The organism is Methylobacterium sp. DB0501, from assembly GCF_011043735.1.
Lineage (GTDB): Bacteria > Pseudomonadota > Alphaproteobacteria > Rhizobiales > Beijerinckiaceae > Methylobacterium > Methylobacterium alsaeris.
This window is the reverse complement of sequence record NZ_JAAKGV010000003.1, coordinates 1-224,371: the sequence shown is the minus strand read 5'-3', so window position 1 is coordinate 224,371 and position 224,371 is coordinate 1. Positions and strand designations below refer to the sequence as shown.

Below are 224,371 nucleotides of genomic sequence, written 5' to 3'. Positions count from 1 at the left end.
TGCTCGCCGAAGAGGCGCGTCAGCGTCGGGGCGGAGCGCGCGGAGAGCGCAGCGTCGTTGTGGAGCGGCGGATAGCCGTTCTCGTCCCAGGTCACCTCGGCCTTGCCGTTCATGCCGGTGGCGATCGACTGGGCGATCTCGGTGACGCGGCGCTTGGCGGTGGCGCGCTGCGTCTCGCCGAAGGTCCGCAGCGTGCCCTCGAGCTCGGCGGTCTCCGGGATGATGTTGTTGCGCAATCCCCCCTTGAAGATGCCGACGCTGAGCACCGCGGGGCTGCGCGCGACGTCGGTCTCGCGGCTGACGACGGTCTGGAGCGTCGTGACGATGGTCGAGCCGATCACGATCGGGTCGACGCCGTTCCACGGCATCGCGCCGTGGGTCTGGCGCCCGGTCACCTTGATCTGGAACCGGTCCGACCCCGCCATGGCGTTGCCGGGCCGGTAGCCGACGCTGCCCACCGGCAGCGCGCTCGAGACGTGCAGGCCGAACACCATGTCGGGCTTCGGGTCGCGCATCGCGCCCTCCTCCACCATCAGGCGGGCGCCGGAGACGCCCTGCCCGACCGTGCCCTCCTCGGCCGGCTGGAACAGCAGCTTGATCGTGCCGGGCAGGCGGGCGCGCTGCGCGCCGAGCACCTGGGCCGCCGCCATCAGGATCGCCACGTGGCAATCGTGGCCGCAGGCATGCATCACCCCGACCTCCTGGCCGCCCCACTCGGCCCGGGCCTTCGAGGCGAAGGGCAAATCGACCTCCTCGCGCACCGGCAGCGCGTCCATGTCGGCCCGCAGCGCCACGACCGGACCCGGACCGCCGCCGCCCGTCAGCACCGCGACCACGCCGGTGCGGCCGACGCCTTCCTTCACCTCGTAGCCGAGGCCGCGCAGGTGCCGGGCGACCAGGGCGGCGGTGCGGTGCTCGCGGTTGCCGAGTTCCGGGTTGGCGTGGATGTCGCGCCGCCAGGCGATCATCGCCGCCTCGACCTCGCGCGCCGCAGCGTCGAGATCGCCGTGGACCGGCCGGGCGGGGGCCGCCGCATCCGCGGCCTGGGCCGGGGCCGTCCGGGGCAGGAAGGCCAGGGCCGCGCAGGTGCAGGCGCCCCTGAGCAGCGCCCGCCGCCCCGGCGCGACGCCGTCCCCGGCGACGCTCTCCGCCCGAAACCCTCTCGCCTTGCGCAGCCCGATGCGAAGCATGGCGGTCCTCCCCGTGCCGGCCCGCCGGAGCCTCGCCGACGGGACATTCGATCTCGCCCCACGATAGACCCGGTCCGGGGTCGGGGCCAGGGACGGCAGGCGGATCGGACGGCCGGCGGCTTGCGTGCCGCCCGCCCCGCGGCCATGACAGGCCATCATACGCCCTGCCCGTTTAAGCCCGAGGCTCGCACGATCGGGGCGGCGATGATCTGGAGCGAGCCCAGCACCAAGTCGCACAGGGATCCCGAGATCGATCCGGGCTGGGCGCTCTTCGCCGGTACCCTCGATTGCGCGGCGCGAGCCCTGAAGGCGGAAGCGCCGCACCTGCCGACGGTTCCGGGCGGCATCTCGCCGGTCGACCCGACCTTCATCCGCCCGCTCGACGGGAGACGCGCCCTCGACCACGTCGACGTGGTGGCGGTGCACGGCTTCCCGCTCGGCTGGAACCTGTGGCAGATCGACGAGCGGCCGGCCAAGCTCACCGAGATCCGGGCGGTGACGTCGAGGCCGATCTGGGTCACCGAGGCCGGCGTCTCGACCTTCGGCGCCGAGGAGGCGCCGGTCTTCGGGGTCGACCGCACCGCCGAGCGGCCGGTCGGCCGGGCGCCGCGCATCCACCGGTACAGCCTCTACGGCCTGCCGCAGGCCTGGGGCGCCACAACAAGGCACAGGGAGGCGGAGGGCTCCTCGTACGACCGGCACTTCGACATGGGGGCTGGTGCGCGAGGACGGGACGCCGACGCCCGCGCTGGCGCATTTCGCCCGTCGCACCCCGGCCCTGGGCCTGGGCCAGTGGTTCCATTATCAGGATCACCGCCTCGACGAGGCGGTGGCCTGGATGCGGCGGCTCGGGGTGACGTATCTCCGCACCGGCCTGTCCTGGGCCGATTCGTTCCGGCCGAACGCCCTCGACTGGTTCGACCGGCAGATGCAGGCCCTGGCGGAGTTCGACGTGACCGTGACCTTCTGCTTCCCCCCCGAGCACCGGGGCATCGCCCCCCACCACGCCAGCCCGCCGCAGGTGAAGGAGGAATTCGCCGAATCCTGCGCCGCGATGATCCGGCCCGGGCCGGCCCTCGGGCCGCAACCGGCGATCTGAAGGCCATGATTCGCCTCGCCCCGACCTCGCCGGCCGCTGAAGCTTTCCTGGCGGCCCTCGCCGACCCGGCCTGCGGGCCGGTTCCGGCGCACGACGCCGCCCTCGTGGTCGCCCATCCGGACGACGAGAGCATCGGCTGCGGCGCGCAGCTGCCGCGGCTCTCCGGCCTCACGGTGATCCACGTCACCGACGGCGCGCCCCGCGACGGACGGGACGCGGCAAGGCACGGCTTCCCGGATCCGGCCGCCTACGCGGCGGCCCGCGCGACGGAACTCGACGCGGCGCTGACGCTCGCCGGCATCGCCGCGGAGCGGCGCATCGCCCTCGGGCATCCCGACCAGGGGGTGGCGGAGATCATCGCGGCCCTTGCCCGGCGCCTCGCCGGCCTGTTCGCGGAGCGCGGCATCACGGTGGCGCTGACCCACGCCTGCGAGGGCGGCCACCCGGACCACGACGCCGTGGCTCTGGCCCTCCAGGGTGCCCGCCGGCTCCTCGGGCCGGATCGCCTCGCGGTGATCGAGATGCCGTTCCACCATGCCGGCCCCGACGGGCCGGAGGCCGGCAGCTTCCTGCCCGCGGACCCGCCGCGGCGGGCGATCGCCCTCCATCTCGACCCCGAGGATTGCGCCTTCAAGGCGGAGCTGTTCGCCGCCCATGCCAGCCAAACGGCGTCCCTGAACCTTTTCCCGATCGCGCTGGAGCGTTTTCGCGAGGCGCCCGATTACGATTTCGGCACCCTGCCGAATGGCGGGCGGCTGCTCTACGAGGCCTGGGGGCTGGGGCTCGACGGGGCACGGTTCCGGGATCTGGCGGCGGCGGCAGGACGGGAGATCGGCGCCACGAGCGAGTGACCGGCTTCGGTCTGATACGAAATCCGGACGATGACTTCCGGATTTCGTATCACCAGCCCGCGCGGCGCCCGAGCGAAACCGCTGTCCGCGTTACGACGCAATCAGTCGGAAAGCGTATGACGCGCTTTATTCTGGAAGACTTGTACCGACTTTCAATGCCCTGCCCCGGCCGGCATCGCGCGGTAATACGCGATCACATCCCGGTAATCCTGGTCGACCGGCGTCACCGGCACGACGAGGCGCAAGGACAGGCCCGCGAGAGCGGTGAGCAGGGCGAGGACGAGGCAGGCGCGCAACGACATGACCGGGCGGTGCCAGAAACGCAGGCCCGCGTAAAGCCGGACGGCGCAAACGGGTACGGCCGGGCCGGTCGACGGTCCTTGGCGGAGCGAGGGGGCGGAGCTCAACCGAGGATCGCGACCGGCCCGGCCGCATGTCCATCAACCTACCGGACGAGTGATGAATGTCAACATTCGTCACTCGCCAGCCACCGGTTTCCGGTGCCCGGTGTGCGTCAGCGCACAAAGTCGGTCCCGGCCCCGATTTTGCCCGAGACCTAGGGTTCTGATCGGCGCGACGCATCGGCCGTCCGGTTTCGGGAGTGTTCGTGAGGCATGTCGCCGGGGTCGCGCCCGTGACGCTGCGGCGAGGCTGCGCGCGCCTTGCACCGCTCCTGCTGGCTTGCGCCGGCGCACCGGCGGCGGTCGCGGAGACCGGGCTCGACGATCTCGAGACCCGCTGGCACGCCTGCGTGCGCCAGGCCTTCTCCGGCCAGCCTCCCGGCCTGGAGCGGCGGGCGGCCCAGCGCGCGGCGCTCGCCGCCTGCAAGGCGCAGGAGGACGCCTACGTCCACGCGATGCTGGCGGCGCAGGAGGCGGAAGCCACTGTTCAAACGTCGGCGCGGGCGACCCGGGGCGTCGTCGCGCGGGCCAGGGACTGGGTGCTCGCCGCGGCGGGTTCGGCGCGGGCGACCGTGGGCGGGGTGATCGACCGGCTGCGCCGGTGAACCGCGTCGCTCCGGCCCCGTTGAGAGCCTGAGACCCCGCCGCCGATATCCTACCCGACCGTCCGGAGATTCGCCATGCGCGCCGCCCTGCTCTCCTTCGCCGCCCTGCTGGCCGCCGCGCCCGCCCTCGCCCAGCAGCCGGCCTCCGGTCCGGCGGTCGGATTCCTCACCCGGCCGGAGCCCGGCAGCCTGCGGGCCTCGAAGCTCGTCGGCGTCAAGGTGATCGGCATGGACCACGTCCGGGTCGGCGAGATCGAGGACGTGCTGCTCACGGAGGACGGCCGGGTGCGCGCGGTGGTGATCGGCGTCGGCGGGTTCCTGGGCATCGGCCAGAAATCCGTGGCGGTGCCGTTCGATACGCTGGCCTGGAACACCGGCCGCACCGCCGCCGAGGCGCCGCCCTCCCACACCACGCCGGACCGGGCGCCGGGCGATGCCGCGGCCCGGACCGCCGGCCCGCAGACCATGCCGGGCGCCCAGGTGACCGACCAAGCCCTCGCCGCCGTGCCGGAGAAGCGCAGCGGCACCGTCGACGACGCCACCGGCTCGGTCGCGGCACCCGAGCCCCGGGGCCGCGCCACCGTGCTGGCGACCGGCGACGGCACGGTGGCGGAGGCCGAGGTGCGGCTGACCAAGGTACAGCTCCAGGCGGCACCCGACTTCAAGTACGAGGCCGCCCGCTGAGCGACGCCCCGCACTGGCGCCCCTTGCGGGCGCCGGACCTCCCCGCCGCCTCGGACCTCGCCGCGCGCATCCATCCGGACTACCCGGAGGACGATGCGGTGATGGCCGAGCGCCTGCGCCTGTGCCCCGGGGGCTGCTTCGCCCTGACGGGCGGCGGTATCCTGCTCGGCTACGCGGTCGGCCATCCCTGGCGGGCGCGGTCGGTGCCGGACCTCGACACGCGGGTGGGCGCCCTGCCCGAGCCGGCGGAGGCCTGGTGCATCCACGACGTCGCGCTGGCCCCCCAGGCCAGGGGCCGCGGCGCGGCCGCCGCGGTCGTCGGGCTGATGCTGCGCGAGGCGGCGCGCCGCCGCCTGCAAGAGGCGGTGCTGGTCGCGGTCGGCGATGCCGCAGGCTTCTGGCGCCGCCACGGCTTCCGGCCGATCCCGCAGGCTGCGCCCCCGGGCTACGGCGGCGGGGCGGCCCTGATGGTGCGGGCGATCCCCACGCCCGCCGATGCCGGCTGACGAGGCGGCGGCGGTCGCGATGTGACCACGCTGTCGCACTGCGCCATTCGCCTCTCCGGGGCATCTGGCCGTGGGAGAACCCTGCGCCACCTAGCCTAGCATCGTTCCGAACAGGGCGGCCACGGCATGGCGAGGACGGCGTGCGAAGCGTGATTTCCGTCTCGGGCCCAGGATGCCCCTCCGAGGGACGTCCCGCCGGGGGATGCCCGGCCGAACGGGGCCGGGCGCGCGTCCAGGGCGGGGCCTGACGCCGTGCGTCAGCTCTTCGCACCGGGCGCCGACGCCCTCCTGCGTCTCGCCCTCCTCACCGGTGCCGCCTGCCTGGCGGCCCTGCCGGTGGTGGGGGCCGGGCTCGTGCGCTCCTCGTACGTCACCGGCGTCGGGGTGGCGCCGGCCCAGCCGGTGCCGTTCAGCCACAAGCATCATGCGGGCGAGCTGAAGATCGACTGCCGCTACTGCCACACCACGGTGGAGACCCAGGCCACCGCCGGCATCCCGCCGACCCATACCTGCATGACCTGCCACACGCAGATCTGGTCCGGCTCGGAGATGCTGGAGCCGGTGCGGGCGAGCTACGCCAAGGACCAGCCCCTGGTCTGGACACGCCTGAACAAGCTGCCGGGCTACGTCTACTACAACCACTCGGTCCACGTGACCAACGGCATCGGCTGCTCGACCTGCCACGGCAGCGTGACCGACATGCAGCTCACTTACCGGGCCAACGCCTTCGAGATGAGCTTCTGCCTCGATTGCCACCGCAACCCCGAGAAATACGTGCGGCCGAAGGACCAGATCCTCAACATGACCTGGAGCCCGCCGGCGAACCAGGCCGAGATCGGGCCGGAACTGGTGCGCCAGTACCATATCCGCGGCGGCGAGCGGCTGACCGAATGCGGGATCTGCCACCGATGACCGACGACATCGGCGCGCTCCGCGCCCGCCTCGCCGCCGGCGACGGCCCGGCCTTCTGGCGCAGCCTCGACGCGGTGGCGGATTCGCCCGAGTTCCGGGCCTTCCTCGACACCGAGTACCCGGCCGCCGCCCGGCTCGCCGCCGCACCCGACCGGCGCGGCTTCCTCAAGCTGATGGCCGCCTCCTTCGCGATGAGCGGGCTCGCCGCCTGCGGACAGCCGGACGGGCGCAGGCAAGAGATCCCGTATGTCCGCCAGCCCGAGCGGATCGTCCCGGGGGCGCCGCTCGTCTACGCCTCCGCCGCGCTGACGGACGGCTTCGCCAACGGCATCACGGTCACCACCCGCAACGGCCGCCCGCTCAAGATCGAGGGCAATGCCGAGCATCCCTGGAGCCGCGGCGGCACCGACGTGTTCGGACAGGCCTCGGTGCTCGGGCTCTACGACCCGTTCCGGCTCCAGACGCCGCAATATCTCGGCCGGCCGAGCGCCTGGCAGGCGTTCCGGGCCGCGATGACCGGGCGGTTCGCGGCGCTGAAGGCGGCCGACGGCGGACGCGGCTTCCACCTCGTCACCGGTCCGGTGACCTCGCCGTCGCTCGCCGCCCAGATCGCCGCGATGCGCCGCGACTTCCCGGGGATGCGCTGGCACGTCTCGGCCCCCACCGGGCGCGACGCGCTCTACGACGGCGCCCGCCTCGCCTACGGCCGGCCGCTCGAGACCCGCTGGCGCTTCGATCAGGCCCGGGTCGTCGTCTCGCTCGACGGCGACCTGCTCGATCCCGGTCCCGGCCAGGTCGGGCAGGCCCGGGACTGGATCGAGGCCCGCCGCAAGGCCGCCGCCGCGGGACGGCTCCTCGCCCTCCACCATGCCGGCCCGAGCCCGAACCTGACCTCGGCCAAGGCCGACGCGCCGCTCGGCCTCGGCTCGGACGGGCTGGATCACCTCGTGCGCGACCTCCTGGCCCAGGCCGGAGGCGGCGCGCCCTCGACCGGCGACGGCCCGGCCGCGTCCTGGCGCGACAAGGCCTTCGCGGCGCTGAACGGGGCGCGGGGCAGCGGCATCGTCCTCGCCGGCGCGCAAGGAGGGCCGGAGCTGCTGGCCCAGGTCCACCGCCTCAACGGGGCTTTGGGCAATACCGGCCGCACGGTGTTCCACACCGCTCCGGTGCCGGTGCTCGAGCCTGAGCCCCTGTCGGCCCTCGCGGAGGCGATGCGCCGGGGCGAGGTGCAGGCCCTGGTGATGCTCGACGTCAACCCGGTCTACGACGCGCCCGGCGACCTCGGCTTCCTGGAGGCCTTGGGTCGGGTGCCGCTCAAGATCCATGCCGGGCTCTACCAGGACGAGACCGCGTTCCACTGCGACTGGAACCTGCCGCTCGCCCACCCGCTCGAAGCCTGGGGCGACGCCCGCTCCCTCGACGGAACGGTGACGCTGATCCAGCCGACGATCCGCCCGCTCTATGACGGCCGCTCAGGTCCGGAAATCCTGTCGATCCTGACCGATGCCGAGGCGAAGGACGGGCGCGCCCTCTTCGACGCCCACTGGCGCCGGCCGGACGAGACCGAGGCTGCGTGGACCGCCCGGCGCGAGGCGTTCCTGCAGGCCGGTTTCCTGGCCGGCACGGCGCTCGCGCCCGAGACCGTCGGCGCCGCCTTGCTGGCCGCCCCGGCCACGGCCCGCCCCGCCCCCTCGCCGGCCGGGCCCGCACGGCGGGTCGAGGTGCTGTTCCGGCCCGACGCGACCGTGTGGGACGGCAGCCTCGCCAACCTCGCCTGGCTGCAGGAGCTGCCGAAGCCCCTCACCAAGGCGGTATGGGGCAACGTGATCGCGGTGAGCCCCGCACTCGCCGAGCGCGAGGCGCTGGCGCAGGGCGACGTCGTCGCGCTGGAGGCCGAGGGGCGGCGGATCGAGGGGCCGGTCTGGATCCTGCCGGGCCAGGCCGAGAATTCCGTCACGGTCGGCCTCGGCTACGGCCGCCGGATCCCGGAGCAGCTCGCCGACGGGCTCGGCTACGACGCCTATCCGATCCGCCCCGGCGCCACGCCCTGGCGCCTGGCCGAGGCGACGCTCGCCACGACGGGCCGCAAGGCGCCGCCGGTGACGACGCAGGATCACGGCACCATGGAGGGGCACGACTTCATCCGCGTGCAGGCGGTCGGCGCCACGGCGCCGGTCGTCTCCCGCGAGGCCCTGCCCTCGCTCTATCCTCCGGCCCCGACCTCGCCCGGCGGGCGCTACGGGACCGAGCGCGCCTGGGGCATGGTGATCGACCTCGATGCCTGCATCGGCTGCAACGCCTGCGTCACCGCCTGCCAGTCGGAGAACAACATCCCGGTCGTCGGCAAGGAGGAGGTGGCTCTCGGCCGCTGGCTGCACTGGCTGCGGATCGACCGCTACTACGAGGGCGGGCTCGACACCCCGAAGACCCACTTCATGCCGGTGCCCTGCATGCATTGCGAGCAGGCGCCCTGCGAGGTCGGCTGCCCGGTGGAGGCGACCGTCCACGACCGCGAGGGGCTGAACCTCATGGTCTACAATCGCTGCGTCGGGACGCGGGCCTGTTCGAGCTACTGCCCGTACAAGGTCCGGCGCTTCAACTACCTCGACTATTCCGGCGACATGGCACCGGTGCAGCAGCAGCAGCGCAACCCCGAGGTCACGGTCCGGGCCCGCGGCGTGATGGAGAAATGCACCTACTGCGTGCAGCGCATCGCCGCGGCGCGGATCGACGCGACCAGGGGCGACCACGCGCCGATCCCCGACGGCGCGGTCGAGACCGCCTGCCAGGGCGCCTGCCCGACCCGCGCCATCACCTTCGGCGACCTGCGCGACGCGGGCAGCCACGTCGCTGTCGCGGCGGCCGACCCGCGCAATTACGGCCTGCTCGCCGAGCTCAACACCAAGCCGCGCACCACCTACCTCGCCCGGCTGGTCGAGCAGGCCGCCGGGGATCCCGCCGCGAAGCCCGGGAGCACCCTGTGAGCGGCGCCCTGAATCCCCGCGCCGGACTCCTCGGCGCCGGCGAGGATTTCGCCTCGATCGGCCGCGCCGTCACCGGCGCCTCGGCCCGCACCCGCTCGCGGGCGTGGTGGATCGCCTTCGCGGGGGCCTGCGGGCTCCTGGGCGTGTTCGCCTCGGCGCTGACCTGGCTGCTGCTGAACGGCGTCGGGATCTGGCACAACAACAACCCGGTCGTCTGGGCGCTCGACATCGTCGCCTACGATTGGTGGATCGGCATCGCCTGCGGGGCGCTGCTCACCTCCGCGACCTTGCGCCTCTCCGGCACCGCCTGGCGCTCCGGCATCGACCGGATCGCCGAGACGACGGCGATCCTGGCCGCCGCCGCCGCCGCCCTCTACCCGATCATCCATCTCGGGCGGCCCTGGGTGTTCTACTGGACCCTGCCCTACCCCAACACCCTGGCGCTCTGGCCGCAATTCCGCTCGCCGCTGGTCTGGGACGCGGTCGACATCGTCAGCTTCCTGGGGGTGTGCCTGAGCCTGTGGTATGTCGGGCTGCTGCCCGACTTCGCGGCCTTGCGCGACCGCGCCTTCGAGGCGGTGCAGGGCGAGATCCGAGACGCCGAGGCGGGCCGCGGCCGGCGCCGGCGGCTGACGCTCCTGAAGGCGCAGGCCTACGGCATCCTGGCGCTCGGCTGGCGCGGGGCCTCGACGCACTGGGAACGCTGGCTCCTCGCCGTCCACACCCTCTCCCTTCTCGCCCTGGTCCTCGTCGTCTCGCTCCAGACCGGGGCCTCGGTGATGCTGTCCGGCTCGGTGCTGCCGGGCTGGCACGACACCCTCCTGCCGGTCACGTTCCTGGCCGCCTCGCTCCTGTCCGGCGTCGGCGTCACGGCGGCGCTGACGGTGCTGGTGCGCCGGGCGCTCGGGCTCGAGGCGCTGATCACCGGGCGCCACATCGCCCTGCTGGCCCGGCTGATGCTGGCCCTCGGGCTCGCCTCGACCTACTGCTACGCCACCGAGATCTTCTCGAGCCTGCTCCACGGCGACGCCTACGACCGGGCGGTGCTGGTGCGGCGGCTGTCGGGCTCGCATGCCTGGGCGTTCTGGCTCATCGTGGTCTTCGCGCTGCTGCCGGTGCAGCTGTTCTGGTTCGCGAAGCTCCGCCATTCCGGCCTCGTCGTGGCGCTCGTCGGCGTCGCCGCGGCGATCGGCAGCTTCGGCGACCACTTCATGCTGCTGATCGTGACGCTCAGCCACGACTTCCTGCCCTCCTCCGCCCATCCGTACTCGATGGGCGCGTGGGGGCTGGCGACGCTGGCCGGCTCCGTCGGCCTGTTCCTGGCCCTGCTGCTCCTGGGCCTGCGCACCCTCCCGATGGTGTCGATCACCGAGACCAAGCGCTTCGCGGAGCGCCATCCGGACGGGCGGCCGAGCGGCGAGGCGGCGCCGACCCTCGCAGAGACCGCGGAGGCGCCGCTCTGGGGCGTGAGCGCCGAGTTCGACGATGCCGGCGACCTCGCCGCCGCCGTGAAGGCCCTGCAGGCGCGGGATTTCGGCGCCCGGATCGAGACCTACGGCCCGGTGCCGATGGGCCGCGCCGCCACCCTCCTCGGGCGCCCGGCCGGGATCCTGCCGCTGCTCGCCCTCGGCGCGGCGCTCCTGGGCTTCGTCGCCTTCATGGCGATGTGCCTCTACGCCAGCGGCGTCGACTACGTGTTCGACGTCGGCGGCCGGCCGCGCTTCTCGTGGCAGGCGTTCCTGGTGCCGAGCGTGTCCTTCGGCACGCTCTGCGGCGGCCTGACGACCGTGCTGTCGCTCCTGTTCCAGAACCGGCTGCCGCGGCTCAACCACCCGGCCTTCGCGATTCCCGGCTTCGTGCGGGCGAGCGAGGACCGCTTCTTCCTCGCCCTCGAGGCGGCCGGCCCCCGCTTCGATCCCGCCCGGATCGAGCAGGCCCTGGCACGGCTCCCGCAAGGGCGGCCCCTGACCGTCCGGAGGGTGCCGCTGTGACGCGCCTCGCCCGCCTCGTCCCGCTCGGCGTCTCGCTCACCCTCTCGCTGGCGGCCTGCGACCAGGCCAACATGGTGAGCCAGCCCAAGTCCAGGACCTGGGACAGCAACCCGTTCTTCCCGCAGAACCAGACGATGCGCCTGCCCGCCCCCGGCACCGTCGCCCGCGCTGCCCCGGACCGGCCGGTGCCGCAGCCGGCCTCCGCCACCCCGGCCCTGCTGGCGCGGGGCCAGGAGCGCTACGAGGTGTTCTGCACGCCCTGCCACGGCGCCGCCGGGCTCGGCGACGGCCTGATCGTGCAGCGCGGCTATCCGCGCCCGCCCGCCCTCGACGAGGCCCGGCTGCGCGCCGCGCCGGCCCGCCATCTCTACGATGTGATCGGCAACGGGAAGGGCAACATGCTCTCCTACGGCGCCCAGGTGCCGCCGGCCGACCGCTGGGCCATCGTCGCGTATGTCCGCGCGCTCCAGCTGAGCCAGGGTGCGACGCTGGCGAGCCTGCCGGCGGAGGACCAGGCCGAGGTCGCGGCCGCCGCCGGCCGCGCAGACGCGACCACCGCCGCTCAGGGAGCCGAGAGATGAGCCGCCGCCCGATCTCCCTGGTCCTCGGCGTGGCGGCGCTGGCGGCGTGCGCGCTCGCCGGGGCATCCGGCAGCCCGGTGATGCCGTCCTACCTCGCCGCCTGGCTGGTGCTGGTCGCCCTGCCGGCCGGCGCCCTGCCGCTGCTGATGGGGCTCGAACTCGCCGGCTTCTCCGCGGGCCCGATGGCGGCCTCCCTGCGCCGCCTGCTCGGCCTCCTGCCGATCGCCGGCCTGCTGCTGCTGCCGGTGCTGCTCAGCCTCGACGGCCTCTATCCGTGGGACCGGGGCGCTCCTCCGCGCACCGCCTTCGCCGCCGCGTGGTTCACCCCCGCCTTCTTCATCCTGCGCAGCCTCGCCTATCTGGCCGTCTGGCTCTGGCTCGCCGACACCTTCCGGCAGCCCGCGGCGGAGCCCGGCAGCCCGGCGGCGGGCAAGCGCCGGGGGCGCGCCGTCCTGGGCCTGATCCTCTACGCGATCACCGGCACCCTGGCGGCGGAGGATTGGGTGCAGTCGGCCGATCCCGGCCTCGCCTCGACCGCCATCGGCCTCCTCGTCATGACGATCCAGGCCGGCCTCGCCGTCTCGGCGGCGGCGCTGATCGCGGCGCGCGATTCCTCCGGCCGGCCCGGCCGCGACCAGCGCACCGCCGCGTCCTTCGCCGACCCGATCCTGGTGCTGCTGGCGATCTGGGGCTTCGTCCACACCGCGCAGTACCTCACCGTGTGGTCGGCCAACCTCCCCGAGGAGGCGCGCTGGTACCTCGCCCGCGACGGGGCGCTGGGCCGCCTCGGCGTCTGGCTCGGCGTCGGCGTGATGGTGCTCGCCGCCCTCGTCCTGGTGCCGCGCCGCAATGCCGGCCGGCCGGCGCTCCTCGCCGGCATCGCCCTCCTGATCCTCCTGCTCCATGCGGCCGAGATGTTCTGGCTCGTCACGCCGGGCTTCCGCGGCGCCTTCCGCTTCACCTGGGCCGACGCTCTCGCGGTGATCGGCGTGGTGGGCGTCGCCGGCGGCCTCTACGGCCCGGTGGATCGCCGCCTGCGGGGACGCGTCTCGTGAGCGACACCCCAAAGCCCGGCGGCCCGCTCTCGCTGCTCCCCGCCCTCGCGGCGGCGGGCCTGCTGCGGCTCTCCGGCTTCCGGCGCCCCGCCCCGCCGGCGCCGCAGGACGACGGCCCGCACAACCCGGGAGGGTTCGAGGAGGAGGATGTCGACGTCCGCCGCACGGCCTACGTGGTCGCGGGCCTCGCGGCCTCCGTCGCCGCCGCCATCGCGGCGGTGGGGCTGATGATGCACCTGTTCGGCGCCTGGCACAGCGCCGACACCCCGCCCCTCACCCCGCAGCAGACCGCGAAGGTGCAGCCGCCGCCACCCAACCTCCAGGGCGCGCCCTACGAGGACCTCGCCCGCCAGGAGGCGCGGGAGCGGGTCCAGACCACCACCTACGCTCCCCTGCCCGACGGGCGCGCCCGGATCCCGGTCGAGCGCGCGATGCGCCTGATCGCCGGCAAATCCCTCGATCCATCCCCCGAGCCCGCACCGGCGGCCGCCGGAGCCCCCGTTCGATGAACCCGACCGACCTCGCGCTCCAGCTCTGGCCGCCGGCCGCGTCCAGCACCGCGGTCGAGACCGACTGGCTGATCCTCGCCTTCACGGTCCTGACCCTGCTGCTGACGGTGCCGGTCTTCGTCGCCATCACATGGTTCGCGATCCGCTACCGCCAGGGCGAGGAAGCCGACCGCAGCCACGGCAACGTCCGCAGCGTGCTGATCGAGATCAGCTGGATGCTGATCCCGTTCCTGCTCACCCTGATCTTCTTCGTCTGGGGCGCCCGGTTGTTCTTCATCTCGAAGCAGGTGCCGGGCGACGCCATGGTGGTCGAGGCGATCGGCCGGCAATGGATGTGGAAGTTCCAGCACCCGACCGGCCAGTCCGAGATCAACGACCTGCACCTGCCGATCGGCCAGCCGATCAAGATCCGGATGATCAGCCAGGACGTGATCCATAACTTGTACTTCCCAGTATTCCGGATGCAGATGGCGACCCTGCCCGACCGCTACACCGAGATGTGGTTCAAGGCCGACCGCACCGGCACCTACCGGCTCTACTGCTCGGAATATTGCGGCACCGACCATTCGAAGATGGACGGGACGCTCACCCTGATGACCCAGGCCGATTACGCCGCCTGGTTGCAGAATTCCGGCGCGCAGCAGGGCGGCCAGGCCGGGGCCGGCCGCGTCGTCTACGAATCCTACGGCTGCGGCGCCTGCCACGATCCCGGCGCGAAGGTGCGGGCGCCCTCGCTCGCCGGCCTCTACGGCAGCGAGGTCAAGCTCGCCGACGGCCGCACCGTGACGGCCGACGAGACGTACCTGCGCGACAAGATTCTCAATCCGAACCGGCAGAAGCTCGCCGCTGACTACAAGCAGGTCATGCCGGCCTTCCGCAACGTGATCCCGCCCGACGACCTCGACCGTCTCGTCGCCTACCTGAAGAGTTCAGGCGCGACGGCGCAGCAGGAAGCCAAGCCATGAGCAGCGGCACCATCACCGACGGGCCGGCCCTGCGCGACCCTCACACCCCGGATTCCCGCCTCGGCCACGACGCGGATTACCTCCACGCCGAGCACACCCTGCGCTCGTGGTTCTTCACCACCGACCACAAGCGCATCGCGCTTCTCTATCTCGCCAGCATCACCGCCTTCTTCGTCATCGGCGCCGTCACGGCCGGGCTGGTGCGCCTCGCGCTGGTGGTGCCCGACGGGCAGGTCTTCACCAACGACACCTACAACAAGCTGTTCACGATCCACGGGGTCGTGATGGTGTGGTTCTTCCTGATCCCCTCGATCCCCGCCACCTTCGGCAACTTCCTGATCCCGCTGATGATCGGCGCGCGGGACCTCGCCTTCCCGAAGCTGAACCTCGCCTCCTGGTACGTGTTCATGACCGGCGCGCTGTTCACGCTGGCGAGCGTGATCTTGGGCGGCGTCGATACCGGCTGGACCTTCTACACGCCGCTCTCCACCGCCTTCTCGAACACCTGGGTGGTGCCGGCGCTGATCGGCGTCACCATCGTGGGCTTCTCGTCGATCCTGACCGGCCTCAACTTCGTGGTGACGATCCACACCATGCGGGCGCCGGGCATGACCTGGTTCCGGCTGCCGATCTTCGTCTGGACCCACTACGCCACCAGCCTGATCTTCCTGCTCGCCACCCCGGTCATCACCGTGGCGCTGATCCTGCTCATCGCCGAGCGCGCCTTCCATATCGGGGTGTTCGATCCGGCCTATGGCGGCGATCCGGTGCTGTTCCAGCACCTGTTCTGGTTCTACTCGCACCCGGCGGTCTACATCATGGTGCTGCCGGGGATGGGCGTGATCTCCGAGATCGTCCCGGCCTTCGCCCAGAAGAAGCTGTTCGGCTACAAGTTCGTCGCCTACGCGGCGATCGGGCTCGCCTCGGTGACCTTCTTCGTCTGGGGACACCACATGTTCGTCAACGGTCAGAGCGACTTCGCCAGCGTAGCGTTCTCGGTGCTCAGCTTCGCGGTGGCGGTGCCCTCGGCGGTCAAGGTCTATAACTGGACCGCGACGATCCACAAGGGCTCGCTCAAGCTCGACACGCCGATGCTCTACGCCATGGGCTATATCGGTCTGTTCGTCCTCGGCGGGCTCACCGGGCTCTACCTCGCGACCCTCGCCATCAACCAGCACGTCCATGCCACCTACTTCGTCGTGGCCCATTTCCACTACATCATGGTCGGCGGCACGGTGCTGGCCTTCCTCGGCGGGCTGCATTTCTGGTGGCCGAAGATCACCGGGCGGATGTATATCGAGGCCTGGGGCCGGATCTCCGCCTTCCTGATCTTCATCGGCTTCAACGTCACCTTCTTTCCGCAATTCATCCTCGGCTATCTCGGGATGCCCCGGCGCTACCACGTCTATCCGCCGGAATTCCAGTTCCTCAACATCCTGTCCTCGGCGGGATCGACCATCCTGGCGGTCGGCTACATCTTCCCGATGGTCTATCTCGTCTATTCGATCTGGTTCGGGAAGCGGGCGCCGGCCAACCCCTGGGACGCCAAGGGCCTCGAATGGACCGTGCCGTCGCCGCCGCCGGCCCACAACTTCCTCACCGAGCCGGTGGCGCCGAAAGTGCCCTACGACTACCCGCTCCAGGCGCGGGAGACCGGGAGGCAGCACTCGTGAGCATGGGCGCCGCCGAGACGCCTGTGGGCGTCAAGCTCGTCTCGCACTTCGCCACGGTGGAGCAGCAGAAGCGCGCCGCCGTGCTCGGCATGTGGGCCTGGCTGCTGACCGAACTCCTGCTCTTCGCCGGCCTGTTCCTCACCGCGCTCATCCTGCGCCTGCTCCACCCGGAGGCGGTGCAGGAGGCGGCGCGCCACCTCAAGTTCTGGATCGGCGCCACCAATACCGTGGTGCTGATCGGCTCCAGCCTGACCATGTCGGGGGCGATCCAGCTCTCGCGGCTCGGCTGGCCGCGCGGCATGGTGCGGTTCATGCTCGCCACCGCCGCGCTCGGCACGCTGTTCCTCGGCCTCAAGGGCTACGAGTACTACGCCGATTACCAGGAACACATGATGCCGTTCCTCGGCGACCGGCCCTACGAGCTGAAGGATTCGCCGCCCTCGCGGCTGTTCGTGAACCTGTACTACGTCGCGACCAGCCTGCACGGCCTCCACCTGATGACCGGCATCACCATCCTGCTGGTGATGACCTGGCAGGCGAGCCGGCCGGGTTTCCTGGCCGCGCACCAGAACCGGATCGAGATCTTCGGGCTCTACTGGCACTTCATCGACCTGATCTGGATCCTCGCCTTCCCGATTCTCTACGTGCTCAACCGGTAGGAGGCCCCCTCGTGTTCGGCACCGACGACGAGCGCCGCATCCTCTGGCGGCACATGCGCGAGCCCGTCCTGACGGCCGGCGCGCTCCTGGCGATGCTCGGGATCAACGTGGCTCTGGGCGCCACCCTCCCCTTCCCGCATGTGTGGATCGTCGAGCTTCTGGTGGCGAGCGCCATGGTGGTGACGATCCTGCTGTTCTCGATGGAGGTCCGCCACGAGCCGCCGCTGGTGAAGCTGTTCGCCGGCATCGGCTTCTTCTGGGTCGGCATCCTGTTCACGATGACGCTGGTGGATTACCTGTCGCGATCCTGACCCCATCGGCCTCGCCGCGGCCGCGCCGGCCTGCTACCACCGCTCCAGCCTTGCGGAGGATCGGCCCCGGACGCCATGCCCCCTGAGAAGAACGACGTCCAGATCCGGCGCCCCTCGGACCGGGCCCGCAAGTCGCTGCCGGTTCCCAATGCCGAGGACAAGATTCTCGATGCGGCCGAGTTCATCTTCGGGCATTTCGGCCTGCGCGGCGCCACCACGGCGCTGATCGCCAAGAAGGCGGGCATCGCCAAGGCGCATATCTATTACTACTTCAACGACAAGGAAGACCTCTACTGCGCCATCCTGGAGCGCGCGATGAAGCAATGGGCGCGCGACCTCGCGGCGCTCGACATGGAGTCCGATCTCGCGACGCTGCTGCGCGGCTACATTCACAGGAAGGTCGATTTCTCGCGCGACCACCCGTTCCTGTCGAAGATCTACGCGATGGAGATCATCAGCGGCGCGCCGTTCATCGGCGAGTTCATCGACAAGGTCTCGACGCCGCTCCTGATCGAGAAATGCGAGCGGGTGAGCGAGTGGGCGGCCCTCGGGCGGATCAATCCGATCAGCCCGGCCGACCTGTTCTTCTGCATCTGGGCGATGACCCAGGCCTATGCCGATTTCTCCGGCCAGATGGCGATCATGAAGCAGAAGCGCCAGCTTGAGGAGGCGGATTACGATGCCGCCAAGGCGACGATCGTGCAACTCGTCTTCGGCGGCCTCGGCTTGAACGCCGAGGCCTGACGGCCAAGCGTCACACCGACTGCGTCACCAGCCTGGGCTGGCGCTTCATCAGCAGGCTGTAGGTGACGTAACCGAGCCCGCAGCCGATGAACCAGGTGAAGTTGGCCAACCCCTCCAGACCCGGCACCACCGCGCAGAGCACCGGTACCAGCGCCGAGGGCACCACTGCCGTCACCGCCGCCACGTTGTAGCCGTTCTCGTACCAGTAGGCGCCGGCTGGCCCCATCACGTAGAGGTCGTCGACGATCACTTTCTGTTTCTTCACCGCGTAGAAATCGGCGATCAGGATGCCGAAGAGCGGGCCGATGAACGCGCCGAGCACGTCGAGCGTGTAGTGAATCACCGCCGGATTGTTGTAGAGGTTCCACGGCGTGATGAAGATCGAGCCCACGGCCGCGATCATCCCGCCCATCCGCCAGCTGATCGTCTTCGGGGCGACGTTCGAGAAGTCGAAGGCCGGCGAGACGAAGTTCGCCACGATGTTGATGCCGACGGTCGCCGTCATGAAGGTGAAGGCGCCGAGCACCACCGCGAAGGTGCTGTCGATCCGGCTCACCGTCTCGACCGGATCGGTGATCAGGTGGCCGAAGACCGGCAGGGTGCAGGAGGTGGTGACGACGGTCAGGATCGAGAAGCCGAGGAAGTTGACCGGCAGGCCCCAGAAGTTGCCGCGCTTGACCGCCGCGAAGGACTGGCCGTACCGCGAAAAGTCGCCGAAGTTCAGCATCGGGCCCGAGAAGTAGGATACGACGAGGGCGATGGCGTTGATCATCACCGGAACGGCGGCCCAGCCGGTATACCTCACCTCGCCGAGGGTGAGTCTGACGTTGTCGAGGCCGGCCCGGGCGACGAGGTAGACGGCGAGCGCGATCATCACGACGTAGACCGCGGGGCCGGCCCAGTCGATGAAGACCCGGATCGCCTCCATTCCGCGCCAGAACACCAGCGCCTGGAGCACCCAGAGCAGCATGAACGGGGCCCAGCCGAGGGTCGAGAGGCCGACGAAGCCGTGCCTCGTGACGTCCGCGTAAGGCGCGAGGTCGGGGAAGAACCGCAGCGCCACGATCATCAGGGCGCTCGACGCCAGGTAGGTCTGGATGCCGTACCACGCCACCGCGATCAGCCCGCGGATGATCGCCGGGATGTTCGCCCCCTTCACGCCGAACGAGGCGCGGCAGATCACCGGATAGGGCGTGCCCGAGACCTGGCTCGGCTTGGCGACGAGGTTGCAGAAGACCTGCACGATCACGATGCCGATCAGCAGGGCCAGCAGCACCTGCCAGCTGACGAGGCCGAGGGAGAACAGGCTGCCGGCGGTGACGTAGCCGCCGACGCTGTGCACGTCCGACATCCAGAAGGCGAAGATGTTGTAGGCGCCCCATGTCTGCTTGCGCAGGGGCGCCAGATCCGGGTTGACGAGATTCTCGTCGTAAGCCGGCTTGATGATGACGTCGCCGTGATCCGCCGCACCGGCCCCATTCGGAGCCGCCGTCGGGATGGTCGCCATGGGTCGTCTCCTCCGCTGTCGATTGGACGCGCGCGTGAGGCCGATCGGGTCGGCCCTGCCATGGCGTCGCAAGCAGCATGCCGGTTTTGAACGATTGGTCAAACTCTTTGAACGATGGGTCGGTGGCCGGTTTCGGGCATCGCCTGCCCGAAGGATAGGCAGCGTCGTTCACTCCCCGCTCACCGGCGCGGCGCTATAACGGCCTCCATGTGCGAATTGCTCGGCATGAGCGCCAACGTCCCGACCGATATCCGCTTCAGCTTCGCGGGCCTGGCGCGCCGCGGGGGCGAGACCGGCCCGCATCAGGACGGCTGGGGCATCTCGTTCTACGAAGGCCGCGGGAGCCGCAGCTTCCACGATCCGGAGCCGAGCGCCCGCTCGGAGATCGCCCGGCTGTTGCGGCGATACCCGATCAAGAGCCGGATCGTGATCGCCCATGTCCGCCGGGCCAATCGCGGCCGGGTGGCCCTGGAGAACACCCATCCCTTCAGCCGCGAATTGTGGGGCCGCACCTTCACCTTCGCGCATAACGGCCAGCTGAAGGGCGTGAAGCGCCTCAAGCTCGGGCGCTTCAAGCCCGTCGGCACCACCGACAGCGAGCACGCCTTCTGCTGGATGCTGGGGAAGCTCGAGGAGCGATGGAGCACGCTGCCGAAGCCGACCTGCCTCGACGGGGCGGTGCGCGAGCTCTGCGGCGAGCTGCACGGCCTCGGGGTGTTCAACATGCTCCTGTCGGACAGCCGCACGCTCTACGCCCATTGCGGCAAGCGCCTCTGCACCCTCACCCGCCGGGCGCCGTTCGGCACCGCGACGCTCATCGACGAGGATTGGCGGGTCGATTTCGCGGAAGAGACCACGCCCGACGACATCGTGACCGTGGTGGCGACCCGGCCGCTGACCCGCGACGAGAACTGGACCGACCTCGCCCCGGGCGAAGTGCTGGCCTTCCGCCTCGGCGTGCCGGACGGCGACGAGGCCGGGGCCGGCGCCGGGGGCTGAATCCGCACCGTGGCGTCGCGGCTCTATCCGTTACGGTCCGTTTCTCGCTAAGCTCGCCCTTTCCGGTCGCGGCCCCCGGGCCCATCTTCCTCCTCAGGCAGGCAGACGCGAGAGCCATGACGCGAGACACCGCCCCGAATCCGTCGGCCGAGCTGCGCCCCGGCCTCTCGGCCAGCATCCGGTCGCATCTCGGCACCCAGCTCCGGGCGACCTACGAGGCCCTGGGCGACGCCGATCCGGACAACCGGTTCGCCGACCTGATCGCGCGCCTGGAGGCGGCGCTCAAGGCGCAGGGCGAGATCGTCCTGCCGGAATTCCGCGACGGGCTGCTCCAGGCGGTGCCGTCCCTGCGGGCCTTCGCGCTCTCGCTCACCAGCAATCCGGCCCGGGCCGACGACCTGGTCCAGGACACGCTCCTGAAAGGCTGGCAGCACCGGGCCCGGTTCCAGGCCGGCACCAACCTGAACGCCTGGCTGTTCACCATCCTGCGCAACATCTTCTACTCCGACCACCGCAAGCGGGTGCGCGAAGTCGAGGACCAGGACGGCTCCTACGCGGCGCGGCTCGCCACCGCTCCGCACCAGGGCGACCGCCTCGACGTCGAGGACCTGCAGAGCGCGCTCGCCAAGCTGCCGCCGGACCAGCGCGAGGCCCTGGTGCTCGTCGGCGCCGAGGGCGTCTCCTACGAGGAGGCGGCGGCGATCATGGGCTGCAAGGTCGGCACCGTGAAGAGCCGGGTCAGCCGCGCCCGCGGCCGGCTGGCGGAACTTCTGGGCTACGACGAGGAAGATCTCGGCACCGACCGGCTGATCCAGTCGGCGATGCCGAAGGACGCCTGACCCGGGCACCCAAGCCCTGCAGAGTACTCCCGCAGGGCAGCGCGACATTTCTGCCGAATCGATTGAACCGTTTCGCCGACAGCGACGTTACCACCCCCGAGAGCTGCCCCGCTCGACCGGGGTGGATTGGACGAAACGGAGATCGATTCGATGAAGACCAAGACCATTCTGGCCGCTGCCGCCCTTGCCCTGTCCCTGCCGATGGCTGCCCACGCTCAGGGCCTGATCGGCGGCGCCCAGCGCGGCGCCGAGGAGGGTGCGGATGCGGCCGGCCCGGTCGGCGCGATCGTCGGTGGCGCGGTCGGGGCCGCGACGGGTGCGGTCGGTGGCCTGCTCGGCGTCGACGACCGTCCGCGCTTCCGCTCCTACGCCGTGCGTCAGCACCGTTCGTACGACTGGGACGGCGATGTCCGCGTCGGCACCGTGCTGCCGTCCTCGGGCGTGAGCTACTACGAGGTTCCCTCCGATTACGGCATCCGCGGCCGCCGCTACACCGTGGTCAACGACCGCGTGGTGCTGGTCGATCCGGGCACCCGTCGCATCGTGCAGGTCATCGACTGATCGCGTGCGCGCCGCCTCCGGGCGGTGCGGCCGACTTTCGGGAAGCCCCGGCCCTGCGCCGGGGCTTTCTTGCGTCCGGACGTTGCAAAATCTGTTCCACCGTTGCGCGAAATCCTGCAACGAAACCGTCGCGATCGCCGTTTTGCTTCGAGACGGGCGTCGGCGGCCCGCCTGCCGCGCCGCGATACTGCAACGATACGGATCCCGATGCCTTCCGACCCGCACGAGAACCACGACGCCCCGCTGCCCAAGCCGGTGCGCGAGCACCTCGGGCAGCAGCTCCGCTCGACCTACAATGCCGAGGCGGAGAAACCGGACTACCTCGGCGACCCGGGCCTGCCGCCGGAATTCACCCCCCAGCTGCGCCGCCTCGAAGGCCGGCTGAAAGCCCACGATACCGGCCGCGAGGCGGTGGAGGATGCCTTGAAGGACATCCTGCGGGACTTGCCCGGGGCCTCGCCCGGGACGACGTCGCCGGGGAAGCGGTGAGGCTCCGGCGGAGCCTGCGCTTCGGACCTGAAACCCTCCGCGGCATTCCGGGACTTGCCGAAGGCGAGAGCCCGGGATCCAGGCGCGCAGGCGATGCGGAAAGAGGTGAGCGGCGCGCCGCTTTCTCCTCTCACATCTGCATGTCCGCATCGCGGGATCCGCGTCGCGGCCCCCGGACGACCCTGTGAGACGAAGTCCGGAAGGGATTTTCCGGACTTCGTCTCACCAACCCGCGCGGTGGAGCCGGAGGCTCCACGCGCTTGAGCGAAGCCGACATTCGGAAGTCGTACGAGGCGGTCGCGGAGGGCGAGCCTCCGACCGCCGGCGCGCCGACAGGTGTTCGGACCCTTTATCGCCGCGCCGCCAGCAGGTCCCGGATCTCCGTGAGCACCTTCACCTCGGCCGGATCCTCCTTCTTCTCCTCCTCGCGCCGCACCAGCTGGTTCATGGCCCGGATCGCCAGGAACAGCACGAAGGCGACGATCAGGAAGTTCAGCGCCACGGTGATGAACTGGCCGTAACCGATCACCGCCCCCTGCTTCTTGGCCTCCGCGTAGGACAGGCCGGTCTGCACCTTGGAGGACAGCGGCAGGTAATAGTTCGAGAAGTCGAGCCCGCCGGTGATCGCGCCGACGGTCGGCATGATGACGTCCTGCACCAGCGAGGTGACGATGGCGCCGAAGGCCGCGCCGATCACCACGCCGATCGCCAGATCGACGACGTTGCCCCGCAGGGCGAATTTCTTGAATTCCTCGAGCATGCCGTCTCCGCGGGGCTTTCCGTCCGGGCTGGCCTGCCGCGCACGGCACGGCGTCGCGCAGGCGGACCGATCCCGGTTAAGCTGGGGCGGAGAAGCGCGGCGGGGAGTCGTCCGATGATGGATTGGGATGCGGGCCAGTACCTGAAATTCGCCGACGAGCGTACACGGCCATCGGCCGACCTGCTGTCGCGGGTTCCCCTGACCGCACCGGCCCGGGCGGTCGATCTCGGCTGCGGACCGGGCAACAGCACGGCGCTCCTCGCAGCGCGCTTTCCCGACGCCGCGATCACCGGCCTCGATTCCTCGCCGGCGATGCTGGAGGAGGCGCGCCGGACCCTGCCGGGCGTCACCTTCGCCGAGGCCGACATCGCCGCGTGGACGCCCGATGCCGCGCCGGACCTGATCTTCGCCAACGCGGTGCTGCACTGGCTGCCCGACCACGAGACCCTGCTGCCGCGCCTTGCCGGGTTCCTGGCGCCGGGCGGCTGCCTCGCCGTGCAGATGCCGGACAACCTCGACGAGCCGTCGCACCGGCTGATGCGGGAGGTGGCGGAGGAGGCGCCCTTCCGCGAGGCGCTGGCCGGCGCCGCGGGCGCCCGCACCACGCTCGGCGGCGTGCGGGACTACGATACCTGGCTGTCGCGGGCGGGCTGCACCGTCGATCTGTGGCGCACCACCTACACCCACCCGCTCCAGGGTCATCGGGGCATCGTCGAGTGGGTGCGCGCGACGGGCTTGCGGCCGTTCCTGGCCCCCCTCGACGGGCAAGGGCAGGCCGCCTATCTCGCCCGCTACGAGGCAGCCCTGCGCCACGCCTATCCGATGCAGGAGGACGGCCGGGTGCTGCTGCCGTTCCCGAGGCTGTTCATCGTGGCGCGGCGGGTGTGAACACTGCTCTCCGGGCCTGTTTGATTAGGCAGGAGGCCGTCCGTTCGGCCCCCATGCCTACGTCTCTCTCCATCGTCGTCCCGGGGCCGCGAAAGCGGAACCCGGGACGACGATGGAGGGTTCGAAATCGGTGGCCGACCGATCGGACTCTCAGGCCGCCGGCGCCTCGTCGACCGGCACCGCGGGTCCTTGCGCCGCCTCGGCCTTGAGCTTGCGCCGGTACTGGTTGGCGCCGATCGGGATCGCGCAGAGGTAGCCGAGGCTCAGGAGCGCCAGGATCTCGAACGGGAAGCTGATCAAGAGCCCGAACGCCGCCACCGTCACGACGAAGATCGGCAGCACGTATTCCCGCGGCACGCGCTTGCCGACGGTCTTGCCCGAGAAGGTCGGCACCGTCGAGATCACCATGAGGGCGATCACCAGCATGTAGATCAGCGCCACCGGGGCGAGGGCGGGCGACATCTCGAAGCCGAGGAAGTGCAGGTAGAGCGGCAGCATCACCGTCAGCGCGCCGGCCGGGGCCGGCATGCCGACGAAGAAGTCCTTCTTCCATTCCGGCCGGTTGGGATCGTCCAGCATCACGTTGAAGCGGGCCAGCCGCAGGGCCATCGCGATGGCGAAGATCAGCGCGACGATCCAGCCGACCGATTTCAGGTTGTGCAGGGCGAAGGTGTAGAGGATCAGCGCCGGGGCGCAGCCGAAATTGACGAAGTCGGCGAGCGAATCCAGCTCGGCGCCGAAGCGCGAGGTGCCCTTGAGCAGGCGCGCCACCCGGCCGTCGACGCCGTCGAGCACCGCGGCGGCGACGATCGCGATCACCGCCGGCTCGAACTTGCCCTCGAAGGCGAGGCGCACGGCGGTGAGCCCGAGGCAGACCGCCATCAGGGTGATCATGTTGGGGATGATCATCCGCACCGGCACCGCCTTGAAGCGGCGCGATCTGGGCTCGACCGATTTGGGCTCGTTCGGCTCGGGCGCGAAGGGGGGGAAGAGGTCTTCCATCGAGGGTCCTCCCCTGTCAGACGCGCCGGAACTGCCGCACCGGGCCGGTCCCGCGCAGGTCGGCGAGCACGGTCTCGCCGGCCACCGCCTTCTGGCCGAGGCCGACCAGCACCCGGGTGCCCGCCGGGAGGTAGACGTCGACGCGGGACCCGAAGCGGATCAGGCCGAAGCGGTCGCCGACGGTGAGGTCGTCGCCGGGCTTGACCCAGTCGACGATGCGGCGCGCCACGAGGCCGGCGATCTGCACCACGCCGATGCGGACGCTCTCGCCGTTCTGCCGGGTCTCGATGACGAGGCCGTTGCGCTCGTTGTCCTCGCTCGCCTTGTCGAGCTCGGCGTTGAGGAACAGGCCCGGGGTGTAGTGGACCTGGTCGATCCGGCCGGTGACCGGCACGCGGTTCACGTGGCAGTCGAACACGTTCATGAACACCGAGATGCGCAGCATCGGCACGGAGGGCAGGTCGAGCTCGGCCGGGGGCAGCACGGTGCTGATCAGGTTCACCCGCCCGTCGGCCGGCGAGATCACCAGCCCGTCGCCGACCGGCACGATCCGCTCGGGGTCGCGGAAGAAGTAGCAGACCCACAGCGTCAGCAGCAGAAAGATCCAGCCGAAGAACTGCACGAAGGTGCCGGCGAGCACCGTCAGCACGATGCCGATCGCGATGAAGGGATAGCCCTCCTTGTGGATCGGCACCAGCACGCGGCGGATCGTCTCGAACAGGTCGGTCATGAGTCCTCGGGTCGGTCCTCGGGCCTTCGCCGGCCGCGAGCGCGCCGGTCCAGCGCCCGCGGATGGCAGGCGCGTGGCCGCGCGTCAATCGTTCGATCGGCGCGGGGCCTGCGTCACGACACCGAGGCGGGCTCGGGCGCCTTCGCCACCGGTCCGGGGATCTCCCCCGGCTCGAGGTGCGTCCGCAGGCTCTCGGCTTCCTCGGCCTCCGCCCGCTTCAGGGCCTCGCGGGCGGCCTCCGCCTCGCGCTGGCGGTTCCACATCGCCGCATAGATGCCGCCCTGGCCCAACAGCGCCAGATGGGTGCCGCGCTCGGCGATGCGGCCCTGGTCGAGGACGATGATCTCGTCGGCGCCGACCACCGTCGAGAGGCGGTGGGCGATGACCAGGGTGGTGCGGCCCCGGCTCACCCGGTCGAGGGCGTCCTGGATCTCGCGCTCGGTGAACGAATCGAGCGCCGAGGTCGCCTCGTCGAGGACCAGGATCGGGGGACCTTTCAGGATGGTGCGGGCGATGGCGACGCGCTGCTTCTCGCCGCCCGACAGCTTCAGGCCGCGCTCGCCCACCGGCGTGTCGTAGCCCTCCGGCAGGGCGGCGATGAAGCGGTCGATCTGCGCGAGGCGGGCGGCCTCCCGCACCTCCTCCTCGGTCGCCTCCCAGCGGCCGTAGCGGATGTTGTAGCCGATCGTGTCGTTGAACAGCACCGTGTCCTGCGGCACCATGCCGATCGCGGCGCGTAACGAGTCCTGCTGGACTCCTGCGATGTCCTGCCCGTCGACCGTGATGCGCCCGGATTGCGGCTCGTAGAACCGGAACAGCAGGCGCGACAGGGTGGACTTGCCGGCGCCCGAGGGCCCGACGATCGCGACCGTGCGCCCCGCCGGCACCGTGAAGCTGATGCCGCGCAGGATCGGCCGCTCCGGCACGTAGGCGAAATGCACGTCCTCGAACCGCACCACCGCCTCGGAGATCGCGAGCGGCTCGGCGCCCGGCCGGTCGGCGATCTCGGGGTTGCGGTGCAGGATCTTGAACATGTCGTCGATGTCGATCAGCGCCTGCTTGATCTCGCGATAGATCATGCCCATGAAGTTGAGCGGCATCGAGAGCTGCACCAGCATGGTGTTGACCAGCACGAAACCGCCGATCGTCGCCCGCCCGGCCATGATGTCGCGGGCGGCGAGCCACATCACCACGCCCATGCCGATCGTGAAGATCACCGCCTGGCCGGCATTCAGCACCGCGAGCGAGACATACGTTTGCGTCGAGGCCTTCTCGTAGCGGGCCATCGACTGGTCGTAGCGGGCGGTCTCGCGCCCCTCCGCCCCGAAATATTTCACCGTCTCGTAGTTGAGCAGCGAATCGACCGCCTTGGTGTTGGCGTCGGTGTCGGAATCGTTCATCCGCCGGCGGATGGCGATGCGCCACTCCGTGGCCTTGTAGGTGTAGCCGAGATAGGCCGCCACCATGACGAGCACGACGGCCGAGTACGAGAGGCTGAACTCGTAGGCCAGCGTGCCGAGCACCAGCAGGAACTCGACGATGGTCGGCACCAGCGTCAGCACCATCAGGCGCGACAATTCCTCGATGCCGTTGCGGCCGCGCTCCAGCACCCGGGTCAGTCCGCCGGTCTTGCGCTCGAGGTGGAAGCGCAGGGACAATTGGTGCATGTGCCGGAAGGTCTGCAGCGCCAGGCGCCGCACCGCGTGCATCGCCACCTTGGCGAACAGCCCGTCGCGGACCTGTGTCAGGAGCGCCATGGCGATCCGGGCGGCGCCGTAGAGCAGGATCATCAGGGCCGGCGCGGCCCAGATCCCGGTCGGGACGGCCCCGTCCTTCCCGCCGACGACCGCCACCAGGGCGTCGGTCGCCCATTTGAAGGTGAAGGGCATCGCCAGGGTGACCACCTTGGCGACGAGCAGCAGGCCGAACGCGACGAAGACGCGGCGCTGCAGGTCCGGCCGGCCGTGGGGCCAGAGATAGGGCCAGAGGCGGCGGTAGGTCGCGACGAGGCCGGGCCGCTCGGGCTCGGCCGGGGGGGTCTGGGTGATGGACAAGGAACCGGTTCCGCACGGGATCGGCGCCGCATATAGGCCAGGATGCGACAGGGAGACAGCGCGTCCGACGCGGCCCGGGCCTGCGGTCGGGGTGACGGTTCTCAGCCCGGGCCGCCCGGCACCTGCCGCTGCCCCATCGGCGCCTCGCCGGGCAGCACGAAGACCTGGCCCGGGTAGATCCGGTTCGGATCGCGGATCTGGCCCTGGTTGGCGTCGAAGATCACGGTGTAGCGCAGGCCCTTGCCGTAGGTCTTGCGGCTGATGCTCCACAGGTTGTCGCCGCGGGTGACCGTCGCGGTGCTGATGCCGGGCACGAACACCGTGCCGGGCTCGGTGGCGGCGGGACCGGGCGCCGCCTCCGCGCCCGGCGCTCGGCCGGGGGTGGAGGCCGTCGCATTCGGGGAACCGGGCGCCGGCCGAGCGCCCGCACTCGTCTGGGCCGGGGTGCCGCCCGTCGCGGGCGGACGGCCCGGGGCGTCGGCGGGGGCCGGGCCGAGCGACGCCGGCACCGCAAAGGCGGTCTCGGCGCGGGTCTTGACCGCGCCGGAGGCGGGATCGACCTGATCGACCCGCACCCGGTAATCGCCCGGCTTGACCCCGCGCCCGATCGTGAAGGCGACGCGGCCGTCCGGCCCCGCCTTTCCGGGCGCCACCAGCGTGTCGTTGAGGTAGAGGCGCAGATCCGCCTTCGGGGCGCCCTGCGCCATCACGTAGAGCCGCCCGCCCGCCTCGGCATCGATGCCGACGACCTTGACCGGCGCCGGGCCGGGCTGCGGGGTGTCGGACTTAACGACGTCCTTGGCCTGCGGCTCGGCGTCGTTGGCCTGCGGCTTGGCGTCGTTGGCCTGCGGCTTGGCGCCCTCAGCGAGCGTTCTGGCCTCCCCCGCCGGGGACTTGTCCGGCAGCGACAGCACGGCGGTCGGACGGCCGGGCGCCGTCACGGCGACGAGGGGCTTGGTGCGGCGGTCCTGCGCCACCACCACCACGGCGCTGGCCTGGCTCGAGGCCGTGGTGCCGTCCGGCGCGGTGCTGCGCAGGGTGATCTCGTGGCTGCCCGGCGGCAGGACCGGCGGCACCAGGGCGAAGTTGCCGGCCTCATCGGCCTTGGTGCGGGCGTAGGGCGCACCGTCGCGCAGGACCTCGATCACGGCCCCGGGGCGACCGCGTCCGGCGAGGACGCTTGCGCCGTCGGGCTCGACCCGGATGACGTCGAAGGCCGGCGCCCCCGGCGCCTCGGCCTTCGGCATGGCCGGAGACGATCCAGGCTGGCCCGGCTCCGCCGGAGGTATCCCGGGTCCGGCCGGCTCCGCCGGAAGGGCGGCGAGAGGGGTCGGGGCGGAGGTCCCGGCGGGCGGGGCGTCCGGCGTGGAGAGCGAGAACAGGCGCGTGCCGCTCGCTGCGACGCCGATGAGCACGAACCCGGCAACGACGCCCACGGAGGCGAGGACGAGGCCCCGGCGCAACTCGATCGTCCGAAACTCGGTCGTCATGGCGCAACACTCCCGCTCACGGGTCCTCCGGGGTCACGGCGTCGTATGTGGCCGCGCGACCTTTCGCCTCCGGTCGACACGTCCGCGCCATCGCCGTCATATTAACAGGACTGGCCGGTCGAGACCACGCGGCGCGAATCGCGCGGCTCGGCCGGAATCTTGCGTGATAACGGCCGGTTTCGGCTGCGAACGGTGCGGAGACTCGATGCGGACGGTTTGCGTGTATTGCGGCTCGGGATTCGGCACCGATCCGGTCTTCGAGGCGGCGGCGCGGGCGCTCGGGCGCCACCTGGCGGAGGCCGGCATCGCCCTGGTCTATGGCGGCGGCAATGTCGGGCTGATGGGCACGGTGGCGCGGGCCGTGCTCGACCATGGCGGCCACGTCACCGGCATCATCCCGGACTTCCTGAAATCGCGCGAGCGCATGCTCGACGACGTGCAGGAGACCATCGTGGTCTCCGACATGCACACCCGCAAGAAGCTGATGTTCGACCGCTCCGACGCCTTCGTGGCGATGCCGGGCGGCATCGGCACCCTGGAGGAGCTGGTCGAGCAGATGACCTGGTCGCAGCTCGGCCAGCACGCCAAGCCGATCCTGCTGCTCTCGGTGGCGGATTTCTGGACCCCCTTCCTCGCCCTCCTCGACCACATGCGCCGCACCGGCTTCATCCGCGAGGGGCTGGATCTCAGCTACCTCGTCGCCGAGGAGCCGGGTCAGGTGGTGCCGATGCTGCGCGCGGCGGTCCAGCGCGCGGAGCCGCGGCCGGAGGCCGATGCGCTGATCGAGGAGAAGTTCTGAGCCTTCGAGGGCACACCAAGAGGGCTGCCACTTTCGGCCCATCCGGGGAAAGGCGGCAGACTTCGCGCTCTCCCACCCGCGACCTCAGCCCCGAGGTCGCGGGTGGGAGCAAACGTGCACCGTCACCAGGAGCCCACCTTGAACACGACCTCGGACCCGAAGCCCCCGAACGACATGCTCCCCTACCGCCTGATTACCGGCAAGGACGACACCAATTTCTGCCGCCGGATCTCGGAAGCGCTGGCGCTCGGCTACAAGCTGTACGGCTCACCGTCCTGCACCTTCAACGGCACGGACGTGATCGTGGCGCAGGCCATCGTCTGGCCCTCGGTCGTCGAGGGGTGAGGGCCGCCGGAGGGGAGGCGTCAACCCGGCGGATCGCCGTCCGGTTCGGCCGCGCCACGATCACCCGCGCGGCCGTGAAGGCGGCATAATAGGCTCGGTTGATCGCGCCGTTCGGGCGACCCGCCGCGAGCAGGATCCTGGCCTCGGCCAGAGCCTCCTCTGCCCGGAGCCGGAGTTCCGTCACCGCCCCCCCCCTCGATGCGCCGGGCATCGCGCCGCATGGCGCGGACCAGGGCGGGGTTTGGGTGGAGCGCCGGGTCGTTTCCAGGCGCTTTGGGAGACCGGGCGAGCCTGGATATCGAGGCCGTCCTCGATCAGCCGGTCGTAGCAGAGGTCGGCAAGGAGGCGCGCTTCGTCGATGATCCGCCACGCTCCATCCGTCAGGATCACCGCCAGGATTACACGGCCCCTTCGGCGTCGCTCTCGGGCCGGGCATCGCCCCGGGCGCGGCTGGCGATCAGGTAGAGATCGAGGAGGCGCGGGCCGTAATGCCGGCGTGCATCGACGGCGAACCGCGCCAGGGCGGCGGCGGCCTCCGCGTCCGTCGGCGGCGACAGCACCTCCTCGATCGTCCTCATGCCGCGATCCTCATGCCGTCCTCCCCTCCTGACTCACCGTCCAGGTGGTGGTGCCGTCCTTGTTGTCCTTCACCGTCACCCCGAGCGCGGTCAGCGCGCCGCGGATCCGGTCGGATTCCGCCCAGTCCTTGCGGGCGCGGGCGTCCTTGCGCTCGGCGATCAGTTGCTCCACCGCCGCCGCGTCGACCCCCGAGGCCGCCATTGCCGCGCGGTCGCGCTCGGACTTCGACTGTCCGAGGAGACCGAGGAGGCCGGCGCCCGCCTTGAGCGCCGCCGGATCGTCGAGGCGGTGCACCTCGCCGAGCGCCGCCGGGGTGTTGAGGTCGTCGAGGAGGGGTTCCAGCACCATCTCGGGCGCCGGGCCGGGCGCTACGTCGCCGGCGGCATCGTACCAGCGGTCGAGGGTGCGGCTCGCCTCCTCCAGGGCGCGCAGGGTCCAGTCGATCGGCTGGCGGTAATGGGTGCGCAGCATGGCGAGGCGCACGACCTCGCCCGGCCAGTCCGCCAGCACCTCGCGCAAGGTGACGAAGTTGCCCAGCGACTTCGACATCTTCTCCCCTTCGACCTGCAGGAAGCCGTTGTGGAGCCAGATGTTGGCCATCACCGGCGTGCCGAAGCAGCAGCGCGACTGCGCCACCTCGTTCTCGTGGTGGGGAAACACCAGGTCGATGCCGCCGGCATGGATGTCGAAGGTCTCGCCGAGATGCTTCCAGGCCATGGCCGAGCACTCGATGTGCCAGCCCGGCCGCCCCGGGACCTCGATGCCGCCGGGCGAGGACCAGGACGGCTCGCCGGGCTTCGAGGGCTTCCACAGCACGAAATCGAGCGGCGACCGCTTGTAGGGCGCCACGTCGACCCGGGCGCCGGCCTCCATCTCGTCGAGGGGGCGGCGCGACAGGGCGCCGTAATCGGGCATCGAGGGCACGTCGAACAGCACGTGGTCCTCGGCCACGTAAGCGTGGCCGGCAGCGATCAGCCGGTCGATCAGCGCGACCATCTCGACGATGTGATCGGTCGCCCGCGGCTCGATCATCGCCGGGGGTCGGCCCGCCACGTTCACGTCCCCGGGCATCAGGATGCCGAGGCGGCGGATGTCGTCGTGGAACTGCGCCAGCGTCCCGTCGGTGAGTTCGCGGATGGTGATCCCGCGCTCCGCCGCCCGGGCGTTGATCTTGTCGTCCACGTCCGTGACGTTGCGGGCATAGGTCACCGCCTCCGCGCCGTAGACGTGGCGCAGCAGCCGGAACAGCAGGTCGAAGACGATCAGCGGCCGGGCGTTGCCGATATGGGCGGCGTCGTAGACGGTCGGGCCGCAGGCATACATCCGCACCCGGCCCGAATCGATCGGCCGGAGCGGCTCCTTGGCCCGGGAGAGCGTGTTGTAGAGGCGCAACAGCGAGGCCATGAAACACCTGCGGGACGGGGTCGGGCCGGGTCGCCGTCGGGCGGTCCGGCCGAGGTTCTAAGTCGTTGCCGGATCGGGCTCGGTCCCGTCCGGCCGGTCCTCCCGGCGCTCCCCGCGCGGGCGACCGGGGCGGACGCCTGTTGCACGGGTGAGACGCCCCGGAGAGCCGATCCGGGTTAGCTCAATTCCGTGAGCAATTCGAGAAGGCAGACGCCGCCGGGGCCAAGCCCGTGCCGGACGCTGCGTAATCGCCCCGCTCGCACGATGCGTAGAGAGATTGTTTACCACCCACGCCCAGTGTCGGGCCGGAGCCGGATGCCGACGGCTCCGTTCAGAAGGTTTGCCCCATGCGTCACACCCTCGCCGTCCTCAGCGCCCTCGGTGTCCTGGCCTGCGCCGCCGCCCCGGCGCTGGCCGCCTCGCAGACGGCGGGCGTGGAGAAGACCTTCCTGATCCCCTCCAGCGACGGCTACGGCGTCGCCGAGTGCCTGGCCACCGGCGGCGAGTGCGGCCAGGTGGTGGCGGATGCCTGGTGCGAGTCGCAGGGCTACGCCAAGTCGGCCTCCTACGGCATCGCCGCCCAGGACGAGTATACCGGCGCGATCGAGGCCGCCCCGGCGGTGAAGACCTCGGACCGCCCGATCCGGATCACCTGCCGGGATTGAGGCTTCCCGGGCGACGGATCCCTTCGACTCTTCGACGGACGCCTCCCGCGCGATCCTATTCCCGGACCTCGTCCCGAGGTCCCGAGTGGGATCGATCGACGATGTCACCGGCCCCGCTGGCGGACAAAGCCGGCAGCCCGCCCGACATTGGCACCTCACCCCGGACCGCCACGCTGGCGGAGCGTCCGCACTCGCCTATCTCGGACCAGAGGGCCGACAGCCGCGACGGCCGGGAGACTGGGCATGATCCGAAGCGTCGTCCTCATCGCCGCGGCCCTGATGCCGACCCTGGCGCTCGCCGGCCCGCGGACCCGCGCGCCCGCTCCCGTCGGCCCCCTCATCACCGGTCTGCCCGGCTACGATTGCCGGATGTGGAGCCCGTTCGACCACGACACCGTCGGGCCGTATCCGCGCCCCGGCGCCCGGCCGGTGCGGGCGGCGAGCGGCTGGGGCCGCAGCGCCTACGGCTACGGCACCGGCGGCGCCTCGGCCTCGGGAGCCGTCGCCTTCCCGGCCAACAGCGTGGCCGAATGCGACATCGGCGAGCTCACCGTCGGCCGCGCCGGGCTGGATCTCCTGCGGCGCTGAGGCGCGAAGCCCGGCCGGGGCACGAAGCCGGGTCCGTTTGCAGACCCGTGTCCACCTCGCAGGGCCGCCCCGGGGCCGCGAAGCGGAGCCCGGATCGACCAGGAGGGGGGCCTGTCGTCGGAGCCGGGCCTCGCCGTCGGCCAAGCCCGGCTCGTCTCGCGCCCTCCCCTACGTCCCCGGCTGGCCGTGCACCGCCTTGTAGAAGAAATCCGTCCACGCCTTCGGCCGGGTCTTCAGCACGCCGGCCTTCGCCAGGTGGTCGGCCTGCAGCATCGTGCCGTAGGGCGTGGTCGAGAACACGACGCCGGGCTGCTTCATCATGGCGACGAGCTCGTCGGGCTCGAACTTCTCCTTGGTGGCGCCGAGATAGAGTTCGGCGGCGCGCTTCGGGTCGTCGCGAATGAGGGCGTTCGCCTCCTCGATGGCGGCGAGCACCGCGGCGGTGGTCCTGGGGTTCTGCTCCATGAACTTGCCGCGGCCGAACACGATGGCGTTGCTCAACGGCCCGCCGACCACGTCGTAGGAGTTCAGCACCACGTGGATCTTCGGGTCCTTCAGCTCGATCTGCTGGTAGGGCGGCAGCGAGAAGTGGCTGTTGACCTCGCTGGTGCCCCCGAGCAACGCCCCCACCGCGTCGGGGTGGCCGAGCTGCACGGTGATCGGATCGAGCTTGTTGCGGCCGGCCTCGCCGAGCTGGCGCTCGGCGGCGATCTGCAGCATCACCGCTTGTGCGGAAACCTTCACGGTCGGCACCGCGATCCGGTCCTTGGCCGAGAAGTCGGCGAGCGTCTTCACCGCCGGGTTGCGGGTGACGAGCATCATCGGCGCGCCGGCAGAGGCGGCCAGCCCCTTCACCTCGCCGCGGGTGCGGTCCCAGGCCAGCAGCAGGTTGGTGGCGCCGCTCGTCACGAAGTCGACGTTGCCGGAGATCAGCGCATCGACCGAGGCGCCGCCGCTCGTCAGCGTGACCCAGCTCACCTTGACCGGGCCGAGGCCCGCCGCCGCGACGTGCTTCTCGACCAGGCGCTGCTGCTCGGCCAGCACCATCGGCATGTAGATCAGGCCGGGCTGGCGGGTGAAGCGGACCTCGCCGGTCTCGGCGTTCGCAGGAGAGGCGGAAAGGCCGAGCGCGACGGCCAGCGCGCCGACGGCGCGCCTGAGGAACGGCATGGGCGAATGCTCCCTGGTTCCCGGCCCCTGTCCGGACGCTCGGGGAGAGTGCCCGCCGGGACCGTGTGAGAGCCAGGGTCCGGAAATGTCCCGGAAACGTCAAGCCGCGACGCGAGCAAGCCCCGTCGAAACGAGCCTCGTCGAGAGAAGGGGTCAGGCCGAGACGGCACCGGGGGCATCGGTGGAGGCATCGGCCCGGGCATGCGCCGCACGCGTGCGGTGCGCCACCATGCGGTCGTGCAGCTTGAGGACCGTGCGCGAGCCGGTGCTGGTGAAGGCGAAGGGCAGCAGGCCGTGCACCAGGCAGGCCAGCCCCCCGGCGATCATGCGGAGGCCGAAGCCGGTCGCGACGCCCATATGCTCGAAATAGGTCTCGCCGACGGAGGCCGGGTGCTCGGAGAAGGACAGCTTCGACATCGGAGTCTCGCGGATTTCTGAAGGACCCGTTGGACGGAGTCCGGAAGGAACTGTGGGGGTCTCGAAAGGCACATGAGGATCGCACGGGAGCCGCGAAGCCGGATTGCGAATTTTCCCGGTTTACCGCAGGATTACGCAAGCTGGTTGTGCTGAATCGCCGTCGATTGGGAAAATCTTGCGTGGACGAGTTCGACCGAAAAATCCTGTTGTGCCTGCAGGAGAACGCGGCCGACTCGCTGGAGGCGATCGCCGCGCGAGTCGGCCTGTCGGCCTCGCCGTGCTGGCGGCGGATCCAGAAGCTGGAGGCGCAGGGGGTGATCCAGCGCCGGGTGGCGCTGCTCGATCCCGACCGGATGCGGGTCGGCGTCACGGTGTTCGTGTCGGTGCGCACCAACCGGCACACCGCCGACTGGGCCGAACGGTTCTGCGCCGCCGTGGTGACGATCCCCGAAGTGGTCGAGTTCTACCGGATGAGCGGCGAGACCGATTACCTGCTGCGCATCGTCGTGCCCGACATCGCGGCCTATGACCGGGTCTACAAGCGGTTGATCCAGTCTGTCGATCTCTACGACGTCAGTTCCGCCTTCGCGATGGAGCGGATCAAGTACACCACCGCCCTACCGGTCACTTACGCAGAGTAAGCATTGGGCGGGCGGCTTCGCGCGGGTCTGGCCTGCGCCGGGCACCGGTTGCTTTCCGGGCGGATCGGTATAGCTGCGCCGGTCGGCCCCCTCCCCTGCCCGAAGCCTTTCGACCATGACGACTTCCCGGACGACGCGCCGTCCCCTCGTGATCGCCGCCGTGATGGCCGCCATGGCGATGGTGGCGATCGAGGCGACGATCATCTCGACCGCGATGCCGGGCATCGTCGGCGAGCTCGGCGGGCTGTCGCTCTACGCCTGGGTCTTCTCCGGCTTCCTGCTGACCCAGACCGCCGCCACCATCGTGTTCGGCAAGCTCGCCGACATCCATGGGCGCAAGCCCGTGCTGCTCATCGGCATCGCGGTGTTCCTCGCCGCCTCGACCCTGTGCGGCTTCGCCTGGTCGATGCCGGCGATGATCGCCTTCCGGCTGATCCAGGGCGTCGGCGCCGGGGCGATCCAGCCGATCGCGCTCACCATCGTGGGCGACCTCTACAGCGCCCAGGAGCGCGGGCGGATCCAGGGCTTCCTCGCCAGCGTCTGGGCGATCTCGGCGGTGGTCGGGCCCCTGGCGGGAGGCTTCATCATCGCGCACGCCTCGTGGTCGTGGATCTTCTGGATCAACCTGCCGGTCGGGGTGGTGGCGACCGCCCTGTTCGTGCTCTTCCTGCACGAGGGCGAGCGGCGCCAGCGCCGGCCGGTCGACGCCAAGGGCGCGGCCCTGTTCACCCTGACGGTCGCCGCCCTGATGGTGGCGCTGACCGAGGCAGGCGAGGCGCGCTGGTCCGTCGTGACGGGAGCCGCCGCGCTCGGCCTCGTCGCGGCAGTGCTGCTGGCCTTGCAGGAGAGCCGGGCGCCGGAACCGGTGATCGACGCCGCCCTCTGGCGGCGCCGGCCGATCGCCGCCGCCAACGCCACCTCGCTCCTGGCGGGCATGGCGCTCATCGGGCTCACCACCTTCCTGCCGATGTACGTGCAGGGCGTGCTCGGGCAGACCCCGATCGTCGCCGGCATGGCGCTCACCGTGATGGTGCTCGGCTGGCCGATGGGCGCGACGCTGGCGGCGCGCAACCTGCACCGCTTCGGCCTGCGGCGCATCCTGGTCACCGGCGGCCTGCTGCTGCCGCTCGGCGCGCTGGCGATCGTGACGCTGCAGCCCGGCAGCCCGCCGGCGCAGGCCGGAGCCGGCTCGCTGATCATGGGCTTCGGCATGGGGCTGCTCAGCAACGCGGCCCTGATGCTGATCCAGGAGATCGTGCCCTGGACCCAGCGCGGCAGCGCCACTGCGTCGAACATCTTCTCGCGCAACCTCGGCAGCACGCTCGGCGCCACGGTGTTCGGCGCGGTGCTCAATCACGGCCTGGCGGCCGCGGGCAGCACCGTCACGGCCGACAGCCTGCAGCAGGCGCTGGCGGCGGGCGGCTTGCCGGGGGAGGCCGAGGCCGTACGACAGGTGCTGCAGCACGCCCTGCACCAGACCTTCTGGGCCGTGCTGGTGATCTCCGCGGCGGCCTTCGCCACCGCCCTCCTGGTGCCGCACGTCGCCATCGGGCGGGCCCGCGAGGTACCGGCCGAGTGACCGACCGGCTCGGGCCGACCGCGCGGCGGCTTCCCTAGCGCGCTGCGGCTTCCCTAGCGCGCTGCGGCTTCCCTAGCGCGCTGCGGCTTGGGCCGGCAGGGCCTCGGTGGTGGCGTTGATGAGGTAGGGCCGGCGCAGACCCAGCACGTGGTAGAGCACCCGGTCGACGTCGCGGGCGAAGAAGGGCTTCCGCAGCACGTAGTCGATGCCGAAATGGCGCGAGGCCTGGGCCATGGAGGCGGCGTCGCCCCCGGTCATCAGCACCAGCGGCGTGCCGGGCGCCACCTCGCGGATCTGGCAGGCGAGTTCGAGCCCCCCGCCCCCGCCGCGCAGGCCGACATCGATCAGCACGACGTCGCAGGCCGCCTGCCGGGCGAGCTTGAGGGCATGGGGGCCGCTCTCGATCTCCTCGACCGCGAGGTTGAACCCGGAGGTCGCCAGGATCCGGCGCACCAGGGCGCGGCTCTGGGGGGCGCTGTCGACGAGGAGCAGGCGAGTCGGCTGGCGGCGCCGGGCATGGGCCTGGAGCAGCCCGGCGACATGGGCCTCGTCGAGGGGCAGGCGCAGGAACTCGTGGGCGTCGAGGTGCTGCGAGACTTCCGTCCAGCGAGAGAAGATCTGCGTCGCGATCAGGATCAGGCAGGGCACCGCGAACCCTTGCGCCTTGAAGCGGGCGACCGCCTCCGGGCCCGTCGCGTCCTCGAATTGCAGGCCGACGAAGGCGAGGACCGGCCGGTGGATCAGGCAGGTCTCGCAGGTCTCGCGGCTCGTCTCCGCCTCGATGATGTGCAACGAGGGGTCATGCGCCCGGATCAGGGCCACGAGGCTGCGGCGCAGGGCGGGATCGCGGTCGGCGACGAGGGCCGTGGCCGGTCCGCGGGCATCTTTGTCGCTCACCGCCATCGTGCTTCGTCCGAATCGCAGGTCAACGTCAGGATCGGCCCGGCCTCCGGTTCAAGGTCGCAGGTCGGGCCGCCTGGGGTCTAAAGTGCTAACCGGCAAAGATTAGCACTCGATTACGATGAGCCGATATGGCTCACGATGCCCGGGCCCGCGGATGTGCGGCATCGAACGCGTCGAGCAGACGAACCGCATCGACCTTGGTGTAAACCTGCGTCGTCGCGAGGGAAGCGTGCCCCAACAGCTCCTGGATTGCCCTCAGGTCGCCTTGGCGGGCGAGGAGATGGGTGGCGAAGGAGTGGCGCAGGGCGTGCGGCGTCGCGCTGTCGGGCAACCCGAGCGCCCCGCGCATCGAGGCGACGGCGAGCTGGACGATGCGCGGCGAGAGCGGCCCGCCCTTGGCGCCGACGAAGAGCGGCCCCTCCGGGGGGAGGCCGTAGGGGCACAGGCGCAGATACTCGGCCACCGCGGCCTGAACCTGGGGAATCACCGGCACGCTGCGGGTCTTCTGGCCCTTGCCGATCACCGTCACGGCGTCGATGCCGTCGAGCGGGGCGTCGCGGCGCGCGAGGCCCAGCGCCTCCGAGATGCGCAGGCCCGAGCCGTAGAGCAGGGCCAGCACCGCGGCGTCCCGGGCGAGCACCCAGGGCGGGCGCTCGTCGCCGGCCCGGATGTCGGGGCTCGCCATGGCGATTGCGGCGGCGACGGGCAGCGGCCGGGGCAGGCGCCGCTCGACCTTGGGCGAGCGCACGGCGGCGAGCGCCGCGACGCTGCCGTGCCCCTCGCGATCGAGGTGGCGAGCGAAGGAGCGCAGGCCTGCGAGCGCCCGCATCAGGCTGCGCCCACCTACCCCCTCCTGGCGCCGTGCCGCCATGAAGGCGCGCAGGTCGCGGGGCTTGAGCCCGATCAGCGTCGGGATGTCGGGGTTCCGACCGTGGCGGGCCAGGTGGACCAGGAACTGGCGCAGGTCGCGCCGGTAGGCCTCGACGGTGTTGGGCGACAGGCGCCGCTCCGAGGCGAGCCCCGCGAGCCACGCGATGGCCGCCGCCCGCACATCGGGCGCGCCGGGCAGGATCAGGTCGGCGGGTTCGGCGTCGGGCATCGGGCCGGGCTCCGGTCGCGGGTGGGTCGCGCCGGCGAGTAGGGCTTACGGCTGGTTGACGGGCGGTTGACGGTGGCCGGTCAGGCCGGCGTGAAACGCAGGGTCACGCCGTGGCGGGCGCTCGCGCCCGGCGCCAGCAGGGCCTGCGAATCGCGCGTCGCAAGCTCGCCGGAGAAGCCCTGCCAGTCGGCGTGGCCGGTCCAGCATTCGAGCGACAGGAACGGCGCCGTCGGCTTCGTCCAGACCGCGAGGTGGGGGAAATCCTCCGTCTCGAGGGCGATCGTCGCGCCCGACGGCGCGGTGAAGCGCATGCGGCGGCTGCGGGCGTTCAGGAAGACCAGCGCCTCGGTGAACATCTCCGGATCGAGGGGCAGGGTGTCGCCGTCGAGGGGCAGCGGCCGCTCGCTGCGCACCAGCAGGCCGCCGGGCCCGACCTCCGGCACCGCCGGCCGCTCCGGCACATCGAAGCGCACCGCGTAGCCGCCGCCGGCCGCGCGGGCGCCGTCCGCGAAGGGCCACGGGAAGGCCGGATGGAAGCCGAGGCCGTAGGGCAGCGGCTCGGAGCCCGGATTGTGGACCGTGCAGGCGAAGGCGAGCGCGCCGTCCCGGACCGTGGCGGTGATGTCGACGCGGAAGGCGAACGGGTAGTGCGTCCGGGATTCCGCGGTGTCGGCGAGGCGGACGGTGACGCTGTCCTCGGCCTGTGCGACCACGTCGAAGCGGCTGTCGCGGGCGAAGCCGTGCTGCGCCATCGGGTAGGCGCGGCCCGCCACCGTGATGACGCCGCCCGCGGAGGCGCCGACGACCGGGAACAGCCAGGGCGCGTGCCGGTTCCAATGCGCCGGATCGCCCGACCAGAGGTACTCGGTGCCGCCGACCCGCCAGGAGACCGGCTCGGCGCCGGTGAGGGCGAGACGGGCGATGGTGTCGCGGTGGCGGATCTCGACGGTGTCGGTCATCGGGGCCTCATGAAGCGCAAGCGCCCAACCCTCCTCCCTCTGCAGGGCGGGTGGCGAACGCAGTGAGCCGGGAGAGGGGCAGCGCGACGTCTAGGAACACGGCGCCCGTCAGAATGGCCGCGGCCTCTCCGGAAGCGGCGTCCCCCCCTCCCGTCCCACGTCGTGGGGCACCCTCCCCCGCAGAGGGGGGAGGGATCAAGTCGGCACCGTGGCGAACGGGGATATTACGCAGGCGAGGTGCCCGCTCACCCCCGTCGGGCATTGGTGTTGCGGCGGGGCTGGCGCGGGCGCGGCGGCACCTCGGCCTCGCCGCCGGCCAGGGCCTCGACCTGGAGGTCGGCCGGGCCGGTGCGGGGGAAGGTGTGGGCGAAGCGCTCGGCGGCACCGCCGCGGACCTCGAACTTGGTCTCGCGGTCGAAGATCCGGATCGCGCCGATCTCCTCGCGGGTCACGTCGCCGCGGCGGCACAGCATCGGCAGCAGGCGGCGCGGGTCGGCATTGTCGCGCCGGCCGACATTGAGGCGGAACCACACGCTCGACCCGAACGGGGCGCGCGGGCCGTCCCGCGGGGTGGTCTCGCGCTTGGTCGTCGCGCCGCGGCCGGTGGTGAAGCCCGGATCGGTGACATCCTCCGGAGCCGGCAGGCGCGAGCGGTAGGCCCGCACCAGGGCGGCGGCGAGGTCCTCGGCCGAGCGCTGGGCGAGCAGCGACTGGGCCATCGCCCGATCCTCGTCGCTGACCTCGTCGGTGACGAGCGGGTCCTGGAGCAGGCGCTCCTGGTCGAGGGCGCGGATCTCGTCGGCCGGCGGCGGGCCGGACCAGACCGGCACCACGTTCGCCCGCACCATCAGCTCCTCGGCCCGGCGGCGGCGCGACGGCGGCACGAGCAGCACGCTGATGCCCTTGCGCCCGGCCCGGCCGGTGCGGCCGGAGCGGTGCTGCATCACCTCGGCATCGTTGGGCAGCTCGGCGTGGATGACGAGGCCGAGGCCCGGCAGGTCGATGCCGCGGGCGGCGACGTCGGTGGCGACGCAGACCCGGGCGCGGCCGTCGCGCAGGGCCTGGAGGGCGGCGTTGCGCTCGCCCTGGCCGAGCTCGCCCGACAAGGCCACGGCCTGGAAGCCGCGCTCGGTCAGCACCGCCTGGAGGTGGCGCACGGAATTGCGGGTGTTGCAGAACACGATCGCGGTACGCGACTCGATCTGGCGCAGGGTGTTGACCACCACGAGCTCGGTCTCCCGCGGCAGGATGCGGAAGGCGCGGTACTCGATGTCGGCATGGGCCTTGGTCTCGCCGACGACCGCGATGCGCTTCGCATCGCGCTGATAGGACTCGGCGAGCGCCACGATGGCCTTCGGCAGGGTGGCGGAGAACAGCAGGGTGCGCCGCTCGGCAGGCGTCGTGCCGAGGATGAACTCCAGATCCTCGCGGAAGCCGAGATCCAGCATCTCGTCGGCCTCGTCGAGCACCACGGCGCGCAACGCCGACGGGTCGAGGTTGCGCCGCTCGAGATGGTCACGCAGGCGGCCGGGCGTGCCGACCACGATATGGACGCCGTCGGCGAGCCAGCGGCTCTCGCGCCGCGGATCCATGCCGCCGACGCAGGACACGACGCGGGCGCCGGCCGGGCCGTAGAGCCAGGACAGCTCGCGATGGACCTGGAGCGCCAGCTCACGGGTCGGCGCGATCACCAGCGCCAGGGGCGCGCCGGGCGCAGGCAGCATCTCGGCGTCGCCGAGCAGGGTACGGGCGAGCGCCAGGCCGTAGGCGACGGTCTTGCCGGAGCCGGTCTGGGCCGAGACGACGAGGTCGCGCCCCTCGGTCTCGGGCTCGAGGACGGCGGCCTGGACCGGCGTCGGGTCTTCGTAGCCGCGGTCGGCGAGGGCCTTGGCGAGGGGGGCGGGCAGAACAGGAAACGGCACGTGGATTCGATCCCGGGGTAATGCGACGCGCGGGGATCGAATCGGCTCCGGAGGCCCATGGCTCTTGGAAGCTCATGGCCTCGTGGAGAGGGCCGGCCGCGTCGGCGGCGGGCGCTCTGCGGCGCGCGGGGAATCCCTACGGTCTTTTCGTGGAGGATGGTGCTGTTACAGGGGTTCGGGCCTGAGGTCCACCCCGTGGGGCCTCCCTGCGCGAAGGCGCATGGCTGAGAAGGCGCCCGGCGCATAGGCGCGGTGCCGGCTCGCGGGGGACGCTGCCGGACGGACCACCGCCCCGTTCTCACCCTCCCGTCTTTCCCGGAAGACGGGACGAGGAGCATCGTGCCGCAACGGCAATCGCCCGCTCACCCCTCGATCATCGCCCGGATGCGTCGCGCCAGGAGATCGACCGGGAACGGCTTGGTGATCATCTGCATGCCGGGGGCCAGGAACCCCGCCATGGCGGCGTTCTCGGCGTAGCCCGTGATGAACAGCACCTTGAGGTCCGGGCGGTGCTCGCGGGCGGCATCGGCGAGCTGGCGGCCGTTGAGGCCCGGCAGGCCGACATCGGTGACGAGGAGATCGATGCGGCCGGGCGCCCGCAGGGCGGCGAGGCCGGCCGGGCCGTCCTGGGCCTCCAGCGCCCGGTAGCCGAGGTCGCGCAGCACGTCGACGATCAGGCTGCGCACCGCCGGCTCGTCCTCCACCACCAGCACGGTCTCGCCGCTGCCGGCGACCGGCGGCGCGGGCACGGCCTGCGAGGCAGCCGCGGTCTCGGCAGGCGGGTCGGCATCGGCGGGTCGGTCGTGGCGCGGCAGGTAGAGCGCCACGGTGGTGCCGCGGCCGACCTCGGAGGCAATGACCGCGTGGCCGTCGGACTGGCGGGCGAAGCCGTAGATCATCGACAAGCCCAAGCCCGTGCCCTGCCCGATCGGCTTCGTGGTGAAGAACGGGTCGAAGGCGCGGCGCACCACCTCCGGCGGCATGCCGGTGCCGGTATCGGTCACGGCGAGGCGGATATAGGGCCCCGGCGCCACGTCGCCGTGGGCGGCGGCGAAGATCGCGTCGAGCTCGACGTTGCGGGTCTCGATGGTGAGCCGCCCGCCCTCCGGCATCGCGTCGCGGGCATTGATGGCGAGGTTGAGGATCGCGCTCTCGAGCTGGTTGGCGTCGCAGAGCGTCGGCCACAGCCCCTCGCCGAGGCGGGTCTCCAGGGTGACGGTCTCGCCCAGCGTGCGGCGGACCAGATCCTCCAGGGAGGCGACCAGCGCGTTGGCGTCGACGGCCTGCGGGTCGAGGGGCTGGCGCCGGGCGAAGGCCAGCAGCCGGTGGGTCAGCGCCGCGGCGCGGTGGGCGGAGGTCAGCGCCGCCTCGATGTAGCGGGGCGCGACGTCGAGACGGCCTTGCGAGAGCCGCGTCGAGAGCAGGTCGAGGGAGCCGACGATGCCGGTGAGCAGGTTGTTGAAGTCGTGGGCGATGCCGCCGGTGAGCTGGCCCACCGCCTCCATCTTCTGCGACTGACGGAAGGCCTCCTCCAGCTCGCGCTGCTCGGTGACGTCGCGCCCCACCGCGTGGAGATGGTCCTCCCCCGGCACCGCCGTCCAGGACAGGGTCCGGTAGGAACCGTCGGCGTGGCGATAACGGTTCTCGAACAGCAGCGTGGTCTCGCCTCCCTCGATGCGCCGGGCCTCCGCGGCCGTGCGGGCGCGGTCGTCGGGGTGGACGAAGTCGAGGAACGAGCGGCCGACGAGGTCCGCCGGCTTCCAGCCCAGCACCCCCTCCCAGGCCGGGTTGAGCGCCGCCATGGTGCCGTCGAACCGCGCGATCAGCATCACGTCCTTCGACAGGCGCCACATCCGGTCGCGCTCGCGGGTGCGCGCGGCGACCTGGACCTCCAGGGTCTCGTTGACCTGCCGCAGGGCGTCCGCCGCCTCGCGCCGGACCCGGGCGAGGCGCAGGTTGGTCTCGACCCGGACCTGCAGCTCTCGGGCCGAGAACGGCTTGATCAGGTAGTCGTCGGCGCCCGCCGCCAGCCCCTCGATGCGCGCCTCCTCGCCGGCCCGGGCCGAGAGCAGGATCACCGGGATGCCGCGGAGCGAGGGATCGTCGCGCAGGGCGGCGAGCAGCCCGAACCCGTCGAGCCCCGGCATCATCACGTCGGAGAGGACGAGGTCGGGGGCGTGGCGGCGCGCCGCCTCCAGCGCCGCGCGACCGTCACCCACCGCCTCGACGACGTGGCCGCTGTCGCCGAGCAGGCGCCCGACATAGGCCCGCATGTCGGCATTGTCGTCGGCGAGCAGCACCCGGCCGGTGAGGCCGGGCGGAACCGGGCGGGGCGCCTCGCCGAGATCGGCCGGCGCAAGCCCCGGCGGTGCAAATCCCTCGTCGCCGAGCCAGCGCGTCGCCTCCTCGACGAAGGCGTGCGAGCGGGTGGCGGTCGAGCCCCCGGTCCGGGGCGCGCGGATGCGGTCCTCCGGCAGGTGGTCGCGGCCGAGCGGCAGGCTCACCGTGAAGGTGCTGCCGTGGCCCAGGCTGCTCGCGACCGCGACCGTGCCGCCGTGGAGACGGACCAGCTCCTGCACCAGGGCGAGGCCGATGCCGGAGCCCTCGAAGCTGCGCCCCTGCGCGCCCTCGACCCGGTGGAAGCGCTCGAACAGCCGCGGCAGCTCGGCGTCCGGGATGCCGAGGCCGGTATCCGCCACGGTGAGCACCGCCCGGCCCTCCTCCGCCCGCAGGCGCACCGCGATGCTGCCCTCGAGGGTGAACTTGAAGGCGTTGGAGACGAGGTTGAGGACGATCTTCTCCCACATCTCCGGGTCGACGAAGGCGGGCTCGGGCAGGCCCCGGCAATCGACATCGAGGACGAGGCCGGCCTTGTCGGTGGCCGAGCGGAAGCTCGAGGCCAGCTCTGCGGTGAAGCGGCAGAGATCGAGGGGCTCGAAGGCGGCCTGGGCCCGGCCGGCCTCGATGCGCGAGAAGTCGAGGAGCGCGTTGACGAGCCGCAGGAGCCGCAGGCCGTTGCGGTGGGCCAGATCCACGAGGCGGCCCGTGTCGGGGTCGAGGCGGGGGGAGCCTGACGCCAGCACCTCGGCGAGCGGCCCGAGCATCAGGGTCAGGGGCGTGCGGAACTCGTGGCTGACGTTGGAGAAGAACACGGTCTTCTGCCGGTCGAGTTCGGCGAAGGCCTCGGCCCGGCGCCGCTCGGCCTCGTAGGCATTGGCGTTGGCCAAGCCCGTGGCGATCTGGCCGACGAACAGCGCGACGAAGCCGCGATACTCCTCGTCGAGGGGCCGATAGGGGTTCAGCCCGGCGACGAACACCCCGGCCGGGCGGCTCTGGCCCTGCTGGGCGATCGGCAGCACCAGGGCATGGGTCGGGGCCCGGTCCCACGGGCCGGCCGGCAGGTCGGCGAAGAGCGGGCCGAGTTCCGCGACCGGCAGCAGGCGCGGGGCGGACGAATCTTGACCGGAGGAATTCCGGCCGGGGGATTCGAGGAGGCCGAGCGCCAGGAGCACCGCCTCGTCCGCCCGCGCGACGGCCGGATGCCCGGGCCCGATCCCCGCCCGCGCCAGCAGGGCAGCCTCGGCTCCTTGCGCGTCGCCGCCCGAATAGGCCAGGGCCACCGGCAGGTCGGCGGTCCCCTCGCCCAGGCAATCGGCCACGACCGCGCCGACCTCCGCCGCATTCCGGGCCGCCGCCATCCCGGCGCCGAGATCGCGCAAGGAACGTAGGCGCCGCTCGCCGATCACCCGCTCGGTCTCCTCCGAGACGACGCAGAGCATGCCGCTGACGGTGCCGGCATCGTCGGCGAGCGGGCTGTACGAGAAGGTGTGATAGCTCTCCTCGGTGAAGCCGCGCCGCTCCAGGAACAGCAGCAGCGCCTCGTCCCAGGTCGCCTGGCCGGTGCTCAGCACCTGGGCGATGCGCGGGCCGATATCGGGCCAGATCTCGGCCCAGACCCGGTCGGAGCGGGCCCCGAGCGCCCAGGCCTCCTTGACGCCGAGCGTCGGCTTGTAGGCGTCGTTGCAGAAGAACGTCAGTTCGGGGCCCCACGCCATCCACATGGCGAAGCGCGAGCCGAGCATGATCCGCACGGCCGTGGTCAGCGATGGCGGCCAGCCCTCGACCGGCCCGAGGGGCGTCGCCGCCCAGTCGTGGGCGCGCAGGCGTGCGCCCATCTCGCCACCGCCGGGGAAGAGGGTCTCACGCATCGCGGGCAGGTCACCGGGCATGGCCGTGTCGAGCATACCTTCGCGATGGCACGGGCGCCGCGAACTGTCAAAAACCAGGCATAATCGGCATCTCTTCGGCCCCGCCCGGGGGCGTCAAGGTGCTCGTCCGGTCAGCGTCCCGACTATCTCGGCGACGATCTGCTGCGGCGTGCCGCCGACCGAGACCACCAGGGGATTCTCGTCGGGCGCGGGCACCTGCAGGGTGCGGAACTGGCTGTCGAGCAGGCTCGTCGGCATGAAATGCCCGTGCCGGGCGGCCATGCGCCGGCCGATCAGATCGCGGTCGCCCTTCAGGTAGACGAGGCGCACGTCCGGCCGGTCCCCGACCAGGATCTCGCGATAGGCCCGCTTGAGGCCCGAGCAGGTGACCACGCCGTGCCGCCCCTCGGCGCGGACCCGGTCGATCCACGCCGCGATCGCGGCGAGCCAGGGCCAGCGGTCCTCGTCGGTGAGCGGGGTGCCGGCCTGCATCTTCTCGACATTGGCGGCCGGATGGAAATCGTCGCCGTCCTCGAACTCCCAGCCGAGCCGGCCGGCGAGCAGGCTCGCCACCGTGCTCTTGCCCGAGCCGGAGACGCCCATGACCACGATGACCGCGGGGGGTGTGATGGTCCCGCTTGCTGCCGCGTTGTCCATCGCGGTGGATCCTTCGACTCGAGAACTCATCGAGCGCGGCGCCCAACCCTCCCCCCTCCGCGGGGGAGGGTGGCGAGCGGCGCGAGCGCAGCGGGACGACGTCCCACCGAGAGGGGCGGCGCGACGGCTTCGGAAGCGGCGCCCTTCAGAACGGTTCAGGCATTTCCGGAAGCGGCGTCCCCTCTCCCGCCCTGCTTCGCAGCGGGGGAGGGTCATGGGCGGCGCCGTCGCGGGAACCTCACATGTGCAGCGCGCGCTTCTCCACCGCGAGCGCGGCTTCCTTCACCGCCTCGGTCAGGGTCGGGTGGGCGTGGCAGGTGCGGGCGATGTCCTCGGAGGAGGCGCCGAACTCCATCGCCACCGCGACCTCCATGATGAGGTTGCCGGCATCGGGCCCGACGATGTGGACGCCGAGCACCCGGTCGGTGGCGGCATCGGCCAGCACCTTCACGAAGCCGTCGGTGGTGTGGTTCACCTTGGCGCGGCCGTTCGCCGTGAACGGGAACTTGCCGATGTTGTAGGCGATCCCGTCCTTCTTCAGTTCCTCCTCGGACTTGCCGACCGAGGCGACCTCGGGCGTGGTGTAGACCACGTTGGGAATCACGCCGTAATTCACGTGGCCGGCCTTGCCGGCGAGAATCTCCGCCACCGCGACGCCCTCGTCCTCGGCCTTGTGGGCGAGCATCGGGCCGGCGATCACGTCGCCGATCGCGTAGATGCCGGTGACGTTGGTGGCGTAGCGGTCGTCGGTCTGGATCCGGCCCTTGTTGTCGAGCTGGACGCCGACCGTCTCCAGGCCGAGGCCCGCCGTGTAGGGCGTGCGGCCGATGGCGACGAGGACCACGTCGGCCTCCAGGGTCTCGGCGGTGCCGCCCGCGGCCGGCTCGACCGTGACCTTGGCACCGGCACCCGTGCGCTCGACACCCGTGACCTTCTGCGACAGGCGGAACTGGATGCCCTGCTTCTGGAGGATGCGCTGGAACTGCTTGCCGACCTCGCCGTCCATGCCCGGCAGGATCCGGTCCAGGTACTCGACCACCGTGACCTCGGCGCCGAGACGGCGCCAGACCGAGCCGAGTTCGAGGCCGATCACGCCGGCGCCGATGACCACGAGCTTGCCCGGGACCTTGGTCAGGTCGAGGGCGCCGGTGGAGGAGACCACGACCTCCTCGTCGATGGTGACGCCCGGCAGGTTGGCGACGTCCGAGCCCGTCGCGATGACGACGTTCCTGGCCTCCAGGATCTGGTTGGCGCCGTCCTCCGAGGTGACCTCGACCCGGCCGGCCCCGGCGAGACGCCCGGTCCCCTGGACGGAATCGATGCCGTTCTTCTTGAGCAGGAACGCCACGCCCTTGGTGTTGCCGTCGATGCCCTCCTGCTTGAACGCCATCATCTTGGCCAGATCGAGCTTCGGCTCGCCGACGGTGATGCCGAGCACGGGGAAGTGCTTGGTGGCCTCCTCGAACGCCTCGGAGGCGTGGAGCAGAGCCTTCGACGGGATGCAGCCGACGTTCAGGCAGGTGCCGCCGTGGGCCGGGCGCTTCTCGACCACGGCGGTCTTCAGGCCGAGCTGGGCGGCGCGGAGCGCACAGACGTAACCGCCGGGGCCGGTGCCGATGACGACGAGATCGTAGGAGGACATACAGGACTCGCGAGGTTGGAAGCGGCGGGCCGGTGGGCCGCCGCCGATGAATGAGTGGAGCGATGACGGCTCAGCAGAGCGGCAGGACGCCGCTCTCCCGAATTCCTTGTTCTTGCCTCTTCGTCGCCGCCGAACCGGCGACCACGTCGGCGAATGATGCTCAGCGGCCGCCCGAGATCGTCAGGGTCGCGCCGGTGGCGTAGGAGGCCTCGTCCGACAGGAGCCACAGCACCGCGGCCGCGACCTCGTCGGCGGTGCCGGCGCGCTTCATCGGCACCAGGGGACTGAGCCGCGCCAGCCGGTCGGGCTGGCCGCCGCTGGCATGGATTTCGGTCTCGATCAGGCCGGGGGCGACGCCGTTGACCCGGATCCCTTCCGCGGCGACCTCGCCGGCGAGGCCGGTGGTGAGGGTGTCGATGGCGCCCTTCGACGCCGCGTAATCGACGTACTGGCCCGGCGCGCCGAGGCGGGCCGCGACCGAGGACAGGTTGACGATGACGCCGCCCTGCCCGCCGTGGCGGGTCGACATCCGCCGCACCGCCTCGCCGGCGCACAGGAACGAGCCGACGACGTTGGTGGTCATCATGCGGTGAAGGCGGGCGGGTGTCATCTCGTCGACGCGCGCGGCGTAGTCGACGACGCCCGCGTTGTTGACGAGGCCGCCGAGCTGACCCAGGCCGTCGGCCGCCTGGAACAGGGCCCGGATGTCGTCCTCGACCGCGACGTCGCTCCTGACGGCGAGCGCGGTGCCGCCGAGATCCTCGATCTCCCGCACCAGGGCATCGGCGGCGTCCTTGGCCGCGACGTAGGAGAAGCAGATCCGCCAGCCGGCCCGCGCGGCGCGCAAGGCGACCGCCCGGCCGATGCCGCGGCTGCCGCCGGTGACCACCAGGACCTTGTCCGTCATCGTCGTGCTCCCCGATGCGAGAGGCCCCTCCCCCGGGCGGGGAAGGGGCTGGTTTCAACCAAGCCTTACAGGTCGAGCACGAGGCGCGCCGGATCCTCCAGGGCCTCCTTGACCCGCACCAGGAAGGTCACGGCCTCCTTCCCGTCGACGATGCGGTGATCGTAGGACAGGGCGAGGTACATCATCGGCCGCGCCTCGATCTTGCCGTTGCGCACGACCGGCCGCTCCTCGATGCGGTGCATGCCGAGGATGCCCGATTGCGGCGCGTTGAGGATCGGGGTCGACATCAGCGAGCCGTAGATGCCGCCGTTGGTGATCGTGAACGTGCCGCCCTGCATGTCCTCGATCGACAGCTTGCCGTCGCGGGCCTTGCGGCCGAAGCCGGTGATGGCCTTCTCGATGCCCGAGATCGACAGCCGGTCGGCGTCGCGGACCACCGGCACGACCAGGCCCTTGTCGGTGCCGACGGCGATGCCGACGTGGTAGTAGTTCTTGTAGACGATGTCCTGGCCGTCGATCTCGGCGTTGACCGCCGGCACGTCCTTCAGGGCGCCGATCACCGCCTTGGTGAAGAAGCCCATGAAGCCGAGCTTGGCGCCGTGCTTCTTCTCGAACACGTCCTTGTACTGCTGGCGCAGGGCCATCACGGCGCCCATGTCGACGTCGTTGAACGTCGTCAGCATGGCGGCGGTGTTCTGCGCGTCCTTGAGGCGCCGGGCGATGGTCTGGCGCAGCTTGGTCATGCGCACCCGCTCCTCGCGGGAGGCATCGTCCGGGGCGGACGGGGCGCGGGCGACCTGCGGGGCCGGGGCCGGGGCGGGAGCGGAGGCGCCGGACGAGATCGCCGAGAGCATGTCGCCCTTGGTGACGCGGCCGTCCTTGCCGCTGCCCTTGAGCGACGACGGATCGACGCCGGATTCATGGGCGAGGCGCGCGACGGCCGGGCCGTGATCGCCCGAGGCGTGGCCCTTCGGTGCGGCGTCGCCGTGGCTGCCGTAGGAGGCGGACGACGACTTGGCCGGCGCCTCGGCGGCGGCCTTCGGGGCCTCGGCCTTGGGAGCCTCGGCCTTCGGGGCCGCACCGTTGCCGGCGGAGGCGCCGCCCTCGACGATCGAGCCGAGGAGCGCGCCGGGCTCCACCGTCTCGCCGTCCTTGGCGACGATGTCGCCGAGCTGGCCGGAGGCCGGGGCGTTGACCTCGAGGGTGACCTTGTCGGTCTCGAGCTCGACCAGGGGCTCGTCGGCCTTCACGGTGTCGCCGGGCTTCTTGAACCAGCGGCCGATCGTGGCCTCGCTCACGGACTCGCCGAGCGTCGGGACGCGGATTTCGGTGGCCATGTCTTCCGTCAGGGTTGGGGCGATGGGGGGTCGCCCGGAAACATTCAGGCGGCGCCCCTCATGGGGCGCCGGTGACTTGGGAGGCGACCTGGGATCAGACCGCCAGGGCCTCGTTGAGGAAGGCCTGGAGCTGGTCGAGGTGCTTCGACATCAGGCCGACGGCCGTCGAGGCCGAGGCCGGACGGCCGACGTAGCGCGGACGCTTGGAGGCGGAGCCGGCCTGGTTGAGGACCCATTCCAGGTAGGGCTCGACGAAGGCCCACGAGCCCATGTTCTTGGGCTCCTCCTGGCACCACACCACCTCGGCGTTGCGGAACCGGGAGATCTCGGTGGCCAGCGACTTCAGCGGGAACGGGTACAGCTGCTCGACGCGCATCAGGTACACGTCGGAGATGCCGCGCTTCTCGCGCTCCTCGAACAGGTCGTAATAGACCTTGCCCGAGCAGAGCACGACGCGCCGGACCTTGTCGTCCTTCGACAGCTTCACGCCGTCCTGCGCCTTCTCGGCGTCGTCCCACAGCACCCGGTGGAAGGTCGAGCCCTCGGCGATGTCCGACAGCGCCGAGACCGCCCGCTTGTGGCGCAGCAGCGACTTCGGGGTCATCAGCACCAGCGGCTTGCGGAAGTCCCGCTTCAGCTGGCGGCGCAGGATGTGGAAGTAGTTCGAGGGCGTCGTGCAGTTGGCGACCTGCATGTTGTCCTCGGCGCACATCTGCAGGTAGCGCTCGAGACGCGCCGACGAGTGCTCCGGGCCCTGGCCCTCGTAGCCGTGCGGCAGGAGCATCACGAGACCCGACATGCGCAGCCACTTGCGCTCGCCGCTGCTGATGAACTGGTCGACCACGACCTGCGCGCCGTTGGCGAAGTCGCCGAACTGCGCCTCCCACAGCACCAGGGAGTTCGGCTCGGCCAGCGAGTAGCCGTACTCGAAGCCGAGCACCGCCTCCTCCGAGAGCATCGAGTTGATGACCTCGTAGCGGCTCTGGCCGTCCTTGATGTGGTTGAGGGGCGTGTAGCGCTCCTCATTCTCCTGGTCGATCACCACCGAGTGGCGCTGCGAGAAGGTGCCGCGCTCGACGTCCTGGCCCGACAGGCGGACCCGGTGTCCTTCCGTGAGGAGCGAGCCGAAGGCGAGCGCCTCGGCGGTGGCCCAGTCCAGGCCCTCGCCGGTCTCGATCGCCTTGGCGCGGTTGTCGAGGAAGCGCCGGATGGTGCGGTGCAGGTGGAAGTCCTGCGGCACCGTGGTGATGGCTTTCCCGATCTCCCGCAGGGTGTCGGCCGGCACGCCGGTGCGGCCGCGGCGCGGATCGTCCTCGTCCTCGCGCACCGCCTTCAGGCCCGACCAGCGGCCGTCGAGCCAGTCGGCCTTGTTGGCCTTGTAGGCGGTGGCGATGTCGAACTCGCTGTCGAGGGTCGTGCGGAACTCGGCCTTGCGGTCCTCCAGCTCCTTCTCGCTCACCACGCCGCTCGCGGTCAGCCGCTTGCCGTAGGTCTCCAGCGTCGAGGGGTGCTTGCGGATGATCTGGTACATCTTCGGCTGGGTGAACGCGGGCTCGTCGCCCTCGTTGTGGCCGAAGCGGCGGTAGCAGAGCATGTCGATCACCACCGGCTTGTGGAACTTCTGCCGGTACTCGGTGGCGATCTTGGCCGCGAAGGTGACGGCCTCGGGGTCGTCGCCGTTGCAGTGGAAGATCGGCGCCTCGACCATCTTCGCCACGTCGGACGGATAGGGCGAGGAGCGCGAGAAGCGCGGATCGGTGGTGAAGCCGATCTGGTTGTTGATGATGAAGTGGATCGAGCCGCCGGTGCGGTGGCCCTTCAGGCCCGACAGGCCGAAGCACTCCGCCACCACGCCCTGGCCGGCGAAGGCGGCGTCGCCGTGGATGAGGAGCGGCAGCACGGTCGAGCGCTGCTCGTCGCCGGTCTGGTCCTGCTTGGCGCGCACCTTGCCGAGCACCACCGGATCGACGATCTCGAGGTGCGAGGGGTTCGCGGTCAGCGACAGGTGGACGGTGTTGCCGTCGAAGGCCCGGTCGCTCGACGCGCCGAGGTGGTACTTCACGTCACCCGAGCCCTCGACCTCCGCCGGCGAGGACGAACCGCCCTTGAACTCGTGGAAGATCGCCCGGAAGGGCTTCGACATCACGTTGGCGAGCACGTTGAGGCGGCCGCGATGGGCCATGCCGAGCACGATGTCGGTGACGCCCAGCGCCCCGCCGCGCTTGATGATCTGCTCGAGCGCCGGAACCATCGCCTCCGAGCCGTCGAGGCCGAAGCGCTTGGTGCCCGTGTACTTGAGGTCCAGAAACTTCTCGAAGCCTTCCGCCTCGATCATCTTGTTGAGGATCGCGCGGCGGCCCTGCTCGGTGAACGAGATCTCCTTGTCCTTACCCTCGATGCGCTCCTGGATCCACGCCTTCTCCTCCGGATCGGAGATGTGCATGAATTCGACGCCGAGCGTCTGGCAGTAGGTCCGCTCCAGGATCGCGACGATCTCCCGGATGGTGCCGAATTCGAGGCCGAGCACGTTGTCGAGGAAGATCGGGCGGTCCCAATCGGACTCGGCGAAGCCGTAATGCTGCGGGTGCAGCTCCTCGTGGTCGCCGCGCGGCTGCAGGCCGAGCGGATCGAGCTTGGCGTGGAGATGGCCGCGCATGCGGTAGGCGCGGATCAGCATGATCGCGCGGACCGAATCCTTGGTGGCCTGCTGCACGTCGGCCGGGGCGATGGCTTGGCCATTGGCCTCCTGCTTGGCCTTGATCTTCTCGCCGACCGCCTTCTCGATCTGCGCCCAGTTGCCGTCGAGGGCCGAGACGATGTCGCCGTTGGCGGCGACCGGCCAGTTCGGCTTGGTCCAGGACGCGCCTTCCGCGTTCTTGACCACGATCGCGCTCTCCTCCTTCAGGCCGGAGAAGAAGCTGCGCCACTCGGGGTCCACCGCCTCGGGGTCCCGGGTGTAGGTCGCGTAGAGCTCCTCGATGTAGTCGGCGTTGCCTCCGTAGAGGAACGAGGTTCCGAGGAGGGCGTCGTTCGCGTCCTGGCGTGCCATGGCGATCTGTCTATCCGCGCTGGTCGATCGGTGCGCCGGCTTCTCGGGCCCAGTTGAGGCGGGAGGATGGCGGTCCGTCGACGGTGGGGGCGCCCGGATATCCGGGCGCCAGGGTGTCTTACGAACTCAAGAGAGTTGACGTTTGCTTGCGATATGGGTGCGGAACCGAAATTCCGCACGCCACGCCTGCCATGCGCGGGGCGAAGGGCAAGGGCCGAGGGGCGAAGGATCGAAGGGCGATCAGCCCTTCAGGACCTCGACCAGGGTCTTGCCGAGGCGGGCCGGCGACGGCGAGACGCGGATGCCCGCCTCCTCCATCGCGGCGATCTTGTCCTCGGCGCCGCCCTTGCCGCCCGAGATGATCGCGCCGGCATGGCCCATGCGGCGGCCGGGAGGCGCCGTGCGGCCGGCGATGAAGCCGACCATCGGCTTCTTGCGGCCGCGCTTGGCCTCGTCACGAATGAACTGCGCCGCCTCTTCCTCGGCCGAGCCGCCGATCTCGCCGATCATCACAATCGACTCGGTCTTGTCGTCCTTGAGGAACATCTCCAGCATGTCGATGAACTCGGTGCCCTTGACCGGGTCGCCGCCGATGCCGACGGCCGTGGTCTGGCCGAGGCCCTCGTTGGTGGTCTGGAACACCGCCTCGTAGGTCAGCGTGCCGGAGCGCGACACGATGCCGACCGAGCCCGGACGGAAGATGTTGGCCGGCATGATGCCGATCTTCGACTCGCCGGCGGTGACGATGCCGGGGCAGTTCGGGCCGATCAGGCGCGACTTCGAGCCTTCGAGCGAACGCTTGACCCGCACCATGTCGAGGACCGGGATGCCTTCGGTGATGCAGACGATCAGCGGGATCTCGGCGTCGATCGCCTCGCAGATCGCGTCGGCGGCGCCCGGCGGCGGCACGTAGACCACCGAGGCGTCGGCGCCGGTGGCGTGGCGGGCTTCCTTCACGGTGTCGAACACCGGCAGGCCGAGATGGGTCGCGCCGCCCTTCCCCGGCGAGGTGCCGCCGACCATCTTGGTGCCGTAGGCGATCGCCTGCTCGGAGTGGAAGGTCCCGTTCTTGCCGGTGAAGCCCTGGCAGATGACCTTGGTGTTCTTGTCGATGAGGATGGACATTGAAATCTGAACTCCGGATTAGGCGGCGTGCATCTGGCTGATTTTGTCGGAAAAAGACCGGATCGACCTCCAGACAGCAAAAGCGCTTATGATCGACGACGGCAGGAGCACGAGGCTCAGTAGGATCGTCGATCGCGAAGTGCTGTCGTTATCGATGGCCTCGTTCCCCACGATCACGGGTGGAGCATTTATCTCGGCCGAGCACTCGGCGAACATCCAGATCGGAAGCAGAGCCAGGACCGCAAGTGCGATCCTCCCAGCCAAGATCCCGGCCCGGAGTCCCGCCAGCCACCGAACTCCCCAGACGACACCCAGGACCAAACCGATCATGGATGCCATGAGGAGCACGGGGAGGACGACCAGGATGACGATCAGCTCCATCCCGGGACCCATGCGCCGCGTCAGCCCTTGCGCACCGCCGCGACGATCTTCTGCGCCGCGTCGTCGAGGTCGTCGGCCGGGATCACGTTGAGGCCCGAGGAGCGGATGATCTCCTTGCCCTTCTCGACGTTGGTGCCCTCGAGGCGCACCACCAGCGGGACCTGGAGGCCCACCGTCTTGACGGCCGCGATCACCCCGTTGGCGATCACGTCGCACTTCATGATGCCGCCGAAGATGTTGACCAGGATGCCCTTCACGTTCGGGTCGGCGGTGATGATCTTGAAGGCCGCAGTGACCTTCTCCTCCGAGGCGCCGCCGCCGACATCGAGGAAGTTCGCCGGCTCCTCGCCGTAGAGCTTGATGATGTCGAGGGTCGCCATCGCGAGGCCGGCGCCGTTGACCATGCAGCCGATGGTGCCGTCGAGGGCGATGTAGGCGAGGTCGTACTTCGAGGCCTCGATCTCCTTCTCGTCCTCCTCGGTGATGTCGCGCAGCTGCACGATCTCCGGCTGACGGTAGAGGCTGTTCGAATCGAACGAGATCTTGGCGTCCAGGCACTTCAGGTGCCCGTCCTTGGTGACGATGAGCGGGTTGATCTCCAGCATGCTCATGTCCTTGGCGGTGAACGCCCGGTAGAGCTTGGTGGTCAGATCCTCCGCCTCCTTGGCGAGCGGGCCGGTGAGGCCGAGCGCCTTGGCGACCGCGCGGCCGTGATGCGGCATCACGCCGGTGGCCGGGTCGACCGAGAAGGTGATGATCTTCTCAGGGGTGTCGTGGGCGACCTGCTCGATGTCCATGCCGCCCTCGGTCGAGACCACGAAGGCGACCTTGCCGGTCTCGCGGTCGACGAGCATCGACAGGTAGAACTCGGTCTCGATGTCCGAGCCGTCCTCGATGTAGAGGCGGTTGACCTGCTTGCCGGCCTCGCCGGTCTGCACCGTCACGAGGGTGCGGCCGAGCATCTGCTCGGAGAAGGCCTTGACCTCCTCGACCGACTTGGCGAGGCGCACGCCGCCCTTCTCGCCGGCCTCGGCCTCCTTGAACTTGCCCTTGCCGCGCCCGCCGGCATGGATCTGGGACTTCACGACCCAGAGCGGACCGCCGAGCTCCTTGGCGGCGGCCTCGGCCTCGGAGGCCTTGAAGATGGCGCGGCCGTTCGAGACCGGCAGGCCGAACTCCTTGAGGACGGCCTTGGCTTGATACTCGTGGATGTTCATGGGGCGACACGCTTTCTTTTCGTCGGGCAGGCGGGCGGAAGGCGGCGCGGAAAGATCCCGCGCCGCTCAGATGGGCTACGCCAGCGCGCCGTTGATGCCCTTGCAGGCCTCGACCAGGCCCTTCACGGAATTGACCGACTTCTCGAACATCGCCTTCTCCTCACCGGAGAACTCGACCTCGACGATGCGCTCGACGCCGTTCTCGCCGATCACGATCGGCACGCCGATGAACAGGCCGTCGACGCCGTACTGGCCGGTGAGGTGGGCCGCGCAGGGCAGGACCCGCTTCTTGTCCTTGAGGTAGCTCTCGGCCATCGCGATGGCCGACGCCGCCGGCGCGTAGAAGGCCGAGCCGGTCTTGAGCAGGTTGACGATCTCGCCGCCCCCTTTACGGGTCCGCTCGACCATGGCGTCGAGCTTCTCCTGGGTGGTCCAGCCCATCTTGACGAGATCGGGCAGCGGCACGCCGGCCACCGTCGAGTAGCGCACCAGCGGCACCATGTCGTCGCCGTGGCCGCCGAGCACGAAGGCGGTGACGTCCTCGACCGAGACCTGGAACTCCTCGGCCAGGAAGTGGCGGAAGCGGGCCGAGTCGAGCACGCCGGCCATGCCGACGATCTTCTTCGGGTCGAGGCCCGAGAACTTCTGCAGCGCCCACACCATCGCGTCGAGCGGGTTGGTGATGCAGATCACGAAGGCGTTCGGGGCATGGGTCTTGATGCCGGTGCCGACCGCTTCCATCACCTTCAGGTTGATGCCGATCAGGTCGTCGCGGCTCATGCCGGGCTTGCGCGGCACGCCGGCCGTCACGATCACCACGTCGGCCCCGGCGATCGCGCTGTAGTCGCTGGCGCCGCTGTACTTGGCGTCGAAGCCGTCGACCGGAGCCGACTCGGCGATGTCGAGGCCCTTGCCCTGCGGCACGCCGTCGGCGATGTCGAACAGCACGATGTCGCCCAGCTCCTTGAGGCCGGCGAGGTGCGCGAGCGTGCCGCCGATCTGTCCAGCGCCGATGAGCGCGATCTTCTTGCGTGCCATGTGAGAACCGATCCTTCGCGGTGTGGTGGAACCGTCGTGGGCCGGGGTCCGCTCGCGAGGAGCCCGCGCCGGCGGGTGCCTCTTTGGCGAAAAAAGCCGTGGCCGACAACCCGAAGGCCTTGCACGGCGCCCGCAGGCACGGCCGAGACGGCACTTCCGGGGCGTCGCCGGATTTATTTTCTCTTTGAAATTCAGCGATTTGCTGATGGCGGGAGGCGACGGTTACAGTTTCGACCGTCTGTCAGCGCCCTTAGAGGGTTCCGATGCGCAGGATCCGCAGCATCGCCCGGATGACCGCGCCGAGGCGTGCCTCGATCAGGTCGCGGGGCACCTCGACATCGAGCTGGATCGAGACCGGGTGCAGGAAGCGGTGGCTGGTGTCGAAGATGAAGGCGAGGCCCCGCTCGCGGTCGCGCAGCGAGAAGGTGCCGGCATTCATCCCCTCCTCGATCACCCGCTCGACCAACTGGCGCAGGCGGCCGCGGTGGCGCCGGGCGATCGGCCGGGACTCGACGGTGGCGTCGCGATGGACGGCGAACAGGTGCGGATCGCGCGCCAGCACCTCGCGCTGCATCGAGGCGAGGGCCAGCAGCAGGCGTTCGAGCTTGTCGTCGGCAGGGTCCGGCGCGTCGGCGATGGCGCCGAGCTCGGCCTCGACCTCCCGCAGCCAGCGGCCCGCCACGGCGTCGACGAGCGCGGTCTTCGACGGGAAGTAGCGGTAGACGTTGGCGTGGGTCATGCCCGCCTCGGCCGCGACCCCGACCACGGTCACCTGCCGGTGGCCGAGCCGGCGCAGGTGGTCCGCGGCGATGGCGAGCAGCCGCGCATCGGCGGAGGGCGGCGCCGGCCGGTTGCGGGGGCCGGATCCGGGCGAATGCGTCCCGGAAGAATTCGGCCCGGCGCCGCTCGGGCCGGTGGGAGGAAGCCCGTCCGCCGGGTTCGGCTCGTCGCGGGACTGGGCGCCGGGTCGGCTGCGGGGCATGGAACTCGAAAACGGTCGGGATCGGAGGCGCGACGGTCCCGTCAGGGTAACGGTCCGCCGGCGGCAAGAGAAGCCCCGAGGGAAACCCCTGCCGGCGCCACGAGCGCGCAGTCTCAGACCCGGTAGCGCCGGTGCAGGCTCGATACGACGTCCTCCGCCAGGCCCAGCCGCTCGGCCAGGTAGGCGAGGTAGAGCTGGTTGACCCTGCGGCGCTGGTCGACGGCGAGCAGCGAGGCGACGTAGGCATAGGCGCCGAGATCGGCGTCCAGGATCGCGTCGAGCAGGTCGCCCAAAGCCAGCGGCGCGGCGAGCGCCTTGTCGAGGCGCTGGCGCTCGGCCTCCGCGGCGCTGATCCGGGCCAGCGCGTCCCGCACCGGGGCCGGATCCTGCCGGCGCCCCTGCGCCAGGAACGCCGCCGCCATCGCCTGGATCACGAGGTCGCGCTGCGCCGGCTCCAGCACCCGCAGGTTCAGGGTCAGCGGCACCAGGGTCTGGTGTCGGTTCTGCAGGAAGGCGTGCAGCACCTTCTGGCTCAGGGCCTCGGTCACCACCGCGTCGGCGCGGCCCGCCCGCCGGTCGCGCCGCGAGGCCCGGGCCGTGACGGCCTCCGGTTCGTCGGTCTCCCCGGCCGGGTCGCCGCGCCCGAAGGCGCGGGTGAGGAAGGCGAAGCTCATGCGGGGTCTCGGGTCCTGCGGTCGGGCACCAACGTGCGACCGCCCGGCGGGCTCCGCCGGATCAGCCTCCCGCGACAAGGCACAGGGTGAGTTGTCGCGTACGCCTCCTCATGGCCAGCGTCGCAGGCTATACGGAAATCCCGCATAGTCCCCGCCCATGACGGCCGATCGGTTCGACCCTGCCAAGGACGCGATCGATCGCCAGAAGCACGAGCTGTCCTTGGCCTTCGGCGACCAGATTCTCGAGGACGGCACTCATTTGCTCATCCCGTCGATTCGTGAGGTCGACGGAGACGAGAGGGTCAAGTAAGTGGCTGCGCACAGGGGCGCGCGCCTTTTGGAAGCATGCCCTGTTCGCGTCGCTCCCTGACCCCCTGCATGGTTCGGCCTTCTTGCACCGCGCTCGCGCGATCGTCGATCGCCCGCACCCGTCTCCAGGCAATCCCGCGCCCGCTCTTTCATCCGGGCCGCGAGGCTGAATCCGGAGCGCCATCGGCGGAACGGTGCCGGCCGCGCAAACTCTTCGCGTGCCCGCCCTGGGCGGCGCCCCGCGCGGCCCAATCTAGGAAGGCCCGATACCCCGCAGCAGGATCACCGCCCCGGCATGACACGCGCCCGAACCGTCGCCCGGAGCCTCCCCGCAGGATCCCCGGCATGACCCTCGACCAGGGCCTCGCCTTCGGCCTCATCGGAGTCACCGTCCTGCTCTTCGTCTGGGGCCGGCTGCCCTACGACCTCGTCGCGCTCCTCTCCCTCGTCGCCGCCGTGGCGCTCGGGCTGGTGCCGGCCGCGAAGGCCTTCGACGGCTTCGCCGACGACGTGGTGATCATCGTGGCGAGCGCGCTGGTGATTTCCTCCGCCGTGTCGCGCTCGGGCGTCGTCGAGAGCGCGATGCGACCGCTCCTGCCCTACCTCCGAAAGCCCCGGCAGCAGGTGCCGGCGCTCGCCGGCGCGGTGATGGGCCTGTCGGTCTTCACCAAGAACATCGGTGCCCTCGCCATCTTCATGCCGGTGGCGTTGCAGCTCGGGCGCAAGACCGGCACGTCGGCCTCGCTCCTCCTGATGCCGATGTCCTTCGCCTCGCTGATCGGCGGCCTCGTCACGCTCGTCGGCACCTCCACCAACATCATCGTCGCCAAGGTGCGGGCCGACGTGACCGGCGAGCCCTTCGGGATGTTCGACTTCACGCCGGTCGGCCTCGGGCTGGCGGTTGCCGGCCTCGCCTTCCTGTCGGTCGGGTACCGGCTGCTGCCGCGGGACCGGCGCCCGGCGGGCTCGCTCGCCGCGGCGTTCCGGATCGAGGCCTACACGACGGAGGCCTGCCTGCCGGCGGAGTCGCCCCTCGTCGGCGCCACGGTGGGCGAGCTGGAGGCGCTCGGCGACGGCGACGTGACGGTGGCGACCGTCATCCGCGAGCGCTTCCGCCGCTACGTGCCGGGACCGGACTGGCGGCTCGCCGCCGGCGACGTCCTGCTCCTCGACGGCGAGCCGGAGGACCTGGAGCGCCTGGTGGCGCGGGCCAAGCTCACGCTCGTCGGCGCCCAGCCGGCGGGGGCCGAGATGACGGTGATCGAGGCGGTGATCCCGGACGGCTCGGCGCTCGCCGGCACCAATGCCGCGGCGGCCGACCTCGCGGCGCGCTACGGCACCGCGCTCCTCGCGGTCAGCCGCTCGGGCGCGGCGATCACCCGGCGCATCGGCAGCGTGCGCCTGCGGGCCGGAGACGTGGTGGTGTTGCGCGCCGAAGCCGAGCGGCTGGCCGACGTCCTCACCGAGTTCGGCCTGCTGCCGCTGGCCGAGCGCAAGCTGGCGCTGGGCCACAGCCGCCGCAGCTACATTCCGATCGCGGTGCTGGCCGGCGCGATGGCACTGGTCGCCCTCCACGTCGTGCCGGTGGCGATGGCGTTCTTCGGCGCCGCGGTGCTGCTGCTGGTCCTGCGCGTCATGACCATGCACGAGGCCTACGAGACGATCGAATGGCCGGTGATCGTGCTGCTCGGTGCGCTCATCCCGGTGAGCGACGCGGTGCGGGCGACCGGCGGCACCGACCTGATCGCCGGCGCGCTCTCGCACGCGATGCAGACGGTGCCGCCGATTGCGGCGATCGGCCTCCTGCTCATCGCCGCCATGGCGGTGACGCCGTTCCTCAACAACGCCGCGACGGTGCTGGTGATGGGGCCGATCGGCGCGAGCCTCGCCCTGAAGCTCGGGCTCAACCCCGATCCGTTCCTGATGGCGGTGTCGGTCGGCGCGGCCTGCGACTTCCTCACGCCGATCGGCCACCAGTGCAACACCCTGGTGATGGGCCCGGGCGGCTACCGCTTCGGCGACTATGCCCGCCTCGGCCTGCCGCTCTCCCTCATGGTGATCGTCGTCGGCACGCTGCTGATCAGCCTGTTCTGGCCGGTGGCACCGCGCTGAGGAGGCGGCCGGTTCCCGGCGGGATGGCCCGTGCGTGACACCGTGTCGCCACGCTCGCGAATCGTGTCGCTCCCGGGGGAGCGATACAGAAGCGTCATGACGGCGATCTGGCTCATCTTCGCGCTCATGACCGGCCTGGCGGTGCTCGCCCTGCTCTGGCCCATGTCGCGCCGCCCGGCCCTCGCGGGCCTCCCCGAAGGCGAGGCGCGGATCGCCACCGAGACCGGCTTCTATCGCGACCAGTTGCGCGAGATCGACCGCGACGCCGCCCGCGGGCTGCTCGCCGCGCCGGAAGCCGAGGCCGCCCGGGCCGAGGCCGCGCGCCGCCTGCTGCGGGCGAGCCGCGAGCCCGGCCGGAATCCGGGTGCGGTCGGCGAGCCGGCCCTGCGCCGGCGCCGCGCCGCCTCGGCCTTCGCGCTCTCGACGGTGCCGCTGGTGGCGCTCCTCGTCTACGGCATCTACGGCTCGCCCGACCTGCCGGCCCAGCCCCAGGCCGAGCGCCTGGCCCATGCCAGGTCGGCCGGCAACGACCTCGCGGCGGCGGTGACGCAGATCGAGGCACACCTCGCCAAGGCCCCGGAGGACGGGCGCGGCTGGGCGGTGCTGGCCCCGGTCTACCTGCGCGTCGGGCGCGTCGAGGACGCGATCAAGGCCTACGAGAATTCCCTGCGGATCCTCGGCGACGACGCGACGCGGCTGGCCGATTACGGCGAGGCCCTGACGGCGGCGGGCGACGGCGTCGTCTCCTCGAAGGCCCGCGACGCCTTCGAGCGGGCGCTCAAGCAGGATCCCAAGGCGGTCAAGCCGCAATTCTACCTCGCCCGCGCCGCCGAGCAGGACGGCGACCGCGCCCAGGCCCGCAGCCGCTATGCGGCGATGGAAGCGGCCGCGCCCCCCGACGCGCCCTGGCTGCCGATGGTGCGCGACAGCCTCGCCCGCCTCGACGGCACGGCGCCCGCTGCGGCGGCGCCTGGCAAGGGGCCCGGCATGAGCGAGGAACAGCGCGGGATGATCCGCGGCATGGTCGAAGGGCTGGCCCAGCGCCTCGCCGAGAAGGGCGGCTCGCCGGAGGAATGGGGCCGGCTGGTGCGCTCCTACATGGTCCTGGGTGATCGCCCGAAAGCGGAAGCGACCCTGGCCCAGGCACGGGCAGCGCTCGGAAGCGATGCCGGCAAGCTGGCGCCGGTGGAGGACGTGGCGCAGGAGCTGGGATTGGGTGCCGCGAAGGCGGCGCCTTGAGAACCGCCCCCCAACCCTCCCCCCTCTGCGGGGGAGGGTTGGGGGGCGAGCGTCCGAAGGGCGAGGCATCGGCCATCACCCCGCGGCGAGCCTCAGGCTTTTTTCCGCCTCGCCGCGCGCCCCGCGTCGTAGCAAAAGATACCAACAGAGCCGGCGCCTCGATGCCGGCCTTCGGGAGACGCCCCTGATGACGCGCACCGCCCTCCTCTCCCGCCACCCGGCCTGAGATCCGCATCATGACGCGCCGGCGCCGCCGTTCCGTCCTCATCGTCGTCTGCGGCGCCGTGCTGGCGGTGGCCCTCGGGCTCGTCCTCTCGGCGATGCGCGACACGATCGTGTTCTTCCGCTCGCCGACCGAGGTGGCGAGCCAGAAGGTCGCGCCGGGCACGCGCTTCCGCCTCGGCGGGCTGGTCGAGGCCGGCTCGCTCAAGCGCGAGGCAGACGGGCACGTGGAATTCGCCGTCACGGATACCGGCTCGACCGTCCCGGTACGCTACCGCGGCCTGCTGCCCGACCTGTTTCGCGAGGGGCAGGGCGTGGTGACCGAGGGCGTGCTGCAGGCCGACGGGACCTTCCGCGCCGACACGGTGCTGGCCAAGCACGACGAGACCTACATGCCCCGCGAGGTCGCCGACGCCCTCAAGGCGCAGGGGCGCTGGCAGGAGGGCGGCGCGGCCGCCCAAGGCGCCCCGGCGCAGGGCCAGGCCGGACCGGTCTCGCGCACCGCCACCCAGTAGGCCCGTCCCGTGCGACCGCAGATCTGCGGCGGAAGGTCTGCGGCGGAAGGTCTTGGCGGCTCGCCGCCGGAAGCGGACTAAGGTGACGGCCGCGACCCGCCGTGGCAGGACGCGGGGTCGGGAGACCCGTCGGCCGATCTTCCGTCCCTATGGACACACGCTTACCGAAAGGTCGCCCTGGTGCTGATCGAGGTTGGTCATTACGCCCTCGCCCTGGCGCTCGCCCTGTCGTTGACGCAGATGGTGATGCCGATCTGGGCGAGCCGCACCGGCGACCCGGTCCTGCGCAGCGTGACGGTGCCGGCAGCGCTCGCCACCTTCCTGTGCATCGCCTTCTCGTTCGGGGCGCTCACCTACGCCCACGTCACCTCGGACTTCTCTGTCCAGAACGTCGTCGAGAACTCCCACTCGATGAAGCCGCTGATCTACAAGATCTCCGGCGTCTGGGGGAATCACGAAGGCTCGATGATGCTCTGGGTGCTGATCCTGGCGCTGTTCGGCGCCGTGGTGGCGCTCGCCCGCAATTCCGTGCCGCCGACCCTGCGGGCCAACACGCTCGGCGTGCAGGCCGCGATCACGGCGGTGTTCCTGCTGTTCATCCTGATCACCTCGAACCCGTTCACCCGGCTCAACCCGGCCCCGATCGAGGGGCGCGACCTCAACCCGCTGCTCCAGGATCCCGGCCTCGCGATCCATCCGCCGCTGCTCTATCTCGGCTATGTCGGCTTCTCGATCACCTTCGCCTTCGCCATCGCGGCCTTGATCGAGGGCCGGATCGACGCTGCCTGGGCGCGGGCGGTGCGGCCCTGGACGCTGGCGGCCTGGTGCTTCCTCACCGTCGGCATCGCCATGGGGTCGTACTGGGCCTATTACGAGCTCGGCTGGGGCGGCTGGTGGTTCTGGGACCCGGTCGAGAACGCCTCGCTGATGCCCTGGCTCGCCGGCACGGCGCTCGTCCACTCCACCGTCGTGATGGAGAAGCGCGACGCGCTCAAGGTCTGGACGGTACTGCTCGCCATCCTGACCTTCTCGCTGTCGCTGCTCGGGACCTTCCTGGTGCGCTCCGGCGTGCTCACCTCGGTCCACACCTTCGCCACCGACCCGACCCGCGGCACCTTCATCCTCGGCATCCTGGTGCTGTTCATCGGCGGCTCGCTGGCGCTCTACGCCTGGCGGGCCCCGACCTTGCGCCAGGGCGGGCTGTTCGCGCCGATCTCCCGCGAGGGCGCGCTGGTGATGAACAACCTGTTCCTGTCCGCGGCCTGCGCCACGGTGCTGGTCGGCACGCTCTATCCCTTGGCACTGGAATCGCTGACGGGGGAAAAGATCTCGGTGGGCGCGCCGTTCTTCAACCTGACCTTCGTGCCGCTGGCGGTGCCGCTGCTCCTCGTGGTGCCGTTCGGCCAGACGCTGGCCTGGAAGCGCGGCGACCTCGCGGCGGCGAGCCAGCGGCTGTTCGTCGGCTTCGCGATCGCGCTCGTCGTGGCGCTCGTCGCCATCGCGGTCACCTGGGGCGGGCCGGTCGGCGCCCCGCTCGGCATCGGGCTCGGCGCCTACCTGATCCTGGGCGCCGTCCTCGAAATCGTCACCCGGGCGCGGGGCAAGACCTTCGGCCTGTCGCTGCGCCGGGCCGCCGGCCTGCCGCGCTCGGCCTGGGGCACGGCGCTGGCGCATGCCGGCGTCGGCGTCACAGTGATCGGCATCGCCGCCCAGGCCTGGAGCGTCGAGGCGCTGGCCACCCTGCCTCGGGGCGGGGAGCTGCGCGCCGGGCCCTACGTCGCGGTGCTGGAGGGCGTCCTGCCCCGCACCGGGCCGAACTACACCGAGACCGTCGCCCACCTGACCATCCGCGAGGGTGGCGTCCCGGTCGGCGTGCTGGAGCCGGGCAAGCGCTTCTACGCCTCGCGCAACATGTCGGTGAGCGAGGCGGGCCTGCTGACCATCGGGGTGAGCCAGGTCTATGCCAGCGTCGGCGAGACCGGGACCGACGGCCGCGTCGGCATCCGCCTCTACTACAAGCCGCTGGTGCTGCTGATCTGGCTCGGCGCCGTGGTGATGGCGCTCGGCGGCGGTCTCTCCCTCACCGACCGGCGCTTCCGCGTCGGCGCCCCGGCCCTGAAGCCGGCGCCCCGCGATGCCGCCGGCCCGGTGCCGCTCCACTCGGTTCCCGCGGAGTAGGCCGATGCGCGTTCTCCGCTCCGCCGTGCTCGCCCTCGCTCTCCTCATGCCCGCCGCCGCCGGCGCGGTGCAGCCCGAGGAGGTGATGAAGGATCCGGGGCTCGAATCGCGGGCCCGGTCGATCTCGGCCGGCCTGCGCTGCCTCGTCTGCCAGAACCAATCGATCGACGATTCCGACGCGCCGCTCGCCCGCGACCTGCGGCTGATCGTGCGCGAGCGCCTGCGCCAGGGCGACAGCAACGACGCGGTGGTCGATTACGTGGTGCAGCGCTACGGCGAGTTCGTGCTGCTGCGCCCGGTGCTGGCCTGGCACACCGCCGTGCTCTGGCTGACCCCGGTCATGGTGGTCGGCCTCGGCGGCCTCGCCCTCTGGGCCGCCGCCCGCCGCCGCAAGCCGGCCCCGCCCCGGGCGCTCTCGGCGGCCGAGGAAGCCGCGGTCGCCGACCTGGTGCGCCGGGCCGAGCCGCGGTGAGCGGCGGCCTCACCGACATCGCCGGCATCCGCGTCGGCCATGCCGAGGATGCCCGCGCCCTCTCCGGGGTCACCGCGATCGTCTTCGATGCGCCGACGGTCGCGGCCGTCGATATCCGCGGCGGCGGGCCGGGCACCCGGGAGACCGACCTCCTCGATCCCGAGCGCACGGTGACGGGGGTCGATGCCCTGGTCCTGTCCGGCGGCTCGGTCTTCGGCCTCGACGCCGCCGGCGGCGTCGTCGCCTGGCTCGCCGAGACCGGTCGCGGCTTCGCGGTCGGCCCGGCCCGGGTGCCGATCGTGCCGGCGGCGATCCTGTTCGACCTCCTCAACGGCGGCGACAAGGCATGGGGCCGGTACGCGCCCTACCGCGACCTCGGCTACACGGCCGCCGCGGCTGCCGGCGCCGGTCCGGTGGCGATGGGCTCGGTCGGGGCCGGACTCGGGGCGCGGACCGCCACCCTCAAGGGTGGGCTGGGCAGCGCCTCGGCCGCGGTCGAGGGCACCGGGGCCCGCGTCGCCGCCCTGGTGGCCGTGAACGCGCTCGGGCGGGTCACGGTCGGGGACGGCCCGCATTTCTGGGCCGGGCCGTTCGAGGAAGGCGCCGAGTTCGGGGGCCTAGGCCCCGCGCCGACGATCCCGCCCGACGCCTTCGCCTGGCCGAGAAAGCCGATGCCCGGCGCCAACACGACGATCGCCGTGGTGGCGACGGATGCCCGCCTGACCAAGGCCGAGGCCCGCCGCCTCGCCGTGACGGCACAGGACGGGCTCGCCCGGGCGATCGTGCCGGCCCACACCCCCCTCGACGGCGATCTGGTCTTTGCCGCCGCCACGGGCGCCGTGCCGCTCGCCGATCCGGTCGGCGACCTCGCGCGGCTCGGCGACGCGGCGGCGCGGGTGCTGGCGCGGGCGGTGGCCCTGGGGGTGTACCACGCGAGCGCCCTGCCGGTGGCGGGAGCGCAAGCCACGTGGCGGGACCGGTTCGGGGGGTGAGGGAATACCCGCCACCCACCCCACCCACTCTCCCCTGTCCCGGACGACGGGAGCGTCGGCGAAAGGAAATTCCGGTACCGGCGGAGGAAGCGCCGCGCAGCGGCTCTACCTTTGCGCGTCGCCGACTGGCGGACGCTTCGCGAGGTTTCGTTGCCGGATCCCGGACCTCCTTCCGCTATCGCTTCGGTCGTCCGGGAAAGGGCCGGGCTGATACCGAGGTATTGGTGCGGAGCGGATGGACATGGCGGTCACGATCCGCCTCCGATCTGACCTAGCGGCACCGCCGGGGAACTTCCATCACGCTCGCATGACGAGGCGTGGCATCGCGGCACCGGCCGAAACCCGTTGCGGCGCGCGGAGCACGGTTGCACGCAGCGTCATCGTCGCGCGCGCGGGCCCATGGCAGAAGTTCCGGGCATGAACGGAGGCGTCGAGGCGGTGAGCTACCTGGTGGTCTTTCTCGGGGCCGGGCTCGGCGGGGCCCTGCGCCACGGCGTCAATCTGTGGGCGGCGCGGGCGGGCAGCAGCTTCCCGTTCGGCACGATGATCATCAACATCGCCGGCTCGGTGCTGATGGGGGTGCTCACCGGCTGGTTCGCGGCGCGGGGCGGCGGGCCGCAGGCCCTGCGGCTGTTCCTCACCACCGGCATCCTCGGCGGCTTCACCACCTTCTCGACCTTCTCGCTCGAGGCGTTCCTGCTGTGGGAGCGCGGCGCCCACGCGGCGGCGCTCGCCTATGTCGGGGTGTCGGTCGCGGCCGGCATCGCCGGCGTCGCCGCGAGCCTGCTGGTGCTGCGCCAGCTCGCCTGACCCCTCAACCCGCGAGCGAACCCGCGCGTGATGCCGGTTGACAAGCGGGCCGATCGGAGGCGGAGTCTCCCCCGATGAGCGACACCGCCCCCCGTCCAGAGGCCGAGAAGCCCCGCATCGCCATCACCTACTGCACCCAGTGCAACTGGCTGCTGCGGGCCGGCTGGATGGCGCAGGAGCTGCTCTCGACCTTCCGCGACGCCCTCGGAGAGGTCGCGCTGATCCCCGGGACCGGCGGTGCCTTCGCGATCACCTGCGGCGACGCCGTGATCTGGGAGCGCAAGCGCGACGGCGGCTTCCCCGACATCAAGACCCTCAAGCAGCGGGTGCGCGACCGGATCGAGCCCGGTCGCGATCTCGGCCACCTCGACAGGGCCTGACGCCTTGAGCATCCCGCGCCGCCCGCGCGCCACAGGACCGAGACCATGATCCGCCGCCGGCTCAACGCCCTGCGGCGGGACGGGCTCTCGACCCAGGTCTACCTCGTCGCCCTGGCGATCGCGCTGATCGGGCCGGGCCTGATCTTCACCGCCGTGCTGCTCGGCCGCTACGCCGCCCTGGAGCGGATCCGCTTCGAGCAGGATGCCCGCGAGAGCGTGCGCGGCATCGCGCTCAGCATCGACCGGGACATGGCCGGTCTGGTCTCGGTGCTGCAAACCCTCGCGGCCTCGCCGCGCCTGCGGCAGGAGGGCTTCGGCCGGACCGGGCTCGCCGGCTTCGAGCATCAGGCCCGGGCGGTGAGGGACACGATCGGCCTCAACCTCTCCTTGCGCCGGCCGGACGGGACCCAGCTCGTCAACACCGCCCTGCCCCACGAGGCGCCGCTGCCGCAGGACCCGCATCCCGAGGATGCCGCGGTGCTGGCGACGCGCAAGCCCGTGGTCGGCAACGTCCGGGCCGGCGCCCCCGGCCGGCCGCCGACCTACGACGTGGCGGTGCCGGTCATGATCGAGGGTGCGCCGGCCTACGTGCTCAGCCTCTCGGTGCCGGTCGCCCGGCTGCACCAGATCCTGATCGAGGATCTCGCGCCGGGCTGGACGACCGCGATCATCGACCGCAACGGCCTGCTGCTCGCCCGTTCGGAGGACCATGCCAGCCTCGCCGGCCAGCCGATGCAGGCCTCCTTGCGCGGCGCCCCGACCGGCGCCGCCGACATCTGGGAGGGGGTCGACCGGCGCAGGCGGCCGGTCCTCTACGTCGAGACCGCCGCGAAGGCGGCGGGCTGGACCGTCGGCGCCAGCATCCCCAAGCAGCAGGTCGAGGCGCCCTTGCGCCACTGGGTCCTGGCCTTCGGGGGGTTCGGGCTCCTGGCGCTGGCGGTGTCGTCGATCCTGGCGGTGAAGCTGTGGGCACGGGTCGCCGAGCCCCTGCGCCAGCTCGCCAATGCCGGGGGTGCGCTCGCCATGGGCCAGCCGGTGCCCCGGGTCTCGACGCCGATCCGCGAGATCCGCCAGCTCGCCGACACGCTGGCCGACGCCTCCCAGAGCCTGCGCCGCCGCATCGCCGAGCGCGACCGGGCGCTGGCCGAGCAGAGCCGCGGCCTCGTCGCCCTGCGCGAGAGCGAGGCGCGCTTCCGCCACATGGCCGATTCCGCCCCGGCGCTGATCTGGATGACCGATGCCGCGGGCGAGGTCGCCTTCGTCAACATGCATTACGAGTACCTGTTCGGCCGCTCGACCGAGACCCTGCGCCAGGGCCGCTGGCGCGAGATCATCCACCCCGACGACCTTCCCGGCTTCGAGGAGACCTTCGAGCGGGCCTTCGCGGCGCGCACGCCCTTCCGCTGCGCCACCCGGGTGATCGACAAGCAGGGAGCGGTCCGCTGGATCCTGTGCGAGGGCGTCCCCCGCCTCGACGATCACGGCCGCTTCCTCGGCTATACCGGCTGCAACGTCGACGTCACCGAGGCCAAGGACGCCGAGGCGGCGCTCCGCGAGGGCGAGGAGCGCCTGCGGCTGGCGCTCGCCGCCGGGCGCCTCGGCACCTGGGAGATCGACCTTTCCTCCGGGCAGCACCGCCTCTCGGCCCGCTCGGCGGAGATCTTCGGGCAGGCGCCTCTCTCGCACGAGGCCTGGACCCGCACCGTGCATCCGGAGGACCGGGCGCAAATCGAGGCGGCGCTCGCCGCGTTGCTGGCGGGCGAGGCCGAGTACCGCACCGAGTTCCGGATCCGGCGGGAGGCGGACCGGCTGCGCTGGGTCAGCGCCCAGGCGATCGTACAACGCGACACCGGCGGCCGGGCGCGCCGGGTGATCGGCATCCACCAGGACGTGACCGAGGGCAAGCGGGCCGAGGAGCACCTGCGCCTCCTGGTGCACGAGCTGAACCACCGGGTGAAGAATACCCTCGCCACCGTGCAGTCGATCGCGATGCAGAGCCTGCGCGGCCTCGACGGGCCGGCGGCGGCGGCCGCCCGCGCGGCCTTCGAGGCGCGGCTGATCGCGCTCGCCCGCGTCCACGACGTCCTCACCCGCGAGAGCTGGGAGGGCGCGGAGCTGGCCGAGGTGGTCAGGGACGCGCTCGCCCCCCTCGACGGCCCGGCCGCCCAGCCGCGCTTCCTCGTCGGCGGCCCGGCCCTGCGCCTGCCGCCCCGCATCGCCCTGTCGATCGCCATGGCGTTGCACGAGCTCGCCACCAACGCGGTCAAGTACGGCGCCCTCTCGGTGCCGGCCGGCCAGGTCGCGCTGTCGTGGAGCCTGGCCGAGGGACGGCTCACCCTGCGCTGGCAGGAGCGCGGCGGCCCGCCGGTGGTGCCGCCGACCCGCACCGGCTTCGGCTCCCGCCTGATCGAGCGCAGCCTCGCCCGCGAGCTCGACGGCACGGTCAGCCTGAGCTTTCCGCGCGAGGGCGTGGTCTGCACCATCGTGGCGCCGTTGGGCGAGCCGGGGGCGGCGCGGCCGGAGGAACGGCGAGAGGACCGCCAGGAGGGGGGCGAGGAGGGACGCGCGGCGAGCGGCGCTCCGGCCCGGCGCCGGGCGGCGGGACAGGGGTGAGGCGCGGGCCTTCCTCCCCGCCCGCGAAGAGCCGTCCGGAAAAATGCTTTCGAAAACAAGCCCGGCATCGCCCGGAAAGGGGATCCCGCGCCCTGTGCTCGAACCGAAATCGACCCGAACGGCCCTGCGTTGGGGGAAGTAGGCCGGCCGGGCGATTGCTGAGGGCGGGGTGCGTCCCATATCGGCCGGAGCCGAGGGCCCGTCCCGCGCCCGGCGCCGGACGAGACCGCCGATGACGCCCGACCCGACGCCAGCCCTCCCGCCGCACGCGTCCCCGGCCCGCCGGCCCCTCGGCGCCCAGATCGGCCGCGTGCGCAGCCGGGCCGGGCTGACGATCGTCGGGGCGGCCCTGCTGCTGCTGGTCGGGTCCGCCAACGGCCTGCTCCTCACTTGGCAGAGCAGCGTGCAGCACCGCATCACCCACACGTTGGCGATCGACCGGATCCTGATGCAGGTGCTGGCCGACCTCCTCGACAGCGAGACCGGCCAGCGCGGCTACCTGCTGACCGGCGATCCGGCCTTCCTGGTGCCCTACACGGCCGGCCAGACCCGGATCGCCGCCGAGCTGCCGCAGCTCGAGGAGGAACTGCGCTCCTCCGCGACGCAAGAAGCCCGGATCGCCTCGTTGCGCCCCGCCATCGCCCGCAAGTTCGCCGAACTCGATCGGACCATCGCCCTCGACCGGGCCGGCGACCGCGACGGCGCCCTCGCCCTGGTGCGGGCCGGCGAGGGCAAGGCGGAGATGGACGAGATCCGCCGGATCATCGAGGCGATGCGCGCCCAGGAGGACGAACTGCTGGTGGGCTACCAGCAGCACGCCCACGGAATCGAGACGATGGTGGGGATCGGCAGCATCGTGTCCGTCGGCATCATGGCCCTGCTCGCGGTCCTGGCCCTGCGCGAGGCGTCGCGGCGGGCGGCCCTGTCGCGCTTCCTGCCGGCGGAGCTGGCGCCGCTGCTGGAACGTGGCGGCAGCATGGATCAGGTCGGCGGCCTGCGGCTCGGCGAGCGACGGCACGCGGCCATCGCCTTCGTCGACATGCGCGGCTCGACGACGATCGCCGAGCGCGCCGACCCCGAGACGGTGGCGATGCTGGTGACGGGTTTTCGCCGCTGCGTCGCCCAGGCCGCCCGCGAGACCGGAGGCGTGATCGACAAGTTCATGGGCGACGGCGCCCTGGTGGTGTTCGGCGTGCCCGAGGCACGCGCGGAGGCCGCCGCCCAGGCGCTGGCCTTCTCGACCCGGCTCGAGGCCCTGGTGGCCGCATGGAATGCCGGCTCGGGCCAGGACCCGGTGCGGATCGGCATCGGGGTCCATTGCGGCGAGGTGTTCGTCGGCGTGGTCGGCGACGACGACCGGCTCGAATTCACGGTGCTGGGGGACGCGGTCAACGTCGCGGCCCGGCTGGAGCAGGCAACCAAGACCTTCGCGACCACCACGCTGGTGTCGCAGGCTGCCCTCGACGCGGCCCGCGCCTCGGGCGCGGAATGGCGCGAGGTCAGCCGCTCCGCGTTACGCGGCCGGCAGGAGGCGTTCCCGATCTACGGCCGGGCCGCCTGACGCCCGGACGACCGGGGAGCGTGACGGGCCGAGGAACGACGCGGGACGGGGTAGCGGTCCCGGCCGACCTCTGCTATCGCAGCCGCCCCGGGCGGGTCGGCTCGAATACGATCCGGCGGTGGAAGGCGCACCAGCTCTTTCCATCCTGCACCGGCGCGCCGCAGCAGACCGCACGGTCGTTCGGCTCGCCGATGATGAACTTGCACACGAAGGCGCCCGACTGGGCGAAAGGAACCCGGAGACTCGGGGAGGGCTCCTCGACGGCGTCTGCGGTCACGATATGCGACATGCGCACGAGCTGGTTCATCGGGTACTGACTCGCTGGCTTTCCGCCACCCTCGACCAGAAGGGCGCCGGGCCGGTTCGGTGCGGGCGGATCCGCCGACGACGAATCGCCGGGAGACCCACGCCTCTGGGACCCGTGCCCCTGTGACCCGAATGCACGCGTCGCAGGGGCAGCGGTGATCGGACGAATTTGGGGTTGCATCACGCAGAACGCAAGCCCCTTAGGCATTTACACCGGGTTTTCGACAGCCGCGACGGCCCCGGGGAGGCAGCCCCCCGCATTCGTCGCATTCATCGACTTGCCATCCGGCCGTCCTATGTTTGGCAAGGCGCCGTCACGGCGAGTTTTCCGGTGGGTCCCCTATGTCCGATGCCGCTCTCGCCCCCGGCCGCTCCGGCGCGGCGCTTGGTCACGGCAGCCCGCGGTTCGATCGCCGCCTGCATCCGGCGGCGACCATGGCGTTCCTGGCGGTGCTGGCCGCGGGCCTGGCCTACGCCGGCACCAACCTCGTCGCCGACATGCACCGGGCCGGGCAGCCGCCGCTCGCCGTCGGGGCCTTCGCGCTGCTCGGCCTCGCCCTGCTGATCGCGCTCGCCTTCGAGTTCGTGAACGGCTTCCACGACACCGCCAACGCCGTGGCGACGGTGATCTACACCCATTCGATGCCGCCCCTCGTGGCGGTGATCTGGTCCGGCGCCTTCAACTTCCTCGGTGTCATGGCCTCGACCGGGGCGGTGGCCTACAGCGTCGTGACCCTGCTGCCGGTGGAGCTGATCCTGCAGGTCGGCTCGGGCGCCGGCTACGCGATGATCTTCGCGCTGCTCATCGCCGCCATCGTGTGGAACCTCGGCACCTGGGCGCTCGGCCTGCCGAACTCGTCCTCGCACGCGCTGATCGGCTCGGTGATCGGGGTCGGCCTCGCCAACCAGCTGATGGCGCCCGGCCACGCCGCCTCCGGCGTCGCCTGGCGGCAGGCGGCGAGCGTGCTCGAATCGCTGCTGTTCAGCCCCCTCGTCGGCTTCGTCTGCGCCGCCGGCCTGCTGCTGGTGCTCAAGCGCACGGTGCGCCGGCCCGAGCTCTACCGGGCGCCCGAGGGCGAGGCGCCGCCGCCGCTCTGGATCCGCGGCGTCCTGATCCTCACCTGCACCGGCGTGTCCTTCGCCCATGGCGGCAACGACGGCCAGAAGGGCATGGGGCTGATCATGCTGATCCTGATCGGCGCCGCCCCGACCGCCTACGCGCTCAACCGCACCATGCCGGATTCGAGCACGCCGGCCTTCGTGCAAGGCTCGCAGGGAGCGAGCCGCGTCTTCCGCGACCATGCCGGACAGGCCCCGGTCCCCGATGCGGCCCGCGCCCGCGCCACGGTCGGCGAAGCGCTGAAGGCGGAGGCACCGGCCAAGGCGCTCGCCACGCCGGACACCCTCGCGGCGCTCGCCGGCCTCGCCGACGACATCGCCGCGCAGGTGAAGAATTACGGCGCCATCCGGCACGTGCCGGCGGAGGCGACGCCGAACCTGCGCGCCGACATGTACCTCGCCGGCGACGCGGTGCGCCTGCTCACCGGCGACACGTCGCCCTTCGGCGACGCCGAGAAGAAGACCCTCGGCGAGTACCGGCACACCCTCGACGACGGCACCCGCTACATCCCGACCTGGGTCAAGGTCGTGGTCGCCCTGGCGCTCGGCCTCGGCACGATGGTCGGCTGGAAGCGGATCGTCGTCACGGTCGGCGAGCGCATCGGCAAGCAGCACCTCACCTACGCGCAGGGCGCGTCCGCCGAGGCGGTCGCCGCCGGCACGATCGGGCTCGCCGAGGCCTACGGCCTGCCGGTCTCGACCACCCACATCCTGTCGAGCGGCGTCGCCGGCACGATGTGGGCCAACGGCACCGGCCTGCAGATGGCGACGGTGCGCAACCTGGCGCTCGCCTGGATCCTGACCCTGCCGGCGGCGATCACGCTGGCGGGGGTGCTGTACTGGCTGTTGCGGCAGGTGTTCTGAGCCCGGGGTTCCGAGCCGCGTCGCACTGGCAACCCGCCCCCCACCGGTGTAACCGCCCCGGGCGGGCGCTTTTTCGTCCCGCGCCAGGGACCCGCCATGCGCTTCCTCGTGACAGGCACGGCCGGCTTCATCGGCTTCCACCTCGCCCGCCGCCTGCTCCGGGCCGGCCACGAGGTGGTGGGGGTCGACGGGCTGACCGACTACTACGACGTCGCCCTGAAGCGGGCCCGGCTGGCGCAGCTGGATGCCCTGCCCGGCTTCTCGTCGCACGAATTCCTGCTGGAGGAGCCCGGCGCCTTCATGGCGCTGATGGCCGGGACGCGGCCCGACATGGTGGTGCACCTCGCCGCGCAGGCCGGGGTGCGCTACAGCCTGGAGCACCCGGAGGCCTACGTTTCGGGCAATGTCGTCGGCACCTTCCAGGTCCTGGAGGGCTGCCGGGCGCATCCGGTGCGCCACCTGCTCTTCGCCTCGACCTCCTCGGCCTATGGCGGCAACCGGAGCGTGCCGTTCCACGAGACCGACCGGGCGGTGTGGCCGCTCACCATCTACGCCGCCTCGAAGCTCGCCGGCGAGGCGATGGCGCATTCCTACGCCCATCTCTGGAGGATCCCGACCACCGCGTTCCGGTTCTTCACCGTCTACGGGCCGTGGGGCCGGCCCGACATGGCGTTGTTCCTGTTCACCCGGAAGATCCTGGCCGGCGAGCCGATCGAGGTCTACGACCACGGTCGCGCGGTGCGGGACTTCACCTATATCGACGACCTCGTCGAGAGCATCACCCGGCTGATCGATGCCCCCCCTCCCCCGCCCGGGGCGGCGCCGGTCTCGGCGGCCGACACCCTGAGCCCGGTCGCGCCCTACCGGATGGTCAATATCGGCGGCGGCCGGCCGGTGAGCGTCGCGGCGATGCTCGACGCCCTGGAGGCCGCACTCGGCCGGAAGGCGGTCCGTCACCTGCGCGACCTGCCGCCGGGCGACGTCGAGCGCACGGAAGCGAGCACCGACCTCCTGCGCGACCTCGTCGGCTACGTGCCGGCGACGCCGCTCGCGGCCGGCATCCCGGCCTTCGTCGCGTGGTACCGGGAGCATTACGGCATGACCGCGTGACCATTGTCTTGGAGCGCCGTCTTGTCATGGCGCCCGCGACAGTGCTCAATCCCCCCATGCCCCACAGCCTCGATCCCGAGACCGTGCCCGCCCCGGAGCCGGCGCCGCGCCAGACCCGGCGCTACGCCCAGAAGCGCGACGCGATCCTCCACGCCGCCGCCGCCCTGATCAACGAAGCCGGCGTGAAGGGCACCACGCTCGCCGACGTCGCCCGCAGCGTCGGGCTGATGACGAACAGCGTGACCTATTACTACCGCCGCAAGGAGGACCTGGCGGCGGCCTGCTTCCTGCACACGATCGGGGTGCTCGACGGGCTGGTCGCCCGGGCCGAGGCGGCGCCCGACGGGCCGGCGCGGCTCGCCCGCCTCCTCGACCTCGTCGTCGCCCACCGGGCCGCGATGGCGGCCGGCGAGGAGCCGGACATCGCCGTGCTCAACGACGTGCGGGCCCTGCCGGCGCCCCAGGCCGAGAGCGTGTTCTCGGCCTACAACGCCCTGTTCCGCCGCCTGCGCGGCTGGTTCGACGAGGACGGCCTCGATCGGGCCGACCGGAACGCCCGCACCCACCTGCTGCTCTCGGTGATGCACTCGACCCGGCTGTGGATCCACCGCTACGAGCCGCGGGACTACGCCCGGGCCGGGGCGCGCATGGCCGACCTCCTCACCCGCGGCATGGCGGCGCCCGGCTCAGGGTGGCGCCCGGGCCTGCTGCCCGAACAGGCACCGCCGGAGGAGAGCGAGGTGTCGCCGGAGGCGTTCCTTCGCGCGGCCACGATCTTGATCAACCAGCAGGGCTATCGCGGCGCCTCGGTGGAGAAGATCTCCGGCCTCCTCAAGGTCACGAAGGGCTCGTTCTACCACCACAACGACAACAAGGACGACCTCGTCGCCAATTGCTTCGCCCGCAGCTTCGCCCAGATCCGGGCGGTGCAGGACGCGGCGGATGCGGGCGGCGGGACCGGCTGGGAGAGGATCTGCACCGCCTCGGCGACCCTGGTGCGCAGCCAGCTCGGCCCCGGCGGTCCGCTTCTGCGCGTCACCGCCTTCAGCGCTCTGCCGGAGGCGCTGCGCACCGAGACGCGGCGCACCATGAACCGCCTGACCGAGCGCTTCGGCTTCTGCCTCGTCGACGGCATGGCCGACGGCTCGGTGCGCCCGCTCGATGCCGGCATCGCGGCGCAGCTGGTGTCGAGCATGGTGAACGCGGCCGCCGAGCTGCCGGCCTGGGTGCCGGGGGTGACACCGGACAACGCGGCGGACCTCTATGCGCGGCCGTTGTTCCTGGGGCTGTTCGCGCCGGCGGCGCGGTGAGCGCGGATCGATCGGCTCTACGGGACGGCCATCCGCCCTCGCATTCCGGGGCCGCGGAAGCGGAGTCCGGAACGACCCGGAGGCGGTGAGATCCGGTCATGCGCGTGACGGACTCACCCCCCGACCGCCCGCCGCGGCCACATCCGCCCCATCACCTCGTCGCGCCGGATCCAGGCGTGCCAGGCCACCGCCAGGACGTGGAGGCCGAGCACGATCCCGACGCCCCAGGCGATCCAGTAATGGGCAGTGTACCCGCTCGCCGACAACGCCTTGTCGACCGGCACGAGGCGCGGGAACGAGAACAGCCCGAACCACGGCAGGCCGTAGCCGCCCGCCGCCGAGTAGACGTAGCCGCTGACCGGCAGGAGCAGCATCAGGGCGTAGAGGGTGAGATGCGCGGCCTTCGCCGCCAGATGGGCGGAGCGGGAGGGCGGGGCGCGATAGGCCGGCTCGCCGGCGATCAGCCGCCAGACGACGCGCAACGGCAGGAGCAGCAGCACCGTCAGCCCGATCGACTTGTGGATGTCGAGGATCTCGCGCCGCGGCGAGGTGCCGGGGACCTGCCAGGCGGCGTAGATGCCCAGCGCCAGCCCGACGAGGATCAGCACCGCCATCAGCCAGTGGAAGCCGCGCTGCGCGCGGTCGTAGGTGTAGGTGTCAGCGTCGGTTTCACCGGCCCGGGCCATCGTGCGCATCCATCGTCGAATGACGGCCGAGCTGTCGCGCGCGATTGGGACGCGAGCGCGGCGGGTTCGTTTCCGAACCGTCGCTCGGGCGAACCGGGCCCGGTTGCAACGATCAGCTCCTCGGGACATATCAGGAACGCCCGCAGACCCATCTGACGGAGGCCGGCGCGCGGCCTCACCACCCGGAGATCCGCCGCCGATGGCGAAGAACCATCAGACCTTCGCCTGCCAGTCCTGCGGTGCGGTCTACAACCGCTGGCGCGGGCGCTGCGAGGCCTGCAACGGCTGGAACACGATCGTCGAGGAGACGGGGGCCGCGAGCCCGGTCGCCGGCCCGGTCGCGACCCGGCCGAGCCGGGCGCGCGGCCGGATCTTCCCGCTCGAAGGCCTCACCGGCGAGGTCAAGGAGGCGCCCCGCACCTCGTCCGGTATCGCCGAGCTCGACCGGGTGACGGGCGGCGGCTTCGTGCGCGGCTCGGTGATCCTGCTCGGCGGCGATCCCGGCATCGGCAAGTCGACGCTGCTGATGCAGGCCTCCGCGGCGCTGGCGAAACGGGCCGAGCGCGTCGCCTACATCTCGGGCGAGGAGGCGGTGGGCCAGGTGCGGCTGCGGGCCGAGCGGCTGGGTCTCGCGAACGCGCCGGTGGAACTCGCCGCCGAGACCAACGTGGAAGACATCATCGCCACCCTGAGCCAGGGCAAGCCGCCGGCGCTCGCGATCATCGACTCGATCCAGACGATGTGGACCGAGACGGTGGAATCGGCCCCCGGCACGGTGACCCAGGTGCGCGGCTCGGCCCAGAGCCTGATCCGCTTCGCCAAGACCTCGGGCACCGCCGTGATCCTGGTCGGCCACGTCACCAAGGACGGGCAGATCGCCGGGCCGCGGGTGGTCGAGCACATGGTCGACGCGGTGGCCTCGTTCGAGGGCGACCAGGGCCACCATTTCCGCATCCTGCGCGCGGTGAAGAACCGTTTCGGCCCCACCGACGAGATCGGGGTGTTCGAGATGACGGACGGGGGCCTGGCCGAGGTGCCGAACCCCTCGGCCCTGTTCCTCGCCGGGCGCGACCTCGCGGCGCCCGGCACCGCGGTCTTCGCCGGGATGGAGGGCACGCGGCCCCTCCTCGTCGAGATCCAGGCCCTGGTGGCCCCCTCGGCGCTCGGCATGCCGCGGCGCGCCGTGGTCGGGTGGGATCCGAACCGCCTGTCGATGGTGCTGGCGGTGCTGGAGGCCCATGGCGGCATCCGCTTGGGCGGCCACGACGTCTACCTCAACGTCGCGGGCGGCTTGCGCATCAGCGAGCCCGCCGCCGACCTCGCGGTGGCGGCGGCCCTGGTCTCCTCGCTCTCGGGCGCGGCCCTGCCGTCGGACGCGGTGTATTTCGGCGAGGTCGGCCTGTCGGGGGCGATCCGGCCGGTGGCGCAGGCGCCGGCGCGGCTGAAGGAGGCGCAGAAGCTCGGCTTCGCCAAGGCGCTGATGCCGCAGGGCCGCGAAGGAGCCGGGCGCGACGGGTCCGGGACGGGGTTCCCGGCCGAGTCCCTGCGCCACATCGCCGACCTCGTGGCGGGGGTGGCGGCCAGCGGCAGGCCGGTCCGCGGCGGGCGGCGCCAGCAGCAGCGGCTGCCGGCCTATGACGACGAGGATGTCTGAGCGGAAGAGGCCTGCCAGCGCGAGGGTGACGGATCGGATCCGGCAGCGTATACAAACCCCGCGGTGAAGGGCAGCCGCGACCCCGAGGCAACGCTCCCGCCCCCGAACCGTTCCTGCAGATGCCGTTCTCCGTTCTCGATCTCGTCGTACTGGGTGTCGTCGTCATCTCCGCGTTGCTCGCGGCGGTGCGGGGCTTCACCCGCGAGGTTCTGGCGATCGTGGCCTGGGTCGCGGCGGCCGGCCTCGCCTGGTACCTGCACCCGCTGCTGCTGCCCACCGTGAAGCAGCACGTCTCCAGCGACACCGTCTCGCTGGTCGTCTCGATCGCCGCGATCTTCCTCGTCACCCTGCTGGTGGTCTCGGTGATCACCGTGAAGATCTCCGACCTGATCCTCGATTCGCGCATCGGCGCCGTCGACCGCAGCCTCGGCCTCGCCTTCGGCGCCGGGCGCGGGTTCCTGATCTGCGTCATCGGCTGGGTGTTCCTGGCCTGGCTGGTCCAGGGCAAGGTGCCGGACTGGGCGCAGCAGGCCCGCAGCCGCGAGATCCTGGAGAATAGCGGCCAGAAGCTGGTGGCGATGCTGCCGGACAATCCGGAAGGCCTGCTCAAGCAGTTCCGCAAGCCGAAGCCCGAGACCGATCCGGGCACCGACGCGCCGGCGGAGGCCGATACCCCGCCCCAGCGCCGGACCGACGCCACCCCGCGTCGCTGAACGGACACGAAACGGACCGGGACACCGGACCGGCGTCCTTTGCATGTGAGATACGCCGCGCAACGCGCATCTGCCGCCTTGGTTCCGCTCGCGGCAGCGACTACATAGCCGGCGCGAGGTCAAAAATCGGACGCTCCATGGCGACGACCCCATGGCCGACACCCGACCTCGCGGGCGAATCAGGCCCGCGCGGCTAACGGGTGCGCGGGGTCGGCGAGGCGAGGCCGTGCGGTGACCGGCCACCAGGGGCTTCTCATCATGTCAGCACGCAGCGAAACCTTCCGGGGCGCGCCCGGGGCGAGCGAGGCGTTCGGCGGCGATCTCGACCTCGACGGCGATACCCTGCGCGAAGAGTGCGGCGTCTTCGGCATCTACGGTCATCCCGACGCCGCCGCGATCGTGGCGCTCGGCCTCCACGCCCTGCAGCATCGCGGCCAGGAGGCGGCCGGCATCGTGTCGTTCGACGGCCGGGTGTTCCATTCCGAGCGCCGCATGGGCCTCGTCGGCGATTCGTTCTCCGACCTCGCCACGATCGAGCGCCTGAAGGGCCAGACCGCGATCGGCCACGTCCGCTACTCGACCACCGGCGAGACGATCCTGCGCAACGTGCAGCCGCTCTTCGCCGAGCTGGAGACCGGCGGCCTCTCGGTCGCCCATAACGGCAACCTGACCAACGGCCTCCTGCTGCGCCGCCAGCTGGTGCGCGACGGCGCGATCTGCCAGTCGACCTCCGACACCGAGGCGATCCTCCACCTCGTCGCCCGCTCGCGCCACGTGCGCATCGTCGACCGGGTGATGGATGCGCTGCGCCAAATCGAGGGCGCCTACGCCCTCGTGATGATGACGAACAAGAAGCTGATCGGCGCCCGCGATCCCCTCGGCATCCGCCCTTTGGTCCTGGGCGAGCTCGACGGCCGCTACATCCTGGCCTCCGAGACCTGCGCCCTCGACATCATCGGCGCCCGCTTCGTGCGCGACGTCGAGAACGGCGAGATGGTGGTGATCTCCGAGGACGGCATCGAGTCGATCCGCTTCGCCCGGGCGCAAGCCCTGCGCCCCTGCATCTTCGAGTACATCTACTTCGCCCGTCCCGATTCGATCGTGAACGGCAAGAACGTTTATTCGGTCCGCAAGAACATCGGCGTCGAGCTGGCGCGGGAATCCGCGGCCGAGGCCGACATCGTGATCCCGGTGCCGGATTCCGGCGTGCCGGCGGCGCTCGGCTACGCCCAGGAGACCGGGCTGCCCTACGAGCTCGGGATCATCCGCAACCACTATGTCGGCCGCACCTTCATCCAGCCGACCCAGTCGGTGCGCGAGCTCGGCGTGCGGATGAAGCACTCGGCCAACCGCGCGGCGGTCGAGGGCAAGCGGATCGTGCTGGTCGACGACAGCCTGGTGCGCGGCACCACCTCGGTGAAGATCGTCCGGATGATGCGCGAGGCCGGCGCCCGCGAGGTGCATTTCCGCATCGCCTCGCCGCCGATCACCCATCCCGACTTCTACGGCATCGACACGCCGGAGAAGGAGAAGCTGCTCGCCGCCACCCACGACCTCGAGAGCATGCGCCGCTACATCGGCGCCGACTCGCTGGCCTTCCTGTCGATCGGCGGTCTCTACCGGGCGATGGGGGAGGAGAGCCGCGACGCGGCCTGCCCGCAATACACCGACCATTGCTTCACCGGCGACTACCCGACGCCGCTGACCGACCTCGCCGTCGCCTCGCCGCGCCAGATGGCGATCCTCGCCGAGGCCGACTGACAACCATGTCCGACTCCCTTCTCCCCCCCAAGCCCCTGGCGAACCGCATCGCGGTCGTCACGGGAGCGTCGCGCGGCATCGGCCGCGCGGCCGCCCTGGCGCTCGCCGAGGCCGGCGCCCACGTCATCGCGGTCGCCCGCACCCAGGGCGCGCTGGAGGAACTCGACGATTCCGTGCGGGCGGCGGGCGGCTCCGCCACCCTGGTCCCCCTCGACCTGTGCGACTACGACGCCATCGACCGCCTCGGCGCCGCGATCCACGAGCGCTGGGGCCGGCTCGACGTGCTCGTCGGCAATGCCGGCGTGCTCGGCAAGCTGATGCCGCTCGGCCACGTCGACCCGAAGGTCTGGGCCAACGTGATGGACGTCAACGTCACGGCGAACTGGCGCCTGATCCGCTCCCTCGACCCGCTGCTGCGGCGCTCTGAGGCCGGGCGGGCGGTGTTCGTCACCTCCGGCGCGGCCTCGTCGTGCCGCGCCTATTGGGGGCCCTACTCCGTGTCGAAGGCGGCGCTCGAGGCGATGGTGCGCACCTACGCCGCCGAGACCGCGACCACGCCGGTGCGTACGATGCTGCTCAATCCCGGCCCCCTGCGCACCGCGATGCGCAAGGCCGCGATGCCGGGCGAGGATCCCGACACCTTGCGCACGCCCGAGGACCTGGCGCCCCACATCGTCCGCCTGGCGAGCCCGGACTGGACCGAGAGCGGTGCGATCTTCGACTTCCCGACCGGCCGGGTGCTGACGCCGCAGAAGCCGGCCTGACCGGGGCGCAGGGCACGTCGAAGACGAACGAGGCGGGGTTCCTCCTTCCGGATCGGGAGGACGGCCCCGCCTTCTTCGTGTCCGACGCCGCGTTCGAGCCCCATCGCCCGCCTCCGGCGAGCGTGGCGCGAGTCCCTGCGCTCGCCGCGCCGGCTTGTGGATACCGGTCCGGAAGGAATCTTCCGGCGACGGCACGACAGGTCCGGCTGGCCGGGCATCGGCCCGCGGGTTATCAGGCGGAAGCGACGGCCCGCGGGGCCTCGGCTCCGGGGGGCGTTTTTCCGATGATCGACGTGCGGGCGATGTGCGCCATCGGGCAGCGGGGCCAGCTCGGCCTGCACGGGCGGCTGCCCTGGGAGGGCAACGCCGATCCGCTCTACGTCGAGGACGTGACGCGGTTCTTCGCCGTGACGCAGGGCCACGTGCTGATCGCCGGCCCGAAGACCATCGAGGCGGTGCCGGACTTTGCCTACAAGGACCGCACCATCGCGATCATCCGCTCGCACGAGGACCCGCGGGCGGTGCTGGCGCGCTATCCCGGCCGGCGGATCTATGTCGGCGGCGGGATCGCGGTCTGGAACGTCTACGCCCCGTTCATCCAGCAATGGGACATCACCCGCCTGCCCTATGACGGCGAGGCCGACCGGTGGTTCGACCCGGCCTGGCTGGTGGGGCGGGGACGGGATTGATGCCGCGCAGCGTCTGAGCGAAGCCGGACTCCGCCTTTCCTTCCCCCGACGGGACCCGCCCTGGGGCCCGCCACGTGATCGAAATCGCAGGAGCGAAGGCGGTTTTGCAGGTGCTCTCGGTCGAACGAGCCCTTGGAACCCGCCTGAGCCCCCTCACGGCCACACCTTGATCGCCACCGGTCGCCGCACGAGGTCGCGGTCCGAGGTGACCTCGCAGCCCTTGGTCTTCAGCGTCACGTAGAACAGCGTCGCGGTGTCGCCGACGGTGTCGAAGTTGCGGCCGGGGGCGGAGGGATCGATGAGCGAGGGGTAGCTGACCAGTTCCCCGCCCGACGTGCAGGGATCGTCGTAGAGCGTCGGCCCGGCGATGAGGAGGCGCGGCGCGTCCCAGCTCTTGAGGTCGCGCGACGTGCTCCAGTAGATCCCGGATCGCGAAAAGACGCCGCCGGCGGCGGCCTGGAACACCGCGATCCAGGCGCCGGTGGCGCGGTGGCGGCTCACCGAGCCGACCGGGGCCGGGAACGGCGCCACCGGGGCGCAGGCGCCGGACGGTGTCGCGCCCTTGAGGTAGGGATTGGGGAAGCGGGCGGTGAAGTCCCGCCCGTCGAAGGCGCGCCAGCGGGCGGGATCGGAGGCGTCGTCGCTGCGGAACAGGCAGACGCCGAAGGGCTGGCCCGCCCAGCCGGTGGTCGAGGCGTAGAAGTAGCGGTAGCGCCCGTCGGAAAAGATGTTGGAGGGGTTGAAGAACCCGCGGTGGCGGCCCTGCTCGGCCTCCTGGCGGAAGGGGGCGGCCGCGACCACGGTCGGCGGCACGGTGCGGGTGAAGCTCTGCCCGCCGTCGGAGGAGCGGGCGGCCAGCACGGCATTGTACCAGCAGGCGAGCGCGCCGCTGGTGCGGCAGCGGCCGTGATCGTCGGCGTGGTACTCCTCGTGCAGCAGCGCCTCGACGTGCTTGCCGTCCTCGGTCCAGGTGGCGGCGATCCAGGAGCGGTCGTCGAAGGCCTCGGGCTCCGGCTTGAAGGCGGAGTCGAGCACCACCCGGCAATCGAGCGTCAAACCGTCGAAGTCGCGGCCGCGGAAGGCACGGTTGCGATAATGCATGCCGAACAGGGCGATCCCGCCCTGCGCGTCGCGGAAGGCGCGGGCGGGGGCGTCCGGCACGTCGTGCCCGTCGCAGGCGTCGCGGCCGGCCTCGAACACGATGCGGGGCGGGCCGACCAGGGTCAGGGCCGAGAGCGGCGGTTCCTTGGGGGGAGATTCCCTGAGGGGAGATCGCCCGGGCGCGGAGTCCCTGGCCCCGACGGCCGTCGCGACCGCGACGCAGAGACACGCGAGGAGGAGGCGAAGCGGCATGCGGCATCCCTGGACTCGGGCTTCGACCCTGCTCCAGAGTGCTTGAGGCTTGCTTGCGGGATTCCGCGAATCCGGCCGCCCTCGTGAAGGTTTCCCCGATGCTGCTCCTGCTCGCCGGCCTCGTGCTGTTCCTCGGCACCCACGCCTTCACGATGCTGCGCGGGCCCCGCGCCGCCCTGATCGGGCGGGTCGGAGAGGGCCCCTACAAGATCGGCTACTCGGTCCTCTCGCTCCTCGGCCTCGTGCTGCTCGGCTACGGCTACGGCCAGTACCGGGCCCACGGCTATATCGAGGTGTGGTCGCCGCCGGTCTGGACCCGGCACCTCGCGCTGCTGCTGGTGCTCGTCGCCTTCATCTGCTTCGTCGCCGCCTACCTGCCGGGTCGGATCAAGACCCGGCTCAAGCATCCGATGCTGCTCGGCGTGAAGATCTGGGCCACCGCGCATCTCCTCGCCAACGGCGATCTCGGCTCGATCGTCCTGTTCGGGGCGATCCTGGCCTGGGCGGTGATGGCCCGGATCAGCGCCAAACGCCGGGACGAGGTGAAGCCGCATGGCGGCCCCGTGGCCGCGCCGGCGGGCTGGCGCAACGACGCGCTCGCCGTGGTGATCGGGGTCGCGGCCTGGTTCGTGTTCGCCCGGGTGCTGCATCCGTGGCTGATCGGCGTCGCGGTGTGGCCGGGCCAGGCGTGAGCCGTTCTGCCGATCCGGTCCCTCGCCGGGACTGACTTCCCGCCGGGACTGTGCTACGCGACCGGCCCTGTCGCACGGTCGCGGCGAAGAGCCCTCCAGGTCCCTGCTGGCGGCGAGCCCGGATATCATGAGCGAGAACGAGTTCATCCGCGAGGTCAACGACGAGTACCGGCGCGACCGCCTGGCCCAGATCTGGTCGCGCTACAGCGGCGTGTTCATCGGTCTCGCGGTGCTGGTGGTGCTGGGTGTCGGCGGCTGGCGCTACTGGCAGCACGCGCAGGCCCAGCAGGCCGAAGCCGCGAGCCTGCGCTTCGAGGAGGCCCTGCGCCGCGCCAAGGACGGCACGCCGGAGGATGCCGAGAAGGCCTTCGCGGGCGTCGCCGCCGAGGCGCCGTTCGGCTACCGCCTGCTGGCGCGCCTGCGCGCCGCGGCGGAGGCCGGCAAGGCCGATCCGGCCGCCGGCGCCAAGGCCTACGCGGCCATCGCCGACGACACCGCCGTCGGCCCGGCCCTGCGGGACCTCGCCCGCCTGCGCGGCGCGCTGCTCCTCGTCGACAAGGACGACGCCACCGCGCTGAACACGCTCCAGAGCCTCGCCGCCCCGACGAGCGCCTTCCGCCACACCGCCCGCGAGACGCTGGGCCTCGTGGCGCTCAAGAAAGGCGACTACGAGGGCGCCGGGCGCTGGTTCGACCAGATCGCCGCCGACCGCGAGACCCCCGCCGGCCTGCGCCAGCGGCTCGAGATCTATGTCGGCCTGGTGGCCGGCGGTCCCGTGCAGGTGACCGAGGCGGCGGCGCAGGCTCCGGCCGCGCCGCGGCCGCCGACCCTCCTCGGGACGCCGGCGCCCGAGCACGAGGCCGGCGATCACGATTCCCAGAAGGACGGGGCCCGGACTCCCGGATCGGACGAGGACGCGCCGGCTCCCGCGCCGACGCGCTAGAAATCCCCGTAGCGCGGGACTTCTCCGTCCCGCATCATCATGACAGGGCGGCGCGCCTCGCGGCGTGCCCGCCCGCTGCTATTTTCAGGAAGACCTCCATGTCGATGCCCATCGTCGCGATCGTCGGGCGTCCCAACGTCGGCAAGTCGACGCTGTTCAACCGCCTCGTCGGCCGCAAGCTGGCGCTCGTCGACGACCGGCCGGGCGTGACCCGCGACCGGCGCGAGGGCGACGTGCGCCTCGGCCACCTGCGCTTCCGCATCCTCGACACCGCCGGGCTGGAGGAGGCCGAGGCCGATTCGCTCGCCGGCCGCATGCGCGCCCAGACCGAGGCCGCCATCGCCGAGGCCGACGCGGTCCTGTTCGTGATCGACGCCCGCGCCGGCCTGCTGCCGGCCGACCAGCCCTTCGCCGAGCTGGTCCGCCGGGCCGACAAGCCCGTCATCCTGCTGGCCAACAAGGCCGAGGGCGGGGCCGGCATGGCCGGCGCCTACGAGGCCTTCGCGCTGGGCCTCGGCGATCCGGTGCCGGTCTCGGCCGAGCACGGCGAGGGTCTGGGCGACCTCCTCGACGCGCTGGAAGCGGTGCTGCCGGAGCAGGACGACGAGGACGACGAGGAGGGGGGCGAGGGCAAGCCGCTCAAGGTCGCGATCGTCGGCCGCCCGAATGCCGGCAAGTCGACGCTGATCAACCGGATGCTCGGCGAGGAGCGGCTGCTCGTCGGCCCCGAGGCCGGCATCACCCGCGATTCGATCTCGCTCGACTGGGAGTGGCGCGGTCGCCGGATCAAGCTGCACGACACCGCCGGCATGCGCCGCCGCGCCCGGATCGACGACAAGCTGGAGAAGCTCGCGGTCTCGGACGGGTTGCGGGCGGTGCGCTTCGCGGAAGTGGTGGTGGTGCTCCTCGACGCGACGATCCCGTTCGAGAAGCAGGACCTCACCATCGTCGACCTCGTCGAGTCGGAGGGGCGCGCCCTCGTCATCGGCCTCAACAAGTGGGACCTCGTCGCCGATCAGCAGGGCCTGCTGAAGGAGCTCAAGGAGAAGGCGACCCGCCTGCTGCCGCAGGTGCGCGGCGCCGCGGTGGTGCCGCTCTCGGGTCTCGCCGGCGAGGGCGTCGACCGGCTGATGCACGCGGTGGTCTCGACCGCCGAGGTGTGGAACCGCCGCGTCTCGACCGCCAAGATCAACCAGTGGCTGAGCGAGGCGACGCAGGCCAACCCGCCGCCGGCGGTGTCCGGCCGGCGCATCAAGATCCGCTACGCCACCCAGGTGAAGGCACGCCCGCCGCACTTCGCCCTGTTCGGCAACCAGCTCGACGCGCTGCCAAAATCCTACACCCGCTACCTCGTCAACAGCCTGCGCGAGGCCTTCGACCTGCCGGGCGTACCGATCCGCCTGTCGCTCCGGACCTCGAAGAACCCGTTCGACAAGAGCGAGTAGCGGGACAGGGCGGGAGGCCGCTCAGCGCGGCCTCTGGTCGGCGGGAAGGTTGCGGGCGTAGGCCTCGCGCTCCTCCTTCTCGCGGATCAGCTTCTCGTAGGCGGCCTTGGCCTCGGGCGAGACCGTGAGGGTGCGGGCCTGGGCGGACTTGCGCTTGGGCGCACGCTTGAACCGGTCGGTGGATTCGCTCATCGCTGACAGCCCCCGTTCTGACTGGTTACGACCGCGTTTACCGCGTTCATCGCGTCTTGGCGACCATCGATGACTCGGCGGAACGCAGGATCGTGCAGACTTTCCGGGGGCTCCGGGGGCAAGCGATCCCGCTGTGATCGGCGGGGAGGCATCGCTGCCCAGCCGGCGAGCGCCCTGCCGCCCCGACGGTCGATCCGCAGATGAAATATTATGCCAATTCACGAATACTGGTGGACTACAAAAAATCTGTTAGAAAGCGAACGAATAGAATAGACATCGATGTCATGCGCCCGGGAAGCGATCTCTTAACCCGGAACTGACAAGCCTAGATCCATGTCAGCTTCTGGAATGGTGCGACCGCAGCGGGTCCGGACCGTTCCGCGGCGGGGATCCGGGATGCGCACCTTCAACGACCTCACACTCCTGGCCAAGCTGGCGCTGCCGGCCGGCCTCGTCCTCCTGGTATCGCTCGGCCTCGTCGGCCTCGCCCGGACCGGCCTCGATGGACTGAGCCGGACGATGGGCGAGATCGTCGACACGCGCACGGCTCGGGCGATGGCGGCGTTGCGGGTGGCGAACGCCGTCGCCGAGGCGGCGATCGCCCAGCGCAGCGTCATCATCGAGGGCAGCGACGAGGCGCGCCAGACCCTCGCCGGGCAGCACCGGGCGGCGGAAGAGCTGGCGGGCGCCGAGGCCGGACGGCTGGTCACGCTCGCCGGGAGCGCGCCGGAGCGCGCGGCGGACGAGGCCGCCCGCGCGACCATCGCCGATTACCTCGCCTTCTCGGCCAAGGTGGTGGCGAATGCCCGGCAGGGGATGACCGACGTCGCCTTCGCGCTCTCGACCGAGGAGGATGCCGGCCGGCGGGCCAAGGCCTCCGCCGCCGTCGCGGCCCGGGTCGAGGCGACCCTCGCCGACCTCGCCGCCGCCCGGGACGCCGCGCAGGCCGCCGCTGCGGCGACGAAGGCCCGCCTGACCCTGGTCGCGGGCGTCGGCCTCCTCCTCGCCTTCTCGGCCCTCGCCGCCATCGCGGTGCTGGGCATCGCCCGGCCGCTCACCCGCATGGCCCGGGCGATGGACGACCTCGCGGCCGGCGACCTCACGGTCGCGGTGGCCGGCACCGGGCGGCGGGACGAGATCGGGGCGCTCGCGCGCGCCCTGCAGGTGTTCAAGGAGTCCGCCGGCACGATGCGCCGGCTGACGGCGCAGGAGGGCGAGCGGACCGAAGCCGCCGCCCGGCGCGCCGCCCTGGTCGACGGCCTCGCCCGGGATTTCGAGGCCAAGGTCTCGGGGCTGTCGCGCGACCTCGCCGACGCCGCCGGCACCATGGAGGCGGCGGCCCGGGCGATGGCGGCGGGCGCCGAGGCCGGGGCCGGGCGCACCGACGCGGCGGCGGGGGTGGCCCAGCGGACCTCCGGCCACGTTCACGCCGTCGCGGCGGCGAGCGCGCAGATGACGGCGGCGATCCAGGAGATCGTGCGGCAGGTCTCGCAGACCTCGCGCATGGCCGGTCAGGCGGTGGCGGATGCGGGCCGCACCGACGCGACCGTGAGCGAGCTGGCGCAGGCCGCCGAGCGCATCGAGCGCGTGGTCTCGGTCATCGCCGACATCGCCGCGCAGACCAACCTGCTGGCGCTCAACGCCACCATCGAGGCGGCCCGGGCCGGCGAGGCGGGGCGCGGCTTCGCGGTGGTGGCCGCCGAGGTCAAGGCGCTCGCCGGCCAGACCACCCGGGCGACGGAGGAGATCACCGGGCAGGTCGGGGCGATCCAGGCCGCGACCCGGGCCACCATCGCCGACATCCAGCGCATCGGCCGGGCGATCGGCGAGATGTCGGCCGCCGCGGCCGGCGTGGCCGCCGTGATGGAGGAGCAGGGCGCGGCCACCCAGGAGATCGCCCGCAGCGTCGGCGAGGCGGCGTCGGGCACCGGCCACGTCACCGAGACCCTGCACGACCTGCGCCGGGAAGCCGGCGAGACGGGTGCGGCCGCCGGCCAGGTCCTCGACGCCGCGCTCATCCTGGCGCGCCATTCCGACGGGCTGACGCAGGAGGTGGGCGGCTTCCTGGCGGCGGTGAAGGCGGCGTGAGCCGCCTCACCTCGCGCCGATCACCGCGCAGGCCTGCGCGACGCCGCTCTCGGCGCGCATCAGCACCTGCACCTCGCGGCAGGCCGCCGCCACCGCGGGCGAGTGCAGCAGCGCCTCCACCGCCCGCCGCGCCCGCTGCGGGGTGAAGCGCCAGCGCGCGAGCGAGGTCCCGACCCCGAGCCGCACCACCCGCTCGGCCTCGTCGGCATGATCGAAGGCCACCGGCACGATCAGCTGCGGGCAGCCCGCCGCCAGGGCCTGCGCCACCGTGCCGACCCCGCCATGGTGGACCAGGGCCGCGCAGGCCGGCAGCAGCCGGCTCAAGGGGGCATAAGGCACGTGCAGGATACCCGGCGGCAGGTCGGCGGGGATCTCCCCGGCCCGGCCGGCGAGGAGGAGGCCGCGGCGCCCGGTGAGCCGGCAGATCTCGACCGCGGTGGCGAAGAAGCGTTGCGCGCCCGCCATCGCCGAGCCGTAGGTGAAGACCAGCGGCGGCGGACCGTCGCGCAGGAAGGCGGCGAGATCGGGCGGCAGGCCGGCGGCGTCACCGAAGGTGTCGGCGAGGGGAAACCCGGTCTGCGTCACCTGGGCCGGCCAGTCGGGCTGGGGCGGGGCGTACCAGTCGGGCACCGCGAGCAGGACCCGCTCGGGGCTGTGCCACCAGTGGCGCAGGCGCTTGACCGGGTCGAGGCCCAGGCCGGCCCGGAAGGCGTTGAGTGGCGGCAGCGCGACGGGGCCGAGGACGAAGCGGTCGGCGCCGCGGCCGAGGGCGTGGCGCCAGCGCGCCGGCATCAGGCGGGGGAGCGGCAGGCCCGGCAGGCGGGGCGGGGCGAGGCGGCTCTCGAGCAGCATCGGCATCAGGTGAAGGGTGGTGAGGGACAGGCCGAGGCGCTCCTGCGCCACGCGGGCACCCAGCGCCAGGGTCGAGGCGACGACGAGGTCGGCGGGCGTCGCCTCCGCCTCCAGCCAGCGATAGGTCGGCTCGGTCGCCTCCGCGACGGCGGCGAGCATCGCCCTCGCGCCGCGGACCGGCCGCCACAGGGCCGGCTGGGCGACGGCCCGGGCGAAATCGCCCGGCGTGCCGAGGGGGTGGAAGGCGAGGCCGGCCCGGGCGGCGAGCGTCCGGAACGGCGCCGGGGCGGCGAGGCGGACGTCGACCCCCCTCCCCCGCAACGCCGCGCCGAGCGCGATGACGGGCAGCACGTCGCCATGGGTGCCGAGCCCGACGAGGAAGACGCGCCGGCCATCCCCGCCGACCGCATCGCATGCGGGACCGAAAACCTGCGCGTCGGCCATGGCCGCCTCCGCTCGATGGGACCACGGCTCCGGACGAGGCGCACCCGATACGCACAAACTCCGCCACGATGAGCGTGGCAGTCAATTAACAAAAGCTTGATCTAACATGTCTAAATCTCGACATATCGATCGCCGAAAATTTCGTATGTCATTGGATTTATGCCGGACTCACGCATCCGTCGACAACCTGACCGTCATGGCGCCTGTCCCGATCAGGGCGACATCTGCCGCGCAGGGGCGGGAGCACCGGCCGCACCGCCCGGCCGGGTCTCGAATCCGGCGCATTATCCCAGGTGGCCTAGGCTGTAAGCCCGGCTATGTCCGCGGCGGCGCAGGCACTACTTGCGCGAGTATGATCCCGAATCTCGACACGCCGGTGGCCGCCGAGGGCCGCCCCCCCGCCGCTGCCCCGGCGCCTGCCGCGGCCCTGGTCACGCACGTGCTGCGCGATCTCGCCCTGTCCTACGAGTCCGAGTGCCCGGGCGGGTTCGCCCGCTTCCGGCAGGCCCTGTCGATCGAGGCGCTCGCGGTCATCGCCCGCTTCGCCGGCGCGGCGGCGAGCGACGAGGCGGCGTTCGCGATGGCGCGGCAGGTGCACGAGACGCTGCTCGACGTCGAGGAAGACGTCTGGGCGCTCCACACCGCCGCGCACTGACCCTTTTTCGCCGCCGTCCCGGCTACTCCGCGGCGACGATCCCTGCCTGCGCGGCGTGCAGGCGCCGGTAGGCGCCGTCCGCCGCCACGAGCGCGTCGTGCGAGCCCTGTTCGAGGATGCGCCCGTTCGACACCACGGCGATGCGGTCGGCGTGACGGATGGTGGCGAGGCGGTGGGCGATGACGAGGGTCGTGCGCCCCTGCGTCAGTTCCGAGAGGGCCTGCTGGATCTCGCGCTCGGTCTGCGTATCGAGGGCCGAGGTCGCCTCGTCGAGGATCAGGATCGGCGGGTTCTTGAGGAAGACCCGGGCGATCGCCAGGCGCTGCTTCTGCCCGCCCGAGAGCTTGACGCCGCGCTCGCCCACCACCGTATCGAGGCCGTCCGGCAGCGTCTCGATCAGAGCGTCGAGGCGGGCGCGATGCGCCGCCTGCCGGATCTCGGCCTCGCTCGCGTCGAGCCGGCCGTAGGCGATGTTCTCGCGGATGGTGCCGGCGAACAGGAACACGTCCTGCTGCACGATGCCGATCTGGCTCCTCAGGGAGGCCAGCGTCAGGTCGCGGATGTCGTGCCCGTCGATGGTGATGCGCCCGCCCTCGACGTCGTAGAAGCGCGGCACCAGCGAGCAGAGCGTGGTCTTGCCGGCGCCGGAGGGCCCGACGAAGGCCACGGTCTCGCCGGCGCGCACCGCGAGGTCCACGCCGTCGAGCACCGGCCGGCCGTCGCCGTAGCCGAAGCGCACGCCCTCGAAGCGGATCTCGCCGGACAGCGGCACCGCGACCGCGCCGGGACGGTCGACGATGTCGGGCGCGGTGGCGAGCAGCGCCAGGTAGCGGCGAAAGCCCGCGATGCCCTTCGGATAGGTCTCGACCACCGCGCTGATCTTCTCCAGCGGCCGGTAGAACACCCCGACGAGGAGCAGGAAGCCGACGAAGCCGCCGGGGCTCAGGTCGCCCCGCACCACGTAGGCGGCGCCGCCGAGCAGCACCACGATCTGGACGAGGCGCATGCCGAGGTAGTTGAGCGACAGGCTCGCCGCCATGATCCTGTAGGCGTCGAGCTTGGTGGCGCGGTAGCGCTCGTTGTCGGCGGCGAACAGGCGCCGCTCGTGGGCCTCGTTGGCGAAGGCCTTGACCACCCGGATGCCGCCGACATTCTCCTCGATGCGGGCATTGAAGGCGCCGACCCGGCCATACTGCGCCTGCCAGTTGCTGGTCATCCGCCCGCCGTAGCGCACGGTGACGAAGGCGATGACCGGCAGGATCGCGGCGGTCATCAGCGCCAGCGGCGGGTGGACGACGAGCATCAGCCCGAAGGCGCCGAACAGCGTCATCACGGCGATGAACAGGTCTTCCGGCCCGTGATGGGCGACCTCGCCGATCTCCTCCAGGTCCTTCGTCACCCGGGCGACGAGATGGCCGGTCTTCTGATTGTCGAAGAACCGGAACGACAACGTCTGCAGGTGGTCGAAGGCGCGGGCCCGCATCGTGGTCTCGATGTTGATGCCGAGCACGTGGCCCCAATAGGTCACCACCACCATCAGCCCCGCATTGGCGACGTAGAGCAGGGTCAGCCCGGCCGCGGCCAGCAGGATCAGGCTCCAGTCCTGGCGCGGCAGCAGCACGTCGACGAAGGACTTCACCGCCATCGGGAAGCCGAGCTCGAGCAGGCCCGACAGGATGGCACAGCCGAAATCGACGAGGAACAGGGCCCGGTACGGCCGGTAATAGGCGAGGAAGGCCTTCAGCATGACGGTCCGGTGGGAGGACGGGGGCGAGAACGCGGTCCGGGGCGGCGCGCGAGGCCCCTGATAAGCGGGAACGCGCGCGCGCGACAGGGGCGGGAGAGGCGGGGGCACGGGTCACCAGGTCGCTGGCCCGCGCGGGCTTGACCGCCCGGGGGCCGCGCGCCACCTCCCCGCCGGGCCGAACGGCGCCCCGTCGGAGCGGCACATGATCGATCCCTGGTCCCGGTCGGCCCCGAACGGCCGTACCCTCTCGTCCGATCCGGCGGCGGGCGGTCGATGACGACGAGGCGCTCTTCCGGCCGGGCCTGGCTCAGGGCCGTGCGCGTCGCCCTGACGGTCGTGCCGCCCCTCGTCGGGATCGTGCTGATCGCCCAGGCCGTGGTGGCGTCGATCGGCGGCGACATCCGCCATTGGGAGTTCGCCCTCGGGGCCCTGTGCCTGTGCCTGACCTTCGCCGGCCGCCTGGTGCCGGAGGAGTGATCGATCTCACGATCGAGGACGCGTTCGGGAAAGGCGGCGGAGGATAACGGGTCCGGCGAGTGAACAACAGGCGTGCCGATGTGTTCGGGCGCCATCGAGTCCCGCCCCTCGCCTCTCCGACGAGCCTATTGCGAATCGCCCGCCTCCGGCGCCCCGCCGCCCTGACGGTGCGAAGCCTCCTCCTCGGCCTTCCGCCGCGCCGCGTCCGCAGCCCGCGCCGCTTCTGCCGCGCGGGCCGCATCCGCAGCGCGGGCCGCATCCGCGGCCCTGGCGGCTTCGGCAGCCCGCGCCTCCGCCGCGCGCGCGGCCTCGGCGGCTCTCGCGGCTTCCGCCCTTGCTGCCTCAGCCCGGGCCGCCTCCGCCCTCGCGGCGTCCGCCCGCACCGCCTCGGCCCTGGCCTCCTCGGCCCGCTGCCGGGCCAGCCGCGCCTCCTCGGCGGTGCGGGCCCGGTCCATCTCCAGGCGGCTGCGGCGGCGGGCGAGCTCGTTGCGGTCGGCCTCGACGGTCTCGATCTTGTCGAGCTCGCGTTGCAGCACCACCGCCGCCAGCACGTTGCCGAGGGGAACGAGGTCCAGTTCCCGCTGCGGCCGGGCCAGGGGGCCGACGAGGGCGAGGCCCAGCGTCGGCGCCGGCGCCGTCCAGCCGCGCGGCGTCGCGGTGGCGGTGAGGGTGCCGCGGGCGTCGAGGCGCAGCGACTTCATGTCGACCTGCACCAGACCGGTCCAGGTGGCGGGGCCGAGATCGACGGTCAGGCTCCCGGTGCGCAGCACCCCGCCGACCATCGAGGCCGGGACCGAGACCGGCCCGGCGATCACCAGCGGCCCGCGGTCAAACTCCTCCGACACCACCCGCTCGACGCGGCCCGCCCGCAAAGGGTCCTCCTCGGCGAGCAGCCGGGTCAGCGCCCGCTGCACCGCCGCCGGATCGAGGTCGCGCAGGGTCAGCCCGGCGAGGTCGAGGCTGCCGCTGCCGGCGAGGTTGCCGACGAGGGTCGCCGGGCTGTCGCCGGCGCCGCCCAGGCGCAGCCGGATCGAGACCTGGCCCCGCACCGCGTCGCCGCCGGCGAGGGTGGGAATCGCGGCCGCGGTGAGGGCGCCTTCCGCGGCGAGCGTCGCCTGGGGGCCCTGGCGCGCCAGGGTGGCGCTGCCGGTGAGCCGCCCGCCGGCGAGGCCGGCCGCGAAGTCGCGCACCGAGAGGCCGTCGGGCCCGAGGCCGAGGTCGAACCGCGCCCAATCCGCCGCGAGGCCGCGGCCGAGATCCAGGCGGCGAACCGTCATGGCGAGGTGCCCGGCGGCGGGCGGCGCCGGGGCCGGGCCGAAGCGGGCAGCGGACCAGGCGCCCGCGCCGGCCGGCGCCGCGCCGGCCTTCAGCATCAGCGCCTCGGCGAGCCAGGGCAGGGACAGCCGCTCGAGCGAGACGTTGCCGGCGACCTCGCCGCTCGCCGGCCGGGTCAGCGTCGCCTCGACGGCCGATCCCGACAGCGTGCCGGCGAGGGCGAGGCGCGGGGTCTCGCCGGTGCGGGAGAAGCCCACGGTCAGCCGGGCCGGTACCGGGTCCGGCGGGACGGCTGCGTGGCCGAGGAGGCCGGCGAGCGGCCGCAGGTCTGGGGCGGCCAGGGTCAGGGTGCCGTCCTGGAGCGGACCGCCGGTTTCCGGGAGGATCAGGGGCTTTGCCGTTCCGACCGTCGCCCCGGCGATGGCGGCATCGAGCGTCAGGCCCAACGGGCCGTCCGTCGCAAGCCGGCGCCCGGCGAGGTGCAGGTTCGCCGGGATGGCGAGCGCCGGATCGTCGGGCCGGCCGAGCCAGCGGCCGGACGCCACGCCGTCGAGGCGCGCATCGAGGCCGTCGAGCCGGCCGGACCGGGCGGCGAGGGTGAGCGCAAGGCGGCCGCCGGCGGCGCTGCCGCGGGCCTCACCGTGCAGAAGGCCCTCCTCGGAGCCCGGGCCCCGCTCCAGCGTCACGTCGAGGGCGACCGGCCCCTCGCGCAGGAAGGACGGCAGCAGCCGCGCCTCGTCGACGAAGGTGCGCGAGACGAGGTCGATCAGGGGGGCGGCCACCGGCGCGCTCACCCGCCCGGCGATGCGCCCGGCACCGTCGGCGCCGATCCGGCCCGAGAGGCTGGCCCGGGCCCCGGCGAGGTCGCGCACCTCCAGGCTGTCGAGGCGCAATGCCGCGCCCTCGGATTGCAGGCTGGCGGCGATCTCGCCGGTCTTCGTTCCGGTCGGCCCGTAGCGCAGGTCGCGGGCCAGCAGCGTCAGGCCGACATCGTGGTCGCGCAGGGCCGCGATGGCGCCGCGCATCGGCGGCAATTCCGCGATGTCGAGCCCGTCGGCGATGATCTGGGCGTCGAAGCGCGGGCGGGGCAGGTCGGGACCGGCCGGGCTGTAGCGGGCCGAGCCGGTGATCTTCGCGGTGCCGAGCGTCACCCGGGCGTTGCGCAGCGAGAGCACCGGCAGGGCCGCCGCCACGTCGGCCTCGGCCGAGAACGGCCGGCCGTCGAGGAGCCCGGTGAGCGGGCCGCTCACGCCGAGCCGGTCGAGGAGGCGCGCGAGCCGGTCCGAGGCCGGGGCGTCGAGGGCGGCATGGCCCGAGAAGCCGCCGCTCGGCGTCACGTCGCCGGACAGAGCCAGCTTCAGGCCGCCCGCGGCGGTACCGGCGAGCCGCCGCAACGTCACCGCGCCGGAGGGCCGGATCGTGGCGCTCAAGGCCGCGCCGCTCCACTCCTCGCGGGCGAGGGTCAGGCTGTCGGCCGCGACGTCGAGGGCGAGGGTGCCCGCAAGGGGACTCGGCAGCGCGGCGGGCGAGAGGCCGCGGCCGAGCAGGGCCTGCCCGGTGGCGCTCATCAGGAAGGCGTCGAGGTCGAGGCGCCGGGCCTCCAGGCTCAGCGCGGCGCGGGCGGCCGCGAGGTCGACGCTGCCGCGGCCGGCGAAGCGCAAGGGCACCTCGCCCGGCACCTCGACGGCCAGGGTCTCGAAGGTCGCGAGGCGGCCCTTCGCCCTGAACCCGCCCTGGAGCGAGAACGGCAGGGCGGTGCCCGCGGCCTGGGCCGGCGGCCCGACCACGAGGCGGGCATTGCCCGTCGCCTCCGGCACGCCGTCCACCAGGGTCACCCGGGCGTCGAGGTCGAGCCGGGGCACCGTGTCGCCCCCCGCCCCGAGCTTGACCGGAACCGCGCCGTCGGGCCCCGGCGCGCCGGTGGTGAGGCGGAACGGCACCGCCTCGACCTGGCCTTCCGCCCGCCACGGGCCGGCGAGGCGCGGCGCCGAGAGCCGGACGTTCTCGGCATAGACCTGGTCGGTGCGCCCGGTCGCCGCCACCCGGGTGGTCAGGAGGAGCTGCGACACCCGCAGGTCCTCGACGGCGAGGTCGCGCCCCTCCGCGAGGGGCGGCGGCAGCAGGAAGCTGCCGGCCTCGGTCATCGGCAGGGTGACCTCGCCGCGGCCGATCCGGGTCTCGGTGAATCGGATCTCGCCCGCCAGGAGCGGGGTCAGGGCGATCTCGGCCTTGACGAAGCGGGCGTCCAGCGAGGGCCGGTCGCGCCCGGTGGCGATCCGCAGGTGGTCGATGCGCAGGCGCGGCGAGGGCAGGAGCCGCACCTCGAGGCGGCCGTCGCTGCGGGCCTCGACCCCGAGGGAGCGGCTGAGCGCCGCGTCGAAGGCGGTGCGGTAGGATTCCCACGGGATGAAGGGCGGCGCGACCAGGGCCGCGGCGAGGATCAGGATGACGAGGCCCGCCAGGGCGGTCAGGATGTCGCGCACCGTGCTGTCCGTGCCGCCCCGCCAGGGGGGCGCCGCCTCATGTTCCGTCGACGACCCGGCGGGTCGTACCCCGATGACGTCGCTAGCATATCGGTGCGCGAAACGCGGGCGAAATCCGGCGCGATCACGCAGCGACAGCCGCCCCCCGATGCGCCTGCGCAACGTTCAGCCCGGCCTGACACCCGGGGCCGGGACTGTTAGAGCGGCGGCGTGACCAGACCAACGGACCCGATGCGCTACTACCTCGGCCTCGCCACCACCTTCCACGACCCGGCCCTCGCCCTGGTCGGGCCGGACGGCACGGTGCTCTTCGCCGAGGCGACGGAGCGCTACCTGCAATACAAGCGCGCCCCGAATTGCGAGCCGGATTCGGCGCCCCGCATGGCCGGGCTGCTCAAGGCCCACCTGCCGCCCGGCGCCGAACTGGTGATCGCCACCACCTGGGGCCCGGATTTCAGCCGCTACCTCGCCGGCCAGGCGGCGACCGGTGCCTTCGGGCTCGACGCGCTCAAGGGCCATTCCCCCGCCCTCAACCGCTCGCTGGTGCCGGAGCGGGCGGAGCGCACCTTCATCGCCGAGCTGGCGCTGGCGCAAGGGAGGGCCGGATACGGCACGCTGCTCGGCCTCGACCGGGCCCATGGCGGCCGCTCGACCATCGCGGCCTTGCGGCGCTACCCCCACCACCTCACCCACGCGGCCTACGGGCTGTGGGGCTCGCCGTTCCGGGACGCCACCTGCCTCGTCGTCGACGGCATGGGCGAGACCGGCGCCTCGGCGATCTACCGGATGGAGGCGGGGCGCCTCGCGGAGGTGAAGCGCCATCGCGGCCGCGAATCGGTCGGCTTCTTCTTCGGCCTCGTCACCGACCTCGCCGGGTTCGACCAGGCCAAGGGCGAGGAATGGAAGATCATGGGGCTCGCCCCCTACGGCCGGCAGGATCCCGCGCTGATGGCACTGCTGCGCCGGCTCTACCGGATCGAGGGCGGGCGCCTGCGCTTCGCGGATGCCGGGACCGTGCAGGCGGTGGCCGAGGAGATCCGCGCCCGCCGCCCGGGGGAAGCCGGCGAGGACGGCTGGGCCGACCTCTCGGCCTGCGGCCAGGCGGTGTTTTCCGAGATGATGGACGTGCTGGTCGCCGAGGCGTGGCGGCTCAGCCCCCACGAGAACCTCGTCGTCACCGGCGGCTGCGCGCTGAACTCGTCCTATAACGGCCGGCTGCTCGGGCGCAGCGCGTTCCAGCGGCTCCACATCCCCTCGGCGCCCGCCGATGACGGCAACGCGCTCGGCGCGGCCTGGCTCGCCTTCCAGGAGGACAACCCGGACTGGACCGGGCCGGGGGCGCTCGCCACCCCGTATCTCGGCTCGCGCGTCTCGACCGAGCCCCTGGAACGGATGGTCGGCTGGGAGCCGCGCCTGCGCCGTCTCGGCCATGACGGGGTGATGCAGGCCGCCGCCGACATCCTGGCGGCGGGCGGCCTCGTCGGCTGGGTGCAGGGACGGGCGGAGTTCGGGCCCCGGGCGCTCGGCAACCGCTCGATCCTGGCCGATCCGCGCCCGGCCGACGCCAAGGCGATCCTGAACGCCAAGGTGAAGTACCGCGAGGCGTTCCGCCCGTTCGCACCCTCGATCCTGGCCGAGGCCGGGCCGGACTGGTTCGAGAATTACCAGGACAGTCCCTACATGGAGCGCACCCTGGTCTGGCGGCCGGAGGTGCGGACGCGAGTCCCGGCGGTGGTGCACGAGGACGGCACCGGGCGGCTCCAGAGCGTGACCGACGAGCGCAACCCGGCCTATGCCGCCCTGATCCGCGCCTTCGCGGCCCGGACCGGCGTGCCGATCCTGCTCAACACCAGCTTCAACGTGATGGGCAAGCCGATCCTCCACACCGCCGAGGACGCGATCCTGATGTTTGCGACGACGGGGCTCGACGCCGTGGTGATCGAGGACTGGATCCTGGTGAAGGACGGGGTGAAGATGTGAGAAGGGCCGGCCCCGTGCCCGGGTGCCGGCCCCTGATGTCTCGGCGATGCCGCGAGGCTTACTCGCAGACCTCGACGCGCTTGTAGGTGAAGGACTCGTCGTCGAGCCACACCTTGCGGCGCTCGAAATGGCAGATCGGGCCGCGGCGCGGGCGCACGTACACGGCCTCGGGCTCCTCGACATAGACCCGGCGCGGCGGCGGCACGATGTAGGCCGGCGGCGGCGGGGGCGCCGCCTGGGCGCCGTTCATGATCGCGCCGGCGGCGACGCCACCGAGGACGCCGGCCGCCGCGCCGCCGAGAATCGCCGCGCCGACATTGTCGCGGGCCTGGGCCTGGGGCGCTGCGGTGACGAAGAGGGCGGCGACGAGCGCCGCGCCCACGCCGAGGCGCGGAAGGCCGTTAGAGGTCAGAGCGCGCACGCTGAGGATCTCCCGAAGGGTGTTGGCGCGAGAATGCGAGTGAGTGCTTAACGAAGTGCCAAGCTTGCCGACCGACCGAGCGCCGGGCGACACGACCCGGGGCCGACGAAAGCCTCGCGCCGTCGGGCCCGAGAGATGATGGCGGTTTGCGGCGATTTCCGGGTATGGCGACGGTTCGGGCCGGGGTGTGTATTTCGGGTGACGGTCGCGGCCGCGGCCGCGGACGCGAAACGGGCCGCCCGCGGGCCGCTCCCGTGTTCCATACGAAGAGGGCCGCCCGCGGGCGGCCCTGTGAAGGCTCAGAGGATCATCGGGGTGGGCTATGCGTCATCCCGTGCGTCACGGCTTTCCTCAGCACCGGTAGCCGCCGGCGGTCTGGCCGTACTGCTTGACCGGGAAGTTCTGCTGCTTGGCGTTGCCCTCCGCGGCCGAGCTCATCGGGCAGGCGCCGTAGAACGGCACGCTGGTATTGGCGCGGCCGCCGATCGAGCCGGTGGTCTCGACGTCGCGGGGCCAGAACGGGTTGGCGGGGGAGTTCGCGCTGAACGCCATCGCGGAGGAGACCGGGGCGGCGACGATGACGAGGGCGGCGAGGGTGGCGGCGATGCGGTTCTTCATGGATATCGATCTCCGTTGGTCGGGACAATCAGGGGTCTTCTTCTTGTCCCCTCTCGATGATCTCAATATATTCGGCCGCGCAACGCCGCGATGTGTCCTCGCGCACGCGCTCTCACGGAATAAAGATCGGCCCGGTATCGAGGCGGAGGATCGGAAGCGCGCCGTTCGAGGCCTCTACGGCCACGCTGCCTCTCCGGCAGACGCATCGACCCTTGCGGCAAGGGCGCCGTACGGCCGGCGCCGCACGGCCGGACGGCGAGGTGCGGCCTGAAAAAAGATCCCCCGCCCTGCCGCCGGCCTGATAGCCTCCCGGAAAAGGACGCCTCAGGGAGGGGACGATGGCCGAGAGCGAGCAGTTCGAGAAGGGACTCGAGGTCCGCCGGGCGGTGCTCGGCGCGGATTACGTCGATGCCGGCCTCGCCAAGGCCGACGACTTCATGATGGCGTTCCAGCGCATCACCACGGAATGGTGCTGGGGCTATGCCTGGACCCGCGACGGCCTCGATCGCAGGACGCGCTCGATGCTCAACCTCGCGATGCTGACCGCCCTGTCGAAGCCGGCGGAGCTCAAGCTCCACGTCAAGGGCGCGCTCGCCAACGGCGTGAGCGTCGACGAGATCAAGGAGATCCTGCTTCACGCCACCGTCTATTGCGGCATCCCGGCCGGGCTCGAGGCCTTCAAGGCCGCGCACGAGGTCCTCAAGGCGGAAGGGGCCATCCCCGACAAGGGGTGAGCCAGGACCGTCCCGGGACGTCAGGACAGCAGGGCCCCTTCCTCATGCGCATCGACCGCTCCTCCGCCCGTATCGCGTTCCTGGGCCTCGGCAAGATGGGGCTGCCGATGGCGAGCCGGCTCGTGGCGGCGGGCTGGACGGTCGTCGGGTACGACCCCGCGCCGGCGGCGTCGGAGGCCTTCGCGGCCGCCGGCGGCACGGTGGCGCCCTCGGCACGGGACGCTGCGGCGGGGGCGGGCGTCGTCGTGACGATGCTGCCGGACGGCCGCGCGGTGCGCGCCGTCCTCGCGGGACCCGACGGCGTGGCCGGACAGCTCGCGCCGGGGGCGATCGCGATCGACATGAGTTCGTCGGCGCCGGTCGGCACCCGCGAGCTCGCCCGCGATCTCGCCGGGACGGGCATCGTGCTCCTCGATGCCCCCGTCTCCGGCGGGGTGAAGCGCGCCGTCGACGGCACTCTCGCCATCATGGTGGGCGGCGACGCGGACGCCGCCGCGGCGGTGCGGCCGCTCCTCGAAGGCCTGGGCGCGTCGATCTTCGAGACCGGGCCGATCGGCTCCGGCCACGCGATGAAGGCCCTGAACAACTACGTGTCGGCCGCCGGCCTCACCGCGGCCTGCGAGGCGCTGCGCATCGGCGCCCGCTTCGGCCTCGATCCCGACCTGATGACGGACATCCTCAACGTCTCGACGGGCCGCAACAACTCGACCGAGGTCAAGCTGAAGCCCTTCGTGATCCCGAAGACCTACGCCTCGGGCTTCTCGATGGCGCTGATGGCCAAGGACCTGCGCACGGCGGACGACCTCGCGCGCCACGAGGGCGTTCCGGCGCCGCTGTCGCGGGTGGTCGCGGCCCTGTGGCAGCAGGCCCTGGACGATCTCGGGGCCGAGGCGGACCACACGGCGATCGACGCGTTCCTGGCGGAGCTGCCGGCATCGAACGAAGACTAGAGCAGCGCCCGGTCGCGCTGCCATCGAACGCTGCTCTCGATCTTAGTTTTCACCGCATTTCCTGAGACGAACCGGTATCCACTTCGTCGGGAAATGCTCAAGGGAGGGCGCCCGTGTCGGTCTACGAAGTCGTCGCGCTGCGCTACGCGACGCATGAACGCCCGGCTTCCGCGAACCTGCTCTACCCGCCGGAGAACGGCGACCCGCACGATGCGCCGATGCCGATCGACTACTTCGTCTGGGTCATCCGCGATGCGGACCGCGTGGTTCTCGTCGATACCGGCTTCGACTGGCCGGCCTGCGCCGCCTACGGCCGGACCATGGTGCGCCACCCCCTGGAGGGGCTGCGACGGCTGGGCGTCGATCCGGCCGCGGTGCGCGATGTGATCATCACCCATCTCCACTACGACCATGCCGGCAACCTGTCGGCCTTTCCCAACGCCACCTTCCATCTCCAGGACGCCGAGATGGCCTACGCGACGGGGCGCTGCATGTGCCACGCGCGCCTGCGCGGCGCCTTCGCGGTGGAGGACGTCTGCACCATGGTGCGGACAGTCTACGAGGGCCGGGTCGCCTTCGTGGACGGGGACGGCGAGATCGCGCCGGGCCTCACGGTCCATGCGGTGCCGGGCCATACGCGCGGTCTGCAATGCGTCCGGGTCGAGACGGCGCGCGGGCCGGTCGTCCTCGCGTCGGACGCCGCCCACTTCTACGCCAACCTCGCCCGGCAGAACCCCTTCCCGATCGTCGTCGACGTCGCCGCGATGATGGAGAGCTGGCGCCGGCTGGCGCAGCTCGCCGGCGATCCGGAGCGGATCGTGCCGGGTCACGACCCGCTGGTCATGGCCCGCTATCCGCGCCATCCGGCGGCGGAGGTCGAGGCGGTGCTGCTGCATCGTCGACCGGGGGACTCGGCGTCGTGACGCACCAGGCTGTCCCGGGAAAAGACGAGGCGCGGAGGGGAAGCCCCCTCACCCCACCATGGCGATCAACGCCGCATCGCCCCCCGCCGCCGCGGTGTTCACCGTCACGGTCTGCTCGGTGGCGAAGCGGGTGAGGTAGTGGGGACCGCCGGCCTTCGGGCCGGTGCCGGAGAGGCCGTGGCCGCCGAAGGGCTGCACGCCGACCACCGCGCCGATCATGTTGCGGTTGACGTAGACGTTGCCGGTGGAGAGCCGGGACACCACCCGCTCCACCGTGGCGTCGATGCGGGAATGGACGCCGACCGTCAGGCCGTAGCCGGTGGCCTCGATCGCGTCGAGCATCCGGTCGAAATCGGCGGCCTTGTAGCGGGCGACGTGCAGGATCGGCCCGAACACCTCCTCCGTCAGGGCCTCGGGGCCGGCGATCTCGTAGATCTGCGGCGCCACGAAATGGCCCTCGCCCGGCACCTCGCCGGCGTAATGGACCTTGGCGGAGCGGCGCATGGCGGCGCCGTGGCGGTCGAGGCGGGTGCGGGCCTCGGCGTCGATCACCGGGCCGACATGGGTGGCGGGGTCGCGCGGATCGCCGAGGCGCAGCTCGCGGGCGGCGCCCGCCACCATGCCGATCACCTTGTCGGCCACGTCCTCCTGCACCAGCAGCAGGCGCAGCGCCGAGCAGCGCTGGCCGGCGGAGCGGAAGGCGGAGGTCACGACGTCGTCGGCGACCTGCTCAGGGAGAGCGGTGGCGTCGACCAGCATCGCGTTGATGCCGCCGGTCTCGGCGATGAGCGGGACGATCGGGCCGTCCTTGGCGGCGAGCGCCCGGTTGATGTGGCGCGCCACCTCGGTCGAGCCGGTGAAGACCACGCCGGCGACGTCGCGATCCGCCACCAGCGCCGCCCCCACCGCGCCGTCGCCCGGCACGAGGTGGAGGGCGCTCGGCGCGATGCCGGCCCGGTGGAGGAGGCGCACGGCCTCTCCTGCTACGAGCGGCGTCTGCTCGGCGGGCTTGGCCACCACGGCGTTCCCGGCCATCAGGGCCGCCGCGACCTGGCCGACGAAGATGGCGAGCGGGAAGTTCCAGGGCGAGATCGCCACGAACACGCCGCGGCTGCGCAAGGACAGGCGGTTGCTCTCGCCGGTCGGGCCCGGCAGCGCCTGGGGTGCTCCGAAGAGCTTGCGCCCCTGCACCGCGTAGTAGCGGCAGAAATCCACCGCCTCGCGCAGCTCCGCCACCGCGTCGTCGAGGGTCTTGCCGGCCTCCGCCTGGAGCAGGTGGATGAGCCGGCCGGTCGCCGCCTCCATCGCGTCGGCGGCCCGGTCGAGGGCGGCGGCGCGCTCCTGCGCCGGCACCCGGCCCCAGGCGACCGCCCCTCTTCGGGCGGCGCGCATCGCCGCGGTCGCGGTCTCAGGCGATGCCTCCACGACGGTGCCGACCACCGTGCGGGCATCGCTCGGGCTCGCCACGTCGCGGCGCGTGCCGGCTTGCGCGACGCCGTCGATCACCGGCGCAGCCTCGGCCGGCCCCCGCGCGGCGGCCACGGCCCCGGTCAGGCGCTCCAGCGCCGCCCGGTCGCCGAACTCGACGCCGGCGGAATTGACCCGCTCCGGCGCGAACATCTCGGCCGGGCGGCGAAGCTTCGCGTGCCGGGCGCGGTCGGGATTGCCGACGCTCTCGGCCGGGCGGCGCAGCAGGCTCTCCACCGGCACCGCGGGGTCGGCGGCCTGCGAGACGAAAGACGAGTTGGCGCCGTTCTCGAGGAGCCGCCGCACCAGGTAGGCCAGCAGGTCGCGGTGCCCGCCGACCGGCGCGTAGGTGCGGCAGGCCGCCCCCGGCACGCTGGCCAGCAGCCGCGCATAGAGCGCCTCGCCCATGCCGTGCAGGCGCTGGAACTCGTAGGTGCCGCCTTCGGGCCCCGCCCGCTCGACGATCGCCGCGACGGTGAGCGCGTTGTGGGTGGCGAATTGCGGGAAGAGCCGCGGGCGGTGAGCCAGCATCCGCTCGGCCGCCGCCAGGTAGCTGAGATCGGTCATGCTCTTGCGGGTGAAGACCGGGTAGTCGGGAAGGCCCCGCTCCTGGGCCCGCTTCACTTCCGTGTCCCAGTAGGCGCCCTTGACGAGGCGCACCATCAGCCGCCGGTCGAGGCGGGCGGCCAGATCCGCGACGTGGTCGATCACCTGAAGGCAGCGCTTCTGGTAGGCCTGGACCGCGAGGCCGAACCCGTCCCAGCCGGCGAGCGAGGGATCGCCGAGCACGGCCGCGATCACGTCGAGGGAGAGCTCCAGCCGGTCCGCCTCCTCGGCATCGACCGTGAAGTTGAGGTCGTAGCGCCTGGCGGCCTGGGCGAGCGTCAGGAGCACCGGCACCAGCTCCTCCATCACGCGCTCGCGGCCGACCGCCTCGTAGCGCGGATGGAGCGCCGACAGCTTGACCGAGATGCCCGGCCGGTCCGGCAGCGGCTTGTTGCCGGCCGCGCGCCCGATCGCCTCGATGGCGGCGGCGTAGGAATCCGCGTAGGCCTTCGCGTCCTCGGCCGTCCGGGCGCCCTCGCCGAGCATGTCGAAGGAGTAGCGGTAGAGCCGGCCCTGCCCGCTGGCCGAGCGCTTGAGCGCCGCCTCGATCGTCTCGCCGAGCACGAAATGCCCGCCCATCACCCGCATCGCCTGCCGGGCGGCCTGGCGCACCGCCGGCAGTCCGAGGCGCTTGGCGAGGCCGGCGAGAATGCCCTCCGGCGTGTCGCCGGGCTGGATGATCCGGGCCGAGAGGCCGAGCGCCCAGGCCGAGGAGCGCACCAGGAGGGCCTCCGACCGGGTGGCGTGCTGCTCGAAGCCGCCGAAGCGCAGCTTGTCCTCGATCAGCCGGTCGGCGGTGGCGGCGTCGGGCACCCGCAGCAGGGCTTCCGCCAGCACCATCAGGGCCAGGCCCTCCTTGGTCGAGAGCGAGTATTCGCGCAGCATCGCCTCGACGCCGCCCAGCCCCCCGCTCTCCTGCCGGATGGCGCCGACGAGGTCGCGGGCCAGCGCATCGACCTTGGCCTCGCGCTCCGGCGCAAGGCCGCCCCGCTCCAGGAAGGCGCGGGCGAGGACGGCGTCGTCGGCGGCGAAAGGAGCGTGGAAGACGGGGAGCGGGGCGGGCATCGGGGCGGGTCCGGGCGGGGCTGACGATCCTCAGCGTAATCGGCTTTTCGCCGCGCTTCGATGGCGCATATCGGGGTTTGGCCGCAGGATCGGCGGCGAAACGGGGCTTTGGCAGAGAGAATGACGGACGCGCTCGACCGGATCGACCGGCAGATCCTGCGGATCCTCCAGCGCGAGGGCCGGATCCCGAACGTGGAACTGGCCGAGCGGGTCGGCCTGTCGCCGACCGCCACCGGCGAGCGCCTGCGCCGGCTGCAGAAGGACGGGGTGATCACCGGGTTCGGGGCGCGGCTCGACCCGCAGCTCCTGGGCTTGAGCCTGCTCGTCTTCGTCGAAGTCTCCCTCGACAAGACCACGCCCGACGCCTTCGCGCGCTTCGCAGCGGCGGTGCGGCGCGCGCCGGAAGTCCTGGAATGCCACATGGTCGGGGGCGGGTTCGACTACCTGGTCAAGGCCCGGGTCGCCGACATGCCGGCCTATCGCCGCTTCCTCGGCGAGGGCCTCCTGGGCCTGCCGGGAGTCAACAACACCCGCACCTACGCGGTGATGGAGGAGGTGAAGAGCGACGGGCTGCTGCCGCTCTGAGCCCGCAATCCGGGATCCCCGGTTCCATGCACCGAATGCATGGCGAGCCTGCGACATAACGGAGCTTTGCAGCACACGCGGAGTTGGCAGACGGCGCACGATGTCGCAGTCTGCCCTGACTGAGCCGCCGCAGAGTGGCCCGACGAGAACGGAGGTACGCCGATGGTCAACCCGAACCGTCTGGTGAAATCAGCCTGGATCGCGGCCGAAGTGTCCCGCGAGAAGTCCGAGAAGGTCTTGGTCGTCGAGGCCTACATCGCGGTCAGCCCGCTCGAGAGCGGCTACGATGCCGACCGCTACGGCCGCCTCGTCGAGGACGTGCGCCGGATTCTCGCCGACAATCCCGATATCGACCGGGCGTCGATCCTCAGCGTCCACCGCGAGTCGCGCTGTGCCGCGCTGTTCCGCCGGGGCGCCTGCGAGGAGGAGCGGCGGCCCGAACTGGTGGCGTGAGCGCGCCGCCCGGTTCTCGCCGACGATCCGACACCCGGCGGGTCGTCCCGGGGCCGCGAAGGCGGAGCCCGGAACGGCGCGGAGGAATCGAACTCCGCGTGAGGGGCAATCCCTCGGCGACCGCTCGAACGAGCCTTCAGAACGGGCGGAGCCCCGAAGGACCCCGCCCCGGACCTCTCACAGCCCCTCAAACAGGGCCGACGAGATGTAGCGCTCGGCGAACGAGCAGGCGACCGTCACGATCCGCTTGCCCTTGAATTCCGGCCGGGCCGCGATCTCGAGCGCCGCCGCGACGTTGCCGCCGGTCGAGATGCCGCCGGGGATGCCCTCGATCCGGGCGAGCAGGCGGGCGGTGTCGAAGGCGGTCTGGTTGGAGACCGTCACCACCTCGTCGATCACGCCGCGGTCGAGCACGCCCGGAACGAAGCCGGCGCCGATGCCCTGGATCTTGTGCGGGCCGGGCTGGCCGCCCGACAGGACCGGGGAATCCTCCGGCTCGACCGCGACGACGCGCAGGTGCGGCAGGCGCGGCTTGATGACCTGGCCGACGCCCGTGATGGTGCCGCCGGTGCCGACGCCCGCCACGAAGGCGTCGAGCTGGCCCTGCGTGTCGTTCCAGATCTCCTCCGCGGTGGTCTTGCGGTGGATCTCGGGATTGGCCGGGTTGTTGAACTGCTGGGGCATGATCGCGCCCGGAATCTCCTTCAGGAGTTCCTCGGCCTTGGCGATCGCGCCCTTCATGCCCTGCGGGCCGGGGGTGAGGGCGAGCTCGGCCCCGAGATAGGCCAGCATCTTGCGCCGCTCGAGCGACATCGTCTCGGGCATCACCAGGATCAGCCGGTAGCCGCGGGCGGCGGCCACGAAGGCGAGCGCGATGCCGGTATTGCCGGAGGTCGGCTCCACCAGGGTGCCGCCGGGCTTCAGGACGCCGGCGGCCTCCATGGCGTCGATCATGTTGACGCCGATGCGGTCCTTCACCGAGGCGATCGGGTTGAAGAACTCGAGCTTCAGCAGGATCTCGGCGTCGATCCCGCGCTCCTTGGCGAGGCGGTTGAGGCGCACCAGCGGCGTGTTGCCGATGGTCTCGGTGATCGAATCGTAGACCCGGCCGTGACCGATCCGGCGGCCGGTCTCCGAGGTGGCGGTAGCGTCGGCCATGGTGTGTCTCTCCCTCGAGGATGCGTGGTCCGCCGCACGGGTAGCGGAAATCCCGCGGGCCGTCGAGGTATGCCGTTTTATACAAATCTGGACTGTGAATTACAGCTTCGCCGAGAGTCCGGGGCCGCCCGGCGCCCGCCGGAACCGCGTAAGATCTCGCGAGCTCGACGCAGCGGGCCGGGCGCGCCGCGGACGCTCCGGAAGGGGGCACAAGAGGGGGGATTTCCAGCCCGCACCGAAGGCGTAACCTTGGGTGAGAGCGCCGCTTCGGCAAGTCCCGGCCGGGGCTTGCGCGGCCGCCCCACCGCCCGCGAGAGAGCCGCGAGAGAGCCGCATGTCCGAACCCCTCCACCGCACCGCCCTCGAATCGGGCCCGGCGGCCGGGCCGCACCGCACGCCCGTCCCGGTCTCGGGACCGCACCGGGTGGTGATCGTCGGCGGCGGGTTCGGCGGGCTCACCACGGCCCGCGGCCTCGGGGGGGCCGAGGGCATCGAGGTCACGCTGATCGACCGGCGCAACCACCACCTGTTCCAGCCGCTACTCTACCAGGTCGCGACGGCGGTGATCGCGCCGGGCGAGATCGCCGAGCCGATCCGGGCGATCCTGCGCCGGGACCGCAACGTCCGGGTGCTGATGGGCGAGGTCGAGGGGATCGACGTCGAGGGGCGGGCCGCGCTCCTGCGCGACGGCACCCGCATCCCCTACGACACGCTGGTGCTGGCCACCGGCGCCACCCACAGCTATTTCGGCCACCCCGAATGGGAGCGCTACGCCCCCGGCCTCAAGACCCTCGACGACGCCCGCCGGATCCGCGCCCGGGTGCTCCTGGCCTTCGAGGCGGCGGAGCGCGAGGAAGACCCGGTCGCCCGCGAGCGGCTGATGACCTTCGCGGTGATCGGCGGCGGGCCGACCGGGGTCGAGATGGCGGGCGCCATCGCGGGCCTCGCCCACCACGCCCTGTCGCAGGACTTCCGCCGCATCGACCCGAAGCAGGCCCGGATCCTGCTGATCGAGGCGGCGCCCCGGGTGCTCGGCACCTTCTCGGAGGACCTCTCGGCCTACAGCAAGCGGGCGCTGGAGCGCCTCGGCGTCACGGTGCTGACCGACCACGCCGTCGAGAACGTGTCGGAGCAGGGCATCACCGTCCAGGGCAAGCTGATCCCGGCCGCCACCGTGGTCTGGGGCGCGGGCGTGCGGGCCTCGCCGGCGGGCGACTGGCTCGGGGTCGAGACGACGCGCCAGGGCCACGTGCCGGTGGGGCCGGACCTCGCGGTCGTCGGCCGCCCGGGGATCTACGCCCTCGGCGACCTCGCGATGGCGAAGGCCGAGGACGGCACGCCCCTGCCGGGCCTCGCCCAGGTGGCCGACCAGCAGGGCCGCTATCTCGGCCGGTCGCTGCGCGACCGCATCCTGCACGGCAAGGCCCCGGCACCGTTCCGCTTCCGCAGCCGCGGCAACCTGGCGATCATCGGGCGCAATGCCGGCGTGGTGCAGTGGGACCGCGTCAAGCTCCGGGGCTTCCCCGCCTGGCTGGTCTGGGGCGTCGCCCACGTCTACCTGCTGGTCGGCTTCCACAACCGGCTGGTCGTCACGTTGCGCTGGCTCTGGGCCTATGTGAGCTTCCAGCGCGGCGCCCGCCTGATCTCCGAGCGCGACGAGGCCGTGATGGCGCTCATCCGCGGCAAGGCGCCGGGGCGGATCCCTCCGCCCTGACATCCCGGGTCCTGGCTACGCCGATCGGCGAAGGGGCGTCTCGCCGAACTGGGGAGGACGCGGCGCTCCCCGGCCGGAGCAAGCCGTGCGAGGCTGACGGACTCCGCACGCCGATCAGCCCCGTGGTGATCCATGCCGCTTTCCCGGCCGCTCTCTTGGGCCCTCACCGTCGCCACCATCAACCGCGGCGACGCGCTCCTCGAATGCGTCCGCCTCGCGCTGGCGCAGTCGCGCCCGCCGCGGGAGATCGCCATCGTCGATGCCAGCGACGGCTGGGCGGCGAGCCGCGACGCGGTGACGGCCCTGGTCCGCCCGTCCGGAATCCCGCTGCACTACCGCCCGGCGACGACCAAATCCTCGGCCACCCAGCGCAACCAGGCGATCGACCTCGTCTCGTCGGACATCGTGTTCCTGATCGACGACGACTCCTTCATGCATCCCGACTGCGCCGCGGAGATCCTCGCCCTCTACGAGGCGGACGAGGCCGGGCGGCTCGCGGCGGTCGGCGCGAGCGGCGTGCCCGACAGCCCGACCGCCCGCTCGCAGGACTTCCACCACAAGGTGACAGGACACGAGGGCATCCGGCACGGCCGGCTCGGGCGTCTCGGTGCGGCGCTCGCGGGCTCGCGGGCCGGGCGGCTGTTCTACACGCACGTGCTGATGATGAGCCACGAGCAGACCTTCATGCCCTACGACAGCCCGCGCTTCGCCGACGCGGCCCTGCCGGAGGGCCTGGCGGGGACCCTGGCGGCGGACCGGGGGGCCTACGCCACCCACACCATCCCGGGCTACGCCCTGACGGTGCGGGCGGAGATCGCCCGCCGGGAGATGTTCGACCCGAGCCTGCGCTACTACGCGGCCCTGGAGGACGCCGATTTCTGCCACCGCGTCGCCCGCCACGGCGCCCTGGTGGTGGCGCCCCGGGCGCGGCTGCACCACTTCCAGATCTCGTCGGGCCGGTTGCCGCGGCAGACCGTCATCGCCCTGCAGCTCCTCAACCTCGCCTTCTTCCTGCGGCGCCACTCGACGATGCTGCCGGCGAAGCGGGCGCAGTACCGGCGGATGCTGCTGCGCCGGCTCGTGGCCGAGACGATGAAGGACCTGCTGTCGCGGCGCTTCACCCTGCCCCAGGTCGCGGGCGTGCTGCGCGCCATGGCGATGCACCGGACGATCTTCGACGCCCCCGCCGACGAGATCGCGGCGCGGTACCCGGAGATCCAGCGGCGGATCATCGAGCAGCACGGGGCGTAACCGCGACACGGAGCGGGCACCCGCGTGGTCGCAAGCCACCCCTTTCCCGGATCTCCCTCCGCTATCGCTCCGGTCGTCCGGGAAAGGGGAGCGCGTGCATTCTAACGGTGGGTGATACGAGGACTTCGGAGAGGTATCGGTGGACCCCTGATGTCCGTCACCGCTCCTCCCGCCGCACGAAGAACGGCGTCGGTTCCAGTTCCGCATCCTCGTGCGCCACCATGCGGGGGAAGTGCGCGTCGGCCTGCGACACGAACAGGTCGCGCACCAGGGCCTGGGCGAGCCGCGTCGCCCCGATGCCGAGGCCCGGGATGTCGCCGGCGAGCGCCCCGTGGCTCACCGTGACGCCCCAGTTGAAGACGTGCAGCAGGCCTAAATCCGGCAGCCGGCCCGGCACCCGTTCGAGCATCTGCATGCCGTCGCCGAGATAGGGGAAGCGGGCGGCCTCCGGATGGGCCTCGGCCTCGGCGGGGGGCACCCTCTCGCCCCAGGTCAGCACCGCCTCGCGGAAGAGGTCCAGCTCCGGCCGCCGGGTCAGGTCGATGTCGAAGCCGACCGCCACCACGGCGGCATCGACCGGGTAGCGCCCCTTCGCGGTCTCGATCGCCAGGCCGTCGGGTGTTTCCTCGATCCCGCTCCAGCCTTCGCCGAACCGCACCGAAAAACCCGGATGGCGGGTGCAGCGCAGGACCGATTCGTGCGGCGGCGGCGTGCCCTCGCCCATCATATACGTGGTGAAGGCCCAGCGCCTCGCGTCGTCGAGGGCGGCGTAGCCGCGCAGGAAGCCCGGGAAGGCGGCCCATTTCGACTTGTTGACCTGCGGAAACCGCGACCGGCGCACGAACAGCGTGACCTCCGCGGCACCGGCCTCGAGCGCCGTGGCGGCGTTGTCGATCGCCGAGGCCGAGGCGCCGAGCACCGCGACCCGGCCGCCGCGGAACCGCGAGAAATCGATCGGATCGGAGGAGTGGAACAGGCGCCCCTCCCCGCCGCGGGCGAAGGCCGGCATCCGCCGCCCGCCCGAGCCGTCGCGGCCGCAGGCCAGCACCACCTTGCGGGCGAACACCGTCTCGGGGCCGCCCGGCCCCTCGATCGCGGCCCCGATCAGGCCGTCCGCCGGCCAGAGCCGGGTCAGGCGGGTGTCGTTCTCGACCGGCACGCCGACCGTGTCGCGCACGAACAGCAGGTAGCGCAGCCAGTCGAGGCGCGGGATCTTGGTGAGGCTGCGCCAGCCCTCCTCCCCGACCTGCGCCTCCCACCAGGCCCGGAAGGTGAGCGACGGGATGCCGAGATCCGGCCCCGTCAGGTGCTTGGGCGAGCGCAGGGTCTCCATCCGGGCGAAGGTGCCCCACGGCCCCTCCGCGCCGCGGGGCGCCTGGTCGACGACCCGGAGATTCGCGACGCCCTCGCGCAGGAGCGCGAAGGCGGCGGTCTGGCCGCACATCCCGGCGCCGACCACCAGCACGTCGAGGGCGGGGCGCCCGTCCGGGCCCTCCACCGGCAGGGTCCAGGGGGCGGGCGGATGGTTCAGGCGGGCAAGGTCGCGCCGCACCTCGGCGACCAAAGCTGTCAGACCCTTCACGGCCGTGCCGTCCTGGTGGATATCCATGACCCGCCTTTTCCCTGCCCGTCCCGGAGATCCCGATGGTCGAACTGTCCTGCTTCTACAGCCTGTCCTCGCCCTGGTCCTATCTCGGCGGGCCGCAGCTCCAGGACATCGTGCGCCGCCACCGCGCCCGGCTGGTGCTGAAGCCCTTCGACTTCCAGGAGGTGGTGCCGAAGACCGGCGGCGTGCCGATCCGGACCCGGCCGCAGCCGCGTCGCGATTATCATGCCGTCGAGCTCGCCCGCTGGAGCGACTACCTGGGCCTGCCGCTCAACGTGACGCCCCGGCACTACCCGATGGCGAACCCGGCGGCGAACTGGAACAAGCATGCCGGCTGGACCGTCATCGCCGCGCAACTCGCCGGGCTCGACGCGTTTCCGCTCTCGCACGCCATCCTGCGGGCGTTGTGGGCGGAGGAGCGCGACATCGCCGATCCGGCGGTGCGGCGGGCGATCGCCGACGAGAACGGCTATGACGGCGCCGCGCTCGTGGCCGCCGAGAGCAGCGAGCCGGTCCAGGCGCAGTATCGCCGCAACGGCGAGGAGGCGGAACGCCTCGGCGTGTTCGGCTCGCCGACGATCGTCCTCGACGGCGAGCTGTTCTGGGGCCAGGACCGCCTCGGCTTCGTCGATCGGGCGCTGGCGCGGCGGGCCCACGCCTCCAAGACCTAACTTCGCGCAGCCCAGACCGGAGCCGGGCGCATGGCGCCCGGCCTCCATCATGCGACAAGGGGCGGGGGCAAACGCCCGACAACGCCCCGACAGCGCGAGGAAACATGCACAACAGCGAGGCGATCTGGCGGCACGTCGAGGAGCACGCGGCGGTGTTCACGGCCTTCTCGGACCGGGTCTGGGAAATGCCGGAACTAAACTTCCAGGAAGTGCGCTCGGCCGCCGAGCACACCGCGATGCTGCGCGCCCAGGGCTTCCGGGTGACCGAGGGCATCGACGGCATGCCGACCGCCATGATGGGCGAGGCCGGCGAGGGCGGTCCCGTCATCGCGATCCTGGGCGAGTACGACGCCCTGCCGGGCCTGAGCCAGGAGGCGGGCGTCGCCGAGCACCGGCCGCGTCCGGGCGAGGGCGCCGGCCACGGCTGCGGCCACAACCTGCTCGGCGCCGGCGCGCTGCTGGCCGCCACCGCCGTCAAGGACTGGCTCGCCAAGGAGGGCCTGCCCGGCCGCGTGCGCTACTACGGCTGCCCGGCCGAGGAGGGCGGCGCGGCCAAGACCTTCATGGTGCGCGACGGCGTGTTCAGGGATGTCGACGTGGCGATCACCTGGCATCCGGGCCCGTTCGTGTCGATCTGGGAGCCGGTCTCGCTGGCGATCCAGCTCATCGACTTCAGCTTCGCCGGCAAGGCCTCCCACGCCGCGGCGGCGCCTCATCTCGGGCGCTCGGCCCTCGACGCGGTCGAGCTGATGAATGTCGGCGTCAACTACCTGCGCGAGCACATGCCGAGCGACGCGCGGGTGCATTACGCCTATCTCGATGCCGGCGGCATCGCCCCCAACGTGGTCCAGGCGAGCGCCACCGTGCGCTACCTCGTGCGCGCCGCCGACCTGCCGTCCCTCCTCGACCTCGCGGCGCGGGTGGGCAAGATCGCCGACGGCGCGGCGCTGATGACCGAGACCACGGTCACGAGCCGGGTGGTGAGCGCGATGTCGAACCTGCTCGCGAACCCGCCGCTGGAGGAGGCCCTGCACGCCAACCTGATGCGCCTCGGCCCCCCGCCCTTCGACGCCGAGGACCGCGCCTTCGCGCAAGAAATCCGGGCGACGCTGACCCGCGAGGACATCGTGTCGGCCCATCGCCGCTTCGGCGTGCCGGTGACCGATGCGCCGCTCTGCGACACGGTGGTGCCGCTCGGCGCCAACGGCGAGCGGATGATGGGCTCGACCGATGTCGGCGACGTGAGCTGGGCGGTGCCGACCGTGCAGGCCCGCGGCGCCACCTACGCCATCGGCACCCCCGGCCATTCCTGGCAGCTGACCGCGCAGGGCAAGACCCCGGCGGCGCACAAGGGGATGATCCACGTCGCCAAGGCGATGGCCGGCACCGCGGTCGACGTGCTGCGCGACCCCGACCTGCTCGCACGCGCCAAGGCCGACCATGCCGAGCGGCTGGCCCGCACGCCCTATGTCAGCCCGCTGCCGCCGGACCTGGCGCCGCCGCTCGACATGGCGGGGTGAGGCCTTGGCGGGGTGAGGCTTTGGCGGGGTGACGTCCGGCGGGGTCACGTTCGGCGAGGCCCGCGGAGCTGTCGGGAAAAAGAACGGCGCGGGTTTCCCCGGACGGCCCTGCGGTCCTCGCCGCGATCGGAAAACGGGATCGCAGGCCGGCGACCGCGCCGGCCGACGCACGGGATTTCGCCGGTTGCATCAAATTCGACCGATGCGCCTCACCATCAGGCGAGATCTGCGCCCGTACTCTCTCCCCCATGGAGGCGACCGCACCCGCACGGCGGCAACCAGCTCGAAGGCTGCGTCGCTCGTCGGACCGGAGAGTCGCATGATCGTCACGGGCGCGTCCCTGCTGGGGCAGATCCTCACGAACCGGACATCGTCCGGTGCCCTCGCCGCCAATCCCCTGGCTGCCAAGGCCGCCTCCGTCCCGGACAAGCCTCCACCCCAGGCCGGGCCGGCATCGCCGCCCGTGGCGATGTCGCTGTCGACGCTCGACGGCTTGTTCGCGCTGCAAATGTCGGCGCGCGGCACCGGGATTGCCGCGGCCCCGGCCGCGCCGGCGGGCATCGATCCGGCCTCGGCCCAGACGCGGCCCCGGACCGGCGGCCAGACTGCCGTGGATCCCGACCTGGTGCGTGCGATCGCCGCCGCCCTCGAAAGCCGGAAGGGCGGAGGCGACGGCGCGGGCCTCGCGGCCCTGGCCCCCGACGCGACCGTCGCGCTGGAAACGTCCGTCTCCCGCCAGAACAGCCTTAGGGAGGCTCTGGAACTGGCAGGACGGGGCCCGTCATCGGCCCTCGATCCGCAGGACCGCGCCTCGTTCCATTGACGGCACGGACGCATGTCGCGTGCGAGGGAGGCGGCACGATCCCGGCGTGGGGACGGGGCTCGGGGCCGCCTTCGCCGCAGGGCGATCCGACATCGATGGCGCGGTCAGCCCACCAGGTCGCCGTGCTCGCGATGACGGCGCAGCCACGCCGCCGCGTAGCCGCAGAGCGGCCGGATGCGCAAGCCTTCCGCCCGTGCGGCCTCGGCCACGCCCTGCATCAGCCTGTCGGCGGTGCCGGTGCCGCGCAGGCGCGGCGGCGCGTAGACGTAGGCGATGACGAGGGTGCCGGGCTGACGGCGATACTCGGCATAGGCGACCTCGCCGTTCACCTCGAGCTCGAACCGGCTCCGCTCCGGGTTGTCGCGCATGGGGGCCTTCTTCCGGCATTCGACGGGCAGGTATTCGACAGGCAAGCGCGTGAGACGGCAAGCCGCGGCGGCGCGAGGCGGTTCCGCGGCGGGGTCGCGATGCCGCCCGGCTCGGTTCCGTCCGCTCCCCCGGCGTGGTAGCGAGGCGCCTCTCGCCCTCGAACCCGTCGCCGCCGCATGAACCCCATCTTCGCCGATCTGCCGACCACCGTGTTCGAGGTGATGTCGGCGCTCGCCCGGGAGACCGGCGCCGTCAATCTCGGCCAGGGCTTCCCGGACGATCCGGGCCCGGCCGACGTGCGCGCCAAGGCCGCCGAGGCGGTGGTGGAGGGCTGGAACCAGTACCCGCCGATGATGGGGCTGCCGGAGCTGCGCGGGGCCGTGGCCCGGCACTACGCCCGCTGGCAGGGGCTCGACCTCGATCCCGACACCGAGGTGATGGTGACCTCGGGCGCCACCGAGGCGCTCGCCGGCGCCCTGATGGCCCTGATCGAGCCCGGCGACGAGGTCGTGCTGTTCGAGCCGATGTACGACGCCTACCTGCCGCTGGTGCGCCGGGCCGGCGGCGTGCCGCGCTTCGTCACCCTGACGCCGCCGCACTTTCGCCTCACCGAGGAGGCGCTCGCCGCCGCCTTCTCGCCGCGCACCAGGGTCGTGCTGCTCAACAACCCGCTCAACCCGTCCGCCACGATCTTCCCCGACGAGGACCTGGAGCGGCTCGCCGGCTTCTGCCGGCGCTTCGACGCGGTGGCGCTCTGCGACGAGGTCTGGGAGCACGTGGTCTTCGACGGCCGCCGCCACAAGCCGCTGATGGCGTTCCCGGGCATGCGCGAGCGCACGGTGAAGATCGGCTCGGCCGGCAAGATCTTCTCCCTCACCGGCTGGAAGGTCGGCTTCGTGATGGCGCCGCCGCACCTCATGCGGGGGCTCGCCAAGGCGCACCAGTTCCTCACCTTCACCACGCCGCCGAACCTCCAGGCGGCGGTGGCCTACGGCCTGTCGAAGGACGACGCCTATTACGAGGGCATGCGCGCCGAGTTCGCCCGCGCCCGGGACCGCTTCGCGGGCGGCCTGACCGATCTCGGCTTCAGCGTGCTGCCCTCGGCCGGCACCTACTTCCTCAATCTCGACATCGCGCCGCTCGGCGAGACCGACGACGTCGCCTTCTGCGAGCGGCTGGTGCGCCGGCACGGCGTCGCGGCGATTCCCGTCAGCGCCTTCTACGTCGACCAGCCGGTGCGGACCATCGTGCGGTTCTGCTTCGCCAAGCGCGACGACACCCTCGACCGCGCGCTCGAGCGCCTGCGCGGCCTCGCGCCCGGGCGCGCCGCGTGATGCGGGACCTCCTTGTCGGACCGGGAGGCCGGGGCCACATCCCGGATCATGAGCACCACGCACCCGCTCCGGAGCCCCGGGATGACCTCTTCGCAGACGGCCGGCCGCGTCCCGCCCTTCGGGGCCGGCTCGTTCGGTTCAGGCTCCTTCGGCAACGGAGCCGAGTTCAAGGAGAACCGCTTCGCGCAGGACGACGCCTTCGGGTTGCGCGCCAAGGCCGGGCAAGCCATGGCCGGTTCGACGCCCGAGCAGGTGATGGCGCGGCTGGAATTGCTGGCGCACATCCTCGACACGGCGATCCTGCTGCCGGGCAACCGGCGCATCGGCCTCGACGCGATCGTCGGCCTGATCCCGGTGATCGGCGACGCGATCACCACGGCGATCTCGTCCTACATCGTCTGGGAAGCCCGGCGCCTCGGCGCGCCGCGCTGGCTGATCGCCCGCATGGCGGCGAACGTGGCGATCGACGGCGTCATCGGTGCGGTGCCGCTGGTCGGCGACCTGTTCGACGCCGCCTTCAAGGCCAACCGCCGCAACGTGCAGCTGCTGCGCAAGCACCTGGAGCGCAGCGGCGCGCTGAAGCCCGGCGTGATCGACGTGACCGCCACGCATCTCGACTGACCGTGACCGCCCGGCCGGGGGACGCCGCATGAACCAGCGTCCCCCCGTCCCCGAGCTCGACGCGATCCCCGTCACCTCCCCGGCGGCGGGTCCCGTCAGCCTGCCGCTCCCGGGCCCCACCGGCACCGGGCGGCTGTCGCCGCTCAACCGGCGGCGGCTCGCGAACTTCAAGGCCAACCGGCGCGGCTACTGGTCGTTCGTCCTGTTCTGCGTGATGTTCGTGACCAGCCTCTTCGCCGAGTTCATCGCCAACGACCGGCCGATCGTGGTCTCCTACAAGGGCGAGATCCTGTTTCCGATCGTCGTCGATTACCCCGAGGAGAAGTTCGGCGGCTTCCTCGCCCGGACCGATTACCGCGATCCGGTGATCGCCAAGGAGATCGCCGAGCACGGGTGGGCGATCTGGCCGCCAATCCACTTCTCCTACAATACTCACAACCTCGACCTGCCGGTGCCGGCCCCGGCGCCGCCGACCTGGCTCCTCACCGATGCCCAGTGCAAGGCGGTGGCGGAGAAGACCGGGGGCTCGACCTGCCGCGACATCGAGTGGAACTGGCTCGGCACCGACGACCAGGGCCGCGACGTCGCCGCCCGGCTGCTCTACGGCTTTCGCCTTTCGGTGCTGTTCGGCCTCACCCTGGCGATCGTCTCGTCGGTGATCGGGGTGCTGGCCGGTGCGGTCCAGGGCTATTTCGGCGGCTGGGTCGATCTGGTGTTCCAGCGGGTGATCGAGATCTGGACCGCGATCCCGTCGCTCTACCTGCTCATCATCATCTCGTCGATCATCACGCCGAGCTTCTTCGTGCTGCTCGGGATCCTGCTCCTGTTCTCGTGGGTGTCGCTGGTCGGCGTGGTGCGGGCGGAGTTCCTGCGGGCGCGCAACTTCGAGTATGTGCGGGCCGCCCGCGCGCTCGGGCTCTCGAACGGCCGCATCATGTTCCGCCACCTCCTGCCCAACGCCATGGTGGCGACGCTGACCTTCCTGCCCTTCGTGCTGAACGGCTCGATCACCACGCTCACCTCCCTCGACTTCCTCGGCTTCGGCCTGCCCCCGGGCTCGCCGTCGCTCGGCGAGATGCTGGCGCAGGGCAAGGCCAACCTGCAGGCGCCGTGGCTCGGGCTGACGGGATTCGCGGTGATCGCCGTGACGCTGAGCCTCCTGATCTTCGCCGGGGAAGCGGTGCGGGACGCGTTCGATCCGCGGAAGACGTTCCGGTGAGGTCGGATTCAGGGCACATCGAATCCCGCCGAAGGTCCTGACGCCAGCGACGTCATCCCGGGGCCGAGCGGCGGAACCCGGGATCCATAACCGCTGACAGTTCAGGAGGAAGCGGGACGTTTTCCGTCTCTTTCTCCGGCGTCCGCGCCTATGGATCCCGGGCTCTCGACTTCGTCGCGCCCCGGGATGACGCGCAGGGTTCAGGGGGGAGGGATGCCTCGCCTCCCCCTGAACCCTTTACTTCGTCGGATCGACCAGCGTCATCTTGCCCGTGAACGGCTTGTCCTGCTTGGTCGTCGCGGTGCAGCCCCATGTGTACTCGCCCGGCGCGATGGTGCGCAGGCGGATCTCGCCCTTGCCGTTGGCCTTGACCAGGTAGGCGTCGTTGCTCGCCACGTGGACCACGTCGCCGTCGTGGTGCAGCACGTTCTTGTTCTGGAAGATCTGCGGCGCGGTGAGCGAGACCTGCTCGTTCGACTGGTTGACCACGTGCAGGTCGACATTGGTCTGTGCCGGCAGGCGCAGCTCGGCGGGGGCGCAACGCGGCACGCCGTTCTCGCTGGTGATCGTCACCTCGACCGGGGGCATCGCGTCGGTCTTCGGCGGCGGCAGGTCGTTGGCGGCGCGGGCCCCGCCCGTCAGGGCGGCGAGCAGGAGGGCGGCAGCGGCGGCGCGGGCGGGGACGGTCATCGGGGGCCTCTCGGAGAGGATGAGGACGGTCAGGCCAAACGCCAGGTTGCGCCCGATGTTTCCTCGCACGCTCCGATCGGTCCGCGACGCGATGCCCCCGTCCCCGGAGCCAGGGGACGACAAATATCCACGGAAAGCGCCTGCAGGAGACGAAGCCTCTCCGGATGACGCGGAAATTGCCGCGCTTCGTCCATTGCGCCGGCGCTGCGTTGCAGCAAGGATGGCGCCCGCAACACGACGGGGACCCGGGATGATCATCGACCGCCGCGACGCCCTCAAGCGGGCCGGCCTCCTCGCGCTCGGCACCGCCGCCTGGAGCCCGACGGCCCTGACGCGCGCGCTGGCGCAAGGTGCCGCACAAGGGGGCAACCAAGCGCCCCGGCGCGGCGGCGTGCTGACGGTGCAGCTCAACGGCGAGCAGCGGGTGCTCAACCCGGCGATCCGCGCCTCGACCGGCGTCTACGTCATCACTTCCAAGATCGTCGAGCCGCTGGTCGACCTCGACCAGGACGGCAAGCCCGCCGGCGTGCTCGCGACCTCCTGGGAGGCGGCGCCCGACGGCAAGACCGTGACCTTCACGTTGCGCCAGGGCGTGACCTGGCATGACGGCAAGCCGTTCACCTCCGCGGATGTCCAGTACACCGCGATGGAGCTGTGGAAGAAATACCTCAACTACGGCACCCAGCTTCAACTCTATCTCGACGCCGTCGACACGCCCGACCCGCACACGGCCGTCTTCCGCTATTCCCGGCCGATGCCGCTGAACCTGCTGCTGCGGGCGCTCTGCGACCTCGGCTACGTCGCGCCCCGGCACGTCTTCGAGGGCACCAATGTGCTGGAGAACCCGGCCAACACCGCGCCGATCGGCACCGGGCCGTTCAAGTTCGTCTCCTACGAGCGCGGCCAGCACGTCATCGCGGAGCGCAACCCGACCTACTGGCGCGAGGGCTTTCCCTATCTCGACCGGATCGTCTGGCGCTTCATCACCGACAAGGCGGCGGCATCCGCGGCGTTGGAGACGGGCCAGGTCCAGCTCTCGACCTACAACGCGCTGGCGCTCGCCGATCTCGACCGGCTGAAGTCGGACAAGCGCTTCACCGTGTCGAGCAAGGGGCTGGAGGCCAACGCCTTCAACAACACGCTCGAATTCAACACCCGCCGCAAGGAACTCGCCGACGTGCGGGTGCGCCGGGCGATCGCGCACGCCATCGACGTGCCGTTCTTCATCGAGAACTTCATCTACGGGCTGGGCCAGCCGGCGACCGGGCCGATCCCGTCCTCCTCGACCGCCTTCTACCCGAACAATCCAGCCCCCTATCCCTTCGACCCGAAGAAGTCGGCGGCCCTCCTCGACGAGGCCGGGTTCAAGCGCGGGGCGGGCGGCACCCGGTTCTCGCTCAAGCTCGTGCCGATCATGAACGGCGAGGACGTGCCCTTGCTCGCCACCTTCATCCAGCAATCGCTGCAGGCGGTCGGCATCAAGGTCGAGATCGTCAACCTCGACACGGCGGGCGCGCTTTCCACCGTCTACCGCGACTGGAACTTCGACCTCGCCACCGGCTGGCACCAGTATCGCGGCGACCCCGCGGTCTCGACGACCGTCTGGTACCGCTCCGGCTCGCCGAAGGGCGCGCCCTGGACCAACCAGTACGGCTGGCAATCCGACCTCGTCGACCGCCTCACCGACGAGGCGGCGAGCGAGCTGGATCCGGAGAAGCGCAAGGCGCTCTACGCCCAGTGGGTCAAGGCGGTGAACGACGAGATCCCGGTCTGGATGATGACCGAGCGCACCTTCCTGTCGGCGACGAGCAAGCGCGTGCACGGGGATCACAACACCCCGCGCTGGGGCTCGGGCGACTGGCACGACGCGTGGATCGAGGCGTGAGCACTGCCTTGACGACGCCCGCGACGTATAACCCTCCCCCCTCTGCGGGGGAGGGTGCCCCGCGAAGCGGGGCGGGAGAGAACCACGGTTCCGGAGAGGTCGCGGGCGCGGTGAGGGGCGCCACCTGGGTCAGCGTCGCGCTGCTCCTCTCCCGCCCCGCTTCGCGGGGCAGCCTCCCCCGACCCAAGCCGGGCTTGCCCGACTTGGGCACAGGAGAGCGAAACTCGGGCCACCTCGAGTTCCGTGGGGGGAGGGTCGTGCGCGCCAGCCTGGAAACAGGGCAGGCCCATTCATGACCATCCTCCTCCTGGCGCTTCGCCGCCTCGCCGCCAGCCTGCCGACGCTCCTCGTCATCCTGGCGGGGCTGTTCCTGCTGCTCCAGCTCGCCCCCGGCGACACCGTGGACGCCCTGATGGCCCAGATGGGCGGCGGCGATCCGGCGACGGCCGAGGAGCTGCGCCGCTATTACGGGCTCGACCTGCCGGCGGCGGCCCAGCTCGCCCGCTACCTGTGGCGGCTGGTGCAGCTCGATCTCGGCCAGTCGGCGATCTACGGCAAGCCGGTCGCGACGGTGATCGCCGAGCGGCTGCCGGTGACGCTCATGCTGATGGGGGCTTCCCTCACCCTCGCCTTCCTCGGCGGGATCGTGCTGGGCGTGCTGGCGGCGCGGCGGATCGGGCAATGGCCCGACACCCTGATCTCGACGCTCGGCCTGATGTTCTACGCCACGCCCTCGTTCTGGTTCGGCCTGATGGGGATCGTGCTGTTCGCGATCCATCTCGGCTGGCTCCCGGCCGGCGGCTTCGAGGAGGTCGGCGCCGGCTATGCCGGCCTGACCCGGGTGCTCGACATCGCCCGCCACCTCGTCCTGCCGACCCTGACGCTGGCGCTGGTCTTCCTCGCCACGTACCTGCGGATCATGCGCGCCTCGATGCTGGAGGTGATGAGCCTCGACTACGTCCGCACCGCCCGCGCCAAGGGGCTGGGCGAGACCGGGGTGATCGTGCACCACGCGTTGCGCAACGCACTCCTGCCGATGGTGACCCTGGTGGGGCTCCAGGCCGGCACGATGCTCGGCGGCTCGGTGGTGGTGGAGAGCGTGTTCGCGCTGCCCGGCCTCGGCCGGCTCGCCTACGAATCGGTGGTGCAGCGCGACCTCAACACGCTGCTCGGCATCGTGTTCGTCTCGGCGCTCCTCGTCATCACGGTGAATTTCGTGGTCGATCTGATCTACGGCCGGCTCGATCCGCGCATCGCAGCGGGGCGCTGACGCGATGGCGGCTGTCAGACGCTACCTGCGCAACCCGGCGGCCTTGCTCGGCGCCGTGCTGCTCCTCCTGGTGATCGCGGTGGCGCTCGCCGCTCCCTTGGTGTTCCCGAAGGACCCGCTCGGCCTCGCCGGCCGGCCGCTGCAATGGCCCTTCGCCAACCCGAAGGTCTGGCTCGGCACCGACGCGAGCGGGCGCGACATCGCCGCCCAAGTCTTCCACGGCGCCCGGGTGTCGCTGCTGATCGGCCTCGTCGCGACGGTGATCGCCATCGCGATCGGCATCGCGGTCGGCGCCGTGGCCGGCTTCTACGGCGGGATCGTCGACGACGTCCTGATGCGGGTGACGGAGGCCTTCCAGACCCTGCCGAACTTCCTGCTGCTCCTCGTGCTGGTGGCGGTGTTCGGCTCGGACATCACCACCGTCACGGTGGCGATCGGCCTCGTCTCCTGGCCGGCCCCGGCCCGGCTGACGCGGGCGGAGTTCCTCACCCTGCGCAACCGCGAATTCGTCCAGGCCTGCCGGGTGCTCGGCATGGGGGATGCCCGCATCATCGCCCGCGAGATCCTGCCCAACGCCCTGCCGCCGGTGATCGTCTATGCCAGCGTGGTGATGGCGGTGGCGATCCTGCTCGAGAGCGCGCTCGCCTTCCTCAACCTCTCCGATCCGAACGTCGCCTCCTGGGGCAACCTGATCGGCGCCGGGCGCGGCGTGCTGCGCACGCAATGGTACGTCTCGGCGATTCCGGGCGTGGCGATCCTGGTGACCGTGCTCGCCGTGTCGCTGGTCGGCCAGGGCCTCAACGATGCCCTCAACCCGCGCCTGCGCGGCCCCGCCCCGGTGAAGGCAGGACCCGTGAAGGCCGGGCCCTTGAAGGCCGCGCCATGACGACGCCCCTCCTCTCGGTCGAGAACCTCTCGGTCCGCCTGCCGCCGGGCGCCGACCGCAGCCACGCGCTCGCCGGCGTCTCGCTCGCGCTCGCGGCCAACGAGATCCTGTGCGTCGTCGGCGAGTCGGGCTCGGGCAAGTCGGTGCTGGCCAACACGGTGATGCGGCTGCTGCCCCCGGGCGTGCGGGCGGATGCCGGCGCGGTGCTGTTCCAGGGCCGCGACCTCGTCGGCGCCTCCGAGGCCGAGATGCGGCGCCTGCGCGGGGCGAAGATCGGCATGATCTTCCAGGAGCCGATGACGGCCCTGAACCCCCTGCGCCGGGCCGGCGACCAGATCGCCGAGACCTTCCGCATCCACACCGGGCTCAACGCCCGCGAGATCCGCGAGAAGACCCTGGCGCTGCTCGCCGAGGTGCGGATACCGGATCCGCAGGCGGCGCTCCGGGCCTATCCGCACGAATTGTCCGGCGGGCAGCGCCAGCGGGTGATGATCGCCATGGCGCTGGCGCTGGAGCCGGCGCTCCTTATCGCCGACGAGCCGACCACGGCGCTCGACGTGACGACGCAAGGCCGCATCCTGGCGCTGATCCGCGAGATCCAGGCGCGGCGCGGCATGGGCGTCCTGTTCATCACCCACGATTTCGGGGTGGTGGCGGAGATCGCCGACCGGGTCGCCGTAATGCAGTCCGGCCGCCTCGTCGAGGAGGGGCCGGCCGACGCCGTGCTCACCCGGCCGCAGGCGCCCTACACCCGGGCGCTGATCGCCGCGGTGCCGCCGCTCGTGCCGCGGGCCCGGTCCGGCACCGCCGCCCCGGCGATCCTGACGCTCGAGGGTGTCTCGAAGACCTACCGCAAGGGCGGCGGGCTCTTGCCCAGCCGGGCCCGGGTCACCCACGCGGTGAAGGATGTCAGCCTGTCGCTGCCCCGGGGCACGACCCTCGGCATCGTCGGCGAATCCGGCTCCGGCAAGTCGACGCTCGCCCGCTGCATCGTGCGCCTGCTCGATCCGGATACCGGCACGATCCGCCTCGGCGACACCGATCTCGCGGCCCTGTCGCGCCGCGCGATGCGGGGTCAGGCGCGCCGGGTCCAGATGGTCTTCCAGGATCCCTTCGCCTCGCTCAACCCGCGGCGCCGGGCCGGCGAGCTGGTGGCGCAGGGGCCGATGCTCCAGGGCGCCTCCCGGCCCGAGGCGATGGCGAAGGCGCGCGAGCTGTTCGGCCTCGTCGGGCTCGATCCGGCCGCCATGGACCGCCTGCCGCACGAATTCTCCGGCGGCCAGCGCCAGCGCATCGGGCTCGCCCGGGCGCTGGCGCTCGAACCCGAGCTGCTGGTCGCCGACGAGCCGGTCTCGGCCCTCGACGTCTCGGTCCAGGCCCAGGTGCTGGCCCTGCTCGATTCCCTGCGCGACCGGCTCGGCCTGTCGATGCTGTTCATCACCCACGACCTGCGGGTCGCCGGCCAGATCTGCGACCGCATCGCCGTGATGAAGGACGGCGCCGTCGTCGAGGCCGGCCCGACCGCCGAGGTCTTCGCCGCCCCGCAGGCCGCCTATACCCGCGCCCTCCTGGAGGCGGTGCCCGGCCGCTCCTGGATCCCCGGGCGCCCCCAGGTTCCCGCCGCCTGAAGAGGATCACCCATGCCCCTCACCCTCGACCATCTCGTCATCGCGGTCGCCGATCTCGACGCCGCCTTCGCGGATTATTCCAGCCTCGGCTTCACGGTGATCCGCGGCGGCGAGCATCAGAACGGCATCACCCACAACGTCCTGGTGGTGCTGGAGGACGGCGCCTACCTGGAGCTGATCGCCTTCAAGAAGCCCGAGCCCGGCAACCGCTGGTCCGAGGTCTATCACCGCGCCGGCGAGGGCTTCCTCGACCACGCGCTGCTGCCCTCCGACATCGACGCCTACGTGAAGGCGGCGCAGGATCGCGGCCTCGACATCGCCGACCCGCAGCCCGGCGGCCGCTTCCGGCCCGACGGCGCCCGCCTCGACTGGAAGACCGCCCGGGCCCCGGGCTCCGACGTCCCGTTCCTGTGCGGCGACGTCACGCCCCGCGCCCTTCGCGTGCAGGAGGGCGACGTGCGCCGCCACGACAACGGCGTCACCGGGGTGACATCGATCACCGTGGCGGTGCGCGACGTCGAGGCCTCGCGCGCCCGCTACGCCGCCCTGCTCGGCACCGGGGCCGAGGCCCCGGTAGTCGAGGCGGACATCCTGGGCGGGCCGGCCCGCGCCGCGACCCTGCCGCTCGGCCCCCACACCACCGTCACCCTGGCGAGCCCGACCGGCACGGACGGAGCCCTGGCCGAGGCCCTCGCGGCCCGGGGCGAGGGCCCGGTCGCGGCGGTGTTCCGCGCCGGCACGGAGGCCGGCGACCTCGACCTCGCGCGCACTCACGGGGCGCGGCTGTCGATCGTCGCGGGTTGAGCGGGTGCGACAGCGGTGGCGAGGGACACGACCGAGCACGCTTCGAGATCGAGAGCCCCTCTCCGTGATGTGAAGTCCGGACGATCCCCTCCGGCATTCATATCACCGGCCCGCGCGGTGGAGCCGGAGGTTCCGCACGCCTGAGCGGAGCCGACATCCGCATGGCGAACGCGGTTGCGCAGCAATCGCCGAGCAATCGATCGGACGTCGTATGACTTTCCGGGCTGCGCCGCGCGGTCCGAGGTCCCGGGCCGCGAGATGCGGTCCGAGGTCCCGGGCCGCGAGATGCGGTCCGGGCAGGGCCGCCCTACATCGCGGCGGGCGCCCTCCCCTCCCGGCCCCGCCCTCTCCTCCCGGCCCCGCATGATCCCCACCGCCGATCCGTCCCAGGTCGATTCGACCGCCCACATCATCCAGGTGGCGCTGACGCCGGTCTTCCTGCTCTCCGGCATCGCGACGCTGCTCAACGTCTTCTCGACCCGCCACGCCCGCATCGCCGATCAGGTCGAGAAGCTCTCCGACCGCATCGCCGAGCGGCCCGGCGACCAGGCGAAGCTCGCCGACCTGCGCCGGCGCAGCCTCGCCCTCGACGTGGCGGTGGTGATCGCGGCTTTGGGCGGGGTGGCGATCTGCGGCGCGGTCCTGACCCTGTTCCTCGGCACTCTGCGCGATGCCGCGGTGGCGAGCGTGCTGTTCTCGCTGTTCGGCGCCGCGATCGTGTGCACCCTCGCCTCGCTGACCGCCTTCGCGTTCGAGATGATGCTGGCGAGCCGGACCGTGCGCACCGAGGTGGCCGAGCAGCAGCAGGAGGACCGCCGGAAGGACGGCCGGAGGGACGGCAGGGAGATCGGCGAGGAGGCCGACATGCCGGGTGGCGGGGAGGACGCGGCGGCGCGGTGAGCGCGGAACCGTCGCGGGGCAGGTCGGTTCCCCAAGGACCCCTTTCCTCTCGCAACGGAGACCGCCATGCCGACTGAACTCCCGAACGAGCGCGCCCTGCGCGAGCCGGGCACGATGGAGCTCGATCCCACCGGCGACGGCGTCGCCCTCGACGAGACGCCCCGGCTGATCGCCTCGAACAAGGTCGAGGGCACCGCCGTCTACGACCGCAAGGGCAAGCATCTCGGCAGCGTCTACAACTTCATGGTGGACAAGGTCTCTGGGCAGGTCGCCTACGCGGTGCTGTCCTTCGGCGGCTTCCTGGGCTTCGGGGAGCATTACCACCCGGTGCCCTGGAAGGCCCTGACCTACGACGTGGGGCTCGGCGGCTACGTCATCGACATCGATGCCGGCACCCTGGCGGGGGCACCGCGGCACGGCCCAGACGAGGATCCGTTCGCCGACCCGTCCTATGGCGGGCGCCTCGACGACTATTACGGCGGCCGCGCCCGGCCGGTCTGATGCAATTCCGGAAGATCCCTTCCGGAATTGCATCACCAGCCCGCGCGGCGCTCAAGCGAAGCCGACTTCCGCATTGCGAAGCAATCGATCGGAAGTCGTCTGAGGCGGTCCGATCGAGGCAGTCCATGGGCGACGCAGGGCAGAGGCGCGAGGCAGGACAGCAGGACCGAGAGGCCCCCGCCGGCGAGGTCGCCCGCGGCGCCGGCTTCGCCGTGGCGCCCGGTACCGCCAAGCGACCCGGCGTGCTGGTTGCGATGCCGTTCGACCGCGCCCTGCTCGCCCGCTTCAAGGAGACGTTTCCGACCGCCCGCTGGCGGCGCAAGCTCCGGCGCTGGTTTGTTCCCGGCACCACCGCGGAGCAGCGGGCCGATGCCTGGATCGCCCGGGAGATCTCAGGCCTGGACGCCTACGGCGACGACAAGGGCCGCGATGCCTACGCCTTCGAGCCGCTGGAGAGCCCCTATCTCGAGGCCGGGCCCGAGGCGCTCCTGGTCCGCACGCCCTATTCGCGCATGGTGGTCGATACCCTGCGCACCATCCCGTTCGCCGCCTGGGCGCCGGAGATCCGGGCCTGGCGGGTGCCCTGGCGCTCCTACGAGGCCCTGAAGGAAGCGTGGTGCGTGATCGAGGAGGCGGCGCGGCTGAGCGAGCCGGCGGCGCGGCGGGCCCGGCGCGAGGCCGCCCGCAACCCCGCCGCGGAAGCGGAGCGCCGCCGCCGCCGCCATCCCGTCCCGCGCGGCGATCCCCCGCCCCTCGGGGCGGCGGTGGAGGTGGCGGAGGCGGGCGTCGTGGTGTTCGAGGCCCTCGACGACGCCCCGATCACCGAGACCGAGGCGCTGGCGCATTATCCCGGGATCGCCGCGGGGCCCCTGGTCTGGGGCTGGTGGCGGATCCCGACCTTTCCGGAACTGGCCGAGACGGTGCCGGCGGCGGCGCCGGACTCACCCGGCCGCGGCTGGTGGCCGGCGACCCGCGCCGGCCTGGAGGAGCGCCTGCGGCGCCTGCGCGAGACCGCCCGGGCGCAGCAGACGCGGCAGGCCGCCCGGGACCAGCGGGCCCGCGCGAAGCGGGACGAAGCGGGAGCCGAGCCCCGTTAGGGCGTCTTCGTCAGAATTTGCCGCCGAGCCCGACCGAGCCGCCCGACCCGATCGTGGGCGACAGGCTGCCGCCGCCGCTGCCGCCCGGACCGCCCTCGCCCTCGATGTCCTCGCGGCGGATGCGCCGGGGCGGGGCGCTCAGGGTGTCGCTGCCGCGGGTGGTCGACGGGACGTTGAGGCGGCGGGTCGGCTCGGTCGCGGCCTGGGCGAGGTCGCCGTTGCTGCGGGCCGGCAGCTTCACGTCGCCGCGCAGGGAGGGCGGCGGGCCGACATCGCCCGCCGGGAGCACGCCGCCGACCTGGCCCAGGGGGTTCTGGATGCAGCCGCCGGCGAGCGCGGCCACGGCCACGACGAGGCAGGCTCTGGACAGGACGGACATCGGCATTTCCCACATTTTCACCAAGGCCGCCCCGCCTCCCGGCGAAGAACGGCGTTGACGAACCTCTAACGGCCGTGGCGCCCGAAGGCCAGCCGCGCCGCCCGCCCGCCGGGGAACCCCGGCGCTTTGCACGGCTTTCGTGCCTGGCTGCAACAGACGAGGCCCCGCCATGATCCGCAACCTGATCTTCGACATCGACGGGACCCTGCTCGACAGCGTCGATCTGCACGCCGCAGCCTGGTCCGAGGCGTTCCGCGCCTTCGGCCTCGACGTGCCGGAGGCGGCGGTCCGCAGCCAGATCGGCAAGGGCGGCGACCAGCTGATGCCGGTCTTCGTGCCCAGGGAACGCCTGGAGCGGGAGGGCGAGGCACTTGAGAAATTCCGCTCGACGCTGTTCACGGAGAAGTATCTGCCGAAGGTGAAGCCGTTCCCCGGCGTGCGGGCGTTGTTCGAGCGGCTGAAGGCGGAGGGCCACGTCCTGGCGCTGGCCTCGTCGGGCAAGGCCGACGAGGTCGAGCGTTACCAGGAGATCGCCGGCATCCGCGACCTCGTCGACGTGGCGACCAATTCCGACGAGGCCGAGCGCTCGAAGCCGCACCCGGACATCTTCGAGGCGGCCCTGGAGCGGCTCGGGCATCCGCCCCGGGGCCAGGCCGTGGTGATCGGCGATTCGCCCTACGACGCCGAGGCTGCCGTGAAGGCGGGGCTGCCGGCGATCGGCGTCCTGTGCGGCGGCTTCCCCGAGGCCGCGTTGAGCGAGGCCGGCTGCACCGCGATCTATCGCGATCCCCAGGACCTGCTCGACGGCTATGCGAGCTCGGTGCTGCGGCGCGGCCTGCCGTAGCGCGAGCGGCGGCGTCTTGTCGGATGAGCGTGGGCGTGCGAATCGTGCACGGCCCCACGTCATCAGGATGTCCGACCCTTGCCCGGCCCGCGCCGCCTCGCCGCCCTGCATCCGGCCACCCTGTTCCTGGCCGCCGCGCTGCCCGGCGTCGCCGCCGCGCAGACCGTGCCGCCGAACGCCGACGCGTCGGATTTCGCCCGGCTCGAGGCGGCCCAGAACGCCGCCAACGCCAAGCCCGGGCCCCGCACCGTGCCGGGCCGGCGCATCCCGGTGCCGGAGACGGTGAGCCCGGAATTCCAGGCGACGATCGCGGCGCCCTACCGGACCCCGGCCTGGGACGCCGACCCGGGCAGCGCGGCGGAATGGAAGGCGCTCGTCGCCAAGCTCGCGGCCCAGACCGCAGCCCCCCTGCCGGCGCTGCGCGAGCGCCTCGGCGTGGTCTCGACCCCGGAGGTGATCGGCGGCGTCAAGGCCTGGATCGTGGCGCCCAAGGCGGTGCCGGAGCGCAACCGCCACCGGCTGCTGATCCACATCCACGGCGGCGGCTACGTCTACAATCCGGGCGAGGCGGGCACCCTCGAGGCGGTGCTGATGGCGGCCTTCGGCGGCTTCACGGTGATCTCGTTCGATTACCGCATGCCGCCCGACGCGCCCTACCCGGCGGCGATGGACGACGCCATGGCGGTGTGGAAGGCGGCGCTCGCCCTGCAGCCGGCCGAGAACATGGCGGTGTTCGGCACTTCGACCGGCGGCGGCATGACGCTGGCCCTGATGCTGCGCGCCAAGCGCGAGGGTGTGCCGCTCCCCGCCGCCATCGCGCCGGGCACGCCGTGGTCCGACCTGACCGAGACCGGCGACAGCTACAAGGCCAACGAGTGGCTCGACAACGTGCTGGTCTCCTATGACGGCTACCTGACCCGGGCGGCCCGGCTCTACGCCGCCGGCCACGACCTGCGCGACCCCCAGCTCTCGCCGATCTACGGCGACCTGCGCGGCCTGCCCCCCACCATCCTGACCACCGGCACCCGCGACCTGTTCCTGTCCAACACCGTGCGCACCCACCGCAAGCTGCGCCAAGCCGGGGTCGAGGCCTCGCTCCAGGTGTTCGAGGGCATGAGCCACGCCCAGTACCTGTTCAACCCGGACGCGCCGGAGACCCGGGAGGCCTTCACCGAGATCGCCGGCTTCCTCGACAAGCACCTGGGAACCGCGGCGAGGAAGCCGTGAGGGCATGAAGGAGGGGCCGGACTCCCGGCGCCCGCTTACTCTCCCCTGTCGTCGTCGGCGAAGCCCGGCATCAGGCCGCCCGCACGGTGGCGAGGAACCGCACCACCTCGGCCGAGAGGTGCTCGGACTGGCGCGACAGCTCCGAGGCCGCCGCGAGAACCTGGCTCGCCGCCGCCCCCGTCTCCTCAGAGGCCTGCGCCACGCCCGTGATGGTGCTGGTGACCTCTCCCGCGCCGGTCGCCGCCTGCGCCACGTTGCGGACGATCTCCTGGGTCGCCGCGCCCTGCTCCTCCACCGCCGAGGCGATCAAGGTCGCAACGGAATTGATCTCGCGGATGCGGCCGGTGATCGCGTCGATGGCCGAGACCGCCTGATCGGTCACCCCCCGGATCTCCCCGATCTGGCCGGCGATCTCCTGGGTGGCCTTGGCGGTCTGGTCGGCGAGTTCCTTGACCTCGGCGGCGACGACCGCGAAGCCGCGGCCGGCGGCACCGGCCCGCGCCGCCTCGATCGTGGCGTTGAGGGCGAGCAGGTTCGTCTGGCTGGCGATGGTGGAGATCAGCCCCACCATGTCACCGATCCGGGCGGAGGTGGCCTTCAGCGCCTGGACGAGATGACCCGTTCGGTCCGCCTCGTCGACCGCCGCCTGGGCGAGGCCGGCCGAGCCCTGGACCTGGCGCCCGATCTCCTGGACGGAGGCCCCCAGCTCCTCGGCGGCGGCCGCGACGGTGCCGACATTGGTGGCCGCCTCCTCGGCCGCGGCCGCGACCGCGGAGGATTGGGACACGGTCTGCGTCGCGGTCGCGGTCATCGTGGCGGCAGTGGCCTGTAGCTCGGTCGCGGAGGCGGAGACGAGGCCGACGATCCCGCCGACGGCACGCTCGAACCCGTCGGCCATCTCCGCCACCGTCCGCTTGCGCTCGGCCGCGGCCGCAGCGTCGGCCAGGCGCCGGATCTCCGCCTGCTCGGCCGCCGTCCGGGCGACCATCGCCTTGATGCCCTCGACCGCGCGGCCGACGGCCCCGATCTCGTCGCCGCGCGCCGCCTCGGTGATCGCCGCATCCGCATCGCCCCGGGCCATGCGCTGGAGGATGCCGACCAGGCTGCCGAGCGGGCGCGTGATGCCGCGGATGACGATGAGCGCGGCGAGCGCCAGGGCGACGGCCAGCCCCAGGACCGCCGACACGACGAGCACCGTGCCGGCCTCGGACGCGGACCGTTCGGCGGTATCGCTGGCCTGCTTGAGCTCCGCCGTCAACAGGTGGATGCGCGCCTGCACGGCGTTGCCGACCTTCCTGCGGATCACCGCGACCTCGCCGCGAAGGAGGTTGCCGGCCTCCACGTTCTCGTTCTTCAGGGCCAGCGCGTTGGCGCGCTCGGAGAGCGCGAAGAACTCGACCAGGGTGTCGCGCAAGTTCTGGTTCACGGCCTTCCGGTCCGGCGCGTCCGATTTGACGATCAGCGTGTCGGCGCTGGCGAGGGCGGCCTGCACCGCGGCGTGGTAGCGCGTTTCGTAGCCGGCCATCTGCTCCGCGCGGGTCTCCAGGACCAGATTGCGGCTCAGGAGCGCGGCCTCGTTCATGTCGACGCGCAGGGTCAGGATGTGCTGGAGGCGCAGCATCTGCATCTCGGCGATCTCACGCGTCTGCGCGGCCAGGCCGAAGAGGCTGGCTCGCGCATACAGGACGAGCCCGCCCGCCACGGCCGCAACGATCAGGAGCGGCAACACAGCCTTGATCAGGATGCGCGCATCGCGGAGGAGTTTCATTGTATCTGACCCAGCGTTACATATCGTATTTGTTTATTTCTGAAAATAATTAACAACAACTTAATACATAATTTAAATCATGGACGATCCGCCATTCCAGCGGCTCCGCGTCAATGTCTCCAAATTTTCCTGACAAAAACAGGTCATAATCCCTTTTTACGCAGCGTCTCTGACACATGATGCCTCAGACCTCGACCGGGCCACCCGCGTGATGGGCTCGGTCTCGCCGGCCCGGGCCGCGTCGATGGTGGCGTTGAGCGCCAGCAGGTTGGTCTGGACGGCGATCGACGAGATCAGCCCGACCACGTCGCCAACCTTCGCCGAGGTCGCCTTCAGCGCCTGGACGAGCTGGCCCGTCCGGTCCGCCTCGCCGACCGCCGCCTGGGCGAGGCCGGCCGAGCCCTGGACCTGGCGGCCGATCTCGTCGACCGAGCTTCCCAGCTCCTCGGCCGCGGCCGCCGCCACGGTGGATTGCGCCGCGGTCCGCGTCGCGGTGGCGGTCATCGTGGCGGCGGTGGCCTGCAGCTCGGTGGCCGAGGCGGAGACCATGCCGACGATCCCGCCCACGGCGCGCACGAACCCGTCGGCCAGCTCGATCATCGTGCGCCGGCGCTCGGCGGCGGCATCGGCGAGGCCGGGCGACGAGGGCTGCACGGCGAACACGATGAACGCCTGCATCGCCGGGCAAGCCGATGCACCGGCCAGGCACGGTCGGGCGACCGTGGTTCATCCGGGCGGGTCGAACGCCTGCCGATTCGGCTACGCCGCCGCCGGTCCCGTTCAGCCCGGCCGCCCGGCGACCCGTTCGCGGGCCTGCGCCACCGTCACGGCGCGGTAGAGTGCGACCGCGAGGCCGGCCGATTCCGGCGTCGGGGCCGGTCCGGGGCGGGCGCGCAGGAAGGCGCCGAGCGTCGCGAGCCGCAGGTCCGCCGCGCGGACGACCAGCGCGAGGGCCTTCACGCCCGGGGCGCGGTGCGCGGCCTCCGCCCGCGCGGCGGGGCAGCCGGCGAGGTGCGCCAGACCGAGGAGCGCTTCGGTCACCCGGCCGTTCGCGAGCCAGCTCCGGATGTCGGCCTCGTCGAGCCCGAGGCGGATCCGCAGGGCCACGGCCTCGACGGCCCGGCGCGGCGGGCCGGGGGGACCGGGCGTGCGCAATAGGGCGGCGCGCTGGGCCGGCAGCACGCCGCGGGCCGCGAGCCCGGCGGCGAGGCCGTGCCGGTCCGCCATCCGGGCGGACAGGGCCGAGAACGCCGGAAGCGAGAGCCGCGCGCCCGGATTGCCCAGCAGCACCGCCATCACAGTCTGGTCGCCGCGGTTGGCCAGGACGTCGGCGACCCGGGCCGCGACCCGGTCGCGCCGGGCGATCGCCGCGAGATGCGCCGGCCCGCGGCGGCGGGCGACGTGCAGCAGCAGATCGTCCGGCAGGACGGCGCAGGACGTCAGCACCGGCACCGCGACGCTGGCCTCGGGATCGTCGGCGAGGCGCCGCACCAGCTTGTGCGGCGGGCGCGGCAGGCCACCGACCCGCCGGGCGAGCCGCCCGCGCGAGTCCGTCCCGGCGCCCTCGGCGAGCACCGTCATCACCTCGTCCAGGGCGCTGACCTGCGGGCCCGAGAGCCGGCCGGCCCCGGCGAGTAGGAGATCGGCGACCTTGTCGAGCGCCCGCGCCGCCTCCCCGCCGGCAGCGACCCGCTCGGCCTCGTCGACGAGGTCGGCGAGGCGCGTGGCGCCGGAAGGCGGCCGGATCCGCCCGAGTCGTGAAGCCGCGGCCGACGTCATCGGACGAAAGATCCTCGAACAGATGTTCTGGAGCGAACTCTTGAGCGACCGCGTGTTCGAACGCGTGGTCGAACTCTGGGGCAGTTCTAGAGGACGATGGTTACGCCGGCCTTAGCGCCGGGCCGGCTCCGGCGGACCGTCGCCCTCCGGGCTTCTCGCCCTGCCGCGCGCTCCGCCCCGTGCCCCACCCCTTGCCCTCCCGTGAAAACCTGCTATAGGCCGCGCCTCGCGTTCGCTCCGGCCGGGGGCTGAACGGACGGTGCCAGGCCTTCGGGCTCGGCATAGGGGCTCGCCCCGTCGTCCGGTGTCTCCGCCTTCGAACAACCGCTCGGGCCTTTGCAGGCTCGAAGGGCTTGGCGCCGTGCGACGCGAGGACGAACCGGCCCGACGCCCGACGCACATCCGTGTCATCAGGCAGCGGGCCAAAGTCTCCCTGAGAAAGGCCCATCATGGCTCTCTACGAGCATGTGTTCCTGGCTCGCCAGGACGTGACCTCGCAGCAGGTCGAAACGATGATCGAGACCTACAAGTCCGTCATCGAGCAGAACGGCGGCAAGGTCGAGAAGACCGAGATGTGGGGCGTGAAGTCTCTCGCCTACCGCATCCGCAAGAACCGCAAGGCGCATTTCACCCTCCTCAACATCGACGCTCCCCCGGCGGCCCTCGCCGAGATGGAGCGCCAGATGCGCATCTCCGAGGACGTGCTGCGCTTCATGACCGTGCGCGTCGAGGAGCTCGAGTCCGAGCCGTCCGCGATGATGCAGAAGCGCGACCGCGACGAGCGCAAGGACCGCGAGCGCGGCCGTCGCCGCGACGACGACGGCTTCGCCGGCGGCTTCGGCGGCGGCGACCGCCCCGAGCGCGGCGACCGTCCGGACCGGGGCGACCGTCCGGAGCGCGTCGAGCGCACCGAGCGCAACACGAACGAGGAGCAGTAAGCCATGGCTTTCGGTGCTGGTGGCGGCGGTGGCCGTCGTCCGTTCTTCCGTCGGCGCAAGACCTGCCCGTTCTCGGGCCCCAACGCCCCGAAGATCGACTACAAGGACGTGAAGCTGCTCTCGCGCTACGTCTCCGAGCGCGGCAAGATCGTGCCCTCGCGCATCACCGCGGTGTCGGCCAAGAAGCAGCGCGAGCTCGCCCAGGCGATCAAGCGCGCCCGCTTCCTGGGCTTCCTGCCCTACGTGATCCGCTAAATTCAAGGAACAACCCGGCGGCTGCATGCTGCCGGGTCGCTGGGGCGGTCTTAGCACCGCCTCTAACCCCGTCCGGATCGGGCGGCGGGACAGCGGACAGGGTCTCATGGTTCGTCACATCGGCATCGGCGTCGTCGCCGGCCTCGCCTCGGCGCTCCTGATCGGGGTCGTCGTCCAGGCGACGCCGCTGGCGCTGGCCCTCTACCTGCTCGCCCCGCTGCCGATCCTGATCGTGGCGATGGGCTGGAGCCACCGGACCGGCCTCGTGGCCGCCGCCGCCGGCACGCTCGCCCTCGCCGTCGCCTCCTCGCCCTTGCGCGGCCTCGCCTTCCTGGTCTCGACGGCGCTCCCCGCCTGGTGGCTCGGCTACCTCGCGCTGCTCGGCCGCGAGGCGGCGCCCGGCCGGATGGAATGGTACCCGACCGGGCGGCTCCTCGCCTGGGTCGCCGTCACCGCGGCGGTCGCCCTCGTCGTCGTGGTGATGCTGTCCTCCGGCGACCACGCCGCCTACCAGGAGCGGGTCCGCCGCCTCGCCCGGGCGATGCTGCAGCTCCAGATCCAGGAGGCCCCGTCCCGGGGCGCCGGGCTCGAGGAGGACGACCTCGCCCGCATCGCCGAGCGGGTCGCCGGCCTCGCCCCCGCCATCATGGCGACGACCTTCACGCTGCTCCTGACCTTCTATCTCTGGGCCGGCGCCCGGGTGGTGCAGATCTCCGGCCGCCTGGCCCGGCCCTGGCCGGACCTGCCCGCCACCGTCCTGCCGCGCCGGGCCCTGTGGGCGCTGGTCATCGGCGCCGTGCTCTCGCTCGTGCCGGGTTACGCCGGGGCCTTCGGGGTGGCTTTGCTCGGCGCCTTCGCGGCGGCCCTGGCGCTCCAGGGCCTGGCGGCGCTCCACGACCGCAGCCGGGGCAAGCCCGGCCGCACGCCGCTCCTCGTCGGCCTCTACGTGCTGGTCTTCTTCACCCAGGGGCTGGCGCTGGTCGCGCTCGCGGTCTTCGGCCTCGTCGATACCCTGACCGGGCGGCGGCGGCCGGTCCAGGCCCCGCCGGTGGCATGATCCCGCCGGTGGCCTGACGCTCACGAATCCCCGGATCGCCCGACGGCGGTCCGGTTCCCCGACGGCGGAACGCTCCGCCATCACCATCCGGGGCCGACAGGCCTCACAGCAAAGGACGACGACCATGGACGTGATCCTGCTCGAGCGCGTGGCCAAGCTCGGCCAGATGGGCGATACCGTGAAGGTGAAGGCGGGCTTCGCCCGCAACTTCCTCCTCGCCCGCGGCAAGGCCCTGCGCGCCACGGAAGGCAACAAGAAGCGCTTCGAGGACCAGCGCGCCCAGCTCGAGGCCCGCAACCTCGAGCGCCGGGCGGAGGCCGAGAAGGTCGGCGAGACCCTCAACGGCAAGAGCTTCGTGCTGATCCGCCAGGCCGGCGAGACCGGCGTGCTCTACGGCTCGGTCTCCCCGCGCGACCTCGCCGAGGTGGTGACCCAGGACGGCTTCACCATCAACCGCGACCAGTTCAACATCGCGCAGCCGATCAAGACGCTGGGCCTGCACACCGTCCCGGTGGTGCTGCACCCCGAGGTCGAGGTCACCGTGACCGTCAACATCGCCCGCAGCCCCGAGGAGGCCGAGCGCCAGGCCCGCGGCGAGTCGACCACCACCCGCGAGGAGTTCAACCTCGACGATCTCGGCCTCGAGGTCGGTGCCGCCCTCGCCGAGGCCGGCCCGGACGCGGACGACCGCTGATCGACCAACACGCTGTCCTGCCCTCCCGGGCGGGATAGCCGGGACAGCGGGGACAAGCCCGGTGACCGGGCTTGACTTGTTCCCATTTTGTTCCAGCATGGCGGGGTCCGCGACGCGAGTCGCGGGCCCCGCCGTCGTTTCGGGCCAGGGCCGCCGTCCTTCGGTCAAGGTTTGGTCAACGATAGCGGTGCGATGGTCGCCGCCGCGTCTGATGATCTGACACCCCGCCTCCCCTCTTGCCAGCCCCTCTCGCCCGGAGCCCCGCCGGATGGCCATACCCAGCACCCTGACGGCGAATCTCGAGCCCGTGCCGCAGGAATACCGCGTCGCCCCGCACAACATCGACGCGGAGCAGGCCCTGCTCGGCGCGATCCTGGTCAACAACGACGCGTTCTACCGGGTGTCGGACTTCCTGCTGCCCGAGCACTTCATGGAGGAGGTGCACCGGCGGATCTACGAGGTGTCGATCACGCTGATCAAGGCCGGCAAGCTCGCGAGCCCGATCACGCTCAAGACCTATCTGGGCGACGCGGATCTCGGCGGCCTCACGGTCGGCCAGTACCTCGCGCGGCTGGCGGCCGAGGCCACCACGGTCATCAACTCGGAGCATTACGGCCGCACGATCTACGACCTGGCCCTGCGCCGGCGCCTGATCACCATCGGCGAGGACCTGGTCAACGGCGCCTACGAGGCTCCGGTCGAGACCTCGCCGCGCGAGCAGATCGAGGCGACCGAGCGCCGGCTCTACGAGCTGGCCGAGACCGGCAAGTACGACGGCGGCTTCCAGAAATTCTCCGACGCCCTGACGGCGGCGGTCGACATGGCGGCCAAGGCCTACCAGCGCGAGGGGCGGCTGTCGGGCATCGCCACCGGCCTGTCCGACCTCGACGCCAAGATGGGCGGCCTGCAGGCCTCGGACCTCATCATCCTCGCCGGCCGCCCCGGCATGGGCAAGACCTCGCTCGCCACCAACATCGCGTTCAACATCGCCAAGGCCTATGTCGGCGAGAAGCAGCCCGACGGCTCGATCGCGACCAAGAACGGCGGCATCGTCGGCTTCTTCTCGCTCGAAATGTCGGCCGAGCAGCTCGCCACCCGCATCATCGCCGAGCAATCCGGCGTCGCCTCCTACAAGATCCGCCGCGGCGACATCCGGCCGGAGGAGTTCTACAAGATCACCGACGCCGCCCGGGACATGCAGACGATCCCGTTCTACATCGACCAGACCGGCGGCATCTCGATCGCGCAGCTCGCCGCCCGCGCCCGCCGGCTCAAGCGCCAGCGCGGCCTCGACCTGCTCGTCGTCGACTACCTCCAGCTCCTGTCGGGCTCGTCCAAGAAGGGCGACAACCGGGTGCAGGAGATGACCGAGATCACCACCGGCATGAAGGCGCTGGCCAAGGAACTGGCGGTGCCGATCATCGCCCTGTCGCAGCTCTCGCGCCAGGTCGAGGCCCGCGACGACAAGCGGCCGCAGCTCTCGGACCTGCGCGAATCGGGCTCGATCGAGCAGGACGCCGACGTGGTCATGTTCGTGTTCCGCGAGGAATACTACGTCAAGAACAAGAAGCCGCGCGAGGGCACGGAAGAGTTCTTCACCTGGCAGGCCGAGATGGACCGCACCCTCGGCAAGGCCGAGGTGATCCTCGGCAAGCAGCGCCACGGCCCGACCGGCACGGTCGAACTCCAGTTCGACGCCGAGATCACCCGGTTCTCGAACCTGGCCCAGGGCGACCGGCTGCCCGATACGCATTGACGCCGCGCCCGCCTGACCGAAAGTCAGGCGGGCCCTCGCTGCGGTCTTGGCTCCTCCCCCTTTCGGGGGGTAGACCGGGGCGCGAGGAGCGAGATCATGACCGAGCCCACCCCGATCGGCCACGGCGGCCGTCTCACCATCGACCTCGCGGCCCTGCGGGCGAACTGGCGGATCCTCGCGAAAGCCGCGGAATGCCCGGAGACCGCGGCGGTCATCAAGGCCGACGCCTATGGAAGCGGCATCGCCCGGGCCGCGCCGGCCTTGTGGGCCGAGGGCTGCCGCACCTTCTTCGTCGCCCACCTGTCGGAAGGGCTCTCCGCGCGTCGGGCGCTGCCGGACGCGGTCATCTACGTGCTCAACGGCTTCCCCCCGGGGACCGCGCGGGCCTACCGGGACGCGGATCTCCGGCCGGTGCTGGGCTCGCGCGACGAGGTCGCCGAATGGGCGGCCGCGAACCGGGAGGCGGGCCGGCGCCCGGCGGCCCTCCACGTCGATACCGGCATGAACCGCCTCGGCTTCGCGGTGCCGGAGGCGCTGGCGCTCGCCGGCGATCCCGTCATGGCAGAGGCCGGGTTCGACCTCCTGATGAGCCACCTCGTCAGCGCCGAGGTCGAGCACGATCCCCTCACCGACCGCCAGGCCGCCGCGTTCGCCCGGGTGCGCGCCGCCTATCCGGGCCTCAGGGCCTCGCTCGCCAATTCCTCGGGCGATTTTCTCGCCTCCTGCCGCGCCGACCTGGCGCGGCCGGGTTACGCCCTCTACGGCGGCAACCCGCGGCCGGGGCACGACAACCCGATGCGCCCGGTGATGCGGCTCGAGGCCGGCATCCTCCAGGTCCGCGAGGTCGAGGCCGGCGCCACCGCCGGCTACAACGCCCGCTGGACCGCCCGCGAGCCCCGGCGTCTCGCCACCCTGTCGCTGGGCTACGCCGACGGCTTTCCCCGCGCCTCGACCGGCCGCGGCGAGGCCGTGGTCGGCGGCGTGCGCTGCCCCTTCGTCGGCAACGTCTCGATGGACCTCATCATCCTCGACGTGACCGAGGCGCCGCGGGAGGCCCTGTTCCGCGGCGCGCCCGCGACCCTGATCGGCGACGGGCTCGACCTCGAGACGGTCGGGCGCAACGCCGGCACGATCGGCTACGAGATCCTGACCGGGCTCGGGCGGCGCTACGAGCGGGTGTACCGGGACTGACGGGTTCGATCCCGCTCGATCGCACCGGTGGAATCGAAGCCCTCTTCGTCGTCCCGGGTCTCGCAGCAAGCGAGACCCGGGACGACGAAGAGGGTGCGGTCTCGTCGAGGAGCCGATCCAGTCTTCGAAAATCCGGTACGGCGCCGCCGCGGCCCATCGCTCCCACCCCTTTCGAAAAGGCGGTTTTGCTCGCGCCCGGTTGGCGCTAGGCTCCCGTCCGGAAGCGTCGGGGCGAGAGACCCCGGCCACGGGAGGATCACGCGCATGGACTTCACCCTCTCCGAGCGGCAGCGCCACTGGCGCGACCGGGTCCGGGCCTTCATGGACGAGCATGTCCGCCCGGCGGTGCCGACCTACAAGGCCGAGATGGCGGCCTTCGGCACCGACCGCTGGCAGCCGGTGCCGGTGATCGAGCGGCTCAAGCCGAAGGCCCGCGAGGCCGGCCTGTGGAACCTGTTCCTGCCCCCCTCGCCCGAGCACGACGACGGCGATTTCCGCGGCGCCGGGCTCACCAACCTCGATTACGCGCTCTGCGCCGAGGAGATGGGCCGGATCCAGTGGGCCTCCGAGGTGTTCAACTGCTCGGCCCCCGATACCGGCAACATGGAGGTGCTACACCGCTACGGCACCCGGGCTCAGAAGGAGCGCTGGCTCACCCCCCTGATGGCGGGCGAGATCCGCTCGGCCTTCCTGATGACCGAGCCGGACGTGGCCTCGTCGGATGCCACCAACATCGAGACGAAGGTCCGCCGCGACGGCGACCATTACGTCATCAGCGGCCGCAAGTGGTGGTCCTCGGGCGTCGGCGATCCGCGCTGCGCCGTCGCCATCGTGATGGGCAAGACCGACACCGGCGCGCCCCTGCACCAGCAGCAATCGCAGATCCTCGTGCCCCTCGACACGCCCGGGATCGAGGTGGTGCGGATGCTGCCGGTCTTCGGCTACGACGACGCGCCGCACGGCCATGCCGAGGTGATCCTCAACGACGTCCGGGTGCCGGCCGAGAACCTGCTGCTCGGCGAGGGCCGCGGCTTCGAGATCGCGCAAGGGCGGCTCGGGCCGGGGCGCATCCACCATTGCATGCGGACCATCGGGGTGGCGGAAGAGGCGCTGGAGAAGATGGCCAAGCGCCTGCTCGGCCGCGTCGCCTTCGGCAAGCGCATCGCCGACCACTCGGTCTGGGAGCAGCGCATCGGCGAGGCCCGGACCGACATCGAGATGACCCGCCTCCTCTGCCTCAAGGCGGCGGACATGATGGACAAGGTCGGCAACAAGGGCGCCAAGCTCGAGATCGCGATGATCAAGGTCGCGGCCCCCCGCATGGCGCTGAAGATCATCGACGACGCGATCCAGGCCCATGGCGGCGCCGGGGTCAGCAGCGATGCCGGCCTGGCCTATTCCTACGCCCGCATCCGGACCCTGCGCCTCGCTGACGGGCCGGACGAGGTCCACAACCGCTCGATCGCCCGGCTGGAGCTGGCGCAATACGGCAACCGCGAGCGGCCGAAGGCCTGAGCGCCGATTCGGAAGATCGTCCGCGCGGGCGGCCCGTTCCGGAGAACGGGCTTCCCGCGCGGGCCGCAAAAAAGCACGACGATGCTTTTGACGGCGCGGAAGCTCATCCCGATACTTGGGATCGACCGCGCCGCAGACGCAGGCGGCGCCGGCTCTTCTTCCCGTGACCGAGCGAGGATCCGCCCATGACGCAGCAAACCCCCGAGCCGATCCGCTTCGCCTACTGGGTGCCGAACGTCTCCGGCGGCCTCGTCATCAGCAAGATCCCCCAGCGCACGAGCTGGGATGCCGATTACAACCGCGAGCTGGCCCGGATCGCCGAGACGGCGGGCTTCGACTACGCCCTGACCCAGATCCGCTTCACCGCCGGCTACGGCGCCGAGTACCAGCACGAATCGGTCGCCTTCAGCCACGCGCTGCTCGCCGCCACCGACAAGCTGAAGGTCATCGCCGCGATCCTGCCCGGGCCGTGGAACCCGACGATCGCGGCCAAGCAGGTCGCGACCATCTCGCAGCTCACCCACGGGCGCATCGCCGTCAACATCGTCAGCGGCTGGTTCTCGGGCGAGTTCCGGGCGATCGGCGAGCCCTGGCTCGACCACGACGAGCGCTATCGCCGCTCGGAGGAATTCATCCGCTCCCTGCGCGGCATCTGGACGGAGGACAACTTCACCTTCCGGGGCGATTTCTACCGCTACAGCAACTACACCCTGAAGCCGAAGCCTGCCGAGCCCCTGCCGGAGATCTTCCAGGGCGGCTCGTCGCGGGCGGCGCGGGACATGGCGGCCCGGGTCTCCGACTGGTACTTCACCAACGGCAACACGCCGGAGAACATCCGCGCCCAGGTCGACGACATCCGCCACAAGGCGATGGCGGAAGGCCGGAGCGTGAAGATCGGCGTCAACGCCTTCGTGATCGCCCGCGACACCGAGGCGGAGGCCCGCGCCGTCCTGAAGGAGATCATCGATCATGCCGACCCGGAGGCGGTGCGCGCCTTCGGCCACGAGGTGAAGAATGCCGGCGCCGCCTCGCCGGAGCGCGAGGGCAACTGGGCGAAGTCGAGCTTCGAGGATCTGGTGCAGTACAATGACGGCTTCCGCACCAACCTGATCGGCACGCCGGACCAGATCGCCGAGCGCATCCTGGCGCTCAAGGATGCCGGGGCCGACCTCGCGTTGCTGGGCTTCCTGCACTTCCAGGAGGAGGTGGCGTATTTCGGCGAGCAGGTGATTCCGCGGGTGCGGGCGCTGGAAGCGGCGCGGGCCGAGCGGCGGGCGGCGGCGTGATCATGTGCCCCGGCCTGCAAGGATGAAGCGCAATTTAATCGACCGGGCGTAGAACTGATCCGATCATCGGGCCGTCGAAACGGCGGCCCCGGTCATGACTCTGCTTCGCTCCTGCACGACGGCGCTCCTTCTCTCGCTCGTCGCCGTGCAGGCCCCCGCCGCGGAGGAGGGCCGGGCGCGGCTCCTGACCGAGCCGGTCTATATCCGGCCTCTCTACGGCGCCTACCGCCAGTGCGGCGGCGCCTGCCTCAAGAGCGGCAGCCTGTCGTGGTTCTGCGGCGCGCGCCAGCAATGCAGCCTCGATTGCGCGACGGCCCCGCCTGTCCGCCGCTGCGCCTCGCCATAGATCGTGAGGAGAGCAGGAGGCGACCATGGCCGAGGCGCGTGCAGGACCGATCCACGCCTTCCTCGCGTCTCGGGGACGTGACGGGAAAGGCCGTTCCCTCGCCAACGTTCTCGACTTCGACGACAGCCGCATCGAGAACACGCACGACGTCATCCAGTGGCTGTTCCCGCTCCGGGATGCGAGCCGGGCGGTGCCGGGGTCACCGGTGCTCGGAGCGATGGAGGCGGAGGCGATCCGGTGCGATCGATCGGCTCAAGCCGGCCTGCTTGCCGCCCGGATCCGGATGATGCGCTTCTACGTCCAGACTCGACGCTGGCTGACGGCCTACGACCACAACCACCTGCGCATCACCCGCATCCTCACCTCCCTGCGCGACCTCGTCGGGCAGGACGAGGCCAAGGCTTTCCACGAGGATATCCTCAGCCTCAACGAGGCGGCAGGCTCCCCGGTGAACCCGGAGAGCCTCGACTATTGGCGACGGGCGGTGGAAGGCTAGAAGAACGCCTGCAGCCCGGTCTGCGCCCGGCCCAGGATCAGGGCGTGGACGTCGTGGGTGCCCTCGTAGGTGTTCACCGTCTCGAGGTTCTGGGCGTGGCGCATCACGTGGTACTCGCCCATGATGCCGTTGCCGCCGTGCATGTCGCGCGCCTCGCGGGCGATGGCGAGCGCCTTGCCGCAATTGTTGCGCTTGACCAGGGAGATCATCTCGGGCGCCATCCGGCCCTCGTCGAACAGCCGGCCGACCCGCAACGAGCCCTGGAGGCCCAGGGCGATCTCGGTCTGCATGTCGGCGAGCTTCTTCTGCACCAGCTGGGTCTGGGCGAGCGGCCGGTTGAACTGCTTGCGGTCGAGCGTGTACTGGCGCGCCCGGTGCCAGCAATCCTCGGCGGCGCCCAGCGCGCCCCAGGAGATGCCGTAGCGCGCCCGGTTGAGGCAGCCGAACGGCCCCTTCAGCCCCGAGACGTTCGGCAGCAGCGCGCTTTCCGGCACCTCGACGCCGTCCATGACGATCTCGCCGGTGACCGAGGCGCGCAAGGACAGCTTGCCCTTGATCTGCGGCGCCGACAGGCCCTTCATCCCCTTTTCCAGGATGAAGCCGCGGATCTGGTTGTCGTGGGCCGGGGACTTGGCCCAGACCACGAACACGTCGGCGATCGGAGCGTTCGAGATCCAGGTCTTGGCGCCCGACAGGCGGTAGCCGCCGTCGATCTTGTCGGCGCGGGTCTTCATGCCGGCGGGATCCGAGCCGGCATCCGGCTCGGTCAGGCCGAAGCAGCCCACGAACTCGCCGGAGGCCAACTTCGGCAGGTAGGTCTTCCGCTGATTCTCGTCGCCGTAGGCGTAGATCGGATACATGACGAGCGAGGACTGCACGCTCATCATCGAGCGGTAGCCGGAATCGACCCGCTCGACCTCGCGGGCGACGAGGCCGTAGGCGACGTAAGACGCTCCGGCGCAGCCGTACTCCTCCGGCAGGGTGACGCCGAGAAGGCCGAGCTCGCCCATGGCGTTGAACAGCGAGCGGTCGGTCTTCTCCTCGGCATAGGCCTCGACGATGCCGGGCAGCAGGCGCTCCTGGGCGAAGCTGCGGGCCGAGTCGCGGATCAGGCGCTCGTCGTCGGTGAGCTGGTCGTCGAGCAGGAAGGGGTCGTCCCACCGGAACGCGCCGCGGGTCCCCTCATGGGGCTTCACCGGGCTGAGGTTGGTCTGGGTCGCGACCGCGGCGGACGGGGGGTTCATGGCGTCTCCTCCTGGGATTTCGGGCGGGACGTTACCCCGGGGCCGCCGCCTCCGCCAGGATGCGAAACCGCATTCCGCACGCGTCAGCCATGCGGAAATGGGGCAGGATTACTTCACCTGCTGCTTGTCGAGCTTGCGGGCGAGCGTCCGCCGGTGCATGCCCAGCCGCCGCGCGGTCTCCGAGATGTTGAAGTCGGTCTCGACCAGGGTCTGATGGATGCGCTCCCATTCGAGCGTCTTGATCGAGGTCGGCCGCCCGTCGAGGGAGACGGCGACGTCGCCTTCCGCCTTGGAGAAGGCCGCCTCGATGTCGTCGGTATTGGCGGGCTTGGCGAGATAATGGCAGGCGCCGAGCTTGATCGCCTCGACCGCGGTGGCGATGCTGGCGTAACCCGTGAGCACCACCGTGAGGATATCGGGATCGTGGTCGTGCAGGGCCTTGACGCAGGCGAGGCCCGATTCGCCGTTGAGCTTCAGGTCGACCACGGCATAGGTCGGGGTGCGCTCGGCGAGCAGAGCCTCCAGGGCGCCGAGGCCGGTGAGGCTCACCACCGTGTAGCCCCGCCGCTCGAACGAGCGGGTCAGGGTGGCGGCGAAGCGGTCGTCGTCCTCGACGATGACGAGCAGGCGATCGTCGTCGGACATCCTACACCGTCAGGCTCGAGAGCGGCAGGCTGATGGTCACGACGGCGCCTCCATAGCTGCGGTTGCGGGCCTCCACCGTGCCGCCGAGCTTGCGCACGACGTTGACGACGAGGAACAGCCCGAGCCCGCCGCCGAGGCGCCCCTTGCTCGATGTATAGGGCTGGCCGAGCCGCGCCAGCATCTCGGGCGCGAAACCCGGCCCGCGATCGGTGACCGACAGCCGCAGGGTGTCGCCGTCGCGCAGGAGCACCAGCTCGACGAAGTTCGGCGACAGGTCGAGCGCGTTGTCGAGGACGTTGAACAGGACCTGCTTGAGGGCGGTGTCGGAGACGATCTCCTCGTCCTCGCCGAACTCGTCGCGGACCTGCAGGGAGAAGCAGGAGCGCATCCGGCGCCAGTCGCCGACGAGCTCGGCCACGAAGCGGCGCACGGTGGTGAGGTGGGGCGCCTCCCCGCGGGCGGCGCCGGCGGCGAGCAGGATGCCGGTGACGATCGCCTTGCAGCGCCCGACCGCCTCCTGCATCTCCTCGATCTCGCGGGCGATGTCCGGCGAGGCGGTGAGTTCCGGCATCCGGCGCCAGTCGCCGAGGATCACCGAGAGCGAGGAGAGCGGCGTGCCGAGCTCGTGCGCCGCCCCGGAGGCGAGGAGGCCCATCCGGACGATGTGGTCTTCTTCCGCCGCGCGCTGGCGCAGGTCGGCGAGCCGTGCATCCTGCCGGCGCAGGTTGCGCGAGACCCGGGTGACGAAGACCGCGATCAGGGCCGCGTCGATCACGAAGCCGACCAGCATGCCGACGAGGTAGAGCCGGAAGAGTTCGTCCTCGCCGTCGCCCATCGGCAGCACCAGCGGCCGGGAGGCCAGCATCAGGAGGCCGAGCGACGCGGTGGTCAGGGCCACGAGGGCGAGGGTCGCCCGGCTGCTCAGCAGCACGGCCGCCAGGGTGAGCTGGAGCAGGAACAGCGAGGTGAACGGGTTGGTGGCGCCGCCGCTGAGATAGAGCTGCCCCGTCAGCGCGACGACGTCGAGGAGGAGCGCCACGAACAGCACGCCCTCGGTGACGCTGCCGCCGCGGGCGAGCCATCCGACGCTGACGAGATTGAGGAGCACGAGCCCGACCAGCACCACCGCCATCGGGCCGAGCGGCAGCGTGATGCCCAAGCCCCCCTGCACCACCGCGATGGTCATGATCTGGCCGGCGACCGCGATCCAGCGCAGCTGCACCAGGAGGAGCAGGTTCTGGCGCCCGCCCTCCTGGTCGTCGGGCTCGCCGAAGCCCGCGGGCGGGCCGGCGCCGAGGCGGCGGGCGGTGTCGATGAGGGTCCGGCGGGCTTTGCGGCGCAGGGCGACCCAATCGGTCATCGGGACGCCGCTTCCGAGCGCCCGAACCCTCCCCCCTCCACGGGGGAGGGTGCCCCACGGAGTGGGGCGGGAGAGGGGAACCACGCCGCCGGATGACGCGGAGCCGTTCTGGCGGGCGCCCCCTGGATCAGCGTCGCGGTCCCCTCTCCCGCCCGGCATCCGCCGGGCACCCTTCCCGGCGGGGGGAGGAGGGTGATTCGTGCGCCAACTCCGGAACCCATTGCCCCGCTCACCGCTCCCGCCATGCCCGGTGGGCGGCGTATCCCGACAGGGCCGCCAGCCCGAACCAGGTCAGCGCGTAGATCAGGTGATGGTTGCGGAACGCCACCACGGTGAGCCCGCCGACCGGCCCGCCCGGCCGGTTGCCCGAGGCGTCGGCGTCGATGAAGTAGGGCGCCACGGCACCAAGCCCCTCGCCGAGCCCCTTCGCCCCGGCGATCGCCGCGACGTCGCGGGAGTACCAGCGGTCCCGGGCCGGATCGTTGCTGCGCAGGAAGCCGCCGCCGGGCTCCGTGATCCGCAGGAGGCCGGTGACGGTGGCAGCCCCCTCCCCGTCTCCGGGCGGCGCCTGCCAGTCCGCGGGCACGAAGCCGCGATTGATCAGGATCGTGTCGCCGGATCCGGTGACGAGGGGCTCGATCAGCCAGGAGCCGGCACCCTTCTCGGTCACCGCCATCACCCGGGCGGTGCGGTCGGGGAGGAAGCGGCCGCTCGCCGTCACGCGGCGGTATTCGTCGGCGTTGCGGGTGATCGCCGGCCACGCGGCCCGGCCGGGTGCCGGGACCGGGGCGGCGGACAGCCTGGCCTCGACCCGGGCGATGAGGTCGAGCTTCCAGGCCCGGCGCTCGACCTGCCAGATCCCGAGGGCGACGAACAGGCCGGTCGCGAGCAGCGAGAGCGCCACCAGGGCGAGGCGCTTGGTGGACCGGGGCAGGGCCGCCCCGGCCGGCAACGGGCGATCGTCGTGGATCGTCGTCACGGCATGTTGCGCATGTCGCCCGGCGACATCGTCGGCATCATGTTGGTGTTGAGGTGGTACATCACCCACAGCGAGCCCGAGAGCGCGATCACCACCAGAACGATCGTGAAGATCAGCGCCATCATGGTCCAGCCGCCTTCCGAACGCGCGTTCATGTGCAGGAAGTAGACCATGTGGACCACGATCTGCGCCACCGCGAAGGCCATGATGACCAGCGAGGTGACGCGGGGATCGGTGAACACCCCGGCCATCACCAGCCAGAACGGAATCGCCGTCAGGATCGCCGAGAGGACGAAGCCGGTGATGTAGCCCTTGCGCGAGCCGTGGCCGGCCTCGTGGTGATCGTGGACGACCTCGACGTGCACGGCGTCGGAATGGAGTTCGTCGGAGACGGGAGCGCGGGCGCTCATGACAGGGACCCCATCAGGTAGACGAAGGTGAAGACGCCGATCCAGATCACGTCGAGGAAGTGCCAGAACATGCTCAGGCACATCAGCCGGCGGCGGTTGGCCTGGATCAGGCCGCGCTGGTGCACCTGCACCATCAGGGTCGTGAGCCAGATCAACCCGAAGGTGACGTGCAGGCCGTGCGTGCCGACCAGGGTGAAGAACGAGGACAGGAAGGCGCTGCGCTGGGGCGTGGCGCCCTCGTGGATCAGGTGGTGGAACTCGTAGAGCTCGAGGCCGATGAAGCAGAGGCCGAAGGCCCCAGTGATCGCCAGCCAGCGCTGGGTCATGCGCTGGTCGCCCTTCTCCATCTCCAGCATGGCGAAGCCGTAGGTGATGGAGGAGAACAGCAGCATGGCGGTGTTCACCGCCACGAGCTTGAGGTCGAACAGGTCCGCGCCGGACGGGCCCGCCGCGTAGCTGCGCCCGAGCACGCCGTACGTCGCGAACAGGATCGCGAAGATCAGGCAGTCGCTCATCAGGTAGAGCCAGAACCCGAGCATGGTCCCGCCCTCGGCGTGACCGTGCTCGTCGGCGACGTAGAAGTGCAGCTCGCCGTCGTCCGCTGCGGCCGTATGTGACTGTGCCATGGCGGGTTCCTCAGGCCTTCACGAGGGCGAGCGTGCGGGTGCGCTCGGCCTCGATCCGCGCGACCTCGTCGGCCGGGATGTAGTAGTCGCGGTCGTAGTTGAAGGTGTGGATGATGGTCGCCGCGATCACGCCGACGAAGGCGAGGGCCGCGAGCCACCACACGTACCAGACCATGGCGATGCCGAAGACGGTGGCGATGGCGGAGATGATCACGCCCGCGCCGGTGTTCTTGGGCATGTGGATCGCCTTGTAGCCCTCGAGCGGACGCTTGTAGCCGCGGCTCTTCATGTCCCACCAGGCGTCGCCGTCATGCACCATCGGCGTGAAGGCGAAGTTGTAGGGCGGGGGCGGCGACGAGGTCGCCCATTCGAGGGTGCGGCCGCCCCAGGGATCGCCGGTGAGGTCGGCGAGCTGCTCGCGCCGCAGGATGCTGACGGCGAACTGGACGATCATCGCGGCGATGCCGCAGGCGACCAGGACGGCGCCGAAGGCCGCGATGACGAAGAGCGGCTGGTACTCGTGTCCCGGGAACGAGCTCATGCGCCGGGTCACGCCCATCAGGCCGAGGATGTAGAGCGGCGTGAACGCCACCCAGAACCCGCTGACCCAGCACCAGAACGAGACCTTGCCCCAGAACGGGTCGAGGCGGAAGCCGAAGGCCTTCGGCCACCAGTAGTAGATGCCGGCGAACAGGCCGAACAGCACGCCGCCGATGATCACGTTGTGGAAGTGCGCGACCAGGAACAGCGAGTTGTGCAGGACGAAGTCGGCCGGGGGCACGGCGAGCAGCACGCCGGTCATGCCGCCGACGACGAAGGTCAGCATGAAGGCGACGGTCCACATCATCGGCAGGTCGAAGCGGATCCGGCCGCGATACATGGTGAACAACCAGTTGAAGATCTTCGCGCCCGTCGGGATCGAGATGATCATCGTGGTGATGCCGAAGAACGAGTTGACGCTCGCCCCCGACCCCATGGTGAAGAAGTGGTGCAGCCAGACCAGGTAGGACAGGATGGTGATGACGACCGTGGCGTAGACCATCGAGGCGTAGCCGAACAGGCGCTTGCCGGAGAAGGTCGACGTCACCTCGGAGAAGATGCCGAAGGCCGGCAGCACCAGGATGTAGACCTCGGGGTGGCCCCAGATCCAGATCAGGTTCACGTACATCATCGGGTTGCCGCCGAGATCGTTCGTGAAGAAGTTGGTGCCGACGTAGCGGTCGAGGGTGAGCAGCGCCAGCACGGCGCCGAGCACCGGAAACGAGGCGACGATCAGGATGTTGGTGCAGAGCGAGGTCCAGGTGAAGACCGGCATCTTCATCATCGACATGCCGGGCGCCCGCATCTTGACGATGGTGGCGATCAGGTTGACCCCCGACAAGGTCGTGCCGATACCGGCGATCTGCAGCGCCCAGATGTAGTAGTCGACGCCGGTACTCGGCGAGTAGGCGATGTTCGACAACGGCGGGTAGGCGAGCCAGCCGGTGGCTGCGAACTCGCCGATGAACAGCGACATCATCGTCAGCACGACGCCGCCGGTGGTCATCCAGAAGCTGAAGTTGTTCAGGAACGGGAAGGCGACGTCACGCGCGCCGATCTGCAACGGCACGACGTAGTTCATCAGCCCGGTGACCAGCGGCATCGCCACGAAGAAGATCATGATCACGCCGTGGGCGGTGAAGATCTGGTCGTAGTGGTGCGGCGGCAGGAAGCCGTCGGAGCCGCCATGGGCGAGGGCCTGCTGCGAGCGCATCAGCACCGCGTCGGCGAAGCCGCGCAGCAGCATGACGAGGCCCAGGACCATGTACATGATCCCGATCTTCTTGTGGTCGACGCTGGTGAACCAGTCGCGCCAGAGCACGCCCCACAGCTTGTAGCGGGTGATGAGCCCGAGGACGGCGAGGCCGCCGATGGCGACCGCGATGAAGGTCACCACCACGATCGGCTCGTGGAGCGGCAGGGATTCGAGGGTGAAGCGGCCGAACAGCAGCCGCCACCAATGCGGGTAGGTGTCGATCGGGTTGGGTTCGGAGTTCATGGCTCAGCCTGGAGTGCAGGTCACTTCGTCGGGGTCCGGGCCGGGCGGAACCGCACGGGGCGATTCCGAAAGGCTCCTCGTTCCCGCATCGTCGTCGGCCGCCGAACCGGTCGCCGGTCCGGCGGAGGAGGCTCAGTTCAGGCGCGGCGTCGCAGCGGCGGAGGCCGCCGAGGAATCGCCGAGCGAGGAGGTGCTGAGCGAGGATGTGCCGAGGCCGTAGGCGTCGGCCGGCGTGCAGAGCGCGGTGACGAAGGTCGCCTGCTGGGTCGCGCCGGTGCCGCGGCGGACGGCCTTGTCGTAGGTGAGGCTCATCACGGTGTTGAGGCCCTCGCGGCCGCCGCCGCCGCGGGCGTCGATCGCCGCCATGTCGTGCATGCACATCTTGGTACGGTCGACGCACATGTTGAGGATCGCGTCGTAGAGGCCGGCATCGACGGCGTTGTAGTAGCGCACCGGCTCCTTCTCGCTCGGACGCTCGAGCTTCAGGTAATCGGCCCGGGAGAGGTCGCCGCCGTCCTTCTTGACCTTGTCGATCCAGGCGCTGAAATCGCCCTCGTCGACGCCCTTGAAGGTGAAGCGCATGTGCGAGAACCCGGCGCCGCTGTAGTTGGCGGAGAAGCCCTCGTAGTTGCCGGCCTTGTTGATCACCGCGTTGAGCCGCGTCTGCATGCCCGGCATGGCGTAGATCTGGCCGGCCAGCGCCGGGATGAACAGCGAGTTCATCACCGAGGAGGAGGTGATGCGGAACTCGATCGGCCGGTCGACGGGGGCCGCGACCTCGTTGAGCGAGGCGACGCCCTGCTCGGGGTAGAGGAACAGCCACTTCCAGTCGAGGGCGACGACCTGGATCACCAGGGGCTTGCCCGAGACCATCGGGTCGCCCACACTCGACACGATCGGCTTCGAGGCGCTGATGCGCGTCACGGGCCGGTAGGGATCGAGCAGGTGGGTGCCGAGCCAGGTCAGCGCACCGAGCGCCACGATGATCAAGAGCGGCGCCGACCAGATCACCACCTCGAGCCCGGTCGAGTGATGGAAATCGGGATCGTAGACGGCCTTCTTGTTGCCCTCGCGGTAGTGCCAGGCGAAGGCGATCGTGAGCGCCATCACCGGCACGATGATGAGGAGCATCAGCACCGTGGAGGCGATCAGCAGGTTACGCTGCTGGAGCGCCACGTCGCCCGCGGGCGAGAGGAGCACCATATTGCATCCTCCGGTAAGGAGGATGAACGGAAGTACGAGGAGGAGGCGCAAGTGTTTCACGGGCAGCCCGGACGGTCAGCATACGGCTCCCGTCCTGTACGCCCACCGGAGGTCCCGCGGGATTGGACGTTTTGTCCAGGCCCCCCGAGGGCCGGTTCTCCTCTAAGGAAGGGTCCTTCGTAGAGTGACGAAGCAGGATTCCGATATGGCCACGATCACGGCGGACGACGCCGCCGCCTCCTCCTCCAAGCCGGAACGGGATGCCCGCCTGGTCTCGTCGGAGCCGGGACACGTCGCGCCCGGCGAGATCGCCCTCGGGGTCATCATCGGCCGCACCTCCGAGTTCTTCGACTTCTTCGTGTTCGGCCTCGCCTGCGTGCTGGTCTTCCCGCGCCTGGTCTTCCCGTGGGCCGAGCCGGTGACCGGCACGCTGTATTCCTTCGGGCTGTTCGCCCTCGCCTTCGTGGCCCGGCCGGTCGGCTCGGTGCTGTTCATGGCGGTCGACCGGCGCTACGGCCGGGCGACCAAGCTCACCATCGCGCTGTTCCTGCTCGGCCTCTCGACCTGCCTCATCGCCTTCCTGCCGGGCTACGAGACGATCGGGCACTGGTCGGCGGTGCTGCTGGCGACGTGCCGGATCGGCCAGGGCCTGGCGCTGGGCGGCGCCTGGGACGGGCTCGCGTCGCTCCTCGCCCTCAACGCGCCGAAGAGCCGCCGCGGCTGGTACGCGATGCTGCCGCAGCTCGGCGCGCCGGTCGGCTTCATGCTGGCGAGCGGGCTGTTCGCGTTCTTCGAGCTGCAGCTGTCGGATGCCGACTTCATGGGCTTCGGCTGGCGCTATCCGTTCTTCGTCGCCTTCACCATCAACGTCGTGGCCCTGTTCGCGCGCCTGCGCCTCGTCGCGACGGAAGAGTTCCGCCGCCTGCTCGAGGCCGACGAGCTCGAGCCCGAGCCGGTCGTCGAGACGGTGCGGACCAACGGCGGCAACATCCTAGTCGGCGCCTTCGTGCCGCTCGCCGGCTACGCCCTGTTCCATCTCGTGACCGTGTTCCCGGTCAGCTGGATCAGCCTGTTCACCGGCCGCTCGGTCGGCGAGTTCCTGATGGTGCAGTTCGCCGGCGCGGTCATCTGCACGATGACGATCATCATGTCCGGCCTGATCGCCGACCAGATCGGGCGGCGCTCCACCATCGCGCTCGCCGCCGCGCTGATCGGGCTGTTCGCCATCGGCAGCATCGTCGCCCCGCTGCTGTTCGGCGACAGCATGCCCGGCCAGACGATCTTCGTGGTGGTCGGCTTCGCGCTGCTCGGCCTCGCCTACGGCCAGAGCTCGGGCGCCATCGCGGAGAATTTCGGGACCAAGTACCGCTATACCGGCTCGGCGCTGACCTCGGACCTCGCCTGGCTCGTCGGCGCCGGCTTCGCGCCGCTCGTCGCGCTCTACACGTCGAGCCATCTCGGCCTGCCGTGGGTCGGGGTGTACCTCTTGTCCGGCGCGGTCTGCACGCTGGGCGCGCTCGGTCTCAACCGTCGGCTCGGCACGACGGCCTGACGCACGACAAAGAATTAAGGCGCGGGATCCCCTCTCCCACTTGGGAGAGGGGATCCCGCGCCTGATTTTGATACGGAAGCCCGAACGGCGATCTTTCTCTACTCGGCCCCCACCCGGAACCGCGCCGCGTGGCTGCCGATCTCGTCGAAGTCCCGCGGCGGCGCGCCCGCCTCCGCGAGCGCCATCCGCGCCTCCTCCGGGCTCACGCTCCCGGGCAGCGCCAGGAGCTGGCTCAGGCCTCCGCCGACACCGGCGCTCGCCACCACCTCGCCGCCCAGTTCCGCCACCGCCTCCGCCGCGTCGTCGTGCCAGCGCTCGAACCGGGCGGCGTAGAGCACCCAGTCGCGCTGGGCAGCAGCCGGGTCGTCGAGGGGCTTGGCGATGCAGAAGACCGGAGTGCCGGCCGGGTGGCCGGGCCGCTCGATGAAGGGCAGCCGGGCGATCACCTTCGGCCGGCCGGGCCCGGCGAGCTGGCGCCACCAGGCGCCCGCCGTCACCCCCTGGTCGAGGCGGAAGACCCCGAGATCGCCGCGGGAGGCGGCCACCGCCGCGATCACCGCGGCGGCGCTCGGATGCGGCCGGTACGGCACCGTGAAGCCGAAATGGAACCGGGCCGAGTCGCGCATCGGCGCGTCGCCGCCCGAGACGTCGGCGTGGACCGCGAACGGCGCCTGGACGTAGGTGAAGGTCGCGATGATGACGCGCCAGATCCCCTCCACCGTGTCGAGGGGGAGGAGGCCCCGGTGGCGCTCGGCGATCATGCGCATCATCGAGGCCTCGCGGCCGGGCCGGAAGGCCGAGCCGGAGGCGGAGGTCTTCTTGACGGCGATCAGCCGGTCGATGATCCGGCCGCGCTCCATCAGGAGGTCGTGCATCGCCGAATCGATGCGGTCGATGTCGGCCCGGAGGGCGGCGAGGTCGGCGGGCGGGGTCGACGTCATGGCGATACGGGGCGAAGCGGCGGGAAGATCCGTCTTACGACTGCCCGCGCCCGCGGGCCAGGGCCGCCATGACGGGCCGCGCGGGAGAAAGCCCTTCCGTCGATTGACGGCGCGACAGCGAAGCCCTACCTCTTTCGTCCGTCGAAGCGGAATTTTTGGACGCTTTAACGGCCGGTCCGGTTTGGAGAACGAACCGCTTCCGGTTTTTCCGCCAACGCCTCGTCAAGCCCGCCGCCCGGCGACAGCCCCGTGAGAAGCATGGCCACACCACTCCTGAAGCCCGGCCCCGAATCCGCCTCCCAGGCGGACGAGCCGACGAGCCCCGTCGCCCGGTTCGAAGCCGATGCGCCGCTGGCGATGGATGCGGGCGTGGACCTGGCGCCCTGGCAGATCGCCTACCAGACCGCCGGCACCCTCAACGCGGCGCGCAGCAACGCGGTGCTGGTCTGCCACGCGCTGACCGGCGACCAGCACGTCGCCAACACCCATCCGGTCACCGGCAAGGGCGGCTGGTGGGACCGCCTGGTCGGCCCCGGCAAGCCGGTCGACACCGACCGCTACTTCGTGATCTGCGCCAACGTGGTCGGCTCCTGCATGGGCACGACCGGGCCGGCCTCGCTCAATCCGGCGACCGGCCGGGCCTACGGCCTCGACTTCCCGCTGGTGACCATCCGCGACATGGTGCGCGGCCAGGCGATGCTGCTCGACCGGCTCGGCATCAAGGACCTGTTCCTGTGCATCGGCGGCTCGATGGGCGGGATGCAGGTGCTGCAATGGGCGGCGAGCTACCCCGAGCGGGTCTTCGCCGCGATGCCGATCGCCACGGGGGCGCGCCACTCGGCCCAGAACATCGCCTTCCACGAGGTCGGCCGGCAGGCGATCCTGGCCGATCCGAACTGGCATGGCGGGCGCTACCTCGATGTCGGCACGCGGCCGGCCAAGGGGCTCGGCGTCGCCCGGATGGGCGCGCACATCACCTACCTGTCGGAGCCCGCCCTCCACCGCAAGTTCGGCCGCCGGCTCCAGGACCGGGACGCCCCGACCTTCTCGTTCGACGCCGACTTCCAGATCGAGAGCTACCTGCGCCACCAGGGCATCACCTTCGTCGAGCGGTTCGACGCCAACGCCTACCTCTACCTCACCCGGGCGATGGACTATTTCGACCTCGCCGCCGACCACGGCGGCGTGTTGGCCAACGCCTTCCGGGGCACCAGGACCCGGTTCTGCATCGTGTCCTTCACCTCCGACTGGCTGTTCCCGACCGCCGATTCGCGGGCGATCGTCCACGCGCTCAACGCCGCGGCGGCCCCGGTCGCCTTCGTCGAGGTGGAGAGCGACAAGGGCCACGACGCCTTCCTGCTCGACGAGCCGGCGATGATCTCGGCCGCCCGCGGCTTCATCGACGCCGCCGCCCGGGAGCGCGGCCTGTGAGCGCCGTCACCGCCTCCCTCGCCCCGGCGGTCCTGCCCCAGGACGCGACCGGCTCCTCGCGCATCGACCATCTGGTGATGCTGAACCTCGTCGAGCCGGGATCCCGGGTGCTCGACGTCGGCTGCGGCGACGGCTCGCTGCTCGCGCTCCTGCGCGACCGCCGCGGCGTCGACGGCCGCGGCATCGAGCTGTCGCGCCAGGGCGTCAACGCCTGCCTGGCGCTCGGCCTGCCGGTGATCCAGGGCGACGCCGACACCGACCTCGCGGCCTACCCGGACGACGCCTTCGACTACGTGATCCTGTCGCAGACGATCCAGGCGACGCGCCAGCCCAAGGCGGTGCTGGAGCACCTCTTGCGGATCGGCCGCCACGCGATCGTGTCGTTCCCGAATTTCGGCCATTGGCGGGTGCGCAGCGAGTTGCTGCTGCGCGGCCGGATGCCGGTGACCGACACCCTGCCCGATCCCTGGTACGAGACCCCGAACATCCACCACTGCACCATCCGCGACTTCGTCGGCCTGTGCCGCCTGGTCGGCGCCCGGATCGAGCGCGCCTCGGCGCTGGACGCCTCGGGCCATCCGATGCGCTTCGCCCTGCCGTGGTGGGTATGGAACCTGGTGGGCACGCAGGGGGTGTTCCTGCTGCGGCGGGGATAGGATTCCCTGGTCCGGGATGCCGGTGGACGGCCTGATTCCATCGGCCATATCCCACCGGCCATGGACGCCCTCCTGGTCATTCCGGGACCGCCTGAGGGCATTTTCCGACGACGCGGATACCGGCTCGTCTCAGACAATGCTGCAAAATCACATACTTGGAGTGCCGCCCGATTGCGAGGCGATCGGGCGGCACTCCAGCGGAGCCCGGAATCCGGAGGCGGCGGACGGTGCGGGATGACGCGGGACGCTGTCCGCGTCCTTCCCGACGACCTGTGCTTCTGGAAGCCGGGCTCCGCTCACGCGAAATCCGCTGAGGCCGTCACGCCGCCTGGATGTCGTGCAGGAAGCCGTCGACCTCCTGCTTGACGGCGAGCGACTGGGTGGCGAGCTCGGCCGCCGCCATCAGCACCTGCGAGGCGGCGCTGCCGGTCTCGCCCGCCGAGCCGAGGACCCCGCTCATCGCCGCGGACACGTCCTGGGTGCCCTGCGCGGCCTGCGCGGCGTTGCGCGAGATCTCGGCGGTGGCGGCGGTCTGCTCGGTCACCGTCGCGGCGATCAGGCCGCTGATCTCGTTCATCGCCGTGATCGTCCGGCCGATCTGCCCCATGGCGCCGGCCGCCTGGCCGGTGGCGGCCTGGATCGCCGTGATCTGGCCGCCGATCTCGACGGTCGCCCGGGAGGTCTGGGCGGCGAGCTCCTTCACTTCGGCGGCGACGACCGCGAAGCCTCGCCCCGCCACGCCGGCGCGGGCGGCCTCGATCGTGGCGTTGAGCGCGAGCAGGTTGGTCTGGTCGGCGATGGCGGTGATCGTCGCGACGGCGGCGCCGATCTGGGTGGCGGCCGCGCTCAGGCTCGCCATGGCCGAATCGGTCGCCGCGGCCTCGCGGGCGGCACTGCCGGCGACCTCGTTCGAGCGCAGGACCTGCCGCTCGATCTCCTGGAGCGAGGACACCATCTCCTCGGCGGCGGCGGCGACCATCTGGACGCTGGCCGAGGCCTGCTCGGCGGTGGCGCTGGAGGCCTGGGCCTGGGCGCTGGTGGTGTCGGCGACGCCGGTCATGGTGCGGGCCGTGGCGTCGAGCTCGGTGGCGGCCGAGGTAACGATCTCGAGCGAGCCCGCGACCTTGTGCTGGAAGCCCCGCACCAGCTGGTCGACCCGGTCGGCGCGGCGCTGGCGGGCGGATTGCTCCTCGCGCTGCTGCTGCTCCAGGGCGGTGCGGGCGAGGGCGTTCTGGCGGAAGACCTCGACCGCCTGCGCCATCTCGCCCATCTCGCCGCGCGCCGCGCGCGAGGGCACGTCGATCCCGGTCTCGCCCGCGGCCAGCCGCTTCATCGCCGCGGTCATGCCGGCGACCGGCCGGACGATGCTGCGGGCGATCAGGGTGGCGAGCAGCGCGCCCAGGCCGAGGGCGAGGGCGACGAGGCCGAACTGGACCGCCCGGGTTCGGGTCGCCATGGCCTGGGTGTCCGCGGCGATCGCGGCGACGGCGGCCTCGATGCTGGTCCGCACCTGGCCCGCCGCGGATTCGATCGCGGCGGTGTGCGGCTTGATGCCGGAGGCGAAGGCGCTCTGGCTCTCCGTCATCGATGCGCCGTAGGCCCGAAAGGCGACGGCATAGGCGGCGAGCGCCTGGTCGACGGCGCGAATCGGCTGGGCGAAGGACCCCGCCGGATCGAGCGCGCGCATGGCCTTCAGCACCACCTCCGCCTTGCCGGCATTGGTGGCGAAGGTCGCCGGGCCGTTCGGGTCCTGGGTGGCGAGGAAGCGCCAGTTGGCGACCCGGACCAGCAGCATCGCGCTCTCGGTCACGGCGGCCTGGAGGATCTGCGCGTCGGTGCCGCGGGCGCGCATCTCGGCCACGAGGGCCGAGGTCGACCGGGTCAGCTCGTCCCCGCCGGTGAACAGGGTCGCCTTCGCCTCCGCCATCACCCGGCCGGCGGCGACCAGCTTCCCGAGTTCGGGCTTCAGGTCGCGCGCATGACCCTGGATGGCGGCATAGATCCTGCGCCGCTCCTCGGACACCGCGTGCTCGACGAGGTCGCGGCTCCCCGCCTCGATGCCCTGCCGCGCCGCCTCCATCGAGGCGATCTTCTCCGGGGTGGGCGCGAGCCGGTACTGCTCGGCCTCTCCGGTCAGCGCGATCGACGCGCCCTGCACCGACAGGATCCGGCGCGCCACCTGATCCAGGGTGGAGCGGCGTTCATATTGCCTCCCGATTTCCGATTGTTGCTGAATTGAAAATGCGCCGATGACGGCTGCGATCAGCACCAATGAACCGAAGCCGACATAGAGCCGGGCACGAATCGTTGCGTTCCTAAACATGTGAAGCCCATAGATATTCGCTTCATAGTATTTTAGTTTAATGAAGTTAATTTATTATTAATGAGCCATGATTACGAAGGGGTGCTGAATTCAAGCCTTGCGTCAATGCAGCAACCCGCTTAAGGTACGCAAGAAAACAAGGAATTGTTTCCTTCACAATCCACGCCAAATTTCGACCCGGCGCCGGGGACATCCCATCGATCGACCTGACGGGCATCGGCTCGCCGGCGCCGTCCCGGGTCGAGGACGTGGGACCCGGGACGGCGGGCGTGAGGCCCGCATCGGCGCCGCTCGCACGCAGCAGGCGCCTTCCGGCTCAGGAAGCCGGACCGGTCCCCGGCGGCGCGTCGGTGCCGGCCGGCCGGAAGCACGGCACAGGTGTCCCGTTGCGCGAGCGCGCGAAGACGAGGCGCACCGGCCGGCCGACCGCCAGGTCCCGGGCGTCGCAATCGACCACGCTCGTCATCATCGTCGGCCCCTCGGCCAGGGTGACGTAGGCGATCGTGCGGGGCGGCTCCTCGCGGGCGAGCACGGTACAGCTGTAGATCGTGCCGTCGCCGGACGCCTCCTCCCAGGCGGTCTCCCCGAAGCAGAACGGGCACAAGCTCCGCGGATACCAATGCGCCTTGCCGCAGGCTCTGCAGCGGCGCAGCAGGAACCGGCCCTCCCGGGCCGCCTCCACGAAGGGCGCGGTTTCGGGGCTCGCCGGCGGATCGGGCCAGTCGCCGTCGCGCAAGGGGATACGGGTCGAGGGAATCGGGTTCGGGGGAACTTGCGTCATGTGTCTCACTCCCGTCCCAGCACCAGGGTCGCGGCGCCGTGGCGGCTGCCGAGCAGGCCGCCGATGCCGGTCGCGACGGCCAGGGCGCAATCCCTCACCTGCACCGCCGGATGCGCCTCGCCCCGCAGCTGGCGCACCGCCTCGATCACCTTGGTGATCCCGCCCCGATTGGCCGGGTGGTTGTTGCACAGGCCGCCGCCGTCGGTGTTGAACGGCAGCCGGCCGGTCCCGGCGATCAGGTTGCCGTCGGCGACGAAGCGCCCGCCCTGCCCCTTCTCGCAGAAGCCCAGATCCTCGAGCTGCATCAGCACCGTGATGGTGAAGCTGTCGTAGATCGAGGCGTACTGGATGTCGGCCGGGGCTACGCCGGCCTCCGCGAAGGCCGCGGGACCGGAGATCCGGGCCGCCGAATACGTCAGGTCGACCTCGCCGCCGAGTTGCCCCTTCTGCGCCTCGCCCGCTCCCATGACCCGGACCAGCGGGCGCTTGAGGCTGCGGGCGATCTCGGGCCGCGCCACCACCAGTGCGCCGCCGCCGTCGCTGACGACGCAGCAATCGAGCCGGTGCAGCGGATCGGCGACCATCGGCGAGGCCAGCACGTCCTCGACGCTCACCACGTCGCGCAGCATGGCGTGCGGGTTGTGCTGCGCGTGGTGCGAGGCCGCGACCTTGATCCAGGCGAGCTGCTCCGGGGTCGTGCCGAACTCGTGCATGTGCCGCCGCGCGCACATCGCGTAGAGGTTGACGGTGGTCGGGCCGAACGGCGTCTCCCACGGGCTGTCGGGTGCGTCGGCGATCACGGGCCGGGCCGCGGTACCGGAATGGCCGGCGCTGCGCGGCCGGCCGGCGAGCGTGATCAGCGCGACGTTGCACCGCCCCATCGCGATGGCCTGCGCCGCGTGGGCCACGTGGGCGATGTAGGAAGCGCCGCCGATATCCGTGCTGTCGAGGTGGCGCAGGCGCAGGTTCATGTAGTCGGCCATCGCCAGCGGCCCGAGCCCCGGCGCGTCGCCGGCGCAGAAATAGCCGTCGACGTCGTCCTTGGTGAGGCCCGCATCCGCCAGCGCCCCGGCGGCGGATTCGGCGTGGAGCTGGGCCACGGACTTGTCCGGGGCCTTGCGGGTCGGGTGCTCGTAGGCCCCGACGATGTGGGCGCGTCCGTTGATCGTCATGGTCACACCGGATCCCAGGAGAAGACGTCGGGGCTGCGGTCGAGGGGGGCGAGGTGGCCCGAGAGCGCCGGCATCCCGTGCTCGGCGATGGTCTCCGGCGTCCAGCCCTCGGAACGGTGCACCCCGCGCACCGGGCGGGGGTGGTTGAACACGAACAGCTCGTTGTGGCGGGCGGCGAAGATCTGGCCGGTGATGCCGCTCGCGGCGTCGGAGGCGAGGAAGACCGCGAGCGGCGCGTTCTTCTCCGGCCCCATCGCCTGGAGCTTGGCGACGCGAGCCTTCTGCTCCGGCGTCTCGGCGGGGATCGAGCTCGTCATCCGGCTCCAGGCGAAGGGCGCAATGCAGTTCGAGCGCACGCCGAAGCGGCCCATGTCGAGGGCGATCGACTTCGACAGGGCGGCGACGCCGAGCTTGGCCGCGGAATAGTTCGCCTGGCCGATATTGCCGATCAGGCCCGAGGTCGAGGTCATGTGGACGTAGGCCCCCGATCCCTGCTTCCGGAAGGTCTCGGCGGCGGCGCGGGAGACGAAGAAGCTGCCGTTGAGGTGGACGTTGATGACGGCGAGCCATTCCTCCGGGGTCATCTTGTGGAAGATCTGGTCGCGCAGGATGCCGGCATTGTTGACCACGATGTCGAGGCGGCCGAAGGCGTCGAGGGCCGTCGCCACCATGGCTTGCGCCGCCGCCCACTCGGCCACGGTGTCGGTGTTGACCACCGCCTGACCGCCGCGCTGCTCGATGATGGCGCGGGTCTGCTCGCCCGGCGTCGCCGAGGTCTCGCCGAGTCCGCTCAGGCTCGCGCCGACGTCGTTGACCACCACCCGGGCGCCGGCGAGCGCCATGGCGAGGGCGATCTCCCGCCCGATGCCGCCGCCGGCCCCGGTGACGAGCGCGACCTTGCCGTCCAGTAGGCCCATGGGATCCCTCCTCATTCTGTTCGACCGGGTTTGCATGGCCTGCCGCCCGATGACCTGCGGCACGCTCCGCGGACATCGAGCCTGTCCCGCATCACCGCCCCGTCCAGCGCGGCAAGCGCTTCTCGACGAAGGCCCGGGGGCCCTCGCGGTAATCCTCGGAGGCCTGCACCCGGGCCCGCGCGGCGGCGCTCGCCGCCCGCAGCCCCGCCTCGTCGGCATCGGGAGCGAGGCGGGCGACCGCCAGGCTCTCGCGCACGGCGAGCGGCGCGTTGCCGGCGATCGCGGTCGCCAGCGCCGCCGCCTCGTCCCGGGCCGCCCCCGCCGCGACGAGCCGGTTGACGAGGCCGAGCGCGTGGGCGCGGGCGGCGTCCAGCCGCCCGCCGGTCAGGATGAGTTCGAGGGCGATCGCCCGCGGCAGCGCCCGCGGCAGCCGGTAGAGCCCGCCCGCCGCCGCGACGAGGCCGCGGGTCACCTCCGGCAGGCCGAAGGCCGCCCCCTCGCCGGCGACGATCAGGTCGCAGGCGAGCGCGATCTCGCAGCCGCCGGCCAAAGCCGGGCCCTCCACGGCGGCGATCCAGGGCTTGGCCCGCGGCGCGTGGACGAAGCCGGCGAACCCGCCCTCCCCTGTCCAGAGATCGTCGGCGCCGCCCGCCGCGATCACCGTCAGGTCGGCCCCGGCGCAGAAGGCCGGGCCGCGGCCGGCGAGCACCACCGCGCGGACCGTCTCGTCGGCCTCGGTCGCGGCGACCGCCTGCGCGAGGGCGCGGGCCAGCGCCGGATCGACGGCGTTGCGCGCCTGCGGCCGGTTCAGGACCACCACCGCGACGTGGTCGCCGAGGCGCTCGACGAGGACCGGATCGGCCGTCATGCCGCCTCCCATTCGAGGAGCCCGTCGGGGGCCGTGCGCAACCGGCCGTCGAGGCCGACCGGCGAGCGGTCGAGGTCGGTGAGCCGGCCGAGGGTGGCGCGGTCGGCGGCGGGCACCCGGGCCAGGAGACGCGACGGGCCCTGGCGCAGCACGACGACGCCTTTCTGGGGCGCTCCCTCGCGATCGAACAGGACCGTGTGGGTCTCGATCACGGCGCGGCCCGTCGCCGCCTCGACGACAGGCGGCACCGGCCCGCGGCGGGCATCCGCCGTGTCCTGGACCGAGACCGGCGCGTCGGCGGGCCTGCGCGGCCGGCCGCCGAGCGCCAGGGCGTGGTGCTTGGTGACGAACTCGCCCTGGCCGTAGAGCAGGCCGGCCGCGCCCGGCGCCTCGCGCAACCGCCGGACCATCGCGCAGGCGGCGTGCGCCATATAGCCGTTGAGCGGCGCGCCGAAGAAGGTCAGCCCGCCCGCCACCGTCGGCACGGCGTCGTCGGGCAGGCCGAGGCGGCGGCGCGCCATCTTGGGCACGCAGGGAAAGCAGCTGTAGAGCTCGATCGAGGCCAGCTCCGCGGGCGCGAGGCCGGCCCGGCGCAGGGTCTCGGCCAGCACCGCGTCCTGGGCCGGAGCGTGGTCGAAGCGGTCGCGGGCGAGCCAGTCGCGCGGTTCGGCCGCCGCGGCGCCGGGGCCGATCGGCACCGCGCGGTGCTCCGGGATCCCGGCGGCGCGGGCGAGCGCCAGATTGGTCACGATCAGGCCCGCCCCCTGGTTCACCACGGGGTTGGCGACCATCAGCTTCGGATAGGGCCAGGCGATCGGCCGGTTGGCGGGCGACGGCGTGGCGATCTCCTCCGCCGTGAAGGGGCGGCGCAGCCAGCCCTGCGGGTTCTCCGCCGCGACCCGGGACATCGCCGACCACAGGGCGGCCGATTCGTCGCGTCCCCGGCGCGGGGTCTGTCCCCAGGCGGCCTGGAGGGCGGTCTCGTAGAGCGGGTAGACGACGACCGGCTGCGACAGGCCGTGGCGCAGGGCCTGGGGGTGGAGGTAGTCGCGCACCCGCGGGTTGGTCCAGGCGGGATCCGGTGCGGTCCAGGGCGGCACCGCATCCTGCTCCGGCCTCGCTCCGGCGCGCCGCGCGGCACTCGCGCTGTGCTCCGCCTCGCCGCTGCACACGGCCGCCACCGCGACCTCGCCGCGGGCGATGCGCATGGCCGCCTCGTGCAGGAAACGGACCGGCGTCTCGCCGCCGACCGGGCCGTAGGCGAGGCGCGCCGGTCGATGGCCGATCAGGTCGGCGACCCGGGCCGGCAGGTCGGCATAGGGCCAGGACACCGCATTGACGACGTCGAGCGAGGCGATGCGGGCGAGCCAGCCGCCGCCGGCATCCGCATCGGCGCGGGCCAGGGCCTCGGCCATCAGGGCGGCGGGTTCGGGGCCGATCAGGCCACGGCCGGGCGTATCGGGCCGGTCGGCGACCTCGCCGATGCCGACGATGACGGGGATGCGGGCGGGGTCGGTCATGGGGTGGCCGCCCTGACGGAGGCACGCCGCCCTGAACCCTCCCCCCTCTGCGGGTGCCCGGTGGATGCCGGGCGGGAGAAGGGAACCCCGCTTCCGGCCAAGGCTGAAGCGTTCTGGCGGGCATTCCCCGGATCGGCGTCGCGCCGCCCCTCTCCCGGCCCGCTCCGCAGGCCGCCCTCCCCCGCAGAGGGGGGAGGGTTCGGGAGCTTCGCCCCGAACCCGCTCGCCCGATTCCTCATCACCCCGCCTCCCCCACCTCGATCACCGCATCCGCCGCGAAGGCGCCCTCCGGCAGGGCGAAGACCGGGTTGAGGTCGATGGATCGCAGGCGCGGCCCCGCCGCCGCGGCGAGGACCGACAGGCGCGACAGCATCCGGGCGAGGCCTGCGACATCGCAAGGAGGCCGGCCCCGGGCGCCGAGGAGCAGGGGCGCCGCCTTGATCGAGCGGATCATCGCCTCGGCGACGTCCTCGTCGAACGGGCAGCGCCGGAACACCACGTCGCGCATCACCTCCACGAAGACCCCGCCGAGGCCGACCATCGCCACCGGGCCGAAGACCGGATCCTGCTGGATGCCGAGGATGCACTCGACCGCGCCCTTGACCTGGCGGGCCACGAGCACGCCCTCGATCCGGGCCGAAGGGGCGTGGCGGGCCGCCCGCTCCAGGAGGGTGGCATGGCCGCGCCGGACCGCCTCGGCGTCGGCGACGTCGAGGAGCACGCCGCCGATCTCGGTCTTGTGCAGGATGTCCGGCGACAGGATCTTCATCACGACCGGGAAGCCGAAGGACTCGGCCGCCGCGACCGCGGCCGCCTCATCGGTGCACGCGGCCTCCGGCACCGTTGCGATGCCGGCCGCGGCGAGCAGGCGCTTGGCCTCGGCCTCGCTCGGGGTCGTCTCGGGCAGTGCCACCGCCGCCCTTGCCGGGGGCACGATCGGCTCGGGGGCCGCGAAGCTGGCCCCGAGGCGCCCCATCGCCTCGAGGGCGACCACCGCCCGGGCCGGGTCCTCGTAGAGCAGGTAGCCGTCGGCCTCGTACTCCCGGTTGCGCTCCGCCGAGGCCAGGACCGAGAGGGCGTAGAGCCGGTCGGGGTGGCGCGCCTTGACGGCGTTGAGCTGGGCGCGAATCGCCGGGGCCATGCTGGGGGCGCCGCCGATCTGGGTGAAGAAGGCGAGGATCGAGGAATAGCCGCCGTCGGCGATCATCGATTCGGTGAAGCGGCCGATCAGCGACAGGTCGTTGAAGGCCTGCGCGGTGCAATCGACCGGGTTGCGCGGCGACGCGAAGGGCAGGACCGCCTTCAGGCGTCCTTGCGCCTCCTGGGGCATCTCCGGCATCGCGAGGCCCGCCGCCTCGGCGGCGTCCGAGATCAGCACCCCGGCTCCGCCTGAGATGGTGATGACCCCCAGGGTGTTGGGCACCGGATAGATCCGCCGGGTCGCCGCATAGGCGATGTCGATCAGCTCCTCCGTCGAGCGGGCCCGGATCGCGCCGTGCTCGGCCAGCACCGCGGAAAAAATCGCGTCGTTGCCGGCGATCGAGGCGGTGTGCGACTGCGCCGCCGCGCTGCCGATCGCGCTGCGGCCGACCTTCATGACGATCACGGGCTTTCGCGCCCGCCGCGCCTCGGCCAGGGCGGCGGCGAAGGCCGGCCCATCCTTTACGCCCTCGGCATAGGCCATGATGACGTCGAGGTCGTCGTCCCGGGTCATCCAGCCGATCGCGTCGGCGACCGAGAGATCGGCCTCGTTGCCGGTGGTGACCAGCATCGCGGTGCCGATGTTGCGGGTGCGGCAGGCGGCGAAGAGGTGGGTACCGTAGGCACCCGACTGGCTGGCGATGCCGATGCGCCCCGGCAGCGGCAGGCCCCCCTCCAGCGAGGCGGAGAAGATCGGGTAGAAGCCGGCCGCCGCGTTGAACAGGCCGAGGCAGTTCGGCCCGAGGAGCCGTATCCCGTGTCGCCGGGCGGCGGCGACGAGCCGGGCTTGCGCCGCCGCCCCGGCCTCGTCCACCTCGGCGTAGCCCGCCGTGAACATCACGGCGAAACGCGTGCCGCGGGCGCCGAGCTCGTCCACCGCCTGCAGGGCGGCGGCGCCCGGTACCGCGATCACCGCCACGTCCGGCGCCTGCGGCAGGGCGGCGACGGAGGGGTAGCAGGGCAGGCCCTGCACCTCGGCCCGGTTCGGGTTCACCGGCAGGATCGCACCCTGGAAGCCAGCGCGCAGCATGTAGGCGATCGGCCGGCCGCCGATGCGGGTCGGATCGGCCGAGGCGCCGATGATCGCGACCGAGCCGGGGCGGACCAGGGGCGCCAGATCGGTGACGTCAGTTCTTGACATACGGGCACCCGCCTTCGCCGAGCGGCCGGAACGCCTCGTCGCCCGGGACCGTGGCGACCAGCTCGTAGAGGTCCCACTTCCCCTTCGACTGGGACGGCTTCTTGAACCGCATCAGGTACATGTCGTGGACCATGCGGCCGTCGGCCCGCACCTTGCCGCCTTGCGCGAAGAAGTCGTCGACCGGGGTCTCGCGCATCTTCGCCATCACGGCGGCGGAGTCGGTGGTGCCGGCGGCCTGCACCGCCTTGAGGTAATGGGTGAGCGCCGAGGTCACCCCGGCCTGGTAGGCGGTCGGCATCGCCTTGCGCTGGGCGTAGAACCGCTCGGCATAGGCGCGGGTCTCAGGGGTCCGGTCCCAGTAGAAGCTGTCGGTGAACAGCGCCCCCTGCACCACCTCGAGGCCGAGCGAGGCGGAGTCGGTCAGCGTGACCTGGAGCGCCGCCATGATCTTGTCGGAATGCGACAGGCCGAATTCGTGCGCCTGCTTGATGGCGTTGGCGAAATCGCTGCCGGCATTGGCGAGCGCCACCACCTGGGCGGGCGAGGATTGCGCCTGGAGCAGGAAGGACGAGAAGTCGGGATTGTTGAACGGGTGGCGGACCTTGCCGACCACCGTGCCGCCCGCCGCCTCGACCGCCCGGGACGCGTCGCGCTCGAGCGCGTGGCCGAAGGCGTAATCGGCGGTGAGGAAGTACCAGGACTTCGCCCCGCGGGCGACCAGGGCCTTGGCGGTGGAGTTCGACGAGGCGTAGGTGTCGTAGGTCCACTGGATGCTGGTCGGCGAGCACGACTTGCCGGTGAGGTCGGACGAGCCGGCGCCCGAGATCAGGAAGATCTTGTTGCGCTCCCGGGTCACCGCCTGGACCGCCAGGGCGACGGCCGAGTTCACGCCTTCCGCCACCACGTCGACGCCCTTGGTGTCGAGCCAGTTGCGCACGATGGTCGAAGCGATGTCGGGCTTGTTCTGGTGGTCGGCCGAGATGATCTCGATGCGCTTGCCGAGCACCGTCGGGCCGAAATCCTCGACGGCCAGCCGCGCGGCGGCGACCGAGCCCTCGCCGTTGCCCTCGCTGTACTGGCCGCTCATGTCGGTGATGATGCCGATCCGCAGAACGTCGCCGTCGGCCCGCGCCGCGGTCGCGCCCAGAAGCGCCAGCATCGCCCCGGCGCAGCGCGCCGCCAGGGCCCGTCGGGTCCGTGCCATCCTGGTCCTCCCATGATGCCCGGGCCCGTTTCCCGGGCCTCGGACGGAACGTCGTTTTCATTCCGTGGGCTGAACGCTATTCTGGCCCGTAAACGTGCCGATCGGCAAGGGGCAAAGGACCGGGGGGTGGACGTGGCGCAGCAGGCCGAGGGCGACCGGGCGGTGATGGAGGTCGGCCGCGAGGTCGGGGCGGTGACGCAGGCCGCCGCGATCCTGCGGGCGGTGGCCGGCGCCCGCGACGCGCTCGGGGTCACGGCGATCGCGCGGGCCGCGGGCGTCAGCCCCTCGACCACCCTCAACATCCTGCGCACCCTGGTGCACGAGGGCTTCGTCGCCCTGGCGCCGGACACCAAGACCTACCGCCTCGGCCTCGGCCTCCTGGAGGTGGCGCGCCCGCTCCTCAATCGCTCGGACGTGGAACTCCTGCAACCCGGATTGCAGCAGGTCGCGACGGAGTTCGAGGCGACGACGAGCGTCTGGCAGGTGGCCCCCGACGACAAGGCCCTGCTCCTCGGCCGGATCGTCCCGGCGAGCGGCATCCACATCGAGTTCCGCCTCGCCACCCGCATCCCGGCCTATGCCGGCGCCATCGGCCGCGCGGTGGCCGCCGCGAGCCGGAACGCCGGCACCCTGCCCCGCGCCACCCTGCGGGCCCGCTTCGGGGCGATCCGCTGGCACGTGCCGGTGCCGTTCGAGACCTTTTCGACCGAGGTCGAGGCCTGTGCCGAGCGGGGCTACGCCGTCGATATCGGCCACCTGATCCGCGGCGTCACCTCGGTCGCCGCCGCTCTCTGCGACCGCACCGGCCGCCCGCGCCTCGTCGTGGCGGCCCATCTCTTCCAGGGCCAGCTGACGGAGGAGCGGCTGGAGGCGCTGGGGCTCACCCTGCGCGGGCTGGCCGGGACGGCGCAGCCGGCGATGTTCGGGGTGGCGGAGGCGGCGGCGGCGCGGCGCGGGGGGCGGTGAGGGGCACCCTACCCTGCGAACCTTCGCCCTGTCTCGCGGTTGCCCGCCGGGCGACCCGCGCCGCGACCGGAGCAGACGCGACACCATGACCGACGAACGCACCGTGACCACCCGGGACGGCACCGCCTGGACCTGCATCGAGGCGCTGGCCGAGATGCCGGAGGCGGCCAAGGACAAGCTGGCCGGCGAGGGGCGGCGAGCGGTGGTGTGCACGCCCTCCGGCGGCGCGCATTCGGTGCGGCTGACCCTGGACGAGGGGTGGGGCGCGATGCCGGATCCCGCGCTGGCCGCCGCGATCGAGGCGGGGCTCGAGCGCGACGACCGCTGATTTCGGCCCGGAAGCGCCGGGGGGCGGACCGTCAGACCGGCACCGCCTCGTCGATCAGCCCGCGAGCCTTCAGCCGGTTCCAGAACCCCGCCGGGATCGGCGCCTCGAACCAGGCGGCGTTCGCCGCGACCTGGGCGGCGTTGCGGGCCCCGGTCACGACCGTGAGCGCGGCCGGGTGGAGCAGCGGGAATTGCAGGGCGGCCGCCTCGAGCCGCACGCCCTCGTCCTCGCAGGCCGCGCGCAGGGCCTGTGCCCGGGCCGCGATGGCGGGCGGTGCCTCGGCGTAGTTGAAGGTGTTCTGGCCGGCGAGCAGCCCGGAATTGAACGCGCCCGCCACCACGATCCCGATGCCGCGGCGGGCGCAGGTCTCCATCAGGCCGAGGCTGGTCTGCTCCAGGAGCGTGTAGCGGCCGGCCAGCATGCAGAGGTCGAGGTCGGCGGCCTCGATGGCCTCGGCGACGATCTCCCACTCGTTGACGCCGAGGCCGATCGCCCGCACGGCCCCCTCCTCGCGCAGCCGGGTCAGGGCCCGGAAGCCGCCGCCCGTCGTCAGCTGCTCCCAAGCATGGGCGTGGCGGTCGCCGTGGGTGAAGCGGCCGATGTCGTGGACGTAGAGGATGTCGGGATCGAGGATCCCGAGGCGCTGACGGCTCGCCTCGAAGGAGCGCAGCACGCCGTCATGGCTGTAGTCGAAGGTCGGGCGGAACGGCAGCGGGTCGGCATAGCCCTCCTCCATCGGGCCGACGCCCGGATCCGGCACCATCAGGCGGCCGACCTTGGTGCTGACGACGTAGGCCTCGCGGGGCTCGTCGGTGAGCAGGGTGCCGAGGCGGCGCTCCGCGCGGGTGTAACCGTAGAACGGCGCGGTGTCGAAGTAGCGGATGCCCCGGTCCCAGGCCGCCCGGAATGCGCCGGCCGCCTCCGCGAGGCCCATCGCCTGGTAGAGGCCGCCCATCTGCGCGCCGCCGAGCCCGAGGGCGGTGACGGTGAGGCCGGTGCGGGCATGGGTGCGGGGGGTGGCGGGGTGCATGGCGGTCCTCGGGGGGCGAAGGGTCGATCGAAAGGCCGGTGCCGGAGAGACGACGGCCGGCTGTCTCACCCGCCATGTCATCCCGGGGCCGCGAAAGCGGAACCCGGGATCCATGACCGCCGACTCCTCGGGATGAAGCGGATCGCGATCCGTCTCGTCCGGCACCGTCGGCGTTTGTGGATCCCGGCTTCTCGTCTTCGACGAGCCCCGGGATGACGTGGCGGGGATCAGGTTCGTGGATTACCTCGGGATGCTCAGTACAACACGTTCTTCGCCTCGTCCGTCCCGATATTCTCCTTCGTCACCAGCACCACGCCGGTATCGATGAACTTCTCCACCTTCTGCTTGGCCAGCACCTTGGCGATGGTGGCGACACCCAGCTCGCCCATCCGGAACGAGCCCTGGACGACGATCGCCGCCAGCGTGCCGTCCTTGACGAAGTCCTGCAGGTCCTGGTTGCCGTCGAAGCCGACGCCCACGACCTTGTCGGCCCGGCCGGCCTGCTTGAGGGCACGGCCCATGCCGATCGCGGTCGGCTCGTTGGCGCCGAAGAGGCCCTTGAGGTCGGGATTGGCGGCGAGCACGTCGGCGGTCTGGTTGAGGGCCGTCGCCATCTGGGATTGCGAGTAGTACGGCCCGACGATCTGCAATTTCGAGTGCGCCTTGACGTAGTCGGTGAAGCCGCCGACGCGGCCGATCTCCGAGCCGGTGCCGGCGACGTAGGACATCACCGCGATCTTGCCCTCGGGGCCGGTGCGCTCGATCAGCGCCCGGGCGGCGAGCTCCCCGGCCTTGCGGTTGTCGGTGGCGAGGAACGATTGGTAATAGGCCTCCGCCCCCTTCGCGAGCCCGGAATCGAGGATCACGACCGGGATGCGCGCCTCCCAGGCCTTCTTCACCGCCGGGACCAGGGCATCGGGGTCGGAAGGCGCCAGCACGATGCCGGCGACGCGGCGGTTGACCGCGTTCTCCACCATGTTGACCTGGTCGGCGATGGCCGATTCCGCCGCCGGCCCCTGGAAGGTCATGGTGTGACCCTGGACGCCCTTCAGGGCGGTCTCGGCGCCCTTCTGGACGTTCTGCCAGAAGGTCGAGTTCACCGTCTTGACGATCACGGCGATCTCGCCGGCCCGCGCCGGGACGGCGGCGAGGAGGCCGGAGACGAGCAGGGCGGCGAAAGCTTTCATGGGATCCCTCCGAGGTCGGCGCCGGGTTCTCCCGGTCGCGGGTTCAGGCGTCAGCGCCGGTTGCGCAGCTGGTCGATCCAGACGGTCAGCAGGATGACGAGGCCGATGATGATCTGCTGGGTGAAGGCCGAGACCCCGTTCATGTTGAGGCCGTTGCGCAGGATGCCGATCACGAAGGCGCCGATCACCGTGCCGGAGATCGTGCCGATGCCGCCGGCGAGCGAGGTGCCGCCGATGACGGCGCTCGCGATCGCGTCGAGCTCGTACATCACGCCCTCGTTCGGCTGGGCGGTGACGAGGCGGGACATCAGCACGCAGCCGGTGAGCCCGGCGAGCAGCCCCGAGAGCACGTAGGTCAGCGTCACCACCCGGTTCACCGCGACGCCCGACAGCCGCGCCGCCTCGGCGTTGGAGCCGACCGCGTAGACGTGGCGGCCGAGCACCGAGCGCCGGAGCAGGAACGCCACCGCGAGCGCGAGCCCCGCCATCAGCAGCACCGGATAGGGGATGCCGGGAAACAGCACTTCCGGGAAACCGTCGTCGCCGATCCGCACGATGCGCAGGAGCGCGCCGTTGCCGAGCGCGCCGAACGATTCGCCGAGGCCCGACACCGCCCGCGCCCCGGTGATCTGGAGGGCGAGGCCGCGGGCGATCAGCATCATGCCGAGGGTCGCGATGAAGGGCGGCAGCTTGAGCCGGGTGACGACGAGGCCGTTGACGAGGCCGCAGACCCCGCCGACCGCGATCCCGGCCAGCATGGCGAGCGGCACCGGGAGACCTGCCTCCTTGACGCAGAGCGCCGCGACGACGCCGGACAGCGCCAGGACCGAGCCGACCGAGAGGTCGATGCCGCCCGCGATGATCACCACCGTCGCGCCGATGCCCAGCAGCGCGATCGAGGTGACCTGGAGGCCGATGCTCATCCCGTTGCCGAGCGACAGGAAGGCGGGGCTTGTGAGCGAGAACGCCGCCACCAGGGCGACGAGGCTGCCGAGCGCCGCGAATTTCTGGATCAGGTCCTTCTGCCGGTCGGACAGGCGCCCGCGCGGGGCGGCGACGGAGGGGTTCAGGCCGGCCGGCATCTCACCCCTCCCCGCCGAAGCCCGAGGCATAGTGCATGATCTCCTCCTGGTCGGTGCGGGCTGTGTCGAGGATGCGCACGAGCCGGCCGCGGTGGAACACCGCCACGCGGTCGGTCATGCCGAGGATCTCCGGCAGTTCGGAGCTGATCAGCACCACGCCGATGCCGCGGGCGGCGAGCTGGTCCATGATCGTGTAGATCGCGAGCTTCGCGCCGACGTCGATGCCGCGGGTCGGCTCGTCGAACAGCATCACGCGTGCATCGCGAAACAGCCACTTGCCGATGATGATCTTCTGCTGGTTGCCGCCGGACAGCAGCCGCACCGGCTGGCGCAAGGACGGCGTCTTGATGCCGAGCCGGTCGACGTAGCTCCGGGCGGCCGCCGCGTGGCGTCCGGCATCGATCAGCCCGAGGCGGTTCGCCACCGCAGCGAGATTGGCGAGCGTCAGGTTGGCGTCGACCGGCATCTTGACCGCCAGCCCCTGCGCCTTGCGATCCTCCGACAGGTAGGCGAGGCCGGCCGCGATCGCGTCGCGGGGGTCGCGGATCGCGAGAGGCCGGCCGTCGATCGCGACCGTGCCGGATTCGAGCGGATCGGCGCCGAAGATCGCGCGGGCGACCTCGGTGCGCCCGGCTCCCATCAGGCCGGCAAACCCTAAGATCTCGCCGCGGCGCAAGGTGAAGCTCACGTCCCGGAAGGCGCCGGCGCGGGTGAGCCCCGTAGCCTCCAGGATGACGTGGCCGGTCGGGACGGAGGTGCGCTCGGGGAACTTCTCGTCGAGGGCGCGGCCGACCATCCGGGCGACGATCTGGTCGACGCTCGTCGCGGCGAAATCGTCGGTCGAGACGTGGCGGCCGTCGCGCAGGACGGTCACCCGGTCGACGATCTCGCGCATCTCGTCGAGGCGGTGCGAGATGTAGACGATGCCGACGCCCGCCGCCTTGAGGTCGCGGATCACCCGGAACAGCTGCCGGGCCTCCTGCTCGGTCAGGGACGAGGTCGGCTCGTCCATGATGAGCAATTCGGCGTCGAGCGACAGGGCCTTGGCGATCTCGACGAGCTGGCACTGGGCGACCGGCAGGGTGCGCACCGGTGCGTCGGGGTCGATGGCCGCACCGAGCCGGTCGAGGCAGGCCCTGGCCTTGCTCCGCAGGGCACGCCGGTCGATCAGGAACCCGCGGCGCGGCTCGCGGCCGAGGAAGATGTTCTCCGCCACCGTGAGGTGGGCCACCAGGTTCAGCTCCTGGTGGATCATCGCGATGCCGGCGGCCTCGGCTTCCAGCGGCGAGGCGAAGCGGCGCTCGACGCCCTTGTAGACGATGCGGCCGGTGGTCGGGGCGTGGACGCCGCTGATGACCTTCATCAGGGTCGATTTGCCGGCGCCGTTCTCGCCGCAGACGGCGTGGACCTCGCCGCGGCGCAGGTCGAAATCGACGCCCGCCAGCGCCCGCACGCCCGGGAACTCCTTGGCGACCGAAAAGAGCGACAGGAGCGGGCCCGCCGGTGCGCAGCCCGCCTCGATCGCGTGGCCGTCCGGCACGGCCGCGTCGTCACCGCCGTCGAGCACGACAGCAGCCCTCCCCAGGGCGATTCGTTTCGTTCTGGCTGCAATCGTTATCAGGTTCGGCGAATTGGTAAAGCCACTTCGGCGACCTTGCGACAGGCGTGGTACGAGCGCTTGCGGAAACTCGGGACCGGGGGCAGCATCCGCCGGGATAGTGGTCAGGCCAGTTCGGGAGAGGACGATGAGCGCGGGCAGCCCGGTCGAGGGCCGGCTCTACCAGCAGGTGGCCGACCGGATCCGGGCGCTGATCCAGGCCGGGGGCCTCGATGCCGGCGACCGGCTGCCGGCCGAGCGCGACCTGGCCCAGCAGCTCGGCGTCTCGCGCCCGTCCTTGCGCGAGGCGCTGATCGCGCTCGAGATCGACGGCACGGTCGAGATCCGCATGGGGTCGGGCATCTACGTCCAGGCGGCCCGGGGCACCGCCCGCACGGCGCCGGCCGGCGACAGCCCGGAGGAGCTGATGCAGGCTCGCGCGGCACTGGAGGGCGCGGTCGCGGCGCTCGCCGCCGCCCGGGTCACGCCCGAGCACCTGGACGCCCTGCGCCGGGCCCTCGACCGCATGGGGGCCGACATCGCGGAAGGGCGCGCCCCCCTCGACAGCGACCGGGCCTTCCACCTGACGCTCGCCGGGCAGACCGGCAACGGCGTCCTCGCCCGCCTCGTCGCCGGCCTGTTCGACGCCCGCCACAGCCCGATCGCGGCCCGCCTGCGCAGCCGCTTCGATTCCCCCGCCACCTGGGCGCTGGCGCTGGCCGAGCACGAGGCGGTGCTGGCGGCGCTCGAAGCCCGCGACCCGCTGCGGGCGCAGGCGGCGATGCACGCGCATCTGGAGCAATCGACCCGGCGGTGGCTGGAGGGGGAGCCGCGGTGAGGGCGGCGCGGTTGCCGGCCCGCGAAGGCAAGTCGAGCCGGCGGATCTCCTGACCTCCGCGGCATCCCGGAGCTCGGGGCAGACGAGACACCGGGATCCGTAACCGCTGACGGGGCAGAAGCGGGCGATCGGCGTCCCGCATGGTCCTGAATCGTCGGCGGTCATGGATCCCCGGGTTCCGGGACGCGGCCCCAGGACGACGTGGAGGATCCGACTCGGACGATCAGAGACGATCCGGTGCCGTACCTACGCCCCCGGCAAGTAGCCCGCCGCCCGCAACGCCGCCTCGACCTCGTCGCAGAGGGCCCCCTCGGGGTCGTCGTTCACGGCGGGCGCCGCCGCCGTCGCCACGTCGTTGGAGGCGGCGCGGTTTCGTGGACCTGGGCGAGCGCTTCAAGCCATGCAGCCAGATCGGCCGGGATCTCGGCATCACCGGAAGCCCACCGGCGAACCATACGGTCGTCGCACTCCAGGACCTCTGCCAGGCCCCGCTGTGACCAGCGGAGCAAGGTGAGGCATTCGCGGAAGCGGTCTGGGATCATGTAATCAGTTTGATGAAGGCGGCTCCAGCTCCGAAGAAGGCGGCGCCGGCGGCCATACTCGCAACGACAATCTGCCAGGGGGCAAGGGCGCGGTCGCGTTCCAGCTTGGCCGCCTCGGCTTGAAGCTTGGACTGTTCAGCCATCAGCTTGCGCTGTTCGGCAATAAATTTTTGCGTCTCTTCGTTCGACCGAAGAACGCGGGCAACCTGTTCGGCGATGTCAAGCGAAGCATCGGCCATCTCGGAATTCCCTAGGTCCGGGCCGGGGAGACCCTCAGCCATGTCCGCAATATGCGGAAAAACAAAATACCGTCAAGAGCGCATTCCTCCGAACTCCTGCTCAGCAGCGCGAGCGGCAAAAGCGCTGATATGGAATGAGCTTGCGGGCTGGCGAAGTCAAAAAAGACTTGGCCACATGGATCTCTCGGCGCTCGTTTCCTCAACCGTCGCAGATGAAAAGCCGGGATGACGCGGAGGATCAGAGACGATCCGGTGCCGTACCTATGCCCCCGGCAAGTAGCCCGCCGCCCGCAACGCCGCCTCGACCTCCTCGCACAGGGACCCCTCGGGGTCGTCGTTCACGGCGGGCGGCGGCGTCAGCGGCACCATCGGGGGGAAATGGGCGACCGCCTCCGGCGGGGCGGCCAGCACGGCCTCCTCCGGGGCCGTTCCCTCGGGAACCGCCTCGCCGCCCTCGGGCGTGCGCTGACGGAGAGTGGAGATCAGCCGAGCGATCATGCAGGTCCCCCCTCACGTCCCCGAGCCCGTCGCGGGCGCGCCGTACGATCTATGCGTGCGCCCTCGCGCAAGACAAGCGTGCAAGAAACGTGCAGGCGACCGGTTTCGATCCGTCCGCCCCTTCCGCCGCGCCTCCGCGGCCCCATCTCGGGTCTCGCCCGACGATCGCCCGAGGAGCCGGCGGATGCCTTGGACCACAGCCCTGATCCCGCCTCAAGGGGGGCGCCGCGCCCTCGTCACGGGCGGGACGAGCGGGATCGGCTACGAGGCGGCGCTCGCGCTGGCCGGCGCGGGGGCCGAGATCGTGCTCGCGGCCCGGGACACGGGCAAGGCGGAGGACAAGGCCGCGGCGATCCGCCGGGCGCATCCGGCGGCACGGATCGAGATCCGCGAGCTCGACACCGCCCGCCTCGCCTCGGTGCGGGCCTTCGCGGCGGCGTGGGCCAGGGAGGGGCGGCCGGTCGACATCCTGCTCCTCAATGCCGGCATCGCCGCGGTGCCGCGGCGCGAGGAGACGGAGGACGGGTTCGAGCGCCAGCTCGCCACCAACTATCTCGGCCACTTCGCCCTGACCGGGCTGCTGCTGCCGAGCCTGCGGCGGGAGGCCGGTCAAGCATCGGGGGAAACCCGGGTCGTCGCCGTGGCGAGCATCGCGCATCGCTCCGGCCGGATCACCTTCGACGACCTGCAGCGCCGCCGCGCCTACGGGCCGCAATCGGCCTATCGCCAGGCCAAGCTCGCGATGCTGCTCTTCGCCCTCGAACTCGACCGGCGCCTGCGCGACGCCGGCTTGCCGGTCCGGGCGATCGCGGCCCATCCCGGCGTAGCGGCGACCGCCATCGCCCGGCGCGGCGACCGGGCCGGGCCGCTCGCCGCGCGCATCGGCGCCGGCCTGCTCGGGCTCATCGGGCAATCGGCGGCGCGGGGTGCGCTGCCGCTGCTCTACGCCGCAACGGCGCCGGAGGCTGAGGGCGGCGGCTATTACGGCCCGGACGGCCTGTGGGAGATCCGCGGCGATCCGGCGCCGGCCAGGATCGAGCCCCATGCCCGCGACCCCGAGACGGCGGCGCGGCTCTGGGCCGTGTCCGAGGCGCTGACGGGCGTGACCTATCCGCTCTGACCTGCCGGCTCTCGCGGAGGGGCCTACTCGTCGTCCTCGTCGAGGGACGGAGCCGGGACGACGGGCCCGAGGGATTGCGCCGAGGGCGCCACGAGGACGGGCGCCTGCGCTACCTGCGGCCGCGACGGCATCATGCCGGCCGCGAAGGCGACGAAGCCGGCGGCATCGCGCACGTCGTCGGGCTGGCCCGGATCGCGGGAGATCAGTTCGGCCTCGCGCCGCAGGCGCGCGTTGCAGGCGGCGGTCGCCATGCCGCCGCGGGGCGTGCAGGCGTCGTGCCGGGCGCAGGCCGCGTCGAGGGCGTCGATCGGCGGCAGCGGCGCGTTGTTGCCCGGGCCGCAGTAATTGCCGTGGATGAGGAGGGCCGGCGGCCGGCCGGACTGGGCGAGGGCCGGCGCGGCGAAGCCGCAGGCAAGGACGAGGGGGAGGGCCAGATGCCGGATCGGGAGGGTCATCGTCGGCAAGGCCATCGTCGAGAAGCGCATCGGTCTGGTGTCTCTCCATTGCCCCCGGCCAGCCAACGGCACGGCCCAGGCGCAGTTCCCGCCTTGCGTCCAACGGTCCCGCCGTCGCGCCGGCGGACGGGTCGCCCCTGGCGACAGGGTGAACGCCGCGCTCCGCACCGATGCTGGACATCCGGCACGGGTATAGACTCCCGGGACCTTGCCGGACCGGCTCGGCCGCCAATGTTAAGACCGATGATCGCATCCGATTCCGATATGCCCCGATCCGGTGCGTCCCAGGCCGGCGAACCGCCGGAGGGCGGCCCGACCCTCGACGCGGCGAGCCGGGAGCGGCTCGGCCGCTACCTCCAGGCCCTGTACGAGCCGGTGCTCGACGAGGGACTCGACCCCCGCCTCGCCGAGCTGCTGGGGCAGCTCGACCGCGACCGGGCCGAGCAGGACGGCGGTGCCCCGCCCGAACGGCCGGACCACTGACGGAGGCGCCGGCCGCGCGGGCGGCGGCACCCTGAGCCGACTTGTGCCGGCAGGCCACCGCTTCATCGGCCTAGGCTCTTGTTTCGTCGCAGATTCTTGTCGCAAAACCGGCAACCACCCGTGCGAAATCTGCTTAGGATCCGGTCCGGGGATCGCGGGATCCCGTGGGAGGGGCGAGGGCTCATGAGCCGCTGGGCGTTGGGCCGCTGGGCATGGATCGGACGGCGGGTCCTGCGGCAGATCTGGTTCCGGGCGGCGCTGATCAGCCTGTTCGGCGTCGGCCTCGCGGTCGTCGCGGCCCTGGTCGGGCCGCTCCTGCCGGAAACACTTCACAGCCAGCTCGGGCAGGACGCGGTCGGGACGATCCTGCAGATCATGGCGTCCAGCATGCTGGCGGTGACGACCTTCTCGCTCACCGCGATGGTGAGCGCCTACGGCTCGGCGACCCAGCTCGCGACACCGCGGGCGACGCAGCTCCTGATCGGCGACCCGACCTCGCAGAACGCGCTCTCGACCTTCCTCGGGGCCTTCGTGTTCTCGGTCGTCGGCATCATCGGCCTGCAATCGAGCGCCTACGGCGACAGCGGCCGCGTCGTGTTGTTCTCCGGGACGGTGCTGGTCGTCGCGGTGGTGGTCGTCACGCTCCTGCGCTGGATCGGCCACATCACCGGCTTCGGGCGGATGGGCGACGTGATCGACCGCGTCGAGGAAGCCGCCGCCGAGGCGATGCGGGCCTTCTCCGCCGATCCGCGCCTCGGCGGCCGGCCGGCGGTTCCGGTGCCCGCCGACGCGATGCCGGTCTTCGCCGGCGAGACCGGCTACGTCACCCAGATCGACGTCGCCTCCCTCGGGACGCTCGCGCAGGAGCACGGCCTCGTCCTTCACGTCGCCGCCCTGCCGGGCACCCTGGTCCATCCGACCCGGCCGCTCCTGCACGTCGCCGGCGAGGCGAATGAGGATTTGGCCGGGGGTTTGGTCCACGCCTTCGCGATCGAGCGGCACCGGCGCTTCGACCAGGATCCGCGCCTCGGCCTGATCGCGCTCTCGGAGATCGCGAGCCGCGCGCTGGCGCCGGCCACCAACGACCCCGGCACCGCCATCGAGGTGATGAACGCCCTCCTGCGGGTTCTGCTGCACCTGCCGCCCGACGAGCCGGAGGGCGAGGAGCTGGCCGAGCGGCCCCCGGTCCACGTCCCGCGCCCGACCCTCGACGACATGCTGACCGACGCCTTCCGGCCGCTGATCCGCGAGGGTCTGGCCGAGATCGAGGTCGCGATCCGCCTCGCCAAGACGCTCGACGCCCTGCGCGCCGCGCGGCCCTACGCGGCACCGTCGATCGCCCGCGTGGTCGAACGCCTGGACCGGACCGCCCGCGAGCGGATCACCGATGCGGCCGATCTGTCGGATTACGAGGCGGCCCGGGGACGATCCGGCTGAGAGCCGCCGGATCGAAGCCGCGACCCGCACCAAACCCGCCGCTACGCCCCACCCTCCCTGAATGCCTTCGGCGTCAGCCCGGTCGTCTTTCGGAACGCCGTCGCCAGGTGGCTCTGGCTCGAGAAGCCGGTATCGAGGGCGATCGACGCGATGGCGTGGTCGGTGGCGCGCAGCAGGGTCTTGGCCCGCTCCAGGCGGCGCGACAGGACGTAGCGGTGCACGCTCGTCCCCCAATGCTGCAGGACGGCGCGGGACAGGGAGCGCGGCGACACGCCGACCGCGCCCGCGATCGTCTCGAGCGAGAGATCCTCGGCGAGATGCGCCTCGACGAGGTCGCGCAGGCGGGCGAGGTCCGCCCGGTCGGCCCGATCCGGGTCCGGGACGGCGCGCGCGGACCGGCCGTTGGCCGTGTAGGTCCGCACCAGGCGGCACGCCATGGCGTGGACCAGCTCGTCGACGTAGAGCCGCGACGACGGGTCGGGCGCCTCGCGCAGGATCTCCAGGATGGCAAGCGCCAATTGCTCGAGCAGCGGGTCGGCGGTGCCGAGCGGCACGTCGAGCTCGACCCGCGCGGCCGAGGCGCTCCACATCCGCCCCGCGACGTCGTCGATCAGGTCCTGGCTCAGATGCATCGCCAGCATCTCGGACCGGCCCCGGCGCTGCCACTCGCTCGCGTCGTGGGCCGGGATCAGGTGGAACTGGCGCGGGCGCAGGGTGCGGGTCTCGGCCGGTCCGCCCCGGCCGATGCGCCGGTGCACCTGGGCCGGGCGGTTGACGCAGTAGCCGAGGCAGGGATTGCCGACCGGGTCGAGCGTGCCGGTCCAGGGCTCCACCGCGACGTGCTGGGCGTGGATGTCGCGCCAGCCGCGCCCGGTGCTGCGGGCGATGACGACGTTCCTCGGCCAGGCGCCGATGTCCCGCGTCTGCATCGTCGTGAGCGTCATCGTGTCGATCCGGCTCTCGCGTCCCCCTGCCCGCCCCAAGCTCTCGACCCTTGGCCCGACCTTGGCCCGGACCCTTGGCCGGATTCTGATCGCCCGCGGCGCGATTCTGGAAGAACGCCCCGGGAGGGTACGGGCAGTCTGATCGCCGAGCAAGTCGTCGCCGGTAGAGAAGCGGGCATCCGGGTGCCTGTTTCTTGTCGAGAGCGATCGATTTTCGGGCAGTCCGCACGATCCACCGGCAGAAGCTTGGGATGACGTGCGAGATGGGAGACCAGACGGGATGTCCTCTCTGTTCAGCGAGCTACGGGTCCGCGACGTCACGCTGCGCAACCGGATCGCCGTGTCGCCGATGACGCAGTTCTCGTCGCCGGACGGCCTCGTGACCGACTGGCACCTGGCGCATCTCGGCTCGAAGGCGGCGGGCGGTGCCGCCCTGGTAGTGGTGGAGCAGGCCGCCGTCGCGCCGGAGGGCCGGATGTCGACCCACTGCGCCGGCATCTGGAACGACCGGCAGGGCGAGGCGCTGGCCCGCATCGCCCGCTTCGTCGACTCGGTGGGGGCGGTGCCGGGCATCCAGCTCGGCCATACCGGCCGGCGCGGCTGCGTCGAGCCGCCGTGGCGCGGCGGCGGGCACTTGCCCGAGGACCATCCGGACGCCTGGGAGGTGATCGGCCCCTCCGCCGAGGCCTTCGGGGGCATCATGCCCCGGGTGCCCCGCGCGATGACCCGCGACGACATCCGGAGCGTGGTGCAGCTTTACGCCGACGCCGCGCGCCGGGCGCGGGAGGCCGGGTTCCGGTGGCTCGAGATCCACTGCGCCCACGGTTTCCTGCTCTCGAGCTTCTTCTCGCCGCTGGCGAACCGCCGCACCGACGAATACGGCGGCGACTTCGCCGGCCGCAGCCGGCTCCTCGTCGAGGTGTTCGAGGCGGTGCGCTCCGAATGGCCCGAGCGGCTGCCGCTCTCGATGCGCTTCGGCGTCACCGAATTCGCCCCCGGCGGACAGACCCTCGACGATTCGGTCGAACTCGCCCGGCAGCTGGCGCCCCGCGGCCTCGACCTCGTCGACGTGTCGTTCGGCGGCAATACCGGCCGGGCCCAGACGCCGTGGGACGAGGAGGGCTTCATGGTCCCGGCGGCGCAGCGCATCCGCGAGGAGGCGGGCGTCCTCACCGCCGCCAACTGGAACCTCGCCGACCCGGTCTTCGCCGACGCGATCCTGCGGGAGGGGCAGGTCGACCTCGTCATGCTCGGCCGGCCGATGCTGGCGAACCCGCACTGGCCGGTCTACGCCGCCATGGTGCTCGGCGAGGAGCGCCCCTACGACATGCTGCCGGTGCAGTTCAGCACCTGGCTCAACAAGTATCAGCGCAGCCGCGTCAACAACGGCTTCGGCCGTGTGGTCGGCGCCGACCCGGATGCGTTTCCGAACGCCGCTGAATAGCGGACGGTCGATCCCCCCTTTTTACTTGTGAGAACGGAGGTCGAGTGATGTCGGCAGAACGAGCACGTCCCGATAACCCGAACGACGACCTGCCGCAGGCGCGGCTCGGCTGGATCATGGCGGCGATCCAGACGCTGATCTACGCCGCCTTCGTGGGCACCTTCATCGCCTCGCCCGCCACCATGACGGCCCCCGTCGCCCCCGGCCTGGCGGTGACGGTCGCGACCGTCTTCGGGCTCCTCGTGATCCTGTCGACGATGGTGCTCACCGGCACCTACGTCCTTCTCGCCAACCGCCTCACTGCGTGCTGACGGAGCCCGACGCATGACCAGGTCCCTCCTTCCCGCCTTTTTCCCGGCCTTGGCCCTCGCGGGCGCCGCCACCCCGGCGCTGGCCGCCGAATCCGGCGGCGGCATGAACCCGGTGGCGGTGACGATGTTCGTCGCCATCGTGCTCGTCACCCTCGGCATCACGGGTTGGGCGGCGCGGCGCGCCCGCTCGGCCGACCAGTTCTACGCCGCCGGGGGTCAGATCTCCGGCTTCCAGAACGGCATCGCGCTCGCCGGCGACATGATCTCGGCCGGCGCCCTCCTGGGCCTCGCCGGCCTCATCTGCGCCTCGGGCTTCGACGGGCTGATCTTCGCCGTCGGCTACGCCACCGGCCTGCCCTTCGTGGTGTTTTTGGTGGCGGAACGGCTGAGGAAGCTCGGGCGCTACACCGTGGCCGACGTGCTCGCGACGCGGCTGTCGGAGACGCCGATCCGGATCTTCACCGCGGTCGCGACCCTCGTCATCGTGATGTTCTACCTCATCGCCCAGATGGTCGGGGCCGGCCAGCTGATCCGGCTGCTCTTCGGCCTCGACTATCTCTACGCGCAGGTTCTCGTCGGCGCCCTGATGATCGTCTACGTGATGTTCGGCGGCATGGTGGCGACGACCTGGGTGCAGATCGTCAAGGCGGTGCTGCTGCTCGGCGCCGGCCTCGTCATCTCGGTCCTGGTGCTGGCCTCGTTCGGCTTCGACTACGATGCCCTGGTCGCCCGGGCGATCGCCGTGCATCCGAGGCACGAGGGCATGATGATGCCGCAGGCCTATGCCGGCAGCGTCTGGCAATCGGTGTCGCTGGGCATGACCCTGATGCTCGGCACCGCCGGCCTGCCGCACGTGCTGATGCGCTTCTTCACGGTCCCGGATGCCCGCGCCGCCCGCGTCTCGGTGTTCTGGGCGGTGATGTGCCAGAGCGGCTTCTTCGCCCTCATCTTCGTCATCGGCTTCGGCGCCCTCGCCATCGTGGCCGGCGATCCGGCCTATCTCGACGCCAAGGGGGCGCTCCGCGGCGGCGGCAACATGGCGACCATCCACCTGTCGCACGCGCTCGGCGGCCACACCCTGATGGGCCTCGTCTCGGCGGTCGCCTTCGCGACGATCCTGGCGGTGGTGGCGGGGCTCACCCTCACCGGCGCCTCGGCGGTGAGCCACGACCTCTATGCCCGCATCATCGGCCGGCGGAGCGCCACCGAGCGCAGCGAGATGCGGGTCTCGCGCCTCGCCACCGTGGCGCTCGGGCTCCTGTCGGTGCTGCTCGGCATCGCCTTCCAGAGCCAGAACGTCGCCTACATGATCAGCCTCGCCTATGCGGTGAGCTGCAGCTCGACCCTGCCGCTCCTGATCCTGGCGCTCTACTGGCGCGGGCTCACCACCCGCGGGGCGATCGCCGGCGGCGTCACCGGCCTCGTCGCCGCGGTGCTGCTGACGGTGCTCGGGCCGCCGGTCTGGGTGAAGGTGCTGGGCAACGCAGGCCCGCTCTTCCCCCTCGATCCGCCCACCCTGGTGACGATGCCCCTCGCCTTCCTCACCGCCGTCGCGGTCTCGGTGATGGAGCGGCGGCGCGCCCCGGCCGCCGCGATGGCCCCGGCCGTCCCGGTGTGACGGGCGGGAGGTTCCGGGGGTCACGACGCTGCGCGCCGCGAAGGGCGCGCAGCGTTTCGCGTTGTCACCGGCCCCGCATTCCCGCTCCCGGCGTGGCCGCGGCGCCCGATGCGGAACGCTCCCGCTTCGGCTATCCTGACCGCATGACCGGATTCGCGCGTTCCCGTCCGCTCCGCCGCCTCGCGGCCTGCCTCGTCCTCGGCCTTTGCGCCCTCAGGCCGGATCCCGGCGCGGCGCAGGGCCTCGTCGGCTTCGGCCTCCTGCCGGTCTTCGCCTGGCCCCGCGGGCTCGCCGAGGACGGCCTCGAGGCGGGGGAGCGCTGGTCCGGCTCCTATGCCCGGCTGTCGACCGGGTTCGAAGCGGTGTCGTCGCGGCGGTTCGGCGGCTATGCCGGCCCGACCATCGGGTTCGAGGGCGGGCGGATGTGGCAGGAGGGCCGGTTCGTCTACGGCATCGCCGGCGGCTTCGACTACCTGGCGGCGACCTCCGGCGGCCTGAACCCGGGCTATGGCGGGCTCGCCTATACCCGCGACTTCGCCGGCGGGGTGCAGGTGAAGGTCGGCGCTCTGCTGACGCCGGACGTGCTGCTCTATGCCCGGGCCGGCGCCGCGGCCGTGCACGGGACGCTGCGGGCAGGGGCGACGCCGGTCTCGGCCCCGTTCTCGCGCGACGACATCTTCGTCCGCCCGGACGCGCATGTCGGGGTCGAGTGGGCGGTCACCGACCGCCTGACGCTCGCCGTCGAGGCCGGGGTGGTCGGCGGCGGCCTGCGCTGAACCGGCGGCGGCCCGCGCCGGGCCGCCTCGCCCTGCACCACGACCGGTCGCGGCCGCTCTCGGAGCTGGATGCCGGGTTCGCCAATGAGGGCTTCTGCCGGGAAGGGCTTTCCGGGCGCGCATGACGAGTGGGCCCGTCCGGGGTGTCCCCGACCGCAGACGGGCGAAGGACGCCGCTACCGGTCCGCCTTCTCGCCCCGGGCCTCGCGGGCGACGTAGCCCTGCGTCACCGGCACGATCTGGGCAAAGACCGCCTCGGCCATGCGCTCCTCTTCCCGGAGCGACAAGCGCAGGGTCTCGACGTCCCGGGCGTGCCCGGCCTCCTCGGCGAGCGCGATCAGCGAGGTATAGGCGGCGATCTCGTAGGTCTCGACCGAGTAGTCGGTGTAGAGGTTCTTCAACACCTCGTCGCCGGTCACGCTGTGGACCAGGGCCGCGACGTTGCCCACCGTCTGGGTCACCATGTCCTTGAGGAGGGAGCGGTCCTCGCCGTGGCCGTGCAGCAGGTCGGCGAGGCGGGCGACCTGCTGGTCGGTCTCGCTCTTGTGCAGCCGCAGGGCCTGGGTCAGCACGGGATAGTGCTCGTAGCGCTCGATCTGGCGCTGGATCATCTGTGCCGCCTGCTTCTCCAGGGCGTGGGTGTTCCGCAACGCCGTGACGTAGATCGATTGCACGGTTTCACGGGCGGCCTCACGGCTTGCCTCATGGCTGGCCGGGCCGGCCTTGCTCGCGGTCGGGGTCATCGCAGCATCTCTCGCGTGGTGGTGAATGGCGGGCAAACTGCTCGGGGGTATCCTGGGTTCGACCTCGGCCGTTTCCGGCCGGACGGAAGCGGGCGTGACGAAACCGCGCGCGGGGCGATCGCCCGGGAGGGAGTGGCAACGTCCGGCGGATTCGTGTAGAGGTGCGCCACCCTCGCCCGCATACGGCGAGGTTTTTCGCCTTGGCAGACCGCGCTGGACGACATCCCGGCCCGGCCGAGCCTGGTGCGGAAAGCGGCCCCGCGACGGGGACCGCGCATCCTTCGACCCGTCACACTGAAAGGACACGCGATGTCGATCACGGCGGAGCGCAAGACCGCGCTCATCAAGGAACATGCCCGCGCCGGTTCTGACACCGGCTCGCCGGAGGTGCAGGTCGCGATCCTCACCGAGCGGATCCAGAACCTCACCGGGCACTTCAAGACCCACACCAAGGACAACCACTCGCGCCGCGGCCTGCTCAAGCTGGTCTCGCAGCGCCGGTCGCTCCTCGACTACCTGAAGCGCAAGGACGAGGCCCGCTACCGCGCCCTCATCGAGCGCCTCGGCATCCGCCGCTAGGTTAAGTTTCACGCGGTTCGGGCACCGGTCCGGGCCGCGTTTTCGCGAAGGGGCCGGTCTTCGACAGCGAAGCGGCGTCCCTCGTCCCGGGTGGGCCGGAATGGGTCCGGCCGCCCTTATTCCGGGACCCGCACCGAAGAGCGCGGGCCGCGACCGCCAGGGCAGGATCGCCGGTGGCTCTCCCATGAGCCCCTCGCCGTCTTGCGCTGGCGCCGCCCTCCCGGACCGCAGGAAGGCATGACGAACATGTTCGACGTTCAACGCGAAGAGCTGCTGTGGGGCGGGCGCAAGCTCGTGCTCGAGACCGGCAAGGTCGCCCGCCAGGCCGACGGTGCCGTGGTCGCCACCTACGGCGACACTTCGGTGCTCGCCACCGTGGTGTCGATGAAGGAGCCGAAGGCCGGCATCGATTTCCTGCCGCTCACGGTGAACTACCAGGAGCGGACCTACGCCGCCGGCCGCATCCCGGGCGGCTACTTCAAGCGCGAGGGCCGTCCCTCCGAGAAGGAGACCCTGGTCTCCCGCCTGATCGACCGGCCGATCCGCCCCCTCTTCGTCGAGGGCTGGCGCAACGACACCCAGGTCGTCGTCACGGTGCTTTCGCACGACCTCGAGACCGATCCCGACATCCTCGCCATGGTGGCGGCCTCCGCGGCGCTGACCCTCTCGGGCGTGCCGTTCATGGGCCCGATCGCCGCCGCCCGCGTCGGCTACATCGGCGGCCAGTACAAGCTCAACCCGCCCATCCAGGAGATGGAGGGCTCGACCCTCGACCTCGTCGTCGCCGGCACCCAGGATGCCGTGCTGATGGTCGAGTCCGAGGCCAAGGAACTGCCCGAGGACGTGATGCTCGGGGCCGTGATGTTCGGCCACAAGCACTTCCAGCCGGTGATCGAGGCGATCATCCGGCTGGCCGAGAAGGCCGCCAAGGAGCCGCGCAACTTCCAGCCCGCGGACAATTCCGAGGTCGAGAAGGCCGTGCTCGAGGTCGGCGAGGGCGATCTGCGCGAGGCCTACAAGAACACCGTCAAGCAGGAGCGCTACGCCGCCGTCGACGCCGTGAAGGCGAAGGTGATGGCCGCGCTCGCCCCCGCCGAGGGCGAGGCCCGCTTCGAGGCCGAGAAGATCAAGGCCGCCTTCAAGGAGGCCCAGTCGAAGGTGGTCCGCTGGAACATCCTCGACACGGGTTCCCGCATCGACGGCCGCGACGTGAAGACCGTGCGCCCGATCGTGTCCGAGGTCGGCGTGCTGCCCCGCACCCACGGCTCGGCGCTGTTCACCCGCGGCGAGACCCAGGCGCTGGTGGTGGCGACGCTGGGCACCGGCGACGACGAGCAGTTCATCGACGCGCTCTCGGGCACCTACAAGGAGACGTTCCTCCTCCACTACAACTTCCCGCCCTATTCGGTGGGCGAGACCGGCCGCATGGGCTCGCCCGGCCGCCGCGAGATCGGCCACGGCAAGCTCGCCTGGCGCGCCGTGCACCCGATCCTGCCGGCCGCCCACGAGTTCCCCTACACGATCCGCGTCGTGTCGGAGATCACCGAGTCGAACGGCTCGTCCTCGATGGCCTCGGTCTGCGGCGCCTCGCTGGCGCTGATGGATGCCGGCGTGCCCCTGCGCCGTCCGGTGGCCGGCATCGCCATGGGCCTCATCCTCGAGGGTGAGCGCTACGCGGTGCTGTCCGACATCCTCGGCGACGAGGACCACCTCGGCGACATGGACTTCAAGGTGGCCGGCACGGAGGAGGGCATCACCTCGCTCCAGATGGACATCAAGATCGCCGGCATCACCGAGGAGATCATGCAGGTCGCCCTCGCCCAGGCGAAGGACGGCCGCGCGACCATCCTCGCCGAGATGTCCAAGGCACTCACCGCCGCCCGTCCCGAGCTCGGCGAGCACGCGCCGCGCATCGAGACGATGCAGATCCCGACCGACAAGATCCGCGAAGTGATCGGCACCGGCGGCAAGGTGATCCGCGAGATCGTCGAGAAGACCGGCGCCAAGATCGACATCCAGGATACCGGCATCATCAAGATCGCCTCGGCCGACGGCAAGGCGATCAAGGCGGCCTACAACTGGATCCGCTCGATCGTGGCGGAGGCCGAGATCGGCATGATCTACGAGGGCACCGTCGTGAAGACGATGGAGTTCGGCGCCTTCGTCAACTTCTTCGGTGCCAAGGACGGCCTCGTCCACATCTCCGAGCTCGCCGCCCAGCGCGTCGCCAAGGTCACCGACGTGGTGAAGGAGGGCGACAAGGTGAAGGTGAAGTTCCTCGGCCAGGACGAGCGCGGCAAGATCCGCCTCTCGATGAAGGTCGTCGACCAGGAGACCGGCGAGGACCTCACCGAGAAGCTGAAGGCCCAGCGCGACGCCGACCGCTCGCGCGAGCGGCAGCCCCGCGCCGGCGAGTGATCATTTGATGCCGGGGGACCCGTGAAGGGTCCTCCGCTGTCAGCATCCGGAAGCGCGGCCCTTCGGGGTCGCGCTTTTTTGTGCCCGGCGCCAAAGGCTGCGTCATCGGGATCCTGAGCGGCAAGCGCCGGATCAGTCCACGTCAGGTGCGAGCGCTCGCGCATCGGTTCGGCTTTCCCGCCGATGTGTTCCCGGCGTTGTTCCCGGAGTTGTGCTTCCGCTCTGAGCGACCCGCTCCCTTCCCGCCTGCCTCCACCCCTGCTTAAAGGCCTCACGCGGGCCGCAGCCGATTCGCCCGCCCGGGAGGCAGCGCATGAGCGACGATCTCGTCTTCTACACCCACCCGATGTCCCGCGGCCGCATCGTCCGCTGGATGCTGGAGGAGGTCGGGGCGCCGTACCGCACCGAGATCCTCGGCTACGGCCCGGCGATGAAGGAGGCGGCCTACCGGGCGATCAATCCGCTGGCCAAGGTGCCGGCCCTGGTGCATCGCGGCGTCACCGTGACCGAGACGGCGGCAATCTGCGCCTATCTGGCCGACGCCTTCCCGGAGGCCGGCCTCGCTCCGGCCCTCGATGATCCCGAGCGCGGCGCCTATTACCGCTGGCTGTTCTTTGCCGCCGGGCCGGTCGAGGCGGCGGTGACCGACAAGGCGCTCGCCGTCGAGGTACCGGAGGAGCGGCGCCGCATGGTCGGCTACGGCAGCATGGCGGAGGTGCTCGACGCGCTCGAAGGCGCGGTCTCCGGCCGCGACTACCTCGCCGGCGGGCGCTTCTCGGCCGCCGACCTCTATCTCGGTTCGCATCTGATGTGGGGCATGCAGTTCGGCGGCATCGAGCGGCGCCCTCCCTACGAGGCCTACGTCGCCCGCCTCGCCGGCCGCCCGGCGGCCGTCCGCGCCCGGGAGATCGACGACCGGCTGATCGCACAAGCGCCCCAGGCCTGAGACAAGCGCCGCAGGACTGAAGCCGGCCTCCGCCAGGGAACGTCCCGCCTCCGGCCGCGTTCGCACCGCGACGCAGCGGAATTCTTCCGCGACCGACCCTGACGGAGATCCCATGGCCAACGACCTGATGCACGACGTATTCGGCGGCGAGCGCAACCTGACCACCAAGGAGCGCACCATCTCGGTCGTGCTCGGCCTCGGACTCGCCGCCGCCGCGGCGCAGCCCCGGCCGAACAAGTTCCTGAGCCTCGCGGCCCTGGTCGCCGGTTCGCTGCTGGCGATCCGCGGCGCCACCGGCCATTGCGCCGCCAAGTCGCTGATGAATGGCGGCTCGCACGAGCCGGCCCGGATCTGATCCCCGCGGGGGCGCCCGACCGGCGCCCCCTCCCCTCTTGAGCTTCCCCGATACGAGAAAGGCCCGTGCCGGGATGCCGGCACGGGCCTTTTTTTTCAGTCTCGGTGGAGAAGCCGGCGGGATGGCCGCCGGCCCTGCCGCATCAGAGGACCGTGGTGCGGCGGCGGCTCTGGATGAAGCCGAAGATCGCCAGCACGACCACCGCGCCGACGACCGAGGCGATCAGGCCGGCGCCCTCGTTCGGCGGGTACCAGCCGGTGACCTGGCCGAGAAAGGTCGCCACGAAGGCGCCGACGATGCCGAGCAGCGTCGTCATGATGAAGCCGCTCGGCTCGTTGGCCGAGCCGGGCATGATGAACTTGGCGATGACACCGGCAACGAAGCCGATGATGATGGTCCACAGGATCGCAAGCATTGGGGTCTGCCCTTCGGCTCCGCTTCGATACGGGGCCAACGCGCGAGGCCCGGCCGTGGTTGCGCCGAACTTCGCCCGTCGGAACCCGGTCCCGCCGCGGCGCGAGCCCTTTACGCGGGCCGGGATTCGGCGGCACAAGGCGCCCGGGCACCATTCCGGGGCCTCGAGGAGTTTTTCCGATGACCATCACCCGTTTCGACACCGGCCCCCGGATGAGCCAGGCGGTGGTCCATAACGGTACCGCCTACCTGGCCGGGCAGGTCGCGGACAACGTCTCGAACAACGAGGGCGTCGAGGCGCAGACCAAGGACATCCTCGCCCAGATCGACGAGCTGCTCGCCCAGGTCGGCAGCGACAAGACCCGCCTCCTCTCGGCCACCATCTACCTCGCCGACATGTCGACCTTCGCCGAGATGAACCGGGCCTGGGACGGCTGGGTCGCGCAGGGGCACACCCCGGCCCGCGCCACCGTCGAGGCGAAGCTCGCCGGCCCGCAATACCGGGTCGAGATCTCGATCGTCGCCGCGGTCGGGGCCTGACATGGGGCTCCTCCGGCGCGGCGTCCTGCAGCAAGGTCTTCTGGGAGGCTTGGCCTGCCTCCTCGCCCTCGTAGCGGTGCCGGCAGGCACCGCTGCAGCCGCGCCGGAGCGGGTCGTCAATGTCTACAACTGGTCGGATTATATCGACCCCAAGATGCTCGACGCCTTCACGCGCGAGACCGGCATCAAGGTCGTCTACGACACCTACGACACCAACGAGATCCTCGAGACCAAGCTGCTCGCCGGCCGCTCGGGCTACGACATCGTGGTGCCGACCGGGCCGTTCCTGCAGCGCCTGATCAAGGCCGGCGCGTTCCAGCCCCTCGACAAGGCCAGGATCCCGAACCTCAAGCACGCCTGGCCCGAGGTGACGGCGCGGCTCGCGGCCTACGATCCGGGCAACGCCTACGCCGTCGACTACATGTGGGGCACCACCGGCATCGGGGTGAACACCGCGCTCGTGCGCGAGCGCCTGGGGCCTAACCAGCCGCTCAACACCTGGGACATCGTCCTGCGCCCCGAGCTGATCGCCAAGCTCAAGGATTGCGGCGTGACGATGCTCGATTCGCCGGACGACATCATCCCGAGCGTGCTCCAGGTCCTCGGGCTGAAGCCCGATTCGCGCCGGATCGACGACCTCGACAAGGCCGGGGACGCCCTGTTCCGCATCCGCGGCGCGGTGCAGAAATTCCACTCCTCCGAGTACATCAACCAGCTCGCCAACGGCGACGTCTGCCTGTCGGTCGGCTATTCGGGCGACATCCTGCAGGCGCGCCGCCGCGCCCGCGAGGCGAAGAACGACGTCGACATCGCCTATTACATCCCGCAGCAGGGCGCCCTGATGTGGTTTGACGCCTTCGCGATCCCCAAGGATGCGCCGCACGCGGCGGAGGCGCACGCCTTCATCGACTTCATGATGCGGCCCGAGGTGGCGGCGGCCAACACCAACTTCGTCTCCTACGCCAGCGGCAACCTGGCGGCGAAGGCCCTGGTGAAGCCCGAGATCCTGTCCGATCCCGGCATCTACCCGGACGAGGCCACCTTCCGCCGGCTGTTCACCAACACCGCCTACGACGACCGCACCCAGCGGGTGGTGACGCGGCTCTGGACCCGCGTGCGCACCGGGCGCTGAGAGGCGCAGACGTCCCCGGGTTTCCGTCCCCAGGGTTTTTCGTCCCGTCCCACGGCCACGCTGAGGTTAAACGACCGGTACAGGCGCCGGAGTGGCCGTGCTACCCCGGAGCGATGGGTGATCCGTGCGAACCCGTCCTGCTGTTGCTGCGGTCCGCAGGCGAGGCGGTGCCGGCCCTCGCCGGGCAGCTGGCGGCCAAAGGCTGCGGCGGCGTCGATGCCGTGGGACCGGACCTCCGGGCGGATCCGCCCGGCCCTGGGATTCGGGTGATCGATCTGGCACTGGTGAGTGCGAGCCTGTCGGCCTCGCCGGAGCTGCCGGCGATCGTGGTCCGGCTGCGGGCGACCTGGCCCCATGTGCCGCTGGTCTGCCTGCCCGGGGCGGCCCCGGCCCCCGGCCTGCCTACCCTGTCCCGGACCTTGAGCCTGTCCGAGCTCTGCGAGCGCCTGGACGAGATCGTGATGGCGGCGGCGCAGACCCGCGCCGAGTCCCAGCGGCTGCGGCACGCGGGCGAGGGCCTCGCCGCACGGGTGCGGGAGGCGCGGCTCGCGCTCGCGCTCGCGGACGTCGTCCCGGATACGCGGCGCCTGCTGGTCGAGGCCCGGCACCTCACCGCGAAGGGACGGGCCGGCGGCGAGCGCTCGTGAGAACGGCCCGCCCCGGCGGGGCGGGCCGAAACATTCTTCCTTAGTCCAGGGATGCTCAATCCTTGAGATCGTCCGGCACCTTGCCGCCGTTCTCCTCCAGCTTCTTGACGACCTGCTTGTGCAGCCACACGTTCATGGTCGCCGAATCGTCGGTGTCGCCGGTGTAGTTCAGCTCCTTGGCAAGATCCTTGCGGGCCGAGAGGCTGCTGTCGAGGTGGAGCAGCTTCATCAGGTCGACGATCGAGGTGCGCCAGTTGAGCGGCTGGCCGGCCTTGGACGCGAGGTCGTTGAGGACCGCCTCGACGTCGACCTTGCCGTCGACCTTCGGCACCGTGCCGCCGGGGGCCGCGCCCGAGCCGCCGGCCGGCGCGCCGCCGCCCGAGGAGGTGCCCCCGGTCGTCGCGGTCTCGCCCGGCGTCTGCGCCTGGGCCTCGCCGCCGCCGAAGGGGTGCAGGATCTTGCTGACGATCGTCCCGAGCAGGCTCATCGTGTCATCCTCCGTGAGGGGCTCTTCCAGCGAGCCGCGTTGGGGTGGCCGCGGGGGCGGCCGGGAGTGGATTCCGGACGCGCTCGCCCGCGGCAGGGGCCGCCACGGTAACGAACGGCCCCGTTCCGCGTTCCTCGGCGCCGCGCGCCGCGTAAGGGGGGTGTGCGCATCCGGTCGCTTCACGAGCCCGCAGGATCGGGTAAGGACGACACGGCCGGCGGCAGGCCGGGGCGACGGGAACCGTGGACGAGGCATGACAGGGGATCCGATCCGCCGGGCGCTCGACGACGTCTGGTACTGCGTCGGCGAGAGCCGCGGCCTCCGGCCCGGCGGGATGCGCGCGGTGAGCCTCGGCGAGGAGGCGGTGGTGGTCGGGCGCGAGGAATCGGGGGCGCTGTTCGCGCTCCGCGACCGCTGCCCCCATCGCGGCATGGCGCTGTCGGCCGGCCGGATCGTCGACGGCAACCTCGTCTGCCCGTTCCACGGCTGGCAGTTCCGGCCCGACGGCGTCTGCGCGGCGATCCCGGCGCTGGCCCGCCGGGACGACGCCAACTTCGCCTCGGTCCGCCTCGCCCGCTTCCCGGTGGCGGAGAGATCCGGCCTGATCTGGGTCCATGCGACGGCGAACCCGGCAGCCGCGAACCAGGCGGCGGCGAACCCGGCGAGCGCGAATCCGAACGCCCCCGATCCGGGCGCGGCGCCGCCGATCCCGGAAGTCGATTTCCAGTATTGCGGCCAGCTCGTCGAGATCCTGGAGGTCGAGGCCTCGTTCGACCTCGTGGCCCTGAGCTTCGTCGATCCGGCCCACGTCGCCTACGTGCACGATTCCTGGTGGTGGCGCCCGTCGAAGACGATGAAGGAGAAGGTGAAGCACTTCGCACCCTCGCCCTTCGGCTTCACCATGACGAGCCACACCGCCAAGACCGCGTCCCTCGCCTATCGCCTGCTCGGCTCGATCCCCGAGGTCGAGATCGAGTTCCGGCTCCCCGGCGTACGCCTGGAGCGGATCACCGCCGGGGAGAAGCGTCTGGCGAACTACACCTTCGCCTCGCCGCTCGCGAACGGGCGCACCGCGCTCATCAACGCGATGTACTGGAACATCCCGGCCCTCAACCTGCTGAAGCCCGTCGCCCGGCCGCTGATGCGCCAGTTCCTCGGCCAGGACCGGGACGTGCTCCAGATCGCCCAGCGCGGCCTCGACCGGAAGCCCGCGATGGTCCTGATGGGCGAGAGCGACGTGCAGTCGCAATGGTATTTCAGCCTCAAGCGCGAATTCCTGCGCGCCCGCGAGGCCGGCGCCGCTTTCGTCAATCCGCTCGAGCCGCGGGAGCTGCGCTGGCGCAGCTGACCCAAGGTGGCGAATAAGTCCCCGGGCACGCCTGCGGCATGAAATTCGCGCTTTGACGCATTCGGGCGCTATCGCAAGCTGCGCCAATCGGCCTATCCAGTCCGAATCGATTCGCCGGAGATTCGGATGTCCGATGACATCTTCCGCATTATCTACAAGAGCACTGCCGCGCACCCGGCGGAGGTGATGCAGGGTCACGGCCACCTTGCGAGGCTGCTCGCCGACGCCCGGCGCCGCAACCATGCCGCCGACGTCTCCGGGGTGCTGGTCTATACCGGCCTGGGCTTCTTCCAGGTGCTGGAGGGCCCGCGCGCCGGCGTCCAGTCGATCTTCGAGTCGATCCTGGTCGACCGCCGCCACCACACCCTGGCGGTGATCGAGATGGATTTCATCGCCGAGCGGCGCTTCGAAGGCTGGGCCATGGGATTCCTCGGCACCACCCGGGAACTCGACGACCGGCTCAACGGCGTCGGGCTCGGGCCGGTCGGCGGCCCCGAGAGCCTCGACCGGCTCCTGCGCCGGACCCTGCTCGTCCTCGTCGACAGCCCGATCAGCATCCCGTGGCTCGGCGCGCGGGGGGCGCTCGACGACGGACTCGGCCCCGCCCTCGCCCGGCGGAGCTGATCCCGGGGTCAGGCCTGCGCCGCCAAAAGCGCCACCGCCACCGCGGGGCCGCAGGTCGACGCGAAGGCGGCGGCCTCGGGGGCGAGGCGGGGCGCGATCAGGTCGGCCAGGTCCTCGGCCCGGCGCCCGAGGCGCGCGGCGAGCCGCGCGGCGACGAAGCGGCCGGCGCCGCAGACCACCAGGGGCGCGTCGTCCGGCAATTCGCCGCGGGACAGGATCAGGCCGGCGGCGTCGTGCAGCAGGCGCAGCTGCGCCTCGGCGAAGAAGCCGGCGAGGCCGGCCCAGTCGGCCGCCGTGCCCTCGTGGCGGTCGCGGCCGATCATCCGGGCGAGGCGGGTCTCGGTCTCGGGAATCGACTTGCCCTTGATGTCGGCGGTGTCCTGCTGGTCCTCCGCCTCCGGCAAGAGGCCGAGCAGGCGATAGGCGTCGGCCGTGGTGGCGAAGCACTCGGCCATCAGCGCCGTATGCCGGCCGCGGAACGGCGCGGTCTGCGACAGGGCCAGGACCGGGGTGCGCACCACCCCGGTATAGACGAGTTCCCCCGTCTCCAGCCGTTCGGCGTCGCTGTAGCCGATCGCCCGGGGCCGCCCGTCGACGACCGGGATCAGGTCGGCGGTGGTCGAGCCGATATCGGCCAGCAGGCTGTCCGGCCGCAACGCTCCGACCAGGGCAGCGGTGGCGTGCCAGTTGGCGCTGGCGACGTCCGCCGCGCGCTCGGCCGCGGCCCCGGGCGCGACGAGGCCGGCCCGGCCGGCATAGATCGCGACCTCGCCGACGAGATGCGCCGCGGCCCATCCGGCGAGCTGCGCCACGCCGTCGGCGCGGTCGGCGAAGCAATCGGTCAGCTCGCCGGTCATCGTGACGGCGTGGCGGGCGGGCTCCCGGACCCAGTCCGGCAGGCCGGCGAAGGTGGCGTCGAGGGCCGGCAGGCCGTTCCAGAGCGGGCACGGCGCCTGCACCACCGCCTGCACGCGGCCGTCCTCGACCAGGGCCGCCTTGACATGGACCCCGCCGAGGTCCCAGCCGATGACGCGACGGAGCGGAGCGGAGGAAGGGCGATGGGTCACGGTCGAGTCCCGGTCATGATGCGGCGGGTCCGGGTGGCATGAGCGGCGCCCCTTTCGCAACCCGGACCGAGGTGGTGCCGGTCCTCGACCTGCGCGGCGGCGTGGTGGTGCGGGCCCGGGCCGGCGACCGCGAGCGCTACGCGCCGATCGTCACGCCGCTCTCGGGCACCCCCGCCCCCGCCGACGTGGCGCGCGGGCTGCTCTCGGCCTGGCCGGCGCGCCGGCTCTACGTCGCCGACCTCGACGCCATCGTCGATCGTGCGCCGCCCGACCTCGCCGCCTTGCGGGCGATCGTGGCGGCCTGCCCCGGGGTGGAGCTGTGGGTCGATGCGGGCTTCGCCTCGGAGGCCGGGGTGGACGCGTTCCTGGCCGCGGGCCTCGGCCGGCCGGTCCTCGGCAGCGAGAGCCAGACCGATGCCGCCCTGGTGCGCCGGACCGGCGCCCGGGCGGTGCTCTCCCTCGACAGCCGCGACGGCACGCCGATGGGCCCGGCGGAGCTGCACGAGGACGCCTCATCCTGGCCGCCGGAGGTGATCGTGATGACGCTGTCGCGGGTCGGCAGCGGTGCGGGGCCGGACCTCGGCGGCCTGGCACGGCTCAAGGCGCATGCGCCGCACATCGCCTTCTACGCCGCCGGGGGCCTGCGCGGGCCGGAGGACCTGCCGGCGCTCGAACAGGCGGGCGCCGCCGGGGTGCTGGTGGCGAGCGCGATCCATGACGGGCGGTTGCGGGGGTGACTTCCGCGCCGCGTCCGCGGGCGACGGGGCAGCCTGACGGCCCGCCGGGGAGTTCGACACGGTTTCCGCATCGCGACGCGGGCGGATACCGTTCGACGCCCGCCGGATCGTTGCGAGGCCGCGACGGCGGAACGACCCGGTGGCCGTCGATGTCGTCGCGGGAAGCGAACCGGCTCCCACCTGACAAGAAGGGAGGGCCCGGTGGGGCCCTCCCAGATTCTGCATTCAGCGTCCGAGGAAGATGGAGGCCAGTCGCTGGAACAGCCCCTGCGGCGGAGGCGGCGGGGGCGGCGGGGGAGCCGCTGGCTGTTCCGGACGGTTTCCTGTCTAGGCGACGTTCGCCGCGAAGGGGTGCTGGGCCGTCTTGTACTGCTTCGTGACCTCGGCGGCGGTCGGCGTGCCCTTGATGGCGCGCTCGATCGACAGCTTCGTGGCCTCGTAGTTGTACTTCTCGATCTTGGCGTCGTCGGCGGCTTCCCAGTGGATGAACACGCCGACCAGGATGTATAGGTCGTCGGCCTCGGCCGCCGGGATGATGCCCTCGGCGACGCAATCCTGCACCGCCTTGGCGACGGCGTGCTGGGCCGGGCCGAACATCTGGACGGCCTGGCGGGCGTCGTTGATGGTGACCTTGTTGAACAGCAGGGTGTTGGGCTTGCACGGCAGGTTCGGCGCGACCACCGCGAGCAGGCTGGTGAAGCCGTGCTTGTTGTTGGTCAGGCTGTTGCAGAACGCCGTCTCGGCGGCGCTGCCGCGCGGGCCGATGATGAGGTCGATATGCGCCACCTCGTTGCCGTCACCGACGAGGGCCTCGCCCACCATCACCTTGTTGATCGTCGCCATGTGGGGGTTCTCCCAGGTGTCGATAAGGTTAGCCGGCCGCTCCATCAATGCGGCCGTGCTCCGCTATCCTTGCTGTCGGCGTTCAGCGTGAAGCCGAACCGGTTGTCCGGATAGCGGGCGGACACTACAGCGCCGCTGATCGGCGAACAAGCCGGAGAGGGCGGTACCTTGGGCCATGCCGGGCCCGAAACGGCGCGGAAAGCCGCGCCGGCACTAGGACTTATTGGTGGCTTGCGGCCGGCCCGCCCGCTCCATCCGTCTTCGTTCCCCCGGCCTTGGCCCGCCCGAGGGCGTCGAGGAACAGGGTCGCCACGGTCAGGTCGGCGCTGGTGCCCGGGTTGAACCCGGCCGCCTTGAGCGCCGCGTCGTGGGCCATGAGCGCCGCCCGCGCACCTTCGCCGGGGACGAGCCCGCGGAACGCGGCTTCCGCCTGCGCCCGCACCGCCTCGGCGATCCCGGGGCCGAACTTGCGGGACAGGTGGCTGTCGGGAAAGCCGGTGAGGAAGGCCAGATGCACCGCCGTGGTGGTCCAGGGCTCGGACAGGCCGGCCGCCCGCGCCGCCGCGAGCGCCGGCAGCCCGGTCCCGAACAGGTCCTCGAACCCGGTGACGTAGGCGCGCGCGATGCGGTCGCGCCCCGCCGCCTCGGCCATGGCGGCGAGCAGCGGCGGCGGGGGCGCTTGCGCCGTCACGTCGTGGCGCTCGGCCCGGCCCAAGCCCCCGGGATCGGCGAGCCGGATGCCTGCGAAGACGCCGGCGGCATCCGCCTCGTCGAGCCCGGCCAGCACGGAAGCGAGGGCCGCCCGCAGGGGGCCGGGCCGCTCGGCCGCGACGGCAAGGGGTGCGCAGAGCAGCACGATGCCGAGATTGGTGTTCTGGCCGATCCCGGCCCGTGTGGCGGCGACCGCCGCCTCGACCCGCGCACCGACCCGGGCGCCCGCCGCTGCGATCCAGGGTGCGGAGAGTTCCGCGCTCGCCTCGAAATCCGCCACCGACATCCGGTGTCCGGCGGCGTGGACATGGACGTTGCCGGGCTTGATCGCCGCGAGCTCCGCCCGGCACGCCGCCAGGTAGGCCTTCTCGATTGCCGCCGGGGGCAGCGCGGTCATCACGCCGCCCCGGCGGCGAGCCGGGGGGCGTGCCCGGCCCTGACCGCCGCCAGGAAGCCGGCGGCGACCTCGCGGGCGATGTCGATCGCCGTCACCTGCTGCAGGCCCGACCAGGCCGGCATGCTGTTCACCTCCAGCACCTGGAAGCCGCCCTCGCCGTCCTCGACGAGGTCGATGCCGGTATAGCCGCACCCGACCGCCGCGGCGGCGGCCTCGGCCAGTTCGGCGGCCCGGGCCGGTGGGCGCCAGGGCAGCGGCCGGCCGCCGCGATGGACGTTGGTGATCCAGCCGTCGCCCTCGCGGATCATCCCGGCGACGGCCCGGCCGGCGCAGACGAAGACCCGGTAATCCTGCCACGCCCCGTCGCGCCGGGCGACGTAGCGCTGGAGGTAGTAGACCCGGCCGACCAGCTCCTCGGGCGGCAGCTCGTCAGGGCTCGCGATCAGCTGAAGCCCTTCGCCCTGCGAGCCGAACAGGGGCTTGAGCACCAGCGGCCGGCCGGGGGCCGCCTCCCGGGCCACCACCTCCGCGGCGGCCTCGCGGCGCGAGAGCACGAAGGTTTCGGGCGTCGGGATGCGGCGCCGCGCCAGCAGCAGGCTCGTCATCGCCTTGTCGACCGAGCGCTCGATGGCGGAGGGCCCGTTCCACACCACGGTGCCGGCGGCCTCCAGAGCGTGGAGGGCGCCGAGCCGCATCGTCGTCGCCTCGAAGGTGCCGCCCGCGATGGTGCGCAGGAGCACCCCGTCCGGCAGGGCGCCGCCGAAGCCCGGCACCCGCAGGGGCTCGGCGTGGCCGGTCTCGACCGTGACGTCGGCGAGCGAGAACAGCATGGGCGCCGCGCCGAGATCCGTCAGGGCGGCGAGGAGCCGGGCCTTGTGCCAGGCACCGTTATCGGCCGCGAGCCCGATCCGCATAGAAACCTCTACGCGAAGGAGCGCGCCACCAGCTCCGGCACCAGCCGGCCGGCGCGGTGGCTGGCACCGGAGCGCAGGGAGGTCACCACCACCTCGGCCGGGCTGAAGAGGTGCTTGTCGATGGCGTAGAAATCGCCGTTGAAGCGGGAGAAGATCTCGGCGAAGGGCGCGCCGTGGTCGCGGGAGGTGGTGCTCGGCAATGCCTCGGCCAGCCCCTTCGCGTCGGCGTCGTCGGCCTCGACGAAGAGCTGCACCCGGCCACCGTAGATGATGGCGTCGTTGGTGCGGCCCATCGCCTGGATGAAATCCGGATGCGGCGGGCTCAACGGCGCGGCGCCGATCCCGTCGACGATGGCGTTCAGGTCGAACCCGACCGAATGCGCCTTGTGCAGGGCAACCTCCAGCACCCGGGCGACCACCTGGGTCGCGCCGGCGAGGCTCTGGGTCGGGGCGTACACGAAGATGACGTCGGAGGGCGCCACGCCCGCGGCGTTCGCCACCTTGGCGATGACCGAGGCCGGCGGCGGGCTCCCCGATTCGAGCACCAGGGCGATGCGCCCGGCCTGGTCGCGGTAGGCCAGTTCCTCGAACAGGGGCTCGACCGCCGCCGCCGCCCGGCCGGGGCCGGAGCCGAGGGCGAAGAAGCCCGAATCCCCCTCCTCGTCGGCGAGGCTCCAGCCGGCATACTGGCTGCCGAGGCAGGCGAGCACCGGATCGGTGCTGTGCACGGTGAGCGTGAACGGCCAGGCCTCGAGCGGCCCGGCGGGCGCGATCGTCACGGTACCGAGGCCGCCGAGGCAGATCTCGGCGATGCGCCGCCCGGCCTCGATCGAGCCCCGCACCCCGGCGCCGGCATCGATCAGCCGCGCCCCGTCCGGCGACTGCGTCACGGCGAGCCGCAGCCGGGTGGCCTCCTTCGCCAGGGCCTCGACCAGGGGGGCGGCGAGGGCGTTGACGCTCGGGCGGGACGGGGTGGCGGTGGACACTGAACTCATCGGGTGACTCCCTCGGGCCCGGGGTCGAATGGCGCCCCAGTCTGGCCGGTCAGATCGGTCGGGGTCTTCTCGGGCCCCGTTTCGGACGAGAGACGGTGGATCCCATCTCCCACGCGGACTTGCACGTTCACATGTCGGGCCGGGCTCATCCCCCCTCGCCCTCGCGGCGAGCCCACGGTTCGCTGCAGGCTCGCCGCCGACCCGTCGGGGTCAGCAGCCCTCTCCCCGCCCGCCGGGAGAGGAGTCCCACCCTCGTCCTTCGAGGATGGAGCGATGGGGCGCGAAAGCCAATCCGGCATCGGCCGGCTCGCCCTCCAGCCGCGCCCGCACGTCCGCGGCCCGCCGCGCCACGGCCCGCCGCGCCTCGCCCGCATCCGCCCCCTCGGCGATGACGGTGCAGACCGGCGCCCCGGCCTCGATGCGGCTGCCGGGGGACGGGCGGTCCATCGTCCAGGCGGGCCAGTCGAGGGGCGGCACGGCGGGAATCGCCGCACCGGCGTACAGGATCTCGCTCGCGGCGGCGCCGGAGAGGATCGGGCGATGCTCCGGCAGCCGGCCGCTCGCGGCCGCGAGATGGGCGGCGAAGAGCGGGACCGGCCCGCGGTCGAGCACGTCGAGGGTGGCGCCGGGCCGGGGATTGACCTCGAGCAGCCACCACGCCTCGCCCTCGACCAGCAGGTCGGCGCTGACGAGGCCGCGCAGCCCCGTCGCGGCGACGAGACCGGCCAGCGCCGCCTCGGCCGCCTCGCGAATCCCGGGCGGCAGGCCGGCCGGCGCGGCGGCCCCGGCATAGCGGAACGGGCGGTCCGGCCCCGGCGCCGCCCATTGCTCCGTCACCGCCAGCACCGCCAGGTCGCGCCCGTCGGCGAGCGCGGCGAGCGAGTGCGGCCGGCCCGGCACGCGGCGCTGGAGATAGGTCCCGGCCGGCAGGCTTCCGGGCCCGGCCGGGCGGATATGGCCGCCGCCCGAGGCGCCGCGGCGCTTGACCAGCCAGCCCGCCGGATCGGGCACGGGCGCGACGGCGATCTCCGGGTGCGGGATGCCGAGGCGCCGGCACAGGGCGGCGAAGCCGGCCGGGTCCTTCAGGGCCGCGACCGCATCGGCCGAGGCCCCGAGCAGGGCGTGGCGGCCGGCCAGCCGCCGCATCAGCTCCGGCGCGCCCTCGAAGCCCGAGCCGAGGACGAGCCCGATCGGATCCCCCGCCTCCGCCGCGAGGGCGGCGAGCGCCGCCTCGACGCCCCTCGCCCCCGGCCCGGCGCCGAGGCGGCCGGGCACGCGGCGATAGCCGGCGGCGAGCCCGCGGGTGTCGGCATCGCCGAACAGGTCGGCGACGAAGGGGCGGTAGCCGGCCCGGCGCGCCGCGGCCGCGAGCGCGCGTCCGGACTGCGCCGCGATCAGGACCGCCTGCGCCGTCACGCCGAGGCCGGGCGTTCGGTCAGCTCGACCGCGAGCCGGTAGGCCTCGCGAAAATCGAGCACGAGGGGCTGGTCGGCCTGGAGCAGGCGGCGGAACAGGCCGGCCTGGGTCTGGTACTTCACGTTGCCGATGGCGAGCGCCCCGATGCCGACGCCCCGCCCGCTCGGCAGCTTCACCGCATCGGCATGGACGTCGATCCCCGCGATGCCGGCCGGCGGCACGGCGTTGACGTCCGCGGCGACGAGGAGGCGGCCGGCCTTGGCGACGTCCTCGGCGCTCAGGACCTGCACCCCGGCGGCGGCGGCGGACAGGATCACTTCGGCGTCCCGGGCGGCGGCGAGGCGCCCCTCCGGGGTCGCGCCGTCGGCGGCCTCGACGGCGACGCCGAAGCGCGCCCGCATGCCCTCGGCGATCGCCGCCACGCGCTCGCGGCCGTTATAGCCGACGATGACCGGCTGCGCGCCCTCCTGCGCGGCGATCACCGCAGCGCAATAGGCAACGACGCCGGTGCCGCCGAAGATCGCGACGCGCTTTCCCGTGAGGGTCTCGCCGAACGTGTCCGCCAGCGCCCGGCGCACGCAGGCCACCATGGCGGCGCCGGTGGTGAAGGAGCCGGCCGGATCGGCGAAGACGTGGTTGACGAAGGGCGGCACGAAGGCGCCGGTCGCGGCATCCACCATGTCGAGGGCGGCCTCCGCGTTCTTGCCGCCGATGAAGATCGCCGTACGGGTACCGTCCTGCGGCGCGCGGGAGAAGATCGAGTCCTGGACCAGCGGCACGACCTCGCCGCGCTCGACGCCGGTATAGGTCGAGACCACCTCGAAACCCGCATCCACCGCCATGTTCACGTCGAACGGGCTCATGTGCTTGAGCGGGGTCAGCATGTGCAGGATCGAGCGGCTCAAGCGGACCTCCTCCGGAACGACGGCGTGGCTGCCCTCGCCCGAATCGCCAGGGAGGACGGCCGCGCCGCTTGTAAGCCTTGCGGCTCCGGCTGTGGCCTGTCCATTAGTGCAGCCCGCCGGGCGGGGAGCGCCGCGATCGGGCGCCGCCGCGCGCGGGCGTCCGATCCGACGGTCTCGACAGTCTTGACGCCTCCGGGTCGTTCCGGGGCCGCGCAGCGGAGCCCGGAACGACCCGGAGGGGGTCGACCCTGCGGGATCCGACCGAACAATTCATCGCTGAATAGAAACTGGCTCATATGAAATCCGCCTGATTGCGTCGCAATGCGGATGTCGGCTCCGCTCAGACGCCGCGCGGGTCGGTGATACCGTTTCCGGAAGGTATCGTCCGGCGATGGTATCATAAGCAGGACGGATCTCGGCTCGGGACCTGATCAGTCGCGCATCATCCTGCATGAAGGTCGGCCCGACGACCCAGGATCGACGGATGACGAATCGCGCTGGACGGGACCGACGTTTCCGGCAATCGTGCGGGCGCGCTCCCCGTTTCATGGCTGGAAGGACTGCTCGACCATGCTCACCGGCTCCTGCCTCTGCGGCAAGGTCGCGTTCACCGTCGAGGGGCCGCTGCCCGATCTCTACCAGTGCCATTGCTCGCTGTGCCGCAAGGTGACCGGGTCGGCGAACAACACCGCCACCCTCGTGGCGACGTCGCGCTTCCGCTGGACGCGGGGCGAGGAGTCGATCCGCTCCTTCGTGCGCGACACCGGTTACCGCAACGATTTCTGCGCCTGTTGCGGCAGCACGGTCCCGAACCTGATGCGATCGGGCGAGACGATGTGGATTCCGGCGGGGCTTCTCGACGAGCCGGTCGGCGCGGCCGTCACGAAGCATCTGTTCGTCGCGTCGAAGGCGGATTGGGACGAGATCGGCGGCACCGGGCAGCGATTCGCGGGACTGCCCGACCGCCTGCCCTGACGATCGACCGTCCCGCGCGCTTGCGGGACGGTCCCGGGGAGCGGCGAGCCCGGGGCGCTACGGCGCCGCGATCTCCGCCCCCCGGTTGCGCCCGCGGGCAATGCGGCAGGCGAGGTCCGGGTGGCGGGCGCGCAAGGACGCGACCAGGGCCTCGGCCTCGTCCTGATCGCGGGTCAGCGCGAAGCCGGTCGGCCCCCAGGAGCTCTGGCCGAAGCCGGCGATGCCCGCGGCCTCGACGTCGGCGAGCGCCGCCGCCACCGCCGCGCTGGCGTAGCGCCCGCCCTGGTGGGGGGCGAAGTAGTCGCCGATCCGACGCTGGATGTCGGTGATGCCGGCGCCGAAACGCGGCAGGTCCTCCGTCACGGCGGCCGGCAGCACCTGCATCAGCACCGTGCGGCAGATTTCGGCGGCCTCGGGGGCGGGGAAGCGCGGTAGCTGGCGGAAGGCGCGGCGCTCCTCGGCGCCGTGCACGCCGGTGCGGCCGGCATCGAGGATCAGCACCACCCGCCACGCCTCGGGGAAGGGCAACCGCGCGATCACCGGCGGCGGCGCGTCGCCGTCGTCGCGGCCGCCGTCGACGATCAGGCCGCCGGTGACGAAGGCGGCGAGGCCCACGCCGGAGCGGTTGCCGCGGTCGAGCACGTCGGCGAAGGCCGCGGGGGAGAAGGGCGCGCCGTGGAGCGCGGCGAGGGCCGCGGCGACCGAGAGGGCGAGCTGCGTCCCCGAGCCGAAGCCCGCATGGGCCGGGATGACCTCCGCGAGGTGGAAGGCGCCGGCCTCCGGCACGCCGAGATGGCGGGCGGCGAGGGCCGCGTAGCCGCGCACCCGCTCGCATTCGCCGGAGATACCCGGACGATCGGCCCCGGTGACCGTCAGAGTCTCGGCGCGGGTCGCGGTCAGGTCGATGCCCGGCGCGTCGAGGCCGAGCCCGATGCTGCCGAAGCGCCGGCCGAGCCCGCCATGCAGGTCGAGGAAGCCGAAATGCAGCCGGGCCGCGGCGCGCACCCGCACCTCCGCCCGCGCCGTCCCCATCTCGTGCGCCAAACCGGCCTCGCTTCCTGCCCCGCTGCCCCGGGAACCGTCGTGATCCCCCGACTGTCCCACACCGCAGGCCGGCTGGGCAACTCGCGAGCGCCGGATATCGACCCGGGGGCCGGGCGCCAGAAGCCGGACTTTCGGGGGACTTGCCTGCCTGGGTGCCCGGATGCGACCGTCCCTCACGGAAAGCGGCGCGGCCGGGAATCGCGCCGTTCAATCAGCGAGGGCGCGAGAATCGCGCCGGGCAACCAGCGAGGGCGGATGACGGCCTGGATCGACGGGCAGGCGGTGGAGCGGGACGAGGCGGTCGCGGCGGCCGCCGCCCTGCTCGCGGGCGCGCGCGGCCCGGTCATCGCCGGACTCTGCGCCGAGACGGCGGCCGTGCAGGCGGCGTTCGATCTCGCCCGCGCGGTCGGCGCATCCCTCGACCCCGCCGCCGGCCCGGGCCTCTACGCCGATCTCGGGGCGCTGGCCTCGGGCGGCGCCATGACCACCACCGCGGCCGAGGCGCGGGGCCGGGCCGACCTGGTCCTGGCCCTCGGGCCTGCGCCCTGGGCCTCCGGGCTCCTCGCCGATCTGGCGGCGGAGGCGCCCGCGCGCGGCCGGGCGGCAGGGCAGCCCCGCACGCTCCTCGCCCTCGGCGGACCCGGCGACGGCGGCATCCAGCACGTCGCCTATCCGGCGGGCGAGGCCGGGCTCGCGGCCGAGATCGGGCTCGTGCGCGGCCTCGTGGCCGGCCGGATCGCCGACCCGCATCCCCTCGCCGATCTCGCCGCGCGCCTGCGGGCGGCGCTCTATGCCGTCGTCGTCTACGACCCGGCCGAGATCGGCGCCCTCGGGACCGAGATGCTGAACGGCCTCGTCAAGGATCTCAACGAGGTCACGCGCTGCTTCGCGCTGCCCCTCGGCGATCCCCATCAGGGCCGGGCGGTGACGCAGGTCGCGGCCTGGAGCACGGGCCAGGGCCCGCGGGTCGGCTTCGGCCGCGGATACCCCGAGCACGATCCCTGGCGCTTCGACGCCGCCCGCCAGGCCGAATCCGGCGAGATCGACGCCGCGCTCTGGCTCGCCTCACTCCCCGCCCCCCTCCCCGCCTGGATCCGCACCGTGCCGACGGTGGCGCTCCTCGGCGCGCCGAAGGGCGACGAGGCCCGGGTGGTGATCGGCGTCGGCGTACCGGGCGAAGCCTTCGGCGCCGCCCTCTGGCACCCGCGCCGCGCCGCCATCGCGTGGCAGGAGGCCGGTTCGCAAGAGGCCGGTTCGCAAGAGGCCGATCCCATACGATCGGGTGCGCCAGCCGCCGCCGTGATCCTCGCCGACATCCAGACCCGCATTCCCGCCGCTTCAGCTGTCTCGCAACCGGAGTCCTCCGCCTCATGCTGACCCGCATCGCCGGCGGCCGGGTGGTCGATCCGACCGCCTCGCGCGACGCCATCGGTGACGTCTGGATCGAGGACGGCCGCATCGTCGCCCAATCCGATCCAGCCATCGCGGACCGCGCCCCCGACCGCACCATCGACGCCACCGGCTGCATCGTCATGGCGGGCGGCGTCGAGGTCCATTCGCACATCGCCGGCGGCAACGTGGTGCTGGCACGCCTGCTGCTGCCGGAACTGGGCGTCTCCGAGCCCGGTGCCCCGAACCCTCACGGATCGGGCCACGATGTCGGCCTGCTCTACGCCCGGATGGGCTACACCACCGCGGTCGAGCCGGCGATGCCGCCGGTCAACGCGCTGGCGACCCAGCTCGAGCTCGCCGAGATCCCGCTCCTCGACCGGGGCGGCCTCTGCGTGATGGGCAACGACGACCAGCTGCTCCAGCTCTTGCGCGACCGCGAGAGCGCTGATGCCGTGCGCGACCTCGTGGCACTCAACGTCGCGACCTCGCGGGCACTCGGCGTCAAGGTCATCAATGCCGGCGGCGCCGACGCCTTCAAGGATGGAGCGATCCGCTTCTCCCTCGACGACGAGGTGCCGGCCTACGGGCTCACCTCCCGCGCCATTCTCAACGGGCTCCTCGACGCCGTCGAAGCGCTCAACGTGCCCCACCCGCTGCACGTCCATTGCAGCAATCTCGGCCTGCCGGGGGCCGACGACAGCCTGATCGAGACCCTGGAGGCGGCGGAAGGCCGGCGCATCCACTTCGCCCACGCCCAGTTCTACGCCTACGCCGCCGTCGACAAGGACAACCCGCTGACCGGCGGCTTCGCCTCCGCCGCGCCGCGGATCGCCGAGGCGCTGGCCCGCCACCCCAACGCCACCCTGGATATCGGCCAGGTGGTGTTCGGCCAGACCGCGACCATCTCGCTCGACATCCTGCGCCAGTTCTCCGGCCGCAAGGCGGCGAGCCCGAAGAAGTGGATCGTCAATGCGGGCGACGCCGAGGGCGGCGGCATCGTGCCGTTCCGCTACCGCGACCGCGGCCCGACCTCGTCGCTGCAATTCGCCATCGGGCTCGAGCTGATGCTGCTCTCGCCCGACCCGGAGCGCACCATCCTGACCACCGACCACCCGAATGGCGGGCCCTTCACGGCCTATCCGCGCATCCTCCACCTGCTGATGGACAAGGAGGCGCGCGACCGCGAGGTCGCCGCCCATCCCAAGGTGGCGGCCGAACGCTCCGGCCTCGCGGCGATCGAGCGCGAATACACCCTCTCGGAGGTGGCGCAGCTCACCCGCTCAGGCCCTGCCAAGCTGCTCGGCCTGACCGATCGCGGCCACCTGCGCCCGGGTGCGCGGGCCGACATCGCGGTCTATCGCGACCAGCCGGACCGGACCGCGATGTTCGCCCGCGCCCACCGGGTGCTGAAGGACGGCGCGGTGATCGTCGAGGACGGCGAGGTCGTGTCCTGGACCCGCGGCCACACGCTGAGCCTCACCGTCGAGGCCGATGCCGGCATGGCGCGGCGGACCGATACCTATCTCCAGAGCCGGTTCGGCGCCGGGCTGTCGACCTTCACCGTGCCGGACGCGGCTTTCCCCGATCGTGAGGTGTTCGAGGCAGTGGCATGCCGGACCTGATTCTCCACGGCATCCGGGTCGAGGACACCTTCGCGGAGGCCTTCGACATGGCGGCCACCGCCCTGGTGCTGACCGCCGAGACGCCCGAATGGGCGATGATCGCCGCCACCACCATGACGGGCTTCGCCACCTCGGTGATCGGCTGCGGCGCCGAGGCCGGGATCGACGCCGTGCTCTCGCCCGACGAGACGCCGGACGGACGCCCCGGCGTGCGCGTGCTGCTGCTCGGCTTCGACGCCGGCGGCCTCAAGGACCAGCTCCTGCGCCGGGTCGGGCAATGCGTCCTGACCTCGCCGGGCAGCGCGGTCTTCGCCGGCATCGCCTGGGACGACCCGGATGTGGGCAAGGCGCTCAAGCTCGGCGGCGCGATCCGCTATTTCGGCGACGGCTTCGCGACCGCCAAGCGCGTCGCAGGGAGGCGCTACTGGCGCACGCCGGTGATGGACGGCGAGTTCCTGTGCGAGCATTCCGTACCGACGATCAACGGTGCGGTCGGCGGCGGCAACCTGCTGTTCCTCGGCCGGCGCTTTTCCGACACCCTGCGGGTGGCCGAGATCGCGGTGGCGGCGGCGCGCAAAGTCCCCGACGTGATCCTGCCCTTCCCGGGCGGCGTGGTGCGCTCCGGCTCCAAGGTCGGCGCCCGCACCAAGGGCATGATGGCCTCGACCAACGACGCCTATTGCCCGACCCTCAAAGGGCGGGCCGGCTCGGCCCTGCCGCCGGAGGTCGACGTGGTGCTGGAGATCGTCATCGACGGGCTCTCCTCGGCCAGCGTCTCGGCCGCGATGCGGGCGGCGCTCCATGCCTCGACCAAGGCCGGGGCCGATCTCGGCCTCGTCGCCGTCACGGCGGGCAATTACGGCGGCAATCTCGGCCGCCACCACTTCCACCTCCGGGACCTGCTCGGAGAGGCCGCATGAGCACCCTGACCCTCCGCGAGGCGCCCGAGCGCCTGGACCTCGCCGGCCTCGACCCCGCGCGCTTCGCCGGCCTGTCGGAAGCGGACGCCGCCCGCGTGGCCATCGGCACCAGCCGCCGCGGCCTGACCCTCGGCGATTGCTTCACGATCAGCCTCGACGGGTCGGAGGAACTGCGGATCGTGGGCGCCACCGACCGGCTCGACCGGATCGGCGCGGGTCTCGCCGCCGGGCGGATCGTCGTCGAGGGCGATGTCGGCCAGCGCCTCGGTGCCGGCATGACGGGCGGCACCCTAACGGTCAGCGGCTCGGCCGGTCCCTTCGCCGGTACCGCCGCCAAGGGCGGGACGATCCGCATCGCCGGCGATGCCGGCGAGAGCGCCGGCGGCGCCCTCCACGGCGCGGAAGCCGGGCTCGACGGCGCAACGCTGATCATCGGCGGCATGGCCGGCGAGCGCCTCGGCGACCGGATGCGCGCCGGGCTGATCCTGGCGAAGGGGGCTGGGGCCCATGCGGGATCCCGGATGATCGCCGGCACGATCGTGGCTGGCGAGTTCGGCGACCACCCGGGCTACGGGATGCGCCGCGGCACCCTGGTCGCGGCCCGCCACGGCGCCCTGCTGCCGACCTTCGTCGAGACCGGGCGGCAGGATCTGGTGGTCCTGAAGCTGCTGGCGACATCGCTCCAGGCCCTGGCACCGGAGGCGGCGTCCCTCCTGCGGGCGCCGATGCGCCGCTACGGCGGCGACCTCGCGACCCTGGGCAAGGGAGAGCTGTTCACGCCGGCGGGGTGAGCGGGGGGCACGAGCCGGCGAGCCTGTCTCTCCGACGGTTCTCCCCCCCTCCATCGTCATTCCGGGGCCGCGCAGCGGAACCCGGGATCCATAATCGCTGACGCTTCGGAATGAAGCGGAGCGCGCTCCACTCTATTCTCTGACCTCAGGGGTCATGCATCCCGGGCTCTCGCCTTCGGCGAGCTCCGGGATGACAACGAGGATTCCGGAACCGCCCGAGACAGATGCTCGAGCGTCCGTCCGGATTCTTACAACCGCGCCTGGATCTTCTTCGCGATCGCGCCCAGCCGCTGCTCCAGCAGGGTCGGCACCTCGCAGACATAGGTCAGCGATTGGCTGCGCTCCTGGAAGATCCGCTTGTCCCAGGCGAAGCGGGTCTCGAGCTCGGTCAGCTCCTTGGTCTCGGGAACGTCCGGCGAGGTCTTCACCTCGCTGATTTTTCCGGCCTCGTCGCGGATGCGCTCGGCCATGACGCGCTGGCCGCGGGCATAGCGGCCGATGCCGGCCACCACCTTGTCGCGCTCGCCGTTCAGCACCTCGAACACGCCGGCGAAGACGCGGGTCAGGCGAGCGTCCTTCTCGGCCTTGTCGAGCTTGGCTGCGAAGGCGTCGAGGAGGCCGTCAACCTCCTCCAGCGGCAGCCGGCGCGACGCGATCTTCTGGGCGAGCAGGGCGGCGTCGGTGTCGTTGCCCCACTCGGTCAGGGCCTGGGTCGGGTCGGGCCCGGTCCAGACCGCGCCGGGGCCGAGCGTCGAGACCTTGCGTTGGGCGCAGGGCCAGTCGGCATCGGGCTTCGGCTGGGCGAAAGCCGGGGCGGCGCCGAGGATCAGGAGGGTGGCGAGAACGGAACGGAGCATCGTTAAGCATCTCTTGAGTGAAGGGCGGTCAGCCCGCCTCCCCGGCCGGGCCGCCGCGCCGGGCGAGCAGCCCGCGGCCGGGATCGTAGGCGGCCACCGCCATGACGAAGAACGCGATCCCGGTCCCGATCACGACGGCGCAGGAAACTGGGTTGAAGGCGCCGTAGAGGGCGAAGCGCACCAGCTCGACGGCATGGGTGAACGGGTTGATCTGGCAGATCCAGTAGAGCGTCGCGCTCGATTCGTTGATCCGCCACAGCGGGTAGAGTGCCGAGGACGCGAAGAACATCGGGAAGATCACGAAGTTCATCACGCTGGCGAAGTTCTCGAGCTGGCGCACCAGCGAGGACAGGAACAGCCCGATCGCGCCGAGCATCAGCCCCGCGGCGAGGAAGGCCGGCAGGGCATAGAGATAGCCGAGCCACGGGATGTCGGTCTCGAAGAAGCTCGCGACCGCGAGGAACACGTAGGCCTGGATCAGCGACACGATCACGCCGGCGATGAGCTTGGCGAGCAGCAGGCTCCAGCGCGGATAGGGGCTGGTGAGCAGTACCCGCATCGAGCCGACCTCGCGGTCGTAGACCATCGACAGCGAGGATTGCATGCCGTTGAACAGCTGGATCATCACCGCGAGGCCGGGCACGACGTAGACCTCGTAGAGGACATACGTTTCGTAAGGCGGCGTGATCGACAGGCCGAGCGTGTTGCGAAAACCCGCCGCGAAGATGAACAACCAGACCAGCGGCCGCACCAGGGCCGAGAAGAATCGCTCCTTCTGATTGAAGAAGCGCAGCAATTCCCGGCGAACGATCCCCGACAGGGCGATGAGGTAACCGCCGGCATCGAGCCGTCCGCGGACCGGGGTGAGGCTCGCGCCCGCGCTCATGCGACTCTCCTCGGATTGTCGGGCCCACGCTCGGCGGTCATCTGGCGGAACGCGGTCTCGAGGGAGCCCGAGGGCTCGCTCAAGGCGCCGGCGAGGCCGCGGGCGGCGATGCGGCCGCGATGCAGCACCACGACCCGGTCCTCAGGCTCGATCTCGTCGAAGATGTGGGTGGCCCAGAGCACCGACAGGCCCTCCTCCCGCACCAGCGCCCGCACGATGGCGACGATGTCGGCGCGGGATTCGAGGTCGAGGCCGACGGTCGGCTCGTCGAGGAGCAGCAGGTCGGGGGCGTGGATCAGCGCCCTGGCGATCTCGATCCGCCGCGACTGGCCGCCCGACAGGGTGCGGATCTTGTCGTCGCGGCGCTCGGCAAGGCCGATGCGGGCAAGCAGCGAGTCGATCCGCGCCAGCGCCGGCTTGCGGGGAATGCCGTGCAAAGCCGCGTGGTAGAGCAGGTTCTGGCTCACCGTCAGGTCGGTGTCGAGGGTCCGGGCCTGGAACACCACGCCGAGGCGGGCGAGCGCCCGCGACGGCTCGCGGTCGAGGTCGTGCCCGAGCAGCGCGACCCGGCCGGCCTGGCTGGCATAGAGCCGCGTCACCACCGAGAACAGGGTGGTCTTGCCGGCCCCGTTCGGCCCGAGCAAGGCGACGAACGCGCTCCGGGGCACCTCGAACGACACGTCGTCGAGCGCCGTGCGGGTGCCGAAACGATGGCTGACCGCCTCGACCGCGAGGGCCGCGCTCATCGGCCGAGCGCCTTGCGGGCGTCCCGGACCGCGTCGAGGCACTCGTCGTATTCCTTCTCGCCGAGTTCCCGCTCGGCGACGCGCAGCTCCTTCTTGAGGATGCGCGCGACCGCCTCGGGGGGCGACTTCGCCAGCTCCGCCTTGATCGTCGCGATGCCGTCCCGGCACGAGGCCGCATCGTCGGCGCGGGCGGGAAGCGCCGTCAGCAGGAGCAGGGCGGCGAGGCGCAAGCGCATCCTTGGGGTTCCTCCGGTCTCGTTGAGGGCGATGTAGGCCGGGCAGCCAAGTCCGCAAACCCCGTTACTTCACGATGAAGCGCCCGGTCATGCCCCGGCTCTCGAGCCCCTGGACCGACCACGGGAACTCGCCGGCCCGCACGGTCACGAACTCCACCGCGATCGTGCCCTGGTCGTCGAATTCGAGGTGATGCGGCGGGCCGGCCATATGCACCTCGAGGTGGTTGATGACGATCTGGTTCATCCACACGCCGCGGAAGAACTCGCTGGCGAAGAACTTGTACTCTTTCTGCCCCTTGGCGGTGATGCGCAGCCGATAGGACTTGCCGGCCTCCATCTCGATGTCCTTCACCGGCACCGCGTAGTCGTTGTCCTCGGCGCCGAGGAACAGTTCGGGCAGGTCGGTGCGACCCTTGGTGAGGTCGTGAGCGGAGGCGGAGGTGGCGAGGAGGCTGGCCGCGAGGGCGGCGGCGGTGAGGAGGGCGCGCATGGATGATCCGGATGGGAGGTAAATCGCCTCCCCTCCCCGCAAGGGGGAGGGGAAGGCGCTATTTACTGCGGCGAGACCGCGACGCCCCAGGGCAGCAGGCCGACCGGGATGCTCTTCGTCACCTTCATCGCCGCGACGTCGATCACCGAGACGTCGTTGGAGGTGCCGTTTGTGGTGAACAGCAGCTTCTGGTCCGGCGTGAAGGCGAGCTGCCACACCCGCTGGCCCACCGGCAGATACTTTTCCACCTCGTAGGTCTTGGCATCGATCACCGCGACCCGGTTGGCCGGGCCGAGCGCCACGAACCCCTTGGTCCCGTCCCGGGTCAGGCGGATGCCGACCGGCTGGATCTGCTCGTCGGTGACGCCCGGGATCTTGAAGGTGATCTTCTTCACCACCTTGCGGGTCTCGACGTCGATCACCGAGACGGTGCCGCCGACCTCGGCCGAGACCCACAGCCACTTGCCGTCCTGGCTGAACTCGGCGAAGCGGGGCCGCGCATCGACCAGCACGTTGTCGATCACCTGGAAGGTCTTGGTGTCGATGAAGTGGGCCATGTTGGTGGTCTCGGAGGTGTTGACCAGGATCGACCCGTCCGGGCTCAGACCCATCCCCTCCGGCTCGACGCCGACCGGCACCTCGGCCACCACCTTGTTCTTCTCGATATCGAGCACCGTGACCTGGCTGTCGTCCTCGTTGGCGACGTAGAGCGGGTTGCCGGAGGGACTGGCGATGAACTGCTCCGGATCAGGCCCGGAGCGCAGCGAGCGCACGATCTTGCCGGTCCTGGTGTCGAGCACGTCGATGCGGTCGTCGTCACTGGCGCAGACGTAGAGCAGGCTCCCGTCCTTCCCCACCGTGATCCCCCGGGGACGGCGCCCGACCGGCCAGGTCGCCGTGACCTTCAAGCTGTCGACGTCGATGACGCTGACCGAGTTGCCCTTCTCGTTGCTGACATAGACCGTCGTGGCGTGGGCCGGAACGCTCGCCGCGAGGGCGGCCGCGACGAGTGCGGCTTGCGCCGGTCTGATCCGGTGACGGCTCATTCGTCCTCCCTCCGGCCGCGCGCCGCACGCGCGTTCCGCTTATGCTCTTACCTGGCCTGCCGCGGCGCGGCGGGCGAGACCGACTTATGGCCGGGTCACGACTTCGTCAGCTTGCACTGCGTCTCCGGCAGGTCGATGCCGAGCGTATCGAGCGGCGTGCGCTGGTGCAGGTAGCCCTGCTCCGGCGCCACCGCCACCAGGGCCTGGGGCTGGACCAGGAGCAGCGGCTGGCGCAGCTGGTGGTCCCAGGGGCGGAAGCTCAAGGCCACGCCCTTGTAGCCCGGCAGGCTGAAAGCGGGATCGGCGATGGCCGCGGACAGGGCCGCCGGGTCGGCGGTCTTCTTCTGGAAGGCGGCCTCGCCGACCGCGCGCACCGCCGCCCAAACCTGGTAGTCGAGGGGGCGCATCAGCCGGCCGGCGAGGCGGCGGAAGCGGTTCTGGGCCTGGGCGGCGCCCCAGACCTCGAGCGTCGGGTGCCAGGTGGTGGGGACGAGCCCCTGCGTGCCGACCACGGGCCGCGGATCGACGGTGTGGAACGGGACGTAATCGCCGAAATCCCCGGCCTCGTCGGCCACCACGGCGACGTCGTAATCGAGCCCGCGGGTGAAGACGAGGGCCTCGGCCCGGGTCGGGGTGTCGCCGCGGGCCCGCGCCAGCGGCCCGAAGGTCCAGGGACGCTCGGCGCTGATCTGCAACCCGAACTTCTTCGCCGAGCGCTTCATCGCCTCGGCCCACAACTTGTCGCCGTCCTGCGGCCCGGTGATCAGGAAGAGCTTGCGCCAGCGCATGAAGGCGAGGAACTGCGCGAGCGCATCGGTCTGCATCGCCCGGCTCGGGGCGACGTGGAAGATTTCGGCCCGGCAATCGGCGCCGCGCAGGCGGTCGTCGGGAGCGGCCGCGTTGAACAGGACGACGCCCGAGCCCTTCAGCGCGTCGGCCACCGCCAGCACCTCGTCGGCGGGAAGCGCCAGCACGATGAAGCGCAGGCCCTTCGCGACGAGGCCGCGGGCGGCGTCGACCGGGCTCTGCGGCGCCGGCTCGCCGGGGGCGGCGGTGCCCAGGGCCACCGCGTCGAGGGCGTAGCTCTGGCGCACGAAGCGGCCGGTCGTGGTGTTGTCCTGGATCGCCAGCTTCGCGCCGGCCAGCCCCTCGTCCTCGGGCGCCGCCTGGGCGTCGTAGGAGGAGGGAGCGGGAACCGGACGGTAGATCAGGCCGATGCGAATCTCGCTGGCCTGCGGGGCGGCCGCGGCGGGCGGGGTCGGCGCCTGCGCGAGGGCGGCCGGCATGCCGGCAAAGGGCACGAGACCGGCCGGCATGCCGGCCAAGGCGGCGAGGAAGGCGAGGGTGGCCGTGCGGAACTGTGCCATGCGGGCGGCACGCTACCAGGGATTCTCGGGCGGCCTCAACGCCTCATCGATGAGGATTCCTTAAGGACCCGCGCCCTCCCCCGAAAGTCCGAAGGCGGGGGAGGCGGGCGCGCGTTGCGCCGCCGGGCATCGGCGTGCGAGGGTCGGGCGATGCTGGTTCTCCGCACCCTTCCCGCCCTCGCGGCCCTGCTCGTCGGCCTGCCCGCCGCCGCCGCGCCGGAGCAGGCCCAGGTGGAGAAGGCCGGGGCGGAGAAGGCGGCCGTGTTCGGGATCGAGCTCGCCGAGCCGGGCACGATCGGGCCGCGCCCCTTGCGGCCGGAGGATGCGCGGCGCCTGAACCTCGCCAGCGAGGCGCTGCGCCGGGCCGTGACGGAGCGCGGGCTCGAGCCCGTGGATCTCGGCGGCCAGGCCGCGGCGATCCGGCGCGACGCGCCGCTCTACAAGTGCGAGGGCTGCGCGGAAAAGATCGCCCAGGCGGCGGGGGCGGTCCTCGTCGTCTACGGCTACGTCCAGCGCAGCGCCCCCCAGGTGCTCAACCTGAACGTCACCATCACGGAGGCGGAGAGCGGCAAGGTGCTGCGCGGCGGCCAGGTGGTGATCCAGGGCGACACCGACGACACTTGGCTCCACGGCGTCCGTTCGCTGGTGAAGAACCGCCTCTTCGCCGAGCCGCTGCCGAACCGGTCCTGATCCCCGTGCCCCACACCTCCCCTTCCCGCGTCCGCCTCCTCGTCAGCGTGCGCGACGCCGCCGAGGCGACGCTCGCCCGCGATCGCGGCGCAGACCTGATCGACGCCAAGGATCCCGACCGCGGCGCCCTCGGGGCGCTGCCCGCCGAGACGGTGCGGGCGATCGCGGCGGCCGCCGGCGACCGGCTCTCGAGCGCGGTGGCGGGCGAGCCGCGCGACGCCGGCGAGGCCTCGGCCTGCCTCGCGGCGCTCGCCGGCACCGGCGTGCGCTACCTCAAGATCGCCTGGGCACCGGGGCGCGACCCGGCCGGGTTGCGCCTGCCCGCCGGCCTGCCGGTGATCGCGGTCCTGTTCGCCGAGGACGGGCCGGACGGGGCCGACGTGCCGGGGCTGGCCGCCGCCGGCTTCGCGGGCGCGATGATCGACACGAAGACCAAGGACGGGCGCCGGCTCACCGACCACCTGCCCCTCCCCCGCCTCGCCGGATTCGCGGCCGCGTGCCGGTCGCAGGGGCTGCTCTCGGGCCTCGCCGGCTCGCTCGCCCTCGACGACATCCCGGTCCTGGCGGCGCTGGGGCCCGGCTATCTCGGCTTCCGCGGCGGGTTGTGCGCGCAGGGGGACCGGACGGGGCGTCTCGATCCGGAGCGGATCGCGGAAGGCGCGCGCCGGCTCGCGGCCATCGTGCCCCGCGTCGAGGCGGCGTGATCGTGACCGTGCAGGCGGGGGCTGGCCGCGGACGCATCCGGGCCGAGATATGGCGCGGGATCCCGCGCCGTTTCCGGGGAAGCCCTGCTCGCGCAGGACGTGCAGCATGAGCCACGCTCTCACCGTCGTGAAGGTCGGCGGCAGCCTGGTGGCCGATCGGGCCCGGCTGTGCCGGGTGCTCGGCGCGCTCGCCGACGGCGCCGACGGACGGGTGGTGGTCGTGCCGGGCGGCGGCGGGCTGGCCGATGCGGTGCGGGCGGCGCAAGGAGCGCTCGGCTTTCCCGATCCCCTCGCCCATCGCCTCGCCCTCGACGCCATGGCGGCGATGGCGCGGATCTTCGCCGCCCTCGAGCCGCGTCTCGGCGTGACGCAGGACCCCGCGCCGGCCCTCGCCGCCGGGGCCGTGCCGGTCTGGGACCCGTCGGCGCTCAAGGCCGGACGGCCGGAGATCCCCGAGACCTGGGACGTCACCTCGGACAGCCTGGCGCTCTGGCTCGCGGCCCATCTCGGCGCGGGGGCGTGCCTGGTCGTGAAATCCGTCGATGCGCGCCCCGGAGCCGGACCGGCCGAGCTCGCCCGGGCCGGGCTGGTCGATGGCGCCTTCCCGGGCTTCGCGTCCCGCTTCGCCGGGAGGATCGTGCTGCGCGGGCCCGGCGGCGACCGGCCGTGCCGCGAGCGGATCGCGGAGTGCGCCGCGTGAAGGAGCATCTCGTCTTCGTCACCGGGCGCCTCGCCAAGGCGCGGCTGGAGAAGATCGCGGCCGGGCTGCCGCCGGAGCGCTTCGCCTGGACGATCGCGGATGCCGGCGTGAAGGTCGCGGCCCTGATGACGGAAGAAATCATCCGTCGCCGCGTCACGATCCCGGAGGGCGCGACGCGGGTCATCCTGCCCGGCCGCTGCCGGGCCGATCCGGCGGCGCTGGCGGCGCATTTCGGCCTGCCGGTGGAGCGGGGCCCGGACGAGATCGTCGACCTGCCGGTCTTCCTCGGGCTCGCCGGGCGGAAGGTCGACCTGTCGCGCCACGACGTGCGGATCTTCTCCGAGATCGTCGACGCGTCGCGGCTGTCGCCGGAGGAGATCCTGGCCCGGGCGAAGGACCTCGCCCGGCGCGGGGCCGACGTGATCGATCTCGGCGGCCTGCCGGACACGCCCTTCCCGCATCTCGGCGACACCGTGCGGCTGCTGAAATCCGAGGGGTTGCGGGTCAGCGTCGATTCGTTCTCGGCCGACGAGTTGCGGCAGGGCGCGGCGGCGGGCGCCGACTTCCTCCTCAGCCTCAACGAGGACACGCTCGACCTCGCCTTCGAGACCGACGCGGTGCCGGTGCTGGTGCCGGTGCGGCCCGACGACCTGGCCTCCCTCGACCGGGCGATCGACCGGATGCAGCGGGCCGGCCGGCCGTTCATCGCCGACCCGATCCTCGAACCGATCCATTTCGGCTTCGCCGCCTCGCTGGTGCGCTATCACGAGACCCGGCGCCGCCATCCCGACATCGCCATGATGATGGGCACCGGCAACCTGACCGAACTCACCGAGGCCGACAGCCTCGGGGTGACGGCGCTGCTGATGGGCGTGTGCTCGGAACTGTCGATCGGCAACGTGCTGATCGTGCAGGTCTCGAACCACACCCGCCGCACGGTCGAGGAGCACGACGCCGCCCGCCGGGTGATGTACGCGGCGAAGGCCGACGCCGCCCTGCCGAAGGGCTACGGCCGCGCCCTGCTCTCGCTCCACGACAAGCGCCCCTACACCCAGACGCCCGACGAGATCGCGGCCCTCGCCGCCGAGGTGCGCGACCCCAATTACCGCGTGGCTTTGGCGGAGGACGGGGTGCACATCTACAACCGGGACATCCACAAGACCGGGCACGACGCGATGGCGTTCTTCCCCGACCTCGGCGTCGAGGGCGACGGCGCCCACGCCTTCTATCTCGGCGGTGAACTGACCAAGGCGGAACTCGCCTGGCGGCTCGGCAAGCGCTACGTGCAGGACGAGCCGCTGGACTGGGGCTGCGCCATGGACGACGAGGTCGAGGACACCACCCGCTTCAAGGCCCCGGGCCACACGCGCCACAGCGGGAAGCCCTAAGGAATCATCGAGAATCATGCCGCTGATCCTCGAGACCGTCGTGACCACGGCCGCTTCCGACGGGGCCGTGCATCTGGTGCCGTTCGGGCTGATCCGGGACGGCGAGGATTTTTGGGTGGCGCCGTTCCGGCCTTCGCCGACCATCGCCAACCTGGAGGTGCAGCCGTTCTTCGCCGCGGCGGCGCCCGCCGACATCCGGGTGATCGCCGGCTGCGTCACCGGCCGGCGCGACTGGGCGACCGTGCCGTGCCGCACCATCCCGGTGCCGCGGCTGGCCGACGCCTACGGCCACATGGAATTGCAGGTCGTGGAGGTGCGCGACGATCCCGTCCGGCCGCGCTTCCGCGGCCGGGTGGTGCACGCGGACTCGCACCGGCCGTTCCTCGGCCACAACCGGGCGGTCAACGCGGTGCTGGAGGGGGCGATCCTGTCCACGCGCCTGCACATGCTGAACCCCGAGACGGTGCTGGCCGAGCTGCACCACCACCGCATCGCCGTCGAGAAGACGGCCGGGCCCGCCGAGCGCGAGGCCTGGAACTGGATCGCCGCGAAGGTCGCGGCCGCCCTGCCGCAGGCGGCCGCCGCGTCCCTCGCGGTCGATGACGCGTGAACCGTTCGCGTTACAAGGAGAGACCGATGAAGCGCATCATCGCGGCGGCCCTGGTCGCCGCCTTCGCGGCAGCCCCCGCGGCCCAGGCCCACGGCCCGACCCGCAAGAAGGTCGAGGAGAAGGTCACGATCAACGCCAGCCCGGACAAGGTCTGGGCCGTGGTCGGCAACTTCCAGGACATGAGCTGGCTGCCGCCGGTCGAGAAGACCGAGGGCAAGGGCGGCAACGAGATCAAGGCCACCCGCACCCTGACCCTGAAGGGCGGCGCCACCGTCGAGGAAGAACTCTACAAGTACTCTGCCGAGCAGAAGAGTCTGTCGTACCGGATCGACAAGGTCGACGTGAAGGTGCTGCCGGTCAACAACTACTCCTCGACGATCAAGGTCGAGCCGGTCGACGGCGGCAAGGCGTCGGAAGTGGTGTGGGACGGCGCGTTCTACCGCGGCTACATGAACAACGACCCGCCGCCCGAGCTGAGCGACGAGGCGGCGATCAAGGCGGTCAAGGCGCTGTACCGCAGCGGCCTCGACAACCTGAAGGCCAAGATCGAGAAGGGTAACTCGTGACGCCCGCCCGGCGCCTCGCCGGGCTCTGCCTTCTGGTCGGGATCGGCGTCGCGCCGGTCCCCTCGCGGGCGGCGGAGGCCTTCGTCACCGCGCAGAATGCCGAGACGGTCGACGTGATCGATCTCGACGCCCGCAAGGTGGTGGCGACGATCCCCGTGCCGGGGGCGCCGGCCGGCATCGCCCTGTCGCCGGACCGGGCACGGGTCTACGTCACCGCCCCGGAGGGCAAGGCGCTGGTGGTGATCGACGCGGCAACGCGGCGGATCGCCCGCACGGTGCCGCTCGGCGGCGGACCCCTCGGGGTCGGGGTGAATCCGGTGAGCGGCGCGGTCTACGTCGCCGACTGGTACGCCGAGCGGCTGTGGGAGGTCGATCCCAAGACCCTCGCGGTCACCGCCGAGATCGCGGTCGGCACCTCGCCCTCCGGGATCGCGGTGACGCCGGACGGAAAGCTTCTCCTCGCCGCGGACCGGGACGACGACGCCCTGTCCCTCGTCGACGCCGCGACCCGCCGGCGGGTCGCGGTGATCCCGGTCGGCACGCGGCCGTTCGGGGTCACGATCGATGCCGACGGCACGCGCGCCTACGCGGCCAATGTCGGCTCGAACGACGTCTCGGTGATCGACATCGCGGCGCGCCGTGAGATCGGCCGGGTCAAGGTCGGCGAGCGGCCCTACGCGGTGGCGCTGGCGGGTGGGCGCGCCTTCGTCACCGACCAGTATGGCGGCACGGTCAGCACCTTCGACACCGCCAGCCTGGCGCCGGGGCCCCGGCTCGACGTCGGCGAGTACCCGGAGGGCATCCAGGCGAGCCCGGACGGCCGCCACGTCTACGTGGCGAACTGGGAATCGAACACCCTCACGGTGATCGATACCGGGTCCCTGACGGTGACCGGGACGGTGAAGACCGCGGACGGACCGCGGGCCTTCGGGCAGTTCCTGCGCTGAGCCGCGGCGGGGCCACCCGTTCGCGAATCGGCACCGAGGGGTCGTTCGACGCGAACGGGTTGGTCACCCGGGCCTGCGCCGGTGCGGCCGGCACCGGCAGCAACGCGGCGAAACGCAGCCGCGTCGGAGACAGGCGCATCAGAGCCCTGCGGCCTTGCGCAGGGCGGCGTTGATGCGGTCTTGCCAGCCCGGCCCGTCCTCCTGGAAGCGGTCGAGCACGTCGCGGTCGAGGCGCAGGGACACGGTCTCGCGCACGCCCGGAACGGCGGCTTTCGCGGCGGGCCTGGCCACCTTGCCGTCGGCGGTCTTGCCCTCGGGCGCCGGGCCCTCCGGGGTCTTGCGGGTCACGGCGCGGAACGCGGCCTCGGCGGTTTGCCGGGGATCGCTGCCGCGGCGGGAACGGTCGAATGACATCAAGAGTCCTCCTCGGACAGCCCTACCATGGCGGAGGCGAACCCGAAAACGACGAAGGCCCGCCAGAGCACCGACGAGCCTTGAGGGGCAGGGTCCACGTTTCAGGGTGCGGGTGGTGTCGCACGATACGATTGTGATGGCCGACTCGGCCCCGTATCGTATTCAGCCCGCCCTGAAACCACTATCCCTGTCGATCTGTGTCCGGTGGAGTTTCCTGGTCACCGGCATCGGTCTGCGTTGCGTGAGGGCTGCAACCTTGAAAAGTCATGGCTACCTCCTCGAGTTCGACTCGACGAAGACTATGCTGCTCCTCCCCCCAGGAATGGTCAAGAGGAAATTGGGAGCGACTGCTCTCCCCTTCGGCAATCCAGCGAAACCTGACGAAAATTTAATATTGCGCCTACAGCCTCAGGACCGAAATTCCGTCGCGACAGGACGCCGAGATGTCGTCGGCCGTGCGAGGAAAGGCGGCCCGCGGTGAAATCGTCCGAAGGCCGAGGGCGGGATCCCCTCCTCCGCACCGGCAGGCCGTCCGGGGCACATCGTGGCGCATCTCCCCCTCTCCCGCGCGGGAGAGGGGGAGATGCGCTCGAGCTCAAAGGGACTTATCCCTGAACAGCCCTGCCGCGCAGAACAGGAAGGCGCGCCGCTCTTCGCGAGGTCGGCCACTCGTTCGCGACCTTCACGGCCGAGGGCGCCTCCCTGCGATCCGGCGTGGAGGGCCCAATCGGGATAGGGGGCGATCCTTACGGATCGCTCCCCTCCCACACCACCCGGCATGCGGGTCCGCACCGGGCGGTTCGAGGAGTTGAGGTCAGGCGAGACGTGGCAGGCCGAGCTTGTCCGTCCAGGCCAGGGTCAGCACGCCGTTGAGCGCCATCCCGCTGTTGCGCCACCAGCGGCGGCTGTTGGCCGCCACCGGCAGAGCGCCCTCGGGTTTGGCGCCCAGCGCCAGCAAGGCCCGGTAGATGGTCGGGCCGCGCCTCCACTGCTTGAGCTGGATCGCTCGCACCCGGTGGCGCACC

The 224,371-nt window shown here is 71.8% G+C and carries 209 protein-coding genes and 4 pseudogenes (1 of these 213 cut by a window edge); 121 read left to right on the top strand and 92 right to left on the bottom strand.

The window, feature by feature from the left end; genetic code table 11:
- Positions 1-1,190, bottom strand: the 5' portion of a protein-coding gene (locus G4G93_RS06705) for an amidohydrolase (RefSeq protein WP_165082469.1). Its footprint begins 220 nt before the window's first position; the window shows 1,190 of its 1,410 coding nt (coding positions 1-1,190); its start codon is at positions 1,188-1,190; its stop codon lies beyond the left edge, outside the window.
- Between the two features lie 144 nt (positions 1,191-1,334).
- Here G4G93_RS06705 and G4G93_RS06700 point away from each other — a divergent pair.
- Positions 1,335-2,289: pseudogene (locus G4G93_RS06700) on the top strand (beta-xylosidase).
- A gap of 5 nt (positions 2,290-2,294) precedes the next feature.
- Positions 2,295-3,140, top strand: coding sequence for a PIG-L deacetylase family protein (locus tag G4G93_RS06695; RefSeq protein ID WP_165082466.1), 846 nt, complete (start codon positions 2,295-2,297; stop codon positions 3,138-3,140).
- A gap of 152 nt (positions 3,141-3,292) precedes the next feature.
- Here the strand turns inward: G4G93_RS06695 and G4G93_RS06690 are convergent, their stop codons facing one another.
- Entirely contained in the window at positions 3,293-3,442 is a 150-nt protein-coding gene (locus G4G93_RS06690) for a hypothetical protein (protein ID WP_165082464.1), read from the bottom strand.
- A 305-nt stretch (positions 3,443-3,747) separates the two neighbouring features.
- Between G4G93_RS06690 and G4G93_RS35490 the strand changes: the two genes are divergently transcribed.
- From G4G93_RS35490 to G4G93_RS06620, 14 genes are all read left to right on the top strand, one after another.
- Positions 3,748-4,146, top strand: coding sequence for a hypothetical protein (locus tag G4G93_RS35490; protein WP_206289575.1), 399 nt, complete (start codon positions 3,748-3,750; stop codon positions 4,144-4,146).
- A gap of 75 nt (positions 4,147-4,221) precedes the next feature.
- Complete coding sequence (locus tag G4G93_RS06680; RefSeq protein ID WP_165082462.1) at positions 4,222-4,830, top strand: PRC-barrel domain-containing protein; 609 nt, start codon at positions 4,222-4,224, stop codon at positions 4,828-4,830.
- Between the two features lie 23 nt (positions 4,831-4,853).
- Positions 4,854-5,336 (top strand): GNAT family N-acetyltransferase, encoded by a 483-nt coding sequence (locus tag G4G93_RS06675; protein ID WP_206289574.1) that lies wholly within the window; start codon positions 4,854-4,856, stop codon positions 5,334-5,336.
- 252 nt (positions 5,337-5,588) lie between these two features.
- Entirely contained in the window at positions 5,589-6,248 is a 660-nt protein-coding gene (locus G4G93_RS06670; RefSeq protein WP_165082460.1) for a cytochrome c3 family protein, read from the top strand.
- Positions 6,245-9,232 (top strand): TAT-variant-translocated molybdopterin oxidoreductase, encoded by a 2,988-nt coding sequence (locus tag G4G93_RS06665; protein WP_165082458.1) that lies wholly within the window; start codon positions 6,245-6,247, stop codon positions 9,230-9,232. Before G4G93_RS06670 ends, G4G93_RS06665 begins: the two co-directional genes overlap by 4 nt.
- Entirely contained in the window at positions 9,229-11,223 is a 1,995-nt protein-coding gene (locus G4G93_RS06660; protein WP_165082449.1) for a quinol:electron acceptor oxidoreductase subunit ActD, read from the top strand. Before G4G93_RS06665 ends, G4G93_RS06660 begins: the two co-directional genes overlap by 4 nt.
- The gene (locus G4G93_RS06655) at positions 11,220-11,804 is read left to right on the top strand and encodes a cytochrome c (RefSeq protein WP_312891760.1); all 585 of its coding nucleotides are present in this window, start codon (positions 11,220-11,222) and stop codon (positions 11,802-11,804) included. Before G4G93_RS06660 ends, G4G93_RS06655 begins: the two co-directional genes overlap by 4 nt.
- Positions 11,801-12,859, top strand: coding sequence for a hypothetical protein (locus G4G93_RS06650; protein WP_165082447.1), 1,059 nt, complete (start codon positions 11,801-11,803; stop codon positions 12,857-12,859). The genes G4G93_RS06655 and G4G93_RS06650 overlap by 4 nt, the downstream gene beginning before the upstream one ends.
- The gene (locus G4G93_RS06645; protein ID WP_312891759.1) at positions 12,856-13,368 is read left to right on the top strand and encodes a hypothetical protein; all 513 of its coding nucleotides are present in this window, start codon (positions 12,856-12,858) and stop codon (positions 13,366-13,368) included. Before G4G93_RS06650 ends, G4G93_RS06645 begins: the two co-directional genes overlap by 4 nt.
- The gene (coxB, locus tag G4G93_RS06640; RefSeq protein WP_165082445.1) at positions 13,365-14,333 is read left to right on the top strand and encodes a cytochrome c oxidase subunit II; all 969 of its coding nucleotides are present in this window, start codon (positions 13,365-13,367) and stop codon (positions 14,331-14,333) included. The genes G4G93_RS06645 and coxB overlap by 4 nt, the downstream gene beginning before the upstream one ends.
- Positions 14,330-16,006, top strand: a complete 1,677-nt coding sequence (locus G4G93_RS06635; RefSeq protein WP_165082443.1) for a cbb3-type cytochrome c oxidase subunit I — start codon at positions 14,330-14,332, stop codon at positions 16,004-16,006. The genes coxB and G4G93_RS06635 overlap by 4 nt, the downstream gene beginning before the upstream one ends.
- A gap of 2 nt (positions 16,007-16,008) precedes the next feature.
- Entirely contained in the window at positions 16,009-16,665 is a 657-nt protein-coding gene (locus G4G93_RS06630) for a cytochrome c oxidase subunit 3 (protein WP_206289598.1), read from the top strand.
- 11 nt (positions 16,666-16,676) lie between these two features.
- The gene (locus G4G93_RS06625) at positions 16,677-16,976 is read left to right on the top strand and encodes an oxidase (RefSeq protein ID WP_312891757.1); all 300 of its coding nucleotides are present in this window, start codon (positions 16,677-16,679) and stop codon (positions 16,974-16,976) included.
- A gap of 75 nt (positions 16,977-17,051) precedes the next feature.
- Positions 17,052-17,720, top strand: a complete 669-nt coding sequence (locus G4G93_RS06620; RefSeq protein WP_165082439.1) for a TetR/AcrR family transcriptional regulator — start codon at positions 17,052-17,054, stop codon at positions 17,718-17,720.
- A gap of 10 nt (positions 17,721-17,730) precedes the next feature.
- On the opposite strand, the gene G4G93_RS06615 is transcribed toward G4G93_RS06620, so the two are convergent.
- Positions 17,731-19,227, bottom strand: coding sequence for an NCS1 family nucleobase:cation symporter-1 (locus G4G93_RS06615; protein WP_165082437.1), 1,497 nt, complete (start codon positions 19,225-19,227; stop codon positions 17,731-17,733).
- A 207-nt stretch (positions 19,228-19,434) separates the two neighbouring features.
- Here G4G93_RS06615 and G4G93_RS06610 point away from each other — a divergent pair, with 207 nt between their 5' ends.
- The 4 genes from G4G93_RS06610 to G4G93_RS06595 all read left to right on the top strand — a co-directional run bounded on the left by G4G93_RS06610 (position 19,435) and on the right by G4G93_RS06595 (position 22,115).
- Entirely contained in the window at positions 19,435-20,226 is a 792-nt protein-coding gene (locus G4G93_RS06610; protein ID WP_165082435.1) for a class II glutamine amidotransferase, read from the top strand.
- A 116-nt stretch (positions 20,227-20,342) separates the two neighbouring features.
- On the top strand, positions 20,343-21,065 hold the full coding sequence (locus G4G93_RS06605) for a sigma-70 family RNA polymerase sigma factor (protein ID WP_165082433.1): 723 nt from the start codon (positions 20,343-20,345) through the stop codon (positions 21,063-21,065).
- 150 nt (positions 21,066-21,215) lie between these two features.
- Positions 21,216-21,626, top strand: a complete 411-nt coding sequence (locus G4G93_RS06600) for a DUF1236 domain-containing protein (protein WP_165082431.1) — start codon at positions 21,216-21,218, stop codon at positions 21,624-21,626.
- Between the two features lie 207 nt (positions 21,627-21,833).
- Entirely contained in the window at positions 21,834-22,115 is a 282-nt protein-coding gene (locus tag G4G93_RS06595; RefSeq protein WP_165082429.1) for a hypothetical protein, read from the top strand.
- Between the two features lie 349 nt (positions 22,116-22,464).
- On the opposite strand, the gene mscL is transcribed toward G4G93_RS06595, so the two are convergent.
- Entirely contained in the window at positions 22,465-22,875 is a 411-nt protein-coding gene (gene mscL / locus G4G93_RS06590) for a large conductance mechanosensitive channel protein MscL (protein WP_165082427.1), read from the bottom strand.
- A 114-nt stretch (positions 22,876-22,989) separates the two neighbouring features.
- On the opposite strand from mscL, the gene tam reads away from it, so the two are divergent.
- On the top strand, positions 22,990-23,763 hold the full coding sequence (tam, locus tag G4G93_RS06585; protein WP_165082425.1) for a trans-aconitate 2-methyltransferase: 774 nt from the start codon (positions 22,990-22,992) through the stop codon (positions 23,761-23,763).
- A gap of 150 nt (positions 23,764-23,913) precedes the next feature.
- Here the strand turns inward: tam and pssA are convergent, their stop codons facing one another.
- From pssA to G4G93_RS06565, 4 genes are all read right to left on the bottom strand, one after another.
- Positions 23,914-24,765 carry a CDP-diacylglycerol--serine O-phosphatidyltransferase gene (gene pssA / locus G4G93_RS06580; protein ID WP_165082423.1) on the bottom strand — a complete coding sequence of 284 codons (852 nt, stop codon included), beginning with the start codon at positions 24,763-24,765 and terminating at the stop codon, positions 23,914-23,916.
- 16 nt (positions 24,766-24,781) lie between these two features.
- Entirely contained in the window at positions 24,782-25,495 is a 714-nt protein-coding gene (locus G4G93_RS06575; protein ID WP_165082421.1) for a phosphatidylserine decarboxylase, read from the bottom strand.
- Between the two features lie 113 nt (positions 25,496-25,608).
- Complete coding sequence (locus G4G93_RS06570; protein WP_206289573.1) at positions 25,609-27,549, bottom strand: ABC transporter ATP-binding protein/permease; 1,941 nt, start codon at positions 27,547-27,549, stop codon at positions 25,609-25,611.
- A gap of 101 nt (positions 27,550-27,650) precedes the next feature.
- Positions 27,651-29,039 (bottom strand): LysM peptidoglycan-binding domain-containing protein, encoded by a 1,389-nt coding sequence (locus tag G4G93_RS06565; RefSeq protein WP_165082419.1) that lies wholly within the window; start codon positions 29,037-29,039, stop codon positions 27,651-27,653.
- A gap of 205 nt (positions 29,040-29,244) precedes the next feature.
- Here G4G93_RS06565 and G4G93_RS06560 point away from each other — a divergent pair, with 205 nt between their 5' ends.
- Together G4G93_RS06560 and G4G93_RS06555 are read left to right on the top strand one after the other, a co-directional pair.
- The gene (locus G4G93_RS06560; protein ID WP_165082417.1) at positions 29,245-29,838 is read left to right on the top strand and encodes a TIGR00730 family Rossman fold protein; all 594 of its coding nucleotides are present in this window, start codon (positions 29,245-29,247) and stop codon (positions 29,836-29,838) included.
- A gap of 138 nt (positions 29,839-29,976) precedes the next feature.
- The gene (locus tag G4G93_RS06555) at positions 29,977-30,183 is read left to right on the top strand and encodes a DUF1737 domain-containing protein (protein WP_312891754.1); all 207 of its coding nucleotides are present in this window, start codon (positions 29,977-29,979) and stop codon (positions 30,181-30,183) included.
- On the opposite strand, the gene G4G93_RS06550 is transcribed toward G4G93_RS06555, so the two are convergent.
- The 3 genes from G4G93_RS06550 to cysS all read right to left on the bottom strand — a co-directional run bounded on the left by G4G93_RS06550 (position 30,122) and on the right by cysS (position 32,166).
- Entirely contained in the window at positions 30,122-30,394 is a 273-nt protein-coding gene (locus tag G4G93_RS06550; RefSeq protein WP_165082415.1) for a HEPN domain-containing protein, read from the bottom strand. The two genes, G4G93_RS06555 and G4G93_RS06550, sit on opposite strands and share 62 nt — an antisense overlap.
- Positions 30,395-30,581: 187 nt before the next feature.
- A complete protein-coding gene (locus tag G4G93_RS06545; protein ID WP_165082413.1) occupies positions 30,582-30,761 on the bottom strand; it encodes a hypothetical protein in 180 nt (59 codons plus the stop codon).
- A gap of 10 nt (positions 30,762-30,771) precedes the next feature.
- A complete protein-coding gene (gene cysS, locus G4G93_RS06540) occupies positions 30,772-32,166 on the bottom strand; it encodes a cysteine--tRNA ligase (protein ID WP_165082411.1) in 1,395 nt (464 codons plus the stop codon).
- Positions 32,167-32,513: 347 nt separating this feature from the next.
- Between cysS and G4G93_RS06535 the strand changes: the two genes are divergently transcribed.
- Positions 32,514-32,831 (top strand): hypothetical protein, encoded by a 318-nt coding sequence (locus G4G93_RS06535; protein WP_165082409.1) that lies wholly within the window; start codon positions 32,514-32,516, stop codon positions 32,829-32,831.
- A gap of 243 nt (positions 32,832-33,074) precedes the next feature.
- Positions 33,075-33,419 carry a hypothetical protein gene (locus G4G93_RS06530; protein WP_165082407.1) on the top strand — a complete coding sequence of 115 codons (345 nt, stop codon included), beginning with the start codon at positions 33,075-33,077 and terminating at the stop codon, positions 33,417-33,419.
- A 168-nt stretch (positions 33,420-33,587) separates the two neighbouring features.
- Here the strand turns inward: G4G93_RS06530 and G4G93_RS06525 are convergent, their stop codons facing one another.
- Both G4G93_RS06525 and G4G93_RS06520 read right to left on the bottom strand, forming a co-directional pair.
- Positions 33,588-34,589 carry an ABC transporter substrate-binding protein gene (locus tag G4G93_RS06525; protein ID WP_165082405.1) on the bottom strand — a complete coding sequence of 334 codons (1,002 nt, stop codon included), beginning with the start codon at positions 34,587-34,589 and terminating at the stop codon, positions 33,588-33,590.
- A gap of 153 nt (positions 34,590-34,742) precedes the next feature.
- A complete protein-coding gene (locus tag G4G93_RS06520; RefSeq protein WP_165082403.1) occupies positions 34,743-35,006 on the bottom strand; it encodes a DUF6356 family protein in 264 nt (87 codons plus the stop codon).
- 179 nt (positions 35,007-35,185) lie between these two features.
- Between G4G93_RS06520 and G4G93_RS06515 the strand changes: the two genes are divergently transcribed.
- Both G4G93_RS06515 and G4G93_RS06510 read left to right on the top strand, forming a co-directional pair.
- Positions 35,186-35,647: an Lrp/AsnC family transcriptional regulator gene (locus tag G4G93_RS06515; RefSeq protein ID WP_165082401.1), complete on the top strand. Its 462-nt coding sequence runs from the start codon at positions 35,186-35,188 to the stop codon at positions 35,645-35,647.
- 115 nt (positions 35,648-35,762) lie between these two features.
- On the top strand, positions 35,763-37,226 hold the full coding sequence (locus tag G4G93_RS06510; protein WP_165082399.1) for an MDR family MFS transporter: 1,464 nt from the start codon (positions 35,763-35,765) through the stop codon (positions 37,224-37,226).
- 72 nt (positions 37,227-37,298) lie between these two features.
- Here the strand turns inward: G4G93_RS06510 and G4G93_RS06505 are convergent, their stop codons facing one another.
- The 16 genes from G4G93_RS06505 to G4G93_RS06430 form a co-directional block, all read right to left on the bottom strand.
- Positions 37,299-38,123 carry a response regulator gene (locus tag G4G93_RS06505; protein ID WP_165082397.1) on the bottom strand — a complete coding sequence of 275 codons (825 nt, stop codon included), beginning with the start codon at positions 38,121-38,123 and terminating at the stop codon, positions 37,299-37,301.
- Between the two features lie 139 nt (positions 38,124-38,262).
- Positions 38,263-39,228 carry a tyrosine recombinase XerC gene (locus G4G93_RS06500; RefSeq protein ID WP_165082395.1) on the bottom strand — a complete coding sequence of 322 codons (966 nt, stop codon included), beginning with the start codon at positions 39,226-39,228 and terminating at the stop codon, positions 38,263-38,265.
- 80 nt (positions 39,229-39,308) lie between these two features.
- On the bottom strand, positions 39,309-40,187 hold the full coding sequence (locus G4G93_RS06495) for an aldose 1-epimerase family protein (RefSeq protein ID WP_165082393.1): 879 nt from the start codon (positions 40,185-40,187) through the stop codon (positions 39,309-39,311).
- Positions 40,188-40,432: 245 nt separating this feature from the next.
- A complete protein-coding gene (locus tag G4G93_RS06490; protein ID WP_165082392.1) occupies positions 40,433-42,109 on the bottom strand; it encodes a DEAD/DEAH box helicase in 1,677 nt (558 codons plus the stop codon).
- Between the two features lie 362 nt (positions 42,110-42,471).
- Positions 42,472-46,317 (bottom strand): ATP-binding protein, encoded by a 3,846-nt coding sequence (locus G4G93_RS06485; protein WP_246736585.1) that lies wholly within the window; start codon positions 46,315-46,317, stop codon positions 42,472-42,474.
- Positions 46,318-46,431: 114 nt separating this feature from the next.
- Complete coding sequence (locus G4G93_RS06480) at positions 46,432-46,974, bottom strand: gluconokinase (RefSeq protein ID WP_165082388.1); 543 nt, start codon at positions 46,972-46,974, stop codon at positions 46,432-46,434.
- Between the two features lie 238 nt (positions 46,975-47,212).
- A complete protein-coding gene (gene lpdA, locus G4G93_RS06475) occupies positions 47,213-48,616 on the bottom strand; it encodes a dihydrolipoyl dehydrogenase (protein ID WP_165082386.1) in 1,404 nt (467 codons plus the stop codon).
- 160 nt (positions 48,617-48,776) lie between these two features.
- Positions 48,777-49,523, bottom strand: coding sequence for an SDR family oxidoreductase (locus tag G4G93_RS06470; RefSeq protein ID WP_165082384.1), 747 nt, complete (start codon positions 49,521-49,523; stop codon positions 48,777-48,779).
- 65 nt (positions 49,524-49,588) lie between these two features.
- Positions 49,589-50,860: a 2-oxoglutarate dehydrogenase complex dihydrolipoyllysine-residue succinyltransferase gene (gene odhB / locus G4G93_RS06465; protein ID WP_165082382.1), complete on the bottom strand. Its 1,272-nt coding sequence runs from the start codon at positions 50,858-50,860 to the stop codon at positions 49,589-49,591.
- Between the two features lie 94 nt (positions 50,861-50,954).
- The gene (locus tag G4G93_RS06460; RefSeq protein ID WP_165082380.1) at positions 50,955-53,909 is read right to left on the bottom strand and encodes a 2-oxoglutarate dehydrogenase E1 component; all 2,955 of its coding nucleotides are present in this window, start codon (positions 53,907-53,909) and stop codon (positions 50,955-50,957) included.
- A gap of 240 nt (positions 53,910-54,149) precedes the next feature.
- Positions 54,150-55,034 carry a succinate--CoA ligase subunit alpha gene (sucD, locus tag G4G93_RS06455; protein ID WP_109958687.1) on the bottom strand — a complete coding sequence of 295 codons (885 nt, stop codon included), beginning with the start codon at positions 55,032-55,034 and terminating at the stop codon, positions 54,150-54,152.
- A gap of 18 nt (positions 55,035-55,052) precedes the next feature.
- Positions 55,053-55,415, bottom strand: coding sequence for a hypothetical protein (locus tag G4G93_RS06450; RefSeq protein WP_165082378.1), 363 nt, complete (start codon positions 55,413-55,415; stop codon positions 55,053-55,055).
- 20 nt (positions 55,416-55,435) lie between these two features.
- The gene (gene sucC, locus G4G93_RS06445; RefSeq protein ID WP_165082376.1) at positions 55,436-56,632 is read right to left on the bottom strand and encodes an ADP-forming succinate--CoA ligase subunit beta; all 1,197 of its coding nucleotides are present in this window, start codon (positions 56,630-56,632) and stop codon (positions 55,436-55,438) included.
- Positions 56,633-56,707: 75 nt separating this feature from the next.
- Positions 56,708-57,670 (bottom strand): malate dehydrogenase, encoded by a 963-nt coding sequence (gene mdh / locus G4G93_RS06440; protein WP_139033825.1) that lies wholly within the window; start codon positions 57,668-57,670, stop codon positions 56,708-56,710.
- Between the two features lie 250 nt (positions 57,671-57,920).
- Positions 57,921-58,490: a TetR/AcrR family transcriptional regulator gene (locus G4G93_RS06435; RefSeq protein ID WP_395413716.1), complete on the bottom strand. Its 570-nt coding sequence runs from the start codon at positions 58,488-58,490 to the stop codon at positions 57,921-57,923.
- Between the two features lie 275 nt (positions 58,491-58,765).
- Complete coding sequence (locus G4G93_RS06430; RefSeq protein WP_165082372.1) at positions 58,766-59,326, bottom strand: DUF533 domain-containing protein; 561 nt, start codon at positions 59,324-59,326, stop codon at positions 58,766-58,768.
- A 157-nt stretch (positions 59,327-59,483) separates the two neighbouring features.
- Between G4G93_RS06430 and G4G93_RS06425 the strand changes: the two genes are divergently transcribed.
- The 11 genes from G4G93_RS06425 (at position 59,484) to G4G93_RS06375 (ending at position 72,729) form a co-directional block, all read left to right on the top strand.
- Positions 59,484-59,636, top strand: a complete 153-nt coding sequence (locus G4G93_RS06425) for a BrnT family toxin (protein ID WP_165082370.1) — start codon at positions 59,484-59,486, stop codon at positions 59,634-59,636.
- A 344-nt stretch (positions 59,637-59,980) separates the two neighbouring features.
- Positions 59,981-61,747, top strand: coding sequence for an SLC13 family permease (locus G4G93_RS06420; protein WP_165082368.1), 1,767 nt, complete (start codon positions 59,981-59,983; stop codon positions 61,745-61,747).
- A gap of 96 nt (positions 61,748-61,843) precedes the next feature.
- Entirely contained in the window at positions 61,844-62,986 is a 1,143-nt protein-coding gene (ccmI, locus tag G4G93_RS06415; protein WP_165082366.1) for a c-type cytochrome biogenesis protein CcmI, read from the top strand.
- A gap of 236 nt (positions 62,987-63,222) precedes the next feature.
- Positions 63,223-63,723 carry a cytochrome c maturation protein CcmE gene (gene ccmE / locus G4G93_RS06410; protein WP_165082364.1) on the top strand — a complete coding sequence of 167 codons (501 nt, stop codon included), beginning with the start codon at positions 63,223-63,225 and terminating at the stop codon, positions 63,721-63,723.
- Between the two features lie 180 nt (positions 63,724-63,903).
- The gene (locus G4G93_RS06405) at positions 63,904-65,901 is read left to right on the top strand and encodes a heme lyase CcmF/NrfE family subunit (protein ID WP_165082362.1); all 1,998 of its coding nucleotides are present in this window, start codon (positions 63,904-63,906) and stop codon (positions 65,899-65,901) included.
- Between the two features lie 4 nt (positions 65,902-65,905).
- Complete coding sequence (locus G4G93_RS06400) at positions 65,906-66,373, top strand: cytochrome c-type biogenesis protein (protein ID WP_165082360.1); 468 nt, start codon at positions 65,906-65,908, stop codon at positions 66,371-66,373.
- Positions 66,370-67,365 carry a P1 family peptidase gene (locus G4G93_RS06395; RefSeq protein WP_165082358.1) on the top strand — a complete coding sequence of 332 codons (996 nt, stop codon included), beginning with the start codon at positions 66,370-66,372 and terminating at the stop codon, positions 67,363-67,365. The genes G4G93_RS06400 and G4G93_RS06395 overlap by 4 nt, the downstream gene beginning before the upstream one ends.
- A 417-nt stretch (positions 67,366-67,782) precedes the next feature.
- Complete coding sequence (gene crcB / locus G4G93_RS06390; protein WP_206289571.1) at positions 67,783-68,175, top strand: fluoride efflux transporter CrcB; 393 nt, start codon at positions 67,783-67,785, stop codon at positions 68,173-68,175.
- 74 nt (positions 68,176-68,249) lie between these two features.
- Positions 68,250-68,555 carry a SelT/SelW/SelH family protein gene (locus G4G93_RS06385; RefSeq protein ID WP_165082356.1) on the top strand — a complete coding sequence of 102 codons (306 nt, stop codon included), beginning with the start codon at positions 68,250-68,252 and terminating at the stop codon, positions 68,553-68,555.
- 45 nt (positions 68,556-68,600) lie between these two features.
- Complete coding sequence (locus tag G4G93_RS06380) at positions 68,601-71,168, top strand: sensor histidine kinase (RefSeq protein ID WP_165082354.1); 2,568 nt, start codon at positions 68,601-68,603, stop codon at positions 71,166-71,168.
- A 232-nt stretch (positions 71,169-71,400) separates the two neighbouring features.
- Complete coding sequence (locus G4G93_RS06375) at positions 71,401-72,729, top strand: CHASE3 domain-containing protein (RefSeq protein WP_165082352.1); 1,329 nt, start codon at positions 71,401-71,403, stop codon at positions 72,727-72,729.
- Between the two features lie 73 nt (positions 72,730-72,802).
- Here the strand turns inward: G4G93_RS06375 and G4G93_RS06370 are convergent, their stop codons facing one another.
- The gene (locus tag G4G93_RS06370; protein WP_048430796.1) at positions 72,803-73,036 is read right to left on the bottom strand and encodes a GcrA family cell cycle regulator; all 234 of its coding nucleotides are present in this window, start codon (positions 73,034-73,036) and stop codon (positions 72,803-72,805) included.
- A 341-nt stretch (positions 73,037-73,377) separates the two neighbouring features.
- Here G4G93_RS06370 and G4G93_RS06365 point away from each other — a divergent pair, with 341 nt between their 5' ends.
- The 3 genes from G4G93_RS06365 to G4G93_RS06355 all read left to right on the top strand — a co-directional run bounded on the left by G4G93_RS06365 (position 73,378) and on the right by G4G93_RS06355 (position 77,438).
- The gene (locus G4G93_RS06365) at positions 73,378-75,018 is read left to right on the top strand and encodes an inorganic phosphate transporter (RefSeq protein WP_165082350.1); all 1,641 of its coding nucleotides are present in this window, start codon (positions 73,378-73,380) and stop codon (positions 75,016-75,018) included.
- Positions 75,019-75,114: 96 nt separating this feature from the next.
- Positions 75,115-76,128, top strand: a complete 1,014-nt coding sequence (locus tag G4G93_RS06360; protein WP_165082348.1) for an NAD-dependent epimerase/dehydratase family protein — start codon at positions 75,115-75,117, stop codon at positions 76,126-76,128.
- Positions 76,129-76,154: 26 nt separating this feature from the next.
- Positions 76,155-77,438, top strand: a complete 1,284-nt coding sequence (locus G4G93_RS06355) for a TetR/AcrR family transcriptional regulator (RefSeq protein ID WP_246736584.1) — start codon at positions 76,155-76,157, stop codon at positions 77,436-77,438.
- Between the two features lie 113 nt (positions 77,439-77,551).
- Here the strand turns inward: G4G93_RS06355 and G4G93_RS06350 are convergent, their stop codons facing one another.
- A complete protein-coding gene (locus tag G4G93_RS06350) occupies positions 77,552-78,133 on the bottom strand; it encodes a cytochrome b (RefSeq protein ID WP_246736583.1) in 582 nt (193 codons plus the stop codon).
- A gap of 190 nt (positions 78,134-78,323) precedes the next feature.
- Here G4G93_RS06350 and radA point away from each other — a divergent pair, with 190 nt between their 5' ends.
- From radA to G4G93_RS06325, 5 genes are all read left to right on the top strand, one after another.
- Entirely contained in the window at positions 78,324-79,778 is a 1,455-nt protein-coding gene (gene radA, locus G4G93_RS06345) for a DNA repair protein RadA (protein ID WP_165082346.1), read from the top strand.
- 119 nt (positions 79,779-79,897) lie between these two features.
- A complete protein-coding gene (locus tag G4G93_RS06340; protein WP_165082344.1) occupies positions 79,898-80,491 on the top strand; it encodes a CvpA family protein in 594 nt (197 codons plus the stop codon).
- A 258-nt stretch (positions 80,492-80,749) separates the two neighbouring features.
- Positions 80,750-82,252, top strand: coding sequence for an amidophosphoribosyltransferase (gene purF, locus G4G93_RS06335; protein WP_165082342.1), 1,503 nt, complete (start codon positions 80,750-80,752; stop codon positions 82,250-82,252).
- A 5-nt stretch (positions 82,253-82,257) separates the two neighbouring features.
- Positions 82,258-83,016: an SDR family NAD(P)-dependent oxidoreductase gene (locus G4G93_RS06330; RefSeq protein ID WP_165082340.1), complete on the top strand. Its 759-nt coding sequence runs from the start codon at positions 82,258-82,260 to the stop codon at positions 83,014-83,016.
- Between the two features lie 284 nt (positions 83,017-83,300).
- Positions 83,301-83,705: a dihydrofolate reductase gene (locus tag G4G93_RS06325; RefSeq protein ID WP_165082338.1), complete on the top strand. Its 405-nt coding sequence runs from the start codon at positions 83,301-83,303 to the stop codon at positions 83,703-83,705.
- 153 nt (positions 83,706-83,858) lie between these two features.
- Here the strand turns inward: G4G93_RS06325 and G4G93_RS06320 are convergent, their stop codons facing one another.
- Positions 83,859-85,058, bottom strand: a complete 1,200-nt coding sequence (locus G4G93_RS06320) for a DUF4185 domain-containing protein (protein ID WP_165082336.1) — start codon at positions 85,056-85,058, stop codon at positions 83,859-83,861.
- 98 nt (positions 85,059-85,156) lie between these two features.
- On the opposite strand from G4G93_RS06320, the gene G4G93_RS06315 reads away from it, so the two are divergent.
- From G4G93_RS06315 to der, 3 genes and pseudogenes are all read left to right on the top strand, one after another.
- Positions 85,157-85,750 (top strand): NnrU family protein, encoded by a 594-nt coding sequence (locus G4G93_RS06315; protein ID WP_165082334.1) that lies wholly within the window; start codon positions 85,157-85,159, stop codon positions 85,748-85,750.
- Positions 85,751-85,874: 124 nt separating this feature from the next.
- A pseudogene (locus G4G93_RS06310) lies at positions 85,875-86,576 on the top strand (tetratricopeptide repeat protein); the annotation flags it as partial.
- 215 nt (positions 86,577-86,791) lie between these two features.
- The gene (gene der / locus G4G93_RS06305; protein WP_165082332.1) at positions 86,792-88,138 is read left to right on the top strand and encodes a ribosome biogenesis GTPase Der; all 1,347 of its coding nucleotides are present in this window, start codon (positions 86,792-86,794) and stop codon (positions 88,136-88,138) included.
- A gap of 21 nt (positions 88,139-88,159) precedes the next feature.
- On the opposite strand, the gene G4G93_RS06300 is transcribed toward der, so the two are convergent.
- The gene (locus G4G93_RS06300) at positions 88,160-88,330 is read right to left on the bottom strand and encodes a hypothetical protein (protein WP_165082330.1); all 171 of its coding nucleotides are present in this window, start codon (positions 88,328-88,330) and stop codon (positions 88,160-88,162) included.
- A 396-nt stretch (positions 88,331-88,726) separates the two neighbouring features.
- Here G4G93_RS06300 and G4G93_RS06295 point away from each other — a divergent pair, with 396 nt between their 5' ends.
- A complete protein-coding gene (locus tag G4G93_RS06295) occupies positions 88,727-90,418 on the top strand; it encodes a methyl-accepting chemotaxis protein (protein ID WP_165082328.1) in 1,692 nt (563 codons plus the stop codon).
- 6 nt (positions 90,419-90,424) lie between these two features.
- Here G4G93_RS06295 and G4G93_RS06290 read toward each other — a convergent pair whose 3' ends face one another.
- The gene (locus G4G93_RS06290) at positions 90,425-91,714 is read right to left on the bottom strand and encodes a glycosyltransferase (protein WP_165082326.1); all 1,290 of its coding nucleotides are present in this window, start codon (positions 91,712-91,714) and stop codon (positions 90,425-90,427) included.
- Positions 91,715-92,066: 352 nt separating this feature from the next.
- Here G4G93_RS06290 and G4G93_RS06285 point away from each other — a divergent pair, with 352 nt between their 5' ends.
- Positions 92,067-92,369, top strand: coding sequence for a hypothetical protein (locus tag G4G93_RS06285; RefSeq protein WP_165082324.1), 303 nt, complete (start codon positions 92,067-92,069; stop codon positions 92,367-92,369).
- 22 nt (positions 92,370-92,391) lie between these two features.
- Here G4G93_RS06285 and G4G93_RS06280 read toward each other — a convergent pair whose 3' ends face one another.
- Positions 92,392-94,116: an ABC transporter ATP-binding protein gene (locus tag G4G93_RS06280; protein ID WP_165082322.1), complete on the bottom strand. Its 1,725-nt coding sequence runs from the start codon at positions 94,114-94,116 to the stop codon at positions 92,392-92,394.
- A gap of 273 nt (positions 94,117-94,389) precedes the next feature.
- On the opposite strand from G4G93_RS06280, the gene G4G93_RS06275 reads away from it, so the two are divergent.
- Entirely contained in the window at positions 94,390-94,593 is a 204-nt protein-coding gene (locus G4G93_RS06275; RefSeq protein ID WP_165082320.1) for a hypothetical protein, read from the top strand.
- Between the two features lie 125 nt (positions 94,594-94,718).
- Here the strand turns inward: G4G93_RS06275 and G4G93_RS06270 are convergent, their stop codons facing one another.
- The gene (locus G4G93_RS06270; RefSeq protein WP_312891742.1) at positions 94,719-98,351 is read right to left on the bottom strand and encodes an AsmA-like C-terminal region-containing protein; all 3,633 of its coding nucleotides are present in this window, start codon (positions 98,349-98,351) and stop codon (positions 94,719-94,721) included.
- Positions 98,352-98,582: 231 nt separating this feature from the next.
- Here G4G93_RS06270 and G4G93_RS06265 point away from each other — a divergent pair, with 231 nt between their 5' ends.
- Positions 98,583-100,331 carry a carbamoyltransferase gene (locus tag G4G93_RS06265; RefSeq protein ID WP_165082665.1) on the top strand — a complete coding sequence of 583 codons (1,749 nt, stop codon included), beginning with the start codon at positions 98,583-98,585 and terminating at the stop codon, positions 100,329-100,331.
- A gap of 58 nt (positions 100,332-100,389) precedes the next feature.
- Here the strand turns inward: G4G93_RS06265 and G4G93_RS06260 are convergent, their stop codons facing one another.
- Positions 100,390-100,752: a hypothetical protein gene (locus tag G4G93_RS06260; protein WP_165082318.1), complete on the bottom strand. Its 363-nt coding sequence runs from the start codon at positions 100,750-100,752 to the stop codon at positions 100,390-100,392.
- Positions 100,753-101,103: 351 nt separating this feature from the next.
- Positions 101,104-101,370 carry a hypothetical protein gene (locus G4G93_RS06255; protein WP_165082316.1) on the bottom strand — a complete coding sequence of 89 codons (267 nt, stop codon included), beginning with the start codon at positions 101,368-101,370 and terminating at the stop codon, positions 101,104-101,106.
- Between the two features lie 338 nt (positions 101,371-101,708).
- On the opposite strand from G4G93_RS06255, the gene G4G93_RS06250 reads away from it, so the two are divergent.
- The 3 genes from G4G93_RS06250 (at position 101,709) to G4G93_RS06240 (ending at position 103,977) form a co-directional block, all read left to right on the top strand.
- Positions 101,709-102,104: a carboxymuconolactone decarboxylase family protein gene (locus tag G4G93_RS06250; protein ID WP_165082314.1), complete on the top strand. Its 396-nt coding sequence runs from the start codon at positions 101,709-101,711 to the stop codon at positions 102,102-102,104.
- 44 nt (positions 102,105-102,148) lie between these two features.
- Positions 102,149-103,054: an NAD(P)-dependent oxidoreductase gene (locus G4G93_RS06245; protein ID WP_165082312.1), complete on the top strand. Its 906-nt coding sequence runs from the start codon at positions 102,149-102,151 to the stop codon at positions 103,052-103,054.
- A gap of 113 nt (positions 103,055-103,167) precedes the next feature.
- Positions 103,168-103,977 carry an N-acyl homoserine lactonase family protein gene (locus tag G4G93_RS06240; protein ID WP_165082310.1) on the top strand — a complete coding sequence of 270 codons (810 nt, stop codon included), beginning with the start codon at positions 103,168-103,170 and terminating at the stop codon, positions 103,975-103,977.
- Positions 103,978-104,025: 48 nt separating this feature from the next.
- Here the strand turns inward: G4G93_RS06240 and putA are convergent, their stop codons facing one another.
- Entirely contained in the window at positions 104,026-107,115 is a 3,090-nt protein-coding gene (gene putA / locus G4G93_RS06235) for a bifunctional proline dehydrogenase/L-glutamate gamma-semialdehyde dehydrogenase PutA (RefSeq protein WP_165082308.1), read from the bottom strand.
- 120 nt (positions 107,116-107,235) lie between these two features.
- On the opposite strand from putA, the gene G4G93_RS06230 reads away from it, so the two are divergent.
- Together G4G93_RS06230 and G4G93_RS06225 are read left to right on the top strand one after the other, a co-directional pair.
- A complete protein-coding gene (locus G4G93_RS06230; protein ID WP_165082306.1) occupies positions 107,236-107,700 on the top strand; it encodes an Lrp/AsnC ligand binding domain-containing protein in 465 nt (154 codons plus the stop codon).
- A 162-nt stretch (positions 107,701-107,862) separates the two neighbouring features.
- On the top strand, positions 107,863-108,153 hold the full coding sequence (locus G4G93_RS06225) for a hypothetical protein (protein WP_165082304.1): 291 nt from the start codon (positions 107,863-107,865) through the stop codon (positions 108,151-108,153).
- Positions 108,154-108,330: 177 nt separating this feature from the next.
- Here G4G93_RS06225 and cysK read toward each other — a convergent pair whose 3' ends face one another.
- The gene (gene cysK, locus G4G93_RS06220; RefSeq protein WP_165082302.1) at positions 108,331-109,311 is read right to left on the bottom strand and encodes a cysteine synthase A; all 981 of its coding nucleotides are present in this window, start codon (positions 109,309-109,311) and stop codon (positions 108,331-108,333) included.
- A 334-nt stretch (positions 109,312-109,645) separates the two neighbouring features.
- Between cysK and G4G93_RS06215 the strand changes: the two genes are divergently transcribed.
- Positions 109,646-111,025: an NAD(P)/FAD-dependent oxidoreductase gene (locus G4G93_RS06215; RefSeq protein WP_165082300.1), complete on the top strand. Its 1,380-nt coding sequence runs from the start codon at positions 109,646-109,648 to the stop codon at positions 111,023-111,025.
- A 132-nt stretch (positions 111,026-111,157) separates the two neighbouring features.
- The gene (locus G4G93_RS06210) at positions 111,158-112,276 is read left to right on the top strand and encodes a glycosyltransferase (RefSeq protein WP_165082298.1); all 1,119 of its coding nucleotides are present in this window, start codon (positions 111,158-111,160) and stop codon (positions 112,274-112,276) included.
- Between the two features lie 157 nt (positions 112,277-112,433).
- Here the strand turns inward: G4G93_RS06210 and G4G93_RS06205 are convergent, their stop codons facing one another.
- Positions 112,434-113,885 (bottom strand): NAD(P)-binding domain-containing protein, encoded by a 1,452-nt coding sequence (locus G4G93_RS06205; RefSeq protein ID WP_165082296.1) that lies wholly within the window; start codon positions 113,883-113,885, stop codon positions 112,434-112,436.
- A 35-nt stretch (positions 113,886-113,920) separates the two neighbouring features.
- Here G4G93_RS06205 and G4G93_RS06200 point away from each other — a divergent pair, with 35 nt between their 5' ends.
- The 3 genes from G4G93_RS06200 to G4G93_RS06190 all read left to right on the top strand — a co-directional run bounded on the left by G4G93_RS06200 (position 113,921) and on the right by G4G93_RS06190 (position 116,896).
- Positions 113,921-114,553 carry a 2-hydroxychromene-2-carboxylate isomerase gene (locus tag G4G93_RS06200; protein ID WP_165082294.1) on the top strand — a complete coding sequence of 211 codons (633 nt, stop codon included), beginning with the start codon at positions 113,921-113,923 and terminating at the stop codon, positions 114,551-114,553.
- A 104-nt stretch (positions 114,554-114,657) separates the two neighbouring features.
- On the top strand, positions 114,658-116,073 hold the full coding sequence (locus G4G93_RS06195) for a M20 family metallopeptidase (protein WP_165082292.1): 1,416 nt from the start codon (positions 114,658-114,660) through the stop codon (positions 116,071-116,073).
- A gap of 319 nt (positions 116,074-116,392) precedes the next feature.
- Positions 116,393-116,896, top strand: a complete 504-nt coding sequence (locus G4G93_RS06190) for a hypothetical protein (RefSeq protein WP_165082290.1) — start codon at positions 116,393-116,395, stop codon at positions 116,894-116,896.
- A gap of 104 nt (positions 116,897-117,000) precedes the next feature.
- Here the strand turns inward: G4G93_RS06190 and G4G93_RS06185 are convergent, their stop codons facing one another.
- Entirely contained in the window at positions 117,001-117,264 is a 264-nt protein-coding gene (locus tag G4G93_RS06185) for a GNAT family N-acetyltransferase (RefSeq protein WP_165082288.1), read from the bottom strand.
- 177 nt (positions 117,265-117,441) lie between these two features.
- On the opposite strand from G4G93_RS06185, the gene G4G93_RS06180 reads away from it, so the two are divergent.
- The 3 genes from G4G93_RS06180 to G4G93_RS06170 all read left to right on the top strand — a co-directional run bounded on the left by G4G93_RS06180 (position 117,442) and on the right by G4G93_RS06170 (position 120,439).
- Positions 117,442-118,599 carry an aminotransferase gene (locus tag G4G93_RS06180; RefSeq protein WP_165082287.1) on the top strand — a complete coding sequence of 386 codons (1,158 nt, stop codon included), beginning with the start codon at positions 117,442-117,444 and terminating at the stop codon, positions 118,597-118,599.
- 228 nt (positions 118,600-118,827) lie between these two features.
- Complete coding sequence (locus tag G4G93_RS06175) at positions 118,828-119,220, top strand: DUF4112 domain-containing protein (RefSeq protein WP_165082663.1); 393 nt, start codon at positions 118,828-118,830, stop codon at positions 119,218-119,220.
- 28 nt (positions 119,221-119,248) lie between these two features.
- A complete protein-coding gene (locus tag G4G93_RS06170) occupies positions 119,249-120,439 on the top strand; it encodes an ABC transporter permease (RefSeq protein WP_165082285.1) in 1,191 nt (396 codons plus the stop codon).
- A 237-nt stretch (positions 120,440-120,676) separates the two neighbouring features.
- Here the strand turns inward: G4G93_RS06170 and G4G93_RS06165 are convergent, their stop codons facing one another.
- A complete protein-coding gene (locus G4G93_RS06165) occupies positions 120,677-121,129 on the bottom strand; it encodes a hypothetical protein (protein WP_165082283.1) in 453 nt (150 codons plus the stop codon).
- Between the two features lie 250 nt (positions 121,130-121,379).
- On the opposite strand from G4G93_RS06165, the gene G4G93_RS06160 reads away from it, so the two are divergent.
- The 8 genes from G4G93_RS06160 to G4G93_RS06125 all read left to right on the top strand — a co-directional run bounded on the left by G4G93_RS06160 (position 121,380) and on the right by G4G93_RS06125 (position 130,100).
- On the top strand, positions 121,380-123,014 hold the full coding sequence (locus G4G93_RS06160; protein WP_165082281.1) for an ABC transporter substrate-binding protein: 1,635 nt from the start codon (positions 121,380-121,382) through the stop codon (positions 123,012-123,014).
- A 292-nt stretch (positions 123,015-123,306) separates the two neighbouring features.
- Positions 123,307-124,284 (top strand): ABC transporter permease, encoded by a 978-nt coding sequence (locus tag G4G93_RS06155; RefSeq protein WP_165082279.1) that lies wholly within the window; start codon positions 123,307-123,309, stop codon positions 124,282-124,284.
- Positions 124,285-124,288: 4 nt separating this feature from the next.
- A complete protein-coding gene (locus tag G4G93_RS06150) occupies positions 124,289-125,170 on the top strand; it encodes an ABC transporter permease (protein WP_165082277.1) in 882 nt (293 codons plus the stop codon).
- On the top strand, positions 125,167-126,798 hold the full coding sequence (locus G4G93_RS06145; protein ID WP_165082275.1) for an ABC transporter ATP-binding protein: 1,632 nt from the start codon (positions 125,167-125,169) through the stop codon (positions 126,796-126,798). Before G4G93_RS06150 ends, G4G93_RS06145 begins: the two co-directional genes overlap by 4 nt.
- A 12-nt stretch (positions 126,799-126,810) precedes the next feature.
- A complete protein-coding gene (locus G4G93_RS06140) occupies positions 126,811-127,602 on the top strand; it encodes a VOC family protein (protein ID WP_165082273.1) in 792 nt (263 codons plus the stop codon).
- 363 nt (positions 127,603-127,965) lie between these two features.
- Positions 127,966-128,502, top strand: a complete 537-nt coding sequence (locus G4G93_RS06135) for a DUF2721 domain-containing protein (RefSeq protein ID WP_165082271.1) — start codon at positions 127,966-127,968, stop codon at positions 128,500-128,502.
- Positions 128,503-128,568: 66 nt separating this feature from the next.
- Positions 128,569-129,003: a PRC-barrel domain-containing protein gene (locus tag G4G93_RS06130; protein WP_165082269.1), complete on the top strand. Its 435-nt coding sequence runs from the start codon at positions 128,569-128,571 to the stop codon at positions 129,001-129,003.
- A gap of 125 nt (positions 129,004-129,128) precedes the next feature.
- A complete protein-coding gene (locus tag G4G93_RS06125) occupies positions 129,129-130,100 on the top strand; it encodes a hypothetical protein (protein WP_206289569.1) in 972 nt (323 codons plus the stop codon).
- 10 nt (positions 130,101-130,110) lie between these two features.
- On the opposite strand, the gene G4G93_RS06120 is transcribed toward G4G93_RS06125, so the two are convergent.
- On the bottom strand, positions 130,111-130,479 hold the full coding sequence (locus G4G93_RS06120; protein ID WP_165082267.1) for a hypothetical protein: 369 nt from the start codon (positions 130,477-130,479) through the stop codon (positions 130,111-130,113).
- A 169-nt stretch (positions 130,480-130,648) separates the two neighbouring features.
- On the opposite strand from G4G93_RS06120, the gene G4G93_RS06115 reads away from it, so the two are divergent.
- Both G4G93_RS06115 and G4G93_RS06110 read left to right on the top strand, forming a co-directional pair.
- Positions 130,649-131,323: an HAD family hydrolase gene (locus G4G93_RS06115; RefSeq protein ID WP_206289568.1), complete on the top strand. Its 675-nt coding sequence runs from the start codon at positions 130,649-130,651 to the stop codon at positions 131,321-131,323.
- Between the two features lie 78 nt (positions 131,324-131,401).
- The gene (locus G4G93_RS06110) at positions 131,402-132,550 is read left to right on the top strand and encodes an alpha/beta hydrolase (protein WP_206289567.1); all 1,149 of its coding nucleotides are present in this window, start codon (positions 131,402-131,404) and stop codon (positions 132,548-132,550) included.
- 70 nt (positions 132,551-132,620) lie between these two features.
- Here the strand turns inward: G4G93_RS06110 and G4G93_RS06105 are convergent, their stop codons facing one another.
- The 3 genes and pseudogenes from G4G93_RS06105 to G4G93_RS06095 all read right to left on the bottom strand — a co-directional run bounded on the left by G4G93_RS06105 (position 132,621) and on the right by G4G93_RS06095 (position 136,097).
- Positions 132,621-134,318 (bottom strand): methyl-accepting chemotaxis protein, encoded by a 1,698-nt coding sequence (locus G4G93_RS06105; protein ID WP_165082265.1) that lies wholly within the window; start codon positions 134,316-134,318, stop codon positions 132,621-132,623.
- A 222-nt stretch (positions 134,319-134,540) separates the two neighbouring features.
- Positions 134,541-134,942: pseudogene (locus G4G93_RS36400) on the bottom strand (methyl-accepting chemotaxis protein); the annotation flags it as partial.
- Positions 134,943-135,098: 156 nt separating this feature from the next.
- Positions 135,099-136,097 (bottom strand): DUF2336 domain-containing protein, encoded by a 999-nt coding sequence (locus G4G93_RS06095; protein ID WP_165082263.1) that lies wholly within the window; start codon positions 136,095-136,097, stop codon positions 135,099-135,101.
- A gap of 449 nt (positions 136,098-136,546) precedes the next feature.
- On the opposite strand from G4G93_RS06095, the gene rpsF reads away from it, so the two are divergent.
- The 10 genes from rpsF (at position 136,547) to G4G93_RS06045 (ending at position 145,631) form a co-directional block, all read left to right on the top strand.
- Positions 136,547-137,035, top strand: coding sequence for a 30S ribosomal protein S6 (gene rpsF, locus G4G93_RS06090; protein ID WP_165082261.1), 489 nt, complete (start codon positions 136,547-136,549; stop codon positions 137,033-137,035).
- Positions 137,036-137,038: 3 nt separating this feature from the next.
- Positions 137,039-137,290, top strand: coding sequence for a 30S ribosomal protein S18 (gene rpsR, locus G4G93_RS06085; RefSeq protein ID WP_012332436.1), 252 nt, complete (start codon positions 137,039-137,041; stop codon positions 137,288-137,290).
- A gap of 106 nt (positions 137,291-137,396) precedes the next feature.
- Entirely contained in the window at positions 137,397-138,347 is a 951-nt protein-coding gene (locus G4G93_RS06080; RefSeq protein WP_165082259.1) for a DUF2232 domain-containing protein, read from the top strand.
- A 124-nt stretch (positions 138,348-138,471) separates the two neighbouring features.
- Positions 138,472-139,041, top strand: a complete 570-nt coding sequence (gene rplI / locus G4G93_RS06075; RefSeq protein ID WP_165082257.1) for a 50S ribosomal protein L9 — start codon at positions 138,472-138,474, stop codon at positions 139,039-139,041.
- Between the two features lie 268 nt (positions 139,042-139,309).
- On the top strand, positions 139,310-140,797 hold the full coding sequence (locus tag G4G93_RS06070) for a replicative DNA helicase (protein WP_165082254.1): 1,488 nt from the start codon (positions 139,310-139,312) through the stop codon (positions 140,795-140,797).
- 96 nt (positions 140,798-140,893) lie between these two features.
- Positions 140,894-141,988 carry an alanine racemase gene (alr, locus tag G4G93_RS06065; protein ID WP_165082252.1) on the top strand — a complete coding sequence of 365 codons (1,095 nt, stop codon included), beginning with the start codon at positions 140,894-140,896 and terminating at the stop codon, positions 141,986-141,988.
- Between the two features lie 264 nt (positions 141,989-142,252).
- Positions 142,253-143,503 carry an acyl-CoA dehydrogenase family protein gene (locus G4G93_RS06060; protein ID WP_165082250.1) on the top strand — a complete coding sequence of 417 codons (1,251 nt, stop codon included), beginning with the start codon at positions 142,253-142,255 and terminating at the stop codon, positions 143,501-143,503.
- 185 nt (positions 143,504-143,688) lie between these two features.
- Positions 143,689-144,789: a dimethylsulfone monooxygenase SfnG gene (sfnG, locus tag G4G93_RS06055; RefSeq protein WP_165082248.1), complete on the top strand. Its 1,101-nt coding sequence runs from the start codon at positions 143,689-143,691 to the stop codon at positions 144,787-144,789.
- A gap of 94 nt (positions 144,790-144,883) precedes the next feature.
- On the top strand, positions 144,884-145,135 hold the full coding sequence (locus G4G93_RS06050; protein WP_165082246.1) for a hypothetical protein: 252 nt from the start codon (positions 144,884-144,886) through the stop codon (positions 145,133-145,135).
- 25 nt (positions 145,136-145,160) lie between these two features.
- Complete coding sequence (locus tag G4G93_RS06045; RefSeq protein ID WP_165082244.1) at positions 145,161-145,631, top strand: opioid growth factor receptor-related protein; 471 nt, start codon at positions 145,161-145,163, stop codon at positions 145,629-145,631.
- Here the strand turns inward: G4G93_RS06045 and G4G93_RS06040 are convergent.
- The 8 genes from G4G93_RS06040 to cyoA all read right to left on the bottom strand — a co-directional run bounded on the left by G4G93_RS06040 (position 145,628) and on the right by cyoA (position 154,196).
- Entirely contained in the window at positions 145,628-146,875 is a 1,248-nt protein-coding gene (locus G4G93_RS06040) for an acyl-CoA dehydrogenase (RefSeq protein ID WP_206289566.1), read from the bottom strand. The two genes, G4G93_RS06045 and G4G93_RS06040, sit on opposite strands and share 4 nt — an antisense overlap.
- 108 nt (positions 146,876-146,983) lie before the next feature.
- The gene (locus G4G93_RS06035) at positions 146,984-147,520 is read right to left on the bottom strand and encodes a response regulator transcription factor (RefSeq protein WP_165082242.1); all 537 of its coding nucleotides are present in this window, start codon (positions 147,518-147,520) and stop codon (positions 146,984-146,986) included.
- Between the two features lies 1 nt (position 147,521).
- A complete protein-coding gene (locus tag G4G93_RS06030) occupies positions 147,522-148,880 on the bottom strand; it encodes an ATP-binding protein (protein WP_165082240.1) in 1,359 nt (452 codons plus the stop codon).
- 229 nt (positions 148,881-149,109) lie between these two features.
- Positions 149,110-149,850, bottom strand: coding sequence for an SURF1 family protein (locus G4G93_RS06025; protein ID WP_395413712.1), 741 nt, complete (start codon positions 149,848-149,850; stop codon positions 149,110-149,112).
- 5 nt (positions 149,851-149,855) lie between these two features.
- Positions 149,856-150,269 (bottom strand): cytochrome o ubiquinol oxidase subunit IV, encoded by a 414-nt coding sequence (cyoD, locus tag G4G93_RS06020; protein ID WP_165082238.1) that lies wholly within the window; start codon positions 150,267-150,269, stop codon positions 149,856-149,858.
- On the bottom strand, positions 150,266-150,895 hold the full coding sequence (cyoC, locus tag G4G93_RS06015; RefSeq protein WP_165082236.1) for a cytochrome o ubiquinol oxidase subunit III: 630 nt from the start codon (positions 150,893-150,895) through the stop codon (positions 150,266-150,268). The genes cyoD and cyoC overlap by 4 nt, the downstream gene beginning before the upstream one ends.
- A 10-nt stretch (positions 150,896-150,905) precedes the next feature.
- On the bottom strand, positions 150,906-152,933 hold the full coding sequence (gene cyoB / locus G4G93_RS06010) for a cytochrome o ubiquinol oxidase subunit I (RefSeq protein ID WP_165082234.1): 2,028 nt from the start codon (positions 152,931-152,933) through the stop codon (positions 150,906-150,908).
- A 132-nt stretch (positions 152,934-153,065) separates the two neighbouring features.
- Positions 153,066-154,196: a ubiquinol oxidase subunit II gene (gene cyoA / locus G4G93_RS06005; protein WP_165082232.1), complete on the bottom strand. Its 1,131-nt coding sequence runs from the start codon at positions 154,194-154,196 to the stop codon at positions 153,066-153,068.
- A gap of 145 nt (positions 154,197-154,341) precedes the next feature.
- Here cyoA and G4G93_RS06000 point away from each other — a divergent pair, with 145 nt between their 5' ends.
- Positions 154,342-155,688, top strand: coding sequence for an MFS transporter (locus tag G4G93_RS06000; RefSeq protein WP_165082230.1), 1,347 nt, complete (start codon positions 154,342-154,344; stop codon positions 155,686-155,688).
- Between the two features lie 98 nt (positions 155,689-155,786).
- Here the strand turns inward: G4G93_RS06000 and G4G93_RS05995 are convergent, their stop codons facing one another.
- The gene (locus G4G93_RS05995) at positions 155,787-156,629 is read right to left on the bottom strand and encodes a chorismate mutase (protein ID WP_165082228.1); all 843 of its coding nucleotides are present in this window, start codon (positions 156,627-156,629) and stop codon (positions 155,787-155,789) included.
- Between the two features lie 258 nt (positions 156,630-156,887).
- Between G4G93_RS05995 and G4G93_RS05990 the strand changes: the two genes are divergently transcribed.
- On the top strand, positions 156,888-158,060 hold the full coding sequence (locus G4G93_RS05990; protein WP_165082226.1) for a homoserine O-acetyltransferase: 1,173 nt from the start codon (positions 156,888-156,890) through the stop codon (positions 158,058-158,060).
- Positions 158,057-158,716 (top strand): methionine biosynthesis protein MetW, encoded by a 660-nt coding sequence (gene metW / locus G4G93_RS05985; RefSeq protein ID WP_165082224.1) that lies wholly within the window; start codon positions 158,057-158,059, stop codon positions 158,714-158,716. Before G4G93_RS05990 ends, metW begins: the two co-directional genes overlap by 4 nt.
- A gap of 319 nt (positions 158,717-159,035) precedes the next feature.
- Here metW and G4G93_RS05980 read toward each other — a convergent pair whose 3' ends face one another.
- The 8 genes from G4G93_RS05980 to G4G93_RS05945 form a co-directional block, all read right to left on the bottom strand.
- Positions 159,036-160,895, bottom strand: a complete 1,860-nt coding sequence (locus tag G4G93_RS05980) for a HAMP domain-containing methyl-accepting chemotaxis protein (RefSeq protein WP_312891735.1) — start codon at positions 160,893-160,895, stop codon at positions 159,036-159,038.
- A gap of 460 nt (positions 160,896-161,355) precedes the next feature.
- The gene (locus G4G93_RS05975; RefSeq protein ID WP_165082220.1) at positions 161,356-161,820 is read right to left on the bottom strand and encodes a Zn-ribbon domain-containing OB-fold protein; all 465 of its coding nucleotides are present in this window, start codon (positions 161,818-161,820) and stop codon (positions 161,356-161,358) included.
- Between the two features lie 5 nt (positions 161,821-161,825).
- Positions 161,826-162,992: a thiolase domain-containing protein gene (locus G4G93_RS05970; protein WP_165082218.1), complete on the bottom strand. Its 1,167-nt coding sequence runs from the start codon at positions 162,990-162,992 to the stop codon at positions 161,826-161,828.
- A gap of 2 nt (positions 162,993-162,994) precedes the next feature.
- Positions 162,995-163,909 (bottom strand): SDR family oxidoreductase, encoded by a 915-nt coding sequence (locus G4G93_RS05965; RefSeq protein ID WP_206289564.1) that lies wholly within the window; start codon positions 163,907-163,909, stop codon positions 162,995-162,997.
- A gap of 91 nt (positions 163,910-164,000) precedes the next feature.
- Entirely contained in the window at positions 164,001-164,777 is a 777-nt protein-coding gene (locus G4G93_RS05960) for an enoyl-CoA hydratase-related protein (protein WP_165082214.1), read from the bottom strand.
- Positions 164,774-166,297, bottom strand: coding sequence for an acetyl-CoA acetyltransferase (locus G4G93_RS05955; protein WP_165082212.1), 1,524 nt, complete (start codon positions 166,295-166,297; stop codon positions 164,774-164,776). The genes G4G93_RS05960 and G4G93_RS05955 overlap by 4 nt, the downstream gene beginning before the upstream one ends.
- Before the next feature lie 238 nt (positions 166,298-166,535).
- Positions 166,536-168,638 carry an acetate--CoA ligase family protein gene (locus G4G93_RS05950; RefSeq protein WP_165082210.1) on the bottom strand — a complete coding sequence of 701 codons (2,103 nt, stop codon included), beginning with the start codon at positions 168,636-168,638 and terminating at the stop codon, positions 166,536-166,538.
- Entirely contained in the window at positions 168,625-169,842 is a 1,218-nt protein-coding gene (locus tag G4G93_RS05945) for an ABC transporter substrate-binding protein (protein ID WP_165082208.1), read from the bottom strand. The genes G4G93_RS05950 and G4G93_RS05945 overlap by 14 nt, the downstream gene beginning before the upstream one ends.
- 126 nt (positions 169,843-169,968) lie before the next feature.
- On the opposite strand from G4G93_RS05945, the gene G4G93_RS05940 reads away from it, so the two are divergent.
- Both G4G93_RS05940 and G4G93_RS05935 read left to right on the top strand, forming a co-directional pair.
- Entirely contained in the window at positions 169,969-170,808 is an 840-nt protein-coding gene (locus G4G93_RS05940) for an IclR family transcriptional regulator (RefSeq protein WP_165082206.1), read from the top strand.
- Between the two features lie 85 nt (positions 170,809-170,893).
- Complete coding sequence (locus tag G4G93_RS05935) at positions 170,894-171,136, top strand: hypothetical protein (protein WP_165082204.1); 243 nt, start codon at positions 170,894-170,896, stop codon at positions 171,134-171,136.
- Between the two features lie 31 nt (positions 171,137-171,167).
- Here G4G93_RS05935 and G4G93_RS05930 read toward each other — a convergent pair whose 3' ends face one another.
- The 4 genes from G4G93_RS05930 to G4G93_RS05915 all read right to left on the bottom strand — a co-directional run bounded on the left by G4G93_RS05930 (position 171,168) and on the right by G4G93_RS05915 (position 175,957).
- On the bottom strand, positions 171,168-172,166 hold the full coding sequence (locus G4G93_RS05930; RefSeq protein WP_165082202.1) for an aldo/keto reductase: 999 nt from the start codon (positions 172,164-172,166) through the stop codon (positions 171,168-171,170).
- A 254-nt stretch (positions 172,167-172,420) separates the two neighbouring features.
- Positions 172,421-173,353 carry an ABC transporter substrate-binding protein gene (locus tag G4G93_RS05925; protein WP_165082200.1) on the bottom strand — a complete coding sequence of 311 codons (933 nt, stop codon included), beginning with the start codon at positions 173,351-173,353 and terminating at the stop codon, positions 172,421-172,423.
- Between the two features lie 50 nt (positions 173,354-173,403).
- Positions 173,404-174,435, bottom strand: coding sequence for an ABC transporter permease (locus G4G93_RS05920; RefSeq protein ID WP_165082198.1), 1,032 nt, complete (start codon positions 174,433-174,435; stop codon positions 173,404-173,406).
- 1 nt (position 174,436) lies between these two features.
- Entirely contained in the window at positions 174,437-175,957 is a 1,521-nt protein-coding gene (locus G4G93_RS05915) for a sugar ABC transporter ATP-binding protein (protein WP_395413709.1), read from the bottom strand.
- Positions 175,958-176,180: 223 nt separating this feature from the next.
- Here G4G93_RS05915 and G4G93_RS05910 point away from each other — a divergent pair, with 223 nt between their 5' ends.
- Positions 176,181-176,870 (top strand): FadR/GntR family transcriptional regulator, encoded by a 690-nt coding sequence (locus tag G4G93_RS05910; RefSeq protein WP_165082196.1) that lies wholly within the window; start codon positions 176,181-176,183, stop codon positions 176,868-176,870.
- Positions 176,871-177,408: 538 nt separating this feature from the next.
- Here the strand turns inward: G4G93_RS05910 and G4G93_RS05905 are convergent.
- Positions 177,409-177,651 carry a hypothetical protein gene (locus tag G4G93_RS05905; RefSeq protein WP_165082194.1) on the bottom strand — a complete coding sequence of 81 codons (243 nt, stop codon included), beginning with the start codon at positions 177,649-177,651 and terminating at the stop codon, positions 177,409-177,411.
- 261 nt (positions 177,652-177,912) lie between these two features.
- A complete protein-coding gene (locus tag G4G93_RS05900) occupies positions 177,913-178,149 on the bottom strand; it encodes a hypothetical protein (protein ID WP_165082192.1) in 237 nt (78 codons plus the stop codon).
- Positions 178,150-178,333: 184 nt separating this feature from the next.
- Here G4G93_RS05900 and G4G93_RS05895 point away from each other — a divergent pair, with 184 nt between their 5' ends.
- Entirely contained in the window at positions 178,334-179,269 is a 936-nt protein-coding gene (locus tag G4G93_RS05895) for an oxidoreductase (RefSeq protein WP_165082190.1), read from the top strand.
- A 23-nt stretch (positions 179,270-179,292) separates the two neighbouring features.
- Here G4G93_RS05895 and G4G93_RS05890 read toward each other — a convergent pair whose 3' ends face one another.
- Entirely contained in the window at positions 179,293-179,724 is a 432-nt protein-coding gene (locus tag G4G93_RS05890; protein WP_165082188.1) for a hypothetical protein, read from the bottom strand.
- A gap of 264 nt (positions 179,725-179,988) precedes the next feature.
- On the opposite strand from G4G93_RS05890, the gene G4G93_RS05885 reads away from it, so the two are divergent.
- Both G4G93_RS05885 and G4G93_RS05880 read left to right on the top strand, forming a co-directional pair.
- The gene (locus G4G93_RS05885; RefSeq protein WP_165082099.1) at positions 179,989-180,207 is read left to right on the top strand and encodes a hypothetical protein; all 219 of its coding nucleotides are present in this window, start codon (positions 179,989-179,991) and stop codon (positions 180,205-180,207) included.
- Positions 180,208-180,390: 183 nt separating this feature from the next.
- Positions 180,391-181,644 (top strand): DUF2254 domain-containing protein, encoded by a 1,254-nt coding sequence (locus tag G4G93_RS05880; protein ID WP_165082186.1) that lies wholly within the window; start codon positions 180,391-180,393, stop codon positions 181,642-181,644.
- A gap of 41 nt (positions 181,645-181,685) precedes the next feature.
- On the opposite strand, the gene G4G93_RS05875 is transcribed toward G4G93_RS05880, so the two are convergent.
- Positions 181,686-182,588 carry a helix-turn-helix domain-containing protein gene (locus G4G93_RS05875; RefSeq protein ID WP_165082184.1) on the bottom strand — a complete coding sequence of 301 codons (903 nt, stop codon included), beginning with the start codon at positions 182,586-182,588 and terminating at the stop codon, positions 181,686-181,688.
- 280 nt (positions 182,589-182,868) lie between these two features.
- On the opposite strand from G4G93_RS05875, the gene G4G93_RS05870 reads away from it, so the two are divergent.
- From G4G93_RS05870 to G4G93_RS05855, 4 genes are all read left to right on the top strand, one after another.
- A complete protein-coding gene (locus G4G93_RS05870; protein WP_165082182.1) occupies positions 182,869-184,032 on the top strand; it encodes an NADH:flavin oxidoreductase/NADH oxidase in 1,164 nt (387 codons plus the stop codon).
- Between the two features lie 47 nt (positions 184,033-184,079).
- On the top strand, positions 184,080-184,343 hold the full coding sequence (locus G4G93_RS05865; protein ID WP_165082180.1) for a DUF485 domain-containing protein: 264 nt from the start codon (positions 184,080-184,082) through the stop codon (positions 184,341-184,343).
- A 13-nt stretch (positions 184,344-184,356) separates the two neighbouring features.
- Positions 184,357-185,961 (top strand): sodium:solute symporter family transporter, encoded by a 1,605-nt coding sequence (locus G4G93_RS05860; RefSeq protein ID WP_165082178.1) that lies wholly within the window; start codon positions 184,357-184,359, stop codon positions 185,959-185,961.
- Positions 185,962-186,104: 143 nt separating this feature from the next.
- Entirely contained in the window at positions 186,105-186,737 is a 633-nt protein-coding gene (locus G4G93_RS05855; RefSeq protein WP_165082176.1) for an outer membrane protein, read from the top strand.
- Positions 186,738-186,913: 176 nt separating this feature from the next.
- Here G4G93_RS05855 and G4G93_RS05850 read toward each other — a convergent pair whose 3' ends face one another.
- A complete protein-coding gene (locus G4G93_RS05850; protein ID WP_165082174.1) occupies positions 186,914-187,480 on the bottom strand; it encodes a DUF892 family protein in 567 nt (188 codons plus the stop codon).
- A gap of 309 nt (positions 187,481-187,789) precedes the next feature.
- Between G4G93_RS05850 and rpsO the strand changes: the two genes are divergently transcribed.
- The 4 genes from rpsO (at position 187,790) to G4G93_RS05830 (ending at position 191,778) form a co-directional block, all read left to right on the top strand.
- Positions 187,790-188,059: a 30S ribosomal protein S15 gene (gene rpsO / locus G4G93_RS05845; RefSeq protein WP_165082172.1), complete on the top strand. Its 270-nt coding sequence runs from the start codon at positions 187,790-187,792 to the stop codon at positions 188,057-188,059.
- 246 nt (positions 188,060-188,305) lie between these two features.
- On the top strand, positions 188,306-190,477 hold the full coding sequence (gene pnp, locus G4G93_RS05840) for a polyribonucleotide nucleotidyltransferase (protein WP_165082170.1): 2,172 nt from the start codon (positions 188,306-188,308) through the stop codon (positions 190,475-190,477).
- A 313-nt stretch (positions 190,478-190,790) separates the two neighbouring features.
- Positions 190,791-191,423 carry a glutathione S-transferase family protein gene (locus G4G93_RS05835; RefSeq protein WP_165082168.1) on the top strand — a complete coding sequence of 211 codons (633 nt, stop codon included), beginning with the start codon at positions 190,791-190,793 and terminating at the stop codon, positions 191,421-191,423.
- A 112-nt stretch (positions 191,424-191,535) separates the two neighbouring features.
- A complete protein-coding gene (locus G4G93_RS05830) occupies positions 191,536-191,778 on the top strand; it encodes a YgaP-like transmembrane domain (protein ID WP_165082166.1) in 243 nt (80 codons plus the stop codon).
- A gap of 142 nt (positions 191,779-191,920) precedes the next feature.
- Here the strand turns inward: G4G93_RS05830 and G4G93_RS05825 are convergent, their stop codons facing one another.
- Entirely contained in the window at positions 191,921-192,193 is a 273-nt protein-coding gene (locus G4G93_RS05825) for a GlsB/YeaQ/YmgE family stress response membrane protein (RefSeq protein ID WP_165082164.1), read from the bottom strand.
- Between the two features lie 179 nt (positions 192,194-192,372).
- Between G4G93_RS05825 and G4G93_RS05820 the strand changes: the two genes are divergently transcribed.
- From G4G93_RS05820 to G4G93_RS05810, 3 genes are all read left to right on the top strand, one after another.
- Complete coding sequence (locus G4G93_RS05820; protein ID WP_165082162.1) at positions 192,373-192,732, top strand: RidA family protein; 360 nt, start codon at positions 192,373-192,375, stop codon at positions 192,730-192,732.
- A 1-nt stretch (position 192,733) separates the two neighbouring features.
- On the top strand, positions 192,734-193,864 hold the full coding sequence (locus G4G93_RS05815; RefSeq protein WP_206289563.1) for a polyamine ABC transporter substrate-binding protein: 1,131 nt from the start codon (positions 192,734-192,736) through the stop codon (positions 193,862-193,864).
- A 143-nt stretch (positions 193,865-194,007) separates the two neighbouring features.
- A complete protein-coding gene (locus G4G93_RS05810; RefSeq protein ID WP_165082159.1) occupies positions 194,008-194,511 on the top strand; it encodes a hypothetical protein in 504 nt (167 codons plus the stop codon).
- Positions 194,512-194,566: 55 nt separating this feature from the next.
- Here the strand turns inward: G4G93_RS05810 and G4G93_RS05805 are convergent, their stop codons facing one another.
- Positions 194,567-194,998 carry a DUF3597 domain-containing protein gene (locus tag G4G93_RS05805; protein ID WP_165082157.1) on the bottom strand — a complete coding sequence of 144 codons (432 nt, stop codon included), beginning with the start codon at positions 194,996-194,998 and terminating at the stop codon, positions 194,567-194,569.
- Between the two features lie 253 nt (positions 194,999-195,251).
- Between G4G93_RS05805 and G4G93_RS05800 the strand changes: the two genes are divergently transcribed.
- Together G4G93_RS05800 and G4G93_RS05795 are read left to right on the top strand one after the other, a co-directional pair.
- Positions 195,252-196,346: an aromatic ring-hydroxylating dioxygenase subunit alpha gene (locus tag G4G93_RS05800; RefSeq protein ID WP_165082155.1), complete on the top strand. Its 1,095-nt coding sequence runs from the start codon at positions 195,252-195,254 to the stop codon at positions 196,344-196,346.
- 126 nt (positions 196,347-196,472) lie between these two features.
- Positions 196,473-196,970 carry a BLUF domain-containing protein gene (locus tag G4G93_RS05795; RefSeq protein WP_165082153.1) on the top strand — a complete coding sequence of 166 codons (498 nt, stop codon included), beginning with the start codon at positions 196,473-196,475 and terminating at the stop codon, positions 196,968-196,970.
- 8 nt (positions 196,971-196,978) lie between these two features.
- Here G4G93_RS05795 and G4G93_RS05790 read toward each other — a convergent pair whose 3' ends face one another.
- Entirely contained in the window at positions 196,979-198,037 is a 1,059-nt protein-coding gene (locus G4G93_RS05790) for a hydantoinase/oxoprolinase family protein (RefSeq protein ID WP_165082151.1), read from the bottom strand.
- 38 nt (positions 198,038-198,075) lie between these two features.
- Here G4G93_RS05790 and G4G93_RS05785 point away from each other — a divergent pair, with 38 nt between their 5' ends.
- On the top strand, positions 198,076-198,774 hold the full coding sequence (locus G4G93_RS05785; protein ID WP_165082149.1) for a HisA/HisF-related TIM barrel protein: 699 nt from the start codon (positions 198,076-198,078) through the stop codon (positions 198,772-198,774).
- Positions 198,775-199,101: 327 nt separating this feature from the next.
- Here G4G93_RS05785 and fae read toward each other — a convergent pair whose 3' ends face one another.
- The 6 genes from fae to G4G93_RS05755 all read right to left on the bottom strand — a co-directional run bounded on the left by fae (position 199,102) and on the right by G4G93_RS05755 (position 204,955).
- Positions 199,102-199,617, bottom strand: a complete 516-nt coding sequence (gene fae, locus G4G93_RS05780) for a formaldehyde-activating enzyme (RefSeq protein WP_165082147.1) — start codon at positions 199,615-199,617, stop codon at positions 199,102-199,104.
- Positions 199,618-199,837: 220 nt separating this feature from the next.
- Positions 199,838-200,725 carry a triphosphoribosyl-dephospho-CoA synthase gene (locus G4G93_RS05775; RefSeq protein WP_206289561.1) on the bottom strand — a complete coding sequence of 296 codons (888 nt, stop codon included), beginning with the start codon at positions 200,723-200,725 and terminating at the stop codon, positions 199,838-199,840.
- Positions 200,725-201,639 (bottom strand): RimK family alpha-L-glutamate ligase, encoded by a 915-nt coding sequence (locus tag G4G93_RS05770; RefSeq protein WP_165082143.1) that lies wholly within the window; start codon positions 201,637-201,639, stop codon positions 200,725-200,727. The genes G4G93_RS05775 and G4G93_RS05770 overlap by 1 nt, the downstream gene beginning before the upstream one ends.
- A gap of 8 nt (positions 201,640-201,647) precedes the next feature.
- The gene (mch, locus tag G4G93_RS05765; protein ID WP_165082141.1) at positions 201,648-202,634 is read right to left on the bottom strand and encodes a methenyltetrahydromethanopterin cyclohydrolase; all 987 of its coding nucleotides are present in this window, start codon (positions 202,632-202,634) and stop codon (positions 201,648-201,650) included.
- A gap of 210 nt (positions 202,635-202,844) precedes the next feature.
- Positions 202,845-204,050, bottom strand: coding sequence for an ATP-grasp domain-containing protein (locus G4G93_RS05760; RefSeq protein WP_165082139.1), 1,206 nt, complete (start codon positions 204,048-204,050; stop codon positions 202,845-202,847).
- On the bottom strand, positions 204,047-204,955 hold the full coding sequence (locus G4G93_RS05755) for an NAD(P)-dependent methylenetetrahydromethanopterin dehydrogenase (protein WP_165082137.1): 909 nt from the start codon (positions 204,953-204,955) through the stop codon (positions 204,047-204,049). The genes G4G93_RS05760 and G4G93_RS05755 overlap by 4 nt, the downstream gene beginning before the upstream one ends.
- Positions 204,956-205,525: 570 nt before the next feature.
- On the opposite strand from G4G93_RS05755, the gene G4G93_RS05750 reads away from it, so the two are divergent.
- Positions 205,526-205,930 carry a GFA family protein gene (locus tag G4G93_RS05750; RefSeq protein ID WP_165082135.1) on the top strand — a complete coding sequence of 135 codons (405 nt, stop codon included), beginning with the start codon at positions 205,526-205,528 and terminating at the stop codon, positions 205,928-205,930.
- 57 nt (positions 205,931-205,987) lie between these two features.
- On the opposite strand, the gene G4G93_RS05745 is transcribed toward G4G93_RS05750, so the two are convergent.
- Complete coding sequence (locus G4G93_RS05745; protein ID WP_165082647.1) at positions 205,988-206,962, bottom strand: beta-ribofuranosylaminobenzene 5'-phosphate synthase family protein; 975 nt, start codon at positions 206,960-206,962, stop codon at positions 205,988-205,990.
- Positions 206,963-207,229: 267 nt separating this feature from the next.
- On the opposite strand from G4G93_RS05745, the gene G4G93_RS05740 reads away from it, so the two are divergent.
- Genes G4G93_RS05740 through G4G93_RS05725 form a run of 4 tightly spaced genes read left to right on the top strand, consistent with a single transcriptional unit; the run spans position 207,230 to position 211,699 of the window.
- On the top strand, positions 207,230-208,351 hold the full coding sequence (locus tag G4G93_RS05740; protein ID WP_165082133.1) for a formyltransferase: 1,122 nt from the start codon (positions 207,230-207,232) through the stop codon (positions 208,349-208,351).
- Entirely contained in the window at positions 208,345-209,988 is a 1,644-nt protein-coding gene (locus tag G4G93_RS05735) for a formylmethanofuran dehydrogenase subunit A (protein ID WP_165082131.1), read from the top strand. Before G4G93_RS05740 ends, G4G93_RS05735 begins: the two co-directional genes overlap by 7 nt.
- A complete protein-coding gene (gene fhcD, locus G4G93_RS05730) occupies positions 209,976-210,908 on the top strand; it encodes a formylmethanofuran--tetrahydromethanopterin N-formyltransferase (protein ID WP_165082129.1) in 933 nt (310 codons plus the stop codon). The genes G4G93_RS05735 and fhcD overlap by 13 nt, the downstream gene beginning before the upstream one ends.
- On the top strand, positions 210,905-211,699 hold the full coding sequence (locus tag G4G93_RS05725) for a formylmethanofuran dehydrogenase subunit C (RefSeq protein WP_165082127.1): 795 nt from the start codon (positions 210,905-210,907) through the stop codon (positions 211,697-211,699). The genes fhcD and G4G93_RS05725 overlap by 4 nt, the downstream gene beginning before the upstream one ends.
- Before the next feature lie 248 nt (positions 211,700-211,947).
- On the opposite strand, the gene G4G93_RS05720 is transcribed toward G4G93_RS05725, so the two are convergent.
- The 7 genes from G4G93_RS05720 to G4G93_RS05690 form a co-directional block, all read right to left on the bottom strand.
- The gene (locus tag G4G93_RS05720) at positions 211,948-212,556 is read right to left on the bottom strand and encodes a hypothetical protein (protein WP_165082125.1); all 609 of its coding nucleotides are present in this window, start codon (positions 212,554-212,556) and stop codon (positions 211,948-211,950) included.
- Between the two features lie 28 nt (positions 212,557-212,584).
- Positions 212,585-213,442: an ABC transporter permease gene (locus G4G93_RS05715; protein WP_165082123.1), complete on the bottom strand. Its 858-nt coding sequence runs from the start codon at positions 213,440-213,442 to the stop codon at positions 212,585-212,587.
- The gene (locus G4G93_RS05710) at positions 213,439-214,188 is read right to left on the bottom strand and encodes an ABC transporter ATP-binding protein (RefSeq protein ID WP_165082121.1); all 750 of its coding nucleotides are present in this window, start codon (positions 214,186-214,188) and stop codon (positions 213,439-213,441) included. The genes G4G93_RS05715 and G4G93_RS05710 overlap by 4 nt, the downstream gene beginning before the upstream one ends.
- Positions 214,185-214,424, bottom strand: coding sequence for a hypothetical protein (locus G4G93_RS05705; RefSeq protein ID WP_165082119.1), 240 nt, complete (start codon positions 214,422-214,424; stop codon positions 214,185-214,187). Before G4G93_RS05705 ends, G4G93_RS05710 begins: the two co-directional genes overlap by 4 nt.
- 64 nt (positions 214,425-214,488) lie before the next feature.
- On the bottom strand, positions 214,489-214,914 hold the full coding sequence (locus tag G4G93_RS05700) for a hypothetical protein (RefSeq protein WP_165082117.1): 426 nt from the start codon (positions 214,912-214,914) through the stop codon (positions 214,489-214,491).
- Between the two features lie 62 nt (positions 214,915-214,976).
- On the bottom strand, positions 214,977-215,960 hold the full coding sequence (locus tag G4G93_RS05695; protein WP_165082115.1) for a YVTN family beta-propeller repeat protein: 984 nt from the start codon (positions 215,958-215,960) through the stop codon (positions 214,977-214,979).
- 95 nt (positions 215,961-216,055) lie between these two features.
- Positions 216,056-217,327: an ABC transporter substrate-binding protein gene (locus tag G4G93_RS05690; RefSeq protein WP_206289560.1), complete on the bottom strand. Its 1,272-nt coding sequence runs from the start codon at positions 217,325-217,327 to the stop codon at positions 216,056-216,058.
- A 150-nt stretch (positions 217,328-217,477) separates the two neighbouring features.
- Between G4G93_RS05690 and G4G93_RS05685 the strand changes: the two genes are divergently transcribed.
- The 7 genes from G4G93_RS05685 to G4G93_RS05655 all read left to right on the top strand — a co-directional run bounded on the left by G4G93_RS05685 (position 217,478) and on the right by G4G93_RS05655 (position 222,932).
- The gene (locus tag G4G93_RS05685; protein WP_165082113.1) at positions 217,478-218,017 is read left to right on the top strand and encodes a DUF3280 domain-containing protein; all 540 of its coding nucleotides are present in this window, start codon (positions 217,478-217,480) and stop codon (positions 218,015-218,017) included.
- Positions 218,014-218,721 (top strand): (5-formylfuran-3-yl)methyl phosphate synthase, encoded by a 708-nt coding sequence (locus tag G4G93_RS05680; protein WP_206289586.1) that lies wholly within the window; start codon positions 218,014-218,016, stop codon positions 218,719-218,721. Before G4G93_RS05685 ends, G4G93_RS05680 begins: the two co-directional genes overlap by 4 nt.
- Positions 218,722-218,827: 106 nt before the next feature.
- Positions 218,828-219,421: a uridylate kinase gene (locus tag G4G93_RS05675; protein WP_165082111.1), complete on the top strand. Its 594-nt coding sequence runs from the start codon at positions 218,828-218,830 to the stop codon at positions 219,419-219,421.
- Positions 219,418-220,809, top strand: coding sequence for a DUF6513 domain-containing protein (locus tag G4G93_RS05670; protein WP_165082109.1), 1,392 nt, complete (start codon positions 219,418-219,420; stop codon positions 220,807-220,809). The genes G4G93_RS05675 and G4G93_RS05670 overlap by 4 nt, the downstream gene beginning before the upstream one ends.
- Before the next feature lie 16 nt (positions 220,810-220,825).
- Positions 220,826-221,419 carry a DUF447 domain-containing protein gene (locus G4G93_RS05665; RefSeq protein ID WP_165082107.1) on the top strand — a complete coding sequence of 198 codons (594 nt, stop codon included), beginning with the start codon at positions 220,826-220,828 and terminating at the stop codon, positions 221,417-221,419.
- A gap of 26 nt (positions 221,420-221,445) precedes the next feature.
- Complete coding sequence (locus G4G93_RS05660) at positions 221,446-221,985, top strand: SRPBCC family protein (RefSeq protein ID WP_165082105.1); 540 nt, start codon at positions 221,446-221,448, stop codon at positions 221,983-221,985.
- Entirely contained in the window at positions 221,982-222,932 is a 951-nt protein-coding gene (locus G4G93_RS05655; protein ID WP_165082103.1) for a beta-propeller fold lactonase family protein, read from the top strand. Before G4G93_RS05660 ends, G4G93_RS05655 begins: the two co-directional genes overlap by 4 nt.
- A gap of 138 nt (positions 222,933-223,070) precedes the next feature.
- On the opposite strand, the gene G4G93_RS05650 is transcribed toward G4G93_RS05655, so the two are convergent.
- The gene (locus tag G4G93_RS05650; RefSeq protein ID WP_165082101.1) at positions 223,071-223,346 is read right to left on the bottom strand and encodes a BrnA antitoxin family protein; all 276 of its coding nucleotides are present in this window, start codon (positions 223,344-223,346) and stop codon (positions 223,071-223,073) included.
- 814 nt (positions 223,347-224,160) lie between these two features.
- Positions 224,161-224,371 (bottom strand): annotated as a pseudogene (locus G4G93_RS05645) (group II intron reverse transcriptase/maturase); the annotation flags it as partial.

Coding starts and splice junctions, on each gene's coding strand:
- G4G93_RS06695 (WP_165082466.1), top strand. CDS start 2,295: ATGATTCGCCTCGCCCCGACCTCGCCGGCCGCTGAAGCTTTCCTGGCG.
- G4G93_RS06690 (WP_165082464.1), bottom strand. CDS start 3,442: ATGTCGTTGCGCGCCTGCCTCGTCCTCGCCCTGCTCACCGCTCTCGCG.
- G4G93_RS06680 (WP_165082462.1), top strand. CDS start 4,222: ATGCGCGCCGCCCTGCTCTCCTTCGCCGCCCTGCTGGCCGCCGCGCCC.
- G4G93_RS06665 (WP_165082458.1), top strand. CDS start 6,245: ATGACCGACGACATCGGCGCGCTCCGCGCCCGCCTCGCCGCCGGCGAC.
- G4G93_RS06650 (WP_165082447.1), top strand. CDS start 11,801: ATGAGCCGCCGCCCGATCTCCCTGGTCCTCGGCGTGGCGGCGCTGGCG.
- coxB (WP_165082445.1), top strand. CDS start 13,365: ATGAACCCGACCGACCTCGCGCTCCAGCTCTGGCCGCCGGCCGCGTCC.
- G4G93_RS06635 (WP_165082443.1), top strand. CDS start 14,330: ATGAGCAGCGGCACCATCACCGACGGGCCGGCCCTGCGCGACCCTCAC.
- G4G93_RS06630 (WP_206289598.1), top strand. CDS start 16,009: ATGGGCGCCGCCGAGACGCCTGTGGGCGTCAAGCTCGTCTCGCACTTC.
- G4G93_RS06620 (WP_165082439.1), top strand. CDS start 17,052: ATGCCCCCTGAGAAGAACGACGTCCAGATCCGGCGCCCCTCGGACCGG.
- G4G93_RS06615 (WP_165082437.1), bottom strand. CDS start 19,227: ATGGCGACCATCCCGACGGCGGCTCCGAATGGGGCCGGTGCGGCGGAT.
- G4G93_RS06610 (WP_165082435.1), top strand. CDS start 19,435: ATGTGCGAATTGCTCGGCATGAGCGCCAACGTCCCGACCGATATCCGC.
- G4G93_RS06605 (WP_165082433.1), top strand. CDS start 20,343: ATGACGCGAGACACCGCCCCGAATCCGTCGGCCGAGCTGCGCCCCGGC.
- G4G93_RS06600 (WP_165082431.1), top strand. CDS start 21,216: ATGAAGACCAAGACCATTCTGGCCGCTGCCGCCCTTGCCCTGTCCCTG.
- G4G93_RS06595 (WP_165082429.1), top strand. CDS start 21,834: ATGCCTTCCGACCCGCACGAGAACCACGACGCCCCGCTGCCCAAGCCG.
- mscL (WP_165082427.1), bottom strand. CDS start 22,875: ATGCTCGAGGAATTCAAGAAATTCGCCCTGCGGGGCAACGTCGTCGAT.
- tam (WP_165082425.1), top strand. CDS start 22,990: ATGATGGATTGGGATGCGGGCCAGTACCTGAAATTCGCCGACGAGCGT.
- pssA (WP_165082423.1), bottom strand. CDS start 24,765: ATGGAAGACCTCTTCCCCCCCTTCGCGCCCGAGCCGAACGAGCCCAAA.
- G4G93_RS06575 (WP_165082421.1), bottom strand. CDS start 25,495: ATGACCGACCTGTTCGAGACGATCCGCCGCGTGCTGGTGCCGATCCAC.
- G4G93_RS06565 (WP_165082419.1), bottom strand. CDS start 29,039: ATGACGACCGAGTTTCGGACGATCGAGTTGCGCCGGGGCCTCGTCCTC.
- G4G93_RS06560 (WP_165082417.1), top strand. CDS start 29,245: ATGCGGACGGTTTGCGTGTATTGCGGCTCGGGATTCGGCACCGATCCG.
- G4G93_RS06550 (WP_165082415.1), bottom strand. CDS start 30,394: ATGCCCGGCGCATCGAGGGGGGGGGCGGTGACGGAACTCCGGCTCCGG.
- G4G93_RS06545 (WP_165082413.1), bottom strand. CDS start 30,761: ATGAGGACGATCGAGGAGGTGCTGTCGCCGCCGACGGACGCGGAGGCC.
- cysS (WP_165082411.1), bottom strand. CDS start 32,166: ATGGCCTCGCTGTTGCGCCTCTACAACACGCTCTCCCGGGCCAAGGAG.
- G4G93_RS06535 (WP_165082409.1), top strand. CDS start 32,514: ATGCGTCACACCCTCGCCGTCCTCAGCGCCCTCGGTGTCCTGGCCTGC.
- G4G93_RS06530 (WP_165082407.1), top strand. CDS start 33,075: ATGATCCGAAGCGTCGTCCTCATCGCCGCGGCCCTGATGCCGACCCTG.
- G4G93_RS06525 (WP_165082405.1), bottom strand. CDS start 34,589: ATGCCGTTCCTCAGGCGCGCCGTCGGCGCGCTGGCCGTCGCGCTCGGC.
- G4G93_RS06520 (WP_165082403.1), bottom strand. CDS start 35,006: ATGTCGAAGCTGTCCTTCTCCGAGCACCCGGCCTCCGTCGGCGAGACC.
- G4G93_RS06510 (WP_165082399.1), top strand. CDS start 35,763: ATGACGACTTCCCGGACGACGCGCCGTCCCCTCGTGATCGCCGCCGTG.
- G4G93_RS06500 (WP_165082395.1), bottom strand. CDS start 39,228: ATGCCCGACGCCGAACCCGCCGACCTGATCCTGCCCGGCGCGCCCGAT.
- G4G93_RS06495 (WP_165082393.1), bottom strand. CDS start 40,187: ATGACCGACACCGTCGAGATCCGCCACCGCGACACCATCGCCCGTCTC.
- G4G93_RS06485 (WP_246736585.1), bottom strand. CDS start 46,317: ATGCGTGAGACCCTCTTCCCCGGCGGTGGCGAGATGGGCGCACGCCTG.
- G4G93_RS06480 (WP_165082388.1), bottom strand. CDS start 46,974: ATGGACAACGCGGCAGCAAGCGGGACCATCACACCCCCCGCGGTCATC.
- lpdA (WP_165082386.1), bottom strand. CDS start 48,616: ATGTCCTCCTACGATCTCGTCGTCATCGGCACCGGCCCCGGCGGTTAC.
- G4G93_RS06470 (WP_165082384.1), bottom strand. CDS start 49,523: ATGACGGACAAGGTCCTGGTGGTCACCGGCGGCAGCCGCGGCATCGGC.
- odhB (WP_165082382.1), bottom strand. CDS start 50,860: ATGGCCACCGAAATCCGCGTCCCGACGCTCGGCGAGTCCGTGAGCGAG.
- G4G93_RS06460 (WP_165082380.1), bottom strand. CDS start 53,909: ATGGCACGCCAGGACGCGAACGACGCCCTCCTCGGAACCTCGTTCCTC.
- sucD (WP_109958687.1), bottom strand. CDS start 55,034: ATGTCCATCCTCATCGACAAGAACACCAAGGTCATCTGCCAGGGCTTC.
- G4G93_RS06450 (WP_165082378.1), bottom strand. CDS start 55,415: ATGGAGCTGATCGTCATCCTGGTCGTCCTCCCCGTGCTCCTCATGGCA.
- sucC (WP_165082376.1), bottom strand. CDS start 56,632: ATGAACATCCACGAGTATCAAGCCAAGGCCGTCCTCAAGGAGTTCGGC.
- mdh (WP_139033825.1), bottom strand. CDS start 57,670: ATGGCACGCAAGAAGATCGCGCTCATCGGCGCTGGACAGATCGGCGGC.
- G4G93_RS06430 (WP_165082372.1), bottom strand. CDS start 59,326: ATGAGCTTCGCCTTCCTCACCCGCGCCTTCGGGCGCGGCGACCCGGCC.
- G4G93_RS06425 (WP_165082370.1), top strand. CDS start 59,484: ATGACGGCCGATCGGTTCGACCCTGCCAAGGACGCGATCGATCGCCAG.
- G4G93_RS06420 (WP_165082368.1), top strand. CDS start 59,981: ATGACCCTCGACCAGGGCCTCGCCTTCGGCCTCATCGGAGTCACCGTC.
- ccmI (WP_165082366.1), top strand. CDS start 61,844: ATGACGGCGATCTGGCTCATCTTCGCGCTCATGACCGGCCTGGCGGTG.
- ccmE (WP_165082364.1), top strand. CDS start 63,223: ATGACGCGCCGGCGCCGCCGTTCCGTCCTCATCGTCGTCTGCGGCGCC.
- G4G93_RS06400 (WP_165082360.1), top strand. CDS start 65,906: ATGCGCGTTCTCCGCTCCGCCGTGCTCGCCCTCGCTCTCCTCATGCCC.
- crcB (WP_206289571.1), top strand. CDS start 67,783: ATGAACGGAGGCGTCGAGGCGGTGAGCTACCTGGTGGTCTTTCTCGGG.
- G4G93_RS06385 (WP_165082356.1), top strand. CDS start 68,250: ATGAGCGACACCGCCCCCCGTCCAGAGGCCGAGAAGCCCCGCATCGCC.
- G4G93_RS06380 (WP_165082354.1), top strand. CDS start 68,601: ATGATCCGCCGCCGGCTCAACGCCCTGCGGCGGGACGGGCTCTCGACC.
- G4G93_RS06375 (WP_165082352.1), top strand. CDS start 71,401: ATGACGCCCGACCCGACGCCAGCCCTCCCGCCGCACGCGTCCCCGGCC.
- G4G93_RS06370 (WP_048430796.1), bottom strand. CDS start 73,036: ATGAACCAGCTCGTGCGCATGTCGCATATCGTGACCGCAGACGCCGTC.
- G4G93_RS06365 (WP_165082350.1), top strand. CDS start 73,378: ATGTCCGATGCCGCTCTCGCCCCCGGCCGCTCCGGCGCGGCGCTTGGT.
- G4G93_RS06360 (WP_165082348.1), top strand. CDS start 75,115: ATGCGCTTCCTCGTGACAGGCACGGCCGGCTTCATCGGCTTCCACCTC.
- G4G93_RS06355 (WP_246736584.1), top strand. CDS start 76,155: ATGGCGCCCGCGACAGTGCTCAATCCCCCCATGCCCCACAGCCTCGAT.
- G4G93_RS06350 (WP_246736583.1), bottom strand. CDS start 78,133: ATGCGCACGATGGCCCGGGCCGGTGAAACCGACGCTGACACCTACACC.
- radA (WP_165082346.1), top strand. CDS start 78,324: ATGGCGAAGAACCATCAGACCTTCGCCTGCCAGTCCTGCGGTGCGGTC.
- G4G93_RS06340 (WP_165082344.1), top strand. CDS start 79,898: ATGCCGTTCTCCGTTCTCGATCTCGTCGTACTGGGTGTCGTCGTCATC.
- purF (WP_165082342.1), top strand. CDS start 80,750: ATGTCAGCACGCAGCGAAACCTTCCGGGGCGCGCCCGGGGCGAGCGAG.
- G4G93_RS06330 (WP_165082340.1), top strand. CDS start 82,258: ATGTCCGACTCCCTTCTCCCCCCCAAGCCCCTGGCGAACCGCATCGCG.
- G4G93_RS06325 (WP_165082338.1), top strand. CDS start 83,301: ATGATCGACGTGCGGGCGATGTGCGCCATCGGGCAGCGGGGCCAGCTC.
- G4G93_RS06320 (WP_165082336.1), bottom strand. CDS start 85,058: ATGCCGCTTCGCCTCCTCCTCGCGTGTCTCTGCGTCGCGGTCGCGACG.
- G4G93_RS06315 (WP_165082334.1), top strand. CDS start 85,157: ATGCTGCTCCTGCTCGCCGGCCTCGTGCTGTTCCTCGGCACCCACGCC.
- der (WP_165082332.1), top strand. CDS start 86,792: ATGTCGATGCCCATCGTCGCGATCGTCGGGCGTCCCAACGTCGGCAAG.
- G4G93_RS06300 (WP_165082330.1), bottom strand. CDS start 88,330: ATGAGCGAATCCACCGACCGGTTCAAGCGTGCGCCCAAGCGCAAGTCC.
- G4G93_RS06295 (WP_165082328.1), top strand. CDS start 88,727: ATGCGCACCTTCAACGACCTCACACTCCTGGCCAAGCTGGCGCTGCCG.
- G4G93_RS06290 (WP_165082326.1), bottom strand. CDS start 91,714: ATGGCCGACGCGCAGGTTTTCGGTCCCGCATGCGATGCGGTCGGCGGG.
- G4G93_RS06285 (WP_165082324.1), top strand. CDS start 92,067: ATGATCCCGAATCTCGACACGCCGGTGGCCGCCGAGGGCCGCCCCCCC.
- G4G93_RS06280 (WP_165082322.1), bottom strand. CDS start 94,116: ATGCTGAAGGCCTTCCTCGCCTATTACCGGCCGTACCGGGCCCTGTTC.
- G4G93_RS06275 (WP_165082320.1), top strand. CDS start 94,390: ATGACGACGAGGCGCTCTTCCGGCCGGGCCTGGCTCAGGGCCGTGCGC.
- G4G93_RS06265 (WP_165082665.1), top strand. CDS start 98,583: ATGCGCTACTACCTCGGCCTCGCCACCACCTTCCACGACCCGGCCCTC.
- G4G93_RS06255 (WP_165082316.1), bottom strand. CDS start 101,370: ATGAAGAACCGCATCGCCGCCACCCTCGCCGCCCTCGTCATCGTCGCC.
- G4G93_RS06250 (WP_165082314.1), top strand. CDS start 101,709: ATGGCCGAGAGCGAGCAGTTCGAGAAGGGACTCGAGGTCCGCCGGGCG.
- G4G93_RS06245 (WP_165082312.1), top strand. CDS start 102,149: ATGCGCATCGACCGCTCCTCCGCCCGTATCGCGTTCCTGGGCCTCGGC.
- putA (WP_165082308.1), bottom strand. CDS start 107,115: ATGCCCGCCCCGCTCCCCGTCTTCCACGCTCCTTTCGCCGCCGACGAC.
- G4G93_RS06230 (WP_165082306.1), top strand. CDS start 107,236: ATGACGGACGCGCTCGACCGGATCGACCGGCAGATCCTGCGGATCCTC.
- G4G93_RS06225 (WP_165082304.1), top strand. CDS start 107,863: ATGGTCAACCCGAACCGTCTGGTGAAATCAGCCTGGATCGCGGCCGAA.
- cysK (WP_165082302.1), bottom strand. CDS start 109,311: ATGGCCGACGCTACCGCCACCTCGGAGACCGGCCGCCGGATCGGTCAC.
- G4G93_RS06215 (WP_165082300.1), top strand. CDS start 109,646: ATGTCCGAACCCCTCCACCGCACCGCCCTCGAATCGGGCCCGGCGGCC.
- G4G93_RS06210 (WP_165082298.1), top strand. CDS start 111,158: ATGCCGCTTTCCCGGCCGCTCTCTTGGGCCCTCACCGTCGCCACCATC.
- G4G93_RS06205 (WP_165082296.1), bottom strand. CDS start 113,885: ATGGATATCCACCAGGACGGCACGGCCGTGAAGGGTCTGACAGCTTTG.
- G4G93_RS06200 (WP_165082294.1), top strand. CDS start 113,921: ATGGTCGAACTGTCCTGCTTCTACAGCCTGTCCTCGCCCTGGTCCTAT.
- G4G93_RS06195 (WP_165082292.1), top strand. CDS start 114,658: ATGCACAACAGCGAGGCGATCTGGCGGCACGTCGAGGAGCACGCGGCG.
- G4G93_RS06190 (WP_165082290.1), top strand. CDS start 116,393: ATGATCGTCACGGGCGCGTCCCTGCTGGGGCAGATCCTCACGAACCGG.
- G4G93_RS06185 (WP_165082288.1), bottom strand. CDS start 117,264: ATGCGCGACAACCCGGAGCGGAGCCGGTTCGAGCTCGAGGTGAACGGC.
- G4G93_RS06180 (WP_165082287.1), top strand. CDS start 117,442: ATGAACCCCATCTTCGCCGATCTGCCGACCACCGTGTTCGAGGTGATG.
- G4G93_RS06175 (WP_165082663.1), top strand. CDS start 118,828: ATGGCCGGTTCGACGCCCGAGCAGGTGATGGCGCGGCTGGAATTGCTG.
- G4G93_RS06170 (WP_165082285.1), top strand. CDS start 119,249: ATGAACCAGCGTCCCCCCGTCCCCGAGCTCGACGCGATCCCCGTCACC.
- G4G93_RS06165 (WP_165082283.1), bottom strand. CDS start 121,129: ATGACCGTCCCCGCCCGCGCCGCCGCTGCCGCCCTCCTGCTCGCCGCC.
- G4G93_RS06160 (WP_165082281.1), top strand. CDS start 121,380: ATGATCATCGACCGCCGCGACGCCCTCAAGCGGGCCGGCCTCCTCGCG.
- G4G93_RS06155 (WP_165082279.1), top strand. CDS start 123,307: ATGACCATCCTCCTCCTGGCGCTTCGCCGCCTCGCCGCCAGCCTGCCG.
- G4G93_RS06150 (WP_165082277.1), top strand. CDS start 124,289: ATGGCGGCTGTCAGACGCTACCTGCGCAACCCGGCGGCCTTGCTCGGC.
- G4G93_RS06145 (WP_165082275.1), top strand. CDS start 125,167: ATGACGACGCCCCTCCTCTCGGTCGAGAACCTCTCGGTCCGCCTGCCG.
- G4G93_RS06140 (WP_165082273.1), top strand. CDS start 126,811: ATGCCCCTCACCCTCGACCATCTCGTCATCGCGGTCGCCGATCTCGAC.
- G4G93_RS06135 (WP_165082271.1), top strand. CDS start 127,966: ATGATCCCCACCGCCGATCCGTCCCAGGTCGATTCGACCGCCCACATC.
- G4G93_RS06130 (WP_165082269.1), top strand. CDS start 128,569: ATGCCGACTGAACTCCCGAACGAGCGCGCCCTGCGCGAGCCGGGCACG.
- G4G93_RS06125 (WP_206289569.1), top strand. CDS start 129,129: ATGGGCGACGCAGGGCAGAGGCGCGAGGCAGGACAGCAGGACCGAGAG.
- G4G93_RS06120 (WP_165082267.1), bottom strand. CDS start 130,479: ATGTCCGTCCTGTCCAGAGCCTGCCTCGTCGTGGCCGTGGCCGCGCTC.
- G4G93_RS06115 (WP_206289568.1), top strand. CDS start 130,649: ATGATCCGCAACCTGATCTTCGACATCGACGGGACCCTGCTCGACAGC.
- G4G93_RS06105 (WP_165082265.1), bottom strand. CDS start 134,318: ATGAAACTCCTCCGCGATGCGCGCATCCTGATCAAGGCTGTGTTGCCG.
- G4G93_RS06095 (WP_165082263.1), bottom strand. CDS start 136,097: ATGACGTCGGCCGCGGCTTCACGACTCGGGCGGATCCGGCCGCCTTCC.
- rpsF (WP_165082261.1), top strand. CDS start 136,547: ATGGCTCTCTACGAGCATGTGTTCCTGGCTCGCCAGGACGTGACCTCG.
- rpsR (WP_012332436.1), top strand. CDS start 137,039: ATGGCTTTCGGTGCTGGTGGCGGCGGTGGCCGTCGTCCGTTCTTCCGT.
- G4G93_RS06080 (WP_165082259.1), top strand. CDS start 137,397: ATGGTTCGTCACATCGGCATCGGCGTCGTCGCCGGCCTCGCCTCGGCG.
- rplI (WP_165082257.1), top strand. CDS start 138,472: ATGGACGTGATCCTGCTCGAGCGCGTGGCCAAGCTCGGCCAGATGGGC.
- G4G93_RS06070 (WP_165082254.1), top strand. CDS start 139,310: ATGGCCATACCCAGCACCCTGACGGCGAATCTCGAGCCCGTGCCGCAG.
- alr (WP_165082252.1), top strand. CDS start 140,894: ATGACCGAGCCCACCCCGATCGGCCACGGCGGCCGTCTCACCATCGAC.
- G4G93_RS06060 (WP_165082250.1), top strand. CDS start 142,253: ATGGACTTCACCCTCTCCGAGCGGCAGCGCCACTGGCGCGACCGGGTC.
- sfnG (WP_165082248.1), top strand. CDS start 143,689: ATGACGCAGCAAACCCCCGAGCCGATCCGCTTCGCCTACTGGGTGCCG.
- G4G93_RS06050 (WP_165082246.1), top strand. CDS start 144,884: ATGACTCTGCTTCGCTCCTGCACGACGGCGCTCCTTCTCTCGCTCGTC.
- G4G93_RS06045 (WP_165082244.1), top strand. CDS start 145,161: ATGGCCGAGGCGCGTGCAGGACCGATCCACGCCTTCCTCGCGTCTCGG.
- G4G93_RS06040 (WP_206289566.1), bottom strand. CDS start 146,875: ATGAACCCCCCGTCCGCCGCGGTCGCGACCCAGACCAACCTCAGCCCG.
- G4G93_RS06035 (WP_165082242.1), bottom strand. CDS start 147,520: ATGTCCGACGACGATCGCCTGCTCGTCATCGTCGAGGACGACGACCGC.
- G4G93_RS06030 (WP_165082240.1), bottom strand. CDS start 148,880: ATGACCGATTGGGTCGCCCTGCGCCGCAAAGCCCGCCGGACCCTCATC.
- cyoD (WP_165082238.1), bottom strand. CDS start 150,269: ATGAGCGCCCGCGCTCCCGTCTCCGACGAACTCCATTCCGACGCCGTG.
- cyoC (WP_165082236.1), bottom strand. CDS start 150,895: ATGGCACAGTCACATACGGCCGCAGCGGACGACGGCGAGCTGCACTTC.
- cyoB (WP_165082234.1), bottom strand. CDS start 152,933: ATGAACTCCGAACCCAACCCGATCGACACCTACCCGCATTGGTGGCGG.
- G4G93_RS06000 (WP_165082230.1), top strand. CDS start 154,342: ATGGCCACGATCACGGCGGACGACGCCGCCGCCTCCTCCTCCAAGCCG.
- G4G93_RS05995 (WP_165082228.1), bottom strand. CDS start 156,629: ATGACGTCGACCCCGCCCGCCGACCTCGCCGCCCTCCGGGCCGACATC.
- G4G93_RS05990 (WP_165082226.1), top strand. CDS start 156,888: ATGGCCACACCACTCCTGAAGCCCGGCCCCGAATCCGCCTCCCAGGCG.
- G4G93_RS05975 (WP_165082220.1), bottom strand. CDS start 161,820: ATGACGCAAGTTCCCCCGAACCCGATTCCCTCGACCCGTATCCCCTTG.
- G4G93_RS05970 (WP_165082218.1), bottom strand. CDS start 162,992: ATGACGATCAACGGACGCGCCCACATCGTCGGGGCCTACGAGCACCCG.
- G4G93_RS05965 (WP_206289564.1), bottom strand. CDS start 163,909: ATGGGCCTACTGGACGGCAAGGTCGCGCTCGTCACCGGGGCCGGCGGC.
- G4G93_RS05960 (WP_165082214.1), bottom strand. CDS start 164,777: ATGACGGCCGATCCGGTCCTCGTCGAGCGCCTCGGCGACCACGTCGCG.
- G4G93_RS05955 (WP_165082212.1), bottom strand. CDS start 166,297: ATGACCGACCCCGCCCGCATCCCCGTCATCGTCGGCATCGGCGAGGTC.
- G4G93_RS05950 (WP_165082210.1), bottom strand. CDS start 168,638: ATGTCAAGAACTGACGTCACCGATCTGGCGCCCCTGGTCCGCCCCGGC.
- G4G93_RS05945 (WP_165082208.1), bottom strand. CDS start 169,842: ATGGCACGGACCCGACGGGCCCTGGCGGCGCGCTGCGCCGGGGCGATG.
- G4G93_RS05935 (WP_165082204.1), top strand. CDS start 170,894: ATGACCGACGAACGCACCGTGACCACCCGGGACGGCACCGCCTGGACC.
- G4G93_RS05930 (WP_165082202.1), bottom strand. CDS start 172,166: ATGCACCCCGCCACCCCCCGCACCCATGCCCGCACCGGCCTCACCGTC.
- G4G93_RS05925 (WP_165082200.1), bottom strand. CDS start 173,353: ATGAAAGCTTTCGCCGCCCTGCTCGTCTCCGGCCTCCTCGCCGCCGTC.
- G4G93_RS05920 (WP_165082198.1), bottom strand. CDS start 174,435: ATGCCGGCCGGCCTGAACCCCTCCGTCGCCGCCCCGCGCGGGCGCCTG.
- G4G93_RS05910 (WP_165082196.1), top strand. CDS start 176,181: ATGAGCGCGGGCAGCCCGGTCGAGGGCCGGCTCTACCAGCAGGTGGCC.
- G4G93_RS05905 (WP_165082194.1), bottom strand. CDS start 177,651: ATGGCCGATGCTTCGCTTGACATCGCCGAACAGGTTGCCCGCGTTCTT.
- G4G93_RS05900 (WP_165082192.1), bottom strand. CDS start 178,149: ATGATCGCTCGGCTGATCTCCACTCTCCGTCAGCGCACGCCCGAGGGC.
- G4G93_RS05895 (WP_165082190.1), top strand. CDS start 178,334: ATGCCTTGGACCACAGCCCTGATCCCGCCTCAAGGGGGGCGCCGCGCC.
- G4G93_RS05890 (WP_165082188.1), bottom strand. CDS start 179,724: ATGACCCTCCCGATCCGGCATCTGGCCCTCCCCCTCGTCCTTGCCTGC.
- G4G93_RS05885 (WP_165082099.1), top strand. CDS start 179,989: ATGCCCCGATCCGGTGCGTCCCAGGCCGGCGAACCGCCGGAGGGCGGC.
- G4G93_RS05880 (WP_165082186.1), top strand. CDS start 180,391: ATGAGCCGCTGGGCGTTGGGCCGCTGGGCATGGATCGGACGGCGGGTC.
- G4G93_RS05875 (WP_165082184.1), bottom strand. CDS start 182,588: ATGACGCTCACGACGATGCAGACGCGGGACATCGGCGCCTGGCCGAGG.
- G4G93_RS05870 (WP_165082182.1), top strand. CDS start 182,869: ATGTCCTCTCTGTTCAGCGAGCTACGGGTCCGCGACGTCACGCTGCGC.
- G4G93_RS05865 (WP_165082180.1), top strand. CDS start 184,080: ATGTCGGCAGAACGAGCACGTCCCGATAACCCGAACGACGACCTGCCG.
- G4G93_RS05860 (WP_165082178.1), top strand. CDS start 184,357: ATGACCAGGTCCCTCCTTCCCGCCTTTTTCCCGGCCTTGGCCCTCGCG.
- G4G93_RS05855 (WP_165082176.1), top strand. CDS start 186,105: ATGACCGGATTCGCGCGTTCCCGTCCGCTCCGCCGCCTCGCGGCCTGC.
- G4G93_RS05850 (WP_165082174.1), bottom strand. CDS start 187,480: ATGACCCCGACCGCGAGCAAGGCCGGCCCGGCCAGCCATGAGGCAAGC.
- rpsO (WP_165082172.1), top strand. CDS start 187,790: ATGTCGATCACGGCGGAGCGCAAGACCGCGCTCATCAAGGAACATGCC.
- pnp (WP_165082170.1), top strand. CDS start 188,306: ATGTTCGACGTTCAACGCGAAGAGCTGCTGTGGGGCGGGCGCAAGCTC.
- G4G93_RS05835 (WP_165082168.1), top strand. CDS start 190,791: ATGAGCGACGATCTCGTCTTCTACACCCACCCGATGTCCCGCGGCCGC.
- G4G93_RS05830 (WP_165082166.1), top strand. CDS start 191,536: ATGGCCAACGACCTGATGCACGACGTATTCGGCGGCGAGCGCAACCTG.
- G4G93_RS05825 (WP_165082164.1), bottom strand. CDS start 192,193: ATGCTTGCGATCCTGTGGACCATCATCATCGGCTTCGTTGCCGGTGTC.
- G4G93_RS05820 (WP_165082162.1), top strand. CDS start 192,373: ATGACCATCACCCGTTTCGACACCGGCCCCCGGATGAGCCAGGCGGTG.
- G4G93_RS05815 (WP_206289563.1), top strand. CDS start 192,734: ATGGGGCTCCTCCGGCGCGGCGTCCTGCAGCAAGGTCTTCTGGGAGGC.
- G4G93_RS05805 (WP_165082157.1), bottom strand. CDS start 194,998: ATGAGCCTGCTCGGGACGATCGTCAGCAAGATCCTGCACCCCTTCGGC.
- G4G93_RS05800 (WP_165082155.1), top strand. CDS start 195,252: ATGACAGGGGATCCGATCCGCCGGGCGCTCGACGACGTCTGGTACTGC.
- G4G93_RS05795 (WP_165082153.1), top strand. CDS start 196,473: ATGTCCGATGACATCTTCCGCATTATCTACAAGAGCACTGCCGCGCAC.
- G4G93_RS05785 (WP_165082149.1), top strand. CDS start 198,076: ATGAGCGGCGCCCCTTTCGCAACCCGGACCGAGGTGGTGCCGGTCCTC.
- fae (WP_165082147.1), bottom strand. CDS start 199,617: ATGGCGACGATCAACAAGGTGATGGTGGGCGAGGCCCTCGTCGGTGAC.
- G4G93_RS05775 (WP_206289561.1), bottom strand. CDS start 200,725: ATGACCGCGCTGCCCCCGGCGGCAATCGAGAAGGCCTACCTGGCGGCG.
- G4G93_RS05770 (WP_165082143.1), bottom strand. CDS start 201,639: ATGCGGATCGGGCTCGCGGCCGATAACGGTGCCTGGCACAAGGCCCGG.
- mch (WP_165082141.1), bottom strand. CDS start 202,634: ATGAGTTCAGTGTCCACCGCCACCCCGTCCCGCCCGAGCGTCAACGCC.
- G4G93_RS05750 (WP_165082135.1), top strand. CDS start 205,526: ATGCTCACCGGCTCCTGCCTCTGCGGCAAGGTCGCGTTCACCGTCGAG.
- G4G93_RS05745 (WP_165082647.1), bottom strand. CDS start 206,962: ATGGGGACGGCGCGGGCGGAGGTGCGGGTGCGCGCCGCGGCCCGGCTG.
- G4G93_RS05740 (WP_165082133.1), top strand. CDS start 207,230: ATGACGGCCTGGATCGACGGGCAGGCGGTGGAGCGGGACGAGGCGGTC.
- G4G93_RS05735 (WP_165082131.1), top strand. CDS start 208,345: ATGCTGACCCGCATCGCCGGCGGCCGGGTGGTCGATCCGACCGCCTCG.
- fhcD (WP_165082129.1), top strand. CDS start 209,976: ATGCCGGACCTGATTCTCCACGGCATCCGGGTCGAGGACACCTTCGCG.
- G4G93_RS05725 (WP_165082127.1), top strand. CDS start 210,905: ATGAGCACCCTGACCCTCCGCGAGGCGCCCGAGCGCCTGGACCTCGCC.
- G4G93_RS05720 (WP_165082125.1), bottom strand. CDS start 212,556: ATGCTCCGTTCCGTTCTCGCCACCCTCCTGATCCTCGGCGCCGCCCCG.
- G4G93_RS05715 (WP_165082123.1), bottom strand. CDS start 213,442: ATGAGCGCGGGCGCGAGCCTCACCCCGGTCCGCGGACGGCTCGATGCC.
- G4G93_RS05710 (WP_165082121.1), bottom strand. CDS start 214,188: ATGAGCGCGGCCCTCGCGGTCGAGGCGGTCAGCCATCGTTTCGGCACC.
- G4G93_RS05705 (WP_165082119.1), bottom strand. CDS start 214,424: ATGCGCTTGCGCCTCGCCGCCCTGCTCCTGCTGACGGCGCTTCCCGCC.
- G4G93_RS05700 (WP_165082117.1), bottom strand. CDS start 214,914: ATGCGCGCCCTCCTCACCGCCGCCGCCCTCGCGGCCAGCCTCCTCGCC.
- G4G93_RS05695 (WP_165082115.1), bottom strand. CDS start 215,960: ATGAGCCGTCACCGGATCAGACCGGCGCAAGCCGCACTCGTCGCGGCC.
- G4G93_RS05690 (WP_206289560.1), bottom strand. CDS start 217,327: ATGGCACAGTTCCGCACGGCCACCCTCGCCTTCCTCGCCGCCTTGGCC.
- G4G93_RS05685 (WP_165082113.1), top strand. CDS start 217,478: ATGCTGGTTCTCCGCACCCTTCCCGCCCTCGCGGCCCTGCTCGTCGGC.
- G4G93_RS05675 (WP_165082111.1), top strand. CDS start 218,828: ATGAGCCACGCTCTCACCGTCGTGAAGGTCGGCGGCAGCCTGGTGGCC.
- G4G93_RS05665 (WP_165082107.1), top strand. CDS start 220,826: ATGCCGCTGATCCTCGAGACCGTCGTGACCACGGCCGCTTCCGACGGG.
- G4G93_RS05660 (WP_165082105.1), top strand. CDS start 221,446: ATGAAGCGCATCATCGCGGCGGCCCTGGTCGCCGCCTTCGCGGCAGCC.
- G4G93_RS05650 (WP_165082101.1), bottom strand. CDS start 223,346: ATGTCATTCGACCGTTCCCGCCGCGGCAGCGATCCCCGGCAAACCGCC.